The 224711-nt window shown below is 70.0% G+C and carries 224 protein-coding genes, 8 tRNA genes and 1 pseudogene (1 of these 233 running past the window's edge); 75 read left to right on the forward strand and 158 right to left on the reverse strand.

Annotated elements, in window-relative coordinates; all coding sequences use genetic code 11:
- Both ACPYN5_RS13240 and ACPYN5_RS13245 read right to left on the reverse strand, forming a co-directional pair.
- Positions 1–1405: MFS transporter (locus tag ACPYN5_RS13240; protein ID WP_424449462.1), on the reverse strand; the 1405-nt coding region annotated here is incomplete at its 3' end.
- A 98-nt stretch (positions 1406–1503) separates the two neighbouring features.
- On the reverse strand, positions 1504–1740 hold the full coding sequence (locus tag ACPYN5_RS13245) for a hypothetical protein (protein ID WP_424449463.1): 237 nt from the start codon (positions 1738–1740) through the stop codon (positions 1504–1506).
- 247 nt (positions 1741–1987) lie between these two features.
- Here ACPYN5_RS13245 and ACPYN5_RS13250 point away from each other — a divergent pair, with 247 nt between their 5' ends.
- Both ACPYN5_RS13250 and ACPYN5_RS13255 read left to right on the forward strand, forming a co-directional pair.
- Positions 1988–2386: a hypothetical protein gene (locus tag ACPYN5_RS13250; RefSeq protein WP_424449464.1), complete on the forward strand. Its 399-nt coding sequence runs from the start codon at positions 1988–1990 to the stop codon at positions 2384–2386.
- On the forward strand, positions 2383–2607 hold the full coding sequence (locus tag ACPYN5_RS13255) for a helix-turn-helix transcriptional regulator (protein WP_424449465.1): 225 nt from the start codon (positions 2383–2385) through the stop codon (positions 2605–2607). The genes ACPYN5_RS13250 and ACPYN5_RS13255 overlap by 4 nt, the downstream gene beginning before the upstream one ends.
- A 72-nt stretch (positions 2608–2679) precedes the next feature.
- On the opposite strand, the gene ACPYN5_RS13260 is transcribed toward ACPYN5_RS13255, so the two are convergent.
- On the reverse strand, positions 2680–3531 hold the full coding sequence (locus ACPYN5_RS13260) for a phosphatase PAP2 family protein (protein WP_424449466.1): 852 nt from the start codon (positions 3529–3531) through the stop codon (positions 2680–2682).
- A 128-nt stretch (positions 3532–3659) separates the two neighbouring features.
- Between ACPYN5_RS13260 and ACPYN5_RS13265 the strand changes: the two genes are divergently transcribed.
- Complete coding sequence (locus ACPYN5_RS13265) at positions 3660–4568, forward strand: AEC family transporter (RefSeq protein ID WP_424449467.1); 909 nt, start codon at positions 3660–3662, stop codon at positions 4566–4568.
- A 135-nt stretch (positions 4569–4703) separates the two neighbouring features.
- On the forward strand, positions 4704–5255 hold the full coding sequence (locus ACPYN5_RS13270; RefSeq protein ID WP_424449468.1) for an HdeD family acid-resistance protein: 552 nt from the start codon (positions 4704–4706) through the stop codon (positions 5253–5255).
- A 13-nt stretch (positions 5256–5268) separates the two neighbouring features.
- Here the strand turns inward: ACPYN5_RS13270 and ACPYN5_RS13275 are convergent, their stop codons facing one another.
- Entirely contained in the window at positions 5269–7251 is a 1983-nt protein-coding gene (locus ACPYN5_RS13275) for a S9 family peptidase (protein ID WP_424449672.1), read from the reverse strand.
- Between the two features lie 2 nt (positions 7252–7253).
- On the reverse strand, positions 7254–8018 hold the full coding sequence (locus ACPYN5_RS13280; protein ID WP_424449469.1) for an SDR family oxidoreductase: 765 nt from the start codon (positions 8016–8018) through the stop codon (positions 7254–7256).
- A 124-nt stretch (positions 8019–8142) separates the two neighbouring features.
- On the opposite strand from ACPYN5_RS13280, the gene ACPYN5_RS13285 reads away from it, so the two are divergent.
- The 4 genes from ACPYN5_RS13285 to ACPYN5_RS13300 all read left to right on the forward strand — a co-directional run bounded on the left by ACPYN5_RS13285 (position 8143) and on the right by ACPYN5_RS13300 (position 10808).
- Positions 8143–8628 (forward strand): NfeD family protein, encoded by a 486-nt coding sequence (locus tag ACPYN5_RS13285; protein WP_424449470.1) that lies wholly within the window; start codon positions 8143–8145, stop codon positions 8626–8628.
- Positions 8621–9568 (forward strand): SPFH domain-containing protein, encoded by a 948-nt coding sequence (locus ACPYN5_RS13290; protein ID WP_424449471.1) that lies wholly within the window; start codon positions 8621–8623, stop codon positions 9566–9568. The genes ACPYN5_RS13285 and ACPYN5_RS13290 overlap by 8 nt, the downstream gene beginning before the upstream one ends.
- Entirely contained in the window at positions 9565–10335 is a 771-nt protein-coding gene (locus ACPYN5_RS13295) for a glycerophosphodiester phosphodiesterase family protein (RefSeq protein ID WP_424449472.1), read from the forward strand. Before ACPYN5_RS13290 ends, ACPYN5_RS13295 begins: the two co-directional genes overlap by 4 nt.
- A 110-nt stretch (positions 10336–10445) precedes the next feature.
- Complete coding sequence (locus tag ACPYN5_RS13300) at positions 10446–10808, forward strand: RNA polymerase-binding protein RbpA (RefSeq protein ID WP_424449473.1); 363 nt, start codon at positions 10446–10448, stop codon at positions 10806–10808.
- 50 nt (positions 10809–10858) lie between these two features.
- Here ACPYN5_RS13300 and lnt read toward each other — a convergent pair whose 3' ends face one another.
- From lnt to ACPYN5_RS13345, 9 genes are all read right to left on the reverse strand, one after another.
- Positions 10859–12418 carry an apolipoprotein N-acyltransferase gene (lnt, locus tag ACPYN5_RS13305; protein WP_424449474.1) on the reverse strand — a complete coding sequence of 520 codons (1560 nt, stop codon included), beginning with the start codon at positions 12416–12418 and terminating at the stop codon, positions 10859–10861.
- Between the two features lie 10 nt (positions 12419–12428).
- Complete coding sequence (locus ACPYN5_RS13310; RefSeq protein WP_424449475.1) at positions 12429–14903, reverse strand: DEAD/DEAH box helicase; 2475 nt, start codon at positions 14901–14903, stop codon at positions 12429–12431.
- Positions 14900–15679 (reverse strand): twin-arginine translocase subunit TatC, encoded by a 780-nt coding sequence (gene tatC, locus ACPYN5_RS13315; RefSeq protein ID WP_424449476.1) that lies wholly within the window; start codon positions 15677–15679, stop codon positions 14900–14902. The genes ACPYN5_RS13310 and tatC overlap by 4 nt, the downstream gene beginning before the upstream one ends.
- Before the next feature lie 66 nt (positions 15680–15745).
- Positions 15746–15991 carry a twin-arginine translocase TatA/TatE family subunit gene (locus ACPYN5_RS13320; RefSeq protein ID WP_424449477.1) on the reverse strand — a complete coding sequence of 82 codons (246 nt, stop codon included), beginning with the start codon at positions 15989–15991 and terminating at the stop codon, positions 15746–15748.
- 57 nt (positions 15992–16048) lie between these two features.
- Positions 16049–17008 carry a helix-turn-helix transcriptional regulator gene (locus tag ACPYN5_RS13325; RefSeq protein ID WP_424449478.1) on the reverse strand — a complete coding sequence of 320 codons (960 nt, stop codon included), beginning with the start codon at positions 17006–17008 and terminating at the stop codon, positions 16049–16051.
- Positions 17005–18006: a helix-turn-helix transcriptional regulator gene (locus tag ACPYN5_RS13330; RefSeq protein ID WP_424449479.1), complete on the reverse strand. Its 1002-nt coding sequence runs from the start codon at positions 18004–18006 to the stop codon at positions 17005–17007. Before ACPYN5_RS13330 ends, ACPYN5_RS13325 begins: the two co-directional genes overlap by 4 nt.
- A 35-nt stretch (positions 18007–18041) precedes the next feature.
- Positions 18042–19004: an FKBP-type peptidyl-prolyl cis-trans isomerase gene (locus ACPYN5_RS13335; RefSeq protein ID WP_424449480.1), complete on the reverse strand. Its 963-nt coding sequence runs from the start codon at positions 19002–19004 to the stop codon at positions 18042–18044.
- 9 nt (positions 19005–19013) lie between these two features.
- A complete protein-coding gene (locus tag ACPYN5_RS13340) occupies positions 19014–20024 on the reverse strand; it encodes a tRNA (adenine-N1)-methyltransferase (protein WP_424449481.1) in 1011 nt (336 codons plus the stop codon).
- Positions 20021–20701 carry an HAD family hydrolase gene (locus tag ACPYN5_RS13345; RefSeq protein ID WP_424449482.1) on the reverse strand — a complete coding sequence of 227 codons (681 nt, stop codon included), beginning with the start codon at positions 20699–20701 and terminating at the stop codon, positions 20021–20023. The genes ACPYN5_RS13340 and ACPYN5_RS13345 overlap by 4 nt, the downstream gene beginning before the upstream one ends.
- Before the next feature lie 121 nt (positions 20702–20822).
- Here ACPYN5_RS13345 and ACPYN5_RS13350 point away from each other — a divergent pair, with 121 nt between their 5' ends.
- A complete protein-coding gene (locus tag ACPYN5_RS13350; RefSeq protein ID WP_424449483.1) occupies positions 20823–21689 on the forward strand; it encodes a PAC2 family protein in 867 nt (288 codons plus the stop codon).
- Positions 21690–21714: 25 nt separating this feature from the next.
- Here the strand turns inward: ACPYN5_RS13350 and ACPYN5_RS13355 are convergent, their stop codons facing one another.
- From ACPYN5_RS13355 to ACPYN5_RS13370, 4 genes are all read right to left on the reverse strand, one after another.
- A complete protein-coding gene (locus tag ACPYN5_RS13355) occupies positions 21715–22548 on the reverse strand; it encodes an undecaprenyl-diphosphate phosphatase (protein ID WP_424449484.1) in 834 nt (277 codons plus the stop codon).
- Positions 22549–22558: 10 nt separating this feature from the next.
- Positions 22559–23857, reverse strand: a complete 1299-nt coding sequence (locus ACPYN5_RS13360; RefSeq protein ID WP_424449485.1) for a M20/M25/M40 family metallo-hydrolase — start codon at positions 23855–23857, stop codon at positions 22559–22561.
- A gap of 72 nt (positions 23858–23929) precedes the next feature.
- Positions 23930–24014: transfer RNA gene (locus ACPYN5_RS13365), tRNA-Leu, on the reverse strand.
- Positions 24015–24105: 91 nt separating this feature from the next.
- Positions 24106–25950 carry a DEAD/DEAH box helicase gene (locus ACPYN5_RS13370; RefSeq protein ID WP_424449673.1) on the reverse strand — a complete coding sequence of 615 codons (1845 nt, stop codon included), beginning with the start codon at positions 25948–25950 and terminating at the stop codon, positions 24106–24108.
- 79 nt (positions 25951–26029) lie between these two features.
- On the opposite strand from ACPYN5_RS13370, the gene ACPYN5_RS13375 reads away from it, so the two are divergent.
- The gene (locus ACPYN5_RS13375; protein WP_424449486.1) at positions 26030–26875 is read left to right on the forward strand and encodes an SGNH/GDSL hydrolase family protein; all 846 of its coding nucleotides are present in this window, start codon (positions 26030–26032) and stop codon (positions 26873–26875) included.
- Here ACPYN5_RS13375 and ACPYN5_RS13380 read toward each other — a convergent pair whose 3' ends face one another.
- The gene (locus ACPYN5_RS13380; protein ID WP_424449487.1) at positions 26876–27667 is read right to left on the reverse strand and encodes a TrmH family RNA methyltransferase; all 792 of its coding nucleotides are present in this window, start codon (positions 27665–27667) and stop codon (positions 26876–26878) included.
- Positions 27668–27779: 112 nt separating this feature from the next.
- On the opposite strand from ACPYN5_RS13380, the gene ACPYN5_RS13385 reads away from it, so the two are divergent.
- The 3 genes from ACPYN5_RS13385 (at position 27780) to ACPYN5_RS13395 (ending at position 29749) form a co-directional block, all read left to right on the forward strand.
- The gene (locus ACPYN5_RS13385; protein WP_424449674.1) at positions 27780–28571 is read left to right on the forward strand and encodes a Sir2 family NAD-dependent protein deacetylase; all 792 of its coding nucleotides are present in this window, start codon (positions 27780–27782) and stop codon (positions 28569–28571) included.
- Positions 28572–28608: 37 nt separating this feature from the next.
- Positions 28609–29211, forward strand: coding sequence for a histidine phosphatase family protein (locus ACPYN5_RS13390; protein WP_424449488.1), 603 nt, complete (start codon positions 28609–28611; stop codon positions 29209–29211).
- A gap of 67 nt (positions 29212–29278) precedes the next feature.
- Complete coding sequence (locus tag ACPYN5_RS13395) at positions 29279–29749, forward strand: Lrp/AsnC family transcriptional regulator (protein ID WP_424449489.1); 471 nt, start codon at positions 29279–29281, stop codon at positions 29747–29749.
- Here the strand turns inward: ACPYN5_RS13395 and ACPYN5_RS13400 are convergent.
- Complete coding sequence (locus tag ACPYN5_RS13400; protein WP_424449490.1) at positions 29688–30722, reverse strand: DMT family transporter; 1035 nt, start codon at positions 30720–30722, stop codon at positions 29688–29690. The genes ACPYN5_RS13395 and ACPYN5_RS13400 overlap by 62 nt on opposite strands.
- A 75-nt stretch (positions 30723–30797) precedes the next feature.
- Here ACPYN5_RS13400 and ACPYN5_RS13405 point away from each other — a divergent pair, with 75 nt between their 5' ends.
- A complete protein-coding gene (locus tag ACPYN5_RS13405) occupies positions 30798–31358 on the forward strand; it encodes a CGNR zinc finger domain-containing protein (RefSeq protein ID WP_424449491.1) in 561 nt (186 codons plus the stop codon).
- Here ACPYN5_RS13405 and ACPYN5_RS13410 read toward each other — a convergent pair.
- The gene (locus ACPYN5_RS13410) at positions 31318–32217 is read right to left on the reverse strand and encodes an alpha/beta fold hydrolase (protein ID WP_424449492.1); all 900 of its coding nucleotides are present in this window, start codon (positions 32215–32217) and stop codon (positions 31318–31320) included. The two genes, ACPYN5_RS13405 and ACPYN5_RS13410, sit on opposite strands and share 41 nt — an antisense overlap.
- A 111-nt stretch (positions 32218–32328) precedes the next feature.
- On the opposite strand from ACPYN5_RS13410, the gene ACPYN5_RS13415 reads away from it, so the two are divergent.
- Positions 32329–33030: a 3'-5' exonuclease gene (locus tag ACPYN5_RS13415; RefSeq protein ID WP_424449675.1), complete on the forward strand. Its 702-nt coding sequence runs from the start codon at positions 32329–32331 to the stop codon at positions 33028–33030.
- Between the two features lie 18 nt (positions 33031–33048).
- Here ACPYN5_RS13415 and ACPYN5_RS13420 read toward each other — a convergent pair whose 3' ends face one another.
- Together ACPYN5_RS13420 and leuA are read right to left on the reverse strand one after the other, a co-directional pair.
- On the reverse strand, positions 33049–33366 hold the full coding sequence (locus ACPYN5_RS13420) for a hypothetical protein (protein WP_424449493.1): 318 nt from the start codon (positions 33364–33366) through the stop codon (positions 33049–33051).
- Between the two features lie 190 nt (positions 33367–33556).
- A complete protein-coding gene (gene leuA, locus ACPYN5_RS13425; RefSeq protein WP_424449676.1) occupies positions 33557–35317 on the reverse strand; it encodes a 2-isopropylmalate synthase in 1761 nt (586 codons plus the stop codon).
- A 205-nt stretch (positions 35318–35522) separates the two neighbouring features.
- Here leuA and ACPYN5_RS13430 point away from each other — a divergent pair, with 205 nt between their 5' ends.
- Positions 35523–36125: a hypothetical protein gene (locus ACPYN5_RS13430; protein WP_424449494.1), complete on the forward strand. Its 603-nt coding sequence runs from the start codon at positions 35523–35525 to the stop codon at positions 36123–36125.
- On the opposite strand, the gene era is transcribed toward ACPYN5_RS13430, so the two are convergent.
- The 11 genes from era to lepA all read right to left on the reverse strand — a co-directional run bounded on the left by era (position 36122) and on the right by lepA (position 47094).
- Positions 36122–37021: a GTPase Era gene (era, locus tag ACPYN5_RS13435; RefSeq protein ID WP_424449495.1), complete on the reverse strand. Its 900-nt coding sequence runs from the start codon at positions 37019–37021 to the stop codon at positions 36122–36124. The two genes, ACPYN5_RS13430 and era, sit on opposite strands and share 4 nt — an antisense overlap.
- Complete coding sequence (locus tag ACPYN5_RS13440; protein ID WP_424449496.1) at positions 37018–38349, reverse strand: hemolysin family protein; 1332 nt, start codon at positions 38347–38349, stop codon at positions 37018–37020. Before ACPYN5_RS13440 ends, era begins: the two co-directional genes overlap by 4 nt.
- Positions 38346–38810 carry an rRNA maturation RNase YbeY gene (ybeY, locus tag ACPYN5_RS13445; RefSeq protein WP_424449497.1) on the reverse strand — a complete coding sequence of 155 codons (465 nt, stop codon included), beginning with the start codon at positions 38808–38810 and terminating at the stop codon, positions 38346–38348. The genes ACPYN5_RS13440 and ybeY overlap by 4 nt, the downstream gene beginning before the upstream one ends.
- Entirely contained in the window at positions 38807–39937 is a 1131-nt protein-coding gene (locus ACPYN5_RS13450; protein ID WP_424449677.1) for a PhoH family protein, read from the reverse strand. Before ACPYN5_RS13450 ends, ybeY begins: the two co-directional genes overlap by 4 nt.
- Positions 39894–40241 (reverse strand): HIT domain-containing protein, encoded by a 348-nt coding sequence (locus ACPYN5_RS13455; protein WP_424449498.1) that lies wholly within the window; start codon positions 40239–40241, stop codon positions 39894–39896. Before ACPYN5_RS13455 ends, ACPYN5_RS13450 begins: the two co-directional genes overlap by 44 nt.
- A gap of 46 nt (positions 40242–40287) precedes the next feature.
- A complete protein-coding gene (locus ACPYN5_RS13460; protein ID WP_424449499.1) occupies positions 40288–41058 on the reverse strand; it encodes a 16S rRNA (uracil(1498)-N(3))-methyltransferase in 771 nt (256 codons plus the stop codon).
- Between the two features lie 4 nt (positions 41059–41062).
- The gene (dnaJ, locus tag ACPYN5_RS13465) at positions 41063–42184 is read right to left on the reverse strand and encodes a molecular chaperone DnaJ (RefSeq protein ID WP_424449500.1); all 1122 of its coding nucleotides are present in this window, start codon (positions 42182–42184) and stop codon (positions 41063–41065) included.
- A 39-nt stretch (positions 42185–42223) separates the two neighbouring features.
- Entirely contained in the window at positions 42224–43261 is a 1038-nt protein-coding gene (gene hrcA / locus ACPYN5_RS13470) for a heat-inducible transcriptional repressor HrcA (protein ID WP_424449501.1), read from the reverse strand.
- A 79-nt stretch (positions 43262–43340) separates the two neighbouring features.
- Entirely contained in the window at positions 43341–44558 is a 1218-nt protein-coding gene (gene hemW, locus ACPYN5_RS13475; protein ID WP_424449502.1) for a radical SAM family heme chaperone HemW, read from the reverse strand.
- Entirely contained in the window at positions 44558–45217 is a 660-nt protein-coding gene (locus ACPYN5_RS13480) for a DUF1990 family protein (protein WP_424449503.1), read from the reverse strand. The genes hemW and ACPYN5_RS13480 overlap by 1 nt, the downstream gene beginning before the upstream one ends.
- A gap of 26 nt (positions 45218–45243) precedes the next feature.
- Positions 45244–47094, reverse strand: a complete 1851-nt coding sequence (lepA, locus tag ACPYN5_RS13485; RefSeq protein WP_424449505.1) for a translation elongation factor 4 — start codon at positions 47092–47094, stop codon at positions 45244–45246.
- A gap of 204 nt (positions 47095–47298) precedes the next feature.
- Here lepA and ACPYN5_RS13490 point away from each other — a divergent pair, with 204 nt between their 5' ends.
- The 3 genes from ACPYN5_RS13490 (at position 47299) to rpsT (ending at position 53165) form a co-directional block, all read left to right on the forward strand.
- The gene (locus ACPYN5_RS13490; RefSeq protein WP_424449506.1) at positions 47299–52011 is read left to right on the forward strand and encodes an ExeM/NucH family extracellular endonuclease; all 4713 of its coding nucleotides are present in this window, start codon (positions 47299–47301) and stop codon (positions 52009–52011) included.
- A gap of 39 nt (positions 52012–52050) precedes the next feature.
- The gene (locus tag ACPYN5_RS13495; RefSeq protein WP_424449507.1) at positions 52051–52788 is read left to right on the forward strand and encodes an alpha/beta fold hydrolase; all 738 of its coding nucleotides are present in this window, start codon (positions 52051–52053) and stop codon (positions 52786–52788) included.
- A 116-nt stretch (positions 52789–52904) separates the two neighbouring features.
- Complete coding sequence (gene rpsT, locus ACPYN5_RS13500) at positions 52905–53165, forward strand: 30S ribosomal protein S20 (RefSeq protein ID WP_112614742.1); 261 nt, start codon at positions 52905–52907, stop codon at positions 53163–53165.
- A gap of 166 nt (positions 53166–53331) precedes the next feature.
- Here rpsT and holA read toward each other — a convergent pair whose 3' ends face one another.
- The 6 genes from holA to ACPYN5_RS13530 all read right to left on the reverse strand — a co-directional run bounded on the left by holA (position 53332) and on the right by ACPYN5_RS13530 (position 62312).
- Complete coding sequence (gene holA, locus ACPYN5_RS13505; RefSeq protein WP_424449508.1) at positions 53332–54369, reverse strand: DNA polymerase III subunit delta; 1038 nt, start codon at positions 54367–54369, stop codon at positions 53332–53334.
- A 63-nt stretch (positions 54370–54432) separates the two neighbouring features.
- Entirely contained in the window at positions 54433–55128 is a 696-nt protein-coding gene (locus ACPYN5_RS13510; protein WP_424449509.1) for an SOS response-associated peptidase, read from the reverse strand.
- Positions 55129–55138: 10 nt separating this feature from the next.
- Positions 55139–57574 carry a ComEC/Rec2 family competence protein gene (locus tag ACPYN5_RS13515; protein WP_424449510.1) on the reverse strand — a complete coding sequence of 812 codons (2436 nt, stop codon included), beginning with the start codon at positions 57572–57574 and terminating at the stop codon, positions 55139–55141.
- On the reverse strand, positions 57571–58176 hold the full coding sequence (locus ACPYN5_RS13520) for a helix-hairpin-helix domain-containing protein (protein ID WP_424449511.1): 606 nt from the start codon (positions 58174–58176) through the stop codon (positions 57571–57573). The genes ACPYN5_RS13515 and ACPYN5_RS13520 overlap by 4 nt, the downstream gene beginning before the upstream one ends.
- 179 nt (positions 58177–58355) lie before the next feature.
- Positions 58356–60938 carry a leucine--tRNA ligase gene (gene leuS, locus ACPYN5_RS13525; RefSeq protein ID WP_424449512.1) on the reverse strand — a complete coding sequence of 861 codons (2583 nt, stop codon included), beginning with the start codon at positions 60936–60938 and terminating at the stop codon, positions 58356–58358.
- A gap of 51 nt (positions 60939–60989) precedes the next feature.
- Positions 60990–62312 carry an anthranilate synthase component I family protein gene (locus tag ACPYN5_RS13530; protein WP_424449678.1) on the reverse strand — a complete coding sequence of 441 codons (1323 nt, stop codon included), beginning with the start codon at positions 62310–62312 and terminating at the stop codon, positions 60990–60992.
- 99 nt (positions 62313–62411) lie between these two features.
- Between ACPYN5_RS13530 and ACPYN5_RS13535 the strand changes: the two genes are divergently transcribed.
- Genes ACPYN5_RS13535 through ACPYN5_RS13550 form a run of 4 tightly spaced genes read left to right on the forward strand, consistent with a single transcriptional unit; the run spans position 62412 to position 65797 of the window.
- Positions 62412–63092, forward strand: a complete 681-nt coding sequence (locus tag ACPYN5_RS13535; protein ID WP_424449513.1) for a DedA family protein — start codon at positions 62412–62414, stop codon at positions 63090–63092.
- Positions 63093–63096: 4 nt separating this feature from the next.
- Positions 63097–64131: an App1 family protein gene (locus ACPYN5_RS13540; protein ID WP_424449514.1), complete on the forward strand. Its 1035-nt coding sequence runs from the start codon at positions 63097–63099 to the stop codon at positions 64129–64131.
- Between the two features lie 45 nt (positions 64132–64176).
- Positions 64177–64884: an SOS response-associated peptidase gene (locus ACPYN5_RS13545; RefSeq protein WP_424449515.1), complete on the forward strand. Its 708-nt coding sequence runs from the start codon at positions 64177–64179 to the stop codon at positions 64882–64884.
- 37 nt (positions 64885–64921) lie between these two features.
- Positions 64922–65797 carry a 3-methyladenine DNA glycosylase gene (locus ACPYN5_RS13550; RefSeq protein WP_424449516.1) on the forward strand — a complete coding sequence of 292 codons (876 nt, stop codon included), beginning with the start codon at positions 64922–64924 and terminating at the stop codon, positions 65795–65797.
- A 118-nt stretch (positions 65798–65915) separates the two neighbouring features.
- On the opposite strand, the gene ACPYN5_RS13555 is transcribed toward ACPYN5_RS13550, so the two are convergent.
- From ACPYN5_RS13555 to rplU, 10 genes are all read right to left on the reverse strand, one after another.
- Positions 65916–65991: transfer RNA gene (locus tag ACPYN5_RS13555), tRNA-Ala, on the reverse strand.
- Between the two features lie 27 nt (positions 65992–66018).
- Positions 66019–66408: a ribosome silencing factor gene (gene rsfS, locus ACPYN5_RS13560; protein ID WP_424449517.1), complete on the reverse strand. Its 390-nt coding sequence runs from the start codon at positions 66406–66408 to the stop codon at positions 66019–66021.
- Positions 66405–67724 carry a hypothetical protein gene (locus ACPYN5_RS13565; protein WP_424449518.1) on the reverse strand — a complete coding sequence of 440 codons (1320 nt, stop codon included), beginning with the start codon at positions 67722–67724 and terminating at the stop codon, positions 66405–66407. Before ACPYN5_RS13565 ends, rsfS begins: the two co-directional genes overlap by 4 nt.
- The gene (nadD, locus tag ACPYN5_RS13570; protein ID WP_424449519.1) at positions 67721–68317 is read right to left on the reverse strand and encodes a nicotinate-nucleotide adenylyltransferase; all 597 of its coding nucleotides are present in this window, start codon (positions 68315–68317) and stop codon (positions 67721–67723) included. The genes ACPYN5_RS13565 and nadD overlap by 4 nt, the downstream gene beginning before the upstream one ends.
- 10 nt (positions 68318–68327) lie before the next feature.
- On the reverse strand, positions 68328–68555 hold the full coding sequence (locus ACPYN5_RS13575; protein WP_424449520.1) for a hypothetical protein: 228 nt from the start codon (positions 68553–68555) through the stop codon (positions 68328–68330).
- Between the two features lie 47 nt (positions 68556–68602).
- Positions 68603–69865 (reverse strand): glutamate-5-semialdehyde dehydrogenase, encoded by a 1263-nt coding sequence (locus ACPYN5_RS13580; RefSeq protein WP_424449521.1) that lies wholly within the window; start codon positions 69863–69865, stop codon positions 68603–68605.
- Positions 69866–69890: 25 nt separating this feature from the next.
- On the reverse strand, positions 69891–70721 hold the full coding sequence (proB, locus tag ACPYN5_RS13585) for a glutamate 5-kinase (RefSeq protein WP_424449522.1): 831 nt from the start codon (positions 70719–70721) through the stop codon (positions 69891–69893).
- Entirely contained in the window at positions 70718–72229 is a 1512-nt protein-coding gene (gene obgE / locus ACPYN5_RS13590) for a GTPase ObgE (RefSeq protein ID WP_424449523.1), read from the reverse strand. Before obgE ends, proB begins: the two co-directional genes overlap by 4 nt.
- Before the next feature lie 73 nt (positions 72230–72302).
- Positions 72303–72560 (reverse strand): 50S ribosomal protein L27, encoded by a 258-nt coding sequence (gene rpmA / locus ACPYN5_RS13595; RefSeq protein WP_091498118.1) that lies wholly within the window; start codon positions 72558–72560, stop codon positions 72303–72305.
- Positions 72561–72577: 17 nt separating this feature from the next.
- Entirely contained in the window at positions 72578–72886 is a 309-nt protein-coding gene (rplU, locus tag ACPYN5_RS13600; RefSeq protein WP_178014546.1) for a 50S ribosomal protein L21, read from the reverse strand.
- 232 nt (positions 72887–73118) lie between these two features.
- On the opposite strand from rplU, the gene ACPYN5_RS13605 reads away from it, so the two are divergent.
- On the forward strand, positions 73119–73391 hold the full coding sequence (locus ACPYN5_RS13605; protein ID WP_424449524.1) for a DUF4031 domain-containing protein: 273 nt from the start codon (positions 73119–73121) through the stop codon (positions 73389–73391).
- A gap of 38 nt (positions 73392–73429) precedes the next feature.
- Here ACPYN5_RS13605 and ACPYN5_RS13610 read toward each other — a convergent pair whose 3' ends face one another.
- Positions 73430–75826 (reverse strand): Rne/Rng family ribonuclease, encoded by a 2397-nt coding sequence (locus tag ACPYN5_RS13610; RefSeq protein WP_424449525.1) that lies wholly within the window; start codon positions 75824–75826, stop codon positions 73430–73432.
- Between the two features lie 278 nt (positions 75827–76104).
- Between ACPYN5_RS13610 and ACPYN5_RS13615 the strand changes: the two genes are divergently transcribed.
- The gene (locus tag ACPYN5_RS13615) at positions 76105–76704 is read left to right on the forward strand and encodes a vitamin K epoxide reductase family protein (protein ID WP_424449526.1); all 600 of its coding nucleotides are present in this window, start codon (positions 76105–76107) and stop codon (positions 76702–76704) included.
- Positions 76705–76767: 63 nt separating this feature from the next.
- Here the strand turns inward: ACPYN5_RS13615 and ndk are convergent, their stop codons facing one another.
- Genes ndk through ileS form a run of 4 tightly spaced genes read right to left on the reverse strand, consistent with a single transcriptional unit; the run spans position 76768 to position 82322 of the window.
- Entirely contained in the window at positions 76768–77184 is a 417-nt protein-coding gene (gene ndk / locus ACPYN5_RS13620; RefSeq protein ID WP_424449527.1) for a nucleoside-diphosphate kinase, read from the reverse strand.
- A 1-nt stretch (position 77185) separates the two neighbouring features.
- Positions 77186–77587: a DUF4233 domain-containing protein gene (locus tag ACPYN5_RS13625; RefSeq protein WP_424449528.1), complete on the reverse strand. Its 402-nt coding sequence runs from the start codon at positions 77585–77587 to the stop codon at positions 77186–77188.
- A complete protein-coding gene (locus ACPYN5_RS13630; protein WP_424449529.1) occupies positions 77575–78927 on the reverse strand; it encodes a bifunctional folylpolyglutamate synthase/dihydrofolate synthase in 1353 nt (450 codons plus the stop codon). Before ACPYN5_RS13630 ends, ACPYN5_RS13625 begins: the two co-directional genes overlap by 13 nt.
- A complete protein-coding gene (ileS, locus tag ACPYN5_RS13635; RefSeq protein ID WP_424449530.1) occupies positions 78924–82322 on the reverse strand; it encodes an isoleucine--tRNA ligase in 3399 nt (1132 codons plus the stop codon). Before ileS ends, ACPYN5_RS13630 begins: the two co-directional genes overlap by 4 nt.
- Positions 82323–82534: 212 nt before the next feature.
- Between ileS and ACPYN5_RS13640 the strand changes: the two genes are divergently transcribed.
- Together ACPYN5_RS13640 and ACPYN5_RS13645 are read left to right on the forward strand one after the other, a co-directional pair.
- On the forward strand, positions 82535–83215 hold the full coding sequence (locus ACPYN5_RS13640; protein WP_424449531.1) for a hypothetical protein: 681 nt from the start codon (positions 82535–82537) through the stop codon (positions 83213–83215).
- Positions 83212–83718, forward strand: a complete 507-nt coding sequence (locus ACPYN5_RS13645; RefSeq protein ID WP_424449532.1) for a GNAT family N-acetyltransferase — start codon at positions 83212–83214, stop codon at positions 83716–83718. The genes ACPYN5_RS13640 and ACPYN5_RS13645 overlap by 4 nt, the downstream gene beginning before the upstream one ends.
- Before the next feature lie 7 nt (positions 83719–83725).
- Here the strand turns inward: ACPYN5_RS13645 and ACPYN5_RS13650 are convergent, their stop codons facing one another.
- Complete coding sequence (locus ACPYN5_RS13650; RefSeq protein ID WP_424449533.1) at positions 83726–84142, reverse strand: OsmC family protein; 417 nt, start codon at positions 84140–84142, stop codon at positions 83726–83728.
- Positions 84143–84186: 44 nt separating this feature from the next.
- On the opposite strand from ACPYN5_RS13650, the gene ACPYN5_RS13655 reads away from it, so the two are divergent.
- The 5 genes from ACPYN5_RS13655 (at position 84187) to ACPYN5_RS13675 (ending at position 89424) form a co-directional block, all read left to right on the forward strand.
- On the forward strand, positions 84187–84948 hold the full coding sequence (locus ACPYN5_RS13655) for a methionine ABC transporter ATP-binding protein (RefSeq protein ID WP_424449534.1): 762 nt from the start codon (positions 84187–84189) through the stop codon (positions 84946–84948).
- Entirely contained in the window at positions 84945–85616 is a 672-nt protein-coding gene (locus ACPYN5_RS13660; RefSeq protein ID WP_424449535.1) for a methionine ABC transporter permease, read from the forward strand. The genes ACPYN5_RS13655 and ACPYN5_RS13660 overlap by 4 nt, the downstream gene beginning before the upstream one ends.
- 33 nt (positions 85617–85649) lie before the next feature.
- Positions 85650–86486, forward strand: coding sequence for a MetQ/NlpA family ABC transporter substrate-binding protein (locus tag ACPYN5_RS13665; RefSeq protein WP_424449536.1), 837 nt, complete (start codon positions 85650–85652; stop codon positions 86484–86486).
- Between the two features lie 123 nt (positions 86487–86609).
- Positions 86610–89189, forward strand: a complete 2580-nt coding sequence (valS, locus tag ACPYN5_RS13670) for a valine--tRNA ligase (RefSeq protein ID WP_424449537.1) — start codon at positions 86610–86612, stop codon at positions 89187–89189.
- Position 89190: 1 nt separating this feature from the next.
- Complete coding sequence (locus ACPYN5_RS13675) at positions 89191–89424, forward strand: hypothetical protein (protein ID WP_424449538.1); 234 nt, start codon at positions 89191–89193, stop codon at positions 89422–89424.
- Between the two features lie 19 nt (positions 89425–89443).
- Here ACPYN5_RS13675 and ACPYN5_RS13680 read toward each other — a convergent pair whose 3' ends face one another.
- Together ACPYN5_RS13680 and ACPYN5_RS13685 are read right to left on the reverse strand one after the other, a co-directional pair.
- Positions 89444–90757 (reverse strand): MFS transporter, encoded by a 1314-nt coding sequence (locus tag ACPYN5_RS13680; RefSeq protein WP_424449539.1) that lies wholly within the window; start codon positions 90755–90757, stop codon positions 89444–89446.
- The gene (locus ACPYN5_RS13685) at positions 90754–91383 is read right to left on the reverse strand and encodes a helix-turn-helix domain-containing protein (RefSeq protein WP_424449540.1); all 630 of its coding nucleotides are present in this window, start codon (positions 91381–91383) and stop codon (positions 90754–90756) included. Before ACPYN5_RS13685 ends, ACPYN5_RS13680 begins: the two co-directional genes overlap by 4 nt.
- 68 nt (positions 91384–91451) lie before the next feature.
- On the opposite strand from ACPYN5_RS13685, the pseudogene ACPYN5_RS13690 reads away from it, so the two are divergent.
- Positions 91452–93496 (forward strand): annotated as a pseudogene (locus ACPYN5_RS13690) (M3 family metallopeptidase).
- Positions 93497–93505: 9 nt separating this feature from the next.
- On the opposite strand, the gene ACPYN5_RS13695 reads toward ACPYN5_RS13690, so the two are convergent.
- The 6 genes from ACPYN5_RS13695 to ACPYN5_RS13720 all read right to left on the reverse strand — a co-directional run bounded on the left by ACPYN5_RS13695 (position 93506) and on the right by ACPYN5_RS13720 (position 98826).
- Positions 93506–94108, reverse strand: coding sequence for a dihydrofolate reductase family protein (locus ACPYN5_RS13695; RefSeq protein WP_424449541.1), 603 nt, complete (start codon positions 94106–94108; stop codon positions 93506–93508).
- Between the two features lie 75 nt (positions 94109–94183).
- Complete coding sequence (gene clpX, locus ACPYN5_RS13700; protein ID WP_424449542.1) at positions 94184–95452, reverse strand: ATP-dependent Clp protease ATP-binding subunit ClpX; 1269 nt, start codon at positions 95450–95452, stop codon at positions 94184–94186.
- A 170-nt stretch (positions 95453–95622) separates the two neighbouring features.
- Positions 95623–96288, reverse strand: a complete 666-nt coding sequence (locus ACPYN5_RS13705) for an ATP-dependent Clp protease proteolytic subunit (RefSeq protein WP_210004530.1) — start codon at positions 96286–96288, stop codon at positions 95623–95625.
- Positions 96289–96311: 23 nt separating this feature from the next.
- Complete coding sequence (locus ACPYN5_RS13710; protein ID WP_424449543.1) at positions 96312–96896, reverse strand: ATP-dependent Clp protease proteolytic subunit; 585 nt, start codon at positions 96894–96896, stop codon at positions 96312–96314.
- A 191-nt stretch (positions 96897–97087) separates the two neighbouring features.
- Positions 97088–98680, reverse strand: a complete 1593-nt coding sequence (tig, locus tag ACPYN5_RS13715; RefSeq protein WP_424449544.1) for a trigger factor — start codon at positions 98678–98680, stop codon at positions 97088–97090.
- 72 nt (positions 98681–98752) lie between these two features.
- Positions 98753–98826 (reverse strand) — tRNA-Pro (locus ACPYN5_RS13720).
- 136 nt (positions 98827–98962) lie between these two features.
- Here ACPYN5_RS13720 and ACPYN5_RS13725 point away from each other — a divergent pair.
- Positions 98963–99033: transfer RNA gene (locus tag ACPYN5_RS13725), tRNA-Gly, on the forward strand.
- Between the two features lie 160 nt (positions 99034–99193).
- The gene (locus ACPYN5_RS13730; protein ID WP_424449545.1) at positions 99194–99679 is read left to right on the forward strand and encodes a Dps family protein; all 486 of its coding nucleotides are present in this window, start codon (positions 99194–99196) and stop codon (positions 99677–99679) included.
- Between the two features lie 110 nt (positions 99680–99789).
- Here ACPYN5_RS13730 and ACPYN5_RS13735 read toward each other — a convergent pair whose 3' ends face one another.
- The 4 genes from ACPYN5_RS13735 to ACPYN5_RS13750 are packed head-to-tail and all read right to left on the reverse strand — an operon-like array spanning position 99790 to position 103502.
- A complete protein-coding gene (locus tag ACPYN5_RS13735) occupies positions 99790–101292 on the reverse strand; it encodes an amidohydrolase (protein WP_424449546.1) in 1503 nt (500 codons plus the stop codon).
- Positions 101289–101942: an FMN-binding negative transcriptional regulator gene (locus ACPYN5_RS13740; protein ID WP_424449547.1), complete on the reverse strand. Its 654-nt coding sequence runs from the start codon at positions 101940–101942 to the stop codon at positions 101289–101291. The genes ACPYN5_RS13735 and ACPYN5_RS13740 overlap by 4 nt, the downstream gene beginning before the upstream one ends.
- A 4-nt stretch (positions 101943–101946) precedes the next feature.
- Positions 101947–102957 carry an Fpg/Nei family DNA glycosylase gene (locus ACPYN5_RS13745; protein ID WP_424449548.1) on the reverse strand — a complete coding sequence of 337 codons (1011 nt, stop codon included), beginning with the start codon at positions 102955–102957 and terminating at the stop codon, positions 101947–101949.
- A complete protein-coding gene (locus tag ACPYN5_RS13750; RefSeq protein WP_424449549.1) occupies positions 102957–103502 on the reverse strand; it encodes a ribose-5-phosphate isomerase in 546 nt (181 codons plus the stop codon). The genes ACPYN5_RS13745 and ACPYN5_RS13750 overlap by 1 nt, the downstream gene beginning before the upstream one ends.
- A 111-nt stretch (positions 103503–103613) precedes the next feature.
- On the opposite strand from ACPYN5_RS13750, the gene pepN reads away from it, so the two are divergent.
- From pepN to ACPYN5_RS13785, 7 genes are all read left to right on the forward strand, one after another.
- On the forward strand, positions 103614–106160 hold the full coding sequence (gene pepN / locus ACPYN5_RS13755; RefSeq protein WP_424449550.1) for an aminopeptidase N: 2547 nt from the start codon (positions 103614–103616) through the stop codon (positions 106158–106160).
- Between the two features lie 106 nt (positions 106161–106266).
- Entirely contained in the window at positions 106267–107181 is a 915-nt protein-coding gene (locus ACPYN5_RS13760) for an ABC transporter ATP-binding protein (protein ID WP_424449551.1), read from the forward strand.
- Positions 107178–107987, forward strand: coding sequence for an ABC transporter permease (locus tag ACPYN5_RS13765; protein ID WP_424449552.1), 810 nt, complete (start codon positions 107178–107180; stop codon positions 107985–107987). The genes ACPYN5_RS13760 and ACPYN5_RS13765 overlap by 4 nt, the downstream gene beginning before the upstream one ends.
- A gap of 10 nt (positions 107988–107997) precedes the next feature.
- Entirely contained in the window at positions 107998–109263 is a 1266-nt protein-coding gene (locus ACPYN5_RS13770; protein ID WP_424449553.1) for a histidine kinase, read from the forward strand.
- Complete coding sequence (locus ACPYN5_RS13775) at positions 109253–109927, forward strand: response regulator transcription factor (RefSeq protein WP_424449554.1); 675 nt, start codon at positions 109253–109255, stop codon at positions 109925–109927. Before ACPYN5_RS13770 ends, ACPYN5_RS13775 begins: the two co-directional genes overlap by 11 nt.
- Positions 109928–109973: 46 nt before the next feature.
- Positions 109974–111104: a mechanosensitive ion channel family protein gene (locus tag ACPYN5_RS13780; RefSeq protein ID WP_424449555.1), complete on the forward strand. Its 1131-nt coding sequence runs from the start codon at positions 109974–109976 to the stop codon at positions 111102–111104.
- A complete protein-coding gene (locus tag ACPYN5_RS13785; RefSeq protein WP_424449556.1) occupies positions 111101–111568 on the forward strand; it encodes a globin in 468 nt (155 codons plus the stop codon). Before ACPYN5_RS13780 ends, ACPYN5_RS13785 begins: the two co-directional genes overlap by 4 nt.
- Before the next feature lies 1 nt (position 111569).
- On the opposite strand, the gene ACPYN5_RS13790 is transcribed toward ACPYN5_RS13785, so the two are convergent.
- A complete protein-coding gene (locus ACPYN5_RS13790) occupies positions 111570–112241 on the reverse strand; it encodes a DUF8185 domain-containing protein (RefSeq protein WP_424449557.1) in 672 nt (223 codons plus the stop codon).
- Positions 112242–112327: 86 nt separating this feature from the next.
- Here ACPYN5_RS13790 and ACPYN5_RS13795 point away from each other — a divergent pair, with 86 nt between their 5' ends.
- Entirely contained in the window at positions 112328–113200 is an 873-nt protein-coding gene (locus ACPYN5_RS13795; RefSeq protein WP_424449679.1) for an acyl-CoA thioesterase, read from the forward strand.
- Here ACPYN5_RS13795 and ACPYN5_RS13800 read toward each other — a convergent pair.
- The 5 genes from ACPYN5_RS13800 to msrA all read right to left on the reverse strand — a co-directional run bounded on the left by ACPYN5_RS13800 (position 113188) and on the right by msrA (position 117186).
- Positions 113188–113715 (reverse strand): acyl-CoA thioesterase, encoded by a 528-nt coding sequence (locus tag ACPYN5_RS13800; protein ID WP_424449558.1) that lies wholly within the window; start codon positions 113713–113715, stop codon positions 113188–113190. The genes ACPYN5_RS13795 and ACPYN5_RS13800 overlap by 13 nt on opposite strands.
- Positions 113708–115387, reverse strand: a complete 1680-nt coding sequence (gene ettA / locus ACPYN5_RS13805) for an energy-dependent translational throttle protein EttA (RefSeq protein ID WP_424449559.1) — start codon at positions 115385–115387, stop codon at positions 113708–113710. The genes ACPYN5_RS13800 and ettA overlap by 8 nt, the downstream gene beginning before the upstream one ends.
- A 55-nt stretch (positions 115388–115442) precedes the next feature.
- Complete coding sequence (locus ACPYN5_RS13810) at positions 115443–115940, reverse strand: DUF6993 domain-containing protein (RefSeq protein WP_424449560.1); 498 nt, start codon at positions 115938–115940, stop codon at positions 115443–115445.
- 38 nt (positions 115941–115978) lie between these two features.
- Entirely contained in the window at positions 115979–116500 is a 522-nt protein-coding gene (locus tag ACPYN5_RS13815; protein WP_424449561.1) for a single-stranded DNA-binding protein, read from the reverse strand.
- A gap of 158 nt (positions 116501–116658) precedes the next feature.
- Positions 116659–117186, reverse strand: coding sequence for a peptide-methionine (S)-S-oxide reductase MsrA (gene msrA / locus ACPYN5_RS13820; protein WP_424449562.1), 528 nt, complete (start codon positions 117184–117186; stop codon positions 116659–116661).
- Positions 117187–117302: 116 nt separating this feature from the next.
- Between msrA and ACPYN5_RS13825 the strand changes: the two genes are divergently transcribed.
- The gene (locus ACPYN5_RS13825) at positions 117303–117533 is read left to right on the forward strand and encodes a peptidase associated/transthyretin-like domain-containing protein (protein ID WP_424449563.1); all 231 of its coding nucleotides are present in this window, start codon (positions 117303–117305) and stop codon (positions 117531–117533) included.
- A 27-nt stretch (positions 117534–117560) separates the two neighbouring features.
- Here ACPYN5_RS13825 and yczR read toward each other — a convergent pair whose 3' ends face one another.
- Positions 117561–118970 (reverse strand): MocR-like transcription factor YczR, encoded by a 1410-nt coding sequence (gene yczR / locus ACPYN5_RS13830; RefSeq protein WP_424449564.1) that lies wholly within the window; start codon positions 118968–118970, stop codon positions 117561–117563.
- A gap of 62 nt (positions 118971–119032) precedes the next feature.
- On the opposite strand from yczR, the gene yczE reads away from it, so the two are divergent.
- Positions 119033–119728 carry a membrane protein YczE gene (gene yczE, locus ACPYN5_RS13835; RefSeq protein WP_424449565.1) on the forward strand — a complete coding sequence of 232 codons (696 nt, stop codon included), beginning with the start codon at positions 119033–119035 and terminating at the stop codon, positions 119726–119728.
- Here yczE and ACPYN5_RS13840 read toward each other — a convergent pair.
- Positions 119709–119921 carry a methyltransferase gene (locus ACPYN5_RS13840; protein WP_424449566.1) on the reverse strand — a complete coding sequence of 71 codons (213 nt, stop codon included), beginning with the start codon at positions 119919–119921 and terminating at the stop codon, positions 119709–119711. The genes yczE and ACPYN5_RS13840 overlap by 20 nt on opposite strands.
- Before the next feature lie 146 nt (positions 119922–120067).
- Between ACPYN5_RS13840 and ACPYN5_RS13845 the strand changes: the two genes are divergently transcribed.
- The 6 genes from ACPYN5_RS13845 (at position 120068) to ACPYN5_RS13870 (ending at position 122058) form a co-directional block, all read left to right on the forward strand.
- Positions 120068–120140: transfer RNA gene (locus ACPYN5_RS13845), tRNA-Arg, on the forward strand.
- A gap of 55 nt (positions 120141–120195) precedes the next feature.
- Positions 120196–120819 carry an oligoribonuclease gene (orn, locus tag ACPYN5_RS13850; RefSeq protein ID WP_424449567.1) on the forward strand — a complete coding sequence of 208 codons (624 nt, stop codon included), beginning with the start codon at positions 120196–120198 and terminating at the stop codon, positions 120817–120819.
- A 38-nt stretch (positions 120820–120857) separates the two neighbouring features.
- Positions 120858–120933 (forward strand) — tRNA-His (locus ACPYN5_RS13855).
- Positions 120934–120959: 26 nt separating this feature from the next.
- Positions 120960–121310, forward strand: a complete 351-nt coding sequence (locus ACPYN5_RS13860) for a metallopeptidase family protein (RefSeq protein WP_424449680.1) — start codon at positions 120960–120962, stop codon at positions 121308–121310.
- The gene (gene clpS, locus ACPYN5_RS13865) at positions 121310–121600 is read left to right on the forward strand and encodes an ATP-dependent Clp protease adapter ClpS (protein WP_424449568.1); all 291 of its coding nucleotides are present in this window, start codon (positions 121310–121312) and stop codon (positions 121598–121600) included. Before ACPYN5_RS13860 ends, clpS begins: the two co-directional genes overlap by 1 nt.
- Positions 121597–122058: a DUF2017 family protein gene (locus ACPYN5_RS13870; protein ID WP_424449569.1), complete on the forward strand. Its 462-nt coding sequence runs from the start codon at positions 121597–121599 to the stop codon at positions 122056–122058. Before clpS ends, ACPYN5_RS13870 begins: the two co-directional genes overlap by 4 nt.
- Here ACPYN5_RS13870 and ACPYN5_RS13875 read toward each other — a convergent pair whose 3' ends face one another.
- From ACPYN5_RS13875 to gatC, 6 genes are all read right to left on the reverse strand, one after another.
- Positions 122059–122637: a nucleoside/nucleotide kinase family protein gene (locus ACPYN5_RS13875; protein ID WP_424449570.1), complete on the reverse strand. Its 579-nt coding sequence runs from the start codon at positions 122635–122637 to the stop codon at positions 122059–122061.
- Positions 122612–122932 carry a hypothetical protein gene (locus ACPYN5_RS13880; RefSeq protein ID WP_424449571.1) on the reverse strand — a complete coding sequence of 107 codons (321 nt, stop codon included), beginning with the start codon at positions 122930–122932 and terminating at the stop codon, positions 122612–122614. Before ACPYN5_RS13880 ends, ACPYN5_RS13875 begins: the two co-directional genes overlap by 26 nt.
- A 40-nt stretch (positions 122933–122972) precedes the next feature.
- Complete coding sequence (dinB, locus tag ACPYN5_RS13885) at positions 122973–124232, reverse strand: DNA polymerase IV (RefSeq protein ID WP_424449572.1); 1260 nt, start codon at positions 124230–124232, stop codon at positions 122973–122975.
- 148 nt (positions 124233–124380) lie between these two features.
- Positions 124381–125898: an Asp-tRNA(Asn)/Glu-tRNA(Gln) amidotransferase subunit GatB gene (gene gatB, locus ACPYN5_RS13890; RefSeq protein WP_424449573.1), complete on the reverse strand. Its 1518-nt coding sequence runs from the start codon at positions 125896–125898 to the stop codon at positions 124381–124383.
- On the reverse strand, positions 125898–127409 hold the full coding sequence (gatA, locus tag ACPYN5_RS13895) for an Asp-tRNA(Asn)/Glu-tRNA(Gln) amidotransferase subunit GatA (protein ID WP_424449574.1): 1512 nt from the start codon (positions 127407–127409) through the stop codon (positions 125898–125900). Before gatA ends, gatB begins: the two co-directional genes overlap by 1 nt.
- Complete coding sequence (gene gatC, locus ACPYN5_RS13900; RefSeq protein WP_424449575.1) at positions 127406–127705, reverse strand: Asp-tRNA(Asn)/Glu-tRNA(Gln) amidotransferase subunit GatC; 300 nt, start codon at positions 127703–127705, stop codon at positions 127406–127408. The genes gatA and gatC overlap by 4 nt, the downstream gene beginning before the upstream one ends.
- A 52-nt stretch (positions 127706–127757) precedes the next feature.
- Here gatC and ACPYN5_RS13905 point away from each other — a divergent pair, with 52 nt between their 5' ends.
- The gene (locus ACPYN5_RS13905) at positions 127758–129455 is read left to right on the forward strand and encodes a long-chain-fatty-acid--CoA ligase (RefSeq protein ID WP_424449576.1); all 1698 of its coding nucleotides are present in this window, start codon (positions 127758–127760) and stop codon (positions 129453–129455) included.
- A 14-nt stretch (positions 129456–129469) separates the two neighbouring features.
- Here ACPYN5_RS13905 and ACPYN5_RS13910 read toward each other — a convergent pair whose 3' ends face one another.
- The 3 genes from ACPYN5_RS13910 to ACPYN5_RS13920 all read right to left on the reverse strand — a co-directional run bounded on the left by ACPYN5_RS13910 (position 129470) and on the right by ACPYN5_RS13920 (position 133020).
- Positions 129470–129961, reverse strand: a complete 492-nt coding sequence (locus ACPYN5_RS13910; RefSeq protein ID WP_424449577.1) for a DUF4262 domain-containing protein — start codon at positions 129959–129961, stop codon at positions 129470–129472.
- 68 nt (positions 129962–130029) lie between these two features.
- A complete protein-coding gene (ligA, locus tag ACPYN5_RS13915; protein ID WP_424449578.1) occupies positions 130030–132342 on the reverse strand; it encodes an NAD-dependent DNA ligase LigA in 2313 nt (770 codons plus the stop codon).
- Positions 132343–132351: 9 nt separating this feature from the next.
- A complete protein-coding gene (locus tag ACPYN5_RS13920; RefSeq protein ID WP_424449579.1) occupies positions 132352–133020 on the reverse strand; it encodes a DUF4166 domain-containing protein in 669 nt (222 codons plus the stop codon).
- Between the two features lie 40 nt (positions 133021–133060).
- Between ACPYN5_RS13920 and ACPYN5_RS13925 the strand changes: the two genes are divergently transcribed.
- On the forward strand, positions 133061–134077 hold the full coding sequence (locus tag ACPYN5_RS13925; RefSeq protein ID WP_424449580.1) for an epimerase: 1017 nt from the start codon (positions 133061–133063) through the stop codon (positions 134075–134077).
- Here ACPYN5_RS13925 and mnmA read toward each other — a convergent pair.
- Both mnmA and ACPYN5_RS13935 read right to left on the reverse strand, forming a co-directional pair.
- Positions 134034–135131 carry a tRNA 2-thiouridine(34) synthase MnmA gene (gene mnmA / locus ACPYN5_RS13930; protein WP_424449581.1) on the reverse strand — a complete coding sequence of 366 codons (1098 nt, stop codon included), beginning with the start codon at positions 135129–135131 and terminating at the stop codon, positions 134034–134036. The two genes, ACPYN5_RS13925 and mnmA, sit on opposite strands and share 44 nt — an antisense overlap.
- A 9-nt stretch (positions 135132–135140) precedes the next feature.
- On the reverse strand, positions 135141–136322 hold the full coding sequence (locus ACPYN5_RS13935) for a cysteine desulfurase family protein (RefSeq protein WP_424449582.1): 1182 nt from the start codon (positions 136320–136322) through the stop codon (positions 135141–135143).
- A 45-nt stretch (positions 136323–136367) separates the two neighbouring features.
- Here ACPYN5_RS13935 and glgX point away from each other — a divergent pair, with 45 nt between their 5' ends.
- The 3 genes from glgX to glgB are packed head-to-tail and all read left to right on the forward strand — an operon-like array spanning position 136368 to position 142725.
- Positions 136368–138437, forward strand: coding sequence for a glycogen debranching protein GlgX (gene glgX, locus ACPYN5_RS13940; RefSeq protein WP_424449583.1), 2070 nt, complete (start codon positions 136368–136370; stop codon positions 138435–138437).
- Between the two features lie 47 nt (positions 138438–138484).
- Positions 138485–140569: an alpha-1,4-glucan--maltose-1-phosphate maltosyltransferase gene (locus ACPYN5_RS13945; protein WP_424449584.1), complete on the forward strand. Its 2085-nt coding sequence runs from the start codon at positions 138485–138487 to the stop codon at positions 140567–140569.
- On the forward strand, positions 140566–142725 hold the full coding sequence (glgB, locus tag ACPYN5_RS13950) for a 1,4-alpha-glucan branching protein GlgB (RefSeq protein WP_424449585.1): 2160 nt from the start codon (positions 140566–140568) through the stop codon (positions 142723–142725). The genes ACPYN5_RS13945 and glgB overlap by 4 nt, the downstream gene beginning before the upstream one ends.
- A gap of 57 nt (positions 142726–142782) precedes the next feature.
- Here the strand turns inward: glgB and ACPYN5_RS13955 are convergent, their stop codons facing one another.
- Together ACPYN5_RS13955 and ACPYN5_RS13960 are read right to left on the reverse strand one after the other, a co-directional pair.
- A complete protein-coding gene (locus ACPYN5_RS13955) occupies positions 142783–143727 on the reverse strand; it encodes a tetratricopeptide repeat protein (RefSeq protein WP_424449586.1) in 945 nt (314 codons plus the stop codon).
- A complete protein-coding gene (locus ACPYN5_RS13960) occupies positions 143728–145512 on the reverse strand; it encodes a DUF8094 domain-containing protein (protein WP_424449587.1) in 1785 nt (594 codons plus the stop codon).
- A 155-nt stretch (positions 145513–145667) separates the two neighbouring features.
- On the opposite strand from ACPYN5_RS13960, the gene ACPYN5_RS13965 reads away from it, so the two are divergent.
- Positions 145668–146738, forward strand: coding sequence for an AI-2E family transporter (locus ACPYN5_RS13965; protein WP_424449588.1), 1071 nt, complete (start codon positions 145668–145670; stop codon positions 146736–146738).
- An 18-nt stretch (positions 146739–146756) separates the two neighbouring features.
- On the opposite strand, the gene ACPYN5_RS13970 is transcribed toward ACPYN5_RS13965, so the two are convergent.
- From ACPYN5_RS13970 to rpsB, 9 genes are all read right to left on the reverse strand, one after another.
- Entirely contained in the window at positions 146757–147503 is a 747-nt protein-coding gene (locus tag ACPYN5_RS13970; protein WP_424449589.1) for an alpha/beta hydrolase, read from the reverse strand.
- Positions 147500–147781: a hypothetical protein gene (locus ACPYN5_RS13975; protein ID WP_424449681.1), complete on the reverse strand. Its 282-nt coding sequence runs from the start codon at positions 147779–147781 to the stop codon at positions 147500–147502. Before ACPYN5_RS13975 ends, ACPYN5_RS13970 begins: the two co-directional genes overlap by 4 nt.
- 11 nt (positions 147782–147792) lie before the next feature.
- A complete protein-coding gene (locus ACPYN5_RS13980; protein ID WP_424449590.1) occupies positions 147793–148467 on the reverse strand; it encodes an aggregation-promoting factor C-terminal-like domain-containing protein in 675 nt (224 codons plus the stop codon).
- Between the two features lie 44 nt (positions 148468–148511).
- Positions 148512–149081 carry a DivIVA domain-containing protein gene (locus ACPYN5_RS13985; protein WP_424449591.1) on the reverse strand — a complete coding sequence of 190 codons (570 nt, stop codon included), beginning with the start codon at positions 149079–149081 and terminating at the stop codon, positions 148512–148514.
- Positions 149078–150088, reverse strand: a complete 1011-nt coding sequence (locus ACPYN5_RS13990) for a phosphatidate cytidylyltransferase (RefSeq protein ID WP_424449592.1) — start codon at positions 150086–150088, stop codon at positions 149078–149080. Before ACPYN5_RS13990 ends, ACPYN5_RS13985 begins: the two co-directional genes overlap by 4 nt.
- Positions 150089–150093: 5 nt before the next feature.
- Positions 150094–150648 carry a ribosome recycling factor gene (gene frr / locus ACPYN5_RS13995; RefSeq protein WP_424449682.1) on the reverse strand — a complete coding sequence of 185 codons (555 nt, stop codon included), beginning with the start codon at positions 150646–150648 and terminating at the stop codon, positions 150094–150096.
- 54 nt (positions 150649–150702) lie between these two features.
- The gene (gene pyrH / locus ACPYN5_RS14000; protein WP_424449593.1) at positions 150703–151422 is read right to left on the reverse strand and encodes a UMP kinase; all 720 of its coding nucleotides are present in this window, start codon (positions 151420–151422) and stop codon (positions 150703–150705) included.
- 87 nt (positions 151423–151509) lie between these two features.
- Positions 151510–152337 (reverse strand): translation elongation factor Ts, encoded by an 828-nt coding sequence (tsf, locus tag ACPYN5_RS14005; RefSeq protein WP_424449594.1) that lies wholly within the window; start codon positions 152335–152337, stop codon positions 151510–151512.
- A gap of 105 nt (positions 152338–152442) precedes the next feature.
- A complete protein-coding gene (gene rpsB / locus ACPYN5_RS14010; protein ID WP_424449595.1) occupies positions 152443–153363 on the reverse strand; it encodes a 30S ribosomal protein S2 in 921 nt (306 codons plus the stop codon).
- 277 nt (positions 153364–153640) lie between these two features.
- Here rpsB and ACPYN5_RS14015 point away from each other — a divergent pair, with 277 nt between their 5' ends.
- Complete coding sequence (locus ACPYN5_RS14015) at positions 153641–154162, forward strand: murein hydrolase activator EnvC family protein (protein WP_424449596.1); 522 nt, start codon at positions 153641–153643, stop codon at positions 154160–154162.
- A gap of 3 nt (positions 154163–154165) precedes the next feature.
- On the opposite strand, the gene ACPYN5_RS14020 is transcribed toward ACPYN5_RS14015, so the two are convergent.
- From ACPYN5_RS14020 to ACPYN5_RS14065, 10 genes are all read right to left on the reverse strand, one after another.
- On the reverse strand, positions 154166–154759 hold the full coding sequence (locus ACPYN5_RS14020; RefSeq protein WP_424449597.1) for a DUF3060 domain-containing protein: 594 nt from the start codon (positions 154757–154759) through the stop codon (positions 154166–154168).
- Positions 154760–154821: 62 nt separating this feature from the next.
- Positions 154822–155733, reverse strand: coding sequence for a tyrosine recombinase XerC (locus ACPYN5_RS14025; protein WP_424449598.1), 912 nt, complete (start codon positions 155731–155733; stop codon positions 154822–154824).
- Between the two features lie 58 nt (positions 155734–155791).
- On the reverse strand, positions 155792–156970 hold the full coding sequence (gene dprA, locus ACPYN5_RS14030; RefSeq protein WP_424449599.1) for a DNA-processing protein DprA: 1179 nt from the start codon (positions 156968–156970) through the stop codon (positions 155792–155794).
- Positions 156967–158508 (reverse strand): YifB family Mg chelatase-like AAA ATPase, encoded by a 1542-nt coding sequence (locus tag ACPYN5_RS14035; RefSeq protein WP_424449600.1) that lies wholly within the window; start codon positions 158506–158508, stop codon positions 156967–156969. The genes dprA and ACPYN5_RS14035 overlap by 4 nt, the downstream gene beginning before the upstream one ends.
- Positions 158505–158867: a YraN family protein gene (locus ACPYN5_RS14040; RefSeq protein ID WP_424449601.1), complete on the reverse strand. Its 363-nt coding sequence runs from the start codon at positions 158865–158867 to the stop codon at positions 158505–158507. Before ACPYN5_RS14040 ends, ACPYN5_RS14035 begins: the two co-directional genes overlap by 4 nt.
- An 88-nt stretch (positions 158868–158955) precedes the next feature.
- Positions 158956–159279 (reverse strand): DUF2469 family protein, encoded by a 324-nt coding sequence (locus ACPYN5_RS14045; protein ID WP_023950963.1) that lies wholly within the window; start codon positions 159277–159279, stop codon positions 158956–158958.
- A 58-nt stretch (positions 159280–159337) separates the two neighbouring features.
- Complete coding sequence (locus tag ACPYN5_RS14050; RefSeq protein WP_424449602.1) at positions 159338–159997, reverse strand: ribonuclease HII; 660 nt, start codon at positions 159995–159997, stop codon at positions 159338–159340.
- Positions 159994–160737, reverse strand: coding sequence for a signal peptidase I (gene lepB / locus ACPYN5_RS14055; RefSeq protein ID WP_424449603.1), 744 nt, complete (start codon positions 160735–160737; stop codon positions 159994–159996). Before lepB ends, ACPYN5_RS14050 begins: the two co-directional genes overlap by 4 nt.
- Before the next feature lie 140 nt (positions 160738–160877).
- On the reverse strand, positions 160878–161225 hold the full coding sequence (rplS, locus tag ACPYN5_RS14060) for a 50S ribosomal protein L19 (protein ID WP_023950969.1): 348 nt from the start codon (positions 161223–161225) through the stop codon (positions 160878–160880).
- Positions 161226–161380: 155 nt separating this feature from the next.
- Positions 161381–161875, reverse strand: coding sequence for an MFS transporter permease (locus ACPYN5_RS14065; RefSeq protein ID WP_424449604.1), 495 nt, complete (start codon positions 161873–161875; stop codon positions 161381–161383).
- Positions 161876–161927: 52 nt separating this feature from the next.
- Here ACPYN5_RS14065 and map point away from each other — a divergent pair, with 52 nt between their 5' ends.
- The gene (gene map / locus ACPYN5_RS14070; protein ID WP_424449605.1) at positions 161928–162710 is read left to right on the forward strand and encodes a type I methionyl aminopeptidase; all 783 of its coding nucleotides are present in this window, start codon (positions 161928–161930) and stop codon (positions 162708–162710) included.
- 27 nt (positions 162711–162737) lie between these two features.
- On the opposite strand, the gene trmD is transcribed toward map, so the two are convergent.
- The 4 genes from trmD to rpsP are packed head-to-tail and all read right to left on the reverse strand — an operon-like array spanning position 162738 to position 164720.
- Positions 162738–163439, reverse strand: coding sequence for a tRNA (guanosine(37)-N1)-methyltransferase TrmD (gene trmD, locus ACPYN5_RS14075; RefSeq protein WP_424449606.1), 702 nt, complete (start codon positions 163437–163439; stop codon positions 162738–162740).
- Between the two features lies 1 nt (position 163440).
- Positions 163441–164058, reverse strand: a complete 618-nt coding sequence (gene rimM, locus ACPYN5_RS14080) for a ribosome maturation factor RimM (RefSeq protein ID WP_424449607.1) — start codon at positions 164056–164058, stop codon at positions 163441–163443.
- Position 164059: 1 nt separating this feature from the next.
- A complete protein-coding gene (locus ACPYN5_RS14085) occupies positions 164060–164290 on the reverse strand; it encodes an RNA-binding protein (protein ID WP_023950977.1) in 231 nt (76 codons plus the stop codon).
- A 4-nt stretch (positions 164291–164294) separates the two neighbouring features.
- Positions 164295–164720 carry a 30S ribosomal protein S16 gene (gene rpsP / locus ACPYN5_RS14090; RefSeq protein ID WP_424449608.1) on the reverse strand — a complete coding sequence of 142 codons (426 nt, stop codon included), beginning with the start codon at positions 164718–164720 and terminating at the stop codon, positions 164295–164297.
- Between the two features lie 183 nt (positions 164721–164903).
- Between rpsP and ACPYN5_RS14095 the strand changes: the two genes are divergently transcribed.
- The gene (locus tag ACPYN5_RS14095) at positions 164904–166073 is read left to right on the forward strand and encodes a glutamate--cysteine ligase (RefSeq protein WP_424449609.1); all 1170 of its coding nucleotides are present in this window, start codon (positions 164904–164906) and stop codon (positions 166071–166073) included.
- A 3-nt stretch (positions 166074–166076) separates the two neighbouring features.
- Here ACPYN5_RS14095 and ffh read toward each other — a convergent pair whose 3' ends face one another.
- Both ffh and ACPYN5_RS14105 read right to left on the reverse strand, forming a co-directional pair.
- Positions 166077–167630 (reverse strand): signal recognition particle protein, encoded by a 1554-nt coding sequence (gene ffh / locus ACPYN5_RS14100; RefSeq protein ID WP_424449610.1) that lies wholly within the window; start codon positions 167628–167630, stop codon positions 166077–166079.
- Between the two features lie 25 nt (positions 167631–167655).
- Complete coding sequence (locus ACPYN5_RS14105) at positions 167656–168258, reverse strand: TetR/AcrR family transcriptional regulator (protein ID WP_424449611.1); 603 nt, start codon at positions 168256–168258, stop codon at positions 167656–167658.
- A gap of 58 nt (positions 168259–168316) precedes the next feature.
- Between ACPYN5_RS14105 and lipB the strand changes: the two genes are divergently transcribed.
- Positions 168317–168955, forward strand: coding sequence for a lipoyl(octanoyl) transferase LipB (gene lipB, locus ACPYN5_RS14110; protein WP_424449612.1), 639 nt, complete (start codon positions 168317–168319; stop codon positions 168953–168955).
- On the forward strand, positions 168952–169971 hold the full coding sequence (lipA, locus tag ACPYN5_RS14115; protein WP_424449613.1) for a lipoyl synthase: 1020 nt from the start codon (positions 168952–168954) through the stop codon (positions 169969–169971). Before lipB ends, lipA begins: the two co-directional genes overlap by 4 nt.
- A gap of 25 nt (positions 169972–169996) precedes the next feature.
- Here the strand turns inward: lipA and ACPYN5_RS14120 are convergent, their stop codons facing one another.
- Genes ACPYN5_RS14120 through smc form a run of 4 tightly spaced genes read right to left on the reverse strand, consistent with a single transcriptional unit; the run spans position 169997 to position 175386 of the window.
- On the reverse strand, positions 169997–170440 hold the full coding sequence (locus ACPYN5_RS14120; RefSeq protein WP_424449614.1) for an MSMEG_6728 family protein: 444 nt from the start codon (positions 170438–170440) through the stop codon (positions 169997–169999).
- A 1-nt stretch (position 170441) separates the two neighbouring features.
- Positions 170442–170942 (reverse strand): DUF2004 domain-containing protein, encoded by a 501-nt coding sequence (locus ACPYN5_RS14125; protein ID WP_424449615.1) that lies wholly within the window; start codon positions 170940–170942, stop codon positions 170442–170444.
- Positions 170943–171002: 60 nt separating this feature from the next.
- The gene (ftsY, locus tag ACPYN5_RS14130) at positions 171003–171875 is read right to left on the reverse strand and encodes a signal recognition particle-docking protein FtsY (RefSeq protein WP_424449616.1); all 873 of its coding nucleotides are present in this window, start codon (positions 171873–171875) and stop codon (positions 171003–171005) included.
- A 4-nt stretch (positions 171876–171879) separates the two neighbouring features.
- Positions 171880–175386, reverse strand: a complete 3507-nt coding sequence (gene smc, locus ACPYN5_RS14135; RefSeq protein ID WP_424449617.1) for a chromosome segregation protein SMC — start codon at positions 175384–175386, stop codon at positions 171880–171882.
- 371 nt (positions 175387–175757) lie between these two features.
- On the opposite strand from smc, the gene ACPYN5_RS14140 reads away from it, so the two are divergent.
- The gene (locus ACPYN5_RS14140; protein WP_424449619.1) at positions 175758–176009 is read left to right on the forward strand and encodes a hypothetical protein; all 252 of its coding nucleotides are present in this window, start codon (positions 175758–175760) and stop codon (positions 176007–176009) included.
- A gap of 48 nt (positions 176010–176057) precedes the next feature.
- The gene (locus ACPYN5_RS14145) at positions 176058–177185 is read left to right on the forward strand and encodes a GNAT family N-acetyltransferase (protein WP_424449620.1); all 1128 of its coding nucleotides are present in this window, start codon (positions 176058–176060) and stop codon (positions 177183–177185) included.
- Here ACPYN5_RS14145 and mutM read toward each other — a convergent pair.
- From mutM to ACPYN5_RS14175, 6 genes are all read right to left on the reverse strand, one after another.
- The gene (gene mutM / locus ACPYN5_RS14150) at positions 177133–178029 is read right to left on the reverse strand and encodes a bifunctional DNA-formamidopyrimidine glycosylase/DNA-(apurinic or apyrimidinic site) lyase (protein ID WP_424449621.1); all 897 of its coding nucleotides are present in this window, start codon (positions 178027–178029) and stop codon (positions 177133–177135) included. The genes ACPYN5_RS14145 and mutM overlap by 53 nt on opposite strands.
- Positions 178022–178714 (reverse strand): ribonuclease III, encoded by a 693-nt coding sequence (rnc, locus tag ACPYN5_RS14155; RefSeq protein WP_424449622.1) that lies wholly within the window; start codon positions 178712–178714, stop codon positions 178022–178024. Before rnc ends, mutM begins: the two co-directional genes overlap by 8 nt.
- 11 nt (positions 178715–178725) lie before the next feature.
- A complete protein-coding gene (gene rpmF / locus ACPYN5_RS14160; RefSeq protein WP_424449623.1) occupies positions 178726–178935 on the reverse strand; it encodes a 50S ribosomal protein L32 in 210 nt (69 codons plus the stop codon).
- 2 nt (positions 178936–178937) lie between these two features.
- Positions 178938–179435 (reverse strand): YceD family protein, encoded by a 498-nt coding sequence (locus ACPYN5_RS14165; RefSeq protein ID WP_424449683.1) that lies wholly within the window; start codon positions 179433–179435, stop codon positions 178938–178940.
- A gap of 105 nt (positions 179436–179540) precedes the next feature.
- Positions 179541–180038 carry a pantetheine-phosphate adenylyltransferase gene (gene coaD / locus ACPYN5_RS14170; RefSeq protein WP_424449624.1) on the reverse strand — a complete coding sequence of 166 codons (498 nt, stop codon included), beginning with the start codon at positions 180036–180038 and terminating at the stop codon, positions 179541–179543.
- A 9-nt stretch (positions 180039–180047) separates the two neighbouring features.
- Positions 180048–182207, reverse strand: coding sequence for an ATP-dependent DNA helicase RecG (locus ACPYN5_RS14175; RefSeq protein WP_424449625.1), 2160 nt, complete (start codon positions 182205–182207; stop codon positions 180048–180050).
- A 62-nt stretch (positions 182208–182269) separates the two neighbouring features.
- Between ACPYN5_RS14175 and ACPYN5_RS14180 the strand changes: the two genes are divergently transcribed.
- Both ACPYN5_RS14180 and rsmD read left to right on the forward strand, forming a co-directional pair.
- Positions 182270–182884, forward strand: coding sequence for a 1-acyl-sn-glycerol-3-phosphate acyltransferase (locus tag ACPYN5_RS14180; RefSeq protein ID WP_424449626.1), 615 nt, complete (start codon positions 182270–182272; stop codon positions 182882–182884).
- Positions 182881–183471, forward strand: coding sequence for a 16S rRNA (guanine(966)-N(2))-methyltransferase RsmD (gene rsmD, locus ACPYN5_RS14185; protein ID WP_424449627.1), 591 nt, complete (start codon positions 182881–182883; stop codon positions 183469–183471). The genes ACPYN5_RS14180 and rsmD overlap by 4 nt, the downstream gene beginning before the upstream one ends.
- Here the strand turns inward: rsmD and thiL are convergent.
- On the reverse strand, positions 183441–184436 hold the full coding sequence (gene thiL, locus ACPYN5_RS14190) for a thiamine-phosphate kinase (RefSeq protein ID WP_424449628.1): 996 nt from the start codon (positions 184434–184436) through the stop codon (positions 183441–183443). The genes rsmD and thiL overlap by 31 nt on opposite strands.
- A gap of 54 nt (positions 184437–184490) precedes the next feature.
- Between thiL and ACPYN5_RS14195 the strand changes: the two genes are divergently transcribed.
- On the forward strand, positions 184491–185000 hold the full coding sequence (locus ACPYN5_RS14195; protein ID WP_424449629.1) for a DUF3515 family protein: 510 nt from the start codon (positions 184491–184493) through the stop codon (positions 184998–185000).
- A gap of 23 nt (positions 185001–185023) precedes the next feature.
- On the opposite strand, the gene ACPYN5_RS14200 is transcribed toward ACPYN5_RS14195, so the two are convergent.
- The 7 genes from ACPYN5_RS14200 to ACPYN5_RS14230 form a co-directional block, all read right to left on the reverse strand.
- Positions 185024–186124 carry a D-alanine--D-alanine ligase family protein gene (locus ACPYN5_RS14200; protein ID WP_424449630.1) on the reverse strand — a complete coding sequence of 367 codons (1101 nt, stop codon included), beginning with the start codon at positions 186122–186124 and terminating at the stop codon, positions 185024–185026.
- On the reverse strand, positions 186024–187160 hold the full coding sequence (locus tag ACPYN5_RS14205) for an NAD(P)H-dependent glycerol-3-phosphate dehydrogenase (RefSeq protein ID WP_424449631.1): 1137 nt from the start codon (positions 187158–187160) through the stop codon (positions 186024–186026). Before ACPYN5_RS14205 ends, ACPYN5_RS14200 begins: the two co-directional genes overlap by 101 nt.
- Complete coding sequence (locus ACPYN5_RS14210) at positions 187150–187914, reverse strand: lysophospholipid acyltransferase family protein (RefSeq protein ID WP_424449632.1); 765 nt, start codon at positions 187912–187914, stop codon at positions 187150–187152. The genes ACPYN5_RS14205 and ACPYN5_RS14210 overlap by 11 nt, the downstream gene beginning before the upstream one ends.
- 3 nt (positions 187915–187917) lie before the next feature.
- A complete protein-coding gene (murA, locus tag ACPYN5_RS14215; protein WP_424449633.1) occupies positions 187918–189285 on the reverse strand; it encodes a UDP-N-acetylglucosamine 1-carboxyvinyltransferase in 1368 nt (455 codons plus the stop codon).
- A gap of 71 nt (positions 189286–189356) precedes the next feature.
- Entirely contained in the window at positions 189357–189953 is a 597-nt protein-coding gene (gene leuD / locus ACPYN5_RS14220; protein WP_424449634.1) for a 3-isopropylmalate dehydratase small subunit, read from the reverse strand.
- A gap of 2 nt (positions 189954–189955) precedes the next feature.
- A complete protein-coding gene (gene leuC, locus ACPYN5_RS14225; protein WP_424449635.1) occupies positions 189956–191404 on the reverse strand; it encodes a 3-isopropylmalate dehydratase large subunit in 1449 nt (482 codons plus the stop codon).
- A gap of 150 nt (positions 191405–191554) precedes the next feature.
- Positions 191555–192625, reverse strand: a complete 1071-nt coding sequence (locus ACPYN5_RS14230) for a TerC family protein (RefSeq protein WP_424449636.1) — start codon at positions 192623–192625, stop codon at positions 191555–191557.
- Between the two features lie 114 nt (positions 192626–192739).
- On the opposite strand from ACPYN5_RS14230, the gene ACPYN5_RS14235 reads away from it, so the two are divergent.
- Both ACPYN5_RS14235 and ACPYN5_RS14240 read left to right on the forward strand, forming a co-directional pair.
- A complete protein-coding gene (locus tag ACPYN5_RS14235) occupies positions 192740–193300 on the forward strand; it encodes an RNA polymerase sigma factor (RefSeq protein WP_424449637.1) in 561 nt (186 codons plus the stop codon).
- Complete coding sequence (locus ACPYN5_RS14240) at positions 193297–194403, forward strand: DUF4349 domain-containing protein (RefSeq protein WP_424449638.1); 1107 nt, start codon at positions 193297–193299, stop codon at positions 194401–194403. Before ACPYN5_RS14235 ends, ACPYN5_RS14240 begins: the two co-directional genes overlap by 4 nt.
- Positions 194404–194555: 152 nt before the next feature.
- On the opposite strand, the gene ACPYN5_RS14245 is transcribed toward ACPYN5_RS14240, so the two are convergent.
- A tRNA-Glu gene (locus tag ACPYN5_RS14245) sits at positions 194556–194631 on the reverse strand.
- 121 nt (positions 194632–194752) lie between these two features.
- Between ACPYN5_RS14245 and ACPYN5_RS14250 the strand changes: the two genes are divergently transcribed.
- Positions 194753–195391, forward strand: a complete 639-nt coding sequence (locus tag ACPYN5_RS14250; protein WP_424449639.1) for an MBL fold metallo-hydrolase — start codon at positions 194753–194755, stop codon at positions 195389–195391.
- A gap of 65 nt (positions 195392–195456) precedes the next feature.
- Here ACPYN5_RS14250 and ACPYN5_RS14255 read toward each other — a convergent pair whose 3' ends face one another.
- From ACPYN5_RS14255 to ACPYN5_RS14275, 5 genes are all read right to left on the reverse strand, one after another.
- Positions 195457–195726 (reverse strand): HPr family phosphocarrier protein, encoded by a 270-nt coding sequence (locus tag ACPYN5_RS14255; protein ID WP_424449640.1) that lies wholly within the window; start codon positions 195724–195726, stop codon positions 195457–195459.
- Positions 195727–195738: 12 nt separating this feature from the next.
- Entirely contained in the window at positions 195739–197817 is a 2079-nt protein-coding gene (locus ACPYN5_RS14260; protein WP_424449641.1) for a PTS fructose transporter subunit IIABC, read from the reverse strand.
- A 38-nt stretch (positions 197818–197855) separates the two neighbouring features.
- Entirely contained in the window at positions 197856–198806 is a 951-nt protein-coding gene (locus ACPYN5_RS14265; protein WP_424449642.1) for a 1-phosphofructokinase family hexose kinase, read from the reverse strand.
- Positions 198803–199579: a DeoR/GlpR family DNA-binding transcription regulator gene (locus tag ACPYN5_RS14270; protein ID WP_424449643.1), complete on the reverse strand. Its 777-nt coding sequence runs from the start codon at positions 199577–199579 to the stop codon at positions 198803–198805. The genes ACPYN5_RS14265 and ACPYN5_RS14270 overlap by 4 nt, the downstream gene beginning before the upstream one ends.
- A 140-nt stretch (positions 199580–199719) precedes the next feature.
- Positions 199720–200493 carry a hypothetical protein gene (locus ACPYN5_RS14275; protein ID WP_424449644.1) on the reverse strand — a complete coding sequence of 258 codons (774 nt, stop codon included), beginning with the start codon at positions 200491–200493 and terminating at the stop codon, positions 199720–199722.
- A 126-nt stretch (positions 200494–200619) separates the two neighbouring features.
- Between ACPYN5_RS14275 and ACPYN5_RS14280 the strand changes: the two genes are divergently transcribed.
- From ACPYN5_RS14280 to ACPYN5_RS14290, 3 genes are all read left to right on the forward strand, one after another.
- Positions 200620–202632 (forward strand): DUF262 domain-containing protein, encoded by a 2013-nt coding sequence (locus ACPYN5_RS14280; RefSeq protein WP_424449645.1) that lies wholly within the window; start codon positions 200620–200622, stop codon positions 202630–202632.
- Positions 202633–202842: 210 nt separating this feature from the next.
- Positions 202843–204324, forward strand: coding sequence for an SDR family NAD(P)-dependent oxidoreductase (locus ACPYN5_RS14285; protein ID WP_424449646.1), 1482 nt, complete (start codon positions 202843–202845; stop codon positions 204322–204324).
- A complete protein-coding gene (locus ACPYN5_RS14290) occupies positions 204318–204530 on the forward strand; it encodes a putative acetyltransferase (RefSeq protein ID WP_424449647.1) in 213 nt (70 codons plus the stop codon). The genes ACPYN5_RS14285 and ACPYN5_RS14290 overlap by 7 nt, the downstream gene beginning before the upstream one ends.
- Positions 204531–204595: 65 nt before the next feature.
- On the opposite strand, the gene ACPYN5_RS14295 is transcribed toward ACPYN5_RS14290, so the two are convergent.
- The 6 genes from ACPYN5_RS14295 to ACPYN5_RS14320 all read right to left on the reverse strand — a co-directional run bounded on the left by ACPYN5_RS14295 (position 204596) and on the right by ACPYN5_RS14320 (position 209234).
- Positions 204596–205648 carry a 2,3-butanediol dehydrogenase gene (locus ACPYN5_RS14295; protein ID WP_424449648.1) on the reverse strand — a complete coding sequence of 351 codons (1053 nt, stop codon included), beginning with the start codon at positions 205646–205648 and terminating at the stop codon, positions 204596–204598.
- A gap of 25 nt (positions 205649–205673) precedes the next feature.
- The gene (locus tag ACPYN5_RS14300; protein WP_424449649.1) at positions 205674–206222 is read right to left on the reverse strand and encodes a TetR/AcrR family transcriptional regulator; all 549 of its coding nucleotides are present in this window, start codon (positions 206220–206222) and stop codon (positions 205674–205676) included.
- A 23-nt stretch (positions 206223–206245) separates the two neighbouring features.
- On the reverse strand, positions 206246–206503 hold the full coding sequence (locus ACPYN5_RS14305) for a hypothetical protein (RefSeq protein WP_424449650.1): 258 nt from the start codon (positions 206501–206503) through the stop codon (positions 206246–206248).
- A gap of 95 nt (positions 206504–206598) precedes the next feature.
- Positions 206599–206670: transfer RNA gene (locus ACPYN5_RS14310), tRNA-Gln, on the reverse strand.
- Between the two features lie 82 nt (positions 206671–206752).
- Positions 206753–208267 carry a glutamate--tRNA ligase gene (gene gltX, locus ACPYN5_RS14315; RefSeq protein ID WP_424449651.1) on the reverse strand — a complete coding sequence of 505 codons (1515 nt, stop codon included), beginning with the start codon at positions 208265–208267 and terminating at the stop codon, positions 206753–206755.
- Between the two features lie 10 nt (positions 208268–208277).
- Complete coding sequence (locus tag ACPYN5_RS14320) at positions 208278–209234, reverse strand: LysR family transcriptional regulator (protein WP_424449652.1); 957 nt, start codon at positions 209232–209234, stop codon at positions 208278–208280.
- Between the two features lie 80 nt (positions 209235–209314).
- On the opposite strand from ACPYN5_RS14320, the gene ACPYN5_RS14325 reads away from it, so the two are divergent.
- Complete coding sequence (locus tag ACPYN5_RS14325) at positions 209315–210364, forward strand: aminotransferase class V-fold PLP-dependent enzyme (RefSeq protein WP_424449653.1); 1050 nt, start codon at positions 209315–209317, stop codon at positions 210362–210364.
- A gap of 49 nt (positions 210365–210413) precedes the next feature.
- Here the strand turns inward: ACPYN5_RS14325 and ACPYN5_RS14330 are convergent, their stop codons facing one another.
- From ACPYN5_RS14330 to ACPYN5_RS14355, 6 genes are all read right to left on the reverse strand, one after another.
- Positions 210414–210590, reverse strand: a complete 177-nt coding sequence (locus tag ACPYN5_RS14330) for a hypothetical protein (RefSeq protein ID WP_424449654.1) — start codon at positions 210588–210590, stop codon at positions 210414–210416.
- Between the two features lie 61 nt (positions 210591–210651).
- The gene (locus ACPYN5_RS14335; RefSeq protein ID WP_424449655.1) at positions 210652–211941 is read right to left on the reverse strand and encodes an MFS transporter; all 1290 of its coding nucleotides are present in this window, start codon (positions 211939–211941) and stop codon (positions 210652–210654) included.
- On the reverse strand, positions 211934–212698 hold the full coding sequence (locus ACPYN5_RS14340; RefSeq protein WP_424449656.1) for a fumarylacetoacetate hydrolase family protein: 765 nt from the start codon (positions 212696–212698) through the stop codon (positions 211934–211936). Before ACPYN5_RS14340 ends, ACPYN5_RS14335 begins: the two co-directional genes overlap by 8 nt.
- A 1-nt stretch (position 212699) precedes the next feature.
- On the reverse strand, positions 212700–213806 hold the full coding sequence (locus ACPYN5_RS14345; protein ID WP_424449657.1) for a branched-chain amino acid aminotransferase: 1107 nt from the start codon (positions 213804–213806) through the stop codon (positions 212700–212702).
- 41 nt (positions 213807–213847) lie between these two features.
- On the reverse strand, positions 213848–214900 hold the full coding sequence (locus ACPYN5_RS14350; RefSeq protein WP_424449658.1) for a 3-isopropylmalate dehydrogenase: 1053 nt from the start codon (positions 214898–214900) through the stop codon (positions 213848–213850).
- A 38-nt stretch (positions 214901–214938) separates the two neighbouring features.
- Entirely contained in the window at positions 214939–216486 is a 1548-nt protein-coding gene (locus ACPYN5_RS14355) for an MFS transporter (protein ID WP_424449659.1), read from the reverse strand.
- Positions 216487–216549: 63 nt separating this feature from the next.
- Here ACPYN5_RS14355 and ACPYN5_RS14360 point away from each other — a divergent pair, with 63 nt between their 5' ends.
- Positions 216550–217095: a TetR/AcrR family transcriptional regulator gene (locus tag ACPYN5_RS14360; protein WP_424449660.1), complete on the forward strand. Its 546-nt coding sequence runs from the start codon at positions 216550–216552 to the stop codon at positions 217093–217095.
- Positions 217096–217137: 42 nt separating this feature from the next.
- Here ACPYN5_RS14360 and serA read toward each other — a convergent pair whose 3' ends face one another.
- The 8 genes from serA to ilvD all read right to left on the reverse strand — a co-directional run.
- Positions 217138–218742: a phosphoglycerate dehydrogenase gene (gene serA / locus ACPYN5_RS14365; RefSeq protein WP_424449661.1), complete on the reverse strand. Its 1605-nt coding sequence runs from the start codon at positions 218740–218742 to the stop codon at positions 217138–217140.
- Between the two features lie 137 nt (positions 218743–218879).
- A complete protein-coding gene (locus ACPYN5_RS14370; protein WP_424449662.1) occupies positions 218880–219233 on the reverse strand; it encodes a hypothetical protein in 354 nt (117 codons plus the stop codon).
- Complete coding sequence (locus ACPYN5_RS14375; protein ID WP_424449663.1) at positions 219233–219751, reverse strand: DNA polymerase III subunit gamma/tau; 519 nt, start codon at positions 219749–219751, stop codon at positions 219233–219235. The genes ACPYN5_RS14370 and ACPYN5_RS14375 overlap by 1 nt, the downstream gene beginning before the upstream one ends.
- Positions 219752–219809: 58 nt before the next feature.
- Positions 219810–220589, reverse strand: a complete 780-nt coding sequence (locus ACPYN5_RS14380) for a hypothetical protein (protein ID WP_424449664.1) — start codon at positions 220587–220589, stop codon at positions 219810–219812.
- Positions 220590–220708: 119 nt separating this feature from the next.
- On the reverse strand, positions 220709–221734 hold the full coding sequence (gene ilvC, locus ACPYN5_RS14385) for a ketol-acid reductoisomerase (RefSeq protein ID WP_424449665.1): 1026 nt from the start codon (positions 221732–221734) through the stop codon (positions 220709–220711).
- Positions 221735–221768: 34 nt separating this feature from the next.
- Positions 221769–222278, reverse strand: coding sequence for an acetolactate synthase small subunit (ilvN, locus tag ACPYN5_RS14390; protein ID WP_071918201.1), 510 nt, complete (start codon positions 222276–222278; stop codon positions 221769–221771).
- A gap of 1 nt (position 222279) precedes the next feature.
- Positions 222280–224082 carry an acetolactate synthase large subunit gene (locus tag ACPYN5_RS14395; RefSeq protein ID WP_424449666.1) on the reverse strand — a complete coding sequence of 601 codons (1803 nt, stop codon included), beginning with the start codon at positions 224080–224082 and terminating at the stop codon, positions 222280–222282.
- 46 nt (positions 224083–224128) lie between these two features.
- Positions 224129–224711 carry the 3' portion of a dihydroxy-acid dehydratase gene (gene ilvD, locus ACPYN5_RS14400; RefSeq protein WP_424449667.1) on the reverse strand. Its footprint extends 1124 nt past the window's final position, so the window shows 583 of its 1707 coding nt (coding positions 1125–1707); its start codon lies beyond the right edge, outside the window; it ends in the stop codon at positions 224129–224131.

A 224711-nucleotide genomic window follows, 5' to 3' on the forward strand; every position in this document is an offset into this window, starting at 1 on the left:
CCGGGGGTGGGCCCGGGGGCCCCCCCCCACCCCCCGGCCCGCGCGGCCCCCCCCCCGTGCGTGAGCGGGCCCGGGGGGGGGGCGGGGGGGGCCACCCCCCGGGCCGCCCCCGCCGCGGTGCATCCATCCCGATGTGGATGCGCGTGCGCTTGCGCTCGATCGCGATGAAGGTGCCGCCGAGGAGCCACAGCGGAACCTGAACGAGGAAGGCGATGCGGAACGCGTCGAGCGAATACGTCGCCGGCGTTCCTGCGCCCTGCAGATCGAGCGCGAGGCCGATGCTGAACACGGCGATGAGCGCGGCGAGGAAACCGCCGGCGTTGGTGAGGCCCGTCGCCGTGCTGAGCCGGTGCGACGGATTGTGCGTGCGGGCGTGATCGAAGGCGATCATCGATGCAGGACCGCCCGTCGCGAGCGCGACCGCCAGGCCGATGAGAAGCCACGCGGGCGCGATTCCCGGCCACAGGATTACGGCGAGCCATGCCACCAGCTGAATCGCGACGGCAGGAAGCACGAGCGCTCGCGAGCGCAGATGGGGAATGCGTCGGGAGAGCTCGCCCATGACCGGCCCGAGGGCCATGCCGGCCAAGATGTACAGCGTCGTGATGAGCGTGGCCTCGGCCTGCGTGCGCCCCTCGCCGGCGGTGAGGAAAGGGATGCCCCACAGCAGGATGAAGGCCGTGCCGGCGAACGGGGTCGTGAAGTGCGACCAGAACGCGAGTCGAGTTCCGGGATGCGCCCAGGCGGCGCGAATGCCCACGCCCGTGTCGACGCTCGAGGTGATGACCCGGATGGCGCCGGTGTCGGTGTTCACGCTCACGTCGCGGTCGAGCTCCGGCGGGTGGTTGCGGACCAGGAGGAACACCAGGATCGCGAACAGGACGCCCAGGCCCGCGATGCTCCCGAAGGCGATCGACCAGCTCGTGGCGTGCAGGAGCGCGGAAAGGGGGATGACGGCGACGAGCTGACCGGCCTGGCCGATGATGCCCGTCATCTGCACCATGAGCGGTCCGCGCTGGGCGGGGAACCAGGTGGCGACCAGGCGCAGCACCGCCGGGAAGATGGCCGCGTCGCCTGCGCCGAGCAGCATGCGCGCCACGATCGCGACGCCGACGCTGGGGGAGAGGGCCATGGTCAGCTGCCCCGCCGCCATGAGGATCATGCCGATGGTCATGATCGGGCGCGAGCCGAAGCGGTCGAGCAGCACACCGATCGGGATCTGCATCCCGCCGTAGACCGCCAGCTGGACCACGGCGAACATCGACAGGGTCGCGGCATCCGCCTGGAAGCGCTCGGCGGCGTCGACGCCCACCGCGGCGAGCGACGTGCGGTTCGTGATCGACAGGATGTATGCGGCGACGCCCGTACCCCACACGAGCCAGGCACGGAGGCCCGGAGTGCTCATCCGAGCAGCCGCCGTCATCACCCCTCCACGCTACTCCGGCGTCGGCACCCGCTCGCGCCCGGTCGTTCGGCCGGGGTGGCCCCGCACCGGATGCCAGGTCAGGGCGACGCGACCAGGATTCGTCCGGGGCCGACGGGCAGCAGGGGAGCGCGGTAGGTCAGTCCGCCGTCGGACGGTTGCAGGACGGCGCGAGCCTCGCCGAAGCGCCACAGGCGGTTGAAGAGGAAGACCGAGACGTCGACAGGCTCGTGATCCGGCACGAGCCACGTCCCGACGCCCCATTGCGCGGGCTCGCCGCGGTCGCCGATCACGACGGTCGGCCGAACCCCGGGCATGAGGTGAAGGGCCGGTCGTCGGAGGTCGAGCGTCACGCGTCGGCCGGGTCGCGGCTCAGCGCCGGTCACGAGTGCACCGGGCCGTCGGAGGATGTCAGCCGTGTCGTCATCCGTTGACGCTAGCCCGTGCGCGCGTGACATCGCGGAATCGACCACGCCGAACCCGGGGGCGTCGGGCAGCGCGCGCCGCTCCACTGAATGTACAGGTCGCTTATCATAAAGACAATGGCACTTTACACTCATGACTATGACGAGATTGAGCACACGGCAGTGGTTGGCGATTGCAACAGGCGCGATCGCATTCTTCGCGGGAGCGGTCGTCATGGGTTTCATGTCCGCGCTGGACTCGCTGGGGCCGACGACGGGATGGATCGTGACCGTCGCCTCGATCTCCGGGCTGGTCCTCATGATCGGAACGGTCGTGCACGCCCTGTTGTCGGGGGACACCGAGGGTGTCGAACGGCAGGACGCCGCCCGCGCGTCGATGATCACCGTCCTCGTGGTCGTCGTGGCGGGCTTCGCCTATTCGCTGCTGGAGGCTTTCACGGGGATGCCGCGACTCACGGCTGCTGTGCCGGCAGCCGTGGCCGGGCTGACGTGGATGGTTTCGTTCGCCTGGGGTCGCTGGGGCGGTGAGGAAGGATGATCACCAACCGTCTTCCCGTGCTGCGTGCCGAGCGCGGGTGGAGCCAGGCCGAGTTGGCGGATCGCATCAACGTGTCTCGTCAGACGGTCGTGTCGCTCGAGAACGGTCGCTACGAGCCGACGTTGAAGATCGCCATGCGGATCGCGGCCGTCTTCGACCGTTCGGTCGAGGAGGTGTTCTCTGCGGATCCCGACGACCTCTCGCGCGTGCGGCGTGGTTGAAGCACGGGGACCGTGGCAGGAGTAGGCACCGGCTGCCGCGCACTTCGAACTGACATAATGTGCATTATCGGATTATGCGGAAGCGGTTCGACGGGCCGTATGCGCCCGCACCGCCGGCATCCCGGCACTGACGGACAGAGCCCCCAGAACCGTCGCGATGATCGTCGACACCGTGAGGATCGCCGTCGCGAGTGTGCGCCCGGACCCTGACGCGTACGACGCGCACAGCGCGATCGCCGTGACCGCGGCGCCGACGGTCAGCACCGGCGTGAGTCCACGCGACCGATTCTGCGCGGTCGTGGGCGCAACGCGTGTGTTGTCGTCGCGGCGGCGGGCTGCACTGACGACCAGCGCAGCGATCGAGCACCAGAACCCCACGACGAGGCTCGCTGTGACGACGTCGCTCGGCCGATGCCACCCGGCGGCGATGACGCCCATCCCTGCGACGGCCGACCACACGACCAGCACGGGTGCGAGGACGAACTTCGACCGCGTCGGCGCCGCGAACAGGGCGGCACAGGCTGCAGCGATCGCGATGGTCGCGTGCCCCGACGGCAGCGAGTTGCCATAGGCGCCCCAGCCACCGGCGAGGTCCGGGCGGACGATGACCTCGTGTTTGAGCACCTGCGTGACGACGCTCGCGCCGACGAAGACGACGCACGCAGCCGTCGCCTCGGCGAAACGGCGCCGCACGAGGGCGACGGCGATGCTCGCGAGCATGATCGCCGCCGCGACGACGAGGATGTAGTTCGCGCTCACGTGCTGCGCCGCGAGCAGCATGGGATTGCTCGACCCGGAAGCGGCGACCATGGCCGCCTGATCGGCGTACTGCCCCGACGCCGTGAACACGCACACGATGATCGTGACGGCGATCGCGGCCAGCTGGATCATCGCCAGTTGCAGGTATCGCACGCTGCGTCTCATCTTCGGCCCCTCGCTTCCACGTCCGATCCACGGTACGAACCCGCAGCTATGAGCCGGGTCAACGCGCGCGGCGCGCCCGCCGCGCACGGGTCGCTCCCGCACTCCCCTAGGCTCGAAGGGTGCAGGTCGTGACCGGATTCGTCGTCGTCGGCGTCGCGATCGCGCTGGGCTATGTCATCGGTCGTATCGACCTGCTCGGTCCGCACGGTCGCCCGGTGCTGGCTCGCCTCATCTTCTTCGTCCTGTCTCCGTTCCTGCTGTTCGTCGTGCTCTCGCAGGCGGACGTCTCCACGCTGTTCTCGGCCCTGCTGCCGGTCTCGGCGATCGCGGCGGTGTCGGTGTTCGTCGTCTACGCGCTCATCGCGCGCTTGGCCTGGCGGCGCTCCGTCGGCGAGACGCTCATCGGCATGCTCTCGGCCGGGCAGGTCAACTCGAACAACATCGGCATCCCCCTGTCGCTCTATCTGCTGGGCTCAGCCGCCCTTCCGGCACCGGTCATCCTCATGCAGCTCATCGTGTTCACACCGATCACGATGGCGATCCTCGAGGCCGTGACCACCGGTCAGCGACGTCCGCTGCCGATCCTCAAGCGCACGTTCGGCAATCCCATCGTCATCGCCTCGGTCGCCGGCGTCATCGTGTCCGTCTCGGGGCTGCAGCTGCCGCCCATCGTGCTCGATCCACTGCAGCTCGTCGCCGACGCGTGCGTCCCGGTTCTGCTCATCGCCTACGGGATGTCGCTGCACGGCCAGCGCGTTCTCTCGGCGTCGGGCCGTCGGCGCGACATCCTGCTCGCCTCGGGGCTGAAGCTCGTCCTGATGCCCGTCATCGCCTGGGCGGTCGCCGTTTTCGTCTTCGACCTCTCCCCTGCGGATGTCCTCGCCGTGACGGTGCTCGCCGCGCTGCCGACGGCGCAGAACGTGTTCAATTTCTCGCAGCGGTACGACATCGGCGAGACCATCTCGCGTGACACGGTCTTCCTCACGACGCTCGGCTGCGTCCCGATCCTGCTCGGCGCGACGCTCGTGCTCGGCTGAGGCGCTCGCCTCGAGCGGCGTCGGACTCCCCCGGCCTCCGTCGCTGCCGTGCAGCAGGGCTTCTGACGCCCCACTGCCCGGTGCACTAACGTGTGGCGTGCCGGGGAGGTGAAGCCCCGCGAAGGAGGATCCATCATGACCCATGCCGAAGATCTCGCCGGGAGATTCGTGAAGTCGCTGCGCACGACGTTCATCGTCAGCGGCATCCTCGCCCTCGTCCTCGGCCTGCTGATCCTGATCTGGCCGGGTCGGACGGCCCAGGTCCTGACGGGCATCATCGCGGCGTATGCGATCGTCGCGGGACTCGTCTACGCCGCGCTGGGGATCCTCTCGCGCACGAAGCGCGGATGGTCGCGCGTCGGGCACATCGCCCTCGGCGTGTTCTTCGTCGTCGTCGGTGTCGTGGCGTTCGCGAACCTCGCCGCGTTCACCGTGTCGTTCGCGCTCTTCCTCGGTGTCCTGGTGGGCATCCTGTGGATCGTCGAGGGCGCGGTGTCGCTGTCGGTCGTCGGTGAGTCCTCGTCGCGCGGCTGGACCATCGCCTTCGCGATCCTCTCGATCATCGCGGGCGTCATGCTGCTGTTCTCGCCGCTGTGGGGCGCGTTCATCCTGTGGTGGCTGCTCGGCATCTCGGCCGTCGCCCTGGGGATCGTCAACATCTTCCGCGGGCTGTCCTTCCGCCCGTGACCGGCGCGGGACGTCACGCCGGGAGGTGGCGTCCCCACCAGTCGAGGATCGCCTCGAATCGCTCGATGCGATGGCGCGGCCGGCCGGACCGGGTCAGCTCGTGGTCCTCACCCGGGAAGACGAGCAGTTCCGTCTCGGTCCCCTGGCGGCGCAGCGCCGTGTAGTAGCGCGTCGCCTGCTCGAGCGGGCACCGGAAGTCGAGCTCCGAGTGGATGACGAGGGTCGGCGTGCTCACCTGATCGACCACCGCCATCGGGCTCTGCGCCCGGATCGCCGCGGCGTCCGTGCCGACGTACTCGTCGCCGAAGAACGAGCCGATGTCGCTCGTCCCCTGGAAGGTCTCGGGGTCGAGGAAGCCGCGTTCGACGATCGCCGCGGCGAACCGGTGATCGTGCGCGATGGCCCAGGCCGTGAGATAGCCGCCGTACGATCCGCCCATGATGCCGACGCGGTCGCCGTCGAGCCGCGAGTCGGCCGATACGGCGCCGTCGAGGAAGGCGAGCACGTCGCCGAGGTCATCGGTCCCCATGCGCCCGCGGATGCTGCGGCCGTGGGCACGGCCGTACCCGGCGCTCCCCCGCGGGTTGCAGTACACCACCGCGTAGCCGGCGTCGACGAGCACCTGGGTCTCATCGAACAGATGGATGCCGTAGGAGGCGTAGGGACCGCCGTGGATCTGCAGCAGCACCGGGAACGGCCCGTCACCCTTCGGGACCGCCGTCCACCCGTGCACCGGGTATCCGTCGGGCGCGGTCACCTCGAGTTCGCGCGGGAGGACGTATCCGGCGCGACGGGCCCCGTCGCCGAACGAGGTCAGCAGGCGCGCCTCGACGCCGGCGGCGTTGAGCAGGAGCAGCTCGCCGGCTGACCGGGCCGTCGCAGCGGCGCAGACGATGCGTTCCCCGGATGCATCCGCCGCATGGCCGACGACCTCCAGGCCGCCACGGATCCGTGTGACGGCGCCGTCGCGGGAGACGCGAAGGAGGTGCACCTCGCCGCGGGTGCGGTTCTGCACCAGGAAGTCGTCGCCGACGGCGGTGATGTGCGAGCCGACCTCGCCGAGATCGATCGTCTCGGGATCCGTCAGTCGGCGCGGCTCGTCACCGTCGAGGAACCACAGGGCGACGCCGGGGGCGACGAAATCGACGCCGTTCGGCCCGGGGTCCGACGCCAGCAGGGCGATACCGCCGTCCGGAGCGATCGCGACATCGCTGATCGACAGCATCGGGGACAGGACGACCCGCTCCCCCGTGCCATCGACACGGATGGCCAGGAGCGGTGAACGCAGGTCGCGGCGGTCGTGCTCGATCTCGTCGGTGGTCGTGAGGATCTCCGACCCATCGGCGGTGAAGACGACGCCGTCGTACGAGACCGGGCCCGAGGTGAGCTGACGCCCTTCCTCGGGAACCCGACGGAGGGCTGCTCGGGGCTCGGCGGACACGGCCGGCGCAGGATCGTACGCCGGCTCGGAGTCCGGCGAGGACGCCGCCACGACGAAGATCTGGCTCGGCCGGTCGGCGATGTACCCCACGCCGTTGGCGTGCCACCGCACACCCGTGATCCGCCGGGGCGATTCCGCCTCGGCGGACAGCCCCTCGACCGCGCCGTACCGTCCGGGTTCGGGAACCCGCGCGGTGAACGCGAGCAGGTCTCCCGCGGGCGACCATGCGAACGAACCCACGCCGAGCGGCGCGTCGGTCACCTGCACCGCCTCGGACCCGGATGCCGCGATGATGTGGATCTGCGGCTTGCCGGCGGCATCTCCGCGCAGGAAGGCAATGCGGCTGTCGTCGGGCGAGAGGCGGGGGGCCGTGTCGGCGACGCCCCGCGTCAGACGGTGTGGCTCGCCCGCGGGCAGGTCCACGCGCCACAGCTGCCCGACGTTCCGGTTGGAGGCGAGGTCGGGTCGTGAGGTGGCGAAGACGGCGAAGGAGCCGTCAGCGGCGATCGTCGGACGTCCGACGGCGACGAGGGACTCGATGTCGGCGGGGCGCACGCTCACTCGCCGCCGAAGGACGAGATGTCTCCGACCAGGCGGGTGTTGTCGGCGGGAATCGGCTCGACCGCCGCGAGGGCGATCTCCGCGGCGAACTCCGACACGTTGTAGAGCTTGCCGGCGGACTCGCGGCGGGTGGCGATCGCGCCGGGGTTGGCGCGCTCCAGCAGAGTCGCCGTGATGGTCCCCTCGATCATGTCGCCCGAGACGACGACGAACCCGATGCCGCGCTCGGTCAGCTCGCCGATGCGCTCGCGCAGTGCGTCCTCGCCCGCGCGCTTGGAGAGCGCGACGGCCTCGTACTCGGGCATCGTCGGCGTCGTGCGGATGAAGTGCGCCTGGTGGCTCGTGACGAACACCACGCGCGAGCCGTCCTCCAAGAGCGGGAGGGCGGCCTCGAGGGCGCCGACCTGCGCGTCGCGGTTCAGCGTGAGGGCGTAGTCCTCGGCCATCCCGCCCTCCATGCCGCCGGAAGCGTTGAGCACGAGGAGATCGAGGTGACCGAACGTCTCGCGGACGGCGGCGAACATCTCCTCGACGGAGGCGCGGTCGGTGAGGTCGGCTCCCACGACGAGCACCTCGACGCCGAGCTCGCGCAGCTCCGCTGCCAGCTTCTCCGCCCGCGGGGCCTTGTTGCGGAAGTTGATCACGACGTTCGCCCCTGCCTGGGCGAGGTAACGCGCGGTGTCGGCGCCGATACCGCGCGACGATCCGGTCACCAGTGCCGTGCGACCGGTGAGGGTACCGGCGGGAAGGGGCTGAGTCATGGGGCGCTCCTGCGGGGAAGAAAAGGCTCTCGGCACGGCAGATCGCCGGCACCGCACGAGCCTATCAACCGGCCCCGATCGGACCCCTGACTGGTAGGTTCGGACCAGGGACGAAGGAGCGCCGATGTTGCCCGATCTCACGCAGTATCTGTGGATAGCGTGGCTCGTGCTGGCCCTGATCTTCGTGATCGTCGAGCTCCTCACGCTCGAGTTCACCTTCCTGATGCTCGCCGGCGGCACGCTCGTCGGCGGCCTCGGCACGAACCTCCTCTCAGCGCCCTGGTGGCTGCAGGTCGCCGCGGCGGCCGCCGTGTCGGCGCTCCTGCTTTTCACGATCCGTCCGCTGCTCCTGCGCGCCCTACACCGCAGCAGCGGGCACATCCCGACCAACGTCGACGCCCTCCCGGGGATCGGCGCACGCGTCCTCGTCCCGTTCGTCGACGGCGCTGGGTCCGTCAAGCTCGACAACGGCGAGACGTGGACGGCGCGTCTCGTCGATGACGTCGCCGACGTCGCCGTCGGTTGCCGCCTCGTCGTCCGTGCCGTGCGCGGCGCCACCGTCGAGGTCGCCTCCCCCGCCTCGGATCCGAAGGAGAACGCCCGTGGTTGATGTCGGTGCTTTCATCGGGCAGATCTTCGTGATCGTCCTGCTCGTCGTCCTCGCGATCTTCGTCATCGTCGTGCTCTTCCGCTCGATCCGCATCATCCCGCAGGCCTATGCGGGTGTGGTCGAACGGCTCGGGCGTTACCAGCGCACGCTCGCCCCCGGACTCAATCTCCTCGTGCCCTTCATCGACAGGGTCCTCCCCCTGGTCGACATGCGCGAGCAGGTCGTGTCGTTCCCGCCGCAGCCGGTGATCACGGAAGACAACCTGGTCGTCTCGATCGACACCGTCGTCTACTTCCAGGTGACCGATGCCCGGGCGGCGACCTACGAGATCAACAACTATCTCGGAGCCGTCGAGCAGCTCACGACGACCACGCTCCGTAACGTCGTCGGCGGCCTGAACCTCGAAGAGGCGCTGACCAGCCGCGACAACATCAACGGTCAGTTGCGCATCGTGCTCGATGAGGCGACGGGCAAGTGGGGCATCCGGGTGTCGCGCGTCGAGCTGAAAGCGATCGACCCGCCCACCTCGATCCAGGACTCGATGGAGAAGCAGATGCGCGCCGAGCGCGACCGGCGCGCCGCGATCCTGACGGCCGAGGGGTCGAAGCAGTCTCAGATCCTCGAGGCCGAGGGGCGCCGACAGGCCGAGATCCTCAAGGCCGAGGGCGACAAGCAGGCCCAGATCCTGCGCGCCGAGGGCGAGTCGGCCGCGATCGCGCAGGTGTTCCAGGCCATTCACGACGGCAACCCCGACGACAAGCTGCTGGCTTATCAGTATCTGCAAACCCTCCCGAAGATCAGCGAGAGCGCGTCGAGCAAGCTGTGGATCATCCCCAGCGAGTTCACCGAGGCGCTCAAGAGCATGAGCGCCGGATTCGCGGCGGGCCGCACGGAGCGACCGGTCCCGCCAGCGGAGCGCTCGGCGCCGCCGGCCCCGTGACGCACCCCTATTTCGCCTCCGAGAGGCCCCGCGTCCTCGCTCACCGCGGCTACGTGCCCGCCGATTCCGAGGGCATCGTCGAGAACACCTTCGCGGCCTTCGCTGCAGCCCATGCGCTGGGTGTCCGCTACGTCGAGTCGGACTGCCACCTCAGCGCCGACGGGACCGTCATCCTGTTCCACGACTCCGATCTGGCTCGGGTCGCGGGCGATCCGCGCCGCATCGCGGACGTCGGCGACCGCGAGCTCGAAGCGCTGATGGCCGATCGCGGCGGCCTCGTGACGCTCGCGCAGGCGCTCGATGCCTTCCCGTCGCTGTGCTTCAACCTCGACGTCAAGGCGGATGCGGCGGCCGAAGCGGTCGGCCGGCTGGTCGCCCCGCACGCCGACCGCGTCCTCCTCACGAGCTTCTCCGACCGGCATCGCCGACGCGCTCTCACAGCCGCCCGGTCGGCCGGCGGGCGACCGGCGACGTCTGCCGGAACGATCCGGATCGCGGCGCTCGTCGCCGCCGTCGCTTCGGGTGTGCCATGGTTGATGAGTCGTGCGTTGCGCGGCATCGATGCGGTACAGGTTCCCGAGCGACGGGGACCGATCCGGGTCGTCTCCCCCCGGATGATCCGCGCGGTCCACCGCGCGGGCGTCGAGATGCACGTCTGGACGGTCAACGACGCGGACGACATGCGGCGCCTGCTTGCGGCCGGCGTCGACGGCCTCGTCACCGACCGGGCCGACCGCGCGCTGAGCGTCGCGGCGGGAGAGCGCTGAATACCCCGACACGCTGAACATCGGCTGTGAAACCCCGAAGACCACCCGCCGTTCGGATGATGCACACAGCCGCGCACGTTACAACTGATAGCCGACGAGAGGACCACACAATGGCAGACCGCAGCTTGCGCGGCATCCGACTCGGCGCCTCGAGCCTACAGAGCGAAGAGGGCGTCGTCTTCCACGACCGGGTCAACCACACGTACGTGTGTTCGCGCTGTGCGCACGAGACCGTCATGACGTTCGCCGCCGACGCGGAGGCGCCCGAGACCTGGGAATGCCGCGCGTGCGGCGCCGAGGCTCTCCTGCGCGTGGGCGAGAACGTCGTCGAGGTCGATCACTCGGGCGACAAGGCCGCCCGAACCCACTGGGACATGCTGCTCGAGCGCCGCACGATCCCCGAGCTCGAAGAGCTCCTCGAGGAGCGTCTCGCGCTGCTCCGCGAGCGCCGGGGTTCCCGACTGAGCGCCTGAGCCTCCAGCTCTGCGCCAACGCCGCCGGTCCTTCGGGACCGGCGGCGTTCTCATGCCCGGGGCCTGGCGTCGCGGCGACGACGCGCGAACGCGATGGAGATGCCGCAGAAGACGAGCGCGACGATGCTTCCCCACCCGAGGACGACCTGAACGGCTCCGCCGATGATGACGGCGGGGGTGAGTCCCGAGCGCAGCGGCACCTCGGTGATCATGGCGCCCGCCTCGGCAGCCGGCAGGCCGTCGAGCTCCCGTCCGTCCGGGGCGATCACCTGGCTCGTGCCCACGGTGGAGATGTTCACCACCGAACGGCCCGTCTCGATGGCGCGCATGCGCGCGAAGGCGAGCTGCTGGAGGTTCTCGTCGGTGTCGCGGAAGTCGGCGTTGTTGGTCTGGAAGACGTAGAGCTGTGCGCCGTCGTGGGCGCCCGACCAGATGACGTCGTCGTAGAGCACGTCGAAGCAGATGGCCAGTCCCACCCCGACTCCGGAGACGTCCATGAAGGGCGCATTGGTCCCGGGGGTGTACTCGCGCTGGATCAACCCGATCAGGTCGGGCACGATGAGCTCGAAGAACCAACGGTCGGGCACGTACTCCCCCATCGGCACCGGACGCGATTTGTCGTGGATCGCCACCGGGTTCTCGGCGCCGGCCTGCCAGAGCATCGAGGTGTTGAAGACGTCGTCCCCGCGCTGCGTTGCAGCGTTGACGAGAAGCGGCGCGCCGACGCGCTCCGACAGCCGGTCGAGCGTGTCGGCGACTGACGCGTTCGACATCGGATCGCCGTCTATGCCGCCCTCGGGCCAGACGAGGAGGTCCATCGGCTCGTCGATGATCGGCTGCGTCGCGCCGAGTTGCGACCGGAGCACATCATATGGCTCGCGGTCGTCGAAGTAGCCCGTCGGACCGTTCCCCTGCACCGCACCGATGCGGTAGCTGCCGGCATCCGTCGTCGGGAAGGCGGGCACCGCGACCAGGGCGAGCGCGACGGCGGCCGCGGGCATCGCGGTGCGGATGCGGCGCCATCGGCCGAGCCGCAGCCATTCGATGACGGCCGCGGTGACGAAGACCATGAGGAAGGTCAGACCGGCCACCCCCGTCCACGATGCGATGTGGGCGAGAGGGCTCTCCGATTGGCTCATCCCGATCCGGCCCCAGGGGAAGCCCGTGTACGGCCAAGACCCCATGAAGAGCTCGCGGGCCGTCCACAGGCCCGCCACCAGGGCGGGCAGTGCGACGAGGCGCGCCCAGGTGCCTGCGCGGAGTCGCGGCAGCCAGCGGTACGCGAGCGCGATCGGGATCGAGCCTGCCGCGAAGAACACCGTCTCGATGCCGGCCAGGCCGAACCACGGGAGGGCGCCGAGGTAGCGCGTGATCCAGGAGATGTGGATGAAGTAGAAGGATGCGCCGAAGACCGCGCCGACCGCGACGGCACCCCAGACGGAGCGACCGATGAGACCGACCAGGCTGAAGGCGACCCCGACGAAAGCCAGCGGCCACCACCCGATGTCAGGGAAGGCGGCGTCGAGGACCGCCCCACCCACCGCCGCGCCGATCAGCGCCAGCCACAGCGGAATCAAGGGCCGCACCGCGGCCGGAGACGAGTCGGGCACGTGATCGAGCCTAAACGCCCGAATATGCGACGATGCCCCGCCGGACGGCCTCGAGAGCCGACCGTGCCGTGCGCGCCAGGTCGGCGTCGGCGACGAGCGAGAGCTGATCGAGCAGGTCGATCGTCTGCTTCGCCCACCGGACGAAGTCGCCCGCGGCCATGTCGGCCTCGAGCAGAACGCGGTCGAGCATGACACCGCGCGCCCACGAGTGCATCGCCTTCGCGAGCCCGGTGGCGACCGGCTCGGTCCCGGGCAAGTGGTGGTCCCGCTCCAGGTCGTCCAGGACCGCCCACAGCTCCTGCGTCTCGGTCAGAGCGGTGCGGAATGCGCCGCGCGGCAACCCGTACTCGCCGGGCCCGTCACCCTCGCGGCGGGGCTCGTACACCAGGCTGCACGCGAGGGCGGCCAGGCCCGCGGGGTCGAGGTCGCGCCACAGGCCCCGGCGGAGGGCCTCGGCCACGAGCAGGTCGCGTTCTCCGTAGATGCGCCGCATGGTCGCGCCGGCGGCGGTCAGCGAGGTGTCGCCGCCGGCGTCGACCGTGACGTAGTCGAGCGCCGTCAGGACGTCGACGACGCGATCGAACACGCGGGCGACGGTACCCGTGCGGGTGTCGATCTGCTGGCGCAGCTTCTGGACGTCCCGGCGCAGCCGCCAGTAGCGCTCCGCCCAGCGCGCATGGTGCTCGCGGTCGGGGCAGTCGTGGCACGGATGCCGCTGCATCCGCTTCCGCAGATCGGCGAGCTGGTCCTGGCGGCGCTGCCGGATGCGGGCCGGGGCGGTGCGGTCGTTGCGGTTGAGCTTCTCGAGGTCGCTGAGCTCGCGCCGGATGCCGGAGTACTCGGCGAAGTCGCCCCGGTCGCAGGTCATCGAACGGGCATAGCCCTCGAGCGTCTGCTCCTTCTCCTTGACCTGCCGCGCGAGGCCGACGACCGACCGATCGGCCTGGAACTGGGCGAACGACGACTCGAGGATCTCGCGCGCGCGATCCCGTCCGAACCGGTCGATGAGGTTCACCGCCATGTTGTACGTCGGGCGGAAGCTGGAGTTGAGCGGATAGGTGCGGCGTGAAGCGAGGGCTGCGACCGCCTGCGGATCGAGCCCCTCGGTCCACTGGATGACGGCATGGCCTTCGACGTCGATGCCGCGCCGGCCCGCGCGACCGGTGAGCTGGGTGTACTCCCCCGACGTGATGGCGACGCGCGCTTCACCGTTGAACTTCTCGAGCTTCTCGAGCACCACGGTTCGCGCCGGCATGTTGATGCCGAGCGCCAGCGTCTCGGTCGCGAACACCGCCTTCACCAGCTTCCGCTGGAAGAGCTCCTCGACGACCTCCTTGAACGCGGGCAGGAGGCCGGCGTGGTGCGCCGCGACACCGCGCTCGAGGTTGTCGCGCCACTCCCAGAACCCCAGCACCGCGAGGTCCTCCTGCGCCAGGGCGTACGTGCGGCGTTCGACGACGGCGCGGATCTCGTCGCGCTCCTCGGGGGTCGTGAGGCGAAGACCCGACCGGCGCACCTGTTGCACGGCGCCGTCGCAGCCCGCACGGCTGAAGATGAAGAAGATCGCCGGGAGGAGGTTCGCCCGCGCGAGCAGGTCGACCACGTCGGGTCGGTCCAGACGCTCGATCCGCTGCGTCGTCGAGGGGCGCACCGCCCGCTTCCCGCCCCGGTGCGGGCGCTGGGCCTCGCGGCCGCCACCGCTGCGGTACCCCTGGCTACGCCCGCCGCTGTCGTATCGCTGCCCGTGGGGCGACCGGAGACGGGTGAGCTCCTGATTCACCTGGGCCGTCGCGACGCCCGCGCGATCATCGAAGAGTGGAAGGAGATCGCCGCGGACGAGCACGTGCTGCTCGAGAGGCACGGGGCGGATCTCGGAGACGACGACGGCCGTGTCGCCGCGGACCGTGTCGAGCCAGTCGCCGAACTCCTCGGCGTTGGACACGGTCGCCGAGAGCGCGACCATCCGCACCGATGGGTGCAGATGGATGATGACCTCTTCCCACACCGCTCCGCGGAAGCGGTCGGCGAGGTAGTGCACCTCGTCCATCACGACGAAACGCAGGCCCCGCAGGGCGGGCGAGTCGGCGTACAGCATGTTGCGGAGCACTTCGGTGGTCATGACCACGATGCGGGCGTTGCCGTTGATGTTGGTGTCGCCGGTCAACAGCCCCACCTCGTCGGGCCCGTACACCTCCACGAGTTCTCGGAACTTCTGGTTCGACAACGCCTTCATCGGCGTCGTGTAGAACGCCTTGGTGCCGGGCTCGAGCATCGCGAGGTGCATCGCGAACTCGCCGACGATCGTCTTGCCCGCCCCCGTCGGCGCGGCCACGAGGACGCTGCGTCCGTCCTCGAGCGCATGGCAGCCCGCGATCTGGAACGGGTCGAGGTCGAAGCGCTGCATCTGCGCGAACGCTGCGCTCAGTGGATGCGCCCGAGCGGATTGGGCCGCGAGGAACCGTTCGGAGGGACTCGCGTCGCTCACGGGATCGGATCGGTCGTCGGAGGCGGACCGGGCACCGAGAGCACCGGAGCTCGACGCGACCGCCGCAGGTCGAGGAGCAGAGACAGCCCCGCGGCGGCGAAATAGAGGACCGTCAGGATCAAGGCCAGCATCAGCATGCTGACGATGTCGGCGGCGGGAGTGGCGAGACCCGAGAAGACGACCGCGATGAGGATGGCGACGCGCCAACCCTTCAGGATCGCCTTGCCGCTCATGATCCCCGCGAAGTTCAGGGCCACCAGGAACACTGGGATGATGAAGGCGATGCCCACCACGAGCAGGAGCTTGAAGACGAAGTCGTAGTAGTACTTGCCTTCATAGAAGTTCGCCGAGGCCTCGGGCGAGAACGTCGCCATGATCTCGACGATGTGCGGCATGACGAGCCAGCCGGTGAAGACGCCGGCGAAGAACAACGGCACCGCGGCGGAGACGAATCCGACGGTGTATCGCACCTCTTTGCGCGTGAGCCCCGGCATGAGGAACGCCCAGATCTGCCAGAGCCAGATCGGAGCGGACAGGATGATGCCGACGGAGAACGAGATCCGCAGTCGCATGTCGAACGGACCCGTGATCGTCGAGTACATCAGCTTGACCGCTTCGCCGTCGCCCCGCTGGTCGGCGACGACACGGATGGGCTCGGTCATCGCCCAGATGATCCAGTCGGTCAGGAAGAACGACACGACCATCGAGGCCACGAGAGCGAGCGCCGAGATGATGAGGCGTCGCCGCAGCTCGACGAGATGCTGTCCGAGGGACATGCGCTTGTCGCGCCGGGGCGCGCCGTCCGCCCCTGAGCGCGTGCGCTCAGCCGTCACCACGCGGAGCTACGGAGCGGGTGCTGCGGGGCCGGTCTTCGGTTCCGCGGGCTTCTCGACGGGAACGTCGGCAGCCGTCGAGGCGGTGGTGCCGGCGGTCGTGTCGTCGTCCTTCATGGCCTTCATCTCACCCTTGAAGATCCGGGCGGACTGTCCCATGCTCTTCGCCAGTGCCGGCAGCTTCGCGGCACCGAAGAGCAGCAGAATGACGATGAGTAGGATCCACAGGTGCGGGCCTGCGAACAGATTGCTCATAGCGTCTCCTCGTCGATCGTTTCGCTCAGTCTAGCCCCACGCCGCCGGGGCGGCTCGTCAGCGGTACTGCTCGAGCGCCGCCTGCGCCCAGTCGTGCGCCGCGCGACTGGCCTCCGCCGGCGAGACGACCTCGACGGCTCCGCCGCTGCGCGCCACCAGGCGCTTGAGCGAGCGGGGATCGGCCACGCGGATGAGTGCGCGGTGCGATCCGCCCTCGTCGCGAACCTGGGCGGTGGTGAGGAACTCCCCCACCGCCGATGCCGCGTGCGGTGCGTATCGGATCTCGGCGACGACCTCGTCGTCGGTGGGCTCGAACAGCTCCGGCACCGCTTCGGACGAGTGTGCGGCCGGAATGTCGGTGAGCGCCGGCTCGGTCACGCGGTCGAGGTGGAAGGTGCGCATGGCCCGGCGAGTGTGGCACCACCCCTGGAGGTACCACTGACCCCCGGAGATCGTCACCTTGACAGGGTCGACCGTACGGGTCGTGGGGCGCGCGTCGGGGGCCGTGTAGGTGAAGGCGACGGCCACGCGCTCGCGCACGGCCCGCGCGACCGTCTCGCGAACATCGTCGACGGGAGCCGGGGCGACGATGACCTCGGCGGGGGTCTGGCCGGCGCCGCGCGCGAGTTTGGCCAGAAGCCCCTGCACGACGCCGCTCTCGCCGACGCCGGGGACGGCAGCGGCCAACTGCAGCCCGGCGAGGAGGGCAGCGGCCTCACGCGCGGTCAGTCGAGGCGATCGTTCCAGTCCCACGGTGTTGGTGATGACGATGCGGTCCTCCCGATCGAGGAGATCCCAGTCGATGTCGAACAGGTCGTTCGCCATCTGCCAGAAGCCCCCCTCACCGGGCAGCCCGATCACGGTGAGCTTCTCGACCATCGAACGCATCTGGTCGGGTGAGACGTCGAAGTCGCGCGCAGCGTCGGCGACCGTCACCTCGCCCTGAGCGATGAGATAGGGCACGAGCTGGAGGATCAGGGCGGCGCGATCGGTCGCGACGATCGGTTGACCGCTCACGATGCCACCGCCGTTCGATCCCGCGCACCGCGCAGCCGGCGCACGACCGCGTCCCGGAGCTCCACCGGCTCGGACACGAGCACCTCGGGGCCGTACGACGCGAGCTCGTCGGCGAACACCTCGAGGTCGACGAAGGGGATGCGCAGCTGGCGTCCGCCGGATCCGTCGCCGCGCGCACGGCGCCGCAACCGGAGCTCCGCCTCGGTACCGGGCACCACCGTGACGGTCGCATTCTGGCGGCCGGCGACCTCGCGGAGACCGGCGAGGGCACGCTCGCCCGCGCCGGCACGCAGGGCACCGTCGAACGCGTGACGAGTCACGACGACATCCGTGACGATGCGCGAGAGCAGGAAGGTCCGTTCCGCATCCACCCCCGTGTCCCATCCGTACAGGTGCCAGCGCGCCTCGAACTCCACGAGCGCGAACGGGCGCACGCGCCGGCGCCGCGGATGCTCCGATCCGGGACGGAGGTAGTCGAACTCGACCTCGCGGGCCTGTTCGATGGCACGCTGCAGCGGCAGGAAGGATGCGTCGTGCAGATCGAGCCTCGGCGCGAAGCCGATGATCGGCTCGTCGACCTCGATTCCGAGCGATCGGATCTTGCGCAGCCCCGAGCGGGCACCGGCCGACAGGGTGTGCTCGCCCCACACGCCCCCGGCCAGCGTGAGCACGGCCAGCTCAGCAGGAGTGAACGCGATGTCCGCCGGCAGCTCGTACTCGGTCGGCGGGATGCGGTACCGGGCCTCGCGCAGGTCGTCGGGATCGGCGTAGTCGCCGATGGTCTCGATGGGGATGCCGAGACCGCGCAGATTCTCCTTGTCGCGTTCGAACATCTTCTCGAGCGCTTCGCGACGGGCGCCGGACTCGGCTTGTTCGCGATAGCCCGAGACCGAGCCCAGGATGGTCTCCTTCGTCACTCCCTGCTCGGTCGCCATCAGAGCGACGACGAGGTTGACCAGGCGCTCCTCCGGGGGGACGCGGGTCGGGGTGACGGACATGCCTTCGATTCTAGGCGTGCCGGCCACGGCACGACTCAGGACGCGGGGTCGAGTCCGAGGATGTCGATGACGAAGACGAGCGTCGAGTCGGCGGGGATGCCGCCCTGAGCCGAGTCGCCGTAGCCCTGGTCCGGCGGCACCACCACGAGGATCTGCGAGCCGACGGTCTGACCGCGCAGCGCTTCGGCGAAGCCCGGGATCATCCGGTCGAGCTCGACGGGCTGAGCGCCGCTTCCCCACGTGCTGTCGAAGACCTCCTGGTCGTCCCAGGTCACTCCGGTGTAGTGCACGCGGACGGGGGCGTCGCCGGTGACCTCGGGACCGTCGCCCTTCTTCAGCACCTCGACGGCGAGGTCGGTGGGCGGATCGTTGTCGGGGACGACGATGCCGGGACGACCGTCGGGAGCCAGGACCACGGAGGGCATGCCGGCACGATCGTTGAACTGCTCGGCGCCATCGGCAGCGGCGAGGTAGACCTTCTGGAGGTCGAGCACGACGACGGTCGTGGCGTCCTCGGCGAGACCGAACCGCGCTCGCGTCTCGGCCGCCACCTCATCGGGACCGAGCGCCATCACCACGCGCGATCCTTCGGTGGCGCACTGCACGGCGTCGACGAGACCGGGGAAAGTCGTTTCCCAGCTGTCGAGGGGATAGATCTCCGTCAGTTCGCCGGTGTATCCGGATGCGGCGATCGGTGTTCCGGACGATCCGTCGAGGACGGTCAGATCGAACACGACATCCTGTGCGTCGCTCGTGATGGCAGGGCCGTCGCCCGTGACGGCGTCGCGTGCAGCGAGGCCGTCGACGTGGACCGGTGCGGAGAGCGAGACCGCGGGCTTGGTACCCACCGCCGTGTCGGAGACGTCGACGAGGTCGAGCGCGGAGGACCCGGGCAGATCCCGCGTGCACGACGCCGAGTCCGCGGACGGCGCGGCACACGCCGTCAGGGCGAGCACGGTCAGGGAGAGAGCGCCGGCGGCGGCGATGATCCTACGCACCGCAGCAGTCTACGCGGAGTCGTCGTCGCGTCCGTCCGACGCGGAGAGCGAACCGCGCGCAGCGCGCTGCGCTTCGCGGACCCGCTTGCGGAGGTTCTTGTCCGTGATCTCGCGGTCTCCGACCGCGCCCGGGGTCCACGCCTCGACGTCGACGTCGGCGTACGTGGGCTTCTTCAACGCACGCTTGCGCACGTCGGGCGGAATGGCGCCGGGCGCCAGTCGACGAGCGGTGAGCAGGAACCCGGTGTGAGCGACCATCCGGTGATCGGGGCGCACCGCGAGTCCCTCGACGTGCCAGCCGCGGATCATGGTCTCCGAGGCATCCGGGTCGGTGAACAGCCCCGTGCCGCGCAGGTACTCCGCCACGCGACTGAGCTGGGTCGCGGTGGCGACGTAGCAGAGCACCACTCCTCCGGGAGCGAGGGCATCCGCGACGACGTCGATGCACTCCCACGGAGCGAGCATGTCGAGGACGACGCGGTCGACCGATCCGGGGGCCACGGCACCGGGAAGGCTCTCGACGAGGTCGCCGACGACGACGGACCAGTTCTCGGGCGTGCCCCCCGTGAAGGTCGCGACGTTGGCCTCCGCGACCTCGGCGAACTCCGCCCGGCGCTCGAACGACACCAGGCGCCCGGCGTCACCGATGGCTCGCAGGAGCCACAGCGACAGCGCGCCCGAGCCGACCCCCGCCTCGACCACGGTGGCACCGGGGAAGATATCGGCGGCAGCCAGGATCTGCGCAGCATCCTTGGGATACACGATCGCGGCGCCGCGGGGCATGGACATGACGAAGTCGCGCAGCAGCGGGCGGAGCGCGAGGTACTCGTGGCCGCCGCTATTCGTCGCGACCGACCCGTCGGGCTGCCCGACGAGCACCTCGTGCCGGAGGACGCCATGATGCGTGTGCAGCTCGCCGCCCTCTCGCAGGGTGATGGTGTGCATTCGGCCCTTGGGGCCGGTCAGCTGCACCCGGTCGCCGTAACGGAACGGTCCCCGCGGCTGAAGGTCGTCGGTCATGCGGAGGCTCCGAGTCGGTGGCGTGAGTAGAGGGAAGCGAGGTCCGCGATGGAGCGTCCCGCGAGCGAGTCCCAGAGCGCGTGTGCGCCGAGGCCGTCGAGCGGCACCATGAGGGGAACGCCCAGCGCGACGGCGCCCGACGCGACCGCCGAGCGCAGTCCGTTCGGGGAGTCCTCGATCGCGATGGTCTCGGTGATGTCGACTCCGAGTGCCTCGCTCGCCTGCAGGTAGGGGTCGGGGAAGGGCTTGGGTCGCGACGCTTCATCGCCCGCGATGACCACATCGAAAGCCTCGAAAGGAATGGACGAGACCACGGTGTCCGCCATGCGGCGCATCGACATCGTCACGAGGCCCGTCTTGACACCGGCCTCGCGGAGCCCGGCCAGCAGCTCGCGGGCACCGGGCCGGAAGGGCGTGCCGTCGACGCGCAACTGCCCCGACACCCTGTCGGTCAGGTGGTCGATGATCTCGTGGACCTGCATGCGGACCCCCGCTCCCTGCAGGATGCGCGCGGAGTCCTCGAGGCCGAGCCCCACCAGGCCGAGGGCCTGCTCATGGGTCCAGGTGCCCCCGAAGCTCGCGACGAGCGGACCTTCGGCCGCCATCCAGTACGGTTCGGTGTCGACGAGGGTGCCGTCCATGTCCCAGAGAACCGCGGCGGGGAAGCGAGAAGTCATCCGAACCATGTTACCGATGCCGTGGCGCCGCCCTGCGTGCCCCGCCCCGCGCGCGCCGGGCCCGGCGTATCGTTGAGCAGACCCGCTCGGGCAGAGCGGGACGGTCGGAACGGAGGACGGGTTGAACAGTCTGGGACGGCGCGTGCTCGTGGTCGCGTTCGATGGATGGAACGACGCCGGCGAGGCCGCAACGGCAGCCGCCAACCAGTTGCGCGGATCCCGCCCCTACGACCCGGTGTACTCGGTGGACCCCGAGCTCTACTTCGATTACATGTACACGCGGCCCAACATCGAGGCCGACGCCGACGGGCGCCGCACGCTGCGCTGGCCCGAGGCCACGATCTGGCGTCCGCAGGCGACGACGCGGGGCACGCGCCTGTGGATCCTCAGCGGAGCCGAGCCGGCCCGGGCGTGGAAGTCGTTCGCCGCCGAGCTCGTCGACGCCGCCCTTCGGGAGGACATCACCGGCCTGGTCGCGCTCGGGTCGATGATGAGCGACGTCCCCCATACGCGGCCGATCACGGTCTTCAGTGGCAGCGACAACGACGAACTCCGCACGGCACTCGGCCTCGAGCGATCGACCTACGAGGGCCCCGTCGGCATCCTCTCGGTCATCGCGGCGGCCGCGGAGGAGGCCGGAATCCCCACCGCCGCGCTCTGGGCCAGCGTTCCCCACTACGTCGCGGGCCACTCGCCGTCGCCGAAGGCGACGCTCGCTCTCCTCGACAAGCTCGAGGGGATCACCGGTGCGAAGATCGCCCGCGGTTCGCTCCCCGGCGACGCGCTCGCGTGGGAGGCCACCATCGACGCCGCCGCGGCGGACGACGAGGAGATGACGGAATACATCCGTCAGCTCGAGCAGACGCGCGACACGTGGGACTCCCCCGAGGCATCCGGCGACGCGATCGCGCAGGAGTTCGAGAAGTATCTGCGCCATCGCGGCGACGGCGGCGACGGCCGGGGCCTCGGTCGCGGCCCGCATCGCTGAGACGCGCGCCGCGACCGCTCCGGCGTCAGTACGCCTGCAGCACGCCCAGTGACAGCAGGACGATCAGGACGGCTCCCAGGCCCAGGCGGTACAGCACGAAGGGCAGGAAGCTGCCGCGCTTGAGGTACTGCATGAGGAAGGCGATGACGGCCAGGCCCACGCCGAAGGCCACCACGGTCGCGATCGCCGTGTCGACGAGCGAGAAGACCGACGACCCCGGTTCGCGGATGGCCTGCACGAGCTCGTAGAGCCCACTGCCGAACACGGCGGGGACGGCGAGGAGGAAGGCCACCTCAGCGGCGGCGGGCCGGGTGTAGCCGAGCGCCAGTCCCATCGTGGTCGTCGCCCCCGACCGCGAGACGCCGGGAATGAGCGCGAGCGCCTGGGCGAAGCCGAGCGCGAGCCCGTGCCCGTACGTCAGATCCTTCTCGGTGCGCACGCGCCGGCCGAGGGCGTCCGCGACGCCGAGGATGACGCCGAACACGATCAGCACGATCGCGACCAGCCAGAGGTTGCGGAACGTGTCGCGGATGACGTCCTGGAACAGGAAGCCGAGCACGCCGATGGGGAGCGTCCCGATGATGACGATCCAGCCGAGGCGCACGTCGGCGTCGTCGCGCGGGACCGACCCGTTGAAGGATCGGAACCACCGGCCGATGATCCGGGTGATCTTCTTCCAGAAGTAGACCAGGACGGCGAGCTCGGTGCCGATCTGCGTGATGGCGGTGAAGGTCGCGCCGGGGTCCTGCGCCGACGGCAGGAACTCGCCCACGATGCGCAGGTGCGCGCTGGATGAGATCGGCAGGAACTCGGTCAGACCCTGGATGATGCCCAGGATGATCGCCTCGAGGAGCTGCATGGGCGGCCTTTCAGTACGTGCGGATGAGATCGGTGAGCACGCGCTGCCCGAAGACGAGCGCGTCGATCGGGACGCGTTCGTCGACACCGTGGAACATACCGGTGAAGTCCATGTCGGCCGGGAGGCGCAGCGGGGCGAAGCCGAATCCCGCGATGCCGAGGCCGGACAGCGCCTTGTTGTCGGTGCCGCCGCCCATCAGGTACGGGAGCACCGGCACGCCGGGGTCGTGTCGGCCCAGAGCACCCACCATGGCATCGACGAGGGAGCCCTCGAAGGGCACTTCGAGTCCGATGTCGCGGTGGACGATCTCGATGCGGATGTCGGGGCCGACGATCCGCTGGATCTCCGCCAGGACGGCGTCCTCCTGCCCCGGCAGCGTGCGGACGTCGATGGCCGCGGACGCGGCGTCGGGGATGACGTTGTGCTTGTAGCCGGCGGTGAGGCCCGTGGGGTTCGTGGTCGTGCGGAAGGTCGACGCGAGGAAGGCGGATGTCGCTCCGGTGGCGTCGGCGACGTCGTCGGGGTCGGACGCATCGCGGCCGCTCAAGCCCGCGAGGTCGTCGACGAGCCGCCGCGTCGTCGCGGTGAGCTCGATCGGCCACCGGGACCGGCCGAGCGTCGCGACGGCCTCGGCGAGCCGCGTGATCGCGTTGTCGGGGTGCAGGCGGCTGCCGTGCCCGGCCCGCCCGGTGGCATGGAGCCGCAGCCACACGAGGGCCTTCTCGCCGACCTGGAGCAGGTAGGCGCGGCGCCCATCCACCCCGATCGAGTAGCCGCCGACCTCGCTGATGGCCTCGGTGGCGCCCGCGAACCACCCGGGCCGGTCGCGCACCACGAGCTGCGAGCCCTCGACACCGCCGTTCTCCTCGTCGGCGAAGAAGGTCACGACGAGGTCGCGCTCGGGCTGCTCCCCCGCGCGCAGCAGATCGGCGACGGACGTCAGGATCATGGCGTCCATGTCCTTCATGTCCACGGCGCCGCGCCCCCACAGCATCCCGTCACGGACGACGCCGGCGAACGGATCGACGCTCCAGTCCTCGGCGACGGCGGGGACGACGTCGAGGTGCCCGTGCAGCACGAGAGCGGGCTTCGAGCTGTCGCGTCCCGGGATGCGCGCCGACACGTTGGTCCGGCGCGGGATCGGCTCGTAGTACTCCGGCCGGAGCCCGAGGGCTTCCAGGTAGGCACCGACGTACTCGGCGGCCTCGCGTTCGCCGCGCGAGCGTCCCTCGCCCCAATTGGTGGTGTCGAACCGGATCAGCTCCCGCGCGACGCGGGCGACCTCGGGCAGATCGTCGTACTCGGACATGCTCTCCACGGTAGTCGCGAACCGCTCGCGGAAACGACGAAGGGCTCCGTCTCCGGAGCCCTTCTCTCACTGTGCGCGAGGGGGGACTTGAACCCCCACGCCCTATACGGGCACTAGCACCTCAAGCTAGCGCGTCTACCTATTCCGCCACCCGCGCAGTGTTTTTTCTGTTGTTCCCAACCGAGGATCAACACTAACACGTCACCGCCGGGGTGAAGAATCGACGGCACGCCGGGCGTGGCGTGCACTCACGACCGCACGCGCGAGCGCAGCACGGCGATGCGCGCCTGCAGCTGGGCCACCGTCGCGTGCGAGACCGCCGGCCCGCCGCACACCCGGCGGAGCTCGGCATGGATCTGCCCGTGAGCCTCACCGCTTTGACGTGCGTACAGTCCGACGAGACTGTTGAGCAGCTGCCGCTGCTCCTTGAGGGACCGGTGGAGCGGCTCGGGCAGCGTGTTCTCGGCGCCCGGCGCCCCCTCGTCGGGCACGGCGCCGTCGGCCTTCTCGCGCGCCTCACGACTGTGACGGTGCTTCGTCTGACGGGACTGGCGCTGCATGAGGAGCTCGTGGACGTGCTCGGGCTCGAGCAGCCCGGGAATGCCCAGGAACTCCTCCTCCTCGGGCGTTCCAGGAACGGCGAGCTGGCCGAACTCGGCGCCGTCGAAGAGCACCCGGTCGAAGTGCGCGACAGAGCCGAGCGCCTGATAGCTGAACTCCTGGGTCAGCTCGTCCGAGGCCTTGTCCTCGCTCTCGGCCTCGGCCAGGAGCGTGTCCTCCAGACCGTCGTCATCGCCCGCCTCGCGATCGAGCGCATGATCGCGCTGCCGTTCCATCTCGCCGGCGAGACCGAGCAGCACCGGGACGTTGGGGAGGAACACGCTCGCGGTCTCGCCGCGGCGGCGCGCCCGGACGAAGCGCCCGATGGCCTGCGCGAAGAACAGCGGCGTCGACGACGACGTGGCGTACACCCCGACGGCGAGGCGGGGCACGTCGACGCCCTCGGACACCATGCGAACCGCGACCATCCACCGGGTCGTGGCCTGGGCGAAGATCTCGATGTTCCCCGACGCCGCCTTGTCGTCCGACAGCACGACAGTGGGGGCCTCGCCCGTGATCCGGTGCAGGATCTCGGCGTACGCGCGTGCGGCGGTCTGGTCGGTCGCGATCACCAGCCCACCGGCGTCGGGCACATCCTGACGCACCTCGCTCAGGCGGCGGTCGGCCGACTGCAGCACCGCCGGGATCCAGTCGCCCTCGGGGTCGAGCGCGGTGCGCCAGGCCTGGGAGGTGATGTCCTTCGTGTTGTCCTGACCGAGGTGCGCCTCGAACTCGTCGCCCGTCTTGGTGCGCCACTTCATGTGGCCGGCGTAGACGAGGAAGAGCACCGGCCGCACGACGCCGTCGGCGAGGGCGCGGCCGTAGCCGTAGTTGAAGTCGGTGCGCGACAGCCGGATGCCCTCGTCGTTCGGGTGGTACTCGACGAACGGGATGGGGGCGGTGTCGCTCCGGAAGGGGGTTCCCGACAGCAGCAGGCGACGTGTGGCGCGCCCGTACGCCTCGCGCAGGGCATCGCCCCAGCTCAGCGCATCGCCGCCGTGGTGGACCTCGTCGAGGATGACGAGGGTGCGGGCATCCATCGTCAGCCGCTGGTGCACGGAGGCTTTCACCGCGACCTGCGCATAGGTGACCGCGACACCGTGGTACTGCCGCGAGGGCACGCCGTGGCGGTTGCTGAAACGCGGATCGAGCCGGATGCCGACGCGCCCGGCGGCATCCGCCCACTGCGTCTTGAGGTGCTCGGTGGGGGCGACGACGATGATGCGGTCGACGACGTCGCGGCGCAGCAGCTCGGACGCGAGCCGGAGGGCGAACGTCGTCTTACCTGCGCCGGGCGTCGCTGCGGCGAGGAAGTCGCGCGGTCCGCGCCCGACACCCTCCGGACCGTCGGCACCGAAGTACTGATCCAGCGCCTCGGCCTGCCAGGCACGCAGTCGCTGCGCCGTGCCCCACGGCGCGCGCTGCGGGAAGGAGGGTGACAGGTGCTCGGCGGCGAAGCTTCCGAAATGCTCCTGGGGGTCCTCTGTCACGATGGACCACCCTAAACGACCCCACCCCCACGATCGCCCGTCAGCGGTTACCGTGGGCAGGTACGGAGTTTCGAGGAGGGTCATGAGGAAGAACGAGCCATCCGAGGACGAGCGCCGCACGCCCTACGTGCCGAACGAGACCGCCCATCCCTGGCGCCGCATGGTCGCGATCGGCGATTCGTTCACCGAGGGCATCGGCGATCCGGAGCCGGGCAGCCCCGGCGGACATCGCGGCTGGGCCGACCGGGTGGCCGAGGTGCTCAGCTCGCAGGTACCCGATTTCGCGTACGCGAACCTCGCCGTGCGCGGCAAGCTGATCGGCCAGATCGTCGCGGACCAGATCGACTCCGCGCTCGCGCTCAAGCCCGACCTCGTCACGTTCTCGGCCGGCGGGAACGACGTCATCCGTCCCGGATCCGACCCCGATGCCGTCGCGCAGCAGTTCGAGGATGCCGTCGTCCGTCTCTCGTCGACGGGCGCGACGCTCGTGCTGTTCACGGGAATCGACACGAACTTCACCCCGGTCTTCCGCGGCATCCGCGGACGGGTCGCGATCTACAACGAGAACATCCGCGCCATCGCCGATCGCTACGACGCCATCGTCGCCGATCAATGGGCTCTGAAGGAAGTGCAGGACATGCGCTTCTTCGACGACGACCGCCTGCACTACAACTCGCTCGGACACCACGAGATCGCCCGCATGGTGCTGCGCGCGCTGAACGTGCCGAACGACCTGCAACCCATGCAGCCCGACACGACACCGGTGCTCACCTGGCGCGCCGCCCGCGCGGGCGACCTCGTGTGGGCGCGCGAGCACCTCATGCCCTGGGTCTTGCGGCGACTGCGTCATCAGTCGTCGGGCGATCACATCACCGCGAAGCGTCCCGAGCCCCTCCCCGTGCCCCGGCGCGCCGACCCCGACGACTGATCACCGCAGCGCCCAGAGCGACACCGCGGCGGCTGCGGCGACGTTCAGCGAGTCCACTCCCCCGGCCATCGGGATCGTCACGACGGTGTCTGCTGCCGCGAGGGCGCGGCGACTAAGGCCGTCGCCCTCGGTCCCCATGAGGAGCGCGACGCGCTCGGGCCGCGCCGCGGCGAACTCGTCGAGCGGCACGGCGCCGTCAGCGAGGGCGAGGGCGGCGAGATGCAGTCCGGCGGCACGGAGCATCGGTGCCGCCTCGGGCCATGCCGGCAGGCGCGTCCACGGCACCTGGAAGACCGTACCCATGCTGACGCGGACGCTCCGCCGGTAGAGCGGGTCGGCGCAGCGCTCGCTCACGAGCACGGCGTCCGCGCCGAGCCCCGCGGCGGCCCGGAAGGCGGCGCCGACGTTGGTGTGGTCGACGATGTCCTCGAGGACGAGGACGAGCCGCGCGCCGGCGACCACCTCCGACACGGGCGCCGGCGCCGGCCGGTGCATCGCGGCGAGGGCCCCGCGGTGCACCGCGTACCCGGTGAGCTGTTCCGCGACCGCGTCGGTGACGACGAACACCGGCGCCTCCCCCGCAGCCTCGACGACGTCCGGGAGCCACTTCTCCTGCACGAGGAACGAGCGCGCGGTGTGGCCCGCTGCGAGGGCGCGCGAGATGACCTTCGCGGACTCGGCGATGTACAGCCCTCCGGCGGGCTCGAGCACCCGGCGGAGCGCGACATCGGTCAGGTCGCGGTAGTCCGCGAGGCGGGGGTCGGTGGCGTCGTCGATGCGGATCACGGGCACCTTCCCACCCTGGCATGCCGCGCCGGGCCCGCGTCGACGCTCGTAGAGTAGGACCGTGACGATCCCCGACCGTGCCGCGCCCCCGGGCGACGGGATCGACGACGCCCTCGAAATGCTCGCGGGTCGCCGCATCGCGGTGCTCACCGGCGCCGGCGTCTCGACGGATTCGGGCATCCCCGACTACCGCGGAGCCGGCGCACCCGTACGCACGCCGATGACGGCGCAGCAGTTCCTCGCGAGCGCGGACGCACGCCGCCGGTACTGGATCGGCAGCCACCTCGGCTGGCGGGCCTTCGCGGCCGCACGCCCCAACGACGGACACGCCGCGCTGGCCGACCTCGAACGTTCCGGCATCGTCACGGGCGTGATCACCCAGAACGTCGACGGCCTCCACCTGCGCGCGGGCAGCAGCCGGGTGGTCGAGCTGCACGGGACGATGCGTCGGGTGTTCTGCCTGCATTGCGGCCAGGTGTTCGACCGGCGCGACCTCGCCGAGCGGGTGGAGAGAGACAACCCCTGGATCCGAGTGCCCGAGAACGTCGAGCTCGGCCCCGACGGCGACGTGCTCCCGGCCACGAGCGACGGGTTCGTCGTTCCGACATGCACCGTCTGCGGCGGGATGCTCAAACCCGACGTCGTCTTCTTCGGCGAGTTCGTCCCGCGGGAGAAGTTCGCCGAGGCCGAGCAGCTGGTGCGCACGAGCGAGGCGCTGATCATCGCCGGCTCCTCCCTCGTGGTCAACTCCGGCGTGCGGCTGGTCGAACGCGCGCGACGGCGGAAGCTTCCCGTGGTCATCATCAATCGCGGCGCGACGCGCTCGGATGCCAAGGCCGCCGTCAAGATCGACGCGGGCACCAGCGAGGTCCTCCGGACCTTCGCCGAGGCTCTTCCGTCCCGCCGCTGAGGTCGAGGTCCCCCGACTGCCCGCGTAGGGTCGGAAGGTGACCATCCTGACACTCGTGCGGCACGGCGAGACCGACTGGAACCGCGAACGCCGGATCCAGGGCTCCACCGACATCCCCCTCAACGACACCGGCCGCGAGCAGGCCCGGGCCGTCGCCGCCTCCCTCCGCGAGACCGCCGGGCGCGAGGTCGTCGTCGCTTCGAGCGACCTGTCACGTGCCGCCGAGACCGCCCGCATCATCGCGGACAGCCTCGGCACCGCCGCCCCGCGTACCTATCCGGAGCTCCGCGAGCGCAACTACGGGGATGCCGAAGGCGTGGGCGTCGAGGAGTTCCACGCTCGGTGGGGCGAGTGGGCCGTGGCCGACGTCCCGAACGCGGAGCCGTGGCCGGCGGTGCGCGAACGAGCGCTGCGCGGCCTCAATCGCGCGGTCCGCGACGCTCGCGTCGGCACCGCCCCCGGCTCGGTGCCGCTCATCGTCGTCGCGCACGGCGCGCTGATCCGCGAGGTCATCCGGCACGCGACCGCCGGCGAGTTCCCCCTGCAGGGCGTGCGTCTGGACAACGGGTCGGCCCACACCTTCCTCGTGGAGCGCGAGCGCCTCCGGCTGATCGACTCCCCCACCCTTGTGACGGGCTGACCCGAGGCGGGCGTCTCGGCGCAACATGCCCGATCGAGGCGGGCGCGGCGGTGTATCGTCCAGCATCATGACCATGCACGACCGCGTCGACCTCGCCCTGCTCGAGGCCCTCGCCGACGACCCCCGCGCGACGGTCGTCGCCCTCGCCGAGCGACTGCGGCTCTCACGCAACACGGTGCAGGCGCGCATGGGGCGACTGGAGCAATCGGGCGTCTTCCTCTCGTACGAGCGCGCGATCTCGACCCGCGCCCTCGGCTTCCCGATCGAGGCGCTCATCAGCGTCGTCCTGCGCCAGCCCGACCTGCCGCGCATCGCACAGGAGCTTGCGACGATCCCCGAGGTGCTGCAGGCTCAGGGCCTGAGCGGACAGGTCGACCTGATGGTCCGCGTCGTGGCGCACGACACGCAGCACCTCTTCGCGATCGATGCGCGCATCCTCGCGATCGACGGCGTCGAGCGGACCGAGACGTCGCTCATCATGGACGATGTGATCCCGCACCGTGTGAAGCCGCTTCTCGCCGAGGGACGCGCGACCTGACCGGACCCGCCGGACGGTCGGCGTCGAGACGGACGAGCACGACCCCGGCGAGGATGAGCGCGCCGCCCACGAACTGGATCGGCGCGGGCGCCTCGGCCAGGAGCAGCCAGGCGAAGCCGAGCGCGAAAAGCACCTCGGAGAGCCCGATGAACGACGCCAGACGCGAGCCCGTGCGGGGCACCGCCGACACACCGAGGGCGTAAGCGATGCCGGTCGCCGCCCCGACCCAGAGCAGCACGACGACCGGCGGCAGCTCCATGCCGACGACGTCCGCCAGCACCGTCGTGGTCGAGAAGGGCAGGAGGCCCGTCAGCAGGAGGGTTCCGATCACCGCCGTCGCGACCACCATGCCTCCGGCTGCGAGCACGAGCGGAGGCAGGGAGTCCCCGGTGCGCTCGGCCATGACGAAGTACACGCACGTGCACAGCGCAGCGCCGAGGGCCAGGAGCGTGCCCCAGAAGTCGAATCTCGCCCCCGCGATGTCGACGACCAGCACGAGACCCACCATCGCCACGACGGAGCCGGCGATCACCGTGGGCGACGGGCGGCGACGCGTGGTGAGCCAGACCCAGATGACGAGCAGGACCGGCGCGAGGTACTGGATGAGGAGGGCCACGGCCACCGGCATCCGCTGCATCGCGGAGAAGTAGAACAGCTGACACCCGACGACGGGCATGACGCCGAAGGCGACGAGGGCGACACCGTGCCGACGGAGGAAGCCTCGCTCCCGCGCCACGGCCCGCACGAGGAACGGCGAGAGCACGAGAGCGGCGATTCCGATGCGGACGAACAGCGCCGCGCCCAGCGACCAGCCGTCTTCGAGGAGCGGCTTGACCAGCGGCCCGCTCGAGGAGAACGCGAGCGCGGATGCCACCGCCATCGCCATGCCGGTCGTGCGGCGCCCCGGGGCGGGGGCGACGGCCGTCTCGTGCGCACCTGCGATGATGGGCAGGGGTGCGGTGGGGTTCGTCATCGGACTGCCTCGGAGGTCAGGGGTGAAAGTTATCTACACTCGTGACAGTACCGCCCGCCACAGTCAGGAGTCAACGTGATCTTCATCCATGACACAGAACTGTCGCTGCGCGCGACGGCGGCCTTGGTCAACACGCTGCCCGGGACGAGCGCGGGGAACGCGGACGCCCTGGCCGACCGAGCGGATCTCGACGCCTATCTGAGCGAGTTCGCCTTCACCGGCGCCATCGTCCGCGATGAGGCCGAGCTGCAGGCGATGCGACGCATCCGCGCCCGTCTGCGCCGGCTCTGGGAGCTCGATCGCGACGGCGCCGTGCCGCACGTCAACGCGCTGCTGCGGGACGGCCACGCGCAGCCGCAGCTCGTGATCCACGACGGGTACGACTGGCACATCCACGCCACCCCCGATGACGCCCCGCTCGCGACGCGGGTGCTCGTGGAGGCCGCGATGGCCTTCGTCGACGTCATCAGGGCCGACGCGTACGACCGGGTTCGGTTGTGCGGGGCCGACGACTGCGACGCGGTGTACGTCGACTTCTCGAAGAACGGCTCCAAGCGCTACTGCGACACCGGCAACTGCGGCAATCGGATGAACGTCAACGCGTACCGTCGGCGGAAGGCGCGAGAAAGCGCCTGATCGCGGTCGCCGCCTCGCGCGGTTTCTCGTAGTGGATCAGATGCCCGACGCCGTCGATCTCGACGAGCTCGGCGTCGCGGAAGAGCTCGCGCAGCCGGCGCTCCGCTGCGATGGGGGTGATGTCGTCCTGGACGGCTGCGACGAGCAGCGTCGGCTGCGCGATCTTCGGCGCAGAAGAGCGGACGTCGTTCGACACCGAGGTCACGAAGGCGTCGCGGAGGACGTCGCGATCGGCGAAGTTCGAGAAGTAGGTGTCGTGCTGGTCGTGGACGAAGCGGCGCAATGCCCGGTCACGCGTCTTCACCATCGCGAGGCTCATGACACGGACGATGAGGCGGTTGCGCAACAGGCCCTCGCCCAGTCGGCGGGGAAGGCGCGCGCCGAGGTCGTAGTACCAGATCGCGAGCCGCGTGAAGATCCCGCGCGGGCCCTCGAGCGCGGGCGCGCCGATCGGGTTGATCAGCACGAGCCGCGGCGTCGGGAGTCCGCCGGCGACCGCTGCGGCCGCGACGATCGACCCGAAGGAATGGCCGACCACGACGGCGTGCGGCGCGACGCCGGCAGCGAAGGCCGTGAGCCACTCGGCATAGGTCGTGAGGTCGTGTGCGCGCCCCGGCAATGCCGGGCTCTCGCCGAAACCGGGGAGGTCGGGCATGATCACCCGGACGTCGCCGAGATGCGCGACGACCGGCTCGAGACCGTGGTGCTCGCCCCGGAACCCGTGCACCGCGAGCAGCGTCTGCTCGGCGTCGTCGCGGCCATAGACCCAGTAGACGGTCGTGCCGCCGAGCACCTCGGCCTCGAGACGCCGCACGGGGATGCGCGAGAGCAGGTCTTCGTACGGTGAAACGGTCGTCACGCATCGAGTCTACGGAGGCGGCGCGTCGATCCCGCCGTGTCCGACGTGCGCCGTAGCCTCGAACCCGTGCAGCTCGACCCCCCTGTCGCCACCCCGCCGCCCGAGCTCGATCTGTGGCCGCACGTGTCCCCGGAGTGGTGCCGCGTGATCGGGGTCTTCGACCTCGAGACCACGGGCGTCGATGTGGTGAACGACCGCATCGTGACGGCGCACGTCGGCGTCCTCGACGAGGACGGAGCGCCGGCACGCGCCCAGACGTGGCTCGCCGACCCGGGAGTCGACATCCCCGACGGTGCCGCGGCGATCCACGGCATCACGACGGAGCACGCCCGGCGCCACGGCCTGCCGGCGCGCGAGGTCGTCATGGCCGTCGTCGCGGCTCTGCGGGCGCTGTTCGATGCGGGCATCCCCGTCGTGGCGTACAACGCACCGTTCGACTTCTCCATGCTGAAGTACGAGGCGCTCCGCCACGGCGTCGAGCCCATCGTCGCGCCCGCTCCCGTCATCGATCCCCTCGTGATCGACAAGCGGTACGACCGGTACCGACGCGGCAAGCGCACGCTCTCGGTCGTCGCCGAGCACTACGCCGTCGAGCTCACCGGTGCTCACGAGGCATCGGCCGACGCGGTCGCGGCCGGCCGCGTCGCGCAGATGCTCGGCGAGCGGTTCGCGGCAGGGCTGCCGCCGACGGCCGCGGAGCTGCACACCCACCAGATCGGATGGGCTCGGGCACAGGCGGCCAGCCTGAGCGAGTACTTCGTGAGCATCGGCCGGCTGGACGCCGACGTCGACGGCGCGTGGCCGATCCGCTGACGCAGCGCTCCGAACGCGTCACTGCGCCGGAAGGCATCCCCCGTCGAGGATGTAGCCCCCGGCATCGACCGTGACCTCCTCCGGGGTCACGGCACCATAGACGCAGCCGCCGCCGGGAGGAACCGCGCCGAAGAGCACGTCGCCGGCGCCCACGCGCGTCTGCACGTCGGTGAGTCCGGCCTCGTCGAGCTGCGAACGCACGGCGCGCTCGGTGGCCGGCCCCGCGAGGCGCAGTGCCTCGAGGCGCTGCCGCACGTCCGCCACGATCCGCGCGACCTTCTCGTGGTCGTCATTGTCGATCGACATGCGCTCGCGGTAACGGTCGTTCTGCGCCATCGCCTGATCGGGGTCGTAGGGCGCGCATCCCGGCGGGAGCTCGACCCCCTCCTGCACAGCGCAGGCCGCGGTCGCGGATGGCGACGCCGAGACCGAGGGCGCCGGGCTCCCGGTCGCGGGTCCGCAAGCGCAGAGGGCGAGAGTGAGAGCGACCACGACTCCGGCGCTCGCTCTCACCCGCATGATCGCCTCAGACCGACGCCAGCTCGGACGCGCGCTCCCGCGTGCGGATGGCGCGATTGACGCACGAGACGACGGCCTTCAGGCTCGCGGTGGAGATGTCGCCGTCGATGCCGACGCCCCACAGGCGCTGATCGTCGACCTGCAGCTCCACGTACGCCGCCGCCTGAGCGTCACCACCGGAGCTCAGCGTGTGCTCGACGTAGTCGTAGAGCGAGATGTCGAACCCACGTTCACGCAGCACCGCGAGGAACGCCGCGATCGGCCCGTTGCCGACTCCCGACACCTCATGGTGCTCGTCGCCGTCGCGCAGGGTCACGTCGAGACGGACATCCCCCGACATGTCGCTCTGCGTGCGGGTGCCGAGAAGCTCGAAACGGCCCCACTTGTCGTCGGCGGCCGAAGCGGGCAGGTACTCGTCGGTGAAGATCGACCAGATCTGGTCGCTCGTCACCTCGCCGCCCTCCGCGTCGGTCTTCTCCTGCACAACGCCCGAGAACTCGATCTGCAGCTTGCGGGGCAGATCCAGGGCGTGGTCCGTCTTGAGCAAGTAGGCGACGCCGCCCTTGCCCGACTGGGAGTTGACCCGGATGACGGCTTCGTACGACCGGCCGAGGTCCTTCGGGTCGACCGGGAGGTACGGCACGGCCCACTCGATCTCATCGATCGACACGTCGGCCTCGGCGGCGCGGGCGGCCATGGCCTCGAAGCCCTTCTTGATCGCGTCCTGGTGCGAGCCGCTGAAGGCCGTGAACACCAGGTCACCCGCCCAGGGGCTGCGCTCGGGCACGGGCAGCTGATTGCAGTACTCGACCGTGCGCTTGATGCCGTCGACGTCGCTGAAGTCGATCTGCGGGTCGATCCCCTGCGTGAACAGGTTGATGCCCAGCGCGACCAGGTCGACGTTGCCGGTGCGCTCACCGTTGCCGAACAGGCATCCCTCGATGCGGTCCGCGCCGGCCATGTAGCCGAGTTCCGCCGCCGCGATCGCGGTGCCGCGATCGTTGTGCGGATGCAGCGACAGCACGACGTTCTCGCGATGGGCGAGGTGGCGGCTCATCCACTCGATCGAATCGGCGTAGACGTTCGGCGTCGCCATCTCGACGGTCGCCGGAAGGTTGATGATGACCTTGCGGTCGGGGGTCGGCTCGAAGATCTCGATGACCTGGTTGCACACGTCGACGGCGAACTCGAGCTCGGTGCCGGTGTAGCTCTCGGGCGAGTACTCGTAGTAGACGGCCGTCTCGGGAATCGTGCGCTCGTACTGCCGGCACAGCCGTGCGCCCTCGAGCGCGATGTCGACGATGCCCTGACGGTCGGTGCGGAAGACGACCTCACGCTGCAGGATGCTCGTCGAGTTGTACAGGTGGACGATGGCCTGCTTCGCCCCGGCGATCGCCTCGTACGTGCGCTTGATCAGGTGGTCGCGGGCCTGCGTCAGCACCTGGATCGTGACGTCGTCGGGAATGAGGCCGTCGTCGATCAGCTGGCGGACGAAGTCGAAGTCGGTCTGGCTCGCGCTCGGGAACCCGACCTCGATCTCCTTGTAGCCCATCTTCACCAGCAGCTCGAACATGACGCGCTTGCGTTCGGGGCTCATCGGATCGATCAGCGCCTGGTTGCCGTCGCGCAGATCGACGGCACACCAGCGCGGTGCGGTCTCGATGCGCCGGGACGGCCAGGTGCGGTCGGGCAGATCGACGCGGATCTGCTCGTGGAACGGCCGGTACTTGTGGATCGGCATGCCCGAAGGCTTCTGGTTGTTCTCCATGGTCGTCTCGCTCTTCCTCATCGGGTGTGGCGGGCCAACGCGAAGCTCCGCGACGAGAGAGGCCCTAGAACGAGGACTCGTCGCGGCGACTAAGGAGGAGAAGTCGGCCGAAGCGCATGCGCCCAGGCTACACCTGCACGCAGCTCCCGCGCACACGGGCGTGCCGTCGCCGAGACGATCGCATCGTGGGCGACACTGACGGAGTATGAGAACTGCGCGTCTGGGCCTGACCGCCCTCCTCGTCTGTGCCGTCGCGATGACCGCCGGATGCGCGGGCACGCCCGCGGCCGCTCCGACCTCGCTCGATCCCGCGCCGCCCTCGGGCGACATCGTTGCGCAGGGCACGGTGCTCGACGACGGCTCGGGCGCCCAGCTCTGTCTCGGAGCCGTCGCCGAGTCCGCTCCCCCGCAGTGCACCGGCATCCCGCTCCGCGGATGGGACTGGACCGCCGTGACCGACGCGACCGCTTCGGCGGGAGCCCGGTGGGGCTCGTACGCGGTCCAGGGCCGGTTCGACGGCGCGACTCTCAGCGTGTCGGCACCCGCGGTACCGCTGGCGCTCTACGACCCGATGCCGGTGGAGGATCCGACCGGCGGCGTCCCCGGCACCTCCGACGACGCGGAACTGCGAGATGTCGAACAGCGCGTGCACGACACCCTCGGTGACGCCGTGCTGGCCTCGGGTGCTTACGACGGCCGTCTCTGGGTGACCGTCGTGTGGGACGACGGGACGCTCCAGGATGCCGCCGACGCGGAGTTCGGGCCCGACGTCGTGGTCATCCAATCGGCGATGCGCGAGGTCGGTTAGAACCCGAGGCGGCCGAGCTGCTTCGGGTCGCGCTGCCATTCCTTGGCCACGCGCACGCGGAGCGAGAGGAAGACACGGGTTCCCAGCAGCGGCTCGATCTGCGCTCGCGCCCGGGCCCCGACATCGGCGAGGCGCGACCCCTTGCGTCCGATGATGATCGCCTTCTGGCTGTCGCGCTCGACGACGATGTTCGCGTACACGTCAGTGAGGTCGGATCCCTCCCGAGGCGCCACATCCTCGACGGTCACGGCGATCGAGTGGGGCAGCTCGTCCCGGACGCCCTCGAGCGCCGCTTCGCGGATGATCTCGGCGATGCGGTCCTCGGTGGACTCGTCCGTCACCACGTCGTCGGGGTACAGAGCAGGTCCCTCCGGCATGAGGGCGAGGAGCTCGTCGGTGAGCACGTCCAGCTGCTCGTCGGTGACGGCCGAGAGCGGGATGACCGCCGCCCAGTCCTCGCGCAGACTGTCGACCTCCATGAGACGCTCCATGATCTCGTCTCGGCTCGCCAGATCGGTCTTGGTCACGATGGCGACCTTCTTCGCGCGCGGGTACCCGTCGAGCGAGGCGGCGATGCGTCGGTCGCCGGGGCCGACCTTGTCGACAGCGGGCACGAGGAATCCGATGACATCGACGTCGCCGAGCACCTGCTCGACGAGGTCGTTGAGTCGCTGCCCGAGCAGCGTGCGCGGCTTGTGGATGCCGGGGGTGTCGACGATGACGAGCTGACCGGCCGGCCGGTTGAGGATGCCGCGGATCGCGCGCCTCGTCGTCTGCGGCTTGTCGCTCGTGATCGCGACCTTCTCGCCGACCAGGGCGTTCGTCAGCGTGGACTTGCCCACGTTCGGGCGCCCCACGAAGGTCGCGAACCCGGACCGGCTCTGTGCTGCGCTCATCTGCTGTCTTCTCCTCTTCGTGCCACGCGGACCTCGCCGGTGCGCGGGTATGCCGTGTCGTCAGAACCGTCGGCGGCGGGTGCCCGTTCGACGAAGACCGTCGCGAGGCCCCGTCCGCGCCCACGCGAGACACCGCCGGTGATCGTCACGCCGTCCGTCGTGACCGTCGCGCCGGGCATCGGGACGCGGCCGAGGCGTTTGCCGAGCAGACCGCCGATCGAGTCGACGTCGTCGTCGTCGAGCTCGATGCCGAACAGTTCCCCGACCTCGTCGAGCCCGAGGCGCGCGCTCACGCGGTAACGACCCGGCTCGAGTTCGACGACCTCCGCCGCGCCGCGGTCGTACTCGTCGGCGATCTCGCCGACGAGCTCCTCGATGAGGTCCTCCAGCGTGATGAGCCCCGCGACGCCGCCGTACTCGTCGACGACGAGGCACACGTGCACGGCATCCCGCTTCATCTGCTGCAGGAGCGACTCGGCGCGCATCGACTCCGGTACGAACACCGCCGGACGCGCGACCCGCCCGACGGGCACGTCGCGCCAGCCGGTGGCCTCGCCGTACGAGAACTGGACGAGATCCTTCAGGTAGACGACCCCGACGATGTCGTCGCGCTCATCGTCGGTGACCGGTACGCGCGACACCCCCCGTTCGAGGAAGAGGGCGAGCGCCTCGTGCGTCGTGGCCGTCTGCGGCACGGTGACCATGTCCGTCCGCGGAACCATGACGGCGCGGACGAGCGTGTCGGTGAAGTCGAACACCGAGTGGATCAGGTCGCGGTCGTCGGCTTCGATGAGGTCCTGAGAGACGGCCTCGTCGACCATGCTCAGCAGCTGCTCCTCCGACGCGAACGACGTTCCGCGGGAGATGCCGGGCGTCACCCGGTTTCCCACGATCACGAGAAGGTGGGCCAGGGGTCCGAGCACGATGCGGGCGCCGCGCACGATCGGGGCGCACGCGATCAGCAGTCCCCGCGCGTGCTGGCGACCGACGGAGCGCGGACTCGCACCGACCAGGACGAACGAGACCGCCGTCATGAGGACGGCGGCGGCGAGGATCGCCCACCACAGGTTGTCGAGCGCGAGGACGAAGGCCGCGGTGACGAACACCGCGGCGGTCGACTCGGCGAGGATGCGGATGAAGACCACCGCGTTGCCATGCGCCGTCGTGTCGTCGGCGATGCGACGGAGGGACTGCGGTCGCTGGCTCGTCTCGGCCCAGTCGGACAGGTCCGCCCGCGAAGTGACGCCGAGCGCTGCGTCGAGGGCGGCCATCAGTCCCCCGAGCGCGACGAGGAGGACCGCGCCGAGGACGAGGAGGAAGACCGTCACGCGCGCCGGCGCTCGCTCGCGTGGAAGGCGGCGATCAGCTCGCGCTGCAGCCCGAACATCTCACGCTCGTCGTCGGGCTCGGCGTGGTCGAAGCCGAGGAGGTGGAGGAGACCGTGAGTGGTGAGCAGGATCAGCTCGTCGAGGGTCGTATGGCGCGCGGCCTGCGCCTGCGTCTCGGCCACCTGTGGGCACAGGACGATGTCGCCGAGCAGTCCCGGAGGCGTCGGTGCGTCCTCGGTGCCGGGGCGCAGCTCGTCCATCGGGAAGCTCAGGACGTCGGTGGGCCCGGGCTCGTCCATCCACTGCACGTGCAGCGACTCCATCGCGCCCTCGTCGACGAGGAGGATGGCGAGATCGGCGTCGGGGCTGACGTTCAGCTGGGCGAGGTTGTGCTCGGTCAGGCGCAGCAGCACCGTCTCGTCCACCGAGACGCCGGACTCGTTGGTGATCTCGATCGTCATGATGAACGTCCTCGTTTCGGGAGTCGGTCGCGCGGACCGGCGGGGCGCGATGCGGTGCGTCGCTCGGCCCGGTTGGCGAACTCGGAGGCCTCGTCGCGCTCGCGCCGCGCGGCCAGGCGCTGCTCGTCGTACTCGCTGTAGGCGTCGACGATGCGACCGACGAGTGTGTGCCGCACCACGTCGTCGCTCGTGAGGGTGGCGAAGTGGATGTCGTCGATGCCCTTCAGCACGCGCGTCACCGTGCGGAGCCCGGAGGTTCCCTGGGGCAGGTCGACCTGCGTGATGTCGCCGGTGACCACCATCCGCGTGCCGAAGCCCAGCCGCGTCAGGAACATCTTCATCTGCTCGGGGGTGGTGTTCTGCGCCTCGTCGAGCACGACGAACGAGTCGTTCAGCGTCCGCCCGCGCATGTAGGCGAGCGGCGCGACCTCGATCGTGCCGCTGGCCATGAGCTTGGGGACGAGCTCGGGGTCGAGCATCTCGTTGAGCGCGTCGTACAGCGGACGCAGGTAGGGGTCGATCTTGTCGGTGAGCGTGCCGGGCAGGAAGCCCAGCCGTTCGCCTGCTTCGACCGCGGGACGCGTCAGGATGATCCGATTGACCTCTTTGCGCTGCAGCGCCTGAACGGCCTTGGCCATCGCGAGGTACGTCTTTCCCGTGCCGGCGGGCCCGATGCCGAAGACGATCGTGTTCTCCTCGATCGCATCGACGTAAGCCTTCTGTCCGAGCGTCTTGGGCCGGATCACCTTGCCGCGCGACGACAGGATCGCCTCGCCGAGCACCTCGGAGGGGCGGGGCCCCTCGTCGCCGACACGACGCTGCAGGATGCGGCTGGAGGTTGTGACGTCGCTCGGGTCGAGTCCTTGCCCGGCCCGGGCCATCGCGATCAGCTCGTCGACGAGCGACTTCGCTGCGGCGACGTCGCCGCTCGTCCCGGTGAGGGTGATCTCGTTGCCGCGCACGAGGACGTCGACGTCCGGGTGCTCGCGCTCCACGACGCGCAGGAGCCGGTCCTGCGGGCCCAGGAGCTGGACCATGGCGACACCGTCGGCGAGGATCGTCGCGACGGCGGGTTCGGAAGCATCAGCCACCGAGGCTCCCTTCGGACAGGTCACCGGCGAGCACATGGGCATGGACGTGGAACACGGTCTGTCCCGCTCCGGCGCCGGTGTTGAAGATCAGTCGGAAGTCGCCGTCGGCGTGCTCGGCGGCGACCGTGTTGGCGAGGCCCACGAGCTCGCTGAGGAGGGCGGGGTCGCCGGCGGCGAGCTCGACCACCGTGCGGTACTGCTCGGACTTGGGAATCACCAGCAGGTGCACGGGCGCCTGCGGTGCGATGTCTCGAATGGCGAACGCGTTCTCGGTCTCGGCGATGATCTCGGACGGGATCTCGCCGCGGAGGATGCGCGTGAAGACAGAGGGTTCGCTCATGCGCCCAGTCTATCGGCGGGGTGCCCCGCGGGGACGAGGTGGCGCCTCACCAGCGGCCCAGTGCGACGTTGACGACCCCGAGGGCGGCCGGGCCCGCGGTCGAGGTGCGCAGGACGGTGTCGCCGAGACGAACGGCGATCGCACCGGCGGCGCACAGGGCGTCGAGCTCCTCGGGCGCGATACCGCCCTCGGGGCCGACCACGATCGTGACGTCGACACCGGTATCGTTGCCACCGGAATCGTCGCCGCCGGCCGAGCCCCCGCCGAGATCGACGTCACTGAGGCGCTCGGACGCGGTCGGCTCGAGGACGAGCACGCGTTCCGACGAGCATCGCGCTGCGAGCTCGTTCGTGGTCACGGGAGCCTCGACGACCGGAAGCCACGCGCGATGCGCCTGCTTCGCGGCCTCACGTGCGATCGTCGTCCAGCGCTGCACGCCGCGTTCGAGCTTCGGCCCGCTCCATCGCGACACGCTCCGAGCGGCCTGCCACGGAACGATCGCGTCGATGCCGAGCTCGGTGCAGGCCTGCACCGCGAGCTCGTCCCGGTCGCCCTTCGCGAGAGCCTGCACGAGCGTCACGCGCCGAGCGGGGGCGGGCCGTTCGGCGCGTGAGACGACCTCGATCCGGACGAGCTTCGGGTCTGCCGCGACGACGACGCCCTCCAACCAGACGCCCGCTCCGTCGCCGACCGTCACGGCCTCGCCGGCGCGCACCCGTCGGACGCCCGCCGCGTGGTGCGCCTCGGCGCCGGTGAGCTCGACGGTCGAGCCCGGCGTCGCGCCGAGGGGCGCGTCGACGAGGAAGTGCAGCGCCATCGGTTCAGCTGTTCCGGAACCGGTCGCGCAGCTTCGCGAACATCCCCTGGTGGAACTCCGCGAGCCGCGGAGCGGGAGCCTTCGTGCGCTTCTTCAGCTCCTCGATCAGGGCGCGCTCCTTGGCATCGAGGCGCGTCGGGGTCACGACGTGGACGCCGACCCGCAGGTCGCCACGCGTCGAGCCGCGCAGCGGTGTGATGCCGCGCCCCTTGATCGTGAGGACATCGCCGGCCTGCACCCCGGGACGCAGTTCGAGCTCGACGGGGCCGTCGAGGGATTCGATGGTCGTCGTCGCGCCGAGGACGGCGTCGGGCATCGACACCTCGAGCGTTGCAAGCAGGTCGTCGCCCTCGCGGCTGAAGACGTCGTGCGCCGCGACGGTGACCTCGAGGTACAGGTCGCCGTTCGGTCCGCCAGCGGGGCCGACCTCGCCGGAACCGGGCAGCTGCAGCCGCAGGCCCGTCTCGACGCCGGCGGGGATGTCGAGCGACACGGTGCGGCGTGCCCGCACGCGGCCCTGACCCTGGCATGTCGTGCAGGGGTACGGGATCGTGGTGCCGTATCCCTGGCAGACGTTGCAGGGCTGCGAGGTGACCACGTTGCCCAGCAGGCTCCGAACGGTGCGCTGCACGTTGCCCGCGCCGTGGCAGACGTCGCACGTGACGGGCTGGGTGCCCGGCTGGCAGCACGAACCCTGGCAGGTTTCGCACAGCACAGCGGTGTCGACCTCGATGTCGCGGTGAACGCCGAAGACGACATCGCCCAACTCGAGGGTCACGCGCACCAAGGCATCCTGCCCCCGCTCGCGCCGGGAGCGCGGACGCCCCGCTCGGCCGCCCCCGCCTGCACCGCCGCCGAAGAACGTCTCGAAGATGTCGCTGAACCCGCCGAAGCCCGCTGCGCCGCCGAAACCGCCGGCGGAGTCGCCGCCCATGTCGTAGCGCTGGCGCTGCTCGGGGTCGCTCAGCACGTCGTAGGCGTGCGTGACGAGCTTGAATCGCTCGGATGCGTCCTCCCCCGGGTTCACGTCGGGGTGCAGTTCGCGTGCGAGACGTCGGTACGCCTTCTTGATCTCGTCGGGCGACGCGTCGCGCGCGACGCCCAGGACCTCGTAGTGGTCAGCCACGGATCGCCTTTCCGCCCGGTCGGGCGTGGATGGATACGGTCAGCGCGAGCTCTCGTCTTCTTCGAGCAGCCGGCTGAGGTAGTGGGCGACGGCGCGGACCGTCGCGAGGTTGGTCGGGTAGTCCATGCGGGTGGGGCCCATGAGTCCGACGCGGGCGTGCGAGCCCGGCACGTCGTAGTCGCTCGTGACGACGGAGGCCTCGGAGAGCCCGTAGGCCTCGTTCTCCCGTCCGATCCGGGCGGCCACGCCGCGATCGTCGGCGACCATCTCGCCCATGAGGCGGAGCAGGGTCACCTGCTCCTCGATCGCCTCGAGCAACGGATAGATGCTGCCGCGGAAGTCCGCTTCACGCCGCGCGAGGGTCGCGGTGCCGGCCATCACAAGCCGGTCCTGTCGGAAGGTCTCGAGCTCTTCGACCAGGATCAGCGCGATCTCGCGCACCGCTTCGCCGATCGGATCGCCCGCCGACGCGCCCTCCGCCAAGGCCGAGACCGCGCTCACGGCGTCCTTGACCGCACTCCCCGTGACCGCCGCGCGCAGCGTCGCCTTGGCGACCGCGAACTGGGCCTCGTCGAGCACCGTGCGGACCACGCCGACCCGCTGCGAGACACGGCCGGTGTCGGTGACGACGATGACCACGAGGCGACCGCCGCCGAGATCCACCAGCTCGAGGTGCGACACCTGCGCCCGCGCGAACGAGGGGTACTGGACCATCGCGACCTGTCCGGTCAGCTGGGTCAGGGCGCGCACGGTGCGCACGAGCAGATCGTCGAGATCGGCCGGGCCGTCGAGGAAGGTCGTGATCGCGGAGCGCTGAGCCGTGCTCAGCGGGCGGAGCCCGGCGAGGTGGTCGACGAAGACGCGGTACCCCTTGTCGGTCGGGACGCGTCCGGACGACGTGTGAGGCGCCGCGATGAGATCCTCGTCTTCGAGGAGAGCCATGTCGTTGCGGATCGTCGCCGCCGACACTCCGAAGGCGTGGCGTTCGACGATCGACTTGCTGCCCACGGGCTCGCGGGTGTCGACATAGTCCTGCACGATCGCCCGCAGCACCTGCAGTCCGCGTTCCGAGACCATGTCCGTCACCTCCTGTTTGGCACTCGATATCTGTGAGTGCCAATTCTATCGCGCGGGAGACCTCGATCGCCTCCCGCGATCACTCGGTGAGCGCCCGCACGACCGCATCGGCCATCAACCGGCCCCGGAGCGTCAGGACGACGCGCCCGCGGACCGCCTGCGTCCCCTCGATCAGACCGTCGGCGATCAGGGACGCCACCGCGGGGCGCGCCGACTCGTCCAGCTCGGACACGGCGAGGCCTTCCACGATGCGCGAGCGCAGCAGCACCGACTCGAGGCGTCGAGCGTGCTCATCGGGGCGTTCGCGTCCGGCCGCCGGCGAGTCGCCGGCGGCGAGGCGCTGCGCGTACGCAGCGGGGTGCTTGACGTTCCACCAACGCAGTCCGGCGACGTGGCTGTGGGCGCCGGGTCCGTAGCCCCACCAGTCCGTGCCCCGCCAGTACGCCAGGTTGTGGCGAGAACGCTGGTCCGCTGAACGAGCCCAGTTCGACACCTCGTACCAGGCGAAGCCCGTGGCGGCGAGAAGCCCGTCGGCGAGCTCGTACATGTCTGCCTGCAGGTCGTCGTCGGGCGCCGGCACCTCACCGCGACGAATCTGACGCTCCAGCCGCGTCCCCTCCTCGATGATGAGGGCGTACGCCGAGATGTGGTCGGGTGCGAGTGCCACCGCTGTCTCGACCGACCGGCGCCAGTCGTCCAGACTCTCGCCCGGGGCGCCGTAGATCAGATCGACGGAGACATCGAGGCCGGCGCCGCGTGCCGCAGCGACCGCGGTGGCGACGTTGGCGGGATCGTGCGTCCGGTCGAGCGCTGCCAGCACGTGCGGCACGGCGGACTGCATGCCGATCGACAGCCGCGTCACCCCCGCGGCCGCCAGCTCGTCGGCGACCCGCTGCGACATCGTGTCGGGGTTCGCCTCGACGGTGACCTCGGCGCCCGCCGCGATGCCGAACGTGTCGCGGACGCCCGCGAGCATCCGTGCGAGGTCGCCCGCCGGGAGCAGCGTCGGCGTCCCGCCGCCGAAGAAGACCGTCTGGGCCGGGCGCCGCGGGCCGCGCTCGTCGAGCACCGTCGCCGACAGCGCGATCTCGCGCAGCACCTCGTCGGCGTAGGCATCCTGCCGCGCACCCCGCAACTCGGTCGCGGTGTAGGTGTTGAAGTCGCAGTATCCGCAGCGCACACGGCAGAACGGCACGTGCAGGTACACACCGAACGGGACCTCGGGTACGACGACGAGGTCATCGGGCAGCGTACCGCCGACGGGAACCGGATCGCCGATGGGCAGTGCTGCGCCCATCAGGTCTCGGGCGTCGCGTACAGCGGCGAGATCGCGCGGAGGTACCCCTGGAACAGCAGCCGGCGGCGACGGCGGACGAGGCCCGTGAGCATCCGATACGCCAGGGCGGTGGGGCGATCGAACGCGCGGACGACGAACCACACCTCGTCGTTGTCGCGCCACTCGAGGAGGAACGACTCCTCGCCGCTGACGACCGACCCCCCGACGGTGCCGAGGGCGAAGGCGACCCGCCGCGGCTCCTCGTCGACGAAGATGACGCGCAGCTCCGCATCCGCCCGCTGACCCGACACGCGCCCGTGGACCTGGAGCGTCGTGCCGGCGCCGACGTAGGGGGTGCCGTCGGCGGCGAACCGCTGCTCGTGCTCCATACGGCTCGGAGCGACGGCGTTCCCCTCGTCGTCGAAGGCGACACCGGTGTACATCGGGCCCGATGCGGGGCGTACGTCCGCCACCCGCAGGCCCGCACCCCGCAGCGCCGCCCACGACATCAGGAGGTCGGCCGCGGTGTCGAACCGCGCCTGGCCGCTGCCGATGCGCCAGGCGTCCTCGGCCGGGATGCTGCGCTCGGGCGGATACGCCATCAGATCGTGCGCACGCGTCGCGCCGACCGCGGCGTAGTCGACGGTCTCGTCTCGGAAGGTCCCGCGTCGGTGATGCATGGGTCTCCTCGTTGCTCCCGAAAGGGCTACTTCTTGTCCTTGCCCTCGACGTCACCCGACAGGGCCGCGATGAAGGCCTCCTGCGGCACCTCGACGCGTCCGACCATCTTCATGCGCTTCTTGCCCTCTTTCTGCTTCTCGAGGAGCTTGCGCTTGCGGGTGATGTCACCGCCGTAGCACTTCGCGAGGACGTCCTTGCGGATGGCCCGGATGTTCTCTCGCGCGATGATGCGCGCACCGATGGCCGCCTGGATGGGTACCTCGAACTGCTGGCGCGGGATGAGCTTGCGGAGGCGCTCGGTCATCATCGTGCCGTAGGCGTACGCCTTCTCGCGGTGAACGATCGAGCTGAAGGCGTCGACTTTCTCGCCCTGCAGCAGGATGTCGACCTTCACGAGGTCTGCCGTCTGCGATCCGGCGGGCTCGTAGTCGAGGCTGGCGTAGCCCTGCGTGCGCGACTTGAGGTGGTCGAAGAAGTCGAACACGATCTCACCGAGCGGCATGTTGTAGCGGAGCTCGACGCGGTCCTCGCTCAGGTAGTCCATCCCGAGCAGCGTTCCGCGCCGGGACTGGCACAGCTCCATGACGGTGCCGACGTAGTCCTTCGGCGCGAGGATGCCGACCTTGACCACCGGCTCCGAGACCTCTGCGACCCGCCCGTCGGGGTACTCGCTGGGGTTGGTGACGACGACCGTCTCGCCGGTGTCGGTCGCGACCTCGTAGGTCACCGACGGCGCCGTGGTGATCAGGTCGAGGCCAAACTCGCGGGAGAGGCGTTCGGTGATGATCTCGAGATGCAGGAGGCCCAGGAAGCCGCACCGGAACCCGAAGCCGAGCGCGACGGAGGTCTCGGGCTCGTACTGCAGCGACGCGTCGGAGAGCTTCAGCTTGTCGAGCGCCTCGCGGAGGTCCCCGTAATCGCTGCCGTCGATCGGGTAAATGCCCGAGAAGACCATCGGCTTGGGGTCGGTGTAACCCGGAAGCGCCTCGGTGGCCGGCTTGCGGTGGTTCGTGATCGTGTCGCCGACCTTGGACTGGCGCACGTCCTTGACGCCGGTGATCAGGTATCCCACTTCGCCCACGCCGAGCCCCTTGGTGGGGATGGGCTCCGGGCTCGACACGCCGATCTCGAGCAGCTCGTGCGTCGCGCGCGTGGACATCATCTGGATGCGCTCACGGGGCTCGAGTTTGCCGTCGATCATGCGCACGTAAGTGACGACGCCGCGGTACGCGTCGTAGACCGAGTCGAAGATCATCGCGCGGGCCGGCGCCTCGGCATCGCCGACGGGGGCGGGGATGCGTTCGACGATGCGGTCGAGGAGCTCCTCGACCCCCATGCCGGTCTTGCCGCTGACACGCAGGACGTCCTCGGGGTCGCCGCCGATGAGGTTCGCGAGCTCGGCCGCGTACTTCTCGGGATCGGCGGCGGGCAGGTCGATCTTGTTCAGGACCGGAATGATCTGCAGGTCGTTCTCGAGCGCGAGGTACAGGTTCGCGAGCGTCTGGGCCTCGATGCCCTGCGCCGCGTCGACGAGCAGGATCGCGCCCTCGCACGCGGCGAGCGACCGGCTGACCTCGTAGGTGAAGTCGACGTGGCCGGGCGTGTCGATCATGTTGAGCGCGAAGGTGCCGGCGTCCTTCGACCACGGCATCCGCACGGCCTGGCTCTTGATCGTGATGCCGCGCTCGCGCTCGATGTCCATGCGATCGAGGTACTGCGCGCGCATATCGCGGTCGGCGACGACGCCGGTGATCTGCAGCATCCGATCGGCCAGCGTCGACTTGCCGTGGTCGATGTGGGCAATGATGCAGAAGTTGCGGATGAGCTCGGGCGGCGTGGCCGCAGGCGCGAGCGGCTGGAGGGCGCGCGGAGACATGTCCTGGGAAGTCTACCCGGGGCCTCACCCGGGCATGCGCCGCCGCGGCACCGGGTCGCATCGCGGTCCTGCCCGCGCGCTGAACGGGATGAGGAAGATTTAACACATTCGTTGCTTGCTCCCAGGCGTTCCTCAGCCGAAGCTCGAAGCACGGCCGGTCCCCGCGCGACATCCCCCTCGTGCCCGCGCCGCTGGGAGATCTCCGTGACCTCGTCAGTTCACGTTCGCGCGCGCTCGCGCGCTCTGGCCGCCGCGATCGCCGCGGCCACCGTCGCCTCGGCGATCGGGTTCCCGATCAGCGCGGCGGCGGCCGTCGATCCGGCCGCCGACCTCGTCATCTCCGAGGTGTACGGCGGCGGCGGCAACAACGGCGCACCGTTCAACCGCGACTTCGTCGAGATCGCCAACGTCGGGGATGCCACCGTCGACCTGTCGCAGTACAGCGTGCAGTACGCCTCCGCGACCGGATCATCGTGGCAGGTGACCCCGCTCGCCGGCGTCGTCGTCCCGGCCGGAGGCCAGGTGCTCGTCGGTCAGGCCACCGGGGCGAACACCTCGCTCCCGGGCTTCGACGCCGACATCGAGGGCACGGTCGCCCTCAGCGGTTCGCAGGGCAAGGTCGCGCTGGTCTCGAGCACCGACGCTCTCGCCGGCGCCACCGGGATCGTGGATCGCGCCGAGGTCGTCGATCTCGTCGGCTGGGGCGGCGCGACGCACTTCGCCGGCACCGCCGCGGCGCCCGCGACGACCAACGCGACGTCCGTTGCGCGTGACGACGCCCTCACCAACACCGCGGACAACGCGGCCGACTTCACAGCCGGTCCGCCCACGCCGCTGGGCCTCGGCGGCGATGACCCGGACCCCGAGCCGGAGCCGGAGCCGGACCCGATCGCGCGGACGATCGCGGAGATCCAGGGCGACGGTGACGCTTCCCCGCACGTCGGCGCCACCGTCACGACCTCGGGCGTGGTCACGGCGCACTACCCGACGGGCGGGCTGGACGGCTACGTCATCCAGACGCCGGGGACAGGCGGCGACACGACGGCCGGTCGCACGGCATCCGACGCCGTCTTCGTGTACGCCCCCGGCGCTGTCGGCGAGGTGGCTCCGGGCGACACCGTCGAGCTGACGGGCGTGGTGTCGGAGTTCAACGGGCTGACCGAGATCACCGTGGCCACGGGAGCGGCCGCCGTCATCGCCGACGCCGAGCGGCCCGCCCCGGTACGCCTGCCGTGGCCGGCCGACGCTGCGGGCCGCGAGGTGCTCGAGTCGATGCTCATCGAGCCCCAGGGAGCCTTCACGGTCACGAACACGTACTCGACCAACCAGTACGGCGAGGTCGGTCTCGCGGCCGGCGACGCGCCGCTGCGCCAGCCGACCGACGTCGCGCGACCGGGATCCCCGGAGGCCGCGGCGATCGCGGCGGACAATGCCGCGCGGGCGGTCACGCTCGACGACGGCACCAGCGTCAACTTCCTCACGGGTGGCAACCGCGCGCTCACTCCCCCGTACGTCTCGCTCCGCGAGCCGGTCGTGGTCGGAGCCGGCGCCACGTTCACCGCCCCGCACATCGTCGATTTCCGCAACGACACCTGGAAGCTCAACCCCACGGCGCCCCTCGTCGGAAACGGCGCGGGAGAGGATCAGGTCGTCTTCGAGCAGGTGCGCACGGCCGCTCCGGAGGCGGTCGGCGGCGACATCACGATCGCCTCGTTCAACGTGCTCAACTACTTCACGACGCTCGGCACCGACGACGCCGCGTGCGTCGCGTACACCGATCGCTTCGGCGACGGCGTCACGGTGCGCGACGGATGCGACCAGCGCGGCGCCTGGGATGCCGGAGACTTCGAGCGCCAGCAGCGCAAGCTGGTCGCCGCGATCACCGAGCTGGATGCCTCGGTGGTCGGCCTCATGGAGATCGAGAACTCCGCTGCTCTCGGCGAGGCCCCCGACGAAGCGACGTCATCCCTCGTCGATGCGCTGAACGCCGCCGCCGGAGAAGACCGCTGGGCATTCGTGCCCTCGTCGGCCGACCTGCCGCCGGCATCCGAGCAGGACGTCATCACGAACGCGATCATCTACCAGCCCGCTCTCGTCACCCCCGACGGTGCGGCACGAGCGCTGGGCGATCAGAGCGACGACGGCGAGGCGTTCGGCAACGCGCGAGAGCCCATCGGGCAGGTCTTCGCACCCGTCGGCGGCGGCGCCGATCTGCTCTTCGTCGTGAACCACTTCAAGTCCAAGGGATCGGCCGGTCCGTGGCCGGGCGACGCCGACACCGGCGACGGCCAGGGCGCGTCGGTCGAGTCGCGAGTCCGTCAGGCGACGGCGCTGCGCGACTGGGTGTCGGAGGTGCAGTCCGAGACCGGGGTCGACGCCGTCGCGCTGGTCGGCGACTTCAACTCGTACGGCCAGGAGGACCCGCTCCAGGTGCTGTACGAGACGGGCTTCAGCTCGGCGGAACAGGCCTTCGACGTCGCCGGGAGCTCGTACAGCTTCTCGGGCCTGTCGGGTTCGCTGGACCACGTCCTGCTCAACGACGCCGCGCTCGGACGCGCGACCGGTGCCGACATCTGGAACATCAACTCCGGTGAGTCGGTCGCACTCGAGTACAGCCGGTACGCCAACCACGGAACGCTGTTCGACGCACCCGATCCGTACCGCTCGAGCGACCACGACCCCGTCATCGTGGGGATCGGCGCGGAGGCCGCGCCCGTCTCGCTGACCCTGCTGGGTATCAACGACTTCCACGGGCGCATCGACAACAACACCGTCGCCTTCGCCGGCACGGTCGAGCAGCTCCGCGAGGCCGCTGACGGGCCGGTGCTCTTCCTCTCCGCCGGTGACAACATCGGGGCGTCGCTGTTCGCGTCTTCCGTGGCGCAGGATCAGCCGACGATCGATGTCCTCAACGCGCTCGAGCTGCAGGCGAGCGCCGTGGGCAACCACGAGTTCGACCGGGGGTTCGCCGACCTGTCCGGACGCGTCGCCGAGGCATCCGACTACCCGCAGCTCGGCGCCAACGTGTACGAGGCCGGCACGCGCACGCCCGCACTTCCCGAATACGCGATCGTCGATGCCGACGGGCTGTCGGTCGGCATCATCGGCGCGGTGACGGAAGAGACGCCGTCGCTGGTCAGTCCGGCCGGCATCGAGGCGCTGGAGTTCGGCGACCCCGTCGAGGCGGTCAATCGTGTCGCGGCGCAGCTGAGCGACGGCGATGAGACGAACGGCGAAGCCGACGTGCTCGTCGCGCTCTACCACGAGGGTGCCGGAGCCGGCACGGCAGACGGCGCCGACCTCGAGCAGGAGCTCGCCGCCGGCGGAGCGTTCGCAGCGCTCGTCAACGACACCGCGGCGGAGGTCGACGCGATCTTCACCGGTCACACGCACAAGGACTACGCATGGTCGGCAGCCGTCCCCGGCACCGACCGCACCCGTCCGGTCGTCCAGACGGGCTCGTACGGCGCGAACATCGGACGGATCGTGCTCGAGATCGACCCGGACGAGTACACGGTGAGCGCCCACACGGAGGAGCTCGTCCCCCGCACCACCGCGGATGCCGCCGGGCTGGTGGCGTCCTACCCCCGGGTCGCCGAGGTGGACGCCATCGTGCGGGCCGCGCTCGCGAACGCGGCCGAGATCGGCAACACCGCCGTCGGCGAGGTGGCGGGTGACATCACGACCGCGTATGCCGGCGGGTCCTTCGTCAACGGCGTCTGGAGCGGCGGCAGCCGCGACGACCGCGCGTCGGAGTCGGCCCTCGGCAACACCGTGGCCACGATGCTGCGCGACAGCCTGGCCGACCTGCCCGACGGTGCGGTCATCGGCGTCACCAACCCGGGCGGCCTCCGTGCCGACCTGTGGGACACCCAGGCGGAGTTCGGCGCGACGGCCGTGCCCGGTCTCGCCGACGGCACCGTCTCGTTCTCGCAGGCGAACGCCGTGCTGCCGTTCAACAACACGCTCGCGCTCGTGACGCTGACCGGCGAGCAGTTCACCACGATGCTCGAGCAGCAGTGGCAGCGCGCAGCCGACGGCACGGTGCCGCAGCGACCGTACCTGCAGCTGGGACTGTCGGACAACGTGCAGTACACCTACGACCCGGCGCTCCCCGAGGGCGAGAGGATCACGTCGGTCACGGTCGACGGCGCTCCCATCGATCCCGCGGGCGAGTACCGCATCGGCACGTTCTCGTTCCTCGCGGCCGGCGGCGACAACTTCCGCGTCTTCGCCGAGGGCACCGACTACGTCGACACCGGCCTGCTCGACTACGAGGCCTGGGTCGACTACATCGCCGACAACGCGCCGCTCGAGCCCGATTTCGCGAAGCAGGCCGTGCAGGTGTCGGGCGTTCCCGACACGGCGACGGCCGGCGCGCCGGTGTCGTTCTCGGTCTCCGGGCTGAACATGACCAGCCGTGGCGCCCCGGAGAACACCTCCCTCGAGGTGCGCTGGGGCGACACGCTCCTGACGACCGTGCCGGTGTCGGGTGGCACCGCGGCCGTCGAGGCCACGCTCCCCGCCGAGGTGCCCGCCGGCCCTGCGACACTCACGCTGACCGCCCCGGCGAGCGGAACCACGGTATCGGTCGTGGTCGACGTCGAGCAGGCCGTAGACCCGGTGGCGAGCCGGACGCTGCTGCTCCCCGTGCTGCCGGTGCACCTCAACGGCATCCTGCCTACGACGCTGCTCGCGGTGGTCTCGCTCGACGAGGGAACGGCCGCGGGCGTGGTGGAGTTCCGGGAGGGCGATCGCCGGATCGCGACCGTGCCGGTGCGTTCCGGGGCGGCCGCCTACACCCTGGGCCGGCTCAGCCGCGGCACGCACGCCTTCACGGCGACGTTCGTGCCCAGCGACGCCGACGCGGTCGACGGATCGGTCAGCCGGTCGGTGCGGGTGCGCTCCCTGCTCTGAGCACCGCTCGTCCTGCGGCCGCATGCTTAGAGTGGAAGCATGCGGCCGCAGGTCATTTTGGTGCACGGTATCCGCACATCCGCCACCATGTGGCGCGCCCAGGCGGGTCACCTGCGGGAGCGAGGGGTTTCGGTGACCGCACTGGATCTGCCCGGGCACGGCACCCGCATGAGCGAACCCTTCACCCTCGACGGCGCGTTCGCCACGATCGACGATGCGGTGCGGGATGCCGCGCAAGACGGACCTGTGCTGCTGGTGGGCCATTCCATGGGCGGGCTGCTGAGCACCGCGTACGTCGGCCGCGAGGAACGTCCGCCGGTCTCGGCATTCATCGCCGCGTCCTGCACGGCGATCCCCCGCGGTGTCGGCCTCGCCGTCTACCGTGCGCTCGCCCTCGGTTTCGATCGCCTGCCCGGACGCGGCCAGCGGATCACGGACTGGGTGCTCGACCGCACGCTCCCCGTCGAGACGCGACCCGATTTCGGTGCCGGCGGCTACGCGTACGACGCGCAGGATGTCGCTCTGGCGAGCCTGTCGGTGCTCGACCTCCTCGCCTCGATCCGACGCATCGATGTGCCGACGTGGTTCGTCAACGGCCAGTACGACCAGCTCCGCGTCAACGAGCGCCTCTTCACCAAGCTCGCGCCGGGAGCGGAGCTGATCGTCATCCCGCGCACCAGCCACCTCGTCACGGCGATGCGCCCGCGCGTCTTCAACGCCGTCATCGACCTCGCGCTCGCCACGCTCGCCGATACCGGCTCACGCGACTCGACCTGATAGACTTTCAAGTCGGCTTGCCGTGTGGGTTCCTCCCTCACACGACCGCCGTACGGCATCCCTCTACTGTCGTCCGGCACATCCACCGAAAACTCCGAACGAAAGATACGTCGAACGTGGCGAACATCAAGTCGCAGATCAAGCGCAACAAGACCAACGAGAAGGCGCGCGAGCGCAACAAGGCCGTCAAGAGCGCGCTGAAGACCGAGGTGCGTCGCACCCGTGAGGCCATCGCCGCTGGCGACAAGGCTGCCGCCGAGAAGGCGCTGGCCAAGGCCACGAAGAAGCTCGACAAGGCCGTGAGCAAGGGCGTCATCCACGAGAACCAGGCTGCGAACCGCAAGTCGGCCATCGCGAAGCAGGTCGCCGCTCTCTGAGCCATCCCTGTTGAAGGCCCGTCCCGTTCACGGGGCGGGCCTTCTGCGTTGTCCCGGGGTCTCGGTTTTGAGTGAGACCTCAACTGCGCGCCGAGAGGGCGGGGTCACGCCGGCCTCTGGGGGCGAACCTGAGGTCTCGGGGCGAAGGCGAGGCCTCGCGGTGGGGTCAGGAGCCGTAGGGGGCGCGCGTCGCGATGACGGTGACGAGACGCTCGACGGCGAAGACGGGGTCGCGCGAGGCACCCTTGACCTCGGCGTCGGCACGCGCCGCGGCCTGAATGGCGGTGGCGAGACCCGACTCGGTCCACCCGACGAGGTCCCGCTTGGCGCGATCGACCTGCCAGTCCTTCATCCCGAGCTGTGCGGCCAGTGCGGCCGACGGCTCGCGGGTGCCGGCGACGCGCGCCATGGTGCGCAGCTTCGACGCGATCGCGGCGACGAGCGGAACCGGGTCGGCACCGCTGGCCAGGGCGTGCCGCAGGGTGATCAGCGCCTCGCCGTAGCGGCCGGCGATCGCCGTGTCGGCCACGGCGAAGGCTGTCGTCTCGACGCGCCCGCCGTAGTAGCGCTCGACGACCTGGTCGCCGATGTCGCCGGGCACGTCGGAGATGAGCTGCTGACACGCCGCCGCGAGCTCGGTGAGGTCGTCGGCGAACGCCGAGACGAGTGTGCGCAGCGCCGACGGGGCTATCCGCTTGCCTGCAGCCTTGAACTCGCCTGCCGCGAAGTCGAAGCGGTCGGAGTCGCGTTTGATCGCGGGCACCGCGATCTCCACCCCACCGCCCGCGCCCGACCGGACCGCCTCGAGCAGTTTCTTGCCGCGGACGCTCGCGCCGGTGTGGCGGAGGACGATCGTGGCGCCCTCCTGCGGGTTCTCGAGGTAGGCCAACGCCTCGACGAGGAACGCGTCGGAGCACTTCTCGATCCCGGCGACACGGACCAGACGCGGTTCGCCGAACAGCGACGGCGACGCCATGCCGAGCAGGGTGCCGGCGGCGTAGTCGTCCGCACGGATGTCGGAGACCTCCAGGCTCGGGTCCTCGGCCTTGAGGTAGTCGCGGAGGCCGGCGATGGCGCGTTCCGCGCAGACCTCCTCGGGCCCGGCCACCAGGACGATCGGCGCCGGTTCGGGAGCACGCCACGACAGCTGCCGGATCGCCGACTTCGCAGCGCCGCGTGCGGCAGGTCGGCGGGGGCTCGGCATGCGTCCCAGCCTAATCGGGACCGCCGACGCTCGACGGTCCGGACGGGTTCTCGCGGGGTGAACCTAGGCCACTGGCTCCAGCAGCGTCGGATCCGTTGGGTCGACGGTGTGCGAGTTGCTGACCTTGCGGTCGACAACGTGCTCGCGGATTGTCGAGGCGACGTCACCGGACGTGTGGTCGAGCATCGCGAGCGTCTCAGCCTTGCGATCGCCGCTCAGCTTCTCGGGCGTCAGCCAGGCGTCCCACGTGTCGGGGGTCAGGAACGCCGGCATCCTGTCATGCACCTCACCACCGGCATCCCGCGCCTGGCGGGTGATGACGACGAAGCAGCGGGATTTCTCCCCGTTCGGCAGCTCCATCGACCAGGTCAGGCCCGCGGCCGAGAGCAGGCCCTCACCATGCAGGAAATGCGGGGTCTTGGGCGACTTGTCGCCCGTCCACTCGAAGTAGCCGCGCATCGGGACGATGCACCGGGCGGCACTGAACGCCGGCGCCCAGAACCCCTGCGCGAGCTTCTCCATCCGGGCGTTGATGATCGGGGCACCCTTCGGGCGGTTCGCAGGCTTCTGCCAGTCCCACCGCACGAGCTCGAGGACCCGGCCCTCGCCCCGGTCGCGGACGATCGGGGCATTCTCGGTCGGAGCGATCGAGTACGCGCCGGACCACGACGCGACCCATTCCTCGGGCTTGCCGCCGGCGGCGACGTACTCCTGGATGAGTTCGTCGGTCTTGGCGTCGTTCGCGAATCGGCCGCACATACGAGCGACCCTACGTCGCAGGATGCTGCGCGTCGAGGCGAGTCGATCGGCGCAAGGTGCCTGCCCGGTCGTCCCCGGCGACGCCCAGCGTCTCGGGGGTGCTCGGCGGCTCGGGTCGCTCGCGCCAGACGTGCAGCCCATCGGGCGTCACGGTGAGTGCCGCCGCCCCCGTCGTGTCGGTGCGGACGATCTCGAGTGCGAGCGACTCGAGCATGGACACGGTCTCGCGGCGGGGATGGCCGTAATCGTTCTCCCCCACCCCGATCAGGGCGACGCGCGCCCCGAGGCGACGGTAGAGCAAAGGTGACTGGTCGGCGCTGCCGTGGTGCGCGACCTTGACGACGTCGTACGTCCGGCGAAGCGCTGCGCCCAGCGCGATCTGGGGCGTCTCCGACAGGTCGCCGAGTAGGAGTGTTGCCGGGATCCCGCCGCCCCGAGCCGAGACCACGACGCTCGCGTCGTTTCCCGGAGCGAACCCGCGATCAGCCCCTCGCGGCCACAGGATCTCCCAGGTGGCCGCTCCCAGGCTTCCGGTCATGCCGGCGGAGACGGCTCGGACGTCGGCGCCCGCCTCGGCCAGACGCGACAGCATGGCATCGTCTTCCGGCGCGCCGACGGGACCGTGAAGGACGGTACCGACGCGACCGACCACCGCGTCGGTGCCGCCGACGTGGTCGAGATCGAAATGGGTGAGCACCAGGAGGTCGATGCTGTCGATGCCGAACCGATCGAGACAGGCAGCCAGGCGTTCGGTATCGGGACCCGTGTCGATGAGGGCGACGGCGCCCTTCGAGCGGAGGAGGACGGCGTCTCCCTGCCCCACGTCGCAGAGCGCGATGGCCCAGCCGTCGGGAGTACGCGCGCGCTCGAGCGGTCCCGACACCAACGCCGCGCCGGATGTGATCCCCACCGCCACGGCCGTGAGCGACGCCGCCACGCGTCGCACGGGTCGGGGGACGGCCGGAAGCAGCGTCACCAATACCGCCGCGCAGGTCGCACACGCGAGCACAACGCCGAGGGCCCCCGGCGGCCACGGCATCGAGTTCATCGGGGCCGCGTCGACGGCGGCCGCGGTGGCGGCGACCCACGCGCACGGAAGCCAGGCGATCACCGCCAGTCCGCTCGCGAGCACCGGAACGGGCGCGCTGAGGCAGGCCGCGAGCCCGGCGATCGTCGCGAGCGGGGCTGCCGGGGCGGTGAGAGCGTTGGCGAGGATGCCGTAGAGGGGCAGTCTCGGTTCGATCATGACGAGGATCGGCGTGCAGGCCAGTTGAGCGACGGTCGGTACCGCGACGGCGAGAGCCAGCGGACGCGACATGACACGCGAGAGCGAGTCGCTCACCGGGCCGGCCACGAGCACGAGCGCCGCGGTCGCTGCCGCGGAGAGAGCGAATCCGAGGCTGCCTGCGAGCCAGGGATCCGCGATCAGGCAGATCACGACTGCCATGCACAGCACCGACGCCCCGGCCCCCGCACGCCCGACCAGACTGGCGAGCATGGCGATCGCCGCCATCGCGGCCGCTCGCACGACGCTCGGCTCGGGTGACACGAGCACGACGAAGCCGGTGAGCGCCGCCAGCGCGATGACGACGCGCCACACGCGGCGGAGGCCGAGCGACCCCGCGGCGATGAACGCGATGCCGACGACGAGCGCGCAGTTCGCGCCGGAGACCGCGGTCAGGTGCGAGAGCGACGCGGTCGTCATCTGCGCATCGAGCTCGTCGCTGACCGCGGAGGTATCGCCCACGGCGAGTCCCGCGACGAGGCCCGCGCCCGGCTGGGGCAATGAGGCGGCCTGCGCCAGCAGCCCCGCGCGCAGGTCTGACGCGACCGCAAGCAGCCCCCCGGGCGGATGGCCGACCTCCGGAGGTCGCGACCCGGTGATGACGAGCACTGCCCGCTCCCCCGGCCCCGCCCGGAACGCGGAGCCGGCGAGCGAGATCGAGGCTCCGAGGTCGAGGCCGGTGGGCCGCGCAGACGTGCGCACCGCGACGGGGACCCGTGTTCGGGTGTCGTCGCCGCCCGCGCGGATGCGCGTCGCGACGGCGTCGAACCGCCAGCCCAGCGCGGAGCGCTCGATCTTGCCCGTCACCTCGGCTTCGACGGTCAGCGCGCGTCCCCCCGTGACCGGGAGCGATGAGACGCGCTCGCGCTCGGGCGCGCTCATCGCGACGTGCGACACGGCTGCGGCAGCGAAGGCCAGGGCGACGATGCCGATACCGGCGCGCAGGCGGCCCCGTCCGGCCGTGCGCCATGCGTGCCCATGCATCGGGCCCCGTCCGCGCACGCGCGACAGCGCGAAGGTCGTCGCCCCGGCGATGCCCCACAACGTGATCGCGAGCAGAGCAGCACTCTGGGGGTAACGCGTTGCCAGCAGCGCGGCCGCCCAGGTCGTCACTGCGACCGGAAGCAGCCGGAGGTCGCGTCGCCGAACGCTCCGGCTCACACTCGCACCCGGTCTCGCAGAGCCTCGAGCATCTTCTCGCCGATGCCCGAGACGGCCAGGAGATCCTCGACGCTCGTGAACCGTCCGTTCTCGGTCCGCCATGCGATGATCCGCTCGGCCAGGGCCGGACCCACGCGTGGCAGCGACTCGAGAGTGCTGGCATCCGCGCTGTTCAAATCGACGACACCGTCCGACGCGGCGCCGCCGGGGGCTGCTCCCCCGACGGTCTCCGCCGGGGCGACCTCACCCGGCTGCGGGACGAACAGCTGCTCGCCGTCACTGACAGGCCGCGCGAGATTGACGCCGGCCGGGTCTGCCGCGTCGCTGAAACCGCCGGCCGCCGCCACCGCGTCGACGACCCGGGCGTTCTCCTCGAGGCGGTACAGGCCGGGGTTGCTGACAGCGCCGGAGACGTGGACGTAGACGGATGCCGGCGCCGCCGAGACCGCCGGCGACGACCGCGGAGTCACCACGGTGTCCGGCGCCGAGATCGACCGGAACATCCCGATGGCCACCGTCACGCCCGCGGCGGCCAGGATGAGCACGATGACGGCGCCGACGCCGAGCCGTCTCCGGGACGTCGCGGGATCGTGTGCTGTCACGCCGACAGGCTAGAAGCGCGGGTTTCCGCGTCGACGGCGCGCGCGAGCACTGGGGACGGCGTCAGCCGTCATTGCTCGTGGGGAGGACGCGGCACCGCATCCGCCTCGTCGGTCGAGGCGGACCCGGCATCGGACAGGTTCGGGCCGGCTCGCGGGAGCGAACCAGGCCCGGACCTCGCTCAGCGAGCGGTGGCGAAGCTCACGACCTTCGGCGCTCGTACGACCGCGCGGGCGATCTCGCGCCCGTTCAGGGCCCGGACGATCTTCTCGTCGCCGCGAGCGAGCGCCTCGAGCTCATCGGCGGAGATCTTCGCCGACACGCTGAGCGTGCCGCGGACCTTGCCGTCGATCTGCACCACCGCGGTGACGGACTCTTCGACCAGCAGCGTGGGGTCGGGCTGACGCCACACCGTCAGGCCGACGAACGGCCGGTGCCCGAGCGTCTCCCACATCTCCTCCGCGGTGTGCGGGGCGAACAGGTCGAGGATGACGGCGATGGCCTCGGCGGCCTCGCGCACAGCGGGATCGACCGCGCCGGCACCGCTGTCGATGACCTTGCGCGTGGCGTTGACGAGCTCCATGAGTCGGGCCACGACGACGTTGAACTTCGTCTGCTCGATCAGGCCCGGCGCGTCGGCCCAGAGCCGGTGCGTGACGCGGCGGAGCGCAGCATCCCCCTCGGCCCAGACGACATCCGTCTCGCTGTCGACGTCGGCGGCGACGCGCAGCGCCCGGGCGAGGAACTTCGCCGCACCCGTCGTCGACACGTCGGCCCAGTCCTTGTCGTCTTCCACCGGGCCGGCGAAGGCGAGAGCGACGCGCAGCACGTCGGCGCCGTGCTGCTCGAGCTCCTCCTGGAAGAGCACGAGGTTGCCCTTGCTCTTCGACATCTTCGCACCATCGAGGATGACCATGCCCTGGTTGATGAGGCTCGAGAACGGCTCGGTGAACTCCACCTGGCCCATGTCGAACAGCGCCTTGGTGATGAACCGCGCGTACAGCAGGTGGAGGATGGCGTGCTCGACGCCGCCGATGTAGAAGTCGACCGGGCCCCACTTATCGGCCTCGCGCGGGGCGAACGGCTGGCCGGCGTCGTTCGGCGAGAGGAACCGCAGGAAGTACCACGAGCTGTCGACGAAGGTGTCCATCGTGTCGGGGTCGCGGAGCGCCGGCTCACCCGTCTCGGGGTCGGTCGTCGTGACCCACTCCATGGCGGCGCCGAGCGGCGACGCGCCCTTCGGCGTGAGGTCGAGGCCCTCGACGGAGGGCAGGCGGACCGGCAGCTCGTCAGCGGGCACGGGGACGATCCGGCCGTCGGCCGTGTGGACCATGGGGATGGGCGTGCCCCAGAAGCGCTGACGCGAGATCAGCCAGTCGCGCAGGCGGTAGGTCTTCGACGCGCGCCCGTTGCCGCTCGCCGTCAGCTGCTCGATGGCGCGGGTGATCGCGTTGCGCTTGCTGAGACCATCGAGGGCGCCGGAGTTGATCATCCGGCCGTCGCCGGTCAGGGCGACTCCCGTGCGGGCGGGGTCGATGTCGTCGAACGCCGGGCCCGGGTCGATCGGTACGCCGTCGTCGTCGAGCTCGATGACCGGCATCGCACCCGTCGCGGGCGCGGTCGTGTCGACGACCACGCGCACCGGCAGGTCGAACGCGCGGGCGAAGTCGAGGTCGCGCTGGTCGTGGGCGGGAACGGCCATGACCGCGCCGTGGCCGTAGTCGGCCAGCACGTAGTCCGCCGCCCAGATCGGCAGACGCTCGCCGTTGATGGGGTTGATGGCGAAGCGGTCGAGGAAGACGCCCGTCTTCGGACGGTCGGCGGTCTGCCGGTCGATCTCGCTGGTCTTCTGCACCGTCTGCAGGTACTCGCCGAAACGCTGCTGCACCTCATCCGACGAACCGGCGGCCAGCTCGGCGGCGAGGTCGGAGTCGGGGGCGACGACCATGAAGGTCGCACCGTGGAGGGTGTCGGGGCGGGTGGAGAAGACCGTGACCTTCTCGTCACGACCCTCGATCGCGAAGTCGATGTCGGCGCCGACGGAGCGGCCGATCCAGTTGCGCTGCATCTGGATGACCTTCTGCGGCCAGAATCCCTCGAGCTGGTTCAGGTCGTCGAGCAGCCGGTCGGCGTACTCGGTGATCTTGAAGTACCACTGGGTGAGCTTCTTCTTCACGACCTCGGCGCCGCACCGCTCGCAGTGGCCGTCGACGACCTGCTCGTTGGCGAGCACGGTCTGGTCGTGCGGGCACCAGTTGACCGGGCTCTCCTTGCGATACGCCAAGTCCTTCTCGTACAGCTTCTGGAACAGCCACTGGTTCCAGGCGTAGTACTCGGGGTCGCTCGTGTGGAGCACCCGGCTCCAGTCGAACGAGACGCCGTACTCGTGCAGGCTCTGCTTCTGCTGCGCGATGTTGTCGTAGGTCCAGGCGCGCGGGTCGGCGCCGCGCTTGATCGCGGCGTTCTCCGCGGGCAGACCGAAGCTGTCCCATCCGATGGGATGCAGCACGTTGTAGCCGCGGTGGCGCCAGAAGCGCGCGACGATGTCGGAGTAGAGGTAGTTCTCGGCGTGCCCCATGTGGAGGTCGCCCGAGGGGTAGGGGAACATCGCCAGGACGTACTTGCGGGGACGCTTGTCGTCGTCGCCGCCGGCACGGAAGGGATCGGCGTCTGCCCACGCGCGCTGCCACTTCGCCTGAACGGCGTGGGCATCGAAAGCGGCGGAGTCGGGCGTGTTGGAGCGATCAGTGGAGCTGTCGGTCACGGGTGAACCTATCTGGGAATGCGAAAAGGGCGCGAGAGCACCGTTTCCAGGCTACCGGACCCGTTCCCGCCAGCGGGGCGGCAGGTCGGCGCCGAGCGCTGCCAGCGGCGCCCGGGCCTTCAACGCGACCTCGTCGACCTCGGCCTCCGCCTCCGAGCCCCACGTGATCCCGCCGCCGGCTCCGACGTACGCGCGCTCTCCGTTCACGACGATCGAGCGGATGACCATCGCGAGGTCGGCGCCGCCGTCGGTGCCCACCCAGCCGAAGCATCCCGCATAGATTCCCCGGGGCGCGCCCTCGAGCTCGTTCAGGATCGACATCGCCGAGAGCTTCGGGGCGCCGGTCATGCTTCCCGCGGGGAACGTGGCCTCCAGCACGTCGGACAGCCGCATTCCCGGGCGTACCGAGGCCGAGACGGTACTGACGAGCTGATGGACCGTCGGGTAGCTCTCGACCTCGAGCAGCCGTTCGACGACCACCGAGCCGGGCGCGCTCACGCGCTGGAGATCGTTGCGCATGAGGTCGACGATCATCACGTTCTCCGCTCGCTCCTTCGGGCTGGTCACGAGGTCGTGCACGAGGTCGGCATCGGATGCCGCGTCCACGCCGCGTCGTCGCGTGCCCTTGATCGGGCTGGTGCGAACCGTCCCGCCGTCGAGCTGGAGGAACCGCTCCGGGCTGGCGCTGACGAGGGCCCGTTCCCCCGAGCGGATCATCCCGCCGTGATGCGACGACGCCGTCGCGCGCAACCGCAGGAACACCTCGAGCGCGTCGAAGGGGCGCTCCGCCTCGACGGCGAACCGCGTCGTCAGGCACAGCTGATAGGCATCCCCTCGGCGGATCGCGGCGCGGCAGTCCTCGATGAGCTCGGCGTACCGCGCGGGCTCGACCCGCGCCGAGGCGACGAGGTCCGGAATCCGTGACGCGTCGGGGCCGGCCACGTCGGGGCCGGTCGCGTCGGATGCTGCCGCTTCCGAGCAGACCGTGTCGGATGCTGCCGCTTTCCGCCATGCCTCGACGCGATCCGCGAACTCCGTCAGGTCGTCCGCGGGCGCCGCCGCCCAGAGCCGGCGCGCGGCGTGGTCGAACGCGACGAACCGCTCGACGCGCAGCCAGAGGGCGTCCGGCTCGCCGGCATCCGAGCTCGCGGGCGCGCCCGCCCGCGCCGCCGCATCGTCGTATCCTGCCCAGCCGACCCAGCCGCCCACGAACGGGCCGGTGTCCTCCGCGGCGGCGAGCCGACGCGAGCCGGAACCGTCGACCAGCGGATCGGGAGTGCCGGCGGGCTCGCCCGAGCCGATCCAGCTCCACCCCGTGGCCGCGTCGACGCCGGCATCGAGCCAGAACACATGGTCGCCCGGCATCGCGCGCATCAGGGCTGCGGGATCGATCCAACCGTCGAGGCGTCGAAAGCTCGTCGTCACCGGCACGATCTCAGGTTATGCCTCAGCTGCCGCCCCTAGGCTCAGAGCGTGAACGAGATCCTCGACTGGATTCTGAACACCGTGCAGAGCGTCGACCCGGTGTTGCGCACGGTCGTGGCGGGTATCGCGATCATGCTCGAGACCAGCGTGCTCATCGGCCTGGTCGTGCCCGGCGACACCGTCGTCATCGTGGCCGCGACCGCAGTCGGAAGCGTCGGCGAGGGCTTCATCCTCGGCGCCGCCGTGGTCGCGGGGTCGCTCGCCGGAGAGTCCATCGGCTTCGCGCTCGGTCGCTGGCTCGGCCCTCGCATCCGGTTCTCACGGCTCGGGCGGCGGATCGGCGAAGACAACTGGGTGCGTTCGGAGCTCTACCTGCGCCGCCGCGGCGGCCCCGCCATCTTCCTCTCGCGGTTCCTTCCGGTGCTGCACTCGCTCGTGCCGCTCACGGTGGGAATGAGCGGCTTCTCGTATCGCCGATTCATCGCCTGGACCGCCCCGGCGTGCATCATCTGGACCTCCCTCTACGTCGGCGTCGTCGTGGCAGCCGCGAAGACCTACCGCGAGATCTCCGACAGCATCCACTACGCCGGCTACCTCTTCGTCGGCGTCATCGCCGTGTTCCTGCTCGCGGCTTACATCGTGAAGCGGCTGATCTCGCGCGGCGAGGCGCGGCACCTGCGAATCGACGAGGAGAAGACCCGACTCGCGGACGGGGACGTGAAAGACTGAGGCGATGCCTTCCTCACCCGCACCACGGAAGAAGATCCTGTGGTTCGCACGCCTCGAGCGTCGCTTCCACTCGTGGCGCGAACGCCGCGCCCGCGCGCGCGGCCAGCGCCCCACCGTCGCCGCGTACCCCGGCTACGGCGGCGAGGGGTGGGTGCGCGTCCTCGGTCGTGTGCTCATCGCCCCGCAGACGGCGCCGGCGCACGGCGGCGAGTACGCGTCGGTGCGCGGCTGGCGCAGCTTCGCCTCGGTGCCCGTCGCCTTCGCGCAGGTGAAGGTCACGGTCGCCGGCACGACGCACGAGGTCATCGCCGACCGCGGCGGCGTCATCGATGTCGAGCTGCCCGGCACCCTCGAACCCGGCTGGCAGACCCTCACCATGACCGTCGAGGGCAGCGACGTGATCGAGACACGGGTCTTCGTCGTCTCGTCCGAGACCGAGTTCGGCATCATCTCCGACATCGACGACACCGTCATGGTGACTGCGCTGCCCCGCCCCTTCATCGCGGCGTGGAACTCGTTCGTGCTCGACGAGCACGCGCGTCAGCCGGTCCCGGGAATGGCCGTGATGCTCGAGCGGCTCACCCGCGACCGGCCCGGCAGTCCCGTCATCTACCTGTCCACGGGCGCCTGGAACGTCGCACCGACGCTCATCCGGTTCCTTCGCCGGCACGTCTTCCCCTCGGGTCCGATGCTCCTCACCGACTGGGGCCCGACGCACGACCGCTGGTTCCGCAGCGGCCGCGACCACAAGGCCGAGAACCTGCGCCGACTGGCGAAGGAGTTCCCGCACGTGCGGTGGCTCCTCGTCGGCGACGACGGCCAGCACGACGACGCTCTCTACACGGCCTTCGCGAGTGAGTACCCCGACCGGGTTCGGGGTGTCGCCATCCGGCGACTGTCACCGGCCGAGGCCGTCCTCGCGGGTGGGCGCACCGCCGTCAACGATCACTCGGCCGCGCAGGTGCCGTGGGTCACCGGCTCCGATGGTGCCGCGCTCCTCGACCGGCTCGCCGACGTCGGGGTCATCCCCCGCGACTGACCTCGGGCGAGGTCGGATGTCGGACGTGCACCGTACGCTGAGAGCATGTGCGGTCGTTTCGTCGTAGCCCGCGTCGGTTCCGAGCTCGCGAGCGTTCTGCGCGCCGAGATCGTTCCCGACGACCTTCCCGCCCCGTCGTTCAACATCGCGCCGACGGCGCACGCGGCGATCGTGCTCGACTCCGCCAAGACCGAGCCGCCCACGCGCCGACTCGCATCGGCGCGGTGGGGCCTCGTGCCGGGCTGGGCGAAGGACCCGTCCGTCGGGTCGCGCGCGTTCAACGCGCGCGCCGAGGAAGCGGCTGAGAAGCCGATGTTCCAGAAGGCGCTGGCTGCTCGCCGGGCCGTCGTGCCGGCGTCCGGGTACTACGAATGGCAGGGCCCCGCCGGGGCCAAGACGCCTCACTACATCCGCCCCGAAGGCGGCGAGCCCCTGTTCTTCGCCGGTCTCTACGAGTGGTGGAAAGACGACTCGCGTCCCGATGGCGACCCCGATCGCTGGCTGCTCACCTTCACCATCCTCACCCGCTCCGCGGTCGGCGGCCTCGCCGACATCCACGAGCGGATGCCGCTGATGATCGACGTCGAATTCGCGGACGTCTGGCTCGACCCGACGACGGAGTATCCCGCGGACCTGCTGGATGCCGTCATCGACGCCGCGCCCGCGGTGGTCGACACGCTCACCTGGTTCCCCGTGGGACCGGCAGTCGGCAACGTCCGGAACGACGAGTCATCGCTCATCGAGCCGCTGTGACGCGCTCTCCCGTCCGTTCGCTGTCTATCCTCGAGAGGTGACGCCTCACCTCTCCGCACCCGCCCTGCTCGCGCCCGAGGTCTGGCGCGCGCGGGCGGAGGAGCACGCTCAGCGCGCTGACGAGCTGACGGAGGCTCACCGGCGACGGGCGTCGCGAGCGGAGAAGCATCCGGTGGAGGACTTCCTCTTCACCTACTACTCGTACAAGCCGGCTGTGCTGCGGCGTTGGCACCCCGGCCCGGGCGTCGTCCTCGAGGGCGGCGCCGAGCGGGGCACCTGGCGCTGGTACGAGGTGCTGGGCGATCGCGATGTGCGCGTCGACGACGCCGGCTTCCGCCGGGAGCGCGGGTCGCTCTATCGCGGCGTCACGGGCTTGCTTCGCGCAACCCGCGACCGAGCCGGATCGTTCGGATGCTTCGGGCTCCACGAGTGGGCCATGGTGTACCGATCCGACGCAACCCGTCACGACGTCCCGCTGCGTCTCGGCTCGGCGGGCACGGACGCCGTCGTCGAGGCCCACGACCTCCGTTGCACGCACTTCGACGCGTTCCGCTTCTTCACGCCCGACGCCGTGCCGCGCAACCGCGAGGTGCTCGACCGCGACGGTGCCGTCGGGCGGGAACAGCCCGGGTGCCTTCACGCGGGCATGGATGTCTACAAGTGGATGCTGAAGCTCGGACCGCTCGTGCCCGGCGAACTCCTGCTCGACGCATTCGAGCTCGCACGCGACATCCGCGAGCTCGACATGCGTGCGTCGCCGTACGACCTCACCGGGTGGGGTTACTCCCCCGTGCCTATCGAGACACCCGCGGGCAAGGCGGAGTATGTGCGCCAGCAGCGATTGCTGAGCGTCCGCGGCCAGCAGCTTCGTGGGGCTGTGCTCGCCGTGGTCGACAAGGCTGCAGGCGGCTGACCCGAGCGCGCACCACCGGGCATGCCGGCGTTCCTCTCGGCTCGAAGTACGCGCGGAGACGTGACCGGAAAACAGAAATCCCCGGCTTCAGAGTTGATCTGACCGGGGATTCTTTAGGTGGTGGACCTGAGGGGACTCGAACCCCTGACCCCCTGCATGCCATGCAGGTGCGCTACCAGCTGCGCCACAGGCCCGTGGTTCCCGCTCTCGCGGCAACTCATTCAGCCTACAACATCTCCGGGGGTGCTCGTGACCACGGGGGTCTCGATCGGGATCACGGGGCAGTCCTTCCACAGCCGCTCGAGCCCGTAGTAGGTGCGCTCCTGCTCGTGGAAGACGTGTACGACGAGGTCGCCGAAGTCGAGCAGTACCCAGCGCGACTCGGTGCGGCCCTCGCGGCGCAGGCGCTTGTGCCCGGCTTCGAGCATGCCCTCTTCGACCGCGTCGGCGATGGCAGCGACGTTGCGCTCGCTGTTGCCGCTGACGAGGAGGAAGGCGTCGACCAGCGGGAGGGGCTGCGACACGTCGAGCGCGACGAGGTCCTCGCCACCCTTCGAATCGGCGGCGGCCGCCGCGACGGCGACCATGTCGATGACTGCTTGTGAACTCATTGGAAGACTCCTGTAGCGAGCGCGACGATCAGCACACCGGCCAACAGGACGGCGAGGGCACCGGCGGTGATGGCGAGGGCGACCATCAAGCGGCTGCCCTTCTCGGGGGCCGGCGGACGGATGACGTCCTCCGCGCTCTTGATGGTGGAAATAGCCGCGCTGGCGGCGACGGGGGTCGGTGACGACGACGCCGGCAGCTCGCCGTCGACGAGGACGGCGTCGACCTCCTTGCCGTCCGCGACGCCGGGTACGACGCCGGTGGAACCGAAGTTCTCGGGCAGCGAGAACGTGCCGGTGATCAGGACCTCGCCGGTCGCGGTCACGGGTGCGACGAGGGGGCCGTCATCCGGATGCTGGGCGAGGATCAGGGCGTTCGGTGTCGTGAATGCGCCGGTCGCCGCCACGCTGCGCGACAGCAACTGGTCGAACGACGCGGGAACATCGGTCGCGGTCGCCTCGCCCGCGAGGAGATCGGCACCGAGATCCTCGGAGACGACGTGGCGTTCGGGCTCGTCCTCCGGTTCATCCTCGACGATCGCCTCGGCCGGGGGGTGCTCCTCCGTGCCGGCAGCGTGATCGCCGACCGTCTCGTCCGCGACCGCCTGCTCGTGGTCGGTTTCGTCGACGACGATCGCTTCTTCTGCGACGGCATCGTCAACCGCATCCTCGCCGGCGACCGCTTCGTCGGACTCAACTTCGACGGGTTCGGCTTCGTCGGACTCGACTTCGACGGGTGCGGCTTCGTCGCGTTCGGCCTCGACGGCCATCGCTTCGTCGGCTGCGGCCTCGTCGGCCATCGCTTCGTCGGCTGCGGCCTCGTCGGCTGTCGCTTCGTCGGCTGCGGCATCGTCGGCGACGTCGATCTCGCCGGCTTCTGCCACATCCTCGTCGTCGGCGGCATCCGCGGTGTCGACGTGCGCCGCGACCTCGCCGGTGGGTGCGGCCTCAGACGCGGTCGCCTCGCGCGCGGAGTCGTCGGACTCGGCGATTTCAGGCAGCGCGGCGTGCTCGCCCGTGGTCGTCACGACCGGGATCGACGCGGTGCGGATCTTCTCCTGCAAGCGCGCCTGACGGCGGGTCAGCGCGAACGCCCCCAGATCGGCGGAGGCCTGCGGCACGGGTGCCGGCGGAACCTCGACCGGTTCCGCTGCGCGCGGCAACGGCGCGGCGGCGGGTGTCGGCTCCGCGCCGACGGCCGACGCTTCGTCCATCGCGTCGGGGTCGACGATGATCGGATTGGACGCGGTGTTGCGCAGCTCACGCAGTTGGCGGCGCGTCAGCTGCGGAGTCGGTGGCTGTTGCTCGTTGTCGCTCATGCCTTGCTCCGATAGAGGTGATGCTTCGCAATGTATTGGACGACACCGTCGGGGACGAGGTACCAGACCGGATGACCGCGCCCGACTCGTGCTCGACAATCGGTGGAGGAGATCGCCAGTGCGGGGATCTCGAGCAGGCTCACGTCGTCGCTGGGCAGTCCCGCGGTGGTGAGGGTGTGGCCCGGACGGGATACCGCGACGAAGTGGGCGAGCTCCCACAGTTCATCATGGTTCCTCCAGCTGAGAATCTGCGCGATGGCGTCGGCTCCGGTGATGAAGAAGAAGTCCGCCTCGGGCCGCTGCGCCTTGAGATCGCGCAGTGTGTCGATCGTGTACGTGGGCCCGTCGCGGTCGATGTCGACGCGACTGACGGTGAACATCGGGTTGGATGCCGTTGCGATGACCGTCATCAGGTACCGGTCCTCCCCCGGCGAGACGAAGGATTTCTGCCACGGCGTGCCGGTGGGGACGAAGACGACCTCGTCGAGGTCGAACGACTGGGCCACTTCGCTCGCGGCCACCAGGTGCCCATGATGAATCGGGTCGAACGTGCCGCCCATCACGCCGATACGCGGCGCACGCGTTCCCGTCATCGAAGCGGCCTCAGTGGTGACCGTTCCCCGACTGCGTCAGTTGGTTGCCGTGGGAGGCGGCATAGGCGTCGGCCTTGCCCGCGTGGCGGTTGGCGACGTTGCGGTACGACAGCGTCACGAGGCCGAGGGCCAGGAAGATGACCAGGGCGATGACGCCGAAGATCATCGTCTCCGCCTGGACGTTTCCGTGGTGCTCCGTCTGCTCGGCGGCGAATGCGGCGATCGTGGCGAGGGTCATCGGGGCTCCGTTCGTTTCGCGCGGCGGCGCGTGTCAAGTTTAGGTGGTCAGGCGCGGGTCTGTCCGGCGCCGCGCGCGAGCCACTTCGTGCTCGTCAGCTCGGGCAGCCCCATCGGACCCCGCGCATGCAGCTTCTGGGTGGAGATGCCGACCTCGGCGCCGAAACCGAACTCGCCGCCGTCCGTGAAGCGCGTCGAGGCGTTGGCCATGACGACCGCGGCATCCACCTCCGCGAGGAAGCGCTCGGCGTTCGCGGCATCCTCGGTGACGATGGCCTCGGTGTGCATCGTGGAGTAGCGCCGGATGTGCTCGAGCGCCTCGTCGAGATCGTCCACGACGCGCATCGACAGGTCGAGGCTCATGTGCTCGGTGGCCCAGTCGTCGTCGGTGACGGCGACTGCCGCCGGCACGAGGCGGCGCACGTCGTCGTCTCCGTGGATCGTCACACCGGCGGCGATGAGCGCATCCGAGACGTCGGGGATCAGGCGCTCGGCGGCCGAGCGGATCACGAGCACGGTCTCGACGGCGTTGCAGACGCTCGGTCGCTGGGTCTTCGCGTTCACGACGATGTCGCGCGACCAGTCGAGCGGTGCCGAGGCGTCCAGGACGATGTGCACCACGCCCGCGCCGGTCTCGATCACCGGCACCGACGACTCCGTGACCACGGTCTCGATCAGCTGGGCGCTGCCGCGCGGGACGAGGACGTCGACGAGCCCCCGAGCACGCATGAGCGCACGGGCTCCGTCGCGTCCGAAGTCATCGACGGTCTGGATGCCGTCGGGATCGACGCCGGCACGCTCGAGCGCACCTCGCATCGCCGCGATGAGGGCCGCGTTGGTCGACAGCGCTGCCGAGCCTCCTCGGAGCACGGCGGCATTCCCCGAGCGCAAGGCGAGCGCGGCGATGTCGACCGTGACGTTCGGACGGGCCTCGTAGATCGAGGCCACGACGCCGAAGGGCACGGACACCTTCTGGAGGCGCACACCGCCCGGCAGCTCGCGCTCGTCGAGGATCCGTCCTACCGGGTCGGGAAGCTGCGCGACATCCCGCACCGCGCGGGCGAGGGCTGCGACACGCGCATCGTCGAGCACCAGGCGGTCGCGCAGGCCGGACGAGATGCCCTCGGCGTCGCCGCGCTCGAGATCCTCGGCGTTCGCGGCGACGATGCGCGCGGTGTCGGCGAGCAGCGCGTCGGCGATGCCGTTCAGCAGCGCGGCCTTCGCCGCGTCGTCGAGCAGGCCGATCGAGCGGCTCGCACGCTTTGCCGCGTGCAGTCGCTCGGAGACATCGGAAACGACGGCGGTGGTCATCCCGTCAGTCTATCGATCACGGAGGTCAGCCTCCGGCGACGCCGATGGCCCCCGTGCCCCCGCGGAGCGCGGGCGCCGGGTTCGCCTCGAACCACGTGCCGACGCTCTCCCCCGCGAGTGCCTCGGCGGCCAGGTCGATGCTGGTCACGAGCGCTGCCACCCCGCCTTCGGCGGCCAGACGGGCCGCCGACGCCTTCGTCGCCGCACCGCCGGTGCCGACGCTGTTGACGACGGTCGCGCCGAACTCGTATCCGCTGAGGTCGTCGTCGAACGACACCGCCTCGATCGGACGCGCGTCCGGCTCGCTCGGCGGCCGGGTGTACAGGCACGCGATGTCGCTGAGCAGGACGAGGCCGTCGGCGCCGATGAGCCGCGAGACGAGCGCGGCGAGCCGGTCGTTGTCTCCGAACCGGATCTCGTGCGTCGCGACCGTGTCGTTCTCGTTGACGATCGGCAGGATGCGCAGGCCGAGCAGCCGTTCCATGGCGCGACGCGCGTTCGAGCGGTGCGTCGGGTCGTCGAAGTCGCCTGCTGTCAGCAGTACCTGCCCCGCCACGATGCCGTACTGGCGCAGCGCATCCTGGTAGCGGTAGACGAGGACGTTCTGACCGACGGCGGCCGCGGCCTGCTGGGTGGCCAGATCTGTGGGACGTTCGTCGAGACGCAGGTACGGCATCCCGGTCGCGATCGCCCCGGACGACACCAGGACGACCTCGGTGCCGCGCGCGTGCGCCTCGGCGAGAGCGTCGACGAGCGAGTCGATCTTGCTCGAGTTGTCACCGCTGATCGACGACGAGCCGACCTTCACGACCACCCGGCGGGCGCCGTGCAGCTCGGCACGCGAGCGCAGGCTCACGCCTCGTCCTCGTCGACACCTCGCGTCTTCTCCGCGCGTCGCTCGGACTCGAGCTCGGCGCGGGCCGCCGCCTTGGCATCCATCCGCTCGTGATATCGGGCCCGGCGCTGATCCGAGGTCCGGCGCGGGTTGAGGTCGAGTCGCGGGTCGGTGCCGCGCGGGGCGCTCATGAGCTCGGCCGCCGAGGAGAGCGAGGGGTGCCAGTCGAAGACGATCCCGTCCCCTTCGCCGATGACGACGGTCGAACCGGGCGTCGCACCCAGGCGGAAGAGCTCGTCCTCGATCCCGAGCTTGTCGAGGCGGTCGGCGAGGAAGCCCACGGCCTCCTCGTTCTGGAAGTCGGTCTGCTGGACCCACCGCACCGGCTTCGCGCCGAGGATGCGGTAGAGGTTGCCGTAGGTGCCGCCTTCGACCCGCACGGTGAAATCGCGCTCCGCGCCCTTCGGCCGGATCACGACGCGTTCCGCCGGGGTGTCCGCGGCCGCCGCGACACGGTGCTCGGCGACGAGCTCCGCCATCGCGAACGAGAGCTCGCGCAGGCCCTGCCTGCTGACGGTCGAGATCTCGAAGACGCGGAAGCCCCGGGCCTCGAGGTCGGGCCGCACCAGCTCGGCGAGGTCGCGGGCCTCGGGAACGTCGGTCTTGTTCAGGGCGATCAGCTGGGGCCGCTCGAGGAGCGGGACCTGGCCTTCCGGAACCGGGTAGGCCCCGAGCTCGGCGAGGATCACGTCGAGGTCGGTGAGGGGGTCGCGACCGGGCTCGAGCGTCGCGCAGTCGAGCACGTGCACCAGCGCGGAGCACCGCTCGACATGGCGGAGGAACTCCAGGCCGAGGCCGCGGCCTTCGCTCGCGCCCTCGATGAGGCCCGGGACATCCGCGATCGTGTATCGCACGTCGCCGGCCTGGACGACGCCGAGGTTCGGGTGCAGCGTCGTGAAGGGGTAGTCCGCGATCTTGGGGCGGGCTGCCGACATGGCGGCGATGAGGCTCGACTTCCCCGCTGAGGGGAAGCCGACCAGCGCGATGTCGGCGACGGTCTTCAGCTCGAGCTGGACATCGCCCTCCCAGCCGGGCGTGCCGAGGAGTGCGAATCCCGGCGCCTTGCGCTTCGGCGACGCCAGAGCGGCGTTGCCGAGTCCCCCTTGACCGCCCGGGGCGGCGACGAAGCGCATCCCCGGCGTCACCATGTCGACGAGGGTCTCGCCGTCGGGGTTCTTCACGACGGTGCCGACGGGCACCGGGAGCTCGAGGTGCTCCCCTGCCGCGCCGGACCGGTTGTCGCCCATGCCGAAGCCGCCGTTGCCGCCGGAGCGGTGGGGCGAGTGGTGATACGACAGCAGGGTCGTCACCTGGGGGTCGGCGACGAGGACGACGTCGCCGCCGTCACCGCCGTTGCCCCCGTCGGGGCCGGCGAGCGGCTTGAACTTCTCTCGGCGCACCGACACGCAGCCGTTGCCGCCCTTGCCGGCACGCAGATGAAGCGTGACCCGGTCGACGAACGTCACCATGTGGTGCCTCCTGTAAAACAGGGCGAGGGGCGAGCCGAAGCCCGCCCCTCGCCGTGAAGTGGTCTGGTCCGAATTACTCGGCGGCCGCCACGATGTTGACGACCTTGCGGCCACCCTTCTTGCCGAACTCGACGGCGCCTGCCGCGAGAGCGAAGAGGGTGTCGTCGCCGCCACGGCCGACGTTGGCGCCGGGGTGGAAGTGCGTGCCGCGCTGACGGACGAGGATCTCGCCGGCGTTGACGGCCTGGCCGCCGAAGCGCTTCACGCCGAGGCGCTGTGCGTTGGAGTCACGACCGTTACGGGTGGAGCTTGCGCCCTTTTTGTGTGCCATCTCTGCGTCTCCCTGGCTTACTTGATGCCGGTGATCTTGACGCGCGTGAGGTCCTGACGGTGGCCCTGGCGCTTCTTGTAGCCGGTCTTGTTCTTGAACTTCTGGATCACGATCTTCGGGCCGCGCTCCTCGCCGAGAACCTCGGCGGTGACCGTGACCTTCGCGAGCTTGTCAGCGTCGGTGGTCACGGCGTCGCCGTCGACGAGGAGAACAGCGGGAAGCTCGAGCTTGTCGCCGATCCGAGCCGCCTGACGATCGAGGACGACGATCGTGCCGACCTCGACCTTCTCCTGACGGCCGCCGGCGCGCACAACTGCGTAAACCACTTCACACCTGTTTCTTCTGTGGAGCGCACGGCTCCGATTGTCTTTGCGAGACTGGAAAGTCTTGGTGCGCGTGCCCCAGATGATCCTGAGGCTGAGCCGCAATCGTGACGGGACGTCGACGGACTCGCTGCACCAAGGGTCCACTTTACCGGATGCTTCGTGATCCGGCAAAAGGACGGCCGGGTGTGTCGCGGTCGGGTCCACGCCGGCATCCGGTTCGTAGGATCAGAGCATGGCGATCCTGATCGACGATCCGCGCTGGCCCGCGCACGGCCGGCTGTGGTCGCACCTGGTCAGCGACTCCGACCTCGACGAGCTGCACGCCTTCGCCCGGCGGCATGACCTGCCGCCGCGGGCCTTCGACCTCGACCACTACGACGTACCGGACTCGGCGTTCGAGCGCCTCGTCGCCGGGGGCGCGGAGCACGTCTCGGGTCACGAGCTCGTGCGTCGCCTCATCGCCTCCGGATTGCGCGTCACCGCGCGCGAACGCCGCGGGATCTGAAGCGATCCCGCGGCGTTCGCGGACAGCGGGTCGGCTGCTCAGTCGTCGGAGGCCGGTGCAGCCGAGACCGGGGTGCCGCTCAGCGCCGCCGTCGTCACGCGACGTCGGCCGCGTCCCTGCCCAGGAGCCTTGGGCTCGGGAAGGGCATTGAGGACGGAGTCGAGGAGCAGGTCCTTCTCGGTGCGCGGCGCCTTCGACTCGGCCTTCTTGCGGCGCGGCTTCTTGGGACGCTCAGCGGGCGCCGGCTCGGCCTCGACGGGCGCCGCGATGATCTCGGCATCCTCCTCCGCGGCCGTCGCCTGGATGGTCGATGCTGCGATCTGCGCCAGAGCCGACTTCGCACCCTCGGTGATCACGTGGGTGCCGCCGTTCGCGGGTGCGGGCGGGGTATTGCCGCCGCTGCGTCCGCCGCGACGGGCCGACCCGTTGCCGCCCGTGCCGTTGCCGTTCTGAGCGGTCGCGCCGCGGTGCTTGACCACCGGGTCGTGGTGCACGATCACGCCGCGGCCGGCGCACACGTCGCACGCCTCGCTGAAGGTCTCGAGCAGACCGAGCCCCAGCTTCTTGCGCGTCATCTGGACGAGGCCGAGCGAGGTGACCTCGGCGACCTGGTGCTTCGTGCGGTCACGACTCAGGCACTCGATCAGGCGGCGCAGCACGAGGTCGCGGTTGGACTCGAGCACCATGTCGATGAAGTCCACGACGATGATGCCGCCAATGTCGCGCAGACGCAGCTGCCGGACGATCTCCTCAGCCGCCTCGAGGTTGTTCTTCGTGACGGTCTCTTCGAGGTTGCCGCCCGACCCGACGAACTTGCCGGTGTTGACGTCGACGACGGTCATGGCCTCGGTGCGGTCGATGACCAACGAGCCGCCCGAGGGGAGCCACACCTTGCGGTCGAGGGCCTTCTCGATCTGCTCCGTCACGCGGAACGCGTCGAAGGGATCCTGTTCGTCCTCGTACTTCTCGACGCGTTCCAGGAGGTCGGGAGCGACGCCCGTGAGGTACGACGTGATGGTCGAGTGCGCCTCTTCGCCCTGGATGAGCATGCGCGAGAAGTCCTCGTTGAACACGTCGCGAACGATCTTCACCAGCAGATCGGGCTCGGAGTGCAGCAGCGCGGGCGCCTGGATCTTCTCCAGCTGCGCGCTGATGTGCTCCCACTGCGACGTGAGGCGCTGCACATCGCGCGTCAGCTGATCCTCGGTCGCGCCCTCCGCGGCGGTGCGGACGATGACGCCCGACGACTCCGGGAGCACCTCCTTGAGGATGCGCTTGAGGCGCGCCCGCTCGGTGTCGGGCAGCTTGCGGGAGATGCCGTTCATCGCGCCACCGGGCACGTACACGAGGTACCGGCCGGGCAGCGAGATCTGGCTCGTCAGACGGGCGCCCTTGTGGCCGACCGGGTCCTTCGTGACCTGCACCAGGACGCGGTCGCCCGACTTCAGAGCCAGTTCGATGCGACGCGGCTGGTTGCCCGTCTCGACGGCATCCCAGTCGACCTCGCCGGAGTAGAGCACGGCGTTGCGTCCGCGACCGATGTCGACGAAGGCCGCCTCCATGCTCGGGAGGACGTTCTGCACGCGCCCGAGGTAGACGTTGCCGATGAGCGACGCGTCCTGGTTCCGGGCGACGTAGTGCTCGACGAGCACATTGTCCTCGAGGACGGCGATCTGGATGCGCCCGCTCTTCGAGCGCACGATCATGACCCGGTCGACCGCCTCACGGCGAGCGAGGAACTCGGCCTCCGTCACGACGGTGCGTCGGCGCCCGGCTTCGCGTCCGTCGCGGCGGCGCTGCTTCTTCGCCTCGAGGCGGGTCGAGCCCTTGATGCGCTGCGGCTCGGTGATCAGCTCGACGGCGCGCTGACGCGGAGCCGGCTGCTCGGGTGCGTCCTCGCCGGACGCAACCCCGCGGCGACGGCCGCGGCGACGCGAGTTGCTCGACGCGGCGGACGAACCGGCATCGTCGTCCTCCCCGTCCTCCGCGGGGGCGGGCAGCGCCGAGATCTCGGGGGCGTAGAAGTGCAGCGCCGTGGATACCGCCGAGACGAAGTCGGCGGGAAGCAGTCCGAGCGACACGGCCGTCACCGGTCCGGTCTCCTCCGCCGGAGCGGGCTCGTCCGCCGGAGCGGGCTCCTCCACGGGGGCGGGCTCGTCGGCGGAGGTCTGCTCGGGCTGCTCATCGGGCTGCTCGGTCACCGGAGCGTCCTGGACCGCCCCACCCTCAGAAGGAAGCGCGAGCTCGGACGCTTCCGACTCGGCAGGCTCCTCGCCGGCGTCGGGCGCCGCATCGTTCTCGGCGGCGCGACCGCTGTCGATGTGCTCCTCGGTGGCATCGATCGACGCCACCGCGTCGGCCAACTCGGCTGCTGCCGGGTCTACCTCGCTCGCGGATGCATCGGGGGTCGGATTGTCGTTGCGATCATCGGCCATCACTGGCGTACTCCTCTTCGGGCGGCACCGCGCGCCACCCGGCACATCTCTGGCGGCGTCGCTCCCGGAAGGACGAGCCGCGAACTCACTCGGTGTGCAGCCGGCTCTCGGCGCGGCCTGCGTGGGCAGCCATTGCCCGAAGTCTCTCGTGATGCCCTGTCGCAGCGCGGCTGCTGACGTGCATCGACGACCATTATCGCACTACCGGCGTCGGGATGTGGGACGCGGGGTCCGACGCTCACGGCAGGACCATCGACGGCGATGCGATAATCGCCGTCATGCCCGCTCCCCGCAGCCACGCTCGTCCCGTCGCCCTGGCCGTCTGGCTGATGATCGCGGGAGTCATCGGGTGGGTGGCGGCGTTCGCCCTGACGACCGAGCGGTTGCACCTGCTCGAAGACGCGACGGCCACGCCATCCTGCGATTTCAACCTCGTCGTGCAGTGCGGCGCGAACCTGACCTCGGCGCAGGGCTCGGTGTTCGGGTTCCCGAATCCCCTGCTCGGGCTCGCCGGCTGGGTGGCCCCGATCGTGGTGGGCGCGGCCGTCCTCGCCGGTGCCCGCTTCGCTCGCTGGTTCTGGCTGCTGTTCTGGGCCGGCATGGCATTCGCGTTCGGATTCATCGTCTGGCTGATCTCGCAGAGCATCTTCGTGCTCGGAACGCTGTGCCCCTGGTGCATGGTGACGTGGTTCGTGACGATCCCGAGCTTCTACGCCGTCACCCTCCATGTGATGCGTTCGGGGGTCGTGCCGCTCCCCCGGCGTGCGCGGGACGCCGCCGGCTCCCTGGCGGGCTGGGTGCCGCTTCTCGCCGTCCTCAGCTATGTCGCGATCGCGGTCATCGCCCAGATCCGTCTGGACTGGATCGGCTTCCTCTGAGACGACGAAGCCCGCGCACCGACGGCGTGACGTCGGTGCGCGGGCTCGATGTCGCGGGATCGGTCAGCCGAACCAGATCTCGAGCTCGCGCGACGCGGACTCGGGGCTGTCGGAGCCGTGGACGAGGTTCTGCTGAACCGCGAGTCCCCAGTCGCGACCGAAGTCGCCTCGGATGGTGCCGGGAGCAGCGGAGGTCGGGTCGGTGGTGCCGGCGAGCGAGCGGAAGCCCTCGATGACGCGGTTTCCCGCGAGGCGGATCGCGACGGACGGCCCGCTCTGCATGAACTCGAGCAGCGGCTCGTAGAACGGCTTGCCGGCGTGCTCCTCGTAGTGCTTCTCGAGGCGCTCACGGTCCGGCTCGACGAGACGGATGTCGACGAGCGCGTATCCCTTGGCCTCGATGCGGGCGAGGATGGCGCCGGTGAGGCCGCGGGCCACGCCGTCGGGCTTGACGAGGACGAGTGTCTCTTCGGTGGGCATGTCAGTCTCCGTTTCGTTCGTCGGCTGCCAGGGCGGCGTTGCGCCGGTCGAGGGCAGCCCCCTTGATGGTCGCATACGCGTACATGCCGCCGAAAACGAGGGCGACGATTCCGAGCGCCGGTACGAGGAACACTCCCAGCGCGAGGATCAGCTGCAGCGCCCAGCCGAGTGCGATCCCCCAGCGGTGCCGGAGCAGTCCTGCGGTGACGATCATGACGACGGCGAGCAGCGACCCGGCCACCACGCCCCACCAGTCGGCGATGCCCGCGGGTAGGACGTCGAGCCCGTAGACGGTGAGCCCGCCGAGGAAGACGACGATCGACTCGAACCCGAGCACGACCGACCCGAGGGACTCCGCAGCGCCTCGGCGGCGGCGTTCCCGCGTCCGGCTCACGCCTGCCATCCCGACTTCCAGTCCTCAGCGGCAGCCAGAGCGATGGCCTCGCCCGCGAGAACGACGGACCCGGCGATGACGACCGCGCGCCGCTCCCCGGAGGCCGCCCATTCGCGCGCGGCCTCCGCCGCCTCGATCAGATCCCGGTGCTCTGTGACGGCGAGTCCCCGCTCCTCGGCGAGATCGGCGACGACGGTCGGCTCGGACGCGCGTTCGGAGTCAGGGGCGGTCGCGAAGACGTGCGCGGCGACCGGCGCGAGGGCCTCGACGATCCCCGCCGTGTCCTTGTCTCCCAGAACGCCCAGGACGACGCCCCACTCGTCGAAGTCGAACGACTCGCGGAGAGCCGCGGCCAGGGCGGTGGCCCCGTGGGGGTTGTGCGCGCTGTCGACCAGTACCGTCGGTGCGACGCCGAGCAGCTGGAGACGACCCGGCGAGGTGACGGCGCCCAGCCCATCGGCGACCACCTCGGCGTGCAGGGCGTGGTCCTCGGCTCCGATGAGCGCCTCGACCGCGGCGACCGCGAGGGCCGCATTCTCGGCCTGGTGCGAGCCGTACAGCGGGAGGTAGAGCTCGGGGTACTCCCCCGCCCGGCCACGGACGCTGATCTGCTGCCCGCCCACCGCGAGGCTGTGCCCGGTCAGGCCGAAGTCCTCGCCGGCGAACCCGACGGTCGCTGCGACCTCCGCCGCGCGGGCGCGGATCTGCGCCGCGGCTTCGGCCGTCTGCACCGCCGAGACGACCGCCGCGCCCGGCTTGATGATGCCGGCCTTGACGGCGGCGATCTCGGCCACGGTGTCACCCAGGCGGTCGGCATGGTCGAGGGCGACGGGGCCGATGACCGCGACGTCGCCGTCGGCGGTGTTGGTCGAATCCCACGACCCGCCCATGCCGACCTCGATCACCGCGACGTCCACCGGGGCGTCGGCGAAGGCGACGAACGCGAGAACGGTCAGCAGTTCGAAGAAGGTCAGCGGCGCATCCCCGGAGGCCTCCAGCTCGGCGTCGACGAGATCGACGAAGGGCGAGATCTCCTCCCACGCCTCGGCGACGGCGGCATCCGCGATCGGCTCGCCGTCGATGAGCATCCGCTCGGTGAAGCGCTCGAGGTGCGGGCTCGTGAAGAGGCCGGTCCGCAAGCCGTGCGCACGCACGAGGCTCTCGATCATGCGACTGGTCGACGTCTTGCCGTTCGTGCCCGTGACGTGCACGACGCGATAGGTCCGCTGCGGGTCGTCGAGGAGCTCGAGCACGCGGCGCGTGCGCTCGACACGCGGCTGCACCCACTGCTCGCCCTGGCGCTGCAGCAGCGCGGCGTAGACGGCGTCGGCCCGGGCTTGATCGGTCATGCGCTCTCTCCTGTCAGACGGGTGACGCTCACCGTGAGATCGCCCCGGTTCGCGTAGGTCTTCGCCGCGACGACCGCTTCGTAGGCGGCCTCACCGCCGGCGGAGAACGGTGCCGGTGAGGACGCGGGAGTCGCGGATGTCGCGAGGCTGTCGGTGCGAGAGCGCACGACCCATTCGCGGGCGAGGGTCTCGCCGGCGACATCCGCGGCATCGAATGCCGACGCGACCGCCGCGGCATCCTCGTCCGAGTCGAAGGTGAGCGACAGTCGGATGCGGTCGCTGACCTCGAAGCCCGCGGCCTTACGCGTGTCCTGGACGGCGCGGATGACGTCGCGGGCGAGGCCCTCGGCCTCGAGCTCCGGTGTGGTGGTCGTGTCGAGCAGAACGAAGCCGCCACCCGAGAGCAGGGCGATCGCGGTTCCGTCCGCGACACCCCCCGCCTCGAGGGTGAGCTCGTACTCCCCGGGCTCCAGGGCGACGCCGTCGACCGTCACGACGCCGTCCTGTTCGCTCCACAGACCCGCGCGGGCGCCGGCGATGACGTGCTGCACCTGCTTGCCCAGACGCGGACCCGCGGCGCGCGCGTTCACCGAGAGACGCTGGCTGATGCCGTACGAGGCCGCGAGGTCGTCGGAGAGCTCGGCGACGGCGACGTCCTTGACGTTGAGCTCCTCGCGGAGGATGTCGGCGAACTGTTCGAGCGCCGCCGCGTCGCTGATGGCGACCGTGAGCTGCGGGAGCGGCAACCGCACGCGCTTGCCCTCCTTCTTGCGCAGCGCATTGGCCACCGACGAGACCTCCCGGACCGCATCCATTGCGGCGCGGATGTCGGCGGCGGGCGCGAACTCGTCTGCGTCGGGCCAGTCCTCGAGGTGCACGCTGCGACCGCCGGTCAGACCCTGCCATACGCGCTCGCTCACGAGCGGGAGGAGGGGCGCTGCGACGCGCGTGAGCGTCTCGAGCACGGTGTACAGCGTGTCGAAGGCCTCGGTGCTCGACTCGTCTCCCGGCACGACTCCGACCCAGAACCGTTCGCGGGAGCGCCGGATGTACCAGTTCGTGAGCGCCTCGGCGAAGTCGCGCAGCTTCGCAGCCGCCATCGTGGAGTCGAGGGCCTCGAGATCGGCTGCGACGTCGCGCACGAGGTCACCGGTCAGCGCGAGGATGTAGCGGTCGAGCACGTTCGTCGAGTCGGTGCGCCGCCGCGCCTCGTACCCCGCACCGCCTTCGCCGCCGGCAGCGTTGGCGTAGGTCGCGAAGAAGTACCACGTGTTCCACAGCGGCAGCAGGAACTCGCGCACCCCGGCGCGGATTCCCTCCTCGGTCACGACGAGGTTGCCACCGCGCAGCACCGACGAGCCCATGAGGAACCAGCGCATCGCGTCGGATCCGTCGCGGTCGAACACCTCGGAGACGTCGGGGTAGTTCCGCAACGACTTCGACATCTTCTGCCCGTCGCTGCCGAGCACGATGCCGTGGCAGGCGACACCCGAGAAGGCGGGACGATCGAACAGGGCGCCCGAGAGCACGTGCATGACGTAGAACCAGCCGCGCGTCTGCCCGATGTACTCGACGATGAAGTCGGCCGGGGCGTGCTCGTCGAACCACTCGCGGTTCTCGAACGGGTAGTGCACCTGCGCGTACGGCATCGATCCGGAGTCGAACCACACATCGAAGACGTCCTCGATGCGCCGCATGGTCGAGCGGCCGGTCGGATCGTCGGGGTTCGGACGCGTGAGGTCGTCGATGAACGGCCGGTGGAGATCGACCTCGCCCGCCTCGTTGCGCGGCAGACGCCCGAAGTCGCGCTCGATGTCGGCCAACGAGCCGTAGACGTCGGTGCGCGGGTACTCGGGGTCGTCGCTCTTCCAGACCGGGATCGGCGAGCCCCAGAAGCGGTTGCGGCTGATCGACCAGTCGCGCGCGCCCTCGAGCCACTTGCCGAACTGGCCGTGCTTGACGTTCTCCGGCGCCCACGTGATCTGCTCGTTCAGCTCGAGCAGGCGGTCCTTGATCGCGGTGACCCGCACGAACCAGCTCGAGACGGCCTTGTAGATCAGGGGGTTGCGGCAGCGCCAGCAGTGCGGATACGAGTGCTCGTAGCTGGCTTCGCGGAGCAGGCGGCCCTCGGTCTTGAGCAGCCGGATGAGCGGACGGTTGGCGTCCATCCAGAGCTCGCCGGCGACGTCCTTGACCTGCGGGAGGAAGCGTCCGCCGTCGTCGAGGCTCATGATGAGCGGGATGCCGGCGGCGCCGGTCACGCGCTGGTCGTCCTCGCCGTACGCGGGAGCCTGATGGACGATGCCCGTGCCGTCGGTGGTCGTGACGTAATCGTCGACGAGCACGCGCCACGCAGACCCGGTGCCCCACGTCTCGGCATCCGCGTAGTAGTCGAAGAGCCGGTCGTACTGCACATCGGCGAGGTCGGCGCCGACGACCGTGCGCTCGACGGCCTCACGGGCCGCCTCGGCGCTGTCGTACCCGAGGTCCTTCGCATAGCCGGCGAGCAGGTCCGCGGCGAGCAGGTAGCGGTGCGCGTCGGCCTCGGCCCGGTCTTCGTGCACATCGGCGGCTCCCGCGGGACCCCCGGGCACGACGACGTAGCGGATGCCGGGACCGACCGCGAGCGCGAGGTTCGTCGGCAGCGTCCAGGGAGTGGTCGTCCAGGCGAGCGCCCGCACGCCGGTGAGTCCGAGCGATTCCGCCTTCGCACCGACGAACGGGAACGTGACGGTGACGGACGGGTCCTGCCGCATCTTGTAGACGTCGTCGTCCATGCGGAGCTCGTGGTTCGACAACGGCGTCTCGTCGCGCCAGCAGTAGGGCAGCACGCGGTGTCCCTCGTAGGCGAGATCCTTATCCCACAGCTCCTTGAACGCCCACAGCACGGACTCCATGAACCCCGTGTCGAGGGTCTTGTAGCCGCGCTCGAAGTCGACCCACCGCGCCTGACGCGTGACGTAGTCCTCCCACTCGCGCGTGTACTCGAGCACCGACGAGCGCGCCTTGTCGTTGAAGGCGGCGATGCCCATCGACTCGATCTCGCTCTTCTCGGTGATGCCGAGCTGCTTCATCGCTTCGAGCTCTGCGGGCAGCCCGTGCGTGTCCCATCCGAAGACCCGGTCGACCTTCTTCCCTCGCATCGTCTGGAAGCGGGGGAAGACGTCCTTGGCGTAGCCGGTCAGGAGGTGCCCGTAGTGCGGCAGGCCGTTGGCGAAGGGAGGTCCGTCGTAGAACACCCATTCGGGGGCGCCGTCACGCTGCTCGATCGACGCACGGAAGGTGTCGTCGCGGTCCCAGAACGCGAGCACGTCGCGTTCGACGTCGGGAAAACGGGGGCTCGGCACGACGCTGTCGGCGGCGGGGCCGAAAGCAGAGGACTTCGGATAGGTCATGGCTTCTCTCGCAGGGTCGGACATCCTGCGAGGACGATCGTGCGACCGCGGTACCACCCCGCTTGCCCCGGAGGGCCACTCTCCCAGCGGCTGTGACGGGCCTGCCCCGCTCGGTTCTACTGAGCGGGTGACCGCTGTTCTTCCGAGAGCTCCCCGGTGATGGCCGGATCGTTGCTGATGACCTCATCATACCGTCGGCATACGCTGAACGCATGGCCCGCCCGCGTACTCGCCCCGCACCCCCTCGCGTGAGCGAGCCCGAAGCACCCCGTCATCTCGAGCCCGGCAGGCTGTCGCGCCACGTCGAGCTCATCGAGTCGTCGATCACGATCGAGGGCGGCCCGGCCGACGGTGCCCACGCCCGCCTGAGCGAATCGGTGATCGGGGCCGGGACGGCAGACCGGCTCGACCTCAGCGGCGCCATCCTCGCCGACGTGCTCGTGAGCGACTTCGCGACGCCCGAGCTCGATGCGGGCGACGGCAACTGGCGGACCGTCACCGTGTCCGGCGGACGCATCGGCACTCTCGACGCGAAACGCGCGCGGTGGGACGGCGTCATCCTCCGCGGCATCCGCATCCAGTACCTGTCGGTCCCCGCAGCCACTCTGCGTGACGTCGAGATCGTGGACTGCCGGATCGGCACGCTCGACGCCCCCGGTGCCGTGTTCGAGCGCGTCCGCTTCGCAGGAACGACGGTCGACGAGTTCGACACGCGAGGTCTGAGCGGCTCCGACCTCGACCTCCGCGGTCTCGAGGCACTCGCGTTCACCGACGTCCGCGCCCTGTCCGGTGCGACGGCGTCCCGGCGTCAGGTCGAGGCGCACGCCACCGCGTTCGCCGCAGCGCTCGGGTGGGACGTCCGCGACGAGGATGCCGGGGAGCGCGTCCCGTGATCGCCCGCACCGAGCGTCTCGTCCTCCGCACCATGACGGAGGACGACCTCGGCCCGCTGCGCGAGATCCTCACCGATCCGATTGCGATGGCCGCCTACGAGGGCGCGTTCGATGACGAGGAGAGCGCCCGGTGGCTGGCGCGGAATCTCCGCCGCTACGACGAGGACGGCTTCGGCCTCTGGGCGGTCGATCTGCCCGGCGCCGGCATGATCGGGCAGTGCGGCATCACCCGTCAGTTCGTGGGCGACGAGCAGGTGCTCGAGGTCGGCTATCTCTTCCAGCGGAGGCACTGGCACCGGGGCTACGCGACGGAGGCCGCGACCGCTGCCCGGGACTGGGGATTCCGGGAGCTGGGTGCCCCGGCCATCTGGGCGAAGGTTCGCGACACGAACATCGCGTCGATGAATGTCGCGATCAGGCTCGGGATGACGGTCCGACGTCGCTTCATCGTGCACTACCGAGGCGTCGACATGCCCCACCTGGGCTTCGCGATCGAGCGCTGACGGCGCTTCAGGCCGCCGACCAGGTCTCGCCCCGCACCTCGGCGAGAGGCGATGCCTGGAGCAGCCGCGAGATCGGGCAGCGGTCGTGTGCCGCGGCGGCGAGTCCCGATGCCTGCTCCTCGTCGAGCCCCTCGCCCGAGACGAACGCCGTGACCACGAACTCGTACCCCGCGCGCCCTTCGGCGTCGCGAAGAGTGACTTCGGCGCGCACCCTGGTCTGCCGCTCACCGGCCACGATCGCCTGCGCGGTGGCGTTCAGGCAGGTGGCCCAGGCGAGCGCGAGCAGTTGCTCGGGGTTGCTCGCCGTCGCATCGTGACCGGGCTGGAGCGGGTTCGACACGGCCACCTCGAGGCCCCCGGGAACGCGGCTGACCCGCGTGCCGCCGTCGTCGTTCGATGCAGAGGTGCGATACCGGGTGGCCATGCCTCGACTATAGTTGAACGTCGTCCAACTAATGGAGTAACCCCGTGTCACCATCAGACGCCCCGATCGCCCTGAGCGGCGTCGGCGTCACGTATCCGGGCGGCGCCCGGGCGCTCGTCGATGTGAGCCTCGCCGTCGCTCCGGGCGAGATCTTCGGCGTCATCGGCGAGAGCGGCGCGGGCAAGAGCACGCTGCTCTCGCTCCTGACCGGCGAGATCACCGCGGACGAGGGCGCTGTCGTGGTGATGGGGCACGACCCGACGGCGCTCGACGGCGCCGCGCTGCGCGCTCTCCGCCGGCGGATCGGCGTCGTGTTCCAGGGCGTTCATCTGCTGGCCAACCGCACGGTCCGCCAGAACGTCGCGCTGTCCCTCGAGTTGCGTCGCCGCGGTCGCCGCTCCCGTGACGGCGAGCAGTCGGCGCTGGTCGACGACATCCTCCGGTTCGTCGGTCTCGAGGGCCGCGAGGACGCCTATCCGGCACAGCTCAGCGGCGGTCAGCGCCAACGCGTGGGCATCGCTCGCGCGCTCGTGTCGCGCCCCGACGTTCTGCTGTGCGACGAGCCGACGTCGTCGCTCGACGCCACGACGACCGATGGCGTGCTGGCCCTCCTCCGCGAGGCGCGCGACCGGTTCGGCACGACGGTGGTCGTCGTCACGCACGACCTGGCCGTCGTGCGGCGGGTCTGCGACCGGGTCGCGCTGTTCGACGACGGCAGGTTGCGAGACATCCTCACGGTGCGACCCGACCCCGGCGACCGTCACGAGAGCTACCTCGAGCGCGCGCGGCGGGAGCTCGGTTCGTGAGCGGCCTGGCGGATTCGCTCGAGCGCCGCGGCGCCGATCTGCTCGAAGCGCTCGGCGAGACCGGATACATGCTCCTGGTGTCGCTCGCCGCGGCCGTCGTTCTCGGACTCCCGCTCGGGATGCTCGTCTACCTGACCGGCCGCAGCGGCGTGGCACCGAACCGCGCGGTCTGGTGGATCGGGAATCTCTTCATCAACGTGGTGCGATCCTTCCCCTTCCTCCTTCTCGTGGTCTTCCTCGTGCCGGTGACGCGACTGGTGTACGGCACGACCTTCGGCACCCCCGCCGCGACGTTCTCGCTCTGCTTCGTCGCCGTCGCCATCTATGCGCGCCTCGTCGAGCAGATCCTCCGCGAGATCAGCCCGGGCATCCCCCGCGTCGCGCGCACGATGGGAGCCACGCTGCCGCAGACGGTCACGCGCTTCCTCCTGCCCGAGGCGTTCCCCGGTCTCGTGTACGCCCTGACGTCGGCCACGATCAGCCTGCTGTCGTACTCGACCGTCCTCGGGGTCGTCGGCGGGGGCGGCATCGGCGACTTCGCTCTCCGGTACGGCTACCAGGAGTACGACTACCCGCTGATGTACTTCACGATCGCCGTCATCCTCGTCGTCGTCCTCGCCATCCAGTCGATCGGACACCGCGTGTCGATTCGGCTCGACCACCGCTGAACCCCAGCCATCGCCCTCTCACAAGGAGACTCCATGCCCATCCGTACCGCCCGCTCCCGCTTCGCCGCAGCTGCAATCGCTGCCCTGACGACCGCCACGCTCCTCACCGGATGCGCGAGCGCGGCAGACGGCGCCAGCTCCGGCAACTCCGACTCCGGCACCATCACCCTCCGCGTCGGGGCGGTGACCTCGCCTGCCACCGACATCGTGGAGGCGGCGGGCGCCGCGATCGCGGACGGGTACGAGATCGAGCTCGTTCCCGTGTCGGACTACGTCACGATCAACAACATGCTCGCCGCCGGTGACATCGAGGCGAACTTCTCGCAGCACCAGCCCTACATGGAGGAGTTCAACGCGAAGAACGACGCGTCGCTCGAGGCCGTGCAGCCCATCTACAACTTCGTCATCGCGTTCTACTCCAAGAGCCTGACCGACATCGACCAGCTGCCCGACGGCGCGACCGTGGCCATCCCCAACGACTCCTCGAACACCGCCCGCGCGTTGAAGCTCCTCGACGACGCCGACGTGATCGCGCTCGCCGACGGGATCGACCCCTACGCGGCCACCCTCGACGACGTCGCCGAGAACCCGAAGAACCTGCAGTTCCTCTCGCTCGAGATCAATCAGCTCAACACCGCGTACGACGAGGCCGACCTCGTCTTCCAGTGGCCCTCGCACATCGCGGCCCTCGGCCTCACCCCGCAGGACGACGGCATCCTCACCGAACTCGACGACCGCTTCGCGCTGCAGCTGGTCGTGCCCTCGTCGGAGGCCGACTCGCCCGCGACGCAGGCTCTGATCGACGCGTTCACGAGCGACGGCGTGCGCGAGGTCATCGAGGGCAACAAGACCATCGAAGCCGCCTTCTGAGCTTCCGGGGGTGGGATGCGGAACCGCGTCCCACCCCTGATCCGCGTCGCGCGCCGGGTAGAATCGGACGACCCACACTCAGGCACGCTCACACAGTGCCGCACATATCGCCGAGGAGCTCCCATGACCGCGCACATTCCTGACAAGCCCGCTCTGGAAGGCCTCGAGCAGAAGTGGGACGCCGCCTGGGCCGAGCAGGGCACCTACCTGTTCGATCGTGCACGTGCCGCTCGGACGGGGCGCGCGGGCGTCTTCTCCGTCGACACTCCTCCGCCGACCGCCTCGGGCTCGCTGCACATCGGTCACGTCTTCTCGTTCACCCACACCGACCTGAAGGTCCGGTTCGAGCGGATGCGCGGCAAGAGCGTGTTCTACCCGATGGGCTGGGACGACAACGGCCTGCCCACCGAGCGGCGGGTGCAGAACTACTACGGCGTCCGCTGCGATCCGACACTCCCCTACGTCGAGGACTTCGTCCCGCCGTTCGAAGGCGGTGACAACAAGTCGAGCCGTGCCGCCGACCAGGTGCCGATCAGCCGTCGGAACTTCATCGAGCTCTGCGAGAAGCTCACCATCGAGGACGAGAAGCAGTTCGAGTCGCTCTTCCGCCAGCTCGGGCTGTCGGTCGATTGGACCCAGACGTACCGCACCATCTCCGACGACACGATCCGCACCAGCCAGCTCGCGTTCCTGCGCAATCTCGAGCGCGGCGAGGCGTACCAGGCGCTCGCACCCACCCTGTGGGACATCGACTTCCGCTCCGCGATCGCCCAGGCCGAGCTCGAGGACCGCGAGCAGCAGGCGTCGTATCACCGCATCGCCTTCCACAAGACCGACGGCACCGGCGACATCCACATCGAGACCACCCGCCCCGAGCTGCTGCCGGCGTGCGTCGCCCTCGTCGCGAACCCCGATGACGAGCGGTACAAGCCCTACTTCGGTAAGACCGTGCGCACGCCGCTCTTCGACGTCGAGGTCCCCGTGCTCGCGCACCACCTGGCCCAGCCCGACAAGGGCTCGGGCATCGCGATGATCTGCACGTTCGGCGACGTCACCGACATCATCTGGTGGCGCGAGCTCGACCTTCCCAACCGCACGATCCTCGGCCATGACGGGCGGATCCTCGCCGAGGCGCCCGAGGCCATCGCCACCGACGCCGCTCGCGACGCCTACGCCGAGCTCGCCGGCAAGACGGTCTTCAGCGCGAAGAAGCGCATCGTCGAGCTGCTTCAGGAATCGGGCGAGCTGCTGGAGGTGTCGAAGCCGTTCAGCCACCCCGTGAAGTTCTTCGAGAAGGGCGACCGTCCGCTCGAGATCGTCTCCACGCGTCAGTGGTACCTCCGCAACGGCGCACGCGACGAGGAGCTGCGCGCACGCCTCATCTCGCTCGGCCAGGAGATGTCGTGGCATCCCGATTTCATGCGGGTGCGCTACGAGAACTGGACCAGCGGCCTCACCGGCGACTGGCTCGTCTCGCGGCAGCGCTTCTTCGGCGTGCCGATTCCCCTCTGGTACGGCCTCGACGAGAACGGTGAGCGCGATTACGCGCGCGTCATCACCCCGGATGCGGCGCAGCTGCCGATCGACCCGACGACCGATGTCCCCGCGGGCTACACGCCGGACCAGCGCGGCGTTCCGGGTGGTTTCGACGCCGAGCGCGATATCTTCGACACCTGGGCGACCTCGTCGCTGACCCCGCAGCTGGCCGGCGGATGGCAGCGCGACGAGGAACTGTGGGACCTCGTGGCGCCGTTCGACCTGCGACCGCAGGGGCAGGACATCATCCGCACGTGGCTGTTCTCGACGATGCTCCGCAGCGCTCTCGAGGACGGTCGTGCGCCGTGGTCCGACGCCGCGATCTCCGGCTTCATCGTCGACCCCGACCGCAAGAAGATGTCGAAGTCGAAGGGCAACGTCGTCACGCCCGCCGACATCCTCGCTCAGCACGGCACGGACGCCGTCCGCTACTGGGCGGCTTCGAGCCGGCTCGGCTCCGATGCCGCGTTCGATCCGCAGAACCCCACGCAGGTGAAGATCGGACGCCGGCTCGCCATCAAGGTCCTCAACGCCGCGAAGTTCGTGCTGTCCTTCCCCGTCCCCGAGGGAGCCGAGGTCACGCACGATCTCGACGCGGCGATGCTGGCGACCCTCGACCGCGTGATCGTCGACGCGACCCGGGCGTTCGAGGCCTACGACCACGCTCGGGCGCTGGAGATCACCGAGGCGTTCTTCTGGACGTTCTGCGACGACTACCTCGAGCTCGTCAAGGAGCGCGCCTACGACCGGGGCGACGCCGGCCAGGCATCCGCCGCACTGGCGCTCCGCCTCGCGCTGTCGTCTCTGCTGCGCCTGCTGGCCCCCGTCCTCTCGTTCGCGGCGGAAGAGGCGTGGTCGTGGTTCGAGGACGGTTCCGTGCACACGGCATCCTGGCCCGAGGCGAGCGGCATCGCGGGCGACCCCGCCGTGCTGACCGCAGCGAGTGCCGCGCTCATCGGCATCCGCCGAGCCAAGACCGAGGCCAAGGCATCGCAGAAGACCCCGGTGGCCGTCCTCGCCCTGCGCGCGGACGCCGCGACCATCGATCGTCTGCGCCGCGCCGAGGGCGACCTGAAGGCCGTCGGACGCATCGACGAGCTCCAGCTGCTCGACGGCGACGGAGACCTCGTCGTCGAGCGGGTCGAGCTGGCACCCCAGGAGGCGTGACATGCGTTTGGGAACGCGGTGGAGCAGCGGCGACGAACCGCCCGCATCCCTCCCCGAGGCCTTCCGTGAGCAGGTGCGCGCGGTGGATCGGGTCCTCGACGTCGACCCCCGACCGAAGTGGACGCTGACCTGGCTCGAAGGACGCCCGGTCGCCGAGCTCGAGAACGGCGTGGTCGTCTCGCTCGACGCGGATGGGGCCGCCGTCGTCGGTCAGATCGACGACGACACGTTCTGACGTACGGCGCGCCTGCCCCTCAGTCCCGGGGAGCAGGCGCGCTGTAAGTCGAGGCGGCTCGGATCAGGCGCGTGCTCGCCGCAGTCGCGACGACGCACACGACCCCGGCCACCAGGAACGGGAGACGCAGGTCTATCGCGGCGACGAGACCCCCGAGCACTGTGGCTACGGGGAACAGTCCCCAGGTGAACGTCCGGATGATGCCGAGCGTGCGGCCGAACAGGGCGGGCGGGATGATCTGCTGGCGCAGCGCACCCCAGGGAACGTTCCAGAGCGACACCGCGAACGCCATCCCGGCGTAGGCGATCACGGCGATCACCACGTGCGGTGCGAGGCCGACGGCCACCATGCAGACCGCGGCAGCGAGGTTGGCGACCCACATCACGTTGCCTCGCCCCCAGCGGCCGACGAGCCGGGCAGCCACGATCGAACCCGTCAGCGCCCCGACGCCGACGCCCGCGGTGACGAATCCGATCGCGATCTCGCTCACGCCGTGCACGTCGAGGAAGTAGAGCAGGGTCGGCGCCTGGGCGAAGGCGAACGCGCATCCGACGACGGAGGTGAACAGCACGAGCCTGCGGAGGAAGCGGTGCCGCCACAGGTAGCGCACCGCCTCGCCGGCCGGCACGATCGGTGACGGCGGAGCGGGAAGCGGCTCGGGCATCGGCCCGGGGACGACATCGCCGTCGGCGGGCGCGGCCGCGGCCGGGTTGCGGGCCCGCGCTGCCGCGAGCGGCAGCATCAGCGCCAATGCGATGGGCACGAGGTACCCGGTGGCGCCCAGCCACAGCGGGAGCGCGAGAGACGCTGCGAACAGCACGCCGGCGACAGGTTGCGCGACGAAGCTGTCGATCGTGACCTGAGCAGCCTGGATGCGGCCGTTCGCCCGATCGAGCTGGCCGCGGGCGACGACGCCCGGTATGACGGCGTTCGTGGCGTTGTCGAACAGCGTCTCGCCGAACCCGAAGACGAGGGTGCCGACGAGGAGCCATCCGATGTCGAGGCTTCCCGAGACCGTCAGCAGGGCCAGCCCGATTGCGGCAGCAGCCCGGACGGTGTTCGCCAGTGCCATGACGCGGCGCCGGTCGAATCGGTCGACGATGACGCCGGCGGGGACGCCGAAGACCAGCCAGGGCACGAACGCGGCCGCTCCCAGCAGAGAGATCAGAACGGGGTCGCGCGTCAGGGTCGTCGCGATGAGGGGGACCGCGGTGCGGCCCAGGCCGTCGGCCAGATTGCTGAATGCCGCGGCAGTCCACAGCCGGGAGAAGTCCCGCCCGAGGCGGCTCGATGCCCGGACCGCGGAGGGTGCGGGAGCGCTGTCCGGGCTCATGGCCGATCGCTCTCCGTCACGAGCGGAAAGGCGTCGGCGCGAAGCGAGACGACGCGCCGGTCGCCGGCCGGGGACGATTCGTCACCGCTGGGAAGGCGGTACTCGTCGACGATGTCGTCGATGACGCGCTGGATGCGGGCGTTGACCTCGCCCAGTTGCTCCACCGTCAGCGTGACGGTGGCCGAGGTGATCAGCGCGCTCTGCGCCCACGGGTCGAGCTCGTCGCGGAGCGTGGTGTCGACGAAGCGCATGAGCTGGTCGTGGCGACGGTCGAGGAACTCGCTCATCACCACCTGGGTGGCTGCACGGCCGGCCGGGGTGCGCAGCGAGTCGGGACCCGGGAACGAGATCCCACCCGACGGGCGCTCCCACCAGCGCTCGCGGGCGGTGCCCCGGTCGGGCAGTTCGCGGATGAGGTCGTGCTTGGCGAGAGCGCGCAGGTGGTAGCTGGTCGAGCCCGACGACTCCCCCGTCATCGCCGCCAGGGAGCTCGCCGTCTGCGGACCCTGCTGACTCAGGATGTCGTACAGCCGCACCCTCACGGGGTGGGCCAGGGCGCGCAGGGCTCCCGCGTCCAGAGCCCGGACGTCTCGCCGCGGTCGCATTCGGTCGTCGTCGCCTGTCATGTTGCAAACCTAACTTTGCAACATGTTCTTTGCAACTGAGTCTTTGCACCGGGGCGCAGGGTGGGGACATGCCGGAATCCGCGAACCCGCTCCTGACCGCATCCGCCCTCCCGTGGGGCCTTCCCGACTACCGCGAGATCGCCGTCGATCACTACCTCCCCGCCTTCCGTGAGGCGTTCGATCAGCAGCTCGCCGAGATCGAGCGCATCGTCGAGAGCGCCGAGCCACCGACGTTCGAGAACACGCTGCGCGCGTGGGAGGAGAGCGGACGACTGCTCGGCGACGTCGCTCGCACGTTCTACTCCGTCAGCTCAGCGGATGCGACACCCGCCATCCAGGCAGTCGACGAGCAGCTCGCGCCGCTCATGTCTGCGCACTCCGACGCGATCCTGCTCAACCCGCGTCTCTACGAGCGCGTCGGGCGGCTTCACGCGATGCGCGACACGCTCGGGCTGACGGCGGAGCAGCGCTACCTCGTCGAACGACGCTTCGTGCAGATGACGCACGCCGGAGCCGGTCTCGATCCGGCATCCACATCGCGGCTCACGGAGATCAACAGCAGGCTCTCCGTCCTCACGACGGCGTTCGAGAAGAACCTGCTCGCCGACACCAACGACCTCGCGGTCGTCTTCGATTCGCGGGACGAGCTCGACGGGTTGAGCGACGGCGAGCTCTCCGCCGCAGCTCGCGCCGCGGATGAGCGAGGCTTGCCCGGCGCCTACGTCATCACGTTGACGCTGTTCACGGGGCATCCGTTGATGGCCTCGCTCACCGATCCTCGGGCGCGGCAGCGAATTCTCGATGCCTCACGGGCGCGCGGCTCGCGACCGGGGCCGAACGACAACCGCCCCGTGCTGCTCGAGATCGTGCGCCTGCGCGCCGAGCGCGCCGAGCTGCTCGGGTTCGCCTCGCACGCGGCCTACGTGACCTCGGACCAGACTGCGGGTGGCACCGACGCGGTGTCGTCGATGCTCCGACGCCTCGCGGTGCCGGCTGCGCGCAACGCTCAGCGCGAGAAGACGGCGCTGCAGGCTGTCATCGATGGCCGCGAGCTCTCCGCCGCCGACTGGGCGTTCGCGACCGAGCGGGTACGCACAGCCACACTCGACATCGACACGACGGCGCTGCGCCCATGGTTCGACGCCGAGCGCGTCCTGCGCGACGGGGTCTTCTTCGCCGCAACCCGGCTGTACGGCACATCACCTTCACCGAGCGGCCCGATCTGCCGGCCTACACCGAGGGGGCTCGTGTGTTCGAGGTCTCGAACGAGGACGGCTCGCACCTGGGCCTGTTCATCCTCGACCTCTATACGCGCGACACCAAGCGCGGCGGGGCGTGGATGAACTCCATCGCCTCGCAGTCACGACTGCGCGACACGACTCCGATCGTCGTGAACAACCTCAACGTCCCCCAGCCCGCACCCGGGATGCCGACGCTGTTGACGCTCGACGAAGTGACGACGCTCTTCCACGAGTTCGGCCACGCGCTGCACGGCCTGTTCGCCACCGTCACCTACCCGTCGTTCGCCGGCACGAACGTGTTCCGCGACTTCGTGGAGTTCCCCAGCCAGGTGAACGAGATGTGGATTTTCCACCCCGAGGTGCTCGCCCACTACGCGCGCCATGTCGAGACCGGAGAGGCGCTCAGCACCGACGTCGTCGACCGGCTCCGCGCCTCCGGGGCGTTCAATCAAGGGTTCGAGACGAGCGAGTACCTCGCGGCCGCATGGCTCGATCTCGCCTGGCACTCGCTCAGCTCGGAGGAAGCGGCTCAGGTCACGGATGTGGCCCGGTTCGAAGCCGAAGCCCTCGCCGATATCGGGCTCGACGAGCCGGCGGTGCCGCCGCGCTACTCGTCGACGTACTTCGCACACGTGTTCTCGGGTGGCTACAGCGCCGGGTACTACTCGTACATCTGGAGCGAGGTGCTCGATGCCGACACGGTGGAGTGGTTCGACGAGCACGGCGGACTCACGCGGGCGAACGGTGATCGCTTCCGCGAGCGGCTGCTCGGCGTCGGCGGCTCGAAGGACCCGCTCGAGGCCTACCGCGACTTCCGCGGCCGCGACGCGCGCATCGAACCGCTCCTCGAGCGCCGCGGCTTGACCGGGTGACGCGGTCCGTCACGACATCGCCATCGGCAGGAGCTCGCGCGACGCGCCACTCCCGCCGGTCGGCCTGACGTCGTAGACGAGCCGGGCGAACGCACCCACCATCTGCGCCGAGCGCAGTGAGAGTCGGTCGGAGTCGATCCGCCGCGGCAGCAGGGACGCTCCGGCGCCGAGCGTGACCGGTGCCACCGAGACCGAGATCTCATCCAGCGCACCGGAGTCGAAGAACTGGCCCGCAAGGTCGCCCCCGCCCACGACCCAGACGTCGCGGTCGCCGGCGGCGGCTCGGATACGTGGGAGCGCATCGATGACCGGTCCCGACACGAAGGTGATGTCGGCACCGGCCGGGCGAGGCAGCTCCCGCGTCGTGAAAACGAAGGTCGCGCGGTCGCCGTGGAACTCGTACCAGCGCTCGGGATGAGCGAGGATGTCCGACTCCGCGAGCACCCATTCGTAGGTCGTCGACCCCTCCACGAGCACCCCGGCATCGCCGGGGAGGAGGCTCGCGTCGGGTTCCTCACCACCCTCCACCGCGAAGAGCCACGAGAGCGAACCCTCAGCGTCAGCGATGAATCCGTCGAGTGAGGTCGCGGTGTCGTAGATGATGCGTCGCATGCTGCGAACGCTAGACCACTCCCCCGACATCGTCGGCGAGCACGGCTTCGCCGCAGGCGGCAGGAGCCGGAAGGATCAGGCGCTCTTGCGCTTCTGTCGCAGGACCAGGGTCGGCGGCGCGCCGTCATCGACGGCTGCACGCGTCACGATGACCTTGTCGACGTCATCGGCCGACGGGATCTCGAACATGATCGGACCGAGGACGTCCTCGAGGATGGCGCGCAGACCGCGGGCACCCGTCTTCCGCGCGACCGCGAGATCGGCGATCGCGCGAAGAGCATCGTCTTCGAACTCCAGCTCGACGCCGTCGAGCTCGAACATCCGCTGATACTGCTTGACGAACGCGTTCTTCGGACCCGTGAGGATCTCGATGAGGGCCTTCTGGTCGAGCGGCGATACGGAGGTCACCACGGGAAGACGCCCGATGAACTCGGGGATCAGCCCGAACTTGTGCAGGTCTTCGGGCTCGACCTCGCGGAACAGATCGAGCTCTTTGTCCTTCTCCTGCAGGGGCGCTCCGAAACCGACGCCGTGCTTGCCGACGCGCGACGAGATGATCTCTTCGAGGCCAGCGAAGGCGCCGGCGACGATGAACAGCACGTTGGTCGTGTCGATCTGGATGAACTCCTGATGCGGATGCTTGCGTCCGCCCTGCGGCGGAACCGAGGCGACCGTGCCCTCGAGGATCTTGAGAAGCGCCTGCTGCACGCCCTCGCCCGAGACGTCGCGCGTGATGGAGGGGTTCTCCGCCTTGCGCGCGATCTTGTCGACCTCGTCGATGTAGATGATCCCGGTCTCGGCACGCTTGACGTCGAAGTCGGCGGCCTGCAGGAGCTTGAGGAGGATGTTCTCGACGTCTTCACCGACATAGCCGGCCTCGGTCAGCGCGGTCGCGTCGGCGACGGCGAAGGGTACGTTGAGGCGCTTGGCGAGCGTCTGAGCCAGGTAGGTCTTGCCGCATCCGGTCGGTCCGAGGAGCAGGATGTTGCTCTTCGCCAGCTCGACGTCGTCGGCTCGCTGCTCGGCCGGCTGCAGGGTCGAGTGGGCGCGGATGCGCTTGTAGTGGTTGTAGACCGCGACCGACAGGGCACGCTTGGCCGGGTCCTGCCCGACGACGTACTCCTCGAGGAACGAGAAGATCTCGCGGGGCTTGGGGAGGTCGAACTCGGCCACCGACTCGTCGCCGGACTCGGCCATGCGCTCTTCGATGATCTCGTTGCACAGCTCGACGCACTCGTCGCAGATGTAGACGCCGGGTCCTGCGATCAGCTGCTGGACCTGCTTCTGGCTCTTTCCGCAGAACGAGCACTTGAACAGGTCGGCACTCTCACCGATGCGAGCCATGTACCCCTCCTGGATGCCGGAAACCATCGCTCCCCTGAGAACGTGGTGTTCCGAGCCTAACCTCTCCCGCAGACATCCCCGCGGATTTGCGCGGCGTTCGGATGAAGCGCCGTGATGACACGTATGGCCCCGACACGTCGCCGGGGCCATACGCGATGGGCGTGCGCCGCTCAGGCGGTGATCGCCGCGGGCGTCCGCTTCCGCGAGGTCAGCACCTGATCGACGATTCCGTACTCCATCGCCTCGTGCGCCGAGAGGATCTTGTCGCGGTCGATGTCCTTGTTGACCTGCTCCTGCGTGCGGTTGGTGTGCCGCGCCATGGTCTCTTCGAGCCACGTGCGCATCCGGAGGATCTCCGCGGCCTGGATCTCGATGTCGGACGCCTGGCCGTGACCGGCCTCGCCGACCGCCGGCTGGTGGATGAGGATCCGAGCGTTCGGCAGCGCGAGACGCTTGCCCGGCGCGCCGGCGGCCAGCAGCACGGATGCCGCCGATGCCGCCTGTCCGAGCACGACCGTCTGGATCTGCGGCGACACGTACTGCATCGTGTCGTAGATCGCGGTCATCGCGGTGAAGGAGCCACCGGGCGAGTTGATGTACATGATGATGTCGCGGTCGGGGTCCTGGGACTCGAGCACGAGCAGCTGTGCCATGACATCGTCGGCCGACGCGTCGTCGACCTGCACACCGAGGAAGATGACCCGGTCCTCGAAGAGCTTGTTGTACGGGTCCTGGCGCTTGTACCCGTAGGCGGTGCGCTCCTCGAACTGCGGCAGGATGTACCGGCTCGAGGGCATCGCTGCGCCGTGGGGAAGGCCGAAGGCGGGTGTGTTCATCGTTGTCTGTCTCCTTCGGTCGATCAGTTCTCGGTGCCGCCGCCGCCGACGACGTCGGTGGCCGACTCGCGGATGTGGTCGACGAAGCCGTACTCCAGGGCCTCCTGGGCGGTGAACCAGCGGTCGCGGTCGCCGTCCGCGTTGACCTGCTCGACCGACTTCCCGGTCTGAGCGGCGGTGATCTCGGCGAGGCGGCGCTTCATGTCGAGGATGAGCTGCGCCTGCGTCTGGATGTCGCTCGAGGTTCCGCCGAATCCGCCGTGCGGCTGGTGCAGGAGCACCCGCGCGTTGGGCGTGATGTAGCGCTTGCCCTTCGTGCCGGCGGTCAGCAGCAGCTGCCCCATGGAGGCGGCCATGCCGATTCCGACCGTGACGATGTCGTTAGGCACGAACTGCATCGTGTCGTAGATCGCCATGCCGGCCGTGATGGAGCCGCCGGGCGAGTTGATGTAGAGGAAGATGTCCCTGTCGGAGTCCTCTGCGGCGAGCAGGAGGATCTTCGCGCAGATCTCGTTCGCGTTCTCGTCGCGCACCTCCGACCCGAGCCAGATGATGCGGTCCTTGAGCAGTCTGTCGAAGACGCTTGTTGCGATGAGGGGGTCAGCCATGTGTGCTCCTGATCCGAAGTTTCGTGACGTGTCGAATCTACCGACGCGACGGTCGGCCCCCGGCCGTGTTCGCCGTGGGCATAGCCGTGTCGCCGCCCGAGGTCGCCACTCACGCCGTGGAACGACGGAGGGGGCGGATGCCGCAGCATCCACCCCCTCCGCGCGGTCAGGCGACCGCCGGGATCATGCGATCACTCGGCAACGGTCTCCTCGGCGGCCTTCTTCTTGGCCGGAGCCTTCTTCGCCGGCGCCTTCTTGGCCGGAACCTTCTCGGCCGGAGCCTTCTCGTCCGGAGCCTTCTCGTCCTCGGCGCCGGGCGCCTCGTCGGTGGCGGCGGGCGCCTCGTCGGCGGTCTCGGCCTTCTTCTTGGCCGGAGCCTTCTTGGCGGGGGCCTTCTTGGCCGGTGCCTTCGTCTCGGCGGGCGCCTCGTCCGCGGCCGCGGAGTCGGCGGCGTCGCTCTCGGCGGGCTGCTCGGTCTCGTCCGCCGCGTCGGCGGACTCCTCGCCCTCGACGGTGATGAAGCCGGTGAGGTCGACCGACTTGCCGTCGGTGTCGACGACCGTGACCTTCCCGAGGGCGACAGCCAGCGCCTTGTTGCGAGCGACCTCGCCCACCATCACGGGCAGCTGCCCGTTCTGCTGCAGGGTGTTGACGAAGTCCTGCGGGGCCATGCCGTACTGGGCCGAGGCCTGGATCAGGTACTGGGTCAGCTCGTCCTGCGAGACCTGGATCTCGTGCTTCTCGGCGATCTTGTCGAGGACCATCTGGGTGCGGAACTGCTTCTCGCTCGCCTCGGTGACCTCGGCACGGTGGGTGTCGTCCTCGAGACGTCCCTCGCCCTCGAGGTGCGCGTGCACCTCGTCTTCGACGAGACCGGCCGGAACCGGGATCTCGACCTTCTCGAGAAGAGCGTCGACGAGCTTGTCCCGCGCTGCGGCACCCTGCGTGAACAGGCTCTGCTGCGACACGCGCTCCGACAGGCTCTCGCGGAGCTCGGCGATCGTGTCGAACTCGCTCGCCATCTGAGCGAAGTCGTCGTCCGCCTCGGGCAGTTCGCGCTCCTTGACGGCCTTGACCGTCACGGCCACCTCGGCCTCTTCGCCCGCGTGGTCGCCGCCGACCAGCTTCGAGCGGAAGGTCGTGTCCTCGCCGCCGGTGAGCGACTCGATCGCCTCGTCGATGCCCTCGAGCAGTTCGCCCGAGCCGACCTCGTACGACACGCCTTCGGCGCGGTCGATCTCGTTGCCGTCGATCGTCGCGACGAGGTCGAGCTCGACGAAGTCGCCCTTCGTGGCGGGACGGTCGACGGTGACGAGCGTCCCGAAGCGGCCGCGCAGGCGGTCGAGCTCCTCGTCGATGGCGGCGTCGTCGGTGGCGACGGGCTCGACCTCGATCGTGATGTCGTCGTAGGCGGGCAGCTCGAAGTCGGGGCGGACGTCGACCTCGACCTCGACCTTCAGGTCACCCGAGAAGTCCTTGTCGCTGGGCCAGTCGACGACCTCGGCCGACGGGCGACCCAGGACGCGCAGCTCGTTGGCCGTCACGGCCTCGCGGTAGAAGCCGTCAAGGCCCTCGCTGACGGCGTGCTCGATGACCGCGCCGCGGCCGACGCGCTGGTCGATGATCGGGGCGGGCACCTTGCCCTTGCGGAAACCGGGGATCTGCACGTCCTGAGCGATGTGCTCGTACGCGTGGGTGATGCTCGGCTTGAGCTCGTCCGGGCTGACCGTGATGTGGAGCTTCACCCGGGTGGGGCTGAGCGTCTCGACGGTGCTGGTGACCATGCCTGTCGTTCTCCTTTATCCGGCCGCGCACATGCGCGTCCGTTCAGTGGTCTGGGTTCGTGGGGCCGTTTGTCGGGGCGACAGGATTTGAACCTGCGGCCTCCCGCTCCCAAAGCGGGCGCTCTACCAAGCTGAGCTACGCCCCGGGCGCGCCGCGACGTGCGTCGGAAAACGGCCGTGGTCAGTCTAGCCGACGGAGTCCGCTAGACTGATCGGGTTGCCGTTCGGCGGGCTTTTCGAGTCCGTCCGCCGGTGAACCGTCATCCGATTCCGGTCGGATGCGGGGCTGTAGCTTAGTGGTAAAGCCTCTGTCTTCCAAACAGATGATGCGAGTTCGATTCTCGTCAGCCCCTCCGTCGCTCCTTCTCGCCCTGTGGTGAGGAGGAGCTTTGTCATCTCCGCGATGGTGCCGCCGTGCCCGGTGAGCCGAGCCTTCTCTTGCTTGCGGAATGTTCCGGCGTGAGTAGCGTTTGAGCAGACGCAGGCCTCGACCTGCCAGAAGGAGGCGCAGACATGACTGACATCAACACCACCACCCCCGCTCTCACCGCCGACCCCGAGGTCGCTGCCGCTGCGGCGCAGTTCCTCACCCCGGTCGTGCACAAGATGCAGGCGCTCGTCGTCAACGGCAAGCAGGCTCACTGGAATGTCCGCGGCTCGAACTTCATCGCGATCCACGAGCTGCTCGACTCCGTCGTCGCCCACGCGCAGGATTACGCCGACACGGCCGCTGAGCGGATCGTCGCCCTGGGCCTGCCGGTCGACTCGCGCGTGTCGACCATCGCCGAGAAGACGTCGACGGCCGTTCCTGCCGGCTTCGCACAGTGGCGTGACGAGATCAAGGCGATCGTCTCCGACATCGACGCCGCTCTCGTCGACCTTCAGGACGCGATCGACGGGCTCGACGAGGTCGACCTGACGAGCCAGGACGTCGCCATCGAGATCAAGCGCGGCGTGGACAAGGACCGCTGGTTCCTCCTCGCCCACCTCGCCGAGTAACCCTCCGCGCCGACGAGACGGCGTGAGGATCGCTACCGGGCGTGATGATCGCCCCCGGTGCCCGATCCTCACGCCGTTTCGCGTTTCCGACCGTCTCGTGCAGCCGTCCGTCAGGACACGTGCGTCAGGCGGCCCGCCAGCAGTGTCGCGCTGACGGCCGTGGAGCGGAGCTCCTCCGAGGTCGTTGCGGCGAGCGGATCCCGGTCGACCACGATGAGGTCGGCGGTGTCACCCGGTGCGATCGCCGACCCGGCATCCGATCCTCCGGCAGTCGACGCCGCGAGCGCGACGGCCGCGGAGACCCGCTGATGCGCGCGCCACGGCTCACGGGCGTCGCGCGTGCGGAAGACGGCATCCGCCATCGTCGCCCAGGGGTCGAGCCCGGCGACGGGCGCATCCGACCCGAAGAGCAGATTCGCGCCGGCGTCGACGAGCTCGCGCAACGGATACGCGACAGCGGTCTGGCCCTCCCAGTACTCCTCTGCCATGTCGCGGTCGTCGACGGCGTGCGAGGGCTGCACGCTCGCCGCGACACCGAGCCGCGCGAAACGCGGGATGTCGGCGTGCGCGACGAGCTGCGCATGCTCGATCGTCCCGGTCGCCCCCGTCGCCGCGAATGCATCGAGCGCGTGCGAGTTCGCGACATCGCCGATCGCATGCACCGCACAGGCGATGCCGGCCCCGGTCGCCCGCCGCATGAGCTCGCCGAGCTCGGGCGGCGGCACGGTCATCACGCCGAAGTCGCTCTCGGCACCCGGATAGTGGTGGGAGCAGGCCGCCGTCCGCGTTCCCAGGGAGCCGTCGGTGATGACCTTGAAGGGCCCCATCCGGATGAGTCCGGCCGCGTCTATCGCGTCACCCGTCTCGAGCCCCTCGGCGATCGCGCGCTCCAGCGCGCTGGCGTAGACGCCGAAGGAGACGCGCACCGCGTCGTACCCCCGGGCGAGACGGCGGTCCCACGCGCCGGCGTTCCATGACATGTCGAGATCGACGATCCCGACCACACCGCGAGCCGCGGCCACGGTCATCGCATCACTGACCGCCGCATCGGCGACCGACGGGTCGATCGCGTTCAGCCGGCGCGAGATCTCGAACGCCGGTTCCTCCCGCAGGACGCCGTCGGGTGACTGCATGCCCTCGCGCCCGAGCGCCGCGGTGTTGAGCCAGACGCTGTGGACATCGGCGTTGATGAGATAAGTGGGGACCTCCCCCGTCGCCGCGTCGAGCAGATCGAGCGACGGCCGGTCGCGCCACAGCGCGTCGCGGAACCCCGACCCGACACGCCGGCCGTCCCGGTCGACCGGCACCCGTGCCATCACGCTCGCCGCCTCCGCTGCCGAGGAGACGCCGTCGAGGTCGGCGCGCCGCGATGCGAGCGCCCACTGCACGGTGTGCACGTGATGGTCCCACAGCCCCGGGAGCAACCAGCCCCCGGCGCCGTCGAGCACGACGCCGCGCCGGGGAAGTGCGCCCGCCGGAGCGATGTCGACGACCTTCCCGTTCGACAGGTGCACGTCGACGGGATCGGTCCCGAAGGGGTCGGTGCGGCCGGGGCCGGTCAATCGCACGCCGGCGACGACATCCACGGTCTCGCCGAGACTGCGACCGCTCACGACCGCCCCTCGCGCGCCGCGCGCATCGCCGCGTGGGCGCGGCGCATCTCGGCGCCCAGCCGCGGGTCGGCATAGGGACTCGCGCTCGCCTCGACCTCGGTGATGATCGTGTCGACCACGGCATCCGGTCGATTCTGACTCAGCTTCCGCTTGGCGTTCACGCGCGTCGGGGTCAGCCGGAATCCGACCGTGCCGCGCTCGAGCCGTTGCACGAAGTCGTCGTCGTTGGGCGGTGCCCACATGCCGCGCGGCTCGGGAAGGCCGGACTCGAACCGGTCGACGAGGCGTTCGAGCACGCGCAGATTCTCGTCGGGCGGCAGTATCTCGGGAACGCCGGCGAGGTGGACGGAGACGAAGTTCCACGTCGGGACGGCGGGCACGTCGCCGTACCAGCTGGGCGACACGTACCCATGCGGTCCTTGCACGACGACGAGGAGTTCGCGTTCGCCGAGACCGTGGACGATGTCGTCCGGACGGCCGACGTGGCCGACGATGGTCAGATCGTCGCGCTCCTCGTCGAGCAGCACAGCGTAATGCGACGCGACGAGGCCCTCGTCGGCCCCGCTCACGATCGTGACCCAGGGGTTCTCGTCGATGACGCGACGCAGTTCGGTGACGTCGGTCATGGCGAAGCTCGGATTCTGTCTCATTCGCTCATCTCTGGCAGTTCGGGCACCAGTACAGCTTCCGCGAAGCCATCTCTTCGAGGACGATCGCCGTGCCGCACACGCGGCACGGAAGCCCCGCGCGGTGATAGACCCAGTGGCGGTCGTCGCGATGCGCCATCGCTCGTCGCCAAGCCTCGGGATCCAGGTCGTCCATCGTCATCATCTGACCGGTCTCGACGCCGATCGCCAGGAGCCGGACCCAGTCGCGCCACAGGCCGCGGACCACCTCCTCCGGCACGTCGCGACCGGGGGTGTGCGGGTTCAGTCGCGCGCGGAACAGCAGCTCGGCTCGGTAGACGTTGCCGATGCCGCTGACCACGCTCTGGTCCATGAGCAGCAGCCCGATGGGCGTCGGCTTGCGGCGAACCACGGACGTGAACTGCTCCTCGCCCTCGGTCACGTCGTCGACGAGCGGATCCGGTCCGAGCTTGGCGATCGTCGCCCGCACTTCCTCCGGCGTCTGCAGCTGGCAGGCGGTGGGGCCGCGCAGATCGGCGGAGGTGACCTCCGTGAGCAACCGCAGGCGGACCTGACCGACCACTGGCGGCGGCCACTCGGCGTCGTCGAGCTGCGTCCCGTCGCCCTCGAGCCCCGTGGTCTGCTCGCTCATGCGGACCCGGGCGCGCGTGCGCCGAGGCGCCCCGATCGAGCTGAGCGAGTTCTCTCCCGCGCTGTCGAAGACCGCGGCCACGTCGGTTCCCCGCTGGTTCGTCTGACCCATCCGCCCGTTGGCCGAAGCGATCGTGGGATCGGCCACGATCTCGCCGGCGAAGTCCCACGCCCCGTACATGCCCAGATGGACTCGGAGCCAGACGTCGTCCTCGAAGGCGAGGAACATCTGCTTTCCGACCGCCCGAGCCTCGACGGCCTCGCGGCCGTCGAGGACGGCCGCGCCCTCCGCGAAGCGGCCCTGCGGACTCGAGGCGGCGACGACGCGGCCCACGACGTTCCGGTCGAACTGGCGGGCGATCCGGTGGACGGAGTGGCCTTCGGGCATCAGCCCGCTTCCGGGTCGAAGGAGTCGGAAGCAGGAAGCGGCGACGCGGTTCCGCCGGAGACCGCGCGCGGGTCGGGAAGGAGACTGCCGTCGGCCTCGTAGGCGGCGAGCTGTCCGATGCGGCGGGCGTGGCGCTCCTCGCCGCTGAACGGCGTCTCGATGAAGCGGTCGATGAAGGTCACGGCCTCGTCGAAGGTGTGCTGACGGGCTCCGATCGCGATGACGTTCGCGTCGTTGTGCTCGCGGGCGAGCTCGGCCGTGGGAATGTTCCACACGAGTGCCGCGCGCGCGCCGTGCACCTTGTTGGCCGCCATCTGCTCGCCGTTGCCCGACCCTCCGAAGACGACACCCAGGGCCTCGACACCCGCCTGCTGGTCTCGGACGACAGCCTCCGCCGCCCGGATGCAGAACGCGGGGTAATCGTCGACGGGGTCGTACTCGATCGGTCCGTGGTCGACGACGTCGTGACCGGCCGCGGCGAGGTGGTGCTGGAGCTGAGTGGAGAACTCGAGACCGGCGTGGTCGGTCGCGATGTGGATGCGCATGGCACCATCCTATGAACGTGACGGCCCCGAAAGCGTAGGCTGGCACGGTTGCCGTCGGCGCCAGCAGCGCGCGGCCCGAATCCTCACCCCGACCCTGGGAGCAGAACGCACGTGCCTGGAGAGAATCTCACCCGCATCGAGGCGCAGGAGCGCCGCGCGATCGTCGACACGCAGTCCTACGACATCGCCCTCGATCTGACCGTCGGCGCGGAGGTCTTCCGTTCCCGCACGGTCATCCGATTCGCCGCCACCGAGGGCGCTTCGACCTTCATCGACCTGATCGCGCGCGACGTGCGTGAGATCACGCTCAACGGCCGGACGATCGACCCGGGCGCTTTCGACGACTCGCGCATCGCGCTCGACGGGCTCGCCGCCCAGAACGAGCTCATCGTCGACGCGGACTGCCTCTACACGAACACCGGCGAGGGTCTCCACCGCTTCGTCGACCCCGTCGACGGCGAGGTGTACCTCTACTCCCAGTTCGAGGTGCCCGACTCGCGCCGCGTCTTCGCCGTCTTCGAGCAGCCCGACCTGAAGGCGGAGTTCCGCTTCACCATCACGGCCCCGGCCGAGTGGAAGGTCGTCTCCAACTCCCCCACCCCCGAGCCGGTCCCCGGTGACGGCGGCACCGCCACCTGGGCCTTCGAGCCGACCCCGCGCATCTCGTCGTACATCACCGCACTCGTCGCGGGGCCCTACGAGCAGGTGTTCTCCGAGCTCACGAGCGCCGACGGCCGCGTCATCCCGCTCGGCGTCTACGCGCGCAAGAGCCTGTGGCAGTACCTCGACGCCGACTATGTCTTCGAGAAGACCCGCCAGGGCTTCGCCTACTTCGAGGACAAGTTCGGCGTGCCCTACCCGTTCGCGAAGTACGACCAGCTGTTCGTGCCGGAGTTCAACGCCGGCGCGATGGAGAACGCCGGCGCGGTGACGTTCACCGAGACCTACGTCTTCCGCTCCAAGGTGACCGACGCCGTCAAGGAGCGTCGTGTCGTGACGATCCTCCACGAGCTCGCCCACATGTGGTTCGGCGACCTCGTGACGATGAAGTGGTGGAACGACCTCTGGCTCAACGAGTCGTTCGCCGAGTGGGCGTCGACGATCGCGACGGCCGAGGCCACCGAGTGGACCGAGGCCTGGACCACGTTCAACGCGATGGAGAAGACCTGGGCCTACCGCCAGGACCAGCTGCCCTCCACGCATCCCGTCGTCGCCCGCATCAACGACCTCGAGGACGTGCAGGTCAACTTCGACGGCATCACCTACGCCAAGGGCGGCTCGGTGCTCAAGCAGCTCGCCGCCTGGGTGGGGGTCGAGGCGTTCTTCGCCGGCGTCTCCGCGTACTTCCGCAAGCACGCATGGGGTAACACCGAGCTGTCCGACCTCCTCGTCGAGCTCGAGGCGACGAGCGGTCGCGAGCTCGAGACCTGGTCGAAGAAGTGGCTCGAGACGGCGGGCGTGAACACCCTCGAGCCCGAGATCGCGACCGATGGGGACGGCATCATCACCCGGTTCGCGATCGTTCAGACCGCGCCCGCCGACTACCCCACGATCCGCCCGCACCGACTCGGCGTCGGCTTCTATGCACTGCGGGACGGGGAGCTCGTGCGCACGCACCACGTCGAACTCGACGTGGACGGCGATCTGACCGAGGTGCCCGAGCTGCGGGGACGCGTCCAGCCCGACCTCGTCCTCCTCAACGACGGCGACCTCGCCTACGCGAAGATCCGCCTCGACGAGCGCTCGCTCCGCACCGCGATCGAGCACCTCGCGAAGATCAGCGACCCCCTCGCCCGTTCGCTCGTGTGGGGTGCGGCGTGGGATCAGACCCGCGACGCCGAGGCCTCGGCGACGGACTACATCGATCTCGTGCTCCGCAACATCGGCACCGAGACCGAGTCGACCACCGTCCGCACGACGCTCGGACAGCTGCAGCTCGCCGCGAACTCCTACGTCGACCCGCAGACTCGGGATGCCGCCCGCAACCGGGTCGCCGACGGACTGTGGTCGCTCGCACAGCAGGCCGAAGCCGGGAGTGACAGCCAGCTGCAGTTCGTCACCGCGTTCGCGTCGGCCGCATCGACGCCCCAGCACGCGGACGTCGTCCGGGCGCTGCGCTCGGGCGAGACCGCTCTGCCGGGTCTGGAGATCGACGCCGACCTCTCGTGGACGCTCCTCGTCTCGCTCGCCGCCTCCGGCGCCGTCTCGGCCGCGGACATCGAGGCCGCCCTCGCAGCCGACAACACCGCCAAGGGCGGCGAGTTCGCGGCGCAGGCGCGTGCGGCCCTCCCCACCGCCGATGCGAAGCAGGCGGCGTGGGCCTCCCTCGTCGAGAACGACGACCTGCCCAACACGGTCGTACGCTCGGCGGCCATCGGATTCACGCACCCGGCCGGTGTCGCGCTGCTCGCCCCGTTCGTGGACGAGTACTTCCGGATGCTGCTGCCGATCTGGGAGTCGCGCAGCTACCAGATCGCCCAGTACCTGATCGTCGGGCTCTACCCCGCGGCGCTGGCCAATGCGGACCTGCGCGACGCGACGCGCGCGTGGCTCTCGCAGAACACCGAGGCCCCGGCCGCACTTCGGCGCCTCGTCGCCGAGAACCTCGCCGGCGTCGAGCGGGCGCTCTCGGTCCAGGAGCGCGACGCGCAGGCCTGACGTCATCCGCTGTGCCGATGGGCGTCGTACCCGGGTACGACGCCCATCGGCGTTCTCGGCACTCGTGGCGGACGACACCGCGACCCCCCGTCGATAGCGTGAACGCATGATCGTTGCAGATGGCCTCACCAAGAGGTACGGAGACAAGACCGCCGTGGACGGGGTGAGCTTCACCGTGCAGTCGGGCAAGGTGACCGGCTTCCTCGGCCCGAACGGCGCCGGCAAGTCCACCACGATGCGCATGATCGTCGGCCTCGACCGGCCCTCCTCCGGGAGCGTCACGATCGATGGCCGCGACTACCGCTCTCTGCGCTCGCCGCTGACCGAGGTGGGCATCCTCCTCGACGCCAAGGCGGTGCACACCGGGCGCAGCGCGCGCAACCATCTGCGCGCCATGGCCGCGACGCACGGCATCCCGCGGTCCCGCGTCGACGAGGTGATCGAGATCACCGGGCTCGGGTCGGTGGCCGGCAAGCGCGCCGGCAAATTCTCGCTCGGCATGGGCCAGCGCCTCGGGATCGCCGCCGCCCTGCTCGGCGACCCGCAGACCCTCATCCTCGACGAGCCCGTCAACGGCCTCGACCCCGAGGGTGTGCGCTGGGTGCGCCAGTTCGTGCGCGGCCAGGCCGCCCAGGGGCGCACGGTGCTGCTCTCGAGCCACCTCATGAGCGAGATGGCACTCACCGCCGATCATGTGATCGTGCTCGGACGGGGACGCGTGCTGGCCGATGCCGGCATCGACGAGCTGGTGCGCTCCTGGACGAGCAACACCGTCGTCGTCCGCACACCGCGTGCCGAGGAGCTCACGCGTCTGATCGCTGGGCCCGACGTCGCCGTCACCTCCGGAGAACCCGGCCTGCTGCAGGTCGCCGGCCTCACCGCCGCCGCGATCGGAGACGCCGCCGCGGCGCACGGCATCCCGCTCCATGAGCTCAGCCCGCGTGTCGGTTCGCTCGAGGAGGCCTATCTGGCCCTCACCGAGGGTTCGGTCGAATACCAGACGAAGGGGGCCGTGCGATGAGCACCACCACCGTGCAGACACCGACGCCCGCGCGTGTCTTACAGACGGACGCTCGCCTGTCGTTCGGACGCCTCGTGCGGAGCGAGACGATCAAACTCCTGACGCTCCGCTCGACCTGGTGGTCGCTCGGCGTCACCGCCGCGCTCGCCATCGGCATCTCGCTGCTCATGGCGTGGGCCTCGCAGGACTTCGGCGGGGACTTCAACCCGGTGATGGCGATCGTCGCTCCCATGCAGTTCACAATGCTCGTCGCGGGCATCCTGGGCGCCATGGCGATCACCGGCGAGTACTCGACCGGCATGATCCGGTCGACGCTCACGGCGGAGCCCCGTCGCGGCGCGGTCCTCGTCGCGAAGGGCATCGTCGTCGCGCTGCTGCTGGCCGCGACGACCATCGTCACCTCGCTCGTGGCCGTGCTCGCCTCGGCGCCGATCTTCGGCGATCGCGCCATCGACTGGTCGGATGCCGAGTCGTCGACCATCCCGCTCGTGCTCGGTGTGCTCGCCATGGCGACCTTCGCGCTGCTCGGCCTCGGCTGGGGGTTCATCATCCGAAACGGCGCCGGCGCGATCGCCGCCACGGTGGGCATCCTCTTCGTCCTGCCGATCGTCCTCAGCCTCTTCGCCCTGGGTGGGGAATCGTGGGCGTGGATCGTCGATCTGGGTCAGTACCTCCCCGCGGCCGCCGCGCAGACGGTGACCTCACCGGGCTCGGAGGACTTCGTGACGGCGCTCATCACGCTGCTGGCATGGCCGGCAGCCGCGCTGCTCGGCGGCTGGGCGGTCCTCCGCTCGACCGACGCGTAGGGTACAAGGGGTGTCTCCCGGAAGCCGCAGCCCGTCGTCCGACGACGATGAGCTGCGGCTTCCGCGTCCTCCCGGCGTCCTCCGGAGGTTCTGGGCGCGGCATCCGGTCTTCGCCGACATCCTCACCGCGATGGCCTGTCTCCTGTTCTCGCTCGTTCCCGCGACGAGCTTCACCGACCGCTGGGATGAGGCCGTCGGGATCGGCAGGCACTGGCCCACGACGGGGCCGGTCGTCATGGTCGTCATCGTGCTCGGCTGCGCCTCGCTGCTTCTGCGCAGGCGCTACCCGACGGTCGTCTTCGTCGGCGCTGTGGCGACGGCGCTGGCATACCTGCTCGCGCCGGTGGCCACAGGCGGGCCCATCCTCGGCATCGCGGCGTACACCCTCGCCGTCCACCGCAGCACCCGGGCGTGCCTCATCGGCGTCTCCGTCGCTCTCGGCATCATCGCCCCGACGGCCGCCGTTCTGGGCTTCGCCGGCGCGATCGCACCGGCGATCGCCTGGAACTCGGTCGTCGGAGAAGTGCTCGCCGCACTCATCGGGACTCTCATCGGCGCGAACGTCGGCAACCGGCATCGGTACGTCGCAGCCCTCATCGACCGCTCCCGCCAGCTGGTCATCGAGCGGGATCAGCAGGCCCGGCTCGCCTCCGCCGCCGAGCGCGATCGGATCGCACGCGAGCTGCACGACATCGTCGCCCACTCGCTCACCGTGATGGTCGCTCTGGCAGAGGGGGTCGCCGCCTCGAGCGACATCGACCGAGCACGGCCGGGCGCGACCGCGATCGCGAGCACCGGCCGGGAGGCGCTCCGTGACATGCGAGCGACCTTCGGCATCCTGCGCTCCGACGACGCGGCGGCGCCCCTCGCGCCCCTGGCCCGCGACACGACGGCTGAGACCGTCGCGTCGGCTCGTGCGGCGGGTTTCGATGCGACGTTGACCGTCTCCGGCGACCGGCCGGATCTCGCGAGCGGCGTCCAGCTCGCGATCTCGCGCATCGTGCAGGAGGGCGTGACCAACGCAATCCGCCACGCTCGCGGCGTCGCTCGCATCGAGGTGCGCATCGCCTACCGAGCGGACGCCGTCGACGTCGAGATCGACGACGACGGGGAAACCGTCGCGCCGGCACCGTCGGCGGGCACCGGGTACGGGCTGAGGGGCCTCCGGGAGCGCGTCGCCCTCGCCGGCGGCACGGTCGCAGCAGGTCCGAGAATCGGACGCGGGTGGCGCGTGCGGGCGAGGCTCCCCCTCGGACAGGAGAATCATGACCGTTGACTCCTCTGGTGCGATCCGCGTGCTGATCGTCGATGACCAGACACTCATCCGCCTCGGATTCCGCATGGTCCTCGAAGCGGCCGACGGCATCGAGGTCGTGGCCGAGGCCGCCGACGGCGCTGCGGCGCTCGAGGCCGTGGCGGAATCCTCGCCCGACGTCGTGCTCATGGACGTGCGGATGCCGGGCGTCGACGGCATCGAGGCGACGGCGCGCATCCGCGAGGACCATCCCGACGTCGCCGTCCTCGTGCTGACCACCTTCGACCTCGACGAGTACGCCTTCGGTGCGCTCCGGGCCGGTGCGAACGGCTTCCTCCTCAAGGACGCGCGACGCGACGAACTGGTCTCTGCCGTCCGTGCCGTCGCCGCCGGCGAGGCCACGCTCTCGCCGCGGGTCACCCGTCGCATGATCGAGCTCGTCACCGCCGAGGGCCATCCCGCGCCGCAGCCGGTCTCCCCGTCCGTGCTCACGGCTCGGGAAGCGGAGGTGCTCGCCGTCATGGCGCGCGGCCTCACCAACGCTGAGATCGCCGCCGAGCTGTTCCTGAGCGAGTCGACGGTGAAGACGCATGTCGGACGCATCCTGACGAAGCTTCCCGCCCGCGACCGTGTGCACGCCGTGCTGATCGCGCACGGCCTGGCCGAGCCGGGTTCGCAGGGCTGACGTCGTTCTCGGGAACGTCGCGGGCGACGTCGTTAGGATCGGATCGATGACCTTCGCTGCCGACCCACCACCCGCCCCGTTCGCCTGGGAGTTCGCCACCGACGAGTTCTGGATGTTCCTGACCGCTGCAGGATGGAACATCGTCGCCGTGGCCTGCATCATCCTCGGGGCGTTCGCGCTGTCCTGGGTGATGCGCCGCCTGATCTCCCGCATCGTCGACCGCATCGTGCGCGGTGCCAAGAGCCGGGCCGAGGCCGAAGACACCCGCGCCATCGACATGTCGCCGCTCGCCCAGGTGCGCATCGTCCAGCGCACCCGGACACTGGGATCGATCCTGAGCAACATCGTCAATGTCACGATCGTCATCATCGCGATCCTCATGGTCGTCGGGGTGCTCAATCCCAACATCCTCAGCTCGTTCACTCTCTTGTCCGCTGCGATCGGCGCCGGGCTCGGTTTCGGAGCGCAGAACATCGTCAAGGACGTCCTGAACGGGATGTTCATCGTCGCCGAGGACCAGATCGGCATCGGCGACGTCGTCGACCTCGGGCTCGCCACCGGCATCGTCGAGTACGTGAGCGTCCGTGTCACGCACGTGCGGGACGTCAACGGCACCCTGTGGTTCGTCCGCAACGGCGAGATCACACGCATCGGCAACATGTCGCAGGGCTGGTCGCGGGTGATCATCGACCTCGCGGTACCCACCGACGCAGACGTCGAGGTCGTCGAGCAGGCCATGCTCGACACGGCGAAGGAGCTCGCACGCGAGGCCAAGTGGCGCACGCGAATCATCGAGAAGCCCGAGATCTGGGGCCTCGAGTCGATCAGCGGCGATGCGCTGGTCATCCGGCTGGTCGTCAAGACGCGTCCGAACGCCAAGGACGATGTCGCCCGCGCCCTGCGGATGCGGCTCAAGCAGGCCATCGACGGCCTGGGCGTGAAGCTGCCGCAGCTGAACTCGATCATCCTGACGGGTCTCGAAGGCGCCCAGAGCGTCCGCGGCGCGAATCCTCCGCACACCAAGCCGCAGCCCGTCGCCCAGGCACCCCTCAAAGCGCGCCCGCAGTGGCGCCCGCGGCGGAACTGCACCGACAACGCGGCGCCCGAGACGCCGCCGGTGTCCGGTGCCCCGTCGAGCGCCGAGGGATCCAGCGACGAGGAGAAGGGCACGACGTGACCGAGCAGCTCAGCTTCTACGAGGAGATCGGCGGTCACGACACCTTCGTCCGTCTGGTCGACGTCTTCTACCGCGAGGTCGCCGCCGACGAGGTGCTGCGGCCGATGTACCCGGAGGCGGATCTCGGACCCGCCGCCGAGCGTCTGACGATGTTCCTCGAGCAGTACTGGGGCGGTCCGACGACCTACGGCGAACAGCGCGGGCATCCCCGGCTGCGGATGCGCCATCGTCCGTTCCACGTCGATCCCGACGCCCGCGACCGCTGGCTGCGCCACATGCGGACGGCTCTCGACGAGCTGTCGCTGCCCCCGTTGCACGAGGCGACGCTGTGGGATTACCTCGAACGCGCGGCTTATGCGATGGTCAACACGTTCGAGCCCGCGGGGATCGGTCCCGGCGGCTCCGACCGGCGAGCGGGCCTGGGCCTGCACCCGGCGACGACACCCGACCCGCCCCGGGACTGAATCAGCGTCCGGCGCCCGTCGACCGCACCGGCGTCAGGCCCATGGCGACGGGTCCGCGGGTCAACACGTGTCCGCGAGCGAACGAGACGCGCGTCCACACGTCGGTGCGACGGATGGTCGGCGACTCCGCGCCCGCGATGAAGCCGAGCCCGACGGCGGCGAAGGCGACCCCGAGCGGCAGGCCTGCGAGATCCTCGTCGGGCGCCCCCCAGATCGTCGAGCGGACCAGATGCACGACATCATCGCCCGCCGCTTCGGGCAGCTGCCGCGCGACCGCGGCGATCCCCCACTGGGCCCGCAGCGAGATCCGCGCGGAATCGAGGGAGCCCGCATCGCGCCAGCCCGACCGCGGGGGCGACACCCCGGCCCACGTGGCCGTGACGCCGCTGTCGGGCAACCGCACGGCGCGTTCGTCGGCGTCGGGCGCGAGTGCGGCAGCATCGACGGCGAGATCGCATTCGAGTTCCGGGTCGACACGTGCCGTCCGAAGGGCGAGGACGAAGGGCGTGGCGTCGGTGAGTGTGCGCGGCGCGAGCGGTGCGCACGTCATCACCAGGATGCCGGCGCCCGCCTGCAGCCTGATCACGCCGTCACCGTGACGTGCGGCGCGCCCCGCGAAGGTCAGGACATCCCGGACGACGTCGGGCTGCGGGAAGAGGAGGCGCTCGGACATCCGTCCTAGACTACCGAGCGATGTCCCAACAGAGCGGAGAGCGCGTGCCCGACAGCGCCGTCGAAGAGGCTGATCCCGTCACCGCGATGCTTCGCGTGCTCGACCTCTCGTCGAGTGAGGCGCGGACGACCGAGGACATCTTCACGGGCCGGTCGCAGGTCATGCCGCAAGGTCGCGTGTTCGGCGGGCAGGTCCTCGCACAGGCGACGATGGCGGCGATGCGGACCGTGCCGACGGAACGGGTTCCGCATTCGATGCACGGGTACTTCCTGCGCCCCGGGGACTCATCGCGCAACATCACCTTCTCCGTCGACCGCATCCACGACGGCCGGTCGTTCTCGACCCGACGGACGCAGGCCTTCCAGAACGGGCTACCGATCTTCTCGATGATCGCCTCATTCGAAGACGAGGATCCCGGAGTCGAACACGGTGAGCCGATGCCCGAGGGCATGCCCCAGCCCGAGGATCTCCCCGCGCTCGAAGAGCAGCTGAGCGGCATGCATCCGCTCAGCCGGCGGATCTTCTCGGCCAGCCCGATCGAGCTGCGGCACGTCACCACGCCCATCTACCTCGCCCCCGACGACGACGCCACACCCCGGCAGGCGGTCTGGGCTCGCACCCGTTCTGCGCTCCCCGACGACCCCGCGATCCATCGCGCCGCACTGGCTTTCCTCAGCGACCTCACCATTCAAGAACCGGTGCTGCGGGCGCACGGACTGGCATGGGCCACGCCCGGGTTGAAGGTTGCGAGCCTCGACCATGCCATGTGGTGGCACCGTTTCGCCCGGGTCGACGAGTGGCTGCTGTACGTGCAGGAGTCGCCGAGCGCACGAGGCGGCCGTGGCCTCGCGACCGGTCGGATCTACGACCGTTCGGGCGCGCTGATCGCGAGTGTCGCGCAGGAGATCATGGTGCGCGTGGCCGCCCCGTCCGGCGCGAGTGACGATCAGCGCCGGTGAGCGTAGGCGATGGGTTCCCCCACGATGGGAGCCCACGCCGTTCGCATCTCCTCGGTGAGCCGGACGGGTCGACCCGTCGCCGTCGAGACCATGACCACGACCGCCGTGGAGCGCGCGTAGCAGGTCTGCACGTCGTCGTCACGCGGGCTGTACACCTCGTAGCAGACATCGATGCTCGAGCCCCCGATCCGCCCGATCCACAGCTGCACGTCGAGCGGACGCTGGCCGTAGGGCACGGGCGCGAGGTACTCGATCTCCTGGCGCGCGATCAGGGTCATCGTCTCGGCCGACAGGCTCAGTGCATCGAGGATGGCCGTCGATGGACCGGACAGGCCCGCCTCCGGCTTCCAGAAAGCGCGCAGTCGCGCCTCCTCGAGGAGCTTGAGCATCGACGTGTTGTTCACGTGGCCGAGGGCGTCGAGATCGCCCCACCGCAGATGGATGGGGATGCGGACGCGGGTGGCCCCGGCGGTTTCCACCACCGAGGCCACCGTCGTCGATGCGTCGTCAGTCACGCGTGAGCTTGCGGTAGGTGGACTTCGCGGGGTTGGCGGCATCCGCTCCGAGACGCTCGACCTTGTTCGCCTCGTAGGCCTCGAAGTTGCCCTCGAACCAGTACCACTGCGCGGGGTTCTCCGCCGTGCCTTCGTACGCGAGGATGTGGGTCGCGATGCGGTCGAGGAACCACCGGTCGTGGGTGATGACCACGGCGCAGCCCGGGAACTCGAGCAGGGCGTTCTCGAGCGAGCTGAGGGTCTCGACATCCAGGTCGTTCGTCGGCTCGTCGAGGAGCAGCAGGTTGCCACCCTCCTTCAGCGTCAGCGCGAGGTTCAGACGGTTGCGCTCACCGCCGGAGAGCACGCCGGCCTTCTTCTGCTGGTCCGGTCCCTTGAATCCGAACTTGGAGACGTACGCGCGTGAGGGGATCTCGGTCTTGCCGACGGTGATGATGTCGAGACCGTCCGACACGACCTCCCAGAGCGTCTTGTCGGGATCGATGTTGCCGCGCGACTGGTCGACGTAGCTGATCTTGACGGTCTCGCCGATCTTCAGGTCACCGCCGTCGAGGGGCTCGAGCCCGACGATGGTCTTGAAGAGCGTCGTCTTGCCGACGCCGTTGGGACCGATGACGCCGACGATGCCGTTCGGGGGCAGATTGAAGCTCAGGCCGTCGATGAGCACGCGGTCGCCGAAGGCCTTGTGCAGCTTCTTCGCGTCGATGACGACGCTGCCCAGCCGCGGACCTGCGGGAATCTGGATCTCTTCGAAGTCGAGCTTGCGCGTGCGTTCAGCCTCGGCGGCCATCTCCTCATAGCGGGCGAGACGCGCCTTCGACTTCGTCTGGCGTCCCTTGGCCGAGCTTCGAACCCACTCGAGCTCGTCTTTGAGACGCTTGGCGAGCTTGGCGTCCTTCTTGCCCTGGATGTCGAGGCGCTCGGCCTTCTTCTCGAGGTAGGTCGAGTAGTTGCCCTCGTAGCCGATGAGGCGACCGCGGTCGACCTCGGCGATCCATTCGGCGACGTTGTCGAGGAAGTACCGGTCGTGGGTGATGGCGATGACCGCACCCTTGTACGACTGCAGGTGCTGCTCGAGCCAGAGCACGCTCTCGGCGTCGAGGTGGTTGGTGGGCTCGTCGAGAAGCAGCAGGTCGGGCTTCTGCAGCAGCAGGCGAGCCAGGGCGACGCGGCGACGCTCACCACCGGAGAGCGGGGCGACCGACGCGTCGGCCGGCGGGGTGCGGAGTGCTTCCATCGCCTGGTGCAGCTGGGAGTCCAGGTCCCACCCGTCGGCTGCGTCGATCTCCTCCTGCAGGGTGCCCATCTCGGCCAGGAGCGCGTCGAAGTCGGCGTCGGGGTCGGCCATGAGCGCCGAGATCTCGTTGAAGCGGTCGAGCTTGGCCTTGATCGCCACGCCCGACTCGATGTTCTCGAGCACGGTCTTGGTGTCGTCGAGCTCGGGCTCCTGCATCAGGATGCCGACGGTGAAGCCGGGTGTCAGCTTCGCCTCGCCGTTGGAGGGCTGGTCGAGGCCCGCCATGATCTTCAGGATCGTCGACTTGCCGGCACCGTTGGGGCCGACCATGCCGATCTTCGCGCCGGGGAGGAACGACATCGTGACGTCGTCGAGGATGAGCTTCTCGCCGACAGCCTTGCGGGCACGGACCATGGAGTAGATGTATTCGGCCATAACGAATCGAGTCTAGTCGGCGGGGGCGCCGCCTTCCGGCCCTCAGCCCACGGGTTCACCAGTCGATGGGGCGGGTCTTCCCGATCAGGCAGCCGCCGCTCGGAAGCTGAGGAAGCACTTTCGCGGTGGGCGACGGAGTGGAGGGGCCGACCTGGCCGACGAGGCACTCGCCCCACCACAGCACCGAGAACTGCAGACTGTCGACGGGGTCGTCGACCGACGTGCGGTCGGCCGTCACCTGCATCGTTGCCTTGTCGAATCCGGCGGCGACGAGGGCGTCGATGTAGGCACGGCCCGCGACCCCGTCGGGTGAGGCGGCGACCTGATTCATCACCGCGGCGAACACCGGCAAGTTGTCGGTCGCGCTGCTGTCCGGGGCCAGCGGCTGCAGCGGCGCTGCGGCGGACGGGCCGGCGGTCGGCGTCGCCGTCGTCGACCCGGTTCCCCCGGGAAACAGCGCGGAGCACCCGGCGAGCGACACGGCGACCGTCACCGTCAGTGCGCCGAGCATCCCCCTCGTCGACCGACCGAACGGGGAACGAGTCAGGCGCATGCCTGGATTCTAGGTGCACCCGGCGACGCGCTCCGGCCTCAGAACGGGGTCGTCGCATCGAGCGTTCCGCTGGGGACGTCGGCAACCGACCACTCGCCGTCGGTGTCGGTGTCGGTGTTGGTGTCGGCGGGGTCGACGCGTCCGGCGTTCCCGGCGCTCGCCCCTGCTCCGGTCGCGGGATGCTGCACGACGGGAGCCTCGGTCCGCGCCGCCTTCTGGAAGGTCGCCGTGCCCCACTTCAGATCCGGTCCGATCGCATCGGCGTCGATCTCGATCTCGATGCCCCGCTTGCCGCCGGACTCCCACTCCCTCACCCGCAGGCGGCCGTCGACGAAGACCCGCTGCCCCTTCCGGAGCGAGGCGAAAGCATTCTCGCCGAGGGCTCGGAAGACGCTGACCCGGTACCAGTTGGTGGCACCGTCGACCCACTCGCCGGACTGCGGGTCGCGATGGCGCTGACTGCTCGCGAGTCTGAAGGTCGTGACGGGGATGCCGCTGCCGGTTCGGCGCTGCTCGGGCTCGGTGGCGACGTTTCCGATGACGGTGATGCGGTCTGACATGTCTGCTCCTCGGGCGGGCACTCGCAGTGGGACGCTCCGGCACCCGAGTGCCCGTCGGGTGCCGGAGCGCTCCCAGCTTCGCGGCCCGCCCGGGAACGCCGACGGCGGTTCCGCACATCGGTGCAGAACCGCCGTCGAGGGGGGATGGGGAGGAGGGGTCAGCTTCGTGCGTACTCCGCGAAACGCGCCCGGACCTTGTTCACCTTGGGAACGGCGACCGCGAGGCAGTACCCCTGTCCGGGGTTCTTCGCGAAGAAGTCCTGGTGGTAGTCCTCCGCGGGGTAGAAGGTCTCGCCGCGCTCCATCGTCGTCACGACGCCGCCGCCCCACATCTCGTCCGCGCGCTCGAGGGCCGCCGTGAAGACCTCGACCTGCTCGTCGTCGAGAGGGAACATGGCCGAACGGTACTGGGTGCCGACATCGGCGCCCTGGCGGTTGAGCTGACGCGGGTCGTGCATCGTGAAGAACGCGTCGAGGATCACGTCGGCGGGAATGACCTCGGCGTCGAAGGTGACCGATACGGCTTCGGCGTGCCCGGTGGTGCCGGTGCAGACGGCCTCGTAGCTCGGGTGCGGCACGTGCCCCCCGATGTAGCCGGACACGACCTCCGACACGCCATCGAGAGCGCGGTACGCGGCATCGAGGCACCAGAAGCAGCCGCCGGCGAGGATGAAGGTGGTGGTCATGGAAGGCTCCGTTCTCCCGCTTGCGCGAGGTCTCACCCTAGCCAACCACTCTCTCGGCTGCGGTGTTCCCGCCGATGTCGGAGCCCCTCCCTAGCCTCGGCACCGAGGAGGTCACCATGACGACGATGCAAGCCCGCCGCGGCAGCACACTCATCGCACTCGGCGACGACCGGTGGCGCGTGGTCGAGGGCGATGGACGCGTTCGCGGACTCATCGTGCGGGTGGAAGCGCCGGCAGGGACGCGGTACCGCGCTCTGCGATTCCACGTCCCGTCCCGCGCTTTCCGCGCCCTCGGCGAGTTCTGGAGCCGTGGCGAGGCCGCCGACACCCTGCGGCTGTCGCGCTGAGCGCGACGGGCGCCGACCATCGTCCGGTCAGACCAGCGCGTCGACGGGCGCTGGGCCCGCGGTCCGCGAACCGCTGGCGACATGCTCCCACACGTCGGCCAGCACGCCGACGGCGCGCTGCAGGTCGGCGGGCGGTGAGGTGAACGGTATCCGGAGCCGGTTCTCGTGACCGCCGTCGACGGCGAACCGCGGTCCGGCGCTGACGTAGACCGCCTCGGCGCGCGCCCCGAGCACGAGTGGCACGCTGAGCGGCGCCGGTAGACCGACCCATAGGGCGACTCCCCCGTCGACATTCGGCACGTCCCAGCTCGGCAGCCGGTCGCGCAGGGCATCCCGAACGGCCCGGTGTCCGCCCGAGAGCAACTCCGCTCGCTGCGGAAGGATCTCCGACATCCGCGGGATCAACCTGAGGGCCACGGCCTGCTCGAACTCGGGCGTGCCCAGGTCGCGCGCCGGCCGCGCCGCGTGCAGGCGCCGGATGACATCTGGCTGCGCCCGGATCCATCCGACGCGCAGCCCGCCCCACACGGTCTTCCCGAGCGAGCCGATGCGCACGACCTCGTCCTCTGTGAGGGCCACGGGAGCGGGATCGCCGAAAGCGAGCTCGGCCGTCGTCTCGTCCACGACGATCGTGCACCCGTGCTGCGCTGCTTCGCGGATCGCGTCCTGCTCGAGGAGTGTCATCGTCCGGCCGGTGGGGTTCTGCAGCGTCGGCATGAGGTACGCCAGCGTCGGCCGGGTGCGCCGCGCGGCCTCGCTCAGACGGTCGACATCCCAGCCGTCGGCGGTGGTGACGGGCACGGCGACCAGTCGCGCTCCCGCCGTTCGCAGCGCGTCGGCTGCGTGCGGGTAGGTGGGCGTCTCGACCAGGACCCGGTCCCCCCGCGCGACGAGCACCTCCGCGATGAGGTGGATCGCGCTCTGGGCGCCGGCGGTCACGAGGATCTGCTCGCTCGAGGTCGGGATCCCTCGTGCGGCGTAGCGGTCCGCGATCGCCTCTCGGAGCCGACGGGAACCGAGCGTGTCGTAGCCGGAGCGGGAGACGAGCGTCGCGGCATCCGCAGCCGTCTCCGTGATGACCCCGGCAAGCCCCGGCCAAGCGCTCGGGGATGCCTGCTGCAGATCGATCGAGCCGGCCGCGGCGAAGACGGTGCCGCCGCCGCGGAGGGGCTGAGCGGTCGTAACGCTGCCAGAGCCGCGGACACTCTCGATATGACCGCTCGCCCGCAGGCTCGCGTAGGCGCTCGCGACGGTGGTGCGACTGACCCTCAGGGTCTGTGCGAGGACGCGTTCGGCGGGAAGGAGGGTGCGTGCCGCGATGCGGTTGTCGAGGCACAGCAGCCGGATGCCGTCGGCAAGCGCCTCGTAGGCCGGTTCGCGCGTGCGCCATCCGCCGAGGGCCGTCTCGAGCGACCGGGCGGAGATGCGGGAGTGCATATGGCCACAGTACGCGAATTGGCCTCTTTCGGAGCGGCCAATCTTCGCGGTGGAATGAGGAGGTGATCCTCCGCATAACTCAGCTCCTCGTCGGCCTCGTCCTTTTCGGCGCGGGGTGCGCCGTAATGGTCGACGCCGGGATCGGGCTCGACCCGTGGACGGTCTTCGCCGAAGGTGTGAGCGAGCACACCGGCCTCGGCATCGGCTGGGTCGTCAACATCACCGGGTTCCTCGTCCTGCTGCTGTGGATCCCGCTGCGTCAGAAGCCGGGCATCGGCACCGTCGCGAACATCCTCGTCGTCGGAACCGCGATCCAGGTCACGCTCCCCCTCCTGGCGACACCCGACCACTGGGTGGCCCGGATCGGCATGTTCCTCGCCGGCACCGTCCTCGTGGGAATCGCCTCGGGGATCTACATCGGCGCGCGGCTCGGGCCCGGCCCGCGGGACGGCCTGATGACCGGCATGCATCAGCGGTGGGGATGGCCGATCTGGGCGGGCAGGCTCGGCGTCGAGGCGACCGTGCTCGTCACGGGCTGGCTCCTCGGAGGCACCGTGGGCCTCGGCACCGTGCTCTTCGCGGTGCTGATCGGACCGATCGTCCACGTCAGCCTGCCGCTGTTCGACCCCCGCGCCCGTGCTCTCCGCCGCTCTACGCGCTCTGCGCGCTCTGCGCGCGTCGACGTCGACGGCGACGTCGACGAGGGTGCGCCGTCCGCCGCCGTCGCCGCGCCCGGACTCAGTGCTCCCGGAACGTAGGCCAGTCAGCGCCCGGATGCATGTGGGCGTGCAGCGCGTTCTTCGCCACGTCCATCGACGGATACGAACCGAGCTCGGCATCCGCCCCCGCCATCGTCACGGTGTACTCGTCGCCGCGATGGCGGATCATTCCGACCACTCCCGCGGGGCCGTAGGCGACCCAGAGTGCCGTCGAGCGTGTCTGTGCGTTCATCATCGAACCCCTTCCGACCCTCGCAGGCTACGCCTCCGACCGCTCGGGAGCCAGAGCGGGGCGCAGTGCGGCTGCGTTTCGTCCGGCGACGTCTGCCACGCGGGGACCCGCGTCGCCGTCCTCGGCGCGGTAACGTAGCAGCATCCGCCTCCGTAGCTCAGTGGATAGAGCAACGGCCTTCTAATCCGTCGGTCACAGGTTCGAATCCTGTCGGGGGCACATCGCCACGGACCTCGGGCGAGCCATGTCCGGCCCGGTCATTAGGATGGGCGACATGGTGGGAACAGCCGAGAACGATCGTCTCGTATGGATCGATTGCGAGATGACGGGGCTGGACCTCAGTGTCGATGAGCTCGTCGAAGTCGCCGTGATCGTGACGGACTACGAGCTCCGTCCGCTCGATGTGGGCTTCGAGCTCGTCATCCGACCGAGCGAGGCCGCGCGTGCCAACATGGGCGACTTCGTGACGGCGATGCACGAGAAGTCCGGCCTCCTGTCCGAACTCGACGCGGGCGTGACCCTCGCCGAGGCCGAGGATGCCGTGCTCGCGTACATCCAGCGCTTCGTTCCGGAGGGCAAGGCGGCGCTCGCCGGAAACACGATCGGGACCGACCGGATGTTCCTGGCGAAGTACATGCCCCGCGTCGACTCGTGGTTGCACTATCGCAACGTCGACGTGTCGAGCATCAAGGAGCTGTCGCGACGGTGGTTCCCGCGTGCGTACTTCCAGGCACCGGCCAAGGATGGCGGACACCGCGCGCTCGCCGACATCCGCGAGTCGATCCGCGAGCTCGCGTACTACCGTTCCGCCGTGTTCGTGCCCGAGCCGGGGCCCTCGAGCGATGAGGCTCGGGCCGCCGCAGAGGCAGCCGTGTCGTCGTACTCGCCATCCGTGTAATACAATCGTCTGGTTGCCCGGTTTCACCGGGAGACATGGTGGCTATAGCTCAGTTGGTAGAGCACCGCGTTGTGGTCGCGGGGGTCGCGGGTTCAAGTCCCGTTAGCCACCCCACATAACACCCGGGTCCGGGAGTGCAGATGATCGAGATGGATGCCGGGGAGTTCGAGCTTCTCGTCACAGACGAACTCGATCGCCTCCCCGACGACATGGTCGACGGCCTCGACAATGTCATCTTCGTCGTCGAGGACCGACCGGAGGACGGCAGTCTCGACCTGCTCGGCCTCTACGACGGTTTCGCCCTGACCGAGCGGGATCGGTACGGCCAGGGTGAGCTACCCGATCGCATCATCGTCTATCGCGAGTCGCATCTGCATGCCTGCGACGACGTCCAGGAACTGCGCGATGAGATCCACACCACGTTGGTTCACGAGATCGCGCATTTCTACGGCATCGACGATCTCCGCCTCCACGAGCTCGGGTGGGCGTGATGAGCACCGCTCTCCCCGACATCGACATCGAGAGCGACCTGCGCGCCGCCCCGGACGAGCCCTGGCAGACGGTCGTCTGGAACGACCCGGTCAACCTCATGTCGTATGTCGTGCACGTCTTCCGCACCTATTTCGGGCACTCCCGCGAGCGGGCCACTCAGCTGATGCTCGCCGTACACCACGACGGTCACGCGGTCGTCGCCGAGGGACCTCGGGAAGCAATGGAGGCGCACGTGCGCGCCATGCACGAATTCGGACTCTGGGCGACCGTGAGGCGGGCCGGCGAATGAACGATTCGGTGATCTTCGACCTCCCCGATGCCGAGGCCGCCTATCTGCGCGAACTGGTCGAGCAGTACCTCGAGCTCGTGAGCTCGGCCGCCGACCCCCGGGATCCGGCCACGAGGCGCCTGTTCCCCGATGCCTATCCCGATGACGGGGAAGCATCTGCAGAGTTCCGCGCACTGACCCAGGACGACGTCTCCGCCACCCGCGCGGCGGACGCCCGTCGCGTACTCGCGACGCTGTCACTCGAGAGCGGCCGCCCGCCCGCAGGCCCCGCACACCTTTCGCTCCGCCCCGAGGAGCAGACCGCGTGGCTGCGGACTCTCACCGGACTTCGGCTCGTCCTGGCCGACCGGGTCGGCATCACCGACGAGAACATCATGCCGGTCGGTGATCCCCGGTTCGACGTCTACGAGTGGCTCGGATACCGCCAAGAGATGTTGCTGCGCGCCCTCGACGCGTGATCACACCAGCTCGGCGAGGTGCGTCGCGAGACTGCGCGGATCGTCGCGGCGGATGTGCTCGTCTTCCTGTGCCGCCCACCGCTCCCAATGCGGACGGTAGGTCTCGCCGTCGCGGTCCAGCGCACGCCGCTTGCGCAGCTCGGCCGGAGCGTCGAGCCAGACCCGCACGGCCGCGAATCGCGCCGCCGTCGCCGTGAGCGCACCGCTCCCCTCGAGGATGACCGCGCTGCTCGCGGCCAGCGTGCGCTCTCCGACATAGCGATCGGCCGCCCAGTCCCACTGCTGCCAGCGCGCGGGCTCGCCTGCGACTCGCGGTGCGAGCACCCGTGCGACCGCATAGGAGGCTCCGGCGGCGAGTCCGTCCCACCCCGGATACACGTCGTCGAGAGCAATCAGTTCGACGGACGCATCCGAGGGCCACCTGCGTCGCAGCTCGCGTGCGAACGTCGACTTTCCCGCGCCGCTGCGTCCATCGACGATGACGACGTCGTGCGGTGTCACCTCGTCGAGGACGACCGTGACGAGATCTGCCAGCGCCAGGCGCTCGACGCGGCTACTTCTTGAGGGCTCGGATGACACGGCTGAGTGCGCGACCCACGACCCAGACGAACGGGATGCCCACGGCCACGAGCGACACGAGGTTGGGCTCGAAGCGCAGATCGTCGCCCTTGCGAACGTACGCGCCGACGGGGATCGCGTAGCCGCCACCGCCGCCGCCGTTGTTGCCTTCGGAGTCCTCGCCGGCGCCGAAGCCGCTCCAAGTGATGGCGACCGGGATGAGCTTGATGCCGTCGACATCCTGCTGTTCGCCGTAGACGCTGGTGACGCCGAGGTCCGCGGTTTGCTTGCCGAGTTCGAGTGCGAGGTTGGGCATGGTCCCACCGTACCCTCCCCCACGCCCCGCGGTACAGGCGTCAGTCCTCGTGATCAGGCCGCGGATTCGTGGGCATCGCGCCGACGTCACGCCGCGGGCCCAGAACGCTCGCCCGGGTCACGGCGCCCCGGCCGAAGCGCGCGCGTGCACCGTCGAGCGCGTCGTCGACACGCCGCCATTCCTCGTCGTCATCCCACAGGGTGAGCCCCCCGGTGCCGTCGGGACGCAGCTTCTCGGCGCGCACTCCGATGAGGCGGACGGGCTGCGACAGCTCGACCGCCGAGAGCAGGTCGATGGCCGCCGAGCCGATCCGCTGCCCCACGTTCGTCGCGAGCGGGAGCGTCTGCGAGCGGGAGTAGGTGGAGAAGTCGCTCAATCGCACCTTGATCGACACCGTCGCCGCCTCCCACCCGCCGGCGCGCAGCCGGGCGCCCACGCGGTCGGCCAAGCGCCTGAGCTCCGAGCGGAGAACCGTGACGTCCGTGACGTCGTGCGAGAACGTCTCCTCGTGCGAGATGCTTTTCTCCGCGCGTTCGGTCTGCACCTGCCGGGCATCATGCCCGCGCGAGAGGTGCCAGACCCGCTCGCCCATCGCCGGCCCGAGAGCCCGTTCGAGAACCGATCGAGGGGTGTCCCACACGTCGGCGACGGTCCGGATGCCGCGCGACAGAAGCGCCTCGGCGGCCTTCGGGCCGACACCCCAGAGTGCTCCGACGGGACGAGCTCCGAGGAAGGGCAGCGTCTGATCCTCTGCCACGACCAGGAGCCCGTCGGGCTTGGAGATGGTCGAAGCCATCTTCGCCACGTGCTTGGTGGCCGCAACGCCGACGCTGCAGGTGAGGCCGGTCTCGGCCCGGACGCGTTCGCGGATCAGCACCGCGATCTCGCGCGGGCTGCCCCACAGCCGGCGGGCGCCGCTGACATCGAGGAAGGCTTCGTCGATCGACAGTGGTTCGACCAAGGGCGTAATGGAACGGAAGATCTCCATCACGCGTCGCGACAGCTCGGTGTAGCGCTCGAAGGTGGTGGGCACGACGATCGCCTGCGGGCACAGCTGCAGGGCGCGCGCCACCGGCATGGCCGAGCGGACCCCGAAACGACGAGCCTCGTACGACGCGCTCGAGACGACCCCTCGGCGCTCCACGCCGCCCACGATGATGGGTTTGCCCGCGAGGGAGGGATCATCGAGCACCGCGACGGCCGCATAGAAGGCATCCATGTCGACGTGGAGGATGCGCGTGCCGGTGTCGTCCGCATCGGGCGGCGACACGAGGCGCCCCGTCCCATCACCGCGTCCCATAGCTCTATTCTCGCTCCCGCCTCCGACATCCGCCCCCCTCCCCGGGGCCCCTTCCCTCGAGACGACAGCTTCGCGCCGACACCCTGGGGTAGGGCCAGGGTGTCGGCGCGAAAGTGATGTCTCGCGGAATGCGGGGCGAGCGGAGGGGCTACTGGGCGGCGCGCTCGAGGACCAGCTCGCGCACGCGAGCCGCGTCGGCCTGGCCCCGCATGGCCTTCATGACCGCCCCGATGACCGCGCCGGCCGCCTGGACCTTGCCGTCGCGGATCTTCGCGAGCACATCGGGCTGCGCAGCGAGGGCATCGTCGATCGCGGCGATGAGCGCGCCGTCGTCGGAGACCACGGCGAGACCCCGTGCGTCGACGACGTCCTGCGGCGATCCCTCGCCGTCGATGACGCCCTCGAGAACCTGACGCGCGAGCTTGTCGGTGAGGGTGCCGGCGTCGACCAGCTGCTGCAGGGCGGCGACGTCCGCCGGCGAGACGAGGGCCTGCGGCTCGATGCCGCGGGCGTTCGCCACGCGGGTGATCTCGCCCGTCCACCATTTGCGCGCCGAGGCGGGCGAGGCCCCGGCGGCGACGGTCGCGTCGACTTCGGCGAGCAGCCCGCCGTTGACGACGTCCTGGAACTCGAGGTCGGTGAAGCCCCATTCGCCCTGCAGGCGGCGACGTCGGGCAGCGGGCGGCTCGGGGAGAGCGGCGCGCAGCTCCTCGATCAGCTCGGCGGACGGCGCGACCGGCAGCAGGTCGGGCTCGGGGAAGTACCGGTAGTCGTCCGCGTCGGACTTCGGGCGCCCCGGCGAGGTGGTGCCGGTGTCCTCGTGCCAGTGGCGGGTCTCCTGGATGATCGTCCCGCCCTCGGCGAGGATCGCCGCTTGACGCTGGATCTCGTAGCGCACGGCCCGTTCGACCGACCGCATGGAGTTGACGTTCTTGGTCTCGGTTCGGGTGCCGAGCTTCTCCTGCCCGCGCGGTCGCAGCGAGACGTTGGCGTCGCACCGGAGGTTGCCGCGCTCGAGGCGCGCCTCGGAGATGCCCAGACCGATGACGATGTCGCGGATGGTGCGGACGTACGCCTTGGCGATCTCCGGCGCTCGGTGCTCCGCTCCGAAGATCGGCTTGGTCACGATCTCCACCAGCGGCACACCGGCGCGGTTGTAGTCCACGAGGGAGAACTCAGCGCCCTGGATGCGTCCGGTCGCCCCGCCCATGTGCGTGAGCTTGCCGGCATCCTCCTCCATGTGCGCGCGCTCGATGTCGACCGTCACCGTCGTGCCGTCGGCGAGTTCGACCTCGACCGCACCCTCGAAGGCGATGGGCTCGTCGTACTGCGAGATCTGGTAGTTCTTGCCGAGGTCCGGGTAGAAGTAGTTCTTGCGCGCGAACCGGCTCGACGGCGCGATGGAGCACCCCAGAGCCAGCCCGAGGCTGATCGACGACCGGATCGCCGTCGCGTTGACGACCGGGAGCGCGCCCGGCAGGCCCATGTCGACGGGCGCGACGAGCGTGTTCGGCGCAGCGTCGTGGTTGTCGGGATGCGCCGGGTTCGCCGCCGGCGAGAACATCTTCGTCCGGGTGTTCAACTCGACGTGCACCTCGAAGCCGAGCACCGGCTCGAAGAGCTCCAGCGCCTTGTCGAAGTCCATCAGTGCGACCTTGGCAGCCATCAGCGTGCCCCTCCCAGGATCGGTGCGCGGTCGAGCAGCGGCCCGCCCCAGCTGTCGACGAGCAGCGACTCGAGGGCTGCACCCACGCGGTAGAGCTGCGCATCCTGACGGGCAGGAGCGATGAACTGGATGCCGACGGGCAGGCCGTCGTCATCCGACAGACCGGACGGGATCGAGATGCCGGGCACCCCCGCCAGGTTCACTGGGATCGTCGTCACGTCGTTCAGGTACATCTGCAGGGGGTCGTCGATCTGCTCACCGAGTCGGAACGCCGTAGTCGGGGCGGACGGGGTCGCGATGACGTCGACCTGCGCGAACGCCTCGTCGAAGTCGCGCTGGATGAGGGTGCGGACCTTCTGAGCACTGCCGTAGTAGGCGTCGTAGTAGCCCGCCGACAGTGCGTACGTGCCGAGGATGATGCGGCGCTTGACCTCGTCGCCGAACCCCGCGTCGCGCGTCGCGGACATGACGTCCTCGACGGTGCCGCCGGGCACGTCGACGCGCATGCCGAACCGGACCGAGTCGAACTTGGCGAGGTTGCTCGACGCCTCGGCCGGGAGGATCAGGTAGTAGGCCGCGACGCCGTACTCGAAGTGCGGGGCGCTGATGTCGACGATCTCGGCGCCCTGCGCGGCCATCGCCTCGAGTGACGCGCGGAACGACGCGCTCACTCCGGACTGGAAGCCCACGTCGGCGAGCTCGCGGATGACACCGACCTTGAGGCCCCGCAGCACATCACCGCGTGCGCCCTCGCGCGCCGCCGCGGCGAACGAAGGCCACCGGTCCGCGAGCGAGGTCGAGTCGTGCGGGTCGTGGCCCCCGATGACGTCGTGCAGCAGAGCGGAGTCGAGCACGGTCCGTGACACGGGTCCGACCTGGTCGAGGCTCGACGCGAGCGCGATGGAGCCGTAGCGGCTCACGCCACCGTAGGTCGGCTTCACGCCGACCGTGCCGGTGACATGCGCCGGCTGGCGGATCGAGCCGCCGGTGTCGGATCCGAGGGCCAGCGGAGCTTCGAACGCGGCGACCGCAGCTGCCGAACCGCCGCCGGATCCACCGGGGATCCGGTCGAGGTCCCACGGGTTGCGCGTGGGACCGTAGGCGGAGTGCTCGGTCGAGGAGCCCATGGCGAACTCGTCCATGTTGGTCTTGCCGAGCGGCACGAGCCCCGCGGCTCGAGCCCGCGCGACGACCGTCGCGTCGTAGGGCGACATGAAGCCCTCGAGGATCTTGGAGCCGCTGGTGGACGGCATGTCGGTCGTGACGAGCACGTCCTTGATGGCCAGGGGCACGCCGGCGAGTTCCCCGAGCTGCTCGCCCGCCGCGCGGCGCTCGTCGATGGCCGCCGCGACCTCGAGTGCATGGTCGGAGACGTGCAGGAAGGCGTGCACGTCTCCGTCGACGGCGGAGATCCGGTCGAGGTGCGCCTGCGTCGCCTCGACGCTGCTGACGCTGCCATCGGCCAGACGCGCAGCGAGCTCCGCCGCGCTCAGACGGATCAGGTCGCTCACTGCTCCTCCCCCAGGATCGCGGTGACGCGGAAACGATCGTCCGCGCGCTCGGGCGCGTTCTGCAGCACCTCGTCGAGCGTCAGCATGTCGCCGGGGACGTCTTCGCGGAAGACGTTCTCGAGGGCGATCGGGTGGCTCGTCGCCGGGACGTCGGGAGTCGCAACCTCCGACACCTTGGCGATGTTGTCGACGATGGCGTCGAGCTGTCCCGTGAGACGCTCGACCTCCTCTTCGCTCAGCTGGATCCGGGCGAGCACGCCGAGATGGCGCACGAGATCGGGGGTGATTTCAGACACCCCTCGATTCTAGGTGCGGCCCGATCCGCCCTGAGACCCGTAGGGTGTCAGCGTGACGACCTACGACCCGCCACGTCCCTGGATCGCCAGCTACGCCGACGGGGTGCCGGAGGATCTCCCGCCCATCGAAGGCTCGCTCGTCGACATCGTCGCGACATCCGCGCGGGAGCATCCCGACGCCCCGGCCCTGGAGTTCTTCGGGCGCACGCTGTCGTACCGGCAGATGCAGGAGCGGATCGACCGCGCGGCCGCCTATCTGCGGGATGCCGGCGTGCGTCGCGGTGACCGCGTGGCGATCGTGCTGCCCAACTGCCCGCAGCACATCGTCGCGTTCTACGCCGTGCTGCGCCTGGGCGCCGTGGTGATCGAGCACAACCCGCTCTACACCCCGCGCGAGATGCGCAAGCAGTTCGAGGATCACGGCGCGAAGGTCGCGATCGTGTGGAGCAAGCTCGTCTCGGTCCTCCTCGACTTCCCCGACGACCTCGCCCTCAGCGCGATCATCTCGGTCGATGTCACGACCGCGATGCCGCTGCACATGCGTGCCGCGCTTCGCCTGCCCATCGCCAAGGCGCGTGCCTCGCGCGACGCGCTCACGGCGCCGGTACCCCGCAACCGCATCCACGGCACGTGGGCGGATGCCGAACGCCACGACCCCCTGCCGGCGACGCACGTGGGGCCGACGACCGGCGATCTCGCGCTCATCCAGTACACGAGCGGGACGACCGGGACACCGAAGGGCGCGGCGCTGACGCACCGCAACCTCCTCGCGAACGCCGCTCAGGCGCAGGCCTGGGTTCCGACGATCGAGCGCGGTGCTGGGTGCGTCGTCTACGCGGTCCTGCCCATGTTCCATGCGTACGGGCTCACGCTCTGCCTCACCTTCGCGATGTCGATGGGCGCCCGGCTCGTGCTGTTCCCCAAGTTCGACCCCGACCTCGTCCTCGCCGTGCACAAGCGTCATCCGGCGACCCTCCTGCCCCTCGTCCCGCCGATCGCGGAGCGTCTGCTGGCGGCGGCAGATGCGGCGGGCGTCTCGCTCGCCGGCACGCAGGTCGCGATCTCGGGCGCGATGGCGTTGCCGCATGAGCTGGTCGTGCCGTTCGAGGCCTCGACGGGCGGCTACCTCGTCGAGGGCTACGGGCTGTCGGAATGCTCGCCGGTGCTGATGGCGAACCCGGTTGCCGAGAACCGCGTGCCGGGAACGGTCGGGCTGCCCCTGCCCGGCACCGAGTGCCGCGTGGTCGACCCCGACGAACCCACGCGCGACGTCGAAGCGGGCGGCCGCGGCGAGCTTCTCGTGCGCGGCCCGCAGGTCTTCAGCGGCTACTACGGCAAGCCCGAAGAGACCGAGAAGGTGTTCGTCGACGGATGGTTCCGAACCGGCGACATCGTCACGATCGACGAGGGCGGCTTCGTACGGATCGTCGACCGCATCAAGGAGCTCATCATCACCGGCGGCTTCAACGTCGCTCCCACCGAGGTGGAGATCGCGCTGCGCCAGCATCCTCAGATCGCCGATGCCGCAGTCGTCGGCCTCCCGAGCGAGCACTCGGGCGAGGATGTCGTCGCAGCGGTCGTGGCGGTGCCGGGCGCATCGATCGACGAAGCGGATGTCCGCGACTTCTGCCGCGGCATCCTCACTCCGTACAAGGTGCCCCGACGCATCGTCGTCGTGGACGAGCTGCCGAAGTCGATGATCGGCAAAGTCCTGCGCCGGCAGGTGCGCGACCGCCTCCTCGCCGACTGATCTGCCCGAGCGGCTCAGGCGCGGAAGCTGCCGGGTTCGGGCTGCAGCCACCGCGGGCGGCTGTAGCCGTCGTCCCACGGGAATCGTCCGTGCACGTCGTCGTAGATGAGTTGGACAGCCGGCACCGAAGCGAACGGCGGCCGGTCGTAGTACGAGTTCGCCGAGAACAGCACCTCGCCGGGATTGGGGACGTGCGCCACGCTGACGCGGTGGGCCCAGCCGGGGAACGACAAGACCTCGCCCACCGTGAGGTCGGAGCCGCCGCGGACGCGCGCGGCGACATCGTTGATCACCGCTCCGGCGTTGCCGTCGTCGAGACCGAAGACGAGGACCTCGGGGTGGCCGAGTCCGAACAGACCGATCGAGTAGGCGAAGCTCGGCTGCTCATGTCGGGCATCGCCGATGACGTACTCGGCGGCGACCCCGTACCGGCGGATCGTCTCCGTGACGCGGCGATGCTCCTGATCGAGCCAGGCGATCTCCTGCGGGGTGAGCTGATCGGACATGGAACCCTCCTCGTGACGCACGCCAGGCTAGAGCGAACCACCGACACCGATTCGGAGTCATCCCCAGCTCAGTCCTCCAGCGCGGCCGGTCCCTGCTCGACGAGGATGCGGAACTGCGCCGCGTCGATGATCCGGACGCCGAGCTGCTCGGCCTTGCCCAACTTCGAGCCCGCGCCGGGGCCGGCGGCGACGAAGTCGGTCTTCTTCGAGACGGAGGATCCGGCCTTGCCCCCCGCCGCGAGGATCGCCTCCTGCGCCCCTTCGCGGGTGTAGCCCTCGAGCGAGCCCGTCGCGACGACGGTGATGCCTTCGAGGACTCCCCCTTCGACGACTGCGGCTCCCGGCCCCGGGTGTCCCGGAACCTCCAGTCGGGCTCCCGCCGCCTCCCACCGCTCGACGATCTCCCGGTGCCAGTCGACCTCGAACCAGTCGATCAGGGAATCGGCGATGATGCCCCCGACACCCTCGACGGCCGCAAGTTCGTCGCGCGTGGCCGCCCGTATCGCCGCGATCGAGCCGAACCACTGGGCGAGCGCGCGCGCGGCGACCGGACCGACGTGACGGATGCTGAGCGCGACGAGGAAGCGCCACAGCTCCTTCGTCTTGGCTTTCTCGAGCTCATCGAGCAGCTTGAGCGCCTGCGCCGAAGGCTGCGGGCCGGTGAGGCCCTCCTTCTTCTCCGCCGCCGAAGGGTGACGTCGGAACGGGGCGCGCCGGACCGGCTCGCCCGTCTTCTCGTCGACGCGCGGTTCTCCGGTCTCGGAGTCGCGGACGATCACCTCGATGGGCACGAGCTGGTCGAGCGTCAGCTCGAACAGCGCCGCCTCGGTCACCAGCGGCGGTGTCGCATCTCCGAGGGGCTGCGTGAGAGCCGCAGCCGTCACCTCGCCGAGCGCTTCGATGTCGAGGGCGCCGCGCGATCCGACGTGCTCGACGCGACCGCGAACCTGAGCGGGGCACGAGCGCGCGTTGGGGCAGCGGAGGTCGATGTCGCCCTCTTTCGCCGGACGCAGCGCGGCACCGCACTCGGGACAGTTCGCGGGCATGACGAACGCCCGCTCGGTGCCGTCGCGGAGCTCGACGACCGGGCCGAGGACCTCGGGGATGACGTCCCCCGCCTTGCGGAGCACCACCGTGTCGCCGATGAGCACGCCTTTGGCGCGAACGACATCCTGGTTGTGGAGGGTCGCCTGCCGCACGACGCTGCCGGCGACGCGGGCGGGGGCCATGACGGCGAACGGCGTGGCGCGTCCCGTGCGCCCCACGGACACGACGATGTCGAGCAGCGTGGTGTTCACCTGTTCCGGCGGGTACTTGTATGCGATCGCCCAGCGCGGTGCCCTGCTCGTGGCGCCGAGCTCGTCGTGGAGGGCCAACTCGTCGATCTTGACGACGACGCCGTCGATCTCGTGCTCGACGCTGTGACGGTTCTCGCCGAAGTGCTCGACGTAGCCGAGCACGCCGTCGATTCTGTCGTGCGTCTGCGAGTGCGGACTGGTGGGCAGGCCCCATTCGGCGAGGAGGGCGTAGATCTCGCTCTGCGACGAGACGGGCGGATTCTGCCAGGCCCCGATGCCGTGGACGTAGAGTCGCAACGACCGGACGCGGGCCTCCGCCGCCTCGAGCTCGAGCCCGCTCTTCTTGTCGAGCTGCTGACGCAGGCCGCCGCTGGCGGCGTTGCGGGGATTCGCGAAGGCCGGGAACCGGCGGTCCGCGCTCATGCGTGCACGGACCTCGTCGAAGGCGCGTGAACGCCCCCGAGCCTCGTCGACGACGCGATCGCGCATCTCGGCCTGGAGGGCGTTGAGAGCCGCGAACTCTGCGACCGGGATGAAGATCTCGCCGCGGACCTCGACGATGGGTGGGTGTCCTTCGCCCGCGAGGCGCTGCGGGATGCCGGCAACCCGCAGGGCATTGATCGTGACATCCTCGCCGACTCGGCCGTCGCCGCGGGTGGCCGCCGACGTCAGGACGCCGTTCTCGTAGCGGAGGCTGATCGCGAGCCCGTCGATCTTGAGCTCGGAGAGCCAGCGCACCGCCCGTCCCGCCGACGCGGCTGCCTTGACGCACCATTCCGTCAGCTCCTCGGGCGAGAAGACGTTGTCGAGGCTCAGCATGCGCTCCGCGTGCTCGACGGGAGCGAAGAGCGTCGATTCGGCCGCGCCCACGGTCTGGGTCGGTGAGTCCTGCTTCTGAAGCTCCGGATGCAGTCTCTCGAGCTCTTCGAGACGACGCATCCAGCCGTCGTAGGTCGCATCATCGACGACCTCGGCGTCGCGACCGTAGTACGCGTCACGTGCCGCTGTGATCCGGTCGATCAGGTCGCGTGATTCGTCGCGCGCCTCGTCGAGCGTGATCTCGGGGAGTTCTCCATCAGCCACGTCGTCAGTCTAGGCAGGGGGTGCGACACGGTCGGCGGGCTTCCGAACGGCCGGTTGGATGCGGTACGAGAACGAACCGCGGTAGCGGAACACCTCGCCGAGGAGCCGCGTTCGCACGCTCACCTCCACACGTTGCCGGCGCGGGTTCCCGGGGTCGACCCGCTCCCGCACCTCGACGCTCGCGACCGGGGGAAGCGGAAGCCGCATGCGGCCCACGCGCAGGGCGATCCCGACCGAGCGAAGCCGCATCCCGCCGCGGCCGTCGACCGCCGGCCGCAGTCGCACCTCCAGCTCGCCTCGACGACCCAGGCGGTCGACGATCTCGCCCCGTCGGCCCGGCGTCATGGCGTCGACCATGCGCCGCCTGCCTCTCGGGAAGTCGAAGTCGCGCTGACCGACGAGCGCGCCGTTCGGCTCCGGCGAGTTCGTGATCCGAAACGGCACGCCGACTGCCCTATCGGGGAACATGATGCCTCGCCAGGCGAGGAAGGTCATCGCCGGTCGGAGCCATCGCGGCCCGCGATAGCCCGCGTCGTCGTAGACGCCGGCTCCGACCCCTTCCGAGCCCCGGGGGATCGGCCCGAAATAGGTCTGGAGCGCGGGGTCCAGTCGCGCGAAGGCGGCACCGAGCGCGCGCTCGTACACCGAACGGCCGTCGAAGGGATCGAGGGGCGACATTCGCGCACTGAACATGTTCAGAAAGTACTACGCTGAGGCCATGAACGGAACAGGACCTCGCGCCGTCGTCGCCGGAGCGTCGGGCTTCGTCGGCTCCGCGGTGGTCCGAGCCCTGCGCTCGGACGGCTACCTCGTCACCACGATCGGACGCCGCACCGACGCCACGTGGCTCGACCTCGCACAGATCGATGCCCTCGTCGACGGGGCCGACCTGGTGATCAACCTCGCGGGCAAGTCGGTGGACTGCCGCTACACCGACCGCAACCGCGACGAGATCCTGCGATCCCGCGTGGACACCACCCGCATCCTCGGCGCTGCCGTGCGGCGGGCGAAGCGGCCGCCGCGGCTCTGGGTCAACGCGTCGACGGCGACGATCTATCGCCACGCGACCGACCGCCCCAACTCCGAGTCGACCGGAGAGTCGGGCACCGGCTTCTCCGTGGATGTCGCGCGCGCATGGGAGGCGGCCTTCTTCGCCGACGATCTGCCTGCCACCCGCCGAGTCGCGCTCCGGATGGCGATCGTTCTCGGGCCCGGCCCCGCGACGGCGATGCTCCTGACACTCGCGCGGACCGGGCTCGGCGGCCCGCAGATCGACGGCCCGATCCTCCCCCACCGCCGTTACCGCGGAATCGGCGAGCACCCGACCGGCGGCCGACCGGCGTGGTACCGCACGCGGGGGCGGCAGCGCTTCAGCTGGGTGCACATCGACGATGTGGTCGGCGTGCTGCGTTTCGTGCGCGACCGGGACGACATCGCCGGGGTCGTGAACGTCGCGGCTCCGACCGCATCCGACAACAGGACCCTCATGCATCACCTGCGTTCCATCACCGGGATGAGGTTCGGTCTTCCCGTCTGGCGTTTCATGCTCGAGCCCGCGATGTGGCTGCTGCGCACCGAACCGGAGCTGGTGCTCAAGAGCCGATGGGTCGTGCCCGAACGCCTGACCGAGGCGGGCTACCGCTTCCGCTTCACCGAGGTCGACGAAGCCCTCCGCGCCGCGAACGACGAGATCAGGCGTCGACCGGGACTGCCGAGACGGTCCGGTCGATCGTGAACTGCCCGATGACCCGCGTGCCGTCGTAGATCACGGCCGTCTGCCCCGGGGCCACACCGTCGAACGGCGACTCGGGTCTGACGATGATCTGGCCATCGGCGAGCTCGGCGCGGGCCGGCACGGGGTCGGCGTGCGCCCGGATCTGCGCTTCGCAGGCGAACACCCTGTCGCGGGGAGCCCGGCCCGCCCACGTGAAGCGCGCACCCGCGATCTCCGCGGTGGCGAGCGCCTCCTTGGGCCCGACGACGACCCGGTTGTCGACGGGGCGCACCTCGAGGACGAACCGCGGCTTGCCGTCGGGCGCCGGAACCCCGAGCTGCAGTCCGCGCCGCTGTCCGACAGTGAACGCGTGAGCGCCCTCGTGACGCCCGACGACGGCGCCGGTGCGGTCCACGATCTCGCCGGTCTCGGCCCCGACCTTCTCGGCGAGCCAGCCGCGAGTGTCACCATCGGGGATGAAGCAGATGTCGTGGCTGTCGGGCTTCTGCGCCACGGTGAGTCCGCGCTCCGCGGCCTCGGCGCGGACCTCCGCCTTCGAGGGGGTCGAGCCCAGCGGGAAGTAGGTGTGGGCGAGCTGGTCGGATGTGAGAACGCCCAGGACGTAGGACTGATCCTTCGCGGCATCCGAGGCCCGGTGCAGCTCTCGCCCCTCCGGGCCGTCGACGAGCAGCGCGTAATGCCCGGTGCAGACCGCGTCGAAGCCGAGTTCGAGTGCCCGCTCGAGCAGTGCCGCGAACTTGATCTTCTCGTTGCAGCGCATACACGGATTGGGTGTGCGGCCCGCGCGATACTCCGACACGAAGTCGTCGATGACGTCGTCGCGGAAACGCTCGGAGAAGTCCCACACGTAGAACGGGATGCCGAGACGATCCGCCGCTCGGCGGGCATCCATCGCATCTTCGATGGTGCAGCATCCGCGGCTTCCGGCCCGCAGCGTGCCACCCGCGCGTGAGAGCGCCAGGTGCACGCCGACGACGTCGTGCCCGGCATCGACGGCGCGCGCCGCGGCGACCGCGGAATCGACGCCGCCGCTCATCGCAGCCAGTACTCGCATCGCTCCAGTCTACGGGCGACCGGCCCGGCCGGCGCGGGCCGCGAGGCCGCGTCGGTGCACCTCGGGAAGGGCGGCGAGGAACGCGTCGACATCGGCGTCCGTGCTCGTGCGCCCGAGGGTGAGCCGGAGCACCGCGCGAGCGTCGTCGGCGTCGCGGCCGAGGGCGAGCACGACATGCGAGGGCTCGGTGACCCCGGCCTGACACGCCGATCCGGTCGAGACCGCGATTCCGGCGGTGTCGAAGAGGAACAGCAGCGTCTCGCCGATGGTGCCGGGGAACAGCACGTGGACGTTGCCCGGCAGACGGTCGCGCGGGTCGCCGAGGACGACCGCCGACGGCACGATGGCGCGGATGCCGTCGATGAGCCGGTCGCGCAGAGTCTGCAGCCGCGCCGTCTCGCGCTCGCGTTCGCGCTCGGCGACCTCGAGGGCCGCAGCGAAGGCGGCTGCCCCGGCGACATCGGGCGTACCCGCGCGGAGTCCCCGCTGTTGACCACCGCCGTGCGCCAGAGGCGTCAGCTCCGCGTGCCGGGAGACCACGAGCGCCCCGGTCCCCACGGGAGCCCCGACTTTGTGGCCTGATACCGACAACGCGACGAGACCGTGAGCGGCGGCGCCCGGCCCCCGCCACGAGCCGAAGTCCAGCGCAACGGTGCCGAGTGCCGCGACGGCGTCGAGATGGAGCGGCACCGAGGCATCGCGCGCCGCCGCCGCAAGCGCTGCCGGGTCGTTGCGGGTTCCCACCTCGTTGTTGGCGACGAGCGCGGTCGCCAGCCCGGCACCCGGGAGGGCGTCGGCGAAGCCGACGGGGTCGATGCGACCGACGCTGTCGAGCCGCACGGGACGTACCGCGGCGTTCCAGCGCGAGGCCAGCCAGGCGACGGCGTCGAGGGTGGCGTGATGCTCGCCCTCCGGCAGCACGATCGGCGCGGCGGCATCAGCGGCGAGCCACAGACCCTTCACCGCGAGATTGATCGACTCCGTTCCCCCGGAGGTGAACACGACCTCGATGGGTTCGCAGCCCAGCGCGCGAGCGATCGCATCGCGCGCATCCTCGAGCAGCCGCCGCGCGGCCTGCCCCGCACCGTGGACCGATGACGCGTTGCCGAGGGTCTCATGCGCGGACAGCCAGGCGTCGCGAGCCTCGGGACGAAGCGGTGTCGTCGCGGCGTGATCGAGGTAGACGACCATTGCAGCCTCCCGAAGCGTTCACCGTCGCTCATTACTGTAGATCGCATGCCCGACAGCACGAGCCCCCCTGGACTCCACGACGCGCGGTTCGCCGACCTCGGCGTGACCCTGCACGACGGCGGCGGCACGCTGCGGGTGTGGTCGGAGCGCGCGACCGCGGTCGCCGTGCTCCTCTTCGACGACGACGACCTCGACTGGGCGGTGGACGAGCGCTCCCTCGCCCCGGTCGGCGGCGGTGTCTGGGAGGTCCGCATCGACTCGCTGCGTCCGGGCGTGCGCTACGCCCTGCGGGTCGACGGCCCGCACGGCCCCGGCGACGTGTTCAACCCGCAGACGCTGCTGCTCGACCCGTACGGACGCGGCGTCGCCTCGGGGCGGCCGGGCGATCACCGGTCCGTCGTCGTCGACCCGGCGTTCGACTGGGGCGGGGTGCGCAAGCCGCGGGTGCCGCGCGATCGCACGGTGATCTACGAGGCTCACGTCAAGGGTCTGACCAAGCGCCATCCCGACATCCCGCCCGCTCTGCACGGGACGTACGCGGGGCTCGGGCATCCCGCGATGATCGACCATCTCGTCTCCCTCGGCGTCACGAGCGTCGAGCTGCTGCCCATCCACGCGTTCGAGAGCGAGCCGCGCCTGCTCGCGCTGGGCCTGGCGAACTACTGGGGCTACAACTCCCTCGGCTTCTTCGCGCCGCACCCGGCCTATGCGACGGAGGATGCCCGGCGCGGCGGCGCGACAGCCGTTCTGAACGAGCTGAAGACGACGGTCCGTAATCTCCACGCGGCCGGGCTCGAAGTGATCCTCGACGTCGTCTACAACCACACGGCCGAGCTCGAGCTCGGCGGGCCCCGTTCGAGCTTCCGCGGCATCGACAACCGCGCCTACTACCGGCAGCAGGCCGACGGTGCGTACATCGACGTGACCGGATGCGGCAACGCCGTCGACACGTCGAACGACGGCGTCGCCCGCCTCGTCCTCGACTCGCTGCGCTATTGGAGCGACCAGGTGCAGATCGACGGCTTCCGCTTCGACCTCGCGGTGACGCTCGGCCGCGACGGCGATCACGTCTTCGATCCCCGGCATCCGCTGCTTCGCGCGATCGCCGACGACCCCGTGCTCCAGGACGACAAGATCATCGCCGAGCCGTGGGACATCGGCCTCGGCGGCTGGCACACCGGTGATTTCGGCGACGGGTGGCAGGAGTGGAACGACCGCTACCGCGACGGCATCCGCAACTTCTGGTTGAGCGACATCGACTATCTGCGCCGGGCAGGCACCTCACCGGCGGGGGTCGGCGGGCTCGCGACGCACCTGGCCGGCTCGGCTCCGCAGTTCGGTGCGCAGCGCGGACCGCTCGCGGGGGTGAACTTCATCACCGCGCACGACGGATTCACGCTGCGCGATCTCGTCTCGTACGACGTGAAGCACAACGACGCCAACGGCGAGCACGGCCGCGACGGCGCGGACACGAATCGATCCTTCAACCACGGCGCCGAGGGCGAGACCGAACTCGAGCACATCCTCTCGGCTCGGCGGCGCGCCATCCGCAACCTCGCCGGCACGCTTCTCCTCTCCGCCGGCGTCCCGATGCTGACCGCGGGTGACGAGATGGGCCGCACCCAGTCCGGCAACAACAACGCCTACTGCCACGACAGTGCCCTCACCTGGGTCGACTGGCAGCTCGCCGACTGGCAGGTCGACATCCTCGAGCACGTGCGGACGCTGACGCGGCTGCGCGCCGAGAACCCCGCCCTGCGCCCGGTCCGCTACGCCGACCCCGCCGAGGGGGTGCCGGAGGCCTCGGTCATGCATTGGTTCGACGCGGACGGCGAGCGGATGACGCAGGCCCGCTGGACCGACCCGGAGCAGCGCACCCTCCAGTACGTGGCCACGTCGACCCCCGCCACGGAGGAGCAGAACCGCGTCCTGCTCGTCATCCACGGCCGTGAGGACGACGCCGAGGTGACGCTCCCGGTCCTCAGCGGGGTGCGTTCCTTCGTCTCCCTGTGGTCGAGCGAGGACGAACGGCCCCGTGACGACGACGCTCGCCACGCTCCGGGCGACAGCATCCGCGTGTCCGGTCCGACGCTGCATTTGCTCAGAGCGGAGTGAGGCGCAAGCCCGTTTTTCGAATCGGTGCGCCGCGATAGGTTCGACCCGTGGCATCACCGACGCGCACGACCGCATCCGTCCCGTTCCGCAGCACCGCCGAGATCCCGGCACGGCCCGCCGTGCCCGCCCCCTCGGCGGGCGACACCGTGACGGGACGCATCCCGTTGCAGCGACCAGCCCCGTCCGTTCCCGGCGACCGTTTCCGACCCTCGGCGTTCGCCGGCGAGGCCGTGCCGTTCCGGGTGACGGCCTTCCGCGAGGGGCACGATGCGATCGGTGTGCACCTGCGGCTCGTCTCTCCCGCCGGCGCCGAGTCGCTGCATCGCCTGACGGCGCTGAACGACGGGTTCGACCGGTGGTCGGTGCTCGTCGCGCCGCTCGCAGAGGGCATCTGGCGCTTCCACTACGAGGCGTTCGGCGACGACTTCGCGACGTGGCAGCACGCTGCGGCCATCAAGATCGCGGCCGGCGTCGACGTTGGGCTCATGCGCGAGTCGGGAGCGCTGCTCCTGAAGCGCGCGGCAGGCGAGAAGAGCCGACCCGCGGCCCAGCGCAAGCTTCTGGAGAACGCCGCGGCTCGCCTCCGGGATGCCGCGGCCGACGCTCCCGATGCGCTCGAGGTCGTGCGCGACAGCGAGCTCGCGCGGATCTTCGCAGAGCGCCCGCTGCAGTCCCTCGTCACGATCGGCGATGAGCGCGAGCTGCTCGTCGAGCGCGAGCGCGCCGGCGTCGGCGCCTGGTACGAGTTCTTCCCCCGTTCCGAGGGCGCCGAGCGGCTGCCCGACGGCACGGTGCGCAGCGGCACCTTCGTCACCGCCCGCGACCGCCTCGCCGGTGTCGCCGCGATGGGCTTCGACGTGCTCTACCTCCCCCCGATCCACCCCATCGGTCGCACGCACCGCAAGGGACCCAACAACACGCTGACCGCCGGTGAGAACGACCCCGGCTCGCCGTGGGCGATCGGTGGCGCCGAGGGCGGACACGACACCGTGCACCCGGATCTCGGCACGCTCGAAGACTTCCGAGGATTCGTCGCCGCGGCATCCGACGCCGGTCTCGAGATCGCGCTCGATCTCGCACTCCAGGCCTCGCCCGATCACCCGTGGGTGACCGAGCACCCGGAGTGGTTCACGACTCTCCCCGACGGATCCATCGCCTACGCCGAGAACCCCCCGAAGAAGTACCAGGACATCTACCCGGTCAACTTCGACAACGACCCCGCCGGGATCCGCGCCGAGGTGCTGCGGGTCGTGCGGCACTGGATCGCCCAGGGCGTACGCATCTTCCGTGTCGACAACCCGCACACCAAGCCCCTGCAGTTCTGGGAGTGGCTGATCGCGACGGTGGCGGATGAGACGCCGGGCGTCGTCTTCCTCGCGGAGGCGTTCACGCGTCCCGCCCCGATGCAGGGACTGGCGATGGCCGGCTTCCAGCAGAGCTACTCGTACTTCACCTGGCGCAACACCAAAGAGGAGCTCGAGGAGTTCCTCGGCTCGGTCGCTCATGACACGGCGGACTTCATGCGTCCCAACCTGTTCGTGAACACCCCCGACATCCTCACCGAGTACCTGCAGTACGGCGGCCGCCCCGCGTACAAGATCCGCGCTGCCATCGCTGCGACGGCAGGTGCGTCGTACGGCGTGTACGCCGGGTACGAGCTCGTGGAGAACGTCGCTCGTCCCGGCTCCGAGGAGAACCTCGACAACGAGAAGTACGAGTACAAGCTGCGCGACTGGGCCGGAGCCGAGGAACGCGGCGAATCGCTCGCTCCCTTCCTCGCTCGCCTGAACGAGATCCGCCGTGCCCACCCGGCGCTGCGCCAGCTCCGGAACCTCGCGTTCCACTGGTCGGACGACGACGCGATCATCGTCTTCTCCAAGCACCTCCCGGCCGAGCTCAGCCCCGACGGCGTCGCGGACACGATCCTGGTCGTCGTCAACGTCGATCCGCACTCGGCACGCGAGACGACCGTGCACCTGGCCACGTCGGTATGGGGCGTCGCCCCGGGCGACGGCTACGAGGTCGAGGATCTGCTCAGCGGCGCCGTCTGGACCTGGAACGACCACAACTATGTGCGCCTCGACGCCTTCGTCGAACCCGTGCACATCCTCCACGTGAAGGAACGCCGATGAACGCCCTCGCAGACCACGTCCTCGACTCGGTCGCCACCGGCTCGTACCACGCCCCGCACGACGTGCTGGGCGCCCACCAGAGCGCCGAGGGGTGGGTCATCCGCGTCCGGCGGCCGCTCGCCCGCGCCGTCACGGCGGTCTTCGCGAACCAGCCCGAGGCGTCGTTCCGGCACCTGCGGGCGGGCGTGTGGGAGGCCGCGCTCGAGGAGCGCCCCGAGGCGTACCGCGTCGTCGCCACATACGACGACGCCCCCGCGTGGGTGGCGGACGATCCGTACCGCCATCTCCCGACGATCGGGGAGTTGGACCTGCATCTGATCCGCGAGGGTCGTCACGAGGAGCTGTGGCGCGTTCTCGGTGCCCACGTCCGCCTGCACAACGGCGTTCCCGGGGTGTCGTTCGCCGTCTGGGCGCCCAACGCCCGCGCCGTGCGGCTGATCGGCGACTTCAACGGGTGGGACGGGCAGGGGCACGCCCTGCGCTCGATGGGCGACTCGGGCGTCTGGGAGCTCTTCGTCCCGGCGCTGACTGCCGGTGCGGTCTACAAGTTCCAGATCCTCACCGCCGACGGCGCCTGGATCGACAAGGCCGACCCGATGGCCCGCCAGTCGGAGGTGCCGCCGGCGACGGCATCCATCGTCGCCGACAGCTCCTACGACTGGGAGGATGCCGCCTGGCTCGAGCGCCGCGGCACGTCCACGCCGGTGTCGCAGCCGATGTCGGTCTACGAGGTGCACCTCGGATCGTGGCGCTCGGGCCTCGGGTACCGGGACGCCGCCGACCAGCTCATCGAGTACGTCCTCGCGCAGGGCTTCACGCACGTGGAGTTCCTGCCCCTGGCGGAGCACCCGTTCGGCGGCTCGTGGGGCTACCAGGTCTCGGGCTACTACGCGCCCACCAGCCGCTTCGGCTCCCCCGATGACCTCCGCTACCTCATCGACCGGCTGCACCGGGCGGGCATCGGCGTCATCATGGACTGGGTGCCGGGGCACTTCCCGAAGGACTCCTTCGCGCTCGCGCAGTTCGACGGACGCCCGTTGTACGAGCACCCGGACCCCCGCCGCGGCGAGCACCGCGACTGGGGAACCCTGATCTTCGACTACGGACGGAACGAGGTCCGCAACTTCCTCGTCGCGAACGCTCTGTACTGGTTCGAGGAGTTCCACGTCGACGGTCTGCGCGTCGACGCCGTCGCCTCGATGCTCTACCTCGACTACTCGCGCGAGGAGGGCCAGTGGGAGCCGAACGTCCACGGCGGCCGCGAGAACCTCGAGGCGATCTCCTTCCTGCAGGAGGTCAACGCCACCGCGTACAAGCGCTATCCCGGCATCGCGATGATCGCCGAGGAGTCGACGAGCTTCCCCGGCGTCACCGCTCCCACCGAACACGGCGGCCTCGGCTTCGGGTTCAAGTGGAACATGGGATGGATGAACGACTCGCTCCAGTACATCAAGCGCGACCCGATGTACCGAGCCCACCACGAGGGCGAGCTCGCGTTCTCGTTCGTCTACGCGTTCAGCGAGAACTTCGTACTCCCGATCAGTCACGACGAGGTCGTTCACGGCAAGGGCAGCCTCTTCACCCGGATGCCCGGCGACCACTGGCAGAAGCTCGCGAACATGCGCGCCTATCTCGCCTACATGTGGGGACACCCCGGCAAGCAGCTCCTGTTCATGGGTCAGGAGTTCGGCCAGATGTCGGAGTGGTCCGAGGGCCGCGAACTCGACTGGTGGATGCTCGACCAGCCCGCGCATCGCGGTCTCCACGCGTTCGTCGCCGATATGAACCACGTGTATCGCGATCAGTCTGCGCTGTGGTCGCGCGATTCCGACGGCGAGGCGTTCTCACGCCTGGGGGCGCCGCACTGGAACACGAACGTGATGGCGTTCGCGCGCCGAGACCACCACGGCAACACCGTGGCCGTCGTCTGCAACTTCTCGGGTGTGCCGCTGCACGACTTCGTGCTCGACCTTCCCGCGGACGGCGCCTGGCGCGAGGTGCTCAACAGTGACGCCGAGTCCTACGGCGGCTCCGGCGTCGGCAACTTCGGCACGGTGCACGCCGAGGGCGGACGCGCGACCATGGTCGTCCCGCCGCTCGGAGTGCTGTGGCTGCACCACACCGGCGGCGCGACGACGGACGAACCGGAAGCCTGACCTCGAACGAGCGCGGGGACGGTCGCCGATGGTGACCGTCCCCGCCCGTCTGATCGCTCAGAACATCAGCGACGTAAGCCGTCGGCGCGCCGTGATGACGCGCGGGTCGGCGTCGCCGACCAGGCCGAACAGTTCCAGGAGCCGGTCCCGCACGGCGCTGCGGTCGTCTCCGTCGACCGCCGCGAACAGATCGAGCAGACGGTCGAAAGCGTCGTCGACGTGCCCTCCGGCGACGTCGAGGTCGGCCACGCGCAGCTGCGCGTCGACATCGTGCGGCGCCGCCGCAGCCGCGGCCCGCGCCTCGCCCAGATCGACACCCTGCACGCGGTCGAGCAGCTTGACCTGCCCGAGCCCGGCTTGCGCGTCCGCATCGCGCGGGTTCTCGGCGAGGGCGCGCTCGTAGGCGCTGATCGCCCGCGGGTAGTCGCCCTCCTCGATCGCGGCGAACGCTTCGGCGTGCAGCGGCGGCAACGGCGCTTCGGCCGGCTCGTCGGTCGGCTCCGCGGCGCCGGCACCGGGGACGGTGCCCGTGACGCCGTTCTGCGCGGCGAGCTGAAGGAGCTGCCCGATGACCTCCCGCACCTGCTGCTCGGGGACGGCCCCCGTGAACAGCGGCACCGGCTGGCCGGCGACGAGCGCGACGACCATCGGGATGGACTGCGCGCGGAAACCCTGCGCCAGCTGCGGGTTCGCATCGACGTCGACCTTCGCCAGAACGACGCGCCCGGCGAGCTCGGTGACGACCTTCTCCAGGACCGGGCTGAGCTGCTTGCAGGGGCCGCACCACTCGGCCCAGAGGTCGACGACGACGGGCACCGTGCGGGAGAGCTCGAGGACGTCGCCGAACGTCTGGTCGGTGACGTCGAAGATCAGGCGGGGGCCGCCTGCGGGCGGGTGCTCTGCGGTCGCAGGACCAGCGGATGCGGGCGTCGCGGGCCGGTTGCGCAGCGACGACAGATCGAGGGCTCCACGGAGCACGGCGTTGGGAGAGGGATCACTCATTCAGACGACCTTTGCTGAGAGGACATTGGAACGGTAGCCGAGGAACTGGATCGGCTCGGACGACCCGGCGCCGGGCACGAAGAAGAAGAGCTGATCCGCGTACGTGGTGGTGAAGCCGGTCGAGGACTGCGAGACGCCGGTCAGTGCGCTCGCGACGGGGTTCGTGTCGGGCACGTTGATCACCGCATCCGGATTGCTCGGCTGGAAGGTGTGGTCCTCGGTGATCGTGACGGCGACGACCGCGCCGCTCTCGAGGGTCTGCAGGGCGATGGGAGCCTGCGTGCCGGCCTGCGTCGTGAACGACACCGACCCGGTCTCTGCACCGGTCTGGTTGAAGTCGTTGACGATCTGCTCGCGGTTCGAGGTGACCCCGGCGCGGAAGGCGTCGCCGTCCGCCTCGAAGAGGCCGGCATACGGGCTCGCGTCGCCGTTGGTCAGCAGGTCCGCGTATGCCGCGGCGAGGTCCTTCGGCGGCAGCACCAGGAAGGGCGAGTCGGGCGCGACCTGGGCGGCGCCGAGATACGACGGTGCGAGCTCGGGGAAGGAGTCGGTCGCGAGCTCGGCGATGTAGCCGAGCTTGTAGTTGGACCAGGGATCCTGCTGACTGACCGTCATGATGGTGTCGGCAGCACCCTCCCCGCCCTCGACGACAGCGAGGAACGTGCGCGGCCACTTGTCGAAGGTCTCGGGCAGGAGGATCTCGAGCGGCTCGGCGGGGATTGGCGGCAGCGGCGCGCGATCGGTGATCTTCGAGCGCAGCGTGTAGTTCGTCTCACGCTCGGCCAGCGCAGGCCCCGCGAGTCGCGTCGCGGCCAGGGCGGCGTCGGCGCTGCCGTCCGCCGTCGAGACGTCTTCGGCGATGCGGGTCAGGATGCGCTCGGCCTGCTGTTGCGTCACTGCGGGGGGCGCCTGGTCCGGATCGGCGACGACGGTCGCCGTCGGCGACGGGGTCGCGCTGGGCGCCAGCTGGGGCCAGGCGTCTGCCGAGCAGCCGGAAAGGGCGACGATCGAGACGAGCGGGAGGGCGAGCAGGGCCTGACGCCCGCGCGTCAGGCGGCGACGCGGCGGGGTCGAGGAGATGACGCCCTTGGCCTCGTCGTCCTCGGTGAGGTCGATGGGCTGCGTTGCGGTCATCGGCAGACCCTTCCGTCGTGGTCCACGCGATCGCCGCAGGTGACGCCAGCCCAGTGCGTACATGACGATGCCGAACGCCAGCAGGATTCCTCCGGCCACGATGAGCGGTCCGGCCCACGGGGTGTTCGACTCGATCGGCCACGTCACCCGGACCTCGGCCGGCGCGGGTGCCGTGCCGTCCGAGGCGATCAGGACGCTCATGTCGTCGGGGAGCTGCAGCGAGGTCGTCAGCGCGTCGTCGCGCTGGAACTCCTCGAGCCAGAGGTCCGAGCCGATCGGCGACGGCATCTCCGGAACCGCGCCGTCCTCACCGGGGGTCGGTGCGGAAGCCGCGGCGACATCGGTGGCGGTGATCCCGCCGTCGTCGTCCGCCTCGAGTCGCGTGTAGTCGGTGCGCGCGAGCCACGCCGCGACATCCGAGGATCGGCCGTACGCCGCGAACACGGTGCCCGACCCTTCGATGCTGAGGCTCTGGGCGCCGGGCCGAGAGGTGAGGACGGACCCGTCGAGCAGGGTGAACGGCGCGTCGCCGGCCACGGTGACCGATTCCGTCACACTCTCGGGCCCGCGCAGGATCGTACGTTGCGCGATGCCCGCACCGATCATGACGGTCGCCAGGACGAAGGCGACGACAGCCCACACGAAACGCACGAAGAACACCTCTCCACATCCGGAACGGGACCACCGAACGCTTGATCGACGTTTCAGGCTATCCGAAACGACCTGAAAGCGTCGTGAAAGGGGCGCCTCCCGACGGAAACGCCGGTCCGACCGTAAGGTGATGGAACTCGACCTCGGAGGCGTTCGTGAAGATCCAGAACCCGTTTCGCACCGCGCTGATCGCCACACTCGGCGTCGGCGTGGGCATCCTCATCATCGGGGGCCTCCAGACCCTCTCCACGATCCTTCTCTACGTCGGCACCGCCCTGTTCCTCGCGCTCGGGCTCGACCCCGTCGTCTCCTGGCTCGAGCGGCGACGGATACCGCGCTGGGGCGCGCTGCTCATCACGTTCGCGGCGCTGCTGGCGGCGTTCGCCGGCATCATCCTGATGGTCGTCCCGATCATCGTCACTCAGATCTCACAGCTCGTCGCCGCCATCCAGGACCTCGTGACGAACGGCGACTGGGACCCCGTGAACGCCGTGAAGGACTGGCTGACCGTCACGTTCCCGCAGCTGAACGTCGACGAGCTCTTCCAATACCTCTCCGACTGGTACAGCTCGCTCGACATCGGCGAGATCGGCGGCTCGATCACCGGGTCGATCATCCTGATCGGCGGCGGCATCATCAGCGGGTTCACGGGCGCGGTCATCGTGCTCATCCTCACGATCTACTTCACCGCATCGACCCCGAGCCTGAAGGCCGCCGTGTACCAGCTCGTCCCGTCGTCTCGGCGTCCCCGCTTCATCGACCTCGCGGAGCAGATCACCGCCTCCGTCGGGTTCTACGTCATGGGACAGGTCTCGCTCGGCGTGATCAACGGCGTCCTGAGCGCGATCTTCCTGAGCGTCATCGGCGCACCCTTCCCGGCCGTCCTCGCCGTCATCGCCTTCTTCTTCTCCCTGATCCCGCTCGTCGGAACGCTCACGGGCTCGGCGATCATCGTGCTGACGTGTCTCATCCCGGGGTTGGCCGAACCGCAGACGGCCCTGTGGGCGGCGATCTGGTACCTCGTCTACATGCAGGTGGAGGCGTATCTGCTCTCGCCCCGCATCATGAACCGGGCCGTGTCGATCCCCGGAGCGGTGGTCGTCATCGCGGCGCTGGCGGGTGCGGCGCTCGGCCAGCTGCTCGGCGCCCTGGTCGCGATCCCCGTCGCCGCCAGCATCCTCATCATCTACCGCCAGGTCGTCATCCCGCGGCAGAACGAGCGCTGACGCTCAGTCGGCTGAGGCTCAGTCCGACGGGCCGGCGTCGGCGGTGTCGTCGCCGTCCCATTCCTCGGGCAGCGGCAGCGCGTCGGGATTGACCGCCGCGACGATCTCGGTGAGCACGCGCCGCGTCTGGTTCTCCCCCACCCAGAGGTGCCTGCCCCCCTCGACGGCGATCAGGGTCGCGTGCGGAATCGCCGCGAACCGCTCGCGCGCCTCGGGTGGGCGGAGGTAGTCGTCGAGCTCGGGCACCACGACGACGACGCGGCGCTCGTCGCCCGCCCACGCGGCGACCTCGTCGGCCGTGGCGCGGTGGAGCGGCGGCGAGAGCAGGATGACGCCTTCGATGTCGTGGTCGCGTCCGTACTTGAGTGCGAGCTCGGTTCCGAAGGACCAGCCGACCAACCACGGGCGGGGCAGACTCCGCTCGCGCACGAAGGCCATCGCCGCGGCGACGTCGAACACCTCGCCCACTCCCCCGTCGAACGCCCCGTCGCTCGTGCCCCGCGGCGAGGTCGTGCCTCGCGTGTTGAAGCGGAGCACGGCCAGATCCGCGAGCGCCGGGAGCCGGCCCGCCGCCTTCCGGAGGATGTGCGAGTCCATGAAGCCGCCGGCCGTCGGAAGCGGATGCAGGGTCACCAGCGTCGCGACCGGGTCACGGTCCTGGGGCACGGCGAGCTCGCCGACGAGGGTGAGGTCGTCGAGCGTGTGGAGCTCGATCTCCTCCCGCCGTGCGGGGAGCTGCACGGGTCCACGGATTTCGAAGCTCATGCGATCCTCCAACATGCCGAATGCCAGTGTCGACGCGCCGCCAGGTCGGCGGCGTCTCCCAGCACGCCGTCTGCGCGCCATGCGACGACGTGGGCGACGCCCGGCGGGATGTCGCGCCCGCAACCCGGGCACGTGTACGTCTTCTGCGCCTGTGCCGCCGACACCGGCTGCACGGTCCACTCGGCGCCGCGACGGGTCTCGGAGCGCTTCCACCCGTTCAGAAGGCGGTCGAGCGAATCGTCAGGGGGGTCCGGACGACGTCTGTTGGAGCGGGGCATGACGGCCGCGGTCACCACCAGTGGTTGCTGGTCCAGAACGCGTGCGCCTCGGCCCAGCTGCCGTAGCGGCCCACGGCGTAGCCGTTGGCCCACGTGAGGTTGTCGACCGGGTCGTAGCCGCTGCCCGGCACCTTGCTGCACGGGTAGGCCTGGACGAGGCCGCACGCGCCGGACGAGGCGTTGGTGGCGTTCGGGTTCCAGCTGCTCTCGCGCGAGACGATGTAATCGACGTAGCCCCAGTCGCTCTCGGGGATGCCGGCGGCGCTCAGCCAGTCCGACGACGACCCGCCCCCGCTGTACTTGACCGGCGCCGGCCGGGACGACCCGGCACTGTCGCCCTTCACGGGAGTCGGGGTGGGAGTCGGCGTGGGCTTGGGGGTGACGTACACCGTGAACCCGCTGCGGTCCAGCTGAGCGGGCGCCTGAGAATCCGTATCGGTCGCGAGCGCCTGGGCGTCACCGCGCGAGTCGGCCCAGAGCGACACGACCTCGACGGGCTTCTCCTGCGCGACCGCGAGAGCAGACCCGAGCGGTGCTAGGGCGCCTCCGGCCATCCCCACGGCTGCCACCGCGGCGAACACCGAGACGACGCCGCGCCGACGCGACCAGTGCGACCTCGTCGATGTCGAGGCGCGCCCGACCTCGGTGCGCGGGGCGCGGCGGACGAGGGATGAGCGGGAAGTCACGATGCGTCCGAGTTTAGCGAGGCGCCCACCAGCTCTGCATCTCTCTAGCCGATGGCGAGGACGACGGACACGACACCGTCGAGCACGGCATCCACCTGCGCCTCGCGGTATCCCCCGCGCTGCATCCGGAACGCGACCGAGCGGATCTGCTCCACCGTGAGCGGTTCGCCGGACTCGAGGTAACGTGCGATCCGATCGGCGACGAGATCGACCTCGTCGACGCGGTATCCGTACGACAGCAGCCCGACGCGATCGAACCGCTGGCGCTCCGGGCGCGACAGCCGATCGAGGATCTCCTGCGCGAGGTTGCGGGAGCGACCCACCCATGCCCGGGCCCCGGCGCGCGACAAGGCGCGCTCGCGCTCGCGCGCCGCGAACGCGTCCTCGATCCGGCCGATCGCCGCGTCGACGGGGGCGACGGCGTAACCGCCGCGGACGAGCGGGAACGCGGTGCCGCGGATGGCCGCGGAGTCGAGTTCGTCGTCGTCGGAAGCTTCGAAAGCTTCGCGGGCGCGCTGCAGGAAGGAGTCCACGGCCGCGCGGTCGTATCCCTTCGCGCGCCCTTGCGTCACGGGGAACGGGCTCGGCGCGAGCGGGGTCTCGGTGGAGCTCACGACATCACCAGGGGGGACAGAACGTGGAACAGGACGAGAGCGACGACGGTGGACGGGAGGATGGAGTCGAGGCGGTCGAGCACACCCCCGTGCCCCGGCAGCCAGGAACTCATGTCCTTGATCCCCAGATCGCGCTTGATCATCGATTCCGCCAGGTCGCCGACGGTCGCCGAACCGAGGATGGCGAGTCCCATGACGACGCCCGTCCACGCCGGCAGACCGAGAAGCAGCCACGCGAAGCCGACCGCGACGAGCATCGCCACGACACCGGCCCCCGCGAGACCCTCCCAGGTCTTCTTCGGGCTGATGCGGGGCGCCATCGGATGCTTGCCGAAGGCGAGCCCGGCGGCGTAGGCACCTGTGTCGGCACCCACCACGACCGCGATCATCGCGAGCACCCAGAACTCACCGCCGTCTTCACGCAGCAGGATGAGCAGCAGGCTGCCGAAGAACGGAACGTAGAGCTGCACGAAGCCGCTGATCAGGACATCGCTCAGCACCTGCCCGTACCGGCGGGCCTCGGTGCTCACCATCTGGGCCATGAGGCGCCAGACGATGACGAAGACGACCGCCGCGAAGACGACGACCCAGTGCGTGCCCGCGTCGAGGAGGAAGCCGGCTGCCAGGACGGCTGCGCCCGCAGCCAGCTGCGGAACGACGTCCACCCGCCGACCGGCCGCCTGGAGAGCGCGCACCAGCTCGAACACGCCGAGGAGCGCGACCGGGATCGCGAACAGGATGAAGACCCACTTCACGAAGATCAGCGATCCGACGACCACGGCCCCGATACCGACGCCGATGAGGATGGCGACGAAGAGGTTACGGCCCGTCCGCGCGTTGATGCGCTCGTTCGCCTGCTCGAAGTCGGCTCGAGCCTTTCCGATCTGCTGCTCGAACTTGGTTCGAGCAGCGCGCACCTGATTCTGGAAGGTCGAATCGGCGTGCTCGCGCGAACGGGAGCGCTCCCGCTCGGACCGAGACGGGGCGTCGTCGCCAGGTGCGGTCATGGGTCTCAGACCTCGAGGAGCTCGGCCTCTTTGCGCTTGAGCGCGTCGTCGATGAGGTCGACGTGGGCGCGAGTGAGGCCGTCGAGCTCCTTCTCGGCGCGCACGAGCTCGTCCTCGCCGACGTCGCTCTTGAGACCGTCGAGTTCGTCCTTCGACTTGCGCCGGATGCCGCGCAGGTGGACCTTGTGGTCCTCACCCTTCGAACGCACGAGCTTGACGTACTCCTTGCGGCGCTCCTCGGTCAGCTCGGGCATCGTCACACGGACGAGGTTGCCGTCGTTGGTCGGGTTCACACCCAGGTTCGGGGTGTCGCGGATGGCCTGCTCGATCGCCTTGAGCGCCGACTTGTCGTACGGCGTGACGATGATGGTGCGGGCCTCGGGGTTGTTCAGCGAGGCGAGCTGCGCGAGGGGCGTCGGCGACCCGTAGTAGTCGACGAGGATCTTCTGGAACAGTGCCGTGTTGGCCCGCCCCGTGCGCACGGTGGAGAAGTCCTCCTTCGCCGCCTCGACGGCGCGTTCCATGCGGGCTTTCGTGTCAGCGAGGATCTCGGGGATCACGTCACTCCATTCGTCGGTACGTCCGGTCAAGTCTAGTCTGCGGGCGACCGCGACTCACACGGTGACGAGCGTGCCGATGCGCTCGCCCAGCAGTGCACGCGTCACGTTTCCAGCCGGCTCCATGCCGAACACCCGCATGTCGATGCCGTTGTCCATGCACAGGCTGAACGCGGTCGAGTCCACGACCTTCAGCCCCTGCTGCAGCGCCTCGCCGTACGTGATCCGTTCGATCTTCCGGGCCGTGGGGTCCTTCTTGGGATCGGCCGTGTACACCGCATCGACGCCGTTCTTGGCGACGAGAACCTCGTCTGCCTTGATCTCGAGGGCGCGCTGCGCCGCCACCGTGTCGGTGGAGAAGTAGGGCAGCCCGGCACCGGCGCCGAAGATGACGACACGGCCCTTCTCCATGTGCCGCTCCGCGCGACGCGGGATGTAGGGCTCGGCGACCTGCGTCATCGAGATGGCGGACTGGACGCGGGTCGCCGCCCCCGCCTGCTCGAGGAAGTCCTGCAGCGCCAGTGCGTTCATCACGGTTCCGAGCATGCCCATGTAGTCGGCACGGCCGCGGTCCATGCCGCGCTGGCTCAGCTCGGCGCCGCGGAAGAAGTTGCCACCGCCGACGACGATGGCGACCTCGACGCGGTCGACGGCTTCGGCGATCTCGCGCGCGATCTGCCCGACCACGTCGGGGTTCACGCCCAGCTGGCCTGCGCCGAACGCTTCTCCCGACAGCTTCAGCAGGACGCGACGGCGTCCGGTCTTCTCATCGTTCATCGTGTCCCTCTCGACGCTGTGTTGCAGAGTATCGCCCTGACGGGCACGGAAAAGGCCCGCATCCGAGGATGCGGGCCTTTCGGGCTGTTACGCGCCGACCTTGAACCGAGCGAAATCGGTGATCGTGATGCCGGCGTCCTTCGCGACCTGGGCGACGGACTGCTTGTTGTCCTTCGCGTAGTCCTGGTCGAGCAGGGCGACCTGCTTGAAGAACGCGCCGACGCGGCCTTCGACGATCTTGGGGAGAGCGGCCTCGGGCTTGCCCTCGTTGCGAGAGATCTCGGTGACGATCTCGCGCTCCTTCTCGACATCGGCCTCGGGGACGTCCTCGCGCGAGAGGTAGCTCGGGTTCGCGAACGAGATGTGCTGCGCGATGGAGCGAGCGGTCTCGGCGTCGGACCCCGAGTACGCCACGACGACGCCGATCTGCGGGGGCAGGTCCTTGCTCGTCTTGTGGAGGTAGATCTCGAACGCGTCACCGGTGAGCGTGCGCACCCGGCGGAGCTCGACCTTCTCGCCGATGATGGCGGCCTCATCGTTGATGAGCTGCTCGATGGTCTGACCCGAGGCGTCGGCGGCGAGAGCGGCCTCGACCGAGTCCGCGGATGCGGCGGCGGCTGCGTCGGCGACCTTGTCGGCCAGCGCGATGAAGCGGTCGTTCTTCGCGACGAAGTCGGTCTCGCAGGCGAGCTCGACGAGGGTGACCTTGCCATCCTGCTCGCGGGCGACGACGAGGCCCTCGCTCGTGGAGCGGTCGGCACGCTTCGCGTTGCCCTTCGCGCCCTTGAGGCGGAGGATCTCGACGGCCTTCTCGACGTCGCCGTCGGCCTCTTCGAGAGCCTTCTTGGTGTCGACCATTCCGGTGCCGAGCTGCTCGCGCAGAGCCTTGATGTCAGCGATGGTGAAGTTTGCCATGAGTGGCGGCTCCTTCTGTCTGTGGGAAATCTCGTGGATGCCGATCGGCGCGGCCGGGCTCAGCCGCGGCCGCGCCGATCGTAGCGGGTCAGGAAGACGCGCTGATTACTTCTCGGTGGCCTCGGCGGACTCGGCCTCGACGGGCTCAGCCTCGGCGGGCTCAGCCTCGGTCGTCTCGGCGGCAGCGGTCTCGGCCTGCGCCTCGGCGCCAGCCTCGTCGGCGGGCGTCTCGGTCGCGGCGACCTCAGCGGCGGCGCCCTCGACCGGGGCGCTCTCGAGCAGCTCGCGCTCCCAGTCGGCCAGGGGCTCGGCCTCGGCCGACTCGTCGGACGGCTGGTGACGCTGGATGAGGCCCTCGGCGGCGGCGTCGGCCACGATGCGGGTGAGCAGGCTCACCGAACGGATCGCGTCGTCGTTGCCGGGGATCGGGTACTGGAACTCGTCGGGGTCGGCGTTCGTGTCGAGGATGCCGATCACGGGGATGCCGAGCTTCTTGGCCTCGTCGATGGCGAGGTGCTCGCGCTTGGCGTCGACGACCCAGATGGCCGACGGGGTCTTCTGCAGGTTGCGGATACCGCCCAGCGACTTGTGCAGCTTGTCGAGCTCGCGCTTCTTGAGCAGGAGCTCCTTCTTGGTGAAGCCGCTCGCAGCAGGGTTCTCGAAGTCGAGCTCCTCGAGCTCCTTCATGCGCGCGAGGCGCTTCGAGACCGTCTGGAAGTTGGTCAGTAGACCACCGAGCCAGCGCTGGTTGACGTAGGGCTGGCCGACGCGCGTCGCCTGCTCGGCGATGACTTCCTGAGCCTGCTTCTTGGTGCCGACGAAGAGGATGGTGCCGCCGTGGGCGACCGTCTCCTTGACGTACTCGTAGGCGCGGTCGATGTACGACAGCGACTGCTGCAGGTCGATGATGTGGATGCCCGAGCGCTCGGTGAGGATGAAGCGCTTGACTTTCGGGTTCCAGCGGCGGGTCTGGTGCCCGAAGTGGACGCCGCTGTCGAGCAGCTGGCGAATGGTGACGACGGCCATGGCCGTTCTCCTTCTGTTTCGGTTGATTCCCCGGACCGACGGCCCGGTGTTCCTGGTGCCCGACGCACTTCCGCTCGCCGCCGGAGCGGGAGACCTGGGGAAGATGCGCCACGATCGGGATCCGGTCGCTCAGGGCACGCGTAGTCACCTCGACGAGCGAGGTGCGGTGAACAGTGTAGCAGTCGGCGCCGTCTCCCCCAGGCGATGGGCGCGGCAGGTCTCCCCGTGTCGAAGCGCGCCGCGCTCGGACGAGGCGACGGCCGCACACACTCGGACGATGACTCGCTCCTCTGCGCGCCTCCTCGCCCTCGCCCTCGCCCTCGTCCTGACGGCCGCCACACCCTCCGTCGTCGCGGCGACGGGTGCGGCCGGTGATGACGGGTCGGCGCTTCCCGTGGCCGCCTGGACGATGCCGCTCCCAGGCGCCGCCGTCGCGCGCGCATTCGAGGCGCCGGCGCATGCGTACGCAGCCGGGCACCGAGGCGTGGATCTGGTGGCGGGTGAGGGCGAGGTGGTCGCTCCGGCAGCGGGAGTCATCGCTTTCGCCGGCCCGGTCGCGGGGCGGCCCGTTCTGACCATCGACCACGGCGGCGGGCTCGTCACGAGCCTCGAACCTGTGGAGACAGCACTCCGGGCCGGTACGCCGGTCGGCTCGGGTCAGCCGGTGGGGACGGCGGCGCCGGGCGGTCACGCCGGCGACGGCAGCATCCACTTCGGCGTGCGCCGGAACGGCGAGTACATCAACCCGCTGCTCCTGGTCGCGGAGCTCGAACGTCCCGTGCTGTTGCCGTGCTGCTGAGGGTCACCCGTTGCCGATGGCGTTGCGGTCACCGCTCTGCGTCACGGCCCCGAGCCGGTCGGCTTCGACGCGGTTGTCGTTGCCCGACACCGAGACGGATCCGATCTCGTCCGCATCCACGATGTTCCGATCGCCCGCAATGCTGAGCGCCTCGACAGCGGCGGCGTCGACGTCGGCGGACTGGCCGGTGATCTGCAGAGAGTCGACGGCTCCGAGGTCGATCTCGATGCGATCGCCGCTCGCCACGACGTCGCCGACGCGCGCAGTCTCGAGGTCGATGTCCAGCGAGTCGCCCTCGATGCGGACCAGGGCGCACTCGCCGGCGAAGGCGATGTCGAGGTCGGCTCCGCGGATGGCGACGACTCCGTCGACGCAGGCGATCTCATCCGGCGCAGCGGGCGTCGAGCCCGTCGCGCCGGGCGACGCCACAGGCGGAGACGAAGAGGATGCCGACGGAGATGTTGCCGACGGAGCAGCGGGAGGCGTCGCGGGCGCCGAGGGGCGGACGATGCGGTCGGGCTCGTCCGAGGCCGGAACGCAGGATGTCAGCGCGAGCACGAGCGCCACAGCGCCGCCTGCCATGATCGCTTTTCTCATACCCGTCTCCTCATCCTCGCTCCGCGCCGTCCACGCTACGTCGCCGCGGCATCTGTCTGCCATCAGGCCCGTGGGTGAGCCTGACGGTAGGCGGCGGCGAGCCGCTCCCCCGAGACGTGCGTGTAGATCTGGGTCGTGCCGAGGCTCGCGTGGCCGAGGATCTCCTGCACCGCGCGCAGATCGGCACCCCCGTCGAGCAGATGCGTCGCAGCCGAGTGCCTGAGGGCGTGCGGTCCGACCGTCTCGACGCCGAGCGCGGGTCCGAGCTCGTGAGAAACCGTCGCGTACACCGAACGGGGGCTCAGCCGGCCGCCTCGCGAACCGAGGAACAGGGCGCGCGTGCCTTCCCCGTTCCCCGCCGCCCGCGCTGCGAGTGCGGGCCGGGCGCGGACGAGATAAGCCTGGAGCGCGCTGAGCGCGGGCCGGCCGATCGGCACCACCCGCTCCTTGTCGCCCTTGCCTGTGACACGGGCGGTGCCGCGTCCGTCATCGATGTCGTCGAGATCGAGCCCGCACAGTTCCGAGACGCGGATGCCGGTGGCGTAGAGCAGCTCCAGGACCGCGTGATCGCGCAGAACGCCCGGGTCACCGTCGACGGCGGCAGTCCGGAGTCCGTCGAGCACGGACGCCATCGTCTGCGCCGTCGCGACCTTGGGGAGCGTCCGCGCGCGCCTGGGCGAGGCGAGCCGCAGCGCGGGGTCGGTGAGGATGTCGCCGCGCTCGGCCGCCCACGCAAAGAAGCCGCGCGCTGTCGCGGTGCGCCGGGCGAGGGTGGCTCGCGCGTCGCCGCGCTCGCTGGCGCGCCACACCCAATCCCGCAGCACTTCGATATCGACGTCGGCGATGTCGATGTCTCCGGCGGCATCGGCCAGGTCGGCCAGGTCGGTGAGGTACGCCCGCACCGTGTTCTCGGACAGTCGGCGGACGCGACGCAGATGATCGCCGTACGACGCCGACGCCTCCGAGATCCGCATGCATCCCAGCATGGCCGACGCCCCGCTCCCCCGGTCCCAGGCTCGCGGGACCCCGCACTCACCCGGTCGACCGTCGCCACCCCTGGGCGTCCGAGAGAACCCGGCCTTCGAGCGCGAGGAGCCCCAGCAGCGCCGTCACCTCGTCTTCCGCGACGCCCGAGCGACGGACGATCTCGCCGACATCTCGCGCGGACCGCGCGCTGAGAGCATCCAAGACCCGTACCGAGTCATCGGTGCGGTCGGAGTCGCCTCCTCCTGGGCGGGAAGCGTCGTCGGTCCACCCGAGAAGCTCGCGGACGTCGTCCGCTCCTGTGATGCACGCGCCGTCGTACTCCCGCAAGACGCGATGGCATCCGGCCGACGCGGCCGAGGTGACCGGCCCCGGCACCGCACCGAGCGCACGCCCGAGCGCCGCCGCGTGGCCCGCGGTGTTGAGCGAACCCGACCGCCACCCCGCCTCGACCACCACGGTGGCATCCGAGAGCGCCGCGATGAGTCGGTTGCGCTGCAGGAAGCGCCACTTGGTCGGTGCCGTGCCGCACGGTACCTCGCTGACGACGGCGCCGCGACGCGATATTCCGGTCAGGAGTCCGGCGTGAGCCGAGGGGTAGGCCTTGTCGACTCCGCCGGCCAGCACCGCGACCGTGCTGCCGTCGACCGCGAGACAAGCCCGATGCGCTGCCGCGTCGATTCCGACGGCGGCACCGGAGACGATCGTGGCCCCGCCCACCGCGAGGTCTCCGGAGATCTCCGCGGCGACCTGGACGCCGTACGCCGTCGCGGCGCGTGCTCCCACGAGCGCGACCGTCGGATCAGCCCGCGACAGCGCGGCCGTTTGGCCACGGACCCAGAGCGCGATCGGCGCGCGAACGCCGAGTTCATCCACCCGCAGCGGCCAGGCCGCGTCTCCCGGAACGATCAGCCGGACGCCGACCCGTCGGGCCCGTTCGATCGGGTAGAGGTGATCGTGCTGCCTGGGGCGCCACCGAGCACAGGCTCGGCGCCAGTCCCTCGTACTCAATCCGAGTTCGGCCGGCGGCTCGTCGACGCTGAGAGCGAGCTCGAGCGCCCGCGCAGCGCCGAGCTGCTGAATCGAGAGCCCGGCGATGCCGTCTCCCGGCTCGGCGAGCACCGACCAGCGGGCGCGCGCCCACCGCTCCGCGAGTCGCGCCGAGTCGCGCAGCTCCTCATCCGGCGCCAGCCCGTGCAGCGCGGCCCTCGGTTCGTCGCCGTTCACTGCTGCGCCCCCTTCTTGAGGAACAGCGCACGCCCGACGTCGTTCGCCGTCAGCCGTTCGTGACCTGCGAGGTCGGCGACCGACCACGCAACGCGCAGCACGCGGTCGTAGCCGCGCAGGGTGAGCGCTCCGCGTTGCAACGCCGCGTCGAGCGGAGCACGCACGCGCGCCTCGGGAGCGAGCGGGCCGTCGCGCAGCCACGCGCCGGAAACCTGCGCATTGGTGCGCCAGGGCGTCGCCGCGAGGCGCTCAGCCGCTCGGTGCCGCGCACGCGCCACCTGCGCCCGAGCGGCGTCCGTCGTCATCCCGGCCGCCCCGCGCATGGCGATGTCGGCGAGCGAGACGCGCGCGAGCGAGAGCTCGATGTCGATACGGTCCAGCAGCGGGCCCGACAGGCGTCCGAGGTAACGCCGGATGGCGAGCGACGGACACGTACAGGTCCCGCCGCGGACGCCGTACTGACCGCACGGGCAGGGGTTGGTGGCGAGCACCAGCTGGAACCGCGCGGGCAGCGTCGCCCGGAAGCCCGCGCGATGGATGTCGATCGACCCCGACTCGAGTGGTTGCCGCAAGGAGTCCAACGCGTGCGCGCTGTACTCCCCTGCCTCGTCGAGGAAAAGGACACCCCCGCTCGCGCGCGCGATGGCCCCGGGGCGCAGCGCTCGGCTGCCGCCTCCCACCAAGGCGGCGACACTGACGCTGTGATGCGGTGCCTCGAACGGCGGGATCCTGCTGAGGCTTTCCACGGCGACCCCGGAGAGCGAGCGGATCGATGCGACCTGCAGCGCGGTCTCGTCGTCGAGCGGCGGAAGGATGCCGGGCAGCCGGCGCGCGAGCATCGTCTTCCCCGCGCCCGGTGGGCCGGTCATCAGAAGGTGGTGTCCGCCGGCCGCGGCGACGACGAGGGCCGAGATCGCTTCCTCCTGTCCACGGATGTCGGCCAGGTCCTCCGCGGGCGCCGCCTCGTCGACCTCGCCGGCTGGCGCGCTCGGTCCCTCAACGGGCGTCTCCTCGTCGGCATCGACGTCGAGCCCGTGCCAGCGCGCGACGCCGGCGAGCGTTCGGCATCCGACGACCCGGATCCCCTCGACCAGAGCGGCCTCGGCACGGCAGGACTCGGGGACGATGATGGTCCGGCGCCCCGCTCGCGCTGCCGCGATGACGGCCGGGAGCACGCCCGGCACGGGGCGCAGGCGACCGTCGAGTCCGAGCTCACCGATGTGCACCGTGTCGGCGAGCGACGCCGGATCCATCGGCAGCTCCGTCGCCAGTGCCGCCGCGGCGATGGCCACATCGAAGCCGGCCCCGTGCTTGGGCAGACTCGCCGGCGAGAGGTTCACCGTCACACGCCGCCGCGACAGCGGCAGCCCGCTGTTCTGGCAGGCGTTGTGCACCCGCTGCTGAGCCTCGGCGAGAGCCCGATCGGCCAGACCGACGATGCGGAAGGCCGGTGTCTGGTTCGACAGATCGGCCTCGACCTCGACGAGGTCCCCGGCCAGCCCGGTCAGCGAGACCGCCCACGTCCGGCCGAGACTCATCGCAGGTCCTGGACGTGCTCGAGCCGCGCGGTGGCGACATCCTCCCCCGTGATGCCGATCACGTCCAGGCGAATCCGGCGCCCCCGCACAGCACCGGGATGCGCTGCGATCCACCCGCACGCGAGGCGCCAGAGCCGGTCCTTCTTACGCTCGTCAACGGCCTCGAAGGGGTGCCCGAAGGCGGCGCTGCGCCGTGTCTTCACCTCCACCACGACCAGCTCGTCGGGCGTCGCGGCGACGATGTCGATCTCACCTCGCCGGTCGCGCCAGTTGCGGTCGAGGATGTCGTACCCGCAGTCGGTCAGATGCCGCACCGCCCGCTCTTCACCGGCGCGTCCCCGGTCGTCTTTCGCTGCCATACGAGAACTCTCGTCGGCGGGCGGAGCGCTCGGAGGCCACCTGCCTCCGGCGGTGGACAACCCGCGCGGCTCGTGCGCTGGGGAGCGCTCAGCTGTCGAGCGAGAGCTCGTCGGGCAGCTCGAAATCGCGGCGCTGGAGCTCCTCGACGTTGACGTCCTTGAACGTGAGCACGCGCACGGACTTCACGAAGCGGTCGGCCCGGTAGATGTCCCAGACCCAGACGTCGTTCATCGTCAACTCGAAGTAGAAGTCGTGCTCGGTGTCGCGACGAACGACGTTGACATCGTTGGCGAGGTAGAACCGGCGCTCGGTCTCGATCACGTACTGGAACTGCGAAACGACGTCGCGGTACTCCTTGTAGAGCGCCAGCTCCAGCTCGCGGTCATAGTCTTCGAAGACTTCGTCATCCATGGTGGTTCCATCCTAGGCGGCGGGGGCACGCCACGATCTCGGCCGTGCGGACCCCCGTTCAGAACAGGGTCGGCGCGTCGGCGATCGCCCACGATGCGCGATGGTGGCGTGACAGGCCGTGCTCGCGGATCGCCGCGCGGTGAAGCGGACTCGCGTAACCCTTGTTCCGTGCCCACTCGTACATCGGGGTCTCGTCGTGGAGCTCGGCCATGTAGGAGTCGCGAGACACCTTCGCGATGACCGACGCCGCCGCCGCGCTCGCGCAGTCCCGGTCCGCCTTCACGATCGTCCGCACGTTGAGCCCGGGGCCGGCGACCGGGCTGACGTAGTCGTGGTTGCCGTCGAGGATGACCACCGTCTCCGCGGCGAAGGGATCGACGCCGTCGAGCGCCTGGATGGCACGGACGGCGGCGAGGCCGAGGGCGCGGATGATCCCCACCTCGTCGATCTCGCCCGGCGTCGCCGAGCCGACCGACGACGCGACGACCCATCCCGCCGCGCGCTGGGCGAGCTCGGGACGCCGCAGCTCGGTCACGAGCTTCGAATCGCGCAGGCCCTCGGGAATGCGGCGCCGCGCGCATCGCGCGTCGAGCACGGCCGCCCCGACGGCGACGGGCCCTGCCAGCGCGCCGCGCCCGACCTCGTCCAACGCGATGACGAGGTCGTGCTCGCGCAGCAGCCGCCGCTCGACGGTCAGCCGGGGCGCGACGACGGTCATCGTCCGCCCGGCGCGGGAACGCCCGCGAAGACGTCGTGGTGGAAGTCGATCGGGCCGAACCGGTCGAGCGGCCAGGTGATGAGGAAGGCGCGGCCGACGACGTTGTCGACGGGCACGAAGCCCTGTGAGGGCTGTTCCTGGTTGTAGCGCGAGTCGCGGGAGTGGTCGCGGTTGTCGCCGAGGACCCACAACGAGTTCTCGGGCACCGTCACATCGAAGGGCACCTCCTGCGGGGCGGACTGGCCGTCCGCGAGGGAGACGTAGGACGACTCGTCGATCGGCACGTCGTTGACGGTGATCTGACCGACCGCGTTGCAGCAGACGACGTGGTCGCCCGGCGTCCCGATGATCCGCTTGATCAGGTGGTCCTTGCTGTCCGGCGCCGACAGCCCCACGACCGAGAGCACCCAGTCCATGCCTTCGACGAGCGGGGGTCGGGCGGGCTCGACGGTGGTCGGCAACCATCCGCCGGGATCGCGGAAGACCACGACATCCCCGCGCGCATAGTCACCGAACCTCGGCGTGAGCTGGTCGACCAGGATGCGGTCATCCTTCAGCAGCGTCCGTTCCATGGATCCGGAGGGGATGTAGAACGAGCGCACCAGGAACGTCTTGACGAGGAACGACACCGCGAGGGCGATCGCCACGATCACGAGGATGTCGCGCAACAGCAGCCCGAAGCGACGTGATCGCGAGCGCGCGGGCCTCGCTGCCTGCGCGGCAAGATCATCGGTGGTCATCCAACGCCTTTCATCCGACTCTCCCGCCGGGGAGCCCATCCCAGGGTCGCACACTCGGGGCACATCACCGTTCGCCGCGCACCCGACACGACGGATGCCCCGAGCCTGAGCCCGGGGCATCCAAGAACACGTCGCTGATATCAGCGGTCGCGCTTCTCCTTGATCTTGGCCTTCTTGCCACGGAGGTTGCGCAGGTAGTACAGCTTCGCGCGACGGACGTCACCGCGAGTGACGACCTCGATGTGGTCGATCACCGGGCTGTGGACCGGGAAGGTGCGCTCGACGCCCACCTGGAAGCTGATCTTCCGGACGGTGAAGGTCTCGCGGACACCATCACCGGAGCGGCCGATCACGACACCCTGGAAGACCTGGATGCGCGAGCGGTTGCCCTCGGTGATGTTGACGTGCACCTTGACGGTGTCTCCGGGGGCGAAAGCGGGGATGTCGCTGCGCAGCGATGCTGCGTCGACGGAGTCGAGGATCTGCATGATCTTTTCTTCCTGCGACCGCCTCAGGTCGACCACGAGAGAGTTGAATAAGGATGCGGTGCCCCGGGCGCCCGCCGGGCGCCGCTCCCCTGAGGCAGAGATCTGTCAGGGCACAAGCGTTCATTCTGCCACGAACCGGCGCGCCGGCCAAAACGTCAGCGATCGCTGCGCCGGCGCTCCTCGATGACGACGACCCGCTCGTCCGCAGCACGCTCCGCGCCTTCGCGCACCCCGCCGCGGAGGAACCCCGCATCGGTCGCGGCCGAGAAGAGGGACACGGGCCGCGCCTCTCGGAACAACTGCCACAGCGACACCCAGAAGACGCCGAGGAAGGCGGCGACGGCGGCGAAGAGCAGCGGCCAGAAGGCGCCGGCCGGGTACAGCCCGATGACGACGATGAGGGCATGCCACACGGTGAAGGCGAGGACGTCCCACCACGAGAGCATCCGCGTGTGGCGGACGGTCCCGCGGGCGCGGACGAGCAGCGTCGTCACCAGCTGCCCCACGAGGACGGCGGGGACCGCGATGAACAGCACCCAGAGGAAGACCCACCCGCTCGCGCCCGAGATCGCCCAGCCTGCGACCAGCCAGAGCGGCAGCACCAGCGCTGCCGGGAGAAGCCAATGGAAGAGTGCGCGTCGCAGCCACATGCTCCCGATGCTACGCCGGTCCGGCAGGATGGAAGCTGAAGAGAGGATCACGATGATCGAGTTGCGCACCCCCGCCGAAATCGAGGCGATGCGTCCCGCGGGACGTTTCGTCGCCGAGACGTTGGCAACCCTTCGCGATGAGACGAGGGTCGGCACGAACCTGCTGGCGATCGACCGGCGCGCGCACGAGATGATCCGCCGAGCGGGCGCGGAATCCTGCTACATCGACTACCACCCCTCGTTCGGTGCGAGCCCGTTCGGGAAGGTGATCTGCACGTCTATCAACGACGCCGTCCTCCACGGGCTGCCGCATGACTACACCCTGCGCGACGGCGATCTGGTCACGCTCGATTTCGCCGTGGCCGTCGACGGCTGGGTCGCCGACTCGGCGGTGTCGTTCATCGTCGGCACGCCGCGCGACGAGGATCTCGCCCTCATCGACACGACAGAGCGCGCTCTCGATGCCGCGATCGGCGCAGCGACCGTCGGCAACAAGATCGGTGACATCTCGCACGCCGTATCGACGATCGCGCGGGCCGAGGGCCTGTCGATCAACACCGACTTCGGCGGACACGGCGTCGGCCGCGAGATGCACGGTGACCCGCACGTCCCCAACGACGGCAAGCCCGGACGCGGCTACCCGCTGCGCGCGGGGCTCGTCGTCGCCCTCGAACCGTGGTTCCTCCAGAGCACCGACAAGCTCGTCACGGACCCGGACGGGTGGACGCTCCGAAGCGCCGACGGGTCGCGGGGCGCCCACTCCGAACACACGGTCGCGATCACCGCGGACGGACCGATCGTCCTCACCGACCGCTCATTCCTCGGCGTCGACTGAGGGTACGCGGCGCCGGGTCGCGCGGTCTCACGCGTCCGGATCTGCCTGCAGCAGGTCCGGACGCCTTTCGCGCGTCCGTTCGACGCGCTGCGCGTGACGCCAGTCGGCCACCCGCCCGTGGTGCCCGCTGAGCAGGACATCGGGCACGTCGAGCCCGCGCCACGACGCGGGCTTCGTGTACGAGGGGTACTCGAGCAGGCCGTCCTCGTGCGATTCCTCGACGAGGCTCTCGGGGTTGCCGACGACGCCCGGGATGAGGCGCCCGATCGCTTCGATCATCGCCATCGAGGCGACCTCTCCCCCGTTGAGGACGTAGTCCCCCAGGCTCATGAGCCGCACATCGCCGAGTGTCGCGGCGTACGAGAAGACGCGCTCGTCAATGCCCTCGTAGCGACCGCATCCGAAGACCAGGTGCGAAGCATCGCTGAGTTCGCGCGCAGCCCCCTGGGTGAAACGCTCGCCCGCGGGCGAGGGGAAGATGAAGGTGGGCCGGTCGGCGCTGTCGGCGACGATCGCGTCGAGCGCGAGCCCCCAGGGCTCGGGCTTCATGACCATCCCGGCGCCGCCGCCGTACGGGGTGTCGTCGACGGTGCGGTGACGATCCAGCGCGTAGTCGCGGAGATCGTGGACCCGGACATCGAGCAGGCCGGCACCGCGCGCTTTGCCGAGCAGCGAGACCTCGAGGACGTCGAAGAAGGCGGGGAAGATCGTGACGACGTCGACGCGCACGTCAGTCCTCGTGCGTGGCGGCGTCGCCGTCCTGTTGCGAAGACGTTTCCTCCGAGACGACGGAGTCGTCGGCCGGCAGCTCTTCGAACAGCCCCGCGGGCGGGGTGACGATGACGCGTCCCGCTGCGACATCGACCTCGGGCACGATCGCTTTGACGAACGGCACGAGGATCTCGGTGTCGTCCCCGTCGCGCAGGACGATGAGCAGGTCTTGAGCCGGCAGGTGGTCGACGCGCGCGATGCGTCCGATCCGTTCGCCCTCTCGGACGACGTCGAGACCGACGAGCTGGTGGTCGAACCACGCGTCATCCTCGGCGGTGGCTTCGCCGTCCTGGTCGACCCACAGGATGGCCTTCACGAGACTCTCGGCGGCATCCCGGTCGTCGACGTCTTCGAGGAACACGACGGGGTGCGAGTTCATCCAGCGGAACTCGCGGACGGTCACGGTCTTGCCGTGCCACGGCGATGCCTCGGGAACCTGCAGCGTGAAGGTCGCACCGGGCACGAAGCGCCCATCGGGGTCGTCGGTGTAGAGCTCGAGCTTCAGCGCGCCCTTGAGGCCGTGCGCCTTGACGAGGCGTCCGACGCGGAGCTGCGTGCGGGCGGAGTCGGCGGCCATGTCAGTCGTCCGCGACGTCGACGCGGACACGGGTGCCGTCGGCCAGCGCGGAGATCAGCGCGCGCAACGCCTTGGCGGTGCGCCCGCCGCGCCCGATCACCCGTCCCCGATCGTCGGGGTGCACGCGCACCTCGAGGACCTCGCCGCGAGGCGATGAAGAGGAGCGGATGACGACGTCGTCGGGGTGATCGACGATCCCCTTGACGACGTGCTCGAGCGCGGCGGACAGCAACGGATTACTCCGCGTCGGTCGCGTCGGCGGCCGGAGCCTCGTCGGCCGGAGCCTCGGCCGCGGGCTCGTCGGCCTTCTTCGCTGCCTGCGGCTTGATGACCGACTTCTTCGAAGCGTCGGCGACGAACTCGCCCTTGGTCTCGGCCGTGCGGACGGTCGAGACGGCGTTCTTGTCGCCCTTGAACTTGCCCCAGTCGCCCGTGAGCTTCAGCAGCGCGGCGACCTGCTCGGTCGGCTGTGCGCCCACCGAGAGCCAGTACTGCGCACGCTCGGAGTCGACCTTGATGACCGAGGGCTCCTCGGTCGGGTGGTACTGACCGATCTCCTCGATGACGCGACCGTCGCGCTTAGTGCGCGAGTCGGCGACGACGATGCGGTAGTAGGGTGCGCGGATCTTGCCGAGGCGCTTGAGACGAATCTTGACAGCCACAATTCTCCTGAGTGGTGTGATGTGAAGTGAACGTCGCCTGGAGCGTGGGGTGCACACCCGGCGGGAGCTCTGAGGGTGGACCTTCTCGCCGGATAGAGGGTCGAGCGAGTGGTCCAACCGTCTATTTTGCCAGATGATGACCGTCGTCGCGAACCGTGTCGTACCGCGTGTCAGACTGAGCGCATGACGGTCCCTTTCGCCACGTCTGCCCGCTCGTCCGTGGGAATCGAGTGGGAGTTGATGCTCGCCGATCGAGACACCGGGGATCTGGCCCCGCGTGCCCCCGAGGTGCTCGCCGAGGTCGAGGAATCGTCGGCGCTCGAGCGCTACACGATCACCGGCGAACTGCTCACGAACACGATCGAGGTGACGAGCGGTGTCGGCGACACCGTGGCCGCCGCCGTCGACGACATCGACGACGCCATCCAGCGGGTGCGCGAGTTCGCAGCGCCGCGGGGCCTCGAGATGCTGTGCGCCGGCAGCCACCCGTTCGCTCGGTGGTACGAACAGGAGATCACCGACAAGACCCGCTACCACAAGCTCATCGAGCGCACCCAATGGTGGGGTCGGAACATGATGATCTGGGGCATCCACATCCATGTCGGCGTCGAGGACGTCAACAAGGTGTTCCCGCTCATCAACGCCCTCTCGCTGTATCTGCCCCACCTGCAGGCATTGTCGGCGTCGAGCCCGTTCTGGGCCGGAGAGCGCACGGGCTACGCATCCAACCGCGCCCTCGTGTTCCAGCAGCTGCCGACGGCCGGACTGCCGTGGAGCTTCACGCAGTGGAGCGACTTCGAGAATTACCTCGACGGGATGGTCCGCACCGGCGTCATGGAGGACGCCTCCGAGGTGCGGTGGGACATCCGACCGGCGCCGAAGTGGGGGACGCTCGAGATCCGCGCCTGCGACGGCATGTCGACGCTCCCCGAACTCGCCGCCGTGGCATCGCTCGTGCAGGTGCTCACCGAGCACCTGTCGCGCCAGCTCGACGAGGGGCGGGAGCTCCCCACCATCCCGCCGTGGTTCGTGCGCGAGAACAAGTGGCGCGCGGCCCGCTACGGGCTGGATGCTCGGCTGATCGTCGACGCCGAGGGCACGCAGCGCCCGGTCGCCGATCACCTGCGCGAGACGATGGCAGAGCTCGAGCCCGTCGCCGAGGAACTGCATTGCGCCCGCGAGTTCCGCGGCCTCACGACGATCCTCGACCAGGGCGCGAGCTACCTGCGTCAGACGCGGGTCGCGGATGCCGCGGACGGCGACCTGCGCGAGGTCGTGCAGCACCTCATCCGGGAGTTCCGCGACGGTCCGACGCTGCGCCAGCACCTGGCGCAGCCCGACACCGGACGCTGAGGCTCAGCCCTTTCCGAAGAGCTTCTGGATCTCGGCGAGGTCGGCCTCGGTGGGCTGAGCCTGCTTTGCGCCACCGAGACCGAAGCCGGACCCGGTGGGAGCCGTCGCGGTCGCGAGCCCCGCATTCTCGGCCGCGCGCTTGGCCGGATTGCCCGAGCGCGAACCGCTCTTGCTCTTCGCCTGCTTGCCGCGCTTGCTCGAGGCCCCCGGCTTGCCGCCCATCGGGCCCATACCCGGGATGTTGGGCACGCCGCCCCGGGCGACGGTCTTCATCATCTTCGCCGCCTGCTCGAATCGCTGCACGAGCTGGTTCACGTCGGTGACCGTCATGCCCGATCCGCGAGCGATACGAAGGCGACGCGAGCCGTTGAGCACCTTCGGGTTGCGTCGCTCGGCGGGAGTCATCGACCGGATGATCGCCTCGGTGCGGTCGATCTCGCGCTCGTCGAACTGCTCGAGCTGCTGCTTCATCTGCCCCATGCCCGGCAGCATGCCGAGCATCTTCTTCATCGAGCCCATCTTCTTCATCTGCTGAAGCTGGTCGAGGAAGTCCTCAAGGGTGAACTGCTCCTTGGCGAGCTTCTCGGCGACCGCGAGAGCCTCTTCCTCATCGAAGGCCTGCTGCGCCTGCTCGATGAGGGTGAGGATGTCGCCGAGGTCGAGGATGCGGCTGGCCATGCGGTCGGGGTGGAAGGGCTCGAGGTCGTCGAGGCCTTCACCCGTCGAGGCGAAGATGATCGGGCGCTGTGTGACGGACGCGACCGAGAGCGCCGCGCCACCGCGAGCATCGCCGTCGAGTTTCGACAGGACGACGCCGGTGAAGTCGACACCCTCCTGGAACGCCTTGGCGGTGTTGACGGCATCCTGACCGATCATCGCGTCGATCACGAAGAGGACCTCGTCGGGATCGGTCGCCTTGCGGATCGCGGCCGCCTGCTTCATCAGCTCGGCGTCGACGCCGAGGCGACCGGCGGTGTCGATGATGACGATGTCGTGCTGCTGGCGACGAGCGTGCTCCACGCCGTCGCGTGCCACGCGCACCGGGTCTCCGACGCCGTTGCCCGGCTCGGGCGCGTAGATCGCGGCGCCGGCGCGCTCGGCGACGACCTGGAGCTGATTGACGGCGTTGGGCCGCTGGAGGTCGCAGGCGACGAGGAGCGGGGTGTGACCGTCCTTCTCGAGCTGCTTGGCGAGCTTGCCCGCGAACGTCGTCTTACCCGAACCCTGGAGACCCGCGAGCATGATCACCGTCGGCGGGTTCTTCGCGAACTGGAGGCGTCGCTGCTCTCCGCCGAGGATGCCGACGAGCTCCTCGTTGACGATCTGGACGACCTGCTGCGCGGGGTTCAGCGCACGGTTGACCTCGTCGCCCAGGGCTCGCTCGCGCACCTTGGCGGTGAACTCCTTGACGACCACGAGGGCGACGTCGGCGTCGAGCAGGGCCCGGCGGATCTCGCGGACGGTCTGGTCGACGTCAGCCGCCGAGAGCTTTCCCTTGGTGCGGAGATTCCGGAAGGTCTCGGTGAGACGGTCGGAGAGCGTGCCGAAAGTTGCCATGATCCCTCGATTCTACGTGAGCGGGTCATTCCGAGCGGGCAGCGCCCGCGGCGCCCTTCGGCCGACTGCCCCGCACGATCGAGATCGCGCGAGCCATCTCCTGTCCGAGGTCTGCGCGCCCCGCTCCCCCGCGCGCCCAGGAACGCACGGCGCCGAGGACCGCGCCACCCCATGCCGCTCCGTGGATGTCCGAGTCGAGGCGTTCGCTTCCCGCCCGGTGCAGGGCTGCGGCGGCCGCGGCGGCGATCCGCGCCGAGCGCACGGCCGCGTCGCGCTCGAGCTCGTCCGACAGTCCCATCGCGACGTCATTGACGATCGCGAGCGCCAGCGCATCGGGCGCGAAGCCCCGCGCGAGGTCAGCCACCGCGGACTCCACCGCGTCGGAGCCTTCTGCTCGCTCGAGTGCCTCCTCCAGCGCGGCGATGCGCTCATCCAGGCCCGACCACAGGACGGCCGACTTGGAGGAGAAGTAGTTGAAGAAGCTCGAACGGCTGACACCCGCCCGCCGGGTGATGTCCGCGACAGCCGTGGCTTCGTAGCCGCGCTCGAGGAAGAGCTCGCACGCCGCTTCGGCGAGGGTCTCGCGTGAGGAGGCGCGGGGCCGACCCGCCCGACTCGTCGATGTCACCACAACAGCCTAGGCGTGTCGTATTGTTGGACGCGGTCCAGCATTCCGAGGAGGAACAGTGCTCGATGTCCGCATCCTGGGACTCGCTCCCGCCGTGGTCTCCTACGCCGAAGGGTGGGAGCGGCAGCGCAGCATCCACGCCGCCGTCGTCTCCGGGAGCCCCGACACGCTTCTCCTGCTCGAACACGAGGCGGTCTTCACCGCTGGAGCCCGCACCGAGCCGAGCGAGCGACCCACCGACGGCACGCCCGTGATCGATGTCGACCGCGGTGGCAAGATCACGTGGCACGGGCCCGGACAGCTGGTCGGTTACCCGATCGTGCGGCTCCCCGAGCCGGTCGATGTCGTCTCGCACGTACGACGGCTCGAGCGCGTGCTGATCGCCGCGGTCGCCGACCTCGGGGTGACGGCGCGTCAGGTCGCGGGTCGGAGCGGAGTGTGGGTCTCCGCCGATGGGCGCGACGCCAAGATCGCGGCCATCGGGGTCCGCGTGCAGCGCGGCGTCACCATGCACGGGTTCGCCCTCAACTGCGACAACGATCTGGCCCCGTTCGACCGCATCGTGCCGTGCGGCATCTCCGACGCCGGCGTCGCCTCGCTCACGACGGTGCTCGGCCGACGCATCTCCCCTGCAGCCGTCGTCGACACGGTCGCGGCCCGCTTCCGCGCGGAGTTCGAGACGGCGGTCGCCGCATGACCGGGTGCGCCGTGCCCGCAGCGCCGGCGGCCGGTGGACCCGAGGGTCGCAAGCTCCTGCGATTGGAGGTGCGCAACGCGCAGACGCCGATCGAGCGCAAGCCGGAATGGATCAAGACGACGGCCCGAATGGGTCAGGAGTACCGGGCGCTCCACGACCTCGTGCGCGAAGAGGGTCTGCACACCGTGTGCCAGGAGGCGGGCTGCCCCAACATCTACGAGTGCTGGGAGGACCGCGAAGCGACGTTCCTCATCGGCGGTTCGCAGTGCACGCGGCGGTGCGACTTCTGCCAGATCGACACCGGTAAGCCCGCCGAGTACGACACCGACGAACCGCGCCGCGTCGCCGAGAGCGTCCATCGGATGCAGCTGCGCTACGCCACGGTCACCGGGGTGGCGCCCGACGACCTGGCCGACGGCGGAGCGTGGCTGCACGCCGAGACCGTGCGCCGCATCCACGCCGAGAACCCCGGCACCGGAGTCGAGATCCTCGCGACCGACTTCAACGGAGACCCGGCACAGCTCGACGAGGTCTTCTCGTCACGGCCCGAGGTCTTCGCCCACAACGTCGAGACGGTGCCGCGCATCTTCAAGCGCATCCGCCCGGCGTTCCGCTACGAGCGCTCGCTCGGCGTGATCACCCGTGCGCACGAGGCGGGGCTGATCACCAAGTCCAACCTCATCCTCGGGATGGGCGAGACGCCCGACGAGGTCGTCCAGGCGTTGCAGGATCTCCACGACGCGGGAACCGACATCGTGACGATCACGCAGTACCTGCGTCCGACACCGCGCCACCTCCCGGTCGACCGGTGGGTGAAGCCGGACGAGTTCGTCGGATTCCGCGAAGAGGCCGAGCGCATCGGATTCCTCGGAGTGCTCGCCGGACCCCTCGTGCGCTCGTCGTACCGGGCCGGGCGCCTGTGGGCGCAGTCGATGACGGCGAAGGGCCGCGACATCCCGCAGCATCTCGCACACCTCGCCCCGTCTGCCGAGTCGGATTTCGCGCAGGCGGTCTGACCCCGTCCGGCCCGGCGCGAGCCGGTCAGGCCGACGTGGGGTCGGGAGGCCAGACGTAGGGAAGGTCGTCGGGGACGTCGCCGAATCGCGGGCCGTAGAACGCGGCATCCTTGCGCAGGAGATTCGATCGGTGCGAAAGGTGGAAGGCCGCATCCCCGAGCCACGGCGGCATCTCCACCTCGCTCTGGGGCAGTCCGTCGACCTCCGGGGCGAACTCGAGGATCTGCGCACGCACCGTGTCGGCGCGACCGCCGGCGATCCACGCGTCGGTCATCACGAGGCCGTAGGCCGTGAGGGCGGGCAGATAGCCGCGCCACATCTTCGCCGCCGGGTGGTTGCGCCATCCGTAGCCCGGCACCGTGTTGGCGCGCAGCAACTGCAGCGTCTCGACACGCTGCTTGCCCAGCCGCGGCGCGTCGAGCACGGCCGCGCACTCGGCGAACGAGGGGTAGGGCAGGAACGTCTGCACGTCAGTCGGCGCTGGTGACCGACTGGATGCTCCCGTCGCTGGTCAGATTGACCAGGAGCACCTCGTCGGTGGAATCCGGGTCGAGCGCGTACTCGAGGACGGCGAACGGGTCAGATCCGCCGTGCTCGTCCGCCAGGATCGTCATGCTGATGAGCTGCAGCGATCGGATGACGTCCATGTGGACATCGCCGGAGATGTCGACGAGGTACGACTCGATGTCTTCGCCCAGCTGCTCCTGCTGCTGCAGGATGAACTCGATGACCTCGCTCGTCCGATCGCTGAGCTCGGACACCATCGCGTTGCGCGCCGAGAGGTCGATCGACTCGATGGCCGAGATCATCGCGGCGGCGACGTCCAGCGCCGCGGCGGAGACGTCGTCCTGGTCGGGCGCGGTGAGATCGACGGTGACCGTCTGGTCGCCGATCTCGACGTGATCCGACCAGAAGATCGATCCGTCCGGCCCGGACTCGAGGAGTCCGAAGTAGTCGTGCTCGATCGCCATGTGTTTATAGAACCAGCCGTGAGGGTGCGGGGGAAGTGGTGACGCGGCGCGGCGCGGGACTCAGTCGACCAGAGCGGCCGCGAAGACGTGCGGAGTGAAGCCGGTGAGGTCGTTGATGCCCTCGCCCTGCCCCAGGAGTTTGACCGGGATGCCGGTGCGCTCCTGCACCGCCAGGACGAATCCGCCGCGGGCGGAGCCGTCGAGCTTGGTGAGGACCAGACCCGTCACGCCCGCGTGCTCGAGGAACGCCTCGGCCTGCATGACGCCGTTCTGGCCGGTGGTGGCGTCGAGGACCAGGAGCACCTCGCTGATCGGGGCCTGCTTCTCGATCACCCGCCGGATCTTGGTGAGCTCGTCCATCAGTCCGCCCTTGGTGTGCAGGCGCCCCGCCGTGTCGACCAGCACGATCTCGGTGCCCGTGCTCTTGGCGTAGTCGATGGTCTGGAAGGCGACCGAGGCGGGATCCTGGCCCTCCTGCTGCGGCCGGACGATCTGCGCCCCGCCGCGCTCGGCCCACGTGGCCAGCTGGTCGACCGCTGCTGCTCGGAAGGTGTCGGCGGCTCCGACGACCACCGAGCGGCCGTAGCGCTGCAGGAACTTGGCGAACTTGCCGATCGTCGTGGTCTTGCCGACGCCGTTGACGCCCACGACGAGGACGACTGCCGGGCGCTCGGTCAGCCTCAGGGTGGAGTCGAAGGCGGCGAACCGCTCCTCGAGGGTCTCCCTGAGCATGCGCTGGAGGTCTCGCGGATCGGTCGTGCGGTAGCGCTCGACCTTGCCGCGGAGGTCGTCGACCAGCCGCTCGGTGATGTCGGGACCGAAGTCGGCGGTCAGAAGCGCCGTCTCGAGGTCGTCCCACGTGTTCTCGTCGATGGTCGGCTTGACGAAGAGCCCGCGCAGCGCGCGCGAGAGCGACCAGGGATTCTCGGCCATGTCCTCAGCCTACGGCGCCCGCGCGCTCGCGCACGCGCTGACCCACGACGGCCGACACGCCGTCCTGCCGCATCGAGACGCCGTACAGAGCGTCGGCGATCTCCATCGTCCGCTTCTGATGCGTGATGACGATGAGCTGGCTCGACTCGCGGAGCTGCTCGAAGACACCGAGGAGGCGCCCGAGGTTCGCGTCGTCGAGCGCGGCCTCCACCTCGTCGAGGATGTAGAACGGGCTGGGACGAGCCTTGAAGATCGCGGTCAGGAGGGCGACGGCCGCGAGCGACCGCTCGCCGCCCGACAGCAGCGACAGCCGCTCGATCTTCTTGCCCACGGGGCGCACCGAGACCTCGATGCCGGTCGTCAGCGGGTTGTCGGGATCGGTGAGCGAGATGCTGCCGGTCCCGCCGGGGAAGAGGATCGGGAACACCTCGCCGAAGGCGATTTTCGTGTCCTCGAACGCCGCGAGGAAGATCGACTGCATCCGTTCGTCGAGCTCACCGATGATCGTGAGGAGGTCCGCTCGGGTCTGGGTCAGGTCGGCGAGCTGCTCGGTGAGGAAGGCGTGGCGCTGCTCGAGCGCGGCGTACTCTTCGAGCGCGAGCGGATTCACACGGCCGAGCTGCGCGAGCTTCCGCTCGGCTTCGGCCAGACGCCGGCGCTGCGCTGCCCGGTCGAACGTGACCGGCTCCCCCGCGTCGTTCAAAACGGCTTGGTCGGGCCTGTATTCCGAAACGAGAATGTGCTCGTCGAACCCCAGTTCGGAACCGACGCGTTCGAGCAGACTCGTCACGTGCAGCTTCTTCTCGTGCATCTGCAGCTCGAGGCCGTGCACCGACTCCGTCAGCGCGGAGAGGCGACTGCGCGCGGCATGATCCTGGCGACGGAGCTCGGACAATTCCGAGGTGATCTCGCTGCGCGCCTGCTCCGCGCGTCCGAGCTCGACACGCGCCGCGGCGACGGAACGGTCGATGGATTCGAGCAGCGGCGGAAGCTGTGCCGCGACGGCATCCGCGATCGCGCGCTGCCGGCGACGGATGACGGCGCGGCGTGCGGCCTCGGCTGCCGCCGCCCGTTCCCGCTCGCGCTGCCGCTCGAGCTGCACGACCCGCGCCTCGCCGGCTCGGACGCGCTCGCGCAGCGTCTCGACGTCCAGTCGCGCGCGCATCTCGTGCTCTCGTGCATGCTCGAGCGCATCGAGCAGTCCGTCGCGCGCCGACGCGTCGAGGATCGGGCGGGGGGCCGCTGTCGCCGCGGCCAACGCGTCCTCCGCGTCGCGTGCAGCCGACTCGGCTTCGGTCGCGGCGGCCACGGCAGGGGCGAGCCCGGCCTCGAGCCGATCGCACTCGGCGACGGCCGCCTCGTAGCGTACGGTGGCTCGGTTCAGCTTCTCCGCGTCGGCGGCGAGGGCGGCGTCGTGCGCGCGCAGAGTCTCGAGCGCGGTCCGGGTTCGCGCACGTGCCTCGGACCACGCGGCCTGCGCGTCCGCGAGCGACTCGCGCAACGCGTCGGCGATGACGGCCATCTCGCTCAGCCGATCGGCGGCGCCATCGCGCTCTGCGGCGAGCTCGAGGCGGGAGCGTCCTTCGCCCGAGCCGGCGCGCATCGTCCGCCACGAGACCACCTCCCCGCGCTTGGTCACGACGACGGCGCGTTCCCGGTCCGCGACACTCCACGCGTCCCGGATCCGCACGGCCGCGTCGAGGTCGTCGGCGATGAGGACACCCGCGAGCTGCCCGGTCACCCCGACGGGACCGCTGATGACGTCGATCGCGCGAACGGCTCCGGGCACCGCCGCGACCGGAGTGCCCGCGGCCGCGTCTGCGAGGACGATGTCGATGACGCCGAGATCATCCTCTGCGGCCAGGTCGGCCGCCCGCAGCGCAGCCGCGACATCGACGGCGAGGACCCCCTCGGCAAGCGCACCGAGAGCCGCCGCGACAGGCGCTTCGAAGCCCGGTTCGACCTTGAGGGCATCGGCGACGAGCGAGCGCAGCCCCTCGTCGCCCCGCGCGAGCAGATCGGCCGCAGCGTTGCGCACCTCGAGCGCCCGGCCGAGGGCCGCCGTCTGGGCGGTAAACGACTCGACCTCGCGTTCGGCCGCATGGAGTCGCTCACGGATGCCCGACAGCGCGGTCTCCGCCTCCGTCGCATCGCGCTGCGCCCGCTCGTACGCGGCCGTGTGCTCGGCCGAGCTCGCTTCGGGCGCGGAGTCCGATTGCACCTGCTCGAGCGCCGACTCCGCCTCGGCACGGCGGGCGCGGGCGGCGTCGAGCCCGCGCTGTTGGCGGTCGACGGCGGCGCGGAGCGCCTCCAGACGGGAGGCGGCCGCTTCCGAGCGCCCCCGCAGCTTCGTCAGTCGCATGTCGTGCTCGGAGACGAGAGCGCTCTGCGCGGCGATGTCCGAGTCGAGCGCGTCGAGCTCGGCGCGGGCGCGGATCACATCCCGGGATGCCGCGGCTGCAGCATCCTGCGCCTCCCCGACGCCCGCGGCGATGTCGTCGACTTCCTGGCGTGCCTCGTCGATGGCCGACTGGCCCACCGTGGCGACGTCGATCGCGAGCTGCCCGTCGTCCTCGAGGAGTGCCCGGCGCTGCGCGGCGAGCGTGTGGAGCCCGCGAACGCGCTCCTGCACCTGCTCGAGCGCGAACGCGGTGGCACGCGCCCGGTCGACGGCCTCCGAGCGCTGCTCCGCCTCGAGCTCGTCGATGCGGCGCTTGACGCCGTCGAGCCGGTCCTGCAGAACGAGACGCTCCGCGTGTCGCTCGTGCTCGTCGCGGGCATGATCGGCCAGCTGCGAACGCAGCGCCATGAGGTCGTCGGCGAACAGCCGGGCCTTGGCATCGCGGACCACGGCCGCGATCGTCGCCGCCTCGCGCGCGATCTCGGCCTGCTTTCCGAGCGGTTTCAGCTGCCGGCGAAGCTCGCCGGCCAGATCGCTGAGGCGCGTGAGATTGGTCTCCATCGCCTCGAGTTTGCGGACGGTCTTCTCTTTGCGCCGGCGGTGCTTGAGGATCCCGGCGGCTTCTTCGATGAAACCCCGACGGTCCTCGGCACTGGCCTGCAGCACGGTGTCGAGCCGGCCCTGTCCGACGATGACGTGCATCTCGCGGCCGAGACCCGAGTCGCTGAGCAGCTCCTGCACATCGAGCAGGCGACATGTCTCGCCGTTGATGGCGTACTCGCTCGAACCGTTGCGGAACAGCGTGCGGCTGATCGTCACCTCGGTGTACTCGATCGGGAGGACGCCGTCGTGGTTGTCGATCGTGAGCTGCACCTCGGCGCGCCCGAGCGGCCCGCGCGTCGCCGTCCCGGCGAAGATGACGTCCTCCATCTTGCCGCCGCGGAGGGTCTTGGCGCCCTGCTCCCCCATGACCCAGGCGAGCGCGTCGACGACGTTCGACTTGCCGGATCCGTTGGGCCCGACGATGCAGGTCACGCCGGGTTCGAGCACGAACGTCGTGGGCTGGGCGAATGACTTGAAGCCCTTGAGCGTGACGCTCTTCAGGTGCATGTCGGGCCCTCCCGGCGCTCGGTGAACGTCCACACGCTACCGGAGGATCACCGACGCGACTTGACGCCGCACCGCACATACCGCTAGCGTCACTTCCCGCATCCCGAATGAAAGGAGGTTCCCTGATGTTGATTTCCGTCACCGCGTTCACCGCTGTCGCCGTTCGTTCCGAACACCGCGACCGTTGCTTCCGCGCCATCGGTGGAGCCGCCGTCATCGGTGCTCCGCTGAACGCCTGAGTCTGCGAGTCCCTCGCCCCGTTCCGCCTCTCCGCCCGTGCGCCCTCTGCGCGCCGGGCCGCAGCCGTCGGCTGCACCCGCGACGAGTCATCCGTCGCATCCGCAATTCCGCCCTCACCGAACGAGGACACCATGAACACCGTCGTACAACGACGTCCCGAGGTCGTGCCCGCGCGACCTGCCATCCCCGAGCAGACGGCCCTCGGCCGTCCGACCCTTCTCCAGCGTCTCGCATTGCGCGTGGCGCTGCGCCTGATCGTGTGGAGCGCGAAGCGCGGTGCGAGCTCCGCACCCGATGTCGCATACCGCCGCGAGCAGCTCGCCGCCCGTGAGGCGCGCGAGCGGCTCTGGATGCACGACTACCTGCTCACCCGCTTTCGCTGAATCGCGTGGGGTCTCGCTCACGAGACCCCACGCCGTCGAGAGAAGACCATGAACGACATCACGTCACACCTCGAGCTGCGCGCTCTCCCCATACCCGGCAGCATCGACGATCCGACCGCGGCGGACTTCCGCGAGATGGTCCGTGTCCGCAACCTCGTCTACCGCGAGATCACCGGCGGCGATGACGACGACGCGGGGCCCGAGGAACTGCTCCCCCACTACCGGCCGACGCCGGACGAGACCCGCTACCTCTGGCTCGCGGTGTGGGACGGCCGGATCGTCGGACGTGTCGGTCTCGACATCCCGCACGAGGAAGGATCCGACACCGCGTACTGGTTGATCGAACTGCTCCGCGAGGTGCACGGCCGAGGGATCGGCACCGCTGCGTACGATCTCATCGAGCGCACGGCGCGCCGGCACGGGCGCCACGCGTTGCAGGCCTACGCCCAGCACCCGGAGCAGACGGGCGAACGCCTGCCCGCACCGACCGGATACGGCGACATCCCGCTCGATCACGGTGCGCGCTTCATGCTCCGTCACGGCTACGCGCTGGAGCAGATCTACCGGAAGAGCGAGCTCGATCTCCGCGACTCGCGCGAGGTCGTGGATGCTCTCCGAGAGCGAGCGGCCGCGGCGGCATCCGGCTACCGGGTGGTCTCCTGGACCGCCCCGACGCCGGCCGAGTTCGTCGAGGGATATGCCTGGCTCAAGTCCCGCATGTCGACGGACGCGCCTTCGGCGGGCCTCGATGTGGACGAAGAGGCGTGGGACGCGGCGCGACTCGCGCGCCACGACGCCCGCTACGTCGAGGCCGGCCAGACGCTTCTGGTCACCGCAGCACAGCATGTCGAAACGGGCGAACTCGCCGCGTTCAACGAGCTCATGATCAGCGCCGACCGGACGCGTGCGACACATCAGCACGACACCCTCGTCGCGGGCACCCATCGAGGTCACCGTCTGGGGATGCTCGTGAAATGCTCGGCGCTGGTCGCCTGGCGCGACATCGCTCCCGACTCTCCGCGCGTCATCACCTACAACGCCGAAGAGAACCGGCCGATGCTCGACATCAACGAGGCGATCGGCTTCCAGGCGGTGTCGTACGAGGGCGCCTGGCAGAAGCGGATCACGACCGACGTCGCTGGCACCGCGGACAGTAGTGCGACGAGCGGTTCGTGAACGCCACGCGCACGATGGCCGAGCCGCACCGCGAGCACTCCGCTCCGGTGCGGCCGTACGCCTCGAGCGAGTGCGCGAAGTAGCCGGCCTGGCCGTTGACGTTGACGTACTGCGCGTCGAAGCTCGTCCCGCCTTCGGCCAGCGCCTTCGTCATGACGGCGACGACAGCCTCGATCAACCGCCCGCGCGATGCACGCGATAGCAGCGACGCGGGCGTTTCCGGATGGATGCGCGCTGCCCACAGGGCCTCGTCGGCATAGATGTTGCCGATGCCGCTCACGACGCTCTGGTCGAGCAGCACCCGCTTGATGCCCGATGCGCGCCGCGCGAGCTCGCGATGGAACCGCGCGTTCTCGAACGCGGGGTCCAGCGGGTCGCGCGCGATGTGCGCGACCTGGGTCGGGATGTCGGTCGCGGTCGTGCCCCGACCCGCCGGCGCCCCGTCGACGGTGGGCTCGAGGTCGTCGACCGCGAGCGACCCGAAGGTGCGCTGGTCGACGAAGAGCACCGCCAGCTCGCCGTGCTCGGGGTGCACGATGTCCCACCGGATGCGCTCGTGCCGCTCGGTCGGGGCGCCCGGTTCGCGCAGCAGCATCTGACCGCTCATCCCGAGGTGGGCCACGACGGCCCGCCGGGTTCCTGCGATGGGGAACCAGAGGAACTTCCCGCGTCGGGCCGCGGCGGCCAGAGTTCGGCCGGTGAGCTCGCGCTCGAAGGACGCCGGCGTGTCGGCATGACGTGTCAGCGCGCGTGGGTCGAGCACGGCGCAGCCCTCGATGCGCGCACCCACGATCGCCGGCTCGAGGCCCGCCCGTACGACCTCGACCTCGGGAAGCTCAGGCACGAGCCGAGAGCACGTGCCAGACCGCGAGGGCCGCGGCCATCTCCGCCTGCTTCTTGCTGGTGCCGACGCCCTCGCGCGACACGTCGCCGACAGTGACGGTCGCGGTGAAGACCCGGTGATGATCCGGCCCCGACGCCTCGACGCGGTACGCCGGCGGCGCGACGCCGAGATGGGCGGCCAGTTCCTGCAGCGACGTCTTCGGATCCATGGCCGCGCCGTACCGTGCCGGATCCGCCAAGAGCGGTGCGACCAGTCTCAGCACGAGTTCCTGCGCGCGATCGGGGCCTGCTGAGAGGAAGGCAGCGCCGATGACGGCCTCCATGGCGTCGGCGAGGATCGAGTCCTTGTCCCGGCCGCCGGTCTGGGTCTCGCCGCGACCGAGCAGGATGTGGTCGCCGAGCCCGATGGCCCGGGCGACCTCTGCGAGAGCCACCGTCGACACGACGCTCGCGCGCCGCTTCGCCAGAGATCCCTCATCGAGGTCGGGGTGCGTGCGGAAGAGGTGCACGGTCACCGCCTGGCCGAGGATCGAGTCGCCGAGGAACTCGAGCCGCTCGTTGTGCGGCGAGCCGCCGTTCTCGTACGCGTACGACCGGTGGGTCAGGGCAAGCGACAGAAGCTCGGGGTCGATGTCGACCCCGAGCTTGTCGGTGAGCGCGGAGCGCTCCACAGTGATGTCAGTCACGCCGCTCGTCGTCAGACGTCAGTGACCTTGCGACCCTTGTACTCGAGGAACAGCTCGGTGCCCTGCGAGTCGGTGACGACCTTCGCCTGGTGGGGACGGCTGTAGACGACCTTGCCGTTCTCGATGGTCTTGACGAGGGCGGGCGCCTCGGCCTTCCACTGCGCGCGACGCGAACGCGTGTTGGAGCGGGAGACCTTCCGCTTCGGGGGGTTACCTGCCATGGCTAGCTCTTCTCTGTGTCGGGCGCGACGCGGTGGTCTGCGTCGTCGTGGTCTGGGGTGTAGGCCGTCAGCGCGGCCCAGCGCGGATCGATCTGCACCTGCTCAGCAGGTTCCGTTCCCGACACCAGCTTCTCACCCGTGGCCGGGTCGAGCCCGGGGCAATCCGGCTGGCATACCGGTTGGAACGGAAGCGCCAGGACGATCGAATCCCTGACCGGAGTTTCAAGATCCACGTGGTCGTCTTGAACCTCGAAGTCGGACGCTTCGTCCCCAGAATACCCGAAGAGCTCCTGAAACTCGATTCGGAGGGGGCGTGTCAGGTCCGTGAGGCAGCGGCCGCAGACGCCTTCGTAGATCGTGTCGGCCTCAGCAGTGGCGAGGATACCCTCGTGCACCGACTCGAGACGGACCTCGAGATCGATCGGCTGACCGGCCGCGACGAAGACGAGGCCTTCGCCCCACTTCTCGGGTGCGGGCACGCTGAAGGCGAATTCGCGCATCTCCCCCGGCTGGCGCACGATGTCGCGCACGGGGATGACGAATGGTCCGGTGACGTGCTTTCTACCCACGATCGACCATGGTAGTCGCCGTAGCAGCGGCGGGACTCAGATGCCGCGGGATCCGGTGTCGAGGAACCGAGCGACGGGGCCGGGAACGAACGGCGAGACGTCGCCGCCGAGCGATGCCACCTGCCGCACGAGGGAGCTCGAGACGAGCGCGTGCGCCGGGTCGGGCAGCAGGAAGACGGTCTCGATCTGCGCCAGGTGGCGGTTGACGATGGCCATGGGCGTCTCGTAGGCGACATCCACTTGCGACCGGATGCCCTTGACGAGGATGCCCGCGCCGACGTCGGTCGCGTAGTCGACCAGCAGGCCCATGCTCCACGCCGCGACGACGATCTCGCCCTCGATCCCGGCGTCGTCGATCGACTGCTCGATGAGCGCCTGACGCTGAGCGATCGGGAGCATCGCCTCTTTGCCGGGATTGTGGACCACGAGGACATGGAGCTGGTCGTACAGGCCCGCCGCGCGACGGATCACATCGAGATGGCCGAGGGTCGGCGGGTCGAAGGAGCCGGGCACGACCGCGATCCGGTTGCTCATGGTCCGAGCCTAGTTCCTGTGCAGCGCGCCGCGCTGCTCCTCGCCCAGTCGTCGAGCGATCGCGGCCGCGAGCCCGGGGTGACGCGAGAGATCGGGGTCGTCACGCAGGACGAGCGCGGCCTCGTCGCGCGCGTGTGCGATGAGGTCGGCGTCGGCGACGACACGGAGCAGTCGCAGCGACGAACGTGCCCCGGATTGGGCATCGCCGAGGACGTCGCCCTCGCCGCGCAGCTCGAGGTCGACCTCGGCGAGCGAGAAGCCGTCGGTCGTGGCGGCGACGGCCTCGACCCGCGAACGCGCGGGCGTGTCGGGATCGGACTCGGTCACCAGAAGACACAGTCCCGGCACGCTGCCGCGGCCGACGCGACCGCGGAGCTGGTGCAGCTGCGAGACGCCGAACCGTTCGGCCTCGAGGATCACCATCGTGGAGGCGTTCGGGACGTCGACGCCGACCTCGACGACGGTCGTGGCCACGAGCACGTCGATCTCGCCGCGCGCGAAGGCCTGCATGACGGCATCCTTCTCGTCCGCCGGCATCTTGCCGTGCAGTGTCGCGACCGTCAGGTCGGCGAAGGCAGGATGCTGCGCGAGCATCGCGCTCGCCTGCACGACCCCCCACCGGGTGCGGGTGCGGGTGCCGTCGTCGAGCATGCCGGCATCGTCCGTATCGTCGACGACCGCCTTCTCGGCATCGATCGCCGCGCACACGACGAACGCCTGCCGTCCAGCGGCCACCTCTTCGGCGACACGCTCCCAGACACGGCCGAACCACCCCGGCTTCTCGGCGAGGGGCGCGACGAATGTGGAGATGCCCGCCCGGCCGGTCGGCATCGTGCGGATCGTCGACACGTCGAGGTCGCCGAACACCGTCATCGCCACGGTTCTCGGGATGGGCGTCGCCGTCAGGACCAGCACGTGGGGCGACGTGCCTTTCGCTCGGAGCGCCTCGCGCTGCTCCACCCCGAACCGGTGCTGCTCATCGACCACGACGAGCCCGAGGTCGGCGAACGTCGTCGACGCACTCAGCAACGCGTGGGTGCCCACGATGATGCGCGCCTGACCGGATGCCGCGCGCAAGGCCGCTCTGCGCCGCTCGGCCGCCGTCTGGGTGCCCGTGAGCAGGGTCGGCATGAGCTCGGGGGCGAGGCGCGGCCCGAGCATCTTCGCGATCGATCGCACGTGCTGCGCCGCGAGGACCTCGGTCGGCGCGATGAGCGCCGACTGCCCGCCCGATTCGGCGACCTGCAGCATCGCGCGCAGGGCGACGAGGGTCTTGCCCGATCCGACCTCGCCCTGAACGAGGCGGTTCATCGGCCACTCGTTCTCGAGATCGGCGGCGATGACGTCGCCGACGTCGATCTGGTCGGGCGTGCGTTCGAACGGCAGCGCGGCGTCGAACTCGGACAAGAGCGCTCCGGCGGGGCGCGAGGTGGCTGCGAGCTGACGCACCTGGGCGCGATGCTGCAGCAGGGCGGCCTGCAGCACGAACGCCTCGTGCATGCGCAGCGTCGCGAACCCGGGCCGCACGTGCTCGGGCACGACCGGGGTGTGCACCTGGACGAGAGCGCTGCGGGCATCGAGGAGCTGCTCGCGCGCGCGCAGCTCGTCGGGCAGCGGGTCGGGCACATCGCCGAGGCGGCTGATGACCTCGGCGATGATCTTGCGCAGCTGCCAGCTCGTCACCGTGCTGGTCGCGGAATAGATCGGGATCGGCTCGAGGCTGCGGGCGACGGCCGTCACCCGCGCCTCGACCTCGTCGTCGAAGAGCTCGTAATCGGGGTGGGCGAATTGCTGCTTGCCCTTGAACACGCCGACCTTGCCGGAGAAGATGCCCTGCCGCCCCACTCGGAGCTCCTGCAAGCGCCACTTCTGACCGAAGAAGGTCAGCGTCGCCTCGCCGACGCCGTCGCTGATGATGACCTCGATCAGAGAACCGCGCCGCTGTCGCATCGGTCGCTCCGACACCGACTTCACCTCGGCGACGATCGTCGCCATCTCGCCGACCGGCAACGAGGAGATCGGCGTCAGCTCACCCCGCCGCGCGTAACGACGCGGGTAGTGCGCGAGGAGGTCTCCGACCGTTGTCATGCCGAACGCACGCGACAGGGTCGCGGCCACCTTCTCGCCCACGGCCTCCGTCAACGGTGTTTCCAGGACGACCTGCGGCATGCCCACGAGTCTAGGCACGAGGTCGGACACCCTGCCGCCCCGCCAGGCTCTACGGTAAGAGCATGCTCCGACGCGCGATCGCCCGCCTCTTCTGGACGTTCAGCCGCTGGCGCCTCGTCAGCACTCCGGCTCCCACCCGGCCCACGATCCTCATCGGGGCGCCGCACACCTCGAACTGGGACTTCGTCCTCATGCTCGCCATCGCGTGGCGCCTGCAGGTGCCGATCCGGTGGCTCGGGAAGAAGAGCCTCTTCCGCGGCTGGCGCGACGCGCCGATGCGGCGGCTCGGAGGCATCCCCGTCGATCGCGACGACCCGTCGCGCGTCGTTGCCGATGTGCTCGCGCAGATCCGGGCCGGCGAGGTGTTCGGCCTCGTCATCACGCCCGACGGCACGCGCGGCTCGCGCACCGGGTGGAAGTCGGGCTTCTACCGCATCGCACGCGCCTCGGGCCTGCCGGTCACGCTCGGGTACGTCGACCGGCCGACCATGACGGCGGGCCTCGGGCCCACGATCGAGCTCACGGGAGACATCGCCGCCGACATGGCCGTCATCCGCCGGTTCTACGCCGACAAGGCCGGGTATCGACCCGAGCTGCGCAGCGAACCGCGCCTGCGCGACGAGGACGGTCGCGGCACCGCCGAGGAGGCGACGCGCGGCACGGTGGATCCGTCATGACCCGCATCATCGCCGGCGCCGCGGGATCGATCGCGCTGCGGGTGCCCGATCGTGGGACGCGACCCACGAGCGATCGGGTGCGCGAATCCCTGTTCGGAGGCCTGGACGCGTCGGGCATCCTCGACGGCGCGCACGTACTCGATCTCTACGCGGGGTCGGGGGCGCTCGGGCTCGAAGCCCTCAGCAGGGGCGCCGCGTCTGCAGACCTCGTCGAGAAGTCGGCGTCGGCCGCCGCCGTGACCGAGCGCAACGCCCGGACCGTCGCCCGCGCCGTCGGCTCGGCATCCGTCCGCGTGCACCGCAGCAGCGCCGACTCGTTCCTGCAGACGACGTCGGCCCGGTTCGACCTCGTGTTCCTCGATCCGCCCTACGACCTCGACGACGACGCCCTCTCGGCGACGCTCGCGCTGCTTCCGGCCGCCGTCGCAGGCGGCGGGGTCGTCATCGTCGAGCGCGCCTCGCGGTCTCCGGAACCGCGCGTCCCCGAAGAGCTGCGCCCGCTGCGGTCCAAGCGCTACGGCGACACCACGCTCTGGTGGTACGAGACCGACGACGGTCAGCCGCCGGCGCCGTCCCAGTCCCGGTAGGGATCCCACCCTCCCGCGGAACGCTCCGGGCGCCCGTCGACGAGGAGCGGCTCCGGACCCGCGGCGTTGACGGATCCGATCCGGCGGAATCCGACGGGAAGCGTCGTCGACGGGAACGTCGCGAGGAGCGCGTGGTCCTCGCCGCCGCGCAGGGCACGATCACTGTCCTCGCCCAACGTGCGCCGGTCGATGTCGAGCGTCACCCCCGAGGCGCGCGCGAGGCGTCGCGCGTCGAGCACCAGGCCGTCCGAGACGTCCATCATCGCGGTCGCTCCGGCACGGGCCGCAGCCGCGCCCGACGAGATCGGCGGTCGCGGCCGAAGCTGACCTCGGACGGCGTCGCGCTCGTGAGGTCGGAGCGACTCGGCGTCGACGGGGAGGGCGTCACCGTCCTCTCCGCGGAACCGCTCGAACAGGATGTCGAGGCCCGCCGCCGCGACGCCGACATCACCGCAGATCGCCAGCGTGTCCCCCGGCCGCGCGCCCGAACGCAGGACCGGGGCCCGGCCCGGCTCGAGCTCGCCGATCGCCGTGACCGCGATCGCGAGCGTGTCCGAGCTCGTGAGGTCGCCTCCCGCGACCCGGCATCCCGGTGCGAGCTCGTCGCACGCCTCGCGCAGACCCGCCGCGAGATCGCCGACGAAGCCGATCGTGGTCTCGGGCGGCATGGCGAGAGCCACGAAGAGGGCGACCGGCCGAGCGCCCATGGCAGCCACGTCGGCGAGGTTCACCGCGGCGGCCTTCGCGCCGAGGTCGGTGCCGGACGACCATGCCAGGCGGAAGTCGGGCCCGTGGATGAGGGTGTCGGTCGTCACGACGACGCGAGCGTCGGCGAGGGCCAGGACGGCGGCGTCGTCGCCCGGCCCGACGAGGGCATCCGAGGGACCCAGCCGCTCGAGGATCAGGGAGAGGACGGCCTCCTCCGACAGGGAGCCGACGGGGGTACCAGGATCGACGTCGGGCATGCTCCCACGCTACCGCCGCCGCGCCCGCGGCGTCGGGCGCAGTACCCTGGAGGGATGCCGCGCCGCACGATCCCCGCCCTCCTGCTGGCCTCGGTGACCATCGCTCTCGCCGGGTGCGCCGCCACGGTGAACGTCCCTGCCGCGCCGGAGGCGAACGCGGCCGAGTGCGCCGACGTGATGGTGCGCCTGCCGCAGTCGGTGGACGGTGCCGAGCGCCGGTGGACCGACAGCCAATCGACGGCGGCCTGGGGTGACCCGGCGACCGTCATCTTCTCGTGCGGGGTCGCGACTCCGGGGCCCACCACGCTCCGTTGCGAGTCGGTGTCGGGCGTCGACTGGGTCATCGACGAATCCGAGGCCCCGCGGTTCCGCGTCGTCTCGTTCGGTCGGACACCGGCCGTGGAGCTCTTCTTCGACACCGAGGTCAGCAACGACGTGCAGGGAGTCTCGAGCCGCGCGGTCCTCGACGCGCTGTCGCCGATCGTGTCGCGACTCCCCCGCGACGGCGGCGAATGCGTCGACCGCGCCGAAGCGACGCCCGTACCGTCGCCCGTCGGCCCCTGACGCGCGGACGGATCGGGACGCGCTCAGACGCGTTCGGGGACGCGCGACAACGCGACCTCGATCAGCTCGGAGATGAGGTCGCGGTAGCTCAGACCCGACGCGATCCAGCACTTGGGGAACATCGAGATCGGTGTGAAGCCGGGCATCGTGTTCAGCTCGTTGACGAACAGGCCGGCTGGGGTCTGGAAGAAGTCGACCCGTGCGAGCCCACGTCCATCGACGGCGGTGAACGCCGCCACCGCCATGCGCTGCAGCGCCTCGATCTCGCCGTCGGTGACATCGGCCGGGCACACGACCTCAGCGCCGTCGCCACCGAGGTACTTGCCCTCGAAATCGTAGAACTCGCGCGTCGTGAGCACGATCTCGCCGGGCAGCGACGCTCGCGCGGGCTCGTCGCCCCGGCCCTCCAGCACGGCGACCTCGACCTCGCGCCCGACGATCGCCGGTTCGATGAGCACCTTGTCGTCCTCCGCGAACGCGAGCTCGAGGGCGGCGTCGAGCTCGGCGGGCTCGTGGACCTTCGACACGCCCACGCTCGATCCGGCGCGTGCGGGCTTGACGAAGCTCGGGATGCCCAGGGCTGCCGCATCCGCCCGCACGCCCTCGGGGTCGCGACCCCACCGTGCCCGGTCGACGGTGATCCAGGGCGCCACGGGGATGCCGGCGGCCTGCAGCACGATCTTCATGAAGTGCTTGTCCATGCACAGCGCGGAGTCGAAGACACCGCCGCCTGCATAGGGCACCTGGAGCGTGTCGAAGAAGCCCTGGATCGTGCCGTCCTCGCCGTGTGGCCCGTGCAGGATGGGCAGCACGACGTCGATCTCGCCGAGCGCGTCGATGGCGCCGTCGGTGCGCCCCACCCGCAGTTCGCGGCGCCCACCCGGCTCGGGCCACAGGATGCGCGTGCCGTTGTCGACGACCTCGGGCATCCGTTCCGGGTTCAGGGCGAACTTGTCGGCATCGTCGTCCTCGAGCACGAACGCGCCCTCGCGCGTGATCCCGACGGGGATCACCCGGTACTGCTCACGATCGATGGCGCGAAGCACTCCCGCCGCCGTGGCGGAACTGATCGAGTGCTCGCTGGAACGCCCGCCGAAGAGCACCGCTACTGTCGTCGTCGCCATGGGGGGTCCTCTCGCCGGTCGGCTTGTCGTCGTCGGTGGTCAGGTGGGGCGCGATGTCGCGCGGGTTCATCGTGCCGTCGAGGACCATCTTGACCTGCTCCACGATCGGCATCTGCACGCCCGCGGCGCGGGCCAGTGTCAGGATGGGCGCCACCGACGCGAGTCCCTCGGCGGTCTGATCCATCTGCTTGACGACGTCCTGGAACGAGTATCCCTGCCCGAGCAGGCGCCCCGCGGTGTTGTTGCGGCTGAGCGGCGACTGGCACGTCGCGATGAGGTCGCCGAGCCCGGCGAGGCCCTGAAGGGTCTCGGGGTGGGCGCCCTGCGCCACGGCGAAGTCGGTCATCTCGACCAGACCGCGCGTGATGATCGAGGCCTTCGTGTTCTCGCCGTATCCGACGCCGTCGACGATGCCGATGGCCACCGCGATGAGGTTCTTGAGCACACCGCCGAACTCGGTGCCGATGACGTCGGTGTTCACGAACGAGCGGAAGTAGGCGTTGCGGGAGCGCAGCGCGACCGCCTCGGCGGTCTCCTGGCTGGCCGAGGCGATGACGGCCGCCGTCGGCTGCTCCCGCGCGATCTCGAGGGCGAGGTTGGGCCCCGAAGCGACCGCGATGCGCTGCGGATCGCAGTCCAGACCCTGTTCGATCACCTGGCTCATGCGCAGGCCGGTGCGCTTCTCCACACCCTTCATGAGCGAGACCACCGGCATGGTGCCGCCGGCGATCAGGGGACGGATCGCCGTGAGGTTCTCGCGCAGCGCCTGGCTCGACACGGCGAGATACACCTGCTCGGCGCCCTCGAGCGCCTCGGAGAGGTGATGGGTCGCCGTCATCGAACGCGGCAGGTTGATGCCGGGGAGGTAGCGGCTGTTGCGCTTGCCCTCGCGGATCTCGTGGGCGAGCTCCGCCCGACGCGCCCACATCGTGACCTGCGCGCCGCCGTCCGCCAACACCTTCCCGAACGTCGTGCCCCAGCTGCCCGAGCCGATCACGGTGACGCGGGGGCTGGCTGTCTCGGTCTTACGGCTCAAGGCGCCCCGTCTCCTTCTGACCGTGCTGACCGGGGTTCCAGCGCTCGGCGGGGGGCCGCTCGCCGCGCAGCTCGCCCAGCAGGCCCGCGATGCGCGCCATCACCGCATCCGTCGCCGCCACCAGCTGCATCGGCGACGGGGTCGTCCCCGAGACCAGGGGCAGGTCGACCCGCGGACCGAACCGCACACGCACCCGCTTGCGCAGCGGCCACACGCTGAACTTGCCGTAGCGCGGCAGGATCGCCTGCACGCCCCAGGTCGCGACGGGGATGACCGGGATGTCGCCCGCGACGGCGACGCGGACCGCGCCCGACTTGCCGCGCATGGGCCACAGATCGGGCTCGCGCGTGAGGGAGCCCTCCGGATAGACGATGACGCCGCGTCCGTCGGCCACGAGCGCCGCCGCCTGCGAGATCGCCTGCCCGGCTGCCGAGGCCGAGGTCGTCCGCGACACCGGGATCATGCCGAGACCCTTCAGCACCGCGCCCACGACGGGAACACGGAACAGACTCTCCTTCGCCATGAACCGCGGGGCTCGGCCCAGCCGCCAAGTCGCGACGGCGATGATGATCGGGTCGAACTCGCTGTAGTGATTCGGCGCGAGGACGTACGGACCTTCCTCCGGAAGGTGCTCCCCGCCCTCGATCTCGATCTTGGCGAGCAGGCTCACCGCCGGCAGGACGAGAGCGGCGGCGAGCCAGAACGGGGTCGGCTTCGTCTTCTCGGCGGACGCGCGACGGCGGATCTCGGCCAAGGGTCAGCCGATGACGTCGAAGTCGGCGCCGAGCGCTTCGAGCTTGTCGAAGAACTTCTCGTAGCCGCGCCGGATGATGCCCACGTTGCGAACGACCGAGACACCCTCGGCTGCCAGGGCCGCGATGACGTAGCTGTAGCCGCCGCGGAGGTCGGGCACGACGACATCCGCACCGTGCAGCGGGGTCGGGCCCGTGATGACCGCCGCCTGCTCGAGGGCACGACGCGGGACGCGGCGATCCGGGCTCGCGATGCCCTCGGGGTGCACCACGATCTGGGCGCCCATCTTGTTGAGCGCCTGCGTGAAGCCCAGACGGTTCTCGTAGACGGTCTCGTGAACGGTCGAGACGCCCTCCGCCTGGGTGAGCGCGACGATGAGCGGCTGCTGCCAGTCGGTCATGAACCCGGGGTGCACGTCGGTCTCGACGGAGACGGGGCGCAGCGCGCCGTCGCGACGGAACCGGATGCCGTCCTCCTGGATGTCGAAATCGCCGCCGGCCTTGCGGAAGACGTTGAGGAAGGTCAGCATCTCCTGCTGCTTCGCACCGCCGACGAAGATGTCGCCGTCGGTGGCGAGTGCAGCGCAGGCCCACGACGCGGCCTCGTTGCGGTCGAAGATCGACCGGTGGTCGTAGCCGCGCAGCTTGTCGACGCCCTCGATGAAGATGACCCGGTTGGGCTCGTACGAGATGATCGCGCCCATCTTCTGCAGCACCGCGATCAGGTCCATGATCTCGGGCTCGATGGCCGCGTTGCGCAGCTCGGTCGTCCCCTTGGCGCGCACGGCGGTGAGGAGGACCTGCTCCGTCGCGCCCACGCTCGGGTAGGGCAGCTCGATGTCTGCGCCGTGCAGGCCCTCGGGAGCCGACAGACGGATGCCGCTCGGCTGCTTCTCGACGATGGCGCCGAACTTGCGCAGCGCGTCGAGGTGGAAGTTGATCGGACGGTCGCCGATGCGGCATCCGCCGAGATCGGGGATGAACGCCTGACCGAGCAGGTGCAGCAGGGGCCCGCAGAAGAGGATCGGGATGCGCGAGGCACCGGCATGCGCGTCGATCTCCTCGAAGCCGGCCGACTCGGCGCCGCTCGGGTCGAGCCGATACGTGCCCTGGCCGTCGTCGGCGACCGTCACACCGTGCACCTCGAGCAACGAGCGCACCACGGCGACGTCGCTGATGTCGGGGACATCGCGCAGCACGCTCTCGGTCCCACCCAGGAGAGAGGCGACCATGGCCTTCGTCGCGAAGTTCTTCGCACCCTTGACGTCGACGCGCCCGACGAGCGGTCGCCCGCCGCGGATCTCGAGGATCTCGCCGTCTTCGCGACGGTTGCCGGTCTCCGACGTGGTCGGCTCACTCGGGAGAGTGCTCATGCAGGGGTTCCTCACTTGGTGATCGAGGGCGGGACGGATTTCGCCCCACGGTTCGGGGGCGTGGTCCGGGGCTACGCGACGGGGAGTGTCCGAGGTCGCCACGCCTCTCGGCGCGCCTCGAACTGCGCGATCGCCTCTTCGTTGCGCAGCGTGAGCCCGATGTCGTCGAGTCCTTCGAGGAGCCTCCAACGAGTGTAATCGTCGATCTCGAACGGGACGCGGAGGTCGCCCAGGGTCGCCACACGCGCCTCGAGGTCGACCGTCATCCGCACGCCGGGGTCGGCGTCGACAGCGGCCCAGATCGCCTCGCGGTCGGACTCGGAGATCACGCCCGCGAGGAGACCCTGCTTCCCCGCGTTGCCGCGGAAGATGTCGGCGAACTTCGGGGCGAGCACGACACGGAAGCCGAAGTCGCGCAGCGCCCAGACGGCGTGCTCACGGCTCGACCCCGTGCCGAAGTCCGGTCCGGCGACCAGGATCGACGCGCCCGCGAAGGCCGGCTGGTTGAGGACGAAGTCCGGATCCTGCCGCCAGTTGGCGAACAGGGCGTCTTCGAACCCCGTCTTGGTGACGCGCTTGAGGTAGACGGCGGGGATGATCTGGTCGGTGTCGACGGCCGATCGCTTGAGCGGTGCGACGATGCCGGTGTGGGTCTCGAACTTGTCCATGTTCAGGCCTCGACCTTCTCGCGTGCGGGCAGATCACTCGGCGACGCGAGCCGCCCGAGCACGGCGGTGGCGGCGGCGATGAGCGGCGACACCAGGTGGGTGCGCCCGCCCTTGCCCTGGCGACCCTCGAAGTTGCGGTTGCTCGTCGAGGCGCATCGCTCGCCGGGAGCCAGCTGGTCGGGGTTCATGCCGAGGCACATCGAGCAGCCGGCGAACCGCCACTCCGCACCGAAGTCGGTGAACACGCGGTCGAGTCCTTCGGCCTCGGCCTCCAGCCGCACCCGGGCCGACCCCGGGACGACCATCACGCGGACGCCTTCGGCCTTCGTGCGACCCTCGATGACCGAGGCGAACGCCCGCAGGTCTTCGATCCGACTGTTCGTGCACGAGCCCATGAAGACCGCGTCCACCGGGATCTCCTTGAGCGGGGTGCCGGGCTCGAGGTCCATGTACTCGAGGGCGCGCTCGGCTGCGGCCTTCTCGTTCGGGTCGGCGAAGTCGTCCGGCGACGGCACGGTGGCGCTCAGCGACACGCCCTGACCGGGGTTGGTGCCCCAGGTCACGAAGGGTTCGAGGTCGCCGGCGTCGATGAAGATCTCGGCGTCGTAGACGGCGCCCTCGTCGCTCGGCAGCGTGCGCCAGTAGGCGACCGCGTCGTCCCAGTCCTGTCCGGTGGGAGCGTGCGGACGACCCTTGACGTAGTCGAAAGTGATGTCGTCGGGGGCGACCATCCCGGCGCGGGCACCCGCTTCGATCGACATGTTGCACATCGTCATCCGCCCCTCCATCGAGAGGGACCGGATGGCGCTGCCGCGGTACTCGAGCACATAGCCCTGACCGCCGTTCGTGCCGATCTTGGCGATCACGGCGAGGATGATGTCTTTGGCCGTGACGCCTTCCTTCAGCTCGCCCTCGACCGTGATCGCCATCGTCTTGAACGGCTTCAGCGGCAGGGTCTGCGTCGCCATGACGTGCTCGACCTCGCTCGTGCCGATGCCGAACGCCATGGCGCCGAACGCACCGTGCGTCGAGGTGTGACTGTCGCCGCACACCACGGTGATGCCGGGCATCGTGAGCCCGAGCTGGGGTCCGACGACGTGGACGATCCCCTGCTCCGCGTCGCCGAGCGAGTGCAGTCGCACGCCGAACTCCTCGGCGTTCCGCCGCAGGGTCTCGATCTGCGTCCGGCTCGTCAGATCGGCGATCGGCTTGTCGATGTCGAGGGTCGGGGTGTTGTGGTCCTCGGTCGCGATCGTGAGGTCGAGGCGCCGCAACGGACGTCCTTCGGCGCGCAGACCGTCGAAGGCCTGCGGGCTCGTCACCTCGTGGACGAGGTGAAGATCGATGTAGATGAGGTCGGGCTGACCGTCTTCGCCCTTGACGACGAGATGGTCGTCCCAGACCTTCTCGGCCAGGGTGCGCGGGCGCTCGGGCGGGGTGGGGATGCTCATGGGTTTCGTTCTCCTTGCGAACCGGGTCAAGCCCACGACGGACTCCGCGGCGAGGAGGGGCTCAGAACGAGACCTCGCCGCGGCCGCTAAGGAGAAGGCGAGCGATCCGCATGCGGTCAGAATACCACCGGGGTCGGTGGACCCGCCCGGTCATCGGCGCTCGTCCGGCGCGGGGGGCTGCTCGACGGTCGCCGGCGTCCCTTGCTCGTCGGCCACGGCGGCAGCCGCCTCGACAGGGTCGCCGGCGTCGCCGTGGCCGCGGGCGGCGATGAGGCTCGCGACGGTCGCCACGAGCATCGCCCCGATGATGACGCCGAGCGAGACCCACGTCGAGATCTCCGGTGCCCAGGCGATGCCCTCGCCCCCGTTGATGAAGGGCAGCTCGTTCTCGTGCATCGCGTGGAGGATGAGTTTCACGCCGATGAACGCGAGGATGAACGCGATCCCGTAGTGCAGGTACTTGAGCCGGTCGAGCAGGTCGCCCAGCAGGAAGTACAGCTGGCGCAGCCCCATGAGGGCGAAGATGTTGGCGGTGAAGACCAGGAACGGGTCTTGAGTGATGCCGAAGATGGCGGGGATCGAGTCGAGGGCGAACAGCAGGTCGGTCACGCCGATCGCGACGAAGACGATGATCATCGGGGTGAACATGCGCTTGCCGGCCACGACGGTCCGCACCTTCGCGCCGTCGTACTCGTCGGAGATGTCGACGGTGCGCCGGATGATGCGGACGAGGAAGCTCTCCTTCTTCACGTCGCCGTCGTGATCGCCTTCGGGCAGCGCCTGCTTGATGGCGGTGTAGATCAGGAACGCGCCGAAGATGTAGAACACCCAGCTGAACTGCTCGATGATGGCCGCGCCGGCCAGGATGAACAGGCCACGCAGGACGAGGGCGATGATGATGCCCACCATCAGCACCTTCTGCTGGTATCTGCGGGGCACCGAGAACTGGCTCATGATCAGCACGAACACGAAGAGGTTGTCAATCGACAGGCTGTACTCGGTGAGCCAGCCCGCCACGAACTGCCCGGCGTGCTCGACATCGGCCACGGCCCACAGGATGCCGGCGAAAGCGAGGGCGAGCCCGACGTAGAAGAGCACCCACAGCGTCGATTCCTTCGGCGACGGGATGTGGGGCCGCTTGACGATGATGAGCAGGTCGGCGACGAGCACGAGCACCAGGACGACGAGTGCGACGATCTGGAACGGCACAGGGAGGTCCATGCGAGCCTTTCGGGGAGGAACCTCCCGAGACTACACCCGCCCTCCCCCGCCGCCCCGGGTGAGACGGAACGCGACGGCGCGACACTGATGAAGTGAGGGAAGGGACTCAGACGCATGGTCGACACGATCGAACGCGGCGACGCCGAGCTCGTCGAGGCAGCCGCCGCGGGCAGCGAGCATGCGTTCCGCACGCTGTACCGCGCCTACGTGCGGCCGGTGTACTGGCTCGCCCACGGGCTGCTCGGCGACTCCGCCGACGCCGAGGACGTCACGCAGGAGACCTTCCTCGTGGCTTGGCGGAAACTCCCCGACCTCGAGCTCGCAGGTGACTCGCTGTTGCCGTGGCTCGTCACCATCTGCCGGTTCCAGAGCGCGAACCGCATCCGCCGGCGCCAGCGCGAGCGCCGTCTCGCGTCGAACGACGACGCCGCCGACATCGCCGACACGATCGATGTCGAGCGCCAGGTCGCGCAGAGCGACCTCGTCGAGCGGATCCTCGCCGCCGTCGGCTCGCTGAGCCCGCTCGACCAGGACATCTTCCGCCTCTGCGCCGCCGAAGGCTTCGCGTATCAAGCGGCCGCCGACCGACTCGGCGTCACCCACGGCACCGTCCGCAACCGGCTCTCCCGCATCCGCACATTCGTCCGATCGACCGTAGAACCGGAGCAGTCATGAACGATCTCCCCACCCTCGACGACCGGCGAATCGACGAGATCGAGCTGGCCTTATTCGCCGAGATCGCCCGCGAGCGGGCCGAGCGCCGTGTGCGCGAGGATGAGACGTCCTCGCGGACGCGTCGTCGGCGCCGCACCTGGTGGGCCGCGTCGGGAGCGGCAGCCGCGGTGATCGTGGTCGCCGCCGTGATCGCGCCGCAGCTGACGGCGACCACCGGAGGCGCCGCCGGTTCGGCAGCCCCCGTGACGGCTCCCGACTCCACGCTCGAGACATCCCAGAACGGCGACGTCGCACGCGAAGACGGCGACCCGGCCACGGAGTCCGCCCCCTTCGCCCTCGACGACACGGCCGAGGACGGCACCGCCGGGGACGCCACAACCGGCGACGAGACGGTCACGGCAGGCGCGCGCGAGGTCGTCGCGACGGCATCCGCCACCCTGACCGTCGACGACCCCCGGGCGGCCGCACAGGCGATCGCCGACGCAGCGACCGCCGCCGGCGGATACGTCGAATCCGTGAGCGTGGGCAGCGGCACCTCGGCGCTTCCCGGGGACGCCGTCGCCTGGCCCGCACCCTCCGGATCCTCGTGGGTGTCGGTGCGCGTGCCGGCGACGAGCCTCGAGACCGTGATGGACGGCCTTGCGGATGTCGGCGAGGTCGAGACCTCCCAGGTGACGCGGGACGACGTGACGACGCAGGCGATCGACCTGCGTGCGCGTGTCGCGGCGGGTCAGGCCTCGGTCGAACGCCTGACCGCCTTGGTCAGCGAGGCCGCATCGGTCTCCGACCTCCTCGCCGCCGAGTCGACCCTCGCCGAGCGTCAGGCGAGCCTGGAGTCACTGCAGCAGCAGCTCACGGCGCTGGAGTCGCAGGTCGCCCTGTCTTCCCTTTCGGTGCAGCTCGATGCTCCGGCCGAGAAGGTCGACGCCGATCCCGCGGGATTCGGCGACGGGGTGGCGACGGGCTGGAACGGCCTCGTCGCGACCTTCAACGGGATCGTCGTGGGACTCGGGTTCCTCCTCCCCTGGCTCGCCGTGCTCGGCCTCACCGCGGCCCTCGTGTGGCTCGCCATGCGCACCACCCGCCGTCGCCGCACCCGCTGACCCGCCGTCGGCGTGCGCTCTGAGAATCGGCATCCGCTCCGGGAATCGGCATCCCACGCGAAGTCTCGCCGCGGCGAGCGATTCTCGCCGGGAGTCGCGATGAGCGGCGCAGAAATGCGAAACGCCCATCCGGGTGGATGGGCGTTTCGCGATGGTGACCCCAGCGGGATTCGAACCCGCGTTACCGCCGTGAGAGGGCGGCGTACTAGGCCGCTATACGATGGGGCCGTACTTTTCTGTCTTCCCCGGGGCTCCGGAGGCAACCGTTAAAGTATGCCATGCCCCCGCGGATCCGGCAAAATCGAGGCCACCATTGCCCTCTCGGGCGTGTCGGGCGTTGACTGAGGGCATGCACGTCACCAAGCACGAACACGCCTGTGTGCGCCTCGAGCGCGAGGGCAAGACCCTGATCATCGACCCCGGCACGTTCACGCTGCCGCTCAACGACCTGCACAGCGTGGTCGCCGTGGTGCTGACCCACGAGCACCCGGACCACTGGACCTCGCAGCACCTCTCCCGCATCCTCGAGACCTTCCCGAACATCCCGATCTACGGCCCGGAGGGGGTCGTTCGAGCGGCTGCCGGCTTCGACATCCGTGAGGTCTCCCCCGGCGACAAGCTCGAGGCGGGGCCGTTCACCCTCGAGTTCTTCGGCGGGCGTCATGCCGTGATCCATGAGTCGATCCCCGTGATCGACAACGTCGGCGTGCTCGTCGACGACGAGTTCTACTATCCGGGTGACTCCTATGCGGTCCCGAAGGGGGCGGACGTGAAGCTCCTCGCGGCCCCTGTGGGCGCACCGTGGCTGAAGATCGGCGACGCGATCGACTTCGTCCTCGCCGTCAAGCCGCGCCGCGTCTTCGCCACCCACGACATGACGCTGTCGCAGGCGGGCCTCTCGATGGGCCGTGAGCGGCTCACCTGGGCGGCTGAGCAGAACGGCGGCGAGTTCGTCGCCCTCGATCCCGGCGAGTCGACCGACATCTGATCCCGCCACGAACGACGGATGCCGTGGACCCATGAGGTCCACGGCATCCGTGCGTCACGAGCGGTTCAGGCCGCGTCGTGGTCGATCTCGAGGAAGGCGACGAGCTCGTCGAGGGCCTTCTCGGCACCGTCACCTTCGGCCTTGAGCGTCACGACCGAGCCCTTCGAGGCGCCGAGACCCATGATGCTCAGGATGCTGCCGGCGTTCAGGTCGGGGCCGCCCTCGACGGCGATCGTGACGGGCACACCCTTGGACTGCACCTCCTGCACGAAGAGCTTCGCGGGGCGGGCGTGCAGGCCGGAGCTGCTCGCGATGGTGGCGGTGCGTTCTGCCATGGTGGTGTCTCCTCAGACGGTCGCGGTCGCCGCGGCCGGGGCCGGGGCGGTGGAGCTCTTGCGGACGTACTTCTTGAGCACGACGAGCAACAGCGCAGAAACGACGGTACCCGCCAGGAGCGCGACGAAGAAACCCCACACCGGATTGATCGCGAACAGCACGAAGATGCCGCCGTGCGGGGCGAAGCTCTGAACGCCGAACCACATGCTCAGAGCGCCGGTGATGGCACCGCCGACCATGGAGGCCGGGATGACGCGGAGCGGGTCGGCAGCGGCGAACGGGATCGCGCCCTCGCTGATGAACGAGGCGCCGAGAAGCCAGGCCGCCTTGCCGTTCTCGCGCTCGACGGGCGTGAACAGCGGACGGGCGAGGACCGTCGAGGCCAGCGCGAGCGCCAGCGGCGGGACCATGCCCGCCGTCATGACCGCCGCCATGATCAGGTACGGCGCGGGGTTGTCGGTCGAGGCCGCCGCGAGCCCGGTCGTGGCGAAGACGTAGGCGACCTTGTTGATGGGTCCGCCGAGGTCGAAGCACATCATGAGCCCGAGGATCACACCCACGGCGATCAGACCGGCGCCGCTCTGCGTGAGCGAGGTGAGACCGTCCGTCAGCAGTGCCATGAGAGCGGCGATGGGGCGGCCGAGGAAGAGGATCATCAGTCCCGAGGCGACGATGGATCCGAGCAGCGGGATGATGACGACGGGCATCAGTCCGCGGAGCCAGCGCGGCGCCGGCAGGCGTCCGAGCCACCACGCGACGAAGCCGGCGAGGAAGCCGCCGATGATGCCGCCGATGAAGCCGGCGCTCATGGTGACCGCGATCGCACCGGCGACGAAACCGGGGGCGATGCCGGGCCGGTCGGCGATCGCATAGGCGATGTAGCCGGCGAGGGCGGCGACGAGGAAGCCCATCGATGTCGACCCGATCATGAAGGCAACCGAGCCGAGGTACTGCCCGAGTGGACCGAACGGCGACGTGATGTCGGTCGTCGGGAGGTTCCACAGGGCGTTGTCGATGATCACCGTCGAGGCGTTGGCCGTCACCTCGTAGCCGCCGAGCGCGAAGCCGAGAGCGATGAGCAGACCGCCTCCCGCGACGAAGGGGATCATGTAGCTCACGCCGGTGAGCAGGATGCGCTGGATCCTCGCCCCCCACGACAGATTCTGCGACGCGGTGCCCGCATCCGACCCGGCATCCGCCGCTGCACCGCTGACGCGCGCGGCGTTCGGGTTGGATGCCGCGGCCACCGCCTCGCGGATCATCTGCGCGGGCTGCTCGATGCCGCGCTTGACGCCCGAACGGATCACGGGCTTGCCGGCGAATCGCGAGATCTCGCGCACGTCGACATCCGTGGCGAAGATGACGGCGTCGGCGTCGTCGATGACGGATGCCGGCAGGGCCTGGTATCCGCTCGAGCCCTGCGGCTCGACCACGAGGTCGATCCCGGCCGCCTTGCCCGCCGCGGTGAGCGCATCGGCGGCCATGAACGTGTGGGCGATGCCGGTGGCGCAGGACGTGACGGCGACGATGCGGGCCGGGCGTCCGTCGACCGTGAGGTCATCGGCCGGAGCGGCTGCCGGCGCGGTCACCGGCGTCGCTGCCGCCGTCGATGCGGGCGCGACAGCCGGAGCGGCATCGCCCTCGCCGATCGCGGCGCGGACGGTACGCACGACGTCGTCGGCGGAACCTGCTGCGCGGAGGTCGGCGGTGAAGGCATCCTGCATCAGGCTGCGCGCGAGACGCGACAGCACCGCGAGGTGGGCTTCGGCCGCGTCGGCGGGAGCGGCGATGAGGAAGACGAGATCGGCCGGCCCGTCGGGCGCCCCGAAGTCGACGCCGGGCTTCAGGCGTGCGAACGCGAGCGACGCCTGCGTCACCGCTGCGCTCTTCGCGTGCGGGATGGCGATGCCGCCCGGCAGCCCGGTCTCGTCCTTCTCCTCGCGGGCGATCGCGTCGCGGGCGAGGGCGTCGGCATCACCCGCGCGGCCCTGCGCGGCGACGAGGCGCGCGAGCGCGCGGATGATGTCGTTCTTGTCGGTCCCGAGCGGCACGTCGAGGCTGACGAGCTCCGGGGTGATGGTGTCGGACACGGTGTCCTCCTGGTTCGGGTGTTGCGGTGTCATCGGATTCAGCGGTGGAGAGCGCGGGCAGGGATGTCCGCGGTGGGAAGATCAGCGGCGCGCGGCGCCTGGGTGCCCTCGAGGGCCGCAGCGGCAGAGCCGTAGCGAATGGCGGAGACGAGCGCCTCGGCCGGCGCTGCGCCGCGGGCCTCCGCGATCAGATATCCGGCGAGGGAGCTGTCACCGGCGCCCACGGTGCTGCGCACCCGCGTCGGCGGCGGCGCGGCGGCCCACGCTCCCTCCTCCGTCACGAGCACGGCGCCGTCACCGCCCAGGGTGACCAGGGCAGCGCCGACCGCGGACGGTACGAGCGAGCGAGCGGCGGCGTGCACCGCATCGACGAGGGTGTCGGCGGCCGGGAGCGCCGCTCCGAGCAGGTCGGCGAGCTCCTCGTCGTTGGGCTTGATGAGGTCCGGATGCCCGTAGGCGACGACGGCCCGCAGCGCCGACCCCGAGGTGTCGACCGCGATCCGTGGGGCGTCCGTCCCGCAGCGCTCGCGCACCGCCCGGATGACGCGCACATAGGCGTCGTCCGGCAGACCGGGGGCGAGCGAGCCGGCGAGAACGAGCCAGCGCGCACCACGGGACGATTCGGCGACCACGTCGATGACGTCGTCGAGATCCGCCGAGCTCAGCGCCACACCGGGGAGGTTGATCTTCGTGGTCTCGCCCGTCGGATCCGTCACGGCGATGTTGGCTCGGGTCCGCCCGCGCACCGGAACGTTGCGGACGTCGACATCCGCACCGGTGAGCACCGCGCCGAAGGGGTCGGCGGGGTCGAGCGGGAGCACGGCGAGGCTGTCGACCGCCGCCGCCCTCAGCACACGGGCGACGTTGATGCCCTTGCCGCCGGCATCCTCGCGAACGGCGGACGCGGTCTGCACCTCCCCTACGCGCAGCGGGGCGACCATCGAGATGGTGCGGTCGAGCGACGGATGCACCGTCAGGGTCACGATCATGCGATCCATACCTCCACGTCGGCCTCGCGCAGGGCGCGGGCGAGCTCTCCGTCGGGCTCCCGGTCCGTCACGACGACGTCGAGATCGGGCAGCTCCGCGAACGAGACGAGCAGTTCCGCACCGAACTTGTCGGAATCGGCCAGCACGATGACGCGGCGCGCGCCCGTGACGATCGCGCGTTTGACGGCGGCTTCGTCGGGGTCGGGTGTGGTCAGTCCCGCTCCGGCGGCGATCCCGTTGGTGCCGAGGAACGCCACGTCCGGACGCAGTCGCGCGATCGCCGCCACCGTGTCGGAGCCGACCGCTGCGGCCGTCAGCCCGCGGACGCGTCCGCCGATCGCCGTCAGGCCGATGCCCGGGGCTCCGGCGAGGGAGTGCGCGATCGTCATCGAGTGCGTGACGACCTCATGGCCGCCCGTCGCCGCGCGCCCGAGGAGCGCGGCGGCGAGAGCGGCAGTCGTCGTGCCGGCGTCGATGTAGACCGAACCGGTACCCGGGGGCAGGGCAGCGAGCGCTCGCCGCGCGATCCGCTCCTTCGCAGCCGAGTGGCGCTCCGCGCGCTCGGCGACGGAGGGCTCGGCGGTGCTGACGCGCTCGGACGACACCGCGCCGCCATGCACGCGGCGGAGCACACCCGTCTCTTCGAGGGCGGCCAGGTCGCGGCGGACGGTCTCGGTGGTGACGTCGAAGCGGGAGGCGAGGTCGACCACGGCCACGCGACCGTGGCTGGCGAGCATTCGCTCGATGAGCTGCTGGCGCTCCATTGCGTACACGACATCCCCCTTCGGATGCCCACACATTACAACGCACTCAAACGCAAAGCAACAGAAACCAACATCTCCGCGGAGCGGGTCGCACGCACAGCGAAGGGGCGCCGGCCGCAGCCGACGCCCCTTCGAGAGAAATACGAGACTCAGGCCTCGCTCATCGCGATGACCTCCTGCTGACCGCGCGCCGCGAGGGCGGCGGCACGGGCGGCGATACGGCGCTCCTGCTCGATCTGGCCGGCATCCAGGATCTCCTGGTCGACGGGGTAGCTCTCGACCTTGTTCACGCCGTTGTACTTGGCGATGTAGGCGTCGAGCTCGGGGCCCGACTCCCACGACGTGATGAGGCAGTAGCGCGGCTCGTCGCCGTAGTGGGCGGCGGCGTGCCACAGGCGCTGGGTGTCGACGATGAGCTGAGCACCGGCGGGAAGCGCGATGCGCGTCTCCTCGCTCGGGTCGGTGCGGTTCTCACGAAGCACGAAGTAGCTCGTCTTGTCGTCGGTGAGGTTGAAGAAGCCACGGACGACCCAGCCGGTGCCGTCGGGGTTCAGCCGGTTGTTGTCGTCCTGGTGGAGGTTGTACAGGCAGTCGGCGTACGTGTTCGGCTGCAGCTCGATGATGCGGCAGCGACCGACGTTGGCTCCGGGCTCCTGCGCGCGCGCTGTCAGGGTGGGCGCGAGAGCGGTCTGCGAGTCGATCCACACCCCGTCCTTGTCGGTGCGCGGCGGCTTGTGGTTCCAGAAACCGTTGCACTCGATCTCGCCCTTGGCCGAGGCCAACGGAGCGAAGCGCGTGTCACCGGAGGACTTCCAGTCGACATACTCGATGTCGAGCCACTCCTTCGGATCGATCTCCTTGTTGTAGCGGTCGAGGACGACGTAACCGGTCTCCTCGAGGGCAGCGGACTTGATGTAACCCATGACGGATCATGACCTTTCTGTCGGACAAGCGAAGTTTTTACAGGCCCGACTTAGGTCAGCCTACCTAGGGGTTCCGGGCGCGCCGGTAGACTCGTCCGGGGTTTTCGAGGAGCGATTTCGGAGAACATGAGCACTGCTACGAATGTCGAAGCGACCGCCGTCAACACGATCGGTTGGCTCTCGGCATCCGAGACCACCATCGTCGTCCCGGTCTATCAGCGGCAGTACCGCTGGGACATCGGCGGCTGCGAACAGCTGCTCGGCGACATCCGCTCCGTCTCGGCAGCGGACGACGCGCACACGCACTTCATCGGGTCGATCCTCTCGACGGCGAGCACGAGCGCCGAGGATGACGCGCAATTGGTGCTCATCGACGGCCAGCAGCGGATCACGACCCTCATGCTCCTCGTGGCGGCCCTCCACCACACCCTGCGCGACGACGATCCCGAGCTCGCGCGTGAGCTCGAGGCGGTCCTCGTCCGCACGGACGACCCCGCCCGCACCAAGCTGCGTCCCCACCGCGCCTGGGCCGACGTGTTCGAGAGCGTCGTCCTCGATCGACGTAGCGCCGAGGACGAGCAGCGGGCCTCGCGCTTCGACGACAACTACGCGTTCTTCCGGAGCCAGATCCGCCCCGGCGAAGCGGCCTCGCTCTGGCGCGGGCTGCAAAAGCTCGAGCACGTCGCCATCACGCTGGGGGTGCAGGCCAACGCCCAGCAGATCTTCGAGAGCCTGAACTCCACGGGAGAACCGCTCCGCGACCACGAGCTCATCCACAACTACGTGCTGATGGGGCTCACACACGCCCAGCAGAACGAGGTGGAGCAGGAGTACTGGCTCCCGATCGAGCAGAACACGGGCGACGCGATCGGCTCGTTCTGGAACCACTACCTCGTCATGCTGACCGGTCGCGAGGTGCTCGTCACGGGTGGACGCGGGGTGTACGACGTCTTCCGCCAGCAGTTCCCGCGCCTGGACATCCACACGCTCCGTGCGCACGCGAAGAGCTGGCGGACCTTCTCCGAGATCTATCGTGAGCTGCTCGACCCCGCTTCGAGCGATGACGCGGAGGTGGGGCGCCAGCTCGGTTACCTCGCCGTGCTCGGTCGCGGGATGTTCCCCCTGGCGATGCGGCTCGTCCACGACCAGCGAGCCGGCACCCTGCCGCGAGCCGAGCTCATCGCGCGTCTCGAAGACATCCAGTCGCTCCTGCTCCGACGCGTGGTGGTCGGGATCGCGACCGAGCGCCTCGTCGCGCGGCTCTGCCGGGCCTACGCCGAAGGCCATGAAGCGCTGACCCGAGCCATCGCGCGCATCACGCCGTCGGACGAGCGCGTGCGCGTCGGGCTCAAGTACAGCGACCTCCCGCACCCGCGCTACGTGCTCGGACGGCTCGCGGAAGCCGATCCGGCCGACCTCCTCGATGTGTCTCCGGTCTTCCCCGCCGGGGCGGGAGACGACTGGTCGGGCGACGGCGCCCGGCGCTTCGCGGACTACAGCGAGGACGAGCAGAACAGCCACCGCGCGCTCGCCCACACGATCGGCAACCTGACCCTCCTCGAGCAGGACCGCGCCGAGCGCGCCCTCGACGCCACCTTCCCGCAGCTGCGTCCGCTGCTCGCGGGGAGCGCGGTCGAGATGTCGCGCGAGATCTCCGAGCGGGACGCGTGGGACACGGCGGCCATCGGCTCGCGCACGGAAAGCCTCGCGGCTCGTTTCGTCGACCTGTGGCGCCGCCCCCCGCTGACCGGCATCGACGACGACAACCTCACTCCCATCCTCGATGCGAAGCTGCGGCGCGGCTGGCCCCGCGGCTGGCAGCGCGAGTTCGATTACGTCGAGTTCCGCGGTGAGCACTGGGAGGTGCCCGACGTCCGGTACCTCTTCAACCGGGTGTTCAAGCGCCTGTGGGTCGACTCGCGCCAGAGCGTCGTCGACTTCAGCGCGCGACGCGGCGGCCCGGTCTATCCGGCGATGGCGTGGAACGGCCAGTGGGACGAGCTCGGCGAGGGCACCTACCTCTACATGGGCTGGGACTCGCGCTACATGCTCACGGCGGTGCAGGGAGTGCTCGAAGAGGCGGGGTGGGCGCCGGAGGTCTTCCTGAAGTACTCCTACATCGGCGAGGCGATGCGCTGACCTCGTATCAGAGTCAGTACTGCGACGTCAACGACCCCGAACGGCGGGGCCCGGGCGCGTAGTTTCACTCTTGTACGTGAGCGGCTCGGTAGAGACGGTGTTCGGGTCACTTTCTCCCAGGGCTCACTGACGGCCCCGCTGTGAAATTCGTCTCCAGCGGGGCCGTCCCCTTCCCCGCGGTCGTGCAGGCGGGGTGTCGTAGAATTCCGTGTGCTTCCCGACACGGTCTCCCCCTCTTCCCTCGCGCCGAGCGGCATCGATCCCGATGACCTCGCCACGACTCTGCGCGTGCTCGGTCAGCTCGCCGACATCGACCACGCCCACCCCGATTTCGCGACGGTCCGTCGCGCGACGGCGGCGATGTTCAAGGCGGCGAAGAAGGTGCGCCGGCGTGAGATCCGGGATGCGGTCGCCACCGCCGACCGCGCCGTCGTCCACGCGACCGCGACGGGCGCGCCCGACCGCATCGACGACGAGACCCGCGGCATCCCCATCTCGTCGTCGACGACAGCGCCGATCGCCGGAACCCTGATCAAGGCGCGTGCCTGCTACATGTGCAAGCAGCCGTACACGATCGTGGATGCCTTCTACCATCAGCTCTGCCCCGACTGCGCGGCCCTCAGCCACGTCAAGCGCGACGCGCGCACCGACCTGACGGGTCGCCGTGCGCTGCTGACCGGCGGGCGCGCGAAGATCGGGATGTACATCGCGCTGCGGCTGCTGCGCGACGGTGCGCACACGACCATCACGACCCGCTTCCCGCGCGACGCGGTGCGCCGCTTCAGGAGCCTTCCCGACTCGGCGGAGTGGATCGACCGGCTCAAGGTCGTCGGCATCGACTTGCGCGATCCGGCCCAGGTCGTGGGGCTCGCCGACGACGTCGCCGCAGCCGGGCCGCTCGACATCCTGATCAACAACGCGACGCAGACCGTGAGGCGCTCCCCCGGCGCCTATCAGCCGCTCGTCGACGCGGAGCTCTCGCCGCTGCCGGACGGCCCCCTGCCCGAGCTCGTCACCTTCGGGCACACCAACGACATGCACCCGCAGGCTCTGGAGCGCTCGGTCAACGCGCATCCGATCCTCGCCGCCGCAGCCTCGCGCGCCGACGAGCTGACGGAACAGGCGATGGCAGCGGGCTCGAGCTCGCTCGAGCGCCTCGCCGCGGGGACCGCGATCGACGCCGGTGGGCTGATCCCCGATCTCGACAGCGTCAACTCGTGGACGCAGCGTGTCGGCGATGTCGATCCGCTGGAGATGCTCGAGGTGCAGCTCGCCAATACGACGGCGCCGTTCCTGCTCGTGTCGAAACTCCGCGCGTCGCTCGCCGCGAGCCCGGCACGCCGCACCTACGTCGTCAACGTCAGCGCCATGGAGGGCGTGTTCAACCGCGGTTACAAGGGCCCGGGCCACCCGCACACGAACATGGCCAAGGCCGCCGTGAACATGCTGACGCGCACGAGCGCCCGCGAGATGTTCGAGACCGACGGCATCCTCATGACGAGCGTCGACACCGGCTGGATCACCGACGAGCGCCCGCACCCCACGAAGGTGCGCCTCGCGGAAGAGGGCTTCCACGCCCCGCTCGATCTCGTCGACGGAGCCGCACGCGTCTACGACCCGATCGTCCGCGGCGAAGCAGGCGACGACGTCTTCGGTGTCTTCCTCAAGGATTACTCGCCCGGCGCATGGTGAGACTCCCGGCGCCCGGCAACCGCGTCGTCGTCCGCTACCTGCTGCCGACGGGTCAAGCGACGGATGCGCTCGGCGAGCTGGTGAGCGCTGACGGCGAGGTCGTCGTCGTCGACGGCAAGCGCGGCGTGGAGCGCATCCGGCGTGCCGACATCGTCGCCGCCAAGCCCGTGCCTCCGCCGCCGGCGCCACGGCCGCGTCGCAGCTGAGCCGCGCGGCGTGCGACAGCCCGCGAGTCGACGACCTCCGACTCGCGGGCTGTCACGCTTCGAGGTCAGGCGTCCGAGCGCACCAGGATCTTCGCGCCGGCGCCGCCCCGGAGCTTCTCGATCGCGCCGACGACGCCGTCGATCGGCACTTCCTCGACCCAGCCCGTCGTGTCGTAGACACCGCGCGACATCGCCTCGATGACCGCGTCGAAGTCGGCGGGAAGGTACGCCAGGGCGCCGGCGATCTCGGTCTCCGTCATCACGAGCTGCGTCGGCGCGAACTCCATCGCGCGCTCGTGGATCGCAACGACGACGAGGCGGCCGCCGGGCACGAGGCTCGCCAGTCCCGAGGTGATGGCGGGTCCGGCTCCGGCGGCGTCGAAGGCCACGTCGGCACCGCGGCCGGCGGTGAGCTCGTCCACGGCCGCGGCGAGGTCGCCCGACACCGGGTCGACGACGGTCGCACCGAGCGCCGCGATGGTCTCGCGGCGGGCCGCGCTCGGCTCCGAGACGAGCACCTTGTCGACGCCGCGGGCCTTCAACGCGAACCACACACCGATGCCGATCGGTCCCGCCCCCGCGACGACCGCCGTCTGCCCGGGCTGCACGCGCGAGCGTTCCACGGCGTGCCACGCGACGGCCATCGGCTCGACGAGGGCCCCCATGCGCAGGTCGACGTTCTCGGGGAGCTTGTGCAGCATCGTCGCCGGCACGGTGGTGTATTCGGCCATGCCGCCGCCGTGCGAGCTCAAGCCGTGGAAGCCGATCTTCTGGCAGGCGTTGAACATGCCCTTCTCGCACGCGGGGCACGCGCCGCAGTAGTACACCGGCCAGACCGCGGCGCGGTCACCGACCGACACGCCTTCGACGCCGTCGCCGATCTCCACGACGGTTCCCGCGAACTCGTGGCCGAGGATCTGCGGAAGCTGCGCTCCGGTGACCGGATGCGGCTCGTCGAGGGTGAGCCCTGCCGCCTCCGGGGCGTAGTACACGTGCAGATCGGAACCGCAGATGCCGGCGAAGGCGTTCTTGAGCTTCACCTGCCCGGCGGCGACCCTCGGTTCGTCGACGTTCTCCACCCGGAGGTCTTCCTTCGCGTGGAACACTGCTGCCTTCATCGTGATCTCCTCTCGTTCGGCTGCATCAGCGCAGCCACCATTCCGGCGAGGCGGCGAGGATCGCCCTCGTCGCCCACGCCACGTCGCCTGCGCCCGAGCGCAGCCAGACCTCGATCGCCGCGACCGTGCCGCCCGCCGCGTAGGCGATCGCGAGCTCGCGCGCGGGGAGGTCGCCTATCGCCCGCGGTTCGATCTCGGGATGCCGGTCGAGCCATTCCTCGAGACCGGCCGCGACGACCCGCTCGAGCACAGCACGCATCGGTGCCGCGAGCGCGGGCTGGAGGGCACCGCGATACACATCGGCGCGAGCCCGCACGTGCTCGAGGAGCAGGCCCTCTGCGACGGAGAGCGAATCGAGGTCGCCGACATCTGACAGCACGGAATCCAGTTCGGCGCTCAGCGCGTCTGCGACGAGCGAGACCGCCGACTCGGCATGGCGGTAGAACGTGTCGCGGGTCACCCCGGCGGCGCGGCAGATGTCGGCGACCGACAGTTCTGCGACCGGACGATCGGCAGCCAGATCGAGCGCGGCGCGGCGCAACGCCTCTCGGCTGCGCATCGACCGCGGATCCATGCCGCCAGTCTATCCGACAGGTGTCAGATAGACGCGGGTGAATCGTCGCCGGTGTGCTCGTGGCGATCGGCATCGCGATCGTCCGCACTCTCCGGCGCCGCCGGCACCGAGAGCGCAACGGCGACCGACGAGATACCGGTTCCGCCGAGCATCGCGGCAGCCGGATCCGCGAGCGGCGGCTCGTCGGGCAGGAGTTCGGCACCCGACATCGGACGCGCCGGTTCGGACGGCAGGCCCGCCCATTCGCTCGGTTCCTCGGGTCGCTGCGTGAAGAGTCCCATGAGCCCATTCTCCGCCCGAAGGCGGGTGGAGAGAGCTGCCGTGGCGGCGTTCTCGGACAACAGAAAAGCCCCGCCGGAGCGGGGCTTTCAGAGAGCTGGGGTACCTGGACTCGAACCAAGAACAACGGTACCAGAAACCGCCGTGTTGCCAATTACACCATACCCCATGGGGGTTCAGCCGCAGCCTCACCGAGGAATAACTCTACCTGACGGAGAGGATGCGGCCAAACCGGGCGCCGCCCGGGCGCGTCAGCCGACGCGCTGGACCAAGGCGTCGAGACGACGGATCGTCTCGACCTTGCCGAGCAGCTCCATCGACTCGAACAGCGGCGGCGACACGCGACGCCCGCTGAGGGCGACGCGGAGCGGGCCGTAGGCGACGCGAGGCTTCAGGCCCAGCCCCTCGATGAGGGCTGGTGCCAACGCATCCTGCACGGCGGCGGCGGTGAAGCCGTGCTCGGGAACGACCTCGAGGGCGCCGACCGATGCGACGAGCACCTCGCCGGCGTTCGCCGGAAGGCCGGCGAGGGCATCGTCGTCGTACGCGACGTCGGAGCGGAACAGGAATCCCAGCAGCCCGGGTGCGTCGCCGAGAAGCTGCATCCGCTCCTGCACCAGGGGCGCCGCCGCCTCGAGGATCTCGCGTTCCCCCGCGGTCGGCGGGTTCTCGATCAGTCCGGCGCCAGCGAGATAGGGCACGAGGCGCTCGGCGAAGTCGTCGGGCGCGAGCATCCGCACGTGGTCGCCGTTGATCGACTCGGCCTTCTTCTGGTCGAAGCGGGCCGGGTTGGGGTTCACGTCGGCGATGTCGAACGCGGCGATGAGCTCGTCGCGGGTGAAGACGTCGCGGTCGGCCGCGATCGACCACCCGAGCAGCGAGAGGTAGTTGAGCAGCCCCTCGTGGATGAAGCCCTTCTCGCGCTGCAGGAAGAGATCGGCTTTGGGGTCGCGCTTGGACAGCTTCTTGTTGCCGGTCTCGCCGAGGACGAGAGGCATGTGACCGAAGCGCGGCACGAAGTCGGTCACGCCGGCTTCGATGAGCGCCGCGTACAGGGCGAGCTGCCGAGCGGTCGACGGCATGAGGTCTTCGCCGCGCAGGACGTGCGTGACGCCCATGAGCGCGTCGTCGACCGGGTTCACGAAGGTGTACAGCGGGATGCCGCCGGCGCGGACGATCACGAAATCGGGGAACGAGCCCGCGGGGAAGGTCACCTCGCCGCGGATGAGGTCGACGAAGGTGAGGTCGTGGTCCGGCACGCGCAGACGCCACGCGGGCTCGCGGCCCTCGGCACGGAAGGCGGCCTTCTGCTCGTCGGTGAGGCCGCGGTCGAAGTTGTCGTAGCCGAGCTGCTTCGCGCGCCCGTTCGCCTCGTTGCGCGCGTCGATCTCCTCCGCGGTCGAGTACGACTCGTAGACGACACCGGCGGCGATCAGCTTGTCGAGCACACCGCGGTAGAGCTCGTGGCGCTGCGACTGACGATAGGGCGCGTGCGGGCCGCCCTTCTCGACCCCCTCGTCCCAGTCGATCTCGAGCCACCGCAGCGCCTCGAGCAGCTGCTGGTAGCTCTCCTCGCTGTCGCGAGCGGCATCGGTGTCTTCGATGCGGAAGACCATCTTGCCGCCGTTGTGGCGCGCGTAAGCCCAGTTGAACAGGGCGGTGCGAATCAGGCCGACGTGCGGCAGACCGGTCGGCGACGGGCAGAACCGCACGCGGACATCGGTTCCGGAGGCGGTCGTGGTGGCGGGGTGGGGTGCGCTGGACATCCCCTCCAGCTTAGTTCTCGCGCGGCCCGACGCCGGTGAGCTCCCGCACGACCGCGCGCAGATGACCGAGGACGGATGCGACCGCCGGAACCCGGCCTGCTCCCCCGGCCGACACGGCGTGGATGGCACGACGCTCGCTCGCCGGAAGCGGACGGGTCACCACCCCCGGCAGCAGCGGGAACGACGCCACCGCGAGCCCCGGCAGCGTCGCGACCCCGATCCCCTGCGCGACGAGCTGCTCGACGGCCACGAAGTTGTCGGTCTCGAAACGGATCGCCGGCACGAAGCCCGCCCGGCCGCACACTTCGAGCAGGTGACCCCGGCAGCGCGGGCAGCCGGCGATCCAATCCTCCTGCGCGAGCGGGGCGATCTCGATCGCGCCGCTTCCGCGCGCCGCGGCGTGCCCGGCAGGCAGGACGGCCAGCAGCTCGTCGTACCCGATGACCTCGGTGTCGAGGCCGCGCGCGTTCTCCCCGTGCGGGTCGTTCCGATCGCCCGGGTAGCCGAAGGTGAGCGCGATGTCGGCACGGTCGGCGCGGACGTCGGCGATGGCCTCGGGCGGCTCCGCCTCGACGTAGGTCAGCGTCAGCCCGGCCTCGGCGTGCGCGAGCCTGTCCATGAGGCGCGGCAGGACGGTGGGGGAAGCCGACGGGAAGCCGACCATGCGGACGGTGCCCGACCGGAGCCCCGCGAGTTCGGCGAGCTCGCCGGATGCCGCGTCGATGACCGTCGCGACGGCCGCGGCGTGGCGGGCGATGACGCGTCCGGCCTCGGTGAGCCGCATCCGACGTCCGACCCGTTCGACCACGGGCACCCCGAGCCGCTGCTCGAGCCGCTTGACCTGCTGACTGACGGCCGGCTGGCTGTAGCCGAGGGCCGCAGCGGCGGCGGTGATGGAGCCGCTGTCGGCAATGGCGCGCACGATCCGCAGCTCGGCGACGTCGAGTCGGTAGTCGGGAGTTCCCATACCGAAAGATAACTAGGCGCAATGGTTTTCATGCAAATCCTGCCGTAGACCAATGGGTTCCCTACGCGGAGTCTGGAGACATGCGAACGACGACCCTCTCACCCGACGAGCTCCGTAGCGCGTTCTCCGGAACGCGCGGGTATCTCTCGGCCTGCAGCACCGGCCTGCCGACGCGCGACACGCGCGCGGCCGTCGTCGCGGATCTCGATGCACGCCCCGACCTCGCGCACTACGCGGCCGTCACGGAGCGGTGCCGGGCGCACGTCGCACGCCTGGTGTCGGTTCCGACAGACCGGGTCGCGCTCGGCTCGCAGACCTCGGTCATGGTGGGCCTGCTCGCCGCCTCCCTGCGTGACGGCGCGACGGTGCTCTGCCCGGAGGGCGAGTTCTCGTCGCTCGTGATGCCGTTCGCCCACGCCGGCCGGGGCATCCGGGTCCGAGCCGTTCCGCTGGCAGGCCTTGCGGACGCGATCGGGCCCGACGTCGACCTCGTCGCGTTCTCGATCGTGCAGTCCGCGACGGGCGAGGTCGCCGATGCCGACGCCATCGTCGCGGCGGCGCGGCGACACGGCGCCCGCACCCTCTGCGACGCCACCCAGGCGGTGGGGTGGCTGCCGGTCGATGCCGGCGCGTACGATGCGCTCGTCTGCCACACCTACAAGTGGCTCTGCGCGCCCCGCGGCGTCGCGTTCCTGACGCTGAGCGAGGACTTCGCCGCGTCGCTCCGCCCCATCCACGCCGGCTGGTACGCCGGGGAGGATCCCTGGGCCGCGTGCTACGGCACCGACGCGTCGCTCGCGCGTTCCGCTCGACGGTTCGACGTCTCACCCACGTGGCAGGCGATGGTGGGCGCGGAGCCCGCGCTGGCGATGTTCGCGGCCGCCGACCCGCGAGCGCTCCACGCGCGCGTGACCGGCCTCGCAGCGGCGTTCCGCTCGCGCCTGGGGCTGCCCGAACCGCTCCGGCCCACCCCGATCGTCGCCTGGCCGGATCTCGACGGCGCCGATCTCGCCCGGCTGACAGCGGCCGGGGTGACGGCATCCGGTCGGCGGGGGAACGCCCGGGTGGCCTTCCACGTCTTCAACGACGAGGCCGACGTCGAGCTGGCGGCACGCGCGCTGCTCGGCTGATCGACACCGGCGGCGAAGACCGGCGGCGAGGCGCGGCGGCGCGCCGAAGTCAGGCTGTCAGCGTCCAGCCGGCGGTGGCGATCGCATCGACGATGTGGGAGTCGCCCGTGAAGTCGATGCCGTCGGTGAAGAAGCTGATGATGACCAGCGCGAACATCAGCGCGATCGAGAGGAAGAGGATCGCGCTCGACACGAGGGCGATGATCAGCTGTGATCGGTGGCTCATGACACCACCGTGACAGGCTTCGCTCGCGGATCCAAATGCTTGCCGCGCGGCGTCGCAGCGGTTAGGCGTCTCCGCGCCCCGCGGTGGGAGCGTCAGCGACGGCGGGCCGCCGGGCGAGCGGGGCGCTGAGGGCGACCGCGGCGACGATCACGAGCGCCCCGGCAGCGAGACCGGCGTAGCCGATCAGGCCGAGCACCGCTCCGGCTGCTGTCGCCCCCGCGGCGCCCACGAGGTTCATGATCGCGTCGCTGCGCCCCTGGCGCGTCGTCCGCCACTCGGGCGATGACGCCTCGGTCAGCAGCGCCGAGCCCGCGACGGTCGCCGCGCTCCAGCCGAGCCCCAACAGGATCAGCGCGAGCGTGACGGCCACAGCCGACTCCGCGCCGAACGCTGCCACGATGAGCGACGCGGCCAGGAGCGCTTGACCGAGCAGGATCGTCGCGACGCGCCCGAGCCGATCGGCCAGCAGGCCGAAGACGGGCGACAGCGCGTACATGCCGGCGATGTGCAGGCTGATGGTCAGCCCCACCACGGTGAGCTCGGCGCCGTGGTGCACGAGGTGCAGCGGAGTCATCGCCATGACGGAGACCATGACCCCGTGCGATCCCGCGATCGCGGCGATGGCATACCGGGCGGCGCGCGGTCGGTCGCCGCTCGGGGCGACGGCCACGGGTCCCCGGGCCACGGATCGCCGAGCCGCCATCGCTTCCGAGGCGCGCGCGAGCAGCAGCGGGTCGGGCCGGAGCGCGATCAGGTAGAGCACGATCGCCAGCAGCTGGGCGACCGCGGTGAACAGATAGGGACCTGTCAGCGGCGGCATCCCGAGGGCGTCGCCGAGCTCTTCACCGGCGCCGATGAGGTTGGGGCCGAGCACGGCGCCGAGGGTCGTCGCCCACACGACGATGGAGAGGTCTCGCCCGCGCGTGCGGTCGGTCGCAAGGTCGGTTGCGGCGAACCGGGACTGCAGGTTCGCCGCCTGCCCCGCGCCGATGAGCGCGAAAGCCGCCAGCAGGACCGGGAAGACCTCGAGCGCCGTGCCGAGGACCACCAGGACGACTCCGGCCAGTGCCAGAGCCATCCCGAGGGCGAGCGCCGGACGACGCCCGGACCGCGAGGCGAACGACGCGAGCGGCACCGCCAGCAGTGCCGCCCCGAGGGTCACGGCGGCGGTCGGGAGTCCCGCGAGTGCGTCGTCGCCGGTGAGCCGTTCGGTGATGACCGCGCCCAGCGAGATCGTCGAGCCGAAGCCGATTCCGCCGAGCACCTGCCCGAGCGAGAGCACCAGCAGGGCGCGCCGGCGGACGGCCTCGCGCGAGGCCTCGGTCAGCGCGACAGCTGGGCGCTCAGGCATCCCGGACGATGTTGCGGAGGATGCCGAGACCGTCGATCTCGACCTCCACGACATCGCCCGCCACGAGCGGCCCGACGCCGGCGGGCGTGCCGGTCAGGATGACGTCGCCCGGAAGCAGGGTGAACGCCGCCGAGGCGTATGCGATCAGGTCGGCGATGCCGTGGACCATGTCGCTGAGCGGAGCGCGCTGCTTCTCCTCGCCGTTGACCCGCGCGACGAGCTCGGCCTGAGCGGCGTCGAACTCCGTCTCGATCGCGGGTCCGAGCGGGCAGAAGGTGTCGAAGCCCTTCGCCCGCGCCCATTGGCCGTCGCTGCGCTGCAGATCCCGAGCGGTCACGTCGTTGGCGATCGTGTACCCGAAGACGTGGCCGAGCGCGTCGTCGGCCGAGACGTTGCGCGTGACCTTCCCGATGACGATGGCGAGCTCTCCCTCGAAGTCGACCTGCTGCGACTGCGTCGGTCGCACGATCGCGTCGCCGGGACCGATCACCGAGGTGTTCGGCTTGAAGAACAGCAGCGGCTCAGCCGGCACCTCGTTGCCGAACTCGGCGGCGTGGTCGCGATAGTTGCGGCCTACCGCGATCACCTTGGATCGCGGGATGACGGGTGCCAGCAGCACGGCGTCGCTCAGTGCCACGCGGTCGCCGGTGGTGTCGTAGCCGGCGTACATCGGGTCACCCGCGAGGGTGACGAGGTCGGTGCCGTCGAGGATGCCGTACCGGATGGCCTCATTGTGCGAGAAACGTACGATCTTCATTTCAACCGTCCAGTCGCACGAGCCAGCCGTGCTTGTCTTCGCGCCGGCCGTACTGGATGTCGGTGAGCTCTTCTCGCAGCGAGAGGGCGAGCTCGCCCACGGGCTGCTCGTCGAAGAAGTCACGCCCCTTCAGCACGCCGATCGGGGTGACGACAGCGGCCGTACCGCAGGCGAAGACCTCGACGATGTCGCCGGATGCCACGCCCTGACGCCACTCGTCGAGCGATACGGCGCGGCCTTCGATCTTGTGCCCGCGGTCGCGCGCGAGCTGGAGGATCGAGTCGCGTGTGATCCCCTCGAGGATGGAATCGGACTGCGGCGTGACGATCGTGCCGTCCTTGTAGACGAACACGACGTTCATCCCGCCGAGCTCCTCGACGTTGCGGTCCTGGTCGAGGAAGACGACCTGGTCGCACTCGTTCTCGTACGCCTCCGCCTGCGGGAGCAGGCTCGATGCGTAGTTGCCGCCGGTCTTGGCCGCTCCGGTGCCGCCCTTGCCCGCGCGCGCATAGTCCTCGCTGAGCCAGATCGACACGGGTGTGACGCCACCGGTGAAGTAGGCACCCGCGGGGCTCGCGATCAGGTAGTACGCGACCTTGTTCGCGGGCCGGACACCGAGGAAAGCTTCCTTCGCGAACATGAAGGGACGCAGGTAGAGCGACTGGTCGGCACCGGAAGGCACCCAGTCGCCGTCGACGGCGATGAGCTCGCGCAGCGACTGGATGAACCACTCGACCGGCAGCTCGGGCAGCGCCAGCCGGCGCGCGGACCGCTGCAGTCGGCGGCCGTTCTGGTCCGGCCGGAAGGTGTGCACCGAGCCGTCGGCGTGACGGTAGGCCTTGATGCCCTCGAAGATCTCCTGGCCGTAGTGCAGCACGGCCGCGGCGGGATCGAGCGTGATCGGGCCGTAGGGCTGCACGCGCGGACGGTGCCAGCCGCCGCGGACCGACCAGCAGATGTCGACCATGTGGTCGGTGAAGTGGGTGCCGAAGCCGGGGTTCGCCAGGATCTCGTCGCGGCGGGCGGGAGCTGCCCCGGCGAGGTTGCGGGTGACGGAGAACTCGAGGGGCTCGAGTCCGGCGTCGGGGTCGTTTTCGAGAAGGGTCATGTGTCTTCCAAGCCAAAGTGGGGCGGCGGGCGGTGTCCAGGCTACGCCCGGAGACGAGCCGCGATCGCGTCGCCGATCTGCGTCGTGGTACGGGGGTCCGAAGTCCGGTCCGCGATGTCGGACTCGACGGCGTGGGTGACGCGCCGAGCCGCCTCCGCCAGCCCGAGGTGATCGAGCAGCAGCGAGACGGAGAGGATCGCAGCCGTGGGGTCGGCCTTCTGCTGACCCGCGATGTCGGGCGCCGATCCGTGGACGGGCTCGAACATCGAGGGGAACGCGCCGTCGGGGTTGATGTTCCCCGAAGCGGCGAGGCCGATGCCTCCGGTGACGGCGCCGGCCAAGTCGGTCAGGATGTCGCCGAAGAGGTTGTCGGTGACGATCACGTCGAAGCGGCCCGGGTTCGTGACCAGGAAGATCGTCGCCGCGTCGACGTGCAGATAGTCTACGGCGACGCCGGGGTGCTCCGCGGCCACCTCGTCGACGATGCGCTTCCAGATGCCGCCGGCGTGGACCAGGACGTTCGTCTTGTGCACGAGGGTCAGCTTCTGCCGCCGGCGCCCGGCCAGCTCGAAGGCGTACCGGACGACCCGCTCGACGCCGAACGCCGTGTTCACGGACGTCTCGTTGGCGACCTCGTGCGGCGTGCCGCGCCGGATGCTTCCGCCGTTCCCGACGTAGGGGCCCTCTGTGCCCTCGCGCACGACGACGAAGTCGATCTCGCCGGGCTCGGCGAGGGGGCCCGGCACACTCGGGTAGAGCTTGGAGGGCCGCAGGTTGACGTAGTGGTCGAGTTCGAAGCGCAGCTTGAGAAGGAGCCCGCGCTCGATGTTCGCGTCGCGCAGCCGCGGGTCTCCGGGCACTCCCCCGACGGCGCCGAGCAGGATCGCGTCGTGCCCGGCGATCTCGCGCAGGTCGTCGTCGGTCAGCGTGTCGCCCGTCTCGAGATAGCGCGCAGCACCGAGCGAGAAACGCGTCTTGTCGATGACGACATCCGTTCCCGCCACGGCCGCGTCGAGGACCTTCTCGGCCTCGGCGACCACCTCGGGGCCGATTCCGTCACCCGGAATGACTGCCAGCTTCACGACGCGCGACATCGCTCTCCTCGTTCTCGGCGATGCGGCGCGCCGCGCGCTCAGTGCTCGGCGTGCCGCGTGTGGGATCCCTTCAGCGTAGTGGCCGCGACCAGACCCGCGCAGACGACCAGCACCGCGCCGATGGTCGCGGTGACCCCGACGCCGGAGTCGAACGCGTGCGCCGCGGCATCCAGCAGTTGACGACCGAGCGGCTCGGGCAGATCCTGCGCGACGTTGACCGCTCCCGCGAGCGTTTCGCGCGCGGCATCCGCGGCCTCGGCGGGAACGCCCGCCGGAACCACCATCCCGAACCGGTACATCGCCGTCAGGATGCCGCCGAGCACGGCCGTCCCGAGCACGGCACCGACCTCGTACGCGGTCTCGGACACGGCACTGGCGGCGCCGGCCTTGGCGGGCGGCGCGCTCGCGAGGACGAGCTCGTTCGAGACCGTCTCCGCCGCGCCGATACCCATACCCAGCAGGGCGAAGGCCAGCACGAGCTCGATCATGCTCTCGGCGTCCGTCAGGACCGCGATCATGACGTAGCCGGCGGCAGACAGCGCGAGGGCGACCGGGATCACGATCCGGGGAGATACGCGCCGTGAGATCGGGACGACCCCCAGCCCCGCGATGATCATCATCGCGAGGCCCGGAACGAGGGCGAGACCCGCCTCGATCGGCGACAGCCCGACGATCAGCTGCAGATGCTGCGTGACGAAGTAGAGGAACCCGACGAGGGCCACGACGCTCAGCAGGTTGACCAGCAGGGCGCCGCTGAAGGTGCCCCGCGAGAACAGACGCATGTCGAGCATCGGCTCATCCGCCCGCAGCTGACGCCGCACGAACAGCCAGCCGAAGAACACCCCGAGCACGAAGAGGACGGGAGGGAGCACGCCCCACCCCTTCACCGCGAACTCCTTGATCGCGTAGACGATCGGGACCATCGTGAGCATCGACAGCGCGATGCTCACGGGGTCGACGCGGCCGGGGTGCGGGTCACGGCTCTCGGGAACGAGGAAGGGCGCGAGCACGAGCAGCGGGACGAGCACCGGCACCGCCATGAGGAAGACCGAGCCCCAGCTGAAGTGCTCGAGCAGGACGCCGCCGACGATCGGCCCGAGGGCGGCGCCGGCCGAGAACATCGATGCCCAGACGGCGATCGCGAGGCGCCGCTGATCGCGGTCGGTGAAGATGCTGCGAAGCAGCGAGAGCGTGGAGGGCATCAGCATCGCGCCGAAGACGCCCATCGCCGCCCGCGCTGCGATCAGCAGCTCCGCGCTGGGTGCGAACGCCGCGAGGGCCGACACGGTGGCGAACCCGGTCGCGCCGATCAACAGCATCCGGCGGCGGCCGAACCGGTCGCCGAGCGACCCCATCGTCACGAGCAGGCCCGCGAGGATCAGCGGGTACACGTCGATGATCCACAGCTGCTGCGCGCTCGAAGGGCTCAGCGCGCGGGCGATCTCGGGCAGCGCGAAGCTCAGCACCGTGTTGTCCACCGACACGAGCAGCACCGGCAGCATGAGCACGCCCAGCGCCGCCCACCCCCGCCAGCCGACCCGCCGACCCTGTCGGTCTGCGATTGCGATCTCTTCTGTCAACGTCATTAGTTCACCGTCCAGCCGGTATAGTAACAGAAATGGACGCCCTGACGCGAGAGGATGGATGACATGAGTCGTCCCCCCCGTGCACGCGAGAGCGTGCTCGACGCGTACGAGCAGCTGCTCATCTCCGACGGCGCCCGCGGCGCGACGATGGATGCCGTCGCCGCTGCCGCCGGCGTCTCGAAGGGCGGGCTGCTCTACCACTACAACTCGAAGGACGCGCTCGAGACGGCGCTGCTCGATCGGATGATGGAACTGGCGCGCCTCGACGTCGACGAGATGGCGCAGCATCCGGAGGGCATCGTGGCCGCGTACCTCCGCACCTCCGTCATGGAGGACAGCGCTCTCGACCGCGCGCTCCTCGCCGGATCCCGGCTCGCGCAGAGCGGGCACGCGGGCGCGAGCGCGGCGCTCCGCGACGTCCGCACCCTGTGGGAAGAGGCGCTCCGCGGCCATACCCGCGACGAGACGGCCCTGCAGCTCGTGCTGCTCGTCGGCGACGGCCTGTACTTCAACAACGCGCTCGGCGCCGGCGCGGTCGTCGGCCCGCTCCCCCAGGGCGACGACTTCGACGCCCTCATCCGCCTCGTCCTCGACGTCGCGGCACGCTGAACGGCGTCCACGGCCGCCTGCCGTGGACGCCGCAGCGGACGATCAGACCTCGGTCAGCTCGATCTGCCGGAAGAGGTCGGCCGCGACAGCCTCGCGCATCTCGTCGAGGAGGTGGTCGGGCACCGGCGAGTCGACGGTGAGCACCGAGAGGGCACGACCCGAGGCATCCGGACGAGCGACCTGGAGACCGGCGATGTTGATGCCCGCCTCCCCCAGCTTCTGACCGTAGATGGCGACGATGCCGGGACGGTCGGCGTAGCGCATGATGACGTGGTGCCGCTCGATGGGCACCTCGACCTCGTAGCCGTTGATGCCCACGACCTTCGGCACCATGCGCGTGCCCGCGAGCGTGCCCTCGACCGTCAGCACGGATCCGTCCGACAGCGTGCCCCGGAGGATCGTGATGTTACGGTACAGCGGGCTCTCGGACTCGACGATGAGGCGGGTCTCGATGCCGCGCTGCTCGGCGAAGAGGGGCGCGTTCACGTACGACACGTTCTCACTGACGATGTTGGTGAAGATGCCCTTCAGCGCCGCGAGACGGTAGACGCTGACGTCGTAGGCGGCGAGCTCGCCCCGCACCTCGATGTCGAGGCTCGTCAGCGCGCTCGGGGCGAGGCCGGTGAAGATCTGACCGAGCTGCTCGACGAGGGCGATTCCGGGACGCACGAACGGGTCGATGACGCCGCCCGCGACGTTGACCGCGTCGGGTACGAGGTCGCCCTCGAGGGCGAGCTTGACCGACTTCGCGACCGAGACGCCCGCCTTCTCCTGCGCCTCGTCTGTCGACGCGCCGAGGTGCGGCGTCACGACGACGTTGGGCAGCGACAGCAGCGGGAATGCCGTGCCGTCCTCCTTCGGCGGTTCGCTCGTGAAGACATCCAGGCCGGCACCGGCGATCTCCCCCGTCGTGAGCGCCGTGTAGAGCGCCTCCTCGTCGATGAGACCGCCGCGCGCGACGTTCACGACGTAGGCGGACCTCTTCATGCGGGCGAACTGCTCGGTACCGATCATGCCGGTCGTCTCCGGCGTCTTCGGCATGTGGATCGTCACGAAGTCGCTCTGCGCGAGCAGGTCGTCGAGGCTCAGCAGGGTGACGCCGAGCTGCTGAGCCCGAGTCGGCGTGACATAGGGGTCGTAGGCCACGACGCTCACGCCGAAGGCCTGCAGGCGAGCCGCGATGAGGGCCCCGATGCGGCCGAGGCCGATGATGCCGACCGTCTTCTCGAAGAGCTCGGTGCCGGTGAAGGAGGACCGCTTCCAGGCACCGGCGGCGAGCGATGCGTGGGCCGCGGGGATGTGACGGGCGAGGCTGAGGATGTGACCGACCGTGAGCTCCGCGGCGGAGATGATGTTGGACGTCGGGGCGTTCACGACCATGACGCCCGCGGCCGTCGCGGCCTTGATGTCGACGTTGTCGAGACCGACACCGGCGCGCGCGATGACCTTCAGCGAGGGCGCCGCGGCGATCGCCTCGGCATCCATCTTCGTCGCCGACCTGATGAGGACGGCGTGCGCCTCGGCGAGAGCCGGGAGCAGGGCGGCGCGGTCCGCGCCGTCGACCGATCGGACCTCGAAATCAGGACCGAGGGCATCGATCGTGGCGGGCGAGAGTTCTTCGGCGATGAGCACGACGGGCTGGGGCACGGACGATCCTCTGGAGCATGCGCGGGAGCGCGGAACGGGTGGTCGCCACGACGGCCGACGGCGGTGCGGCGGGTCGTCTCAGCCTAGCGCGGCGTCGGCGACGCCCACGACCGTGTGACGCCGCGAGACCGCACGCATCAACCGCCCAGGAGCGAGGCGCCCTGCGTGATCGAGTACGACAGGATGTTCAGCCAGAACACCGCGGTGAGAGCGAGTCCGGCCAGCAGGATGAGCGCGAACGCCCCGGCACCCCGTCGGTATCCGAGCGCGAACGCACCCGCGAACACGAGGATCGGAAAGATCACGGCGCTGCCGAGGACCGCCCAGCCGAGCCCGTTCAGGCCGAGAAGTCCCGTGGCCTGGGTCACGAGATGCCCGACGGCGACCCAGACGGCGTAGGCGTAGAACAGGCCGAATCCTCCCGCGACGGTGGCCACGAGCCAGGTCGGCGTCCGCCGCGCGGGCTGCACAGTCGAGGCGTCGGTCGTCATCACAGTCCGGTTCCGATCATCGCGAAGGGCCAGGGCACGAGCAGCACGGCTCCCGCGATGAGCCACGTGAACCGCAGCCACGCGGGGCGGCCGCGGGTGAGCAGAAGGGTCACGCCGAACCAGATCGGCGGCGCCAGGATGGCCGCCACGACGGCGGGAACCGAGGCGGTGGGCGCGACGATGAAGCCCGCGACGCCGTTGAGGCGCAGTCCCCCGACGATCCAGCCGACCGTGTAGAGCAGGTAGATGCCACCGAGCACCCCGAGAGAGACGAGCGCCGCGCTGCTCATCGCGGGAGTCTCGGCCGGGACGGCGGCGGGACCGTGCTCGACCGGATCGTGTCCGACCGGATCGTGTTCGTCAGCAGCGTGCTCGGTGCGCGATGAACCGGACTGCGGCAGCGGTTCGGGTGCGGCGCCACGCGACACCGGCGCGGCCGGATCGCCCGTCGGCGCCGACACGAGTGTCGGATCGTCGTCCCCGGCCCAGCTCAGGGCATCGTCATCGCGGCTCGTCACCCGTTCAGAGTAACGCTCGCCCGCGCGATGCCGGGTGCGGGCCTCCATGCCCGAGTCGTCAGCGTCCGAGGTGACGGCCTCCGCGCAGGACGAGGACGATCACCGCCGCAGCGGCGGCACCGAGCGCACCGGCCCACGGAGCCCATACCGCCGGCTCCGCCAGGTCGGGCCCCGAGGCCATGTCGAGCGAGCCGACGCGCACGGCGTCGGTGCGTCCCGTCGGGTCCTGGGCGGGAACGGATGCGCCCAGCTCGGCGGAGCCGCCCACGTTCGGGCCGCCGTCGACCTCCGGCTCGTCCGTCGCCTCCGGCGCCGGCACGCCCGCACTCTCGCGCGGCACCAGACGCAGCAGTGCCCCGAGCCGGGCGGCGGGCGCCCGCAGTTCGGTCGGGGTCTCGATACGCGGCGGGTGCGGGGCGGGCGCCGGCTGCGCCGGGACCTCGGTTACGGGAGGCTCGGATGGCTGGGAGGGCGGAGCCGGCTCTACGGGCGGCTGACTCGGGGCGGGGGTCTCGGAGGGCGTCGGCGCGGGCTGGTCCGGGGTCGCACTCGGGGATGGTGCCGGTGCCGGTGTTTCGGGGTCGCCCGGCTCTCCCGGCGCGGGCGTCTCCGTCCCGTCGCCGGCATCGTCCTCGACGCTGTCGCCCGAGCCCGTGTCCGGCTCTGACTCGTCGGGGGTGACCGGCGACACCGCGGCATCCGACCGCGCCGTGATCTCGACGGTGTCGGGGGTGCCGGCCCAGGCGGCCGGTGCCGCGAAGGCCCCGCCGATCACCGAGGCAGCGACACAGACTGCCCCCAGGCGCGCGAAAGCGGAGGGCTTCGGCTGGCGGGACATGCATCCCATCGTAAAACGTCCCGGCAACACCGGCGCAAGCCGAAAGCCCGGCCCCTGATGGGGACCGGGCTTCCGTGGCACGAGGCCGAACTCAGCGGGGTGCCGCCGAGAGTCGCGGGTCAGCGTGCAGCGCTGCCCTCGATGTAGTCGCTGTCCTGCTGCTTCCAAGCGAACAGACCGCGCAGCTCCTTGCCGGTCGCCTCGATGGGGTGACCCTGCTCCTTCTCGCGAAGGCCGAGGAACTCGGGCGCGCCGTTGTCCTGGTCTGCGATGAAGCGCTGTGCGAAGGCACCCGACTGGATGTCGGACAGAACGGCCTTCATGTTCTCCTTGACCTCGGGCGAGATGACACGGGGGCCCGAGACGTAGTCGCCGTACTCAGCGGTGTCGGAGATCGACCAGCGCTGCTTGGCGATGCCGCCCTCCCACATCAGGTCGACGATGAGCTTGAGCTCGTGGAGCACCTCGAAGTAGGCGATCTGGGGCTGGTAGCCCGCCTCGATGAGGGTCTCGAAGCCGTACTGCACGAGGTGGCTCATGCCACCGCACAGCACCGCCTGCTCGCCGAACAGGTCGGTCTCGGTCTCCTCGGTGAAGGTCGTCTTGATGACGCCCGCGCGGGTACCGCCGATGGCCTTGGCGTACGACAGCGCGGTGTCCCACGCCGAGCCCGATGCGTCGCGCTCCACGGCGATGATGTCGGGGATGCCGCGGCCGGCGACGAACTCGCGACGCACCGTGTGGCCGGGAGCCTTGGGGGCGACGAGGATGACGTCGACGCCCTCGGGAGCATCGATGTAGCCGAAGCGGATGTTGAAGCCGTGGGCGAACGCGAGGGTCTTGCCCGCGGTCAGCTTGTCCTTGATCGAGTCGGCGAAGATCGAACGCTGGTGCTGGTCGGGGGCGAGGATCATGATCAGGTCGGCCCACTCGGCGGCATCCGCGACACTCTTGACCTCGAAGCCCTCGTCCTGCGCCTTCGCGGCCGACTTCGAGCCGTCCTTGAGGGCGATGACGACCTCGACGCCCGAGTCCCGGAGGTTCTGGGCGTGGGCGTGGCCCTGCGAGCCGTATCCGACGATCGCGACCTTCTTGCCCTGGATGATGGACAGGTCGGCGTCGTCGTCGTAGAAGATCTCGGCCATGTTCGTGTTTCTCCTTGATTCGTGGTTCGGAAGGTCAGCCGCGCAGGACGCGCTCGGTGATGCTCTTGCCACCGCGCCCGATGGCGAGCAGACCCGACTGGGCCAGCTCCTTGATGCCGAAGGGCTCGAAGGCGCGGAGGATCGCGTCGATCTTGCCGCGGTCTCCGGTCACCTCGACCACCAGGGCGTCGGGGGCGTAGTCGACGATCGCGGCCCGAAACAGGTTGGCGACCTCGATGACGTTGGAGCGCGTCTGGTTGTCGGCGCGCACCTTGATGAGGATGTGCTCGCGCTGCACCGACGACGAGAAGTCGAGCTCGACGATCTTGATGACGTTGACGAGCTTGTTCAGCTGCTTCGTCACCTGCTCGAGCGGCAACTCCTCGACGTCGACGACCACGGTGATGCGCGAGAGACCCGGCACCTCGGTGACACCGACCGCGAGCGACTCGATGTTGAAGCCGCGTCGGGCGAACAGCCCGGCGACGCGGGTCAGCAGACCCGGCTTGTCCTCGACCAGGAGGCTCAGCACGTGGCGCGACATCTCAGGCCTCCTCGTCGAATGCGGGCGCGTGCTCGCGGGCGTACTGGATGTAGCTGTTGCTGACTCCCTGCGGAACCATCGGCCAGACCATCGCATCGGCGCTCACGACGAAGTCGATCACCACGGGCCGGTCGTTCGTCTCGAGCGCGAGCTTGATCGCGTCGTCGATCTGGTCCTCGGTCTCGACCCGGATGGCGAGGCAGCCGTACGCCTCGCCGAGCTTGACGAAGTCGGGGATGCGGGCGGTGCCGTGTCCGGTGTTGAGGTCGGTATTGGAGTGGCGCCCATCGAAGAAGAGCGTCTGCCACTGCCGCACCATGCCGAGCGAGGAGTTGTTGATGATCGCGACCTTGATCGGGATCTGGTTGATGACACAGGTCGCGAGCTCCTGATTGGTCATCTGGAAGCAGCCGTCGCCGTCGATCGCCCACACGACGCGGTCGGGCTCGGCGACCTTCGCCCCCATGGCCGCCGGGACCGCGTAGCCCATGGTGCCGGCGCCGCCGGAGTTCAGCCATGAGTTCGGGCGCTCGTACTTGATGAACTGGGCCGCCCACATCTGGTGCTGCCCGACACCGGAGGCGTAGATGGCCTCCGGTCCGCTCAGCTCGCCGATGCGCTGGATCACGTGCTGCGGCGACAGCAGGCCGTCGGTGGTCGGCGCGTAGCCGAGCGGGAACTCCTCGCGCAGCCCGTCGAGGTAGGCCCACCACTCGGTCGTGTCGGGCTGGCCGTCTCCGATCACGCCGCGGAAGGCCGACTCGAGGTCGACGAGCACGTCGCGCACATCGCCGACGATGGGCACGTCGGCGAAGCGGATCTTCGAGATCTCGGCGGGGTCGATGTCGACGTGGACGACCTTGGCGTGGGGGGCGAAGAGGGCCGCCTTGCCGGTGACTCGGTCGTCGAAGCGGGCACCGAGCGCCACGATGAGGTCGGACTCCTGCAGCGCCAGCACGGCGGGAACCGTGCCGTGCATGCCGGGCATGCCCAGGTGCTGCGGGTGCGAGTCGGGGAACGCCCCCCGTGCCATGAGCGTCGTCACGACGGGCGCACCGGTCGCCTCGGCCAGGGTCAGGAGTTCGTCCGACGCCCGACCGCGGATGACGCCGCCGCCGACGTAGAGCACGGGCTTCTGCGCTTCGGCCAGCAGCTGAGCCGCTGCCTGGATCTGCTTGCCGTGCGCCTTGGTCACCGGCCGGTAGCCCGGCAGATCGATCTTCGGCGGCCAGATGAAGGGCGCCGTGTTCTGCTGCGCATCCTTGGTGATGTCCACCAGCACGGGGCCGGGACGACCGGTGCCGGCGATCTCGAACGCCGCGGCGATGGCGCCGGGGATCTCGTCGGCGGACTTGACCAGGAACGAGTGCTTGGTGATCGGCATGGTGATGCCGACGATGTCGGCTTCCTGGAAGGCATCCGTCCCCATGAGGGTCGAGAAGACCTGACCGGTGATGCACACGAGCGGCACCGAGTCCATGTAGGCGTCGGCGATCGCGGTCACCAGGTTGGTCGCGCCCGGACCCGATGTGGCGATCGCGACACCGGTGCGGCCGGATGCCGCGGCGTAGCCCTCGGCGGCGTGCCCGGCGCCCTGCTCGTGACGGACGAGGATGTGGCGGACCGCCTCATCGTCCATCAGCGGGTCGTAGACGGGCATGATCGCGCCGCCGGGCAGCCCGAACACCTCGGTGACACCGAGGTTGTCGAGCGAGCGGACGACCGCTTCGGCTCCCGTCATCACGGGTGCCGAAGGAGTGCGGGACGGCGGCCGGGGAATGGCCGCGGAGATGTCGGTGGACATGGTGATGAACCTCGCTGGAGAAGAGGAGAGGATGCCGAAGCCGAAGTCAGCCGGTGGTCGCGCCCTCCGCGGCGGAGCGCACGAGCTTGGAGTACTTGGCCAGGACGCCACGGGTATAGCGCGGGGGAAGAGGAGCCCAGCCGTCACGGCGGGCGTTCAGCTCAGCCTCGTCGACGAGTAGGTCGAGGGAGCGAGCCGCGATATCGACCCGTATCAGATCACCATCGCGCACGAATGCGATGGGACCTGCGTCCACCGCTTCGGGTGCTATGTGGCCGATGCACAGGCCGGTTGTGCCGCCTGAGAATCGTCCGTCCGTCAAGAGTAGTACATCTTTTCCGAGCCCGGCGCCCTTGATGGCTGCGGTGATGGCGAGCATCTCGCGCATGCCCGGACCCCCCTTGGGGCCTTCGTAGCGGATGACGACCACATCGCCGGCGACGATCTCACCGCGGGTGAGCGCGTCCATCGCGGCACGCTCGCGCTCGAAGACCTTGGCGGGGCCCTCGAACACCGCGGCGTCGAAGCCGGCCGTCTTGACGACCGCACCCTCGGGCGCGAACGAGCCCTTGAGGATGGTGATGCCGCCGGTCGCGTGGATGGGATCGTCGAGCGTGCGAATGACCTTG

It is taken from the genome of Microbacterium arborescens (assembly GCF_049707515.1).
GTDB lineage: Bacteria > Actinomycetota > Actinomycetes > Actinomycetales > Microbacteriaceae > Microbacterium > Microbacterium arborescens_B.

Bases quoted from the DNA above. Each gene is read 5' to 3' on its own strand.
- ACPYN5_RS13245 (WP_424449463.1), bottom strand. From the start codon at position 1,740: ATGCCCGGGGTTCGGCCGACCGTCGTGATCGGCGACCGCGGCGAGCCC.
- ACPYN5_RS13250 (WP_424449464.1), top strand. From the start codon at position 1,988: ATGACGAGATTGAGCACACGGCAGTGGTTGGCGATTGCAACAGGCGCG.
- ACPYN5_RS13255 (WP_424449465.1), top strand. From the start codon at position 2,383: ATGATCACCAACCGTCTTCCCGTGCTGCGTGCCGAGCGCGGGTGGAGC.
- ACPYN5_RS13260 (WP_424449466.1), bottom strand. From the start codon at position 3,531: ATGAGACGCAGCGTGCGATACCTGCAACTGGCGATGATCCAGCTGGCC.
- ACPYN5_RS13270 (WP_424449468.1), top strand. From the start codon at position 4,704: ATGACCCATGCCGAAGATCTCGCCGGGAGATTCGTGAAGTCGCTGCGC.
- ACPYN5_RS13280 (WP_424449469.1), bottom strand. From the start codon at position 8,018: ATGACTCAGCCCCTTCCCGCCGGTACCCTCACCGGTCGCACGGCACTG.
- ACPYN5_RS13285 (WP_424449470.1), top strand. From the start codon at position 8,143: ATGTTGCCCGATCTCACGCAGTATCTGTGGATAGCGTGGCTCGTGCTG.
- ACPYN5_RS13300 (WP_424449473.1), top strand. From the start codon at position 10,446: ATGGCAGACCGCAGCTTGCGCGGCATCCGACTCGGCGCCTCGAGCCTA.
- tatC (WP_424449476.1), bottom strand. From the start codon at position 15,679: ATGTCCCTCGGACAGCATCTCGTCGAGCTGCGGCGACGCCTCATCATC.
- ACPYN5_RS13320 (WP_424449477.1), bottom strand. From the start codon at position 15,991: ATGAGCAATCTGTTCGCAGGCCCGCACCTGTGGATCCTACTCATCGTC.
- ACPYN5_RS13330 (WP_424449479.1), bottom strand. From the start codon at position 18,006: ATGTCCGTCACCCCGACCCGCGTCCCCCCGGAGGAGCGCCTGGTCAAC.
- ACPYN5_RS13340 (WP_424449481.1), bottom strand. From the start codon at position 20,024: ATGACCGACGACCTTCAGCCGCGGGGACCGTTCCGTTACGGCGACCGG.
- ACPYN5_RS13345 (WP_424449482.1), bottom strand. From the start codon at position 20,701: ATGACTTCTCGCTTCCCCGCCGCGGTTCTCTGGGACATGGACGGCACC.
- ACPYN5_RS13355 (WP_424449484.1), bottom strand. From the start codon at position 22,548: ATGCAGCTCCTCGAGGCGATCATCCTGGGCATCATCCAGGGTCTGACC.
- ACPYN5_RS13360 (WP_424449485.1), bottom strand. From the start codon at position 23,857: ATGTCCGAGTACGACGATCTGCCCGAGGTCGCCCGCGTCGCGCGGGAG.
- ACPYN5_RS13375 (WP_424449486.1), top strand. From the start codon at position 26,030: ATGAGGAAGAACGAGCCATCCGAGGACGAGCGCCGCACGCCCTACGTG.
- ACPYN5_RS13385 (WP_424449674.1), top strand. From the start codon at position 27,780: ATGCTCGCGGGTCGCCGCATCGCGGTGCTCACCGGCGCCGGCGTCTCG.
- ACPYN5_RS13395 (WP_424449489.1), top strand. From the start codon at position 29,279: ATGACCATGCACGACCGCGTCGACCTCGCCCTGCTCGAGGCCCTCGCC.
- ACPYN5_RS13400 (WP_424449490.1), bottom strand. From the start codon at position 30,722: ATGACGAACCCCACCGCACCCCTGCCCATCATCGCAGGTGCGCACGAG.
- ACPYN5_RS13420 (WP_424449493.1), bottom strand. From the start codon at position 33,366: ATGGCGCAGAACGACCGTTACCGCGAGCGCATGTCGATCGACAATGAC.
- leuA (WP_424449676.1), bottom strand. From the start codon at position 35,317: ATGGAGAACAACCAGAAGCCTTCGGGCATGCCGATCCACAAGTACCGG.
- ACPYN5_RS13430 (WP_424449494.1), top strand. From the start codon at position 35,523: ATGAGAACTGCGCGTCTGGGCCTGACCGCCCTCCTCGTCTGTGCCGTC.
- era (WP_424449495.1), bottom strand. From the start codon at position 37,021: ATGAGCGCAGCACAGAGCCGGTCCGGGTTCGCGACCTTCGTGGGGCGC.
- ybeY (WP_424449497.1), bottom strand. From the start codon at position 38,810: ATGACGATCGAGATCACCAACGAGTCCGGCGTCTCGGTGGACGAGACG.
- ACPYN5_RS13450 (WP_424449677.1), bottom strand. From the start codon at position 39,937: ATGTGCTCGCCGGTGACCTGTCCGAAGGGAGCCTCGGTGGCTGATGCT.
- ACPYN5_RS13455 (WP_424449498.1), bottom strand. From the start codon at position 40,241: ATGAGCGAACCCTCTGTCTTCACGCGCATCCTCCGCGGCGAGATCCCG.
- ACPYN5_RS13460 (WP_424449499.1), bottom strand. From the start codon at position 41,058: ATGGCGCTGCACTTCCTCGTCGACGCGCCCCTCGGCGCGACGCCGGGC.
- hrcA (WP_424449501.1), bottom strand. From the start codon at position 43,261: ATGGTCTCGGAACGCGGACTGCAGGTGCTGCGGGCGATCGTGCAGGAC.
- hemW (WP_424449502.1), bottom strand. From the start codon at position 44,558: ATGGGCGCAGCACTGCCCATCGGCGATCCGGTTCCCGTCGGCGGTACG.
- ACPYN5_RS13480 (WP_424449503.1), bottom strand. From the start codon at position 45,217: ATGCATCACCGACGCGGGACCTTCCGAGACGAGACCGTCGACTACGCC.
- lepA (WP_424449505.1), bottom strand. From the start codon at position 47,094: ATGTCTCCGCGCGCCCTCCAGCCGCTCGCGCCTGCGGCCACGCCGCCC.
- ACPYN5_RS13495 (WP_424449507.1), top strand. From the start codon at position 52,051: ATGCGGCCGCAGGTCATTTTGGTGCACGGTATCCGCACATCCGCCACC.
- holA (WP_424449508.1), bottom strand. From the start codon at position 54,369: ATGCCGAGCCCCCGCCGACCTGCCGCACGCGGCGCTGCGAAGTCGGCG.
- ACPYN5_RS13510 (WP_424449509.1), bottom strand. From the start codon at position 55,128: ATGTGCGGCCGATTCGCGAACGACGCCAAGACCGACGAACTCATCCAG.
- ACPYN5_RS13530 (WP_424449678.1), bottom strand. From the start codon at position 62,312: ATGCGCGCGATGCCGGGCGACCATGTGTTCTGGCTCGATGCCGGCGTC.
- ACPYN5_RS13540 (WP_424449514.1), top strand. From the start codon at position 63,097: ATGCCTTCCTCACCCGCACCACGGAAGAAGATCCTGTGGTTCGCACGC.
- ACPYN5_RS13545 (WP_424449515.1), top strand. From the start codon at position 64,177: ATGTGCGGTCGTTTCGTCGTAGCCCGCGTCGGTTCCGAGCTCGCGAGC.
- rsfS (WP_424449517.1), bottom strand. From the start codon at position 66,408: ATGAGTTCACAAGCAGTCATCGACATGGTCGCCGTCGCGGCGGCCGCC.
- ACPYN5_RS13565 (WP_424449518.1), bottom strand. From the start codon at position 67,724: ATGAGCGACAACGAGCAACAGCCACCGACTCCGCAGCTGACGCGCCGC.
- nadD (WP_424449519.1), bottom strand. From the start codon at position 68,317: ATGACGGGAACGCGTGCGCCGCGTATCGGCGTGATGGGCGGCACGTTC.
- ACPYN5_RS13575 (WP_424449520.1), bottom strand. From the start codon at position 68,555: ATGACCCTCGCCACGATCGCCGCATTCGCCGCCGAGCAGACGGAGCAC.
- ACPYN5_RS13580 (WP_424449521.1), bottom strand. From the start codon at position 69,865: ATGACCACCGCCGTCGTTTCCGATGTCTCCGAGCGACTGCACGCGGCA.
- obgE (WP_424449523.1), bottom strand. From the start codon at position 72,229: ATGGTGACGTTCGTCGACCGGGTCACGCTTCATCTGCGTGCCGGCAAG.
- rpmA (WP_091498118.1), bottom strand. From the start codon at position 72,560: ATGGCACACAAAAAGGGCGCAAGCTCCACCCGTAACGGTCGTGACTCC.
- ACPYN5_RS13605 (WP_424449524.1), top strand. From the start codon at position 73,119: ATGGCGATCCTGATCGACGATCCGCGCTGGCCCGCGCACGGCCGGCTG.
- ACPYN5_RS13610 (WP_424449525.1), bottom strand. From the start codon at position 75,826: ATGGCCGATGATCGCAACGACAATCCGACCCCCGATGCATCCGCGAGC.
- ACPYN5_RS13615 (WP_424449526.1), top strand. From the start codon at position 76,105: ATGCCCGCTCCCCGCAGCCACGCTCGTCCCGTCGCCCTGGCCGTCTGG.
- ndk (WP_424449527.1), bottom strand. From the start codon at position 77,184: ATGCCCACCGAAGAGACACTCGTCCTCGTCAAGCCCGACGGCGTGGCC.
- ACPYN5_RS13625 (WP_424449528.1), bottom strand. From the start codon at position 77,587: ATGGCAGGCGTGAGCCGGACGCGGGAACGCCGCCGCCGAGGCGCTGCG.
- ACPYN5_RS13630 (WP_424449529.1), bottom strand. From the start codon at position 78,927: ATGACCGATCAAGCCCGGGCCGACGCCGTCTACGCCGCGCTGCTGCAG.
- ileS (WP_424449530.1), bottom strand. From the start codon at position 82,322: ATGACCTATCCGAAGTCCTCTGCTTTCGGCCCCGCCGCCGACAGCGTC.
- ACPYN5_RS13640 (WP_424449531.1), top strand. From the start codon at position 82,535: ATGGCCCGCCCGCGTACTCGCCCCGCACCCCCTCGCGTGAGCGAGCCC.
- ACPYN5_RS13650 (WP_424449533.1), bottom strand. From the start codon at position 84,142: ATGGCCACCCGGTATCGCACCTCTGCATCGAACGACGACGGCGGCACG.
- ACPYN5_RS13665 (WP_424449536.1), top strand. From the start codon at position 85,650: ATGCCCATCCGTACCGCCCGCTCCCGCTTCGCCGCAGCTGCAATCGCT.
- valS (WP_424449537.1), top strand. From the start codon at position 86,610: ATGACCGCGCACATTCCTGACAAGCCCGCTCTGGAAGGCCTCGAGCAG.
- ACPYN5_RS13675 (WP_424449538.1), top strand. From the start codon at position 89,191: ATGCGTTTGGGAACGCGGTGGAGCAGCGGCGACGAACCGCCCGCATCC.
- ACPYN5_RS13680 (WP_424449539.1), bottom strand. From the start codon at position 90,757: ATGAGCCCGGACAGCGCTCCCGCACCCTCCGCGGTCCGGGCATCGAGC.
- ACPYN5_RS13685 (WP_424449540.1), bottom strand. From the start codon at position 91,383: ATGACAGGCGACGACGACCGAATGCGACCGCGGCGAGACGTCCGGGCT.
- ACPYN5_RS13695 (WP_424449541.1), bottom strand. From the start codon at position 94,108: ATGCGACGCATCATCTACGACACCGCGACCTCACTCGACGGATTCATC.
- clpX (WP_424449542.1), bottom strand. From the start codon at position 95,452: ATGGCTCGCATCGGTGAGAGTGCCGACCTGTTCAAGTGCTCGTTCTGC.
- ACPYN5_RS13705 (WP_210004530.1), bottom strand. From the start codon at position 96,288: ATGAACACACCCGCCTTCGGCCTTCCCCACGGCGCAGCGATGCCCTCG.
- ACPYN5_RS13710 (WP_424449543.1), bottom strand. From the start codon at position 96,896: ATGGCTGACCCCCTCATCGCAACAAGCGTCTTCGACAGACTGCTCAAG.
- tig (WP_424449544.1), bottom strand. From the start codon at position 98,680: ATGGTCACCAGCACCGTCGAGACGCTCAGCCCCACCCGGGTGAAGCTC.
- ACPYN5_RS13730 (WP_424449545.1), top strand. From the start codon at position 99,194: ATGACTGACATCAACACCACCACCCCCGCTCTCACCGCCGACCCCGAG.
- ACPYN5_RS13740 (WP_424449547.1), bottom strand. From the start codon at position 101,942: ATGAGACAGAATCCGAGCTTCGCCATGACCGACGTCACCGAACTGCGT.
- ACPYN5_RS13745 (WP_424449548.1), bottom strand. From the start codon at position 102,957: ATGCCCGAAGGCCACTCCGTCCACCGGATCGCCCGCCAGTTCGACCGG.
- ACPYN5_RS13750 (WP_424449549.1), bottom strand. From the start codon at position 103,502: ATGCGCATCCACATCGCGACCGACCACGCCGGTCTCGAGTTCTCCACT.
- ACPYN5_RS13760 (WP_424449551.1), top strand. From the start codon at position 106,267: ATGATCGTTGCAGATGGCCTCACCAAGAGGTACGGAGACAAGACCGCC.
- ACPYN5_RS13765 (WP_424449552.1), top strand. From the start codon at position 107,178: ATGAGCACCACCACCGTGCAGACACCGACGCCCGCGCGTGTCTTACAG.
- ACPYN5_RS13775 (WP_424449554.1), top strand. From the start codon at position 109,253: ATGACCGTTGACTCCTCTGGTGCGATCCGCGTGCTGATCGTCGATGAC.
- ACPYN5_RS13780 (WP_424449555.1), top strand. From the start codon at position 109,974: ATGACCTTCGCTGCCGACCCACCACCCGCCCCGTTCGCCTGGGAGTTC.
- ACPYN5_RS13790 (WP_424449557.1), bottom strand. From the start codon at position 112,241: ATGTCCGAGCGCCTCCTCTTCCCGCAGCCCGACGTCGTCCGGGATGTC.
- ACPYN5_RS13795 (WP_424449679.1), top strand. From the start codon at position 112,328: ATGCTTCGCGTGCTCGACCTCTCGTCGAGTGAGGCGCGGACGACCGAG.
- ettA (WP_424449559.1), bottom strand. From the start codon at position 115,387: ATGGCCGAATACATCTACTCCATGGTCCGTGCCCGCAAGGCTGTCGGC.
- ACPYN5_RS13810 (WP_424449560.1), bottom strand. From the start codon at position 115,940: ATGCGCCTGACTCGTTCCCCGTTCGGTCGGTCGACGAGGGGGATGCTC.
- ACPYN5_RS13815 (WP_424449561.1), bottom strand. From the start codon at position 116,500: ATGTCAGACCGCATCACCGTCATCGGAAACGTCGCCACCGAGCCCGAG.
- msrA (WP_424449562.1), bottom strand. From the start codon at position 117,186: ATGACCACCACCTTCATCCTCGCCGGCGGCTGCTTCTGGTGCCTCGAT.
- ACPYN5_RS13825 (WP_424449563.1), top strand. From the start codon at position 117,303: ATGACGACGATGCAAGCCCGCCGCGGCAGCACACTCATCGCACTCGGC.
- yczR (WP_424449564.1), bottom strand. From the start codon at position 118,970: ATGCACTCCCGCATCTCCGCCCGGTCGCTCGAGACGGCCCTCGGCGGA.
- ACPYN5_RS13840 (WP_424449566.1), bottom strand. From the start codon at position 119,921: ATGAACGCACAGACACGCTCGACGGCACTCTGGGTCGCCTACGGCCCC.
- orn (WP_424449567.1), top strand. From the start codon at position 120,196: ATGGTGGGAACAGCCGAGAACGATCGTCTCGTATGGATCGATTGCGAG.
- ACPYN5_RS13860 (WP_424449680.1), top strand. From the start codon at position 120,960: ATGATCGAGATGGATGCCGGGGAGTTCGAGCTTCTCGTCACAGACGAA.
- clpS (WP_424449568.1), top strand. From the start codon at position 121,310: ATGAGCACCGCTCTCCCCGACATCGACATCGAGAGCGACCTGCGCGCC.
- ACPYN5_RS13870 (WP_424449569.1), top strand. From the start codon at position 121,597: ATGAACGATTCGGTGATCTTCGACCTCCCCGATGCCGAGGCCGCCTAT.
- ACPYN5_RS13880 (WP_424449571.1), bottom strand. From the start codon at position 122,932: ATGCCCAACCTCGCACTCGAACTCGGCAAGCAAACCGCGGACCTCGGC.
- dinB (WP_424449572.1), bottom strand. From the start codon at position 124,232: ATGGGACGCGGTGATGGGACGGGGCGCCTCGTGTCGCCGCCCGATGCG.
- gatB (WP_424449573.1), bottom strand. From the start codon at position 125,898: ATGGCTGCCAAGGTCGCACTGATGGACTTCGACAAGGCGCTGGAGCTC.
- ACPYN5_RS13910 (WP_424449577.1), bottom strand. From the start codon at position 129,961: ATGTCCGATCAGCTCACCCCGCAGGAGATCGCCTGGCTCGATCAGGAG.
- ACPYN5_RS13920 (WP_424449579.1), bottom strand. From the start codon at position 133,020: ATGTCGCCCCTCGATCCCTTCGACGGCCGTTCGGTGTACGAGCGCGCG.
- ACPYN5_RS13925 (WP_424449580.1), top strand. From the start codon at position 133,061: ATGAACGGAACAGGACCTCGCGCCGTCGTCGCCGGAGCGTCGGGCTTC.
- mnmA (WP_424449581.1), bottom strand. From the start codon at position 135,131: ATGCGAGTACTGGCTGCGATGAGCGGCGGCGTCGATTCCGCGGTCGCC.
- ACPYN5_RS13935 (WP_424449582.1), bottom strand. From the start codon at position 136,322: ATGGTCGTCTACCTCGATCACGCCGCGACGACACCGCTTCGTCCCGAG.
- glgX (WP_424449583.1), top strand. From the start codon at position 136,368: ATGCCCGACAGCACGAGCCCCCCTGGACTCCACGACGCGCGGTTCGCC.
- glgB (WP_424449585.1), top strand. From the start codon at position 140,566: ATGAACGCCCTCGCAGACCACGTCCTCGACTCGGTCGCCACCGGCTCG.
- ACPYN5_RS13955 (WP_424449586.1), bottom strand. From the start codon at position 143,727: ATGAGTGATCCCTCTCCCAACGCCGTGCTCCGTGGAGCCCTCGATCTG.
- ACPYN5_RS13970 (WP_424449589.1), bottom strand. From the start codon at position 147,503: ATGAGCTTCGAAATCCGTGGACCCGTGCAGCTCCCCGCACGGCGGGAG.
- ACPYN5_RS13975 (WP_424449681.1), bottom strand. From the start codon at position 147,781: ATGCCCCGCTCCAACAGACGTCGTCCGGACCCCCCTGACGATTCGCTC.
- ACPYN5_RS13990 (WP_424449592.1), bottom strand. From the start codon at position 150,088: ATGACCGCACCTGGCGACGACGCCCCGTCTCGGTCCGAGCGGGAGCGC.
- pyrH (WP_424449593.1), bottom strand. From the start codon at position 151,422: ATGAACGATGAGAAGACCGGACGCCGTCGCGTCCTGCTGAAGCTGTCG.
- tsf (WP_424449594.1), bottom strand. From the start codon at position 152,337: ATGGCAAACTTCACCATCGCTGACATCAAGGCTCTGCGCGAGCAGCTC.
- rpsB (WP_424449595.1), bottom strand. From the start codon at position 153,363: ATGGCCGTCGTCACCATTCGCCAGCTGCTCGACAGCGGCGTCCACTTC.
- ACPYN5_RS14015 (WP_424449596.1), top strand. From the start codon at position 153,641: ATGACTCGCTCCTCTGCGCGCCTCCTCGCCCTCGCCCTCGCCCTCGTC.
- ACPYN5_RS14020 (WP_424449597.1), bottom strand. From the start codon at position 154,759: ATGAGAAAAGCGATCATGGCAGGCGGCGCTGTGGCGCTCGTGCTCGCG.
- ACPYN5_RS14025 (WP_424449598.1), bottom strand. From the start codon at position 155,733: ATGCGGATCTCGGAGGCGTCGGCGTCGTACGGCGATCATCTGCGTCGC.
- ACPYN5_RS14035 (WP_424449600.1), bottom strand. From the start codon at position 158,508: ATGAGTCTCGGCCGGACGTGGGCGGTCTCGCTGACCGGGCTGGCCGGG.
- ACPYN5_RS14040 (WP_424449601.1), bottom strand. From the start codon at position 158,867: ATGGCAGCGAAAGACGACCGGGGACGCGCCGGTGAAGAGCGGGCGGTG.
- ACPYN5_RS14045 (WP_023950963.1), bottom strand. From the start codon at position 159,279: ATGGATGACGAAGTCTTCGAAGACTATGACCGCGAGCTGGAGCTGGCG.
- ACPYN5_RS14050 (WP_424449602.1), bottom strand. From the start codon at position 159,997: ATGACCGTCGTCGCGCCCCGGCTGACCGTCGAGCGGCGGCTGCTGCGC.
- lepB (WP_424449603.1), bottom strand. From the start codon at position 160,737: ATGACCACCGATGATCTTGCCGCGCAGGCAGCGAGGCCCGCGCGCTCG.
- rplS (WP_023950969.1), bottom strand. From the start codon at position 161,225: ATGCAGATCCTCGACTCCGTCGACGCAGCATCGCTGCGCAGCGACATC.
- ACPYN5_RS14065 (WP_424449604.1), bottom strand. From the start codon at position 161,875: ATGTGGCTGCGACGCGCACTCTTCCATTGGCTTCTCCCGGCAGCGCTG.
- map (WP_424449605.1), top strand. From the start codon at position 161,928: ATGATCGAGTTGCGCACCCCCGCCGAAATCGAGGCGATGCGTCCCGCG.
- rimM (WP_424449607.1), bottom strand. From the start codon at position 164,058: ATGGCCGCCGACTCCGCCCGCACGCAGCTCCGCGTCGGACGCCTCGTC.
- ACPYN5_RS14095 (WP_424449609.1), top strand. From the start codon at position 164,904: ATGACGGTCCCTTTCGCCACGTCTGCCCGCTCGTCCGTGGGAATCGAG.
- ffh (WP_424449610.1), bottom strand. From the start codon at position 167,630: ATGGCAACTTTCGGCACGCTCTCCGACCGTCTCACCGAGACCTTCCGG.
- lipA (WP_424449613.1), top strand. From the start codon at position 168,952: ATGACCGGGTGCGCCGTGCCCGCAGCGCCGGCGGCCGGTGGACCCGAG.
- ACPYN5_RS14125 (WP_424449615.1), bottom strand. From the start codon at position 170,942: ATGGCGATCGAGCACGACTACTTCGGACTCCTCGAGTCCGGGCCGGAC.
- ftsY (WP_424449616.1), bottom strand. From the start codon at position 171,875: ATGGCCGAGAATCCCTGGTCGCTCTCGCGCGCGCTGCGCGGGCTCTTC.
- smc (WP_424449617.1), bottom strand. From the start codon at position 175,386: ATGCACCTGAAGAGCGTCACGCTCAAGGGCTTCAAGTCATTCGCCCAG.
- ACPYN5_RS14140 (WP_424449619.1), top strand. From the start codon at position 175,758: ATGAACACCGTCGTACAACGACGTCCCGAGGTCGTGCCCGCGCGACCT.
- ACPYN5_RS14145 (WP_424449620.1), top strand. From the start codon at position 176,058: ATGAACGACATCACGTCACACCTCGAGCTGCGCGCTCTCCCCATACCC.
- rpmF (WP_424449623.1), bottom strand. From the start codon at position 178,935: ATGGCAGGTAACCCCCCGAAGCGGAAGGTCTCCCGCTCCAACACGCGT.
- ACPYN5_RS14165 (WP_424449683.1), bottom strand. From the start codon at position 179,435: ATGCGCGAATTCGCCTTCAGCGTGCCCGCACCCGAGAAGTGGGGCGAA.
- coaD (WP_424449624.1), bottom strand. From the start codon at position 180,038: ATGAGCAACCGGATCGCGGTCGTGCCCGGCTCCTTCGACCCGCCGACC.
- ACPYN5_RS14175 (WP_424449625.1), bottom strand. From the start codon at position 182,207: ATGCCGCAGGTCGTCCTGGAAACACCGTTGACGGAGGCCGTGGGCGAG.
- ACPYN5_RS14180 (WP_424449626.1), top strand. From the start codon at position 182,270: ATGCTCCGACGCGCGATCGCCCGCCTCTTCTGGACGTTCAGCCGCTGG.
- rsmD (WP_424449627.1), top strand. From the start codon at position 182,881: ATGACCCGCATCATCGCCGGCGCCGCGGGATCGATCGCGCTGCGGGTG.
- thiL (WP_424449628.1), bottom strand. From the start codon at position 184,436: ATGCCCGACGTCGATCCTGGTACCCCCGTCGGCTCCCTGTCGGAGGAG.
- ACPYN5_RS14195 (WP_424449629.1), top strand. From the start codon at position 184,491: ATGCCGCGCCGCACGATCCCCGCCCTCCTGCTGGCCTCGGTGACCATC.
- ACPYN5_RS14200 (WP_424449630.1), bottom strand. From the start codon at position 186,124: ATGGCGACGACGACAGTAGCGGTGCTCTTCGGCGGGCGTTCCAGCGAG.
- murA (WP_424449633.1), bottom strand. From the start codon at position 189,285: ATGAGCACTCTCCCGAGTGAGCCGACCACGTCGGAGACCGGCAACCGT.
- leuD (WP_424449634.1), bottom strand. From the start codon at position 189,953: ATGGACAAGTTCGAGACCCACACCGGCATCGTCGCACCGCTCAAGCGA.
- leuC (WP_424449635.1), bottom strand. From the start codon at position 191,404: ATGAGCATCCCCACCCCGCCCGAGCGCCCGCGCACCCTGGCCGAGAAG.
- ACPYN5_RS14230 (WP_424449636.1), bottom strand. From the start codon at position 192,625: ATGGACCTCCCTGTGCCGTTCCAGATCGTCGCACTCGTCGTCCTGGTG.
- ACPYN5_RS14235 (WP_424449637.1), top strand. From the start codon at position 192,740: ATGGTCGACACGATCGAACGCGGCGACGCCGAGCTCGTCGAGGCAGCC.
- ACPYN5_RS14240 (WP_424449638.1), top strand. From the start codon at position 193,297: ATGAACGATCTCCCCACCCTCGACGACCGGCGAATCGACGAGATCGAG.
- ACPYN5_RS14250 (WP_424449639.1), top strand. From the start codon at position 194,753: ATGCACGTCACCAAGCACGAACACGCCTGTGTGCGCCTCGAGCGCGAG.
- ACPYN5_RS14255 (WP_424449640.1), bottom strand. From the start codon at position 195,726: ATGGCAGAACGCACCGCCACCATCGCGAGCAGCTCCGGCCTGCACGCC.
- ACPYN5_RS14265 (WP_424449642.1), bottom strand. From the start codon at position 198,806: ATGATCGTGACCCTGACGGTGCATCCGTCGCTCGACCGCACCATCTCG.
- ACPYN5_RS14275 (WP_424449644.1), bottom strand. From the start codon at position 200,493: ATGGGTTACATCAAGTCCGCTGCCCTCGAGGAGACCGGTTACGTCGTC.
- ACPYN5_RS14280 (WP_424449645.1), top strand. From the start codon at position 200,620: ATGAGCACTGCTACGAATGTCGAAGCGACCGCCGTCAACACGATCGGT.
- ACPYN5_RS14290 (WP_424449647.1), top strand. From the start codon at position 204,318: ATGGTGAGACTCCCGGCGCCCGGCAACCGCGTCGTCGTCCGCTACCTG.
- ACPYN5_RS14295 (WP_424449648.1), bottom strand. From the start codon at position 205,648: ATGAAGGCAGCAGTGTTCCACGCGAAGGAAGACCTCCGGGTGGAGAAC.
- ACPYN5_RS14300 (WP_424449649.1), bottom strand. From the start codon at position 206,222: ATGGATCCGCGGTCGATGCGCAGCCGAGAGGCGTTGCGCCGCGCCGCG.
- ACPYN5_RS14305 (WP_424449650.1), bottom strand. From the start codon at position 206,503: ATGGGACTCTTCACGCAGCGACCCGAGGAACCGAGCGAATGGGCGGGC.
- gltX (WP_424449651.1), bottom strand. From the start codon at position 208,267: ATGTCCAGCGCACCCCACCCCGCCACCACGACCGCCTCCGGAACCGAT.
- ACPYN5_RS14320 (WP_424449652.1), bottom strand. From the start codon at position 209,234: ATGGGAACTCCCGACTACCGACTCGACGTCGCCGAGCTGCGGATCGTG.
- ACPYN5_RS14325 (WP_424449653.1), top strand. From the start codon at position 209,315: ATGCGAACGACGACCCTCTCACCCGACGAGCTCCGTAGCGCGTTCTCC.
- ACPYN5_RS14330 (WP_424449654.1), bottom strand. From the start codon at position 210,590: ATGAGCCACCGATCACAGCTGATCATCGCCCTCGTGTCGAGCGCGATC.
- ACPYN5_RS14335 (WP_424449655.1), bottom strand. From the start codon at position 211,941: ATGCCTGAGCGCCCAGCTGTCGCGCTGACCGAGGCCTCGCGCGAGGCC.
- ACPYN5_RS14340 (WP_424449656.1), bottom strand. From the start codon at position 212,698: ATGAAGATCGTACGTTTCTCGCACAATGAGGCCATCCGGTACGGCATC.
- ACPYN5_RS14345 (WP_424449657.1), bottom strand. From the start codon at position 213,806: ATGACCCTTCTCGAAAACGACCCCGACGCCGGACTCGAGCCCCTCGAG.
- ACPYN5_RS14350 (WP_424449658.1), bottom strand. From the start codon at position 214,900: ATGTCGCGCGTCGTGAAGCTGGCAGTCATTCCGGGTGACGGAATCGGC.
- ACPYN5_RS14355 (WP_424449659.1), bottom strand. From the start codon at position 216,486: ATGACGTTGACAGAAGAGATCGCAATCGCAGACCGACAGGGTCGGCGG.
- ACPYN5_RS14360 (WP_424449660.1), top strand. From the start codon at position 216,550: ATGAGTCGTCCCCCCCGTGCACGCGAGAGCGTGCTCGACGCGTACGAG.
- ACPYN5_RS14370 (WP_424449662.1), bottom strand. From the start codon at position 219,233: ATGACGACCGACGCCTCGACTGTGCAGCCCGCGCGGCGGACGCCGACC.
- ACPYN5_RS14380 (WP_424449664.1), bottom strand. From the start codon at position 220,589: ATGTCCCGCCAGCCGAAGCCCTCCGCTTTCGCGCGCCTGGGGGCAGTC.
- ilvC (WP_424449665.1), bottom strand. From the start codon at position 221,734: ATGGCCGAGATCTTCTACGACGACGACGCCGACCTGTCCATCATCCAG.
- ilvN (WP_071918201.1), bottom strand. From the start codon at position 222,278: ATGTCGCGCCACGTGCTGAGCCTCCTGGTCGAGGACAAGCCGGGTCTG.
- ACPYN5_RS14395 (WP_424449666.1), bottom strand. From the start codon at position 224,082: ATGTCCACCGACATCTCCGCGGCCATTCCCCGGCCGCCGTCCCGCACT.